The sequence below is a fragment of the Acidihalobacter yilgarnensis genome (genome assembly GCF_001753245.1).
Classification (GTDB): domain Bacteria; phylum Pseudomonadota; class Gammaproteobacteria; order DSM-5130; family Acidihalobacteraceae; genus Acidihalobacter; species Acidihalobacter yilgarnensis.
On record NZ_CP017415.1, the window covers coordinates 2607903 to 2838588 of the forward strand.

The 230686-nt window shown below is 60.0% G+C and carries 233 protein-coding genes, 6 tRNA genes, 9 pseudogenes and 1 riboswitch (1 of these 249 running past the window's edge); of the genes and pseudogenes, 94 read left to right on the top strand and 154 right to left on the bottom strand.

Annotated features, from left to right (window positions below):
• On the top strand, nt 1–471 hold the 3' portion of the coding sequence (locus BI364_RS12510; protein WP_070079033.1) for a hypothetical protein. Its footprint begins 642 nt before the window's first position; the window shows 471 of its 1113 coding nt (coding positions 643–1113); its start codon lies off the left edge, out of view; it ends in the stop codon at nt 469–471.
• A gap of 148 nt (nt 472–619) precedes the next feature.
• Here the strand turns inward: BI364_RS12510 and ssb are convergent, their stop codons facing one another.
• Both ssb and BI364_RS12520 read right to left on the bottom strand, forming a co-directional pair.
• A complete protein-coding gene (ssb, locus tag BI364_RS12515; RefSeq protein ID WP_070079034.1) occupies nt 620–1111 on the bottom strand; it encodes a single-stranded DNA-binding protein in 492 nt (163 codons plus the stop codon).
• Between the two features lie 66 nt (nt 1112–1177).
• Nucleotides 1178–2572, bottom strand: a complete 1395-nt coding sequence (locus tag BI364_RS12520; RefSeq protein ID WP_070079035.1) for an MFS transporter — start codon at nt 2570–2572, stop codon at nt 1178–1180.
• A gap of 161 nt (nt 2573–2733) precedes the next feature.
• Between BI364_RS12520 and uvrA the strand changes: the two genes are divergently transcribed.
• Nucleotides 2734–5586, top strand: a complete 2853-nt coding sequence (gene uvrA / locus BI364_RS12525; protein ID WP_070079036.1) for an excinuclease ABC subunit UvrA — start codon at nt 2734–2736, stop codon at nt 5584–5586.
• A 74-nt stretch (nt 5587–5660) separates the two neighbouring features.
• On the opposite strand, the gene BI364_RS12530 is transcribed toward uvrA, so the two are convergent.
• Complete coding sequence (locus BI364_RS12530) at nt 5661–7112, bottom strand: RNA-guided endonuclease InsQ/TnpB family protein (RefSeq protein WP_070079037.1); 1452 nt, start codon at nt 7110–7112, stop codon at nt 5661–5663.
• A gap of 36 nt (nt 7113–7148) precedes the next feature.
• On the opposite strand from BI364_RS12530, the gene tnpA reads away from it, so the two are divergent.
• Entirely contained in the window at nt 7149–7604 is a 456-nt protein-coding gene (gene tnpA / locus BI364_RS12535) for an IS200/IS605 family transposase (RefSeq protein ID WP_070079038.1), read from the top strand.
• Nucleotides 7605–8354: 750 nt separating this feature from the next.
• Here the strand turns inward: tnpA and BI364_RS17540 are convergent.
• From BI364_RS17540 to BI364_RS12760, 47 genes are all read right to left on the bottom strand, one after another.
• Nucleotides 8355–8498 (bottom strand): SAM-dependent chlorinase/fluorinase, encoded by a 144-nt coding sequence (locus BI364_RS17540; RefSeq protein WP_083251378.1) that lies wholly within the window; start codon nt 8496–8498, stop codon nt 8355–8357.
• 61 nt (nt 8499–8559) lie between these two features.
• On the bottom strand, nt 8560–9699 hold the full coding sequence (locus BI364_RS12540; RefSeq protein WP_070079039.1) for an RNA-guided endonuclease TnpB family protein: 1140 nt from the start codon (nt 9697–9699) through the stop codon (nt 8560–8562).
• Nucleotides 9700–9890: 191 nt separating this feature from the next.
• Entirely contained in the window at nt 9891–10256 is a 366-nt protein-coding gene (gene rplQ / locus BI364_RS12545) for a 50S ribosomal protein L17 (RefSeq protein ID WP_070079040.1), read from the bottom strand.
• Between the two features lie 16 nt (nt 10257–10272).
• A complete protein-coding gene (locus BI364_RS12550) occupies nt 10273–11265 on the bottom strand; it encodes a DNA-directed RNA polymerase subunit alpha (RefSeq protein ID WP_070079041.1) in 993 nt (330 codons plus the stop codon).
• Nucleotides 11266–11305: 40 nt separating this feature from the next.
• A complete protein-coding gene (rpsD, locus tag BI364_RS12555) occupies nt 11306–11926 on the bottom strand; it encodes a 30S ribosomal protein S4 (RefSeq protein WP_070079042.1) in 621 nt (206 codons plus the stop codon).
• Nucleotides 11927–11943: 17 nt separating this feature from the next.
• Entirely contained in the window at nt 11944–12336 is a 393-nt protein-coding gene (gene rpsK / locus BI364_RS12560; RefSeq protein WP_070079043.1) for a 30S ribosomal protein S11, read from the bottom strand.
• A gap of 27 nt (nt 12337–12363) precedes the next feature.
• On the bottom strand, nt 12364–12720 hold the full coding sequence (gene rpsM, locus BI364_RS12565; RefSeq protein WP_070079044.1) for a 30S ribosomal protein S13: 357 nt from the start codon (nt 12718–12720) through the stop codon (nt 12364–12366).
• Nucleotides 12721–12792: 72 nt separating this feature from the next.
• Nucleotides 12793–12906, bottom strand: a complete 114-nt coding sequence (rpmJ, locus tag BI364_RS17545) for a 50S ribosomal protein L36 (RefSeq protein WP_083251379.1) — start codon at nt 12904–12906, stop codon at nt 12793–12795.
• Between the two features lie 22 nt (nt 12907–12928).
• Complete coding sequence (gene secY / locus BI364_RS12570; RefSeq protein ID WP_070079045.1) at nt 12929–14284, bottom strand: preprotein translocase subunit SecY; 1356 nt, start codon at nt 14282–14284, stop codon at nt 12929–12931.
• Complete coding sequence (gene rplO / locus BI364_RS12575; protein ID WP_070079046.1) at nt 14284–14718, bottom strand: 50S ribosomal protein L15; 435 nt, start codon at nt 14716–14718, stop codon at nt 14284–14286. The genes secY and rplO overlap by 1 nt, the downstream gene beginning before the upstream one ends.
• Nucleotide 14719: 1 nt before the next feature.
• Complete coding sequence (gene rpmD, locus BI364_RS12580) at nt 14720–14911, bottom strand: 50S ribosomal protein L30 (protein ID WP_070079047.1); 192 nt, start codon at nt 14909–14911, stop codon at nt 14720–14722.
• A gap of 4 nt (nt 14912–14915) precedes the next feature.
• Nucleotides 14916–15425 carry a 30S ribosomal protein S5 gene (rpsE, locus tag BI364_RS12585; protein ID WP_070079048.1) on the bottom strand — a complete coding sequence of 170 codons (510 nt, stop codon included), beginning with the start codon at nt 15423–15425 and terminating at the stop codon, nt 14916–14918.
• An 11-nt stretch (nt 15426–15436) separates the two neighbouring features.
• On the bottom strand, nt 15437–15790 hold the full coding sequence (gene rplR, locus BI364_RS12590; protein WP_070079049.1) for a 50S ribosomal protein L18: 354 nt from the start codon (nt 15788–15790) through the stop codon (nt 15437–15439).
• Nucleotides 15791–15800: 10 nt separating this feature from the next.
• A complete protein-coding gene (rplF, locus tag BI364_RS12595) occupies nt 15801–16334 on the bottom strand; it encodes a 50S ribosomal protein L6 (protein WP_070079050.1) in 534 nt (177 codons plus the stop codon).
• A 12-nt stretch (nt 16335–16346) separates the two neighbouring features.
• Nucleotides 16347–16745, bottom strand: a complete 399-nt coding sequence (gene rpsH, locus BI364_RS12600) for a 30S ribosomal protein S8 (protein WP_070079051.1) — start codon at nt 16743–16745, stop codon at nt 16347–16349.
• 15 nt (nt 16746–16760) lie between these two features.
• Complete coding sequence (rpsN, locus tag BI364_RS12605; RefSeq protein ID WP_070079052.1) at nt 16761–17066, bottom strand: 30S ribosomal protein S14; 306 nt, start codon at nt 17064–17066, stop codon at nt 16761–16763.
• Between the two features lie 13 nt (nt 17067–17079).
• Complete coding sequence (gene rplE / locus BI364_RS12610) at nt 17080–17619, bottom strand: 50S ribosomal protein L5 (protein ID WP_070080061.1); 540 nt, start codon at nt 17617–17619, stop codon at nt 17080–17082.
• 10 nt (nt 17620–17629) lie between these two features.
• On the bottom strand, nt 17630–17947 hold the full coding sequence (gene rplX, locus BI364_RS12615) for a 50S ribosomal protein L24 (protein WP_070079053.1): 318 nt from the start codon (nt 17945–17947) through the stop codon (nt 17630–17632).
• Nucleotides 17948–17962: 15 nt separating this feature from the next.
• On the bottom strand, nt 17963–18331 hold the full coding sequence (gene rplN / locus BI364_RS12620) for a 50S ribosomal protein L14 (RefSeq protein ID WP_070079054.1): 369 nt from the start codon (nt 18329–18331) through the stop codon (nt 17963–17965).
• A 24-nt stretch (nt 18332–18355) separates the two neighbouring features.
• The gene (gene rpsQ / locus BI364_RS12625; protein ID WP_070079055.1) at nt 18356–18619 is read right to left on the bottom strand and encodes a 30S ribosomal protein S17; all 264 of its coding nucleotides are present in this window, start codon (nt 18617–18619) and stop codon (nt 18356–18358) included.
• Nucleotides 18616–18819 carry a 50S ribosomal protein L29 gene (gene rpmC, locus BI364_RS12630; RefSeq protein ID WP_070079056.1) on the bottom strand — a complete coding sequence of 68 codons (204 nt, stop codon included), beginning with the start codon at nt 18817–18819 and terminating at the stop codon, nt 18616–18618. The genes rpsQ and rpmC overlap by 4 nt, the downstream gene beginning before the upstream one ends.
• The gene (gene rplP, locus BI364_RS12635) at nt 18819–19232 is read right to left on the bottom strand and encodes a 50S ribosomal protein L16 (protein WP_070079057.1); all 414 of its coding nucleotides are present in this window, start codon (nt 19230–19232) and stop codon (nt 18819–18821) included. Before rplP ends, rpmC begins: the two co-directional genes overlap by 1 nt.
• Nucleotides 19233–19242: 10 nt before the next feature.
• Nucleotides 19243–19920, bottom strand: coding sequence for a 30S ribosomal protein S3 (rpsC, locus tag BI364_RS12640; RefSeq protein ID WP_070079058.1), 678 nt, complete (start codon nt 19918–19920; stop codon nt 19243–19245).
• The gene (gene rplV, locus BI364_RS12645) at nt 19920–20264 is read right to left on the bottom strand and encodes a 50S ribosomal protein L22 (protein ID WP_070079059.1); all 345 of its coding nucleotides are present in this window, start codon (nt 20262–20264) and stop codon (nt 19920–19922) included. Before rplV ends, rpsC begins: the two co-directional genes overlap by 1 nt.
• A gap of 11 nt (nt 20265–20275) precedes the next feature.
• Nucleotides 20276–20548, bottom strand: coding sequence for a 30S ribosomal protein S19 (rpsS, locus tag BI364_RS12650; RefSeq protein WP_070079060.1), 273 nt, complete (start codon nt 20546–20548; stop codon nt 20276–20278).
• 10 nt (nt 20549–20558) lie between these two features.
• Nucleotides 20559–21383 (bottom strand): 50S ribosomal protein L2, encoded by an 825-nt coding sequence (gene rplB / locus BI364_RS12655; protein WP_070079061.1) that lies wholly within the window; start codon nt 21381–21383, stop codon nt 20559–20561.
• Nucleotides 21384–21394: 11 nt separating this feature from the next.
• Nucleotides 21395–21691 carry a 50S ribosomal protein L23 gene (gene rplW / locus BI364_RS12660; protein ID WP_070080062.1) on the bottom strand — a complete coding sequence of 99 codons (297 nt, stop codon included), beginning with the start codon at nt 21689–21691 and terminating at the stop codon, nt 21395–21397.
• On the bottom strand, nt 21688–22293 hold the full coding sequence (gene rplD / locus BI364_RS12665; RefSeq protein WP_070079062.1) for a 50S ribosomal protein L4: 606 nt from the start codon (nt 22291–22293) through the stop codon (nt 21688–21690). Before rplD ends, rplW begins: the two co-directional genes overlap by 4 nt.
• Nucleotides 22294–22297: 4 nt before the next feature.
• Nucleotides 22298–22942, bottom strand: a complete 645-nt coding sequence (gene rplC, locus BI364_RS12670) for a 50S ribosomal protein L3 (protein WP_070079063.1) — start codon at nt 22940–22942, stop codon at nt 22298–22300.
• 126 nt (nt 22943–23068) lie between these two features.
• Complete coding sequence (rpsJ, locus tag BI364_RS12675; RefSeq protein WP_038089292.1) at nt 23069–23383, bottom strand: 30S ribosomal protein S10; 315 nt, start codon at nt 23381–23383, stop codon at nt 23069–23071.
• Nucleotides 23384–23467: 84 nt separating this feature from the next.
• On the bottom strand, nt 23468–24658 hold the full coding sequence (gene tuf, locus BI364_RS12680) for an elongation factor Tu (protein WP_070079064.1): 1191 nt from the start codon (nt 24656–24658) through the stop codon (nt 23468–23470).
• Between the two features lie 56 nt (nt 24659–24714).
• A complete protein-coding gene (fusA, locus tag BI364_RS12685) occupies nt 24715–26814 on the bottom strand; it encodes an elongation factor G (RefSeq protein ID WP_070079065.1) in 2100 nt (699 codons plus the stop codon).
• 18 nt (nt 26815–26832) lie between these two features.
• Nucleotides 26833–27303 carry a 30S ribosomal protein S7 gene (gene rpsG / locus BI364_RS12690; protein WP_070079066.1) on the bottom strand — a complete coding sequence of 157 codons (471 nt, stop codon included), beginning with the start codon at nt 27301–27303 and terminating at the stop codon, nt 26833–26835.
• Nucleotides 27304–27345: 42 nt separating this feature from the next.
• Nucleotides 27346–27720 carry a 30S ribosomal protein S12 gene (gene rpsL / locus BI364_RS12695; protein WP_070079067.1) on the bottom strand — a complete coding sequence of 125 codons (375 nt, stop codon included), beginning with the start codon at nt 27718–27720 and terminating at the stop codon, nt 27346–27348.
• Between the two features lie 120 nt (nt 27721–27840).
• A complete protein-coding gene (gene rpoC / locus BI364_RS12700) occupies nt 27841–32082 on the bottom strand; it encodes a DNA-directed RNA polymerase subunit beta' (RefSeq protein WP_070079068.1) in 4242 nt (1413 codons plus the stop codon).
• Nucleotides 32083–32160: 78 nt separating this feature from the next.
• Entirely contained in the window at nt 32161–36243 is a 4083-nt protein-coding gene (rpoB, locus tag BI364_RS12705; RefSeq protein WP_070079069.1) for a DNA-directed RNA polymerase subunit beta, read from the bottom strand.
• A 306-nt stretch (nt 36244–36549) separates the two neighbouring features.
• On the bottom strand, nt 36550–36924 hold the full coding sequence (gene rplL, locus BI364_RS12710; RefSeq protein WP_070079070.1) for a 50S ribosomal protein L7/L12: 375 nt from the start codon (nt 36922–36924) through the stop codon (nt 36550–36552).
• A gap of 44 nt (nt 36925–36968) precedes the next feature.
• Nucleotides 36969–37499 (bottom strand): 50S ribosomal protein L10, encoded by a 531-nt coding sequence (gene rplJ / locus BI364_RS12715; RefSeq protein ID WP_070079071.1) that lies wholly within the window; start codon nt 37497–37499, stop codon nt 36969–36971.
• 225 nt (nt 37500–37724) lie between these two features.
• Nucleotides 37725–38420, bottom strand: coding sequence for a 50S ribosomal protein L1 (rplA, locus tag BI364_RS12720; RefSeq protein WP_070079072.1), 696 nt, complete (start codon nt 38418–38420; stop codon nt 37725–37727).
• 1 nt (nt 38421) lies between these two features.
• Entirely contained in the window at nt 38422–38853 is a 432-nt protein-coding gene (gene rplK, locus BI364_RS12725; protein ID WP_070079073.1) for a 50S ribosomal protein L11, read from the bottom strand.
• A 72-nt stretch (nt 38854–38925) separates the two neighbouring features.
• Nucleotides 38926–39456 carry a transcription termination/antitermination protein NusG gene (gene nusG / locus BI364_RS12730; protein ID WP_070079074.1) on the bottom strand — a complete coding sequence of 177 codons (531 nt, stop codon included), beginning with the start codon at nt 39454–39456 and terminating at the stop codon, nt 38926–38928.
• Nucleotides 39457–39458: 2 nt separating this feature from the next.
• The gene (gene secE / locus BI364_RS12735) at nt 39459–39836 is read right to left on the bottom strand and encodes a preprotein translocase subunit SecE (protein ID WP_070079075.1); all 378 of its coding nucleotides are present in this window, start codon (nt 39834–39836) and stop codon (nt 39459–39461) included.
• A 54-nt stretch (nt 39837–39890) separates the two neighbouring features.
• Nucleotides 39891–39966 (bottom strand) — tRNA-Trp (locus BI364_RS12740).
• Between the two features lie 67 nt (nt 39967–40033).
• Nucleotides 40034–41224 carry an elongation factor Tu gene (gene tuf, locus BI364_RS12745; RefSeq protein WP_070079064.1) on the bottom strand — a complete coding sequence of 397 codons (1191 nt, stop codon included), beginning with the start codon at nt 41222–41224 and terminating at the stop codon, nt 40034–40036.
• Between the two features lie 75 nt (nt 41225–41299).
• Nucleotides 41300–41375, bottom strand: a tRNA-Thr gene (locus BI364_RS12750).
• Nucleotides 41376–41412: 37 nt separating this feature from the next.
• Nucleotides 41413–41486: transfer RNA gene (locus BI364_RS12755), tRNA-Gly, on the bottom strand.
• 43 nt (nt 41487–41529) lie between these two features.
• Nucleotides 41530–41614, bottom strand: a tRNA-Tyr gene (locus tag BI364_RS12760).
• A gap of 151 nt (nt 41615–41765) precedes the next feature.
• Here BI364_RS12760 and BI364_RS12765 point away from each other — a divergent pair.
• From BI364_RS12765 to rodA (BI364_RS12780), 4 genes are all read left to right on the top strand, one after another.
• The gene (locus BI364_RS12765; protein WP_070079076.1) at nt 41766–43124 is read left to right on the top strand and encodes a UDP-glucose dehydrogenase family protein; all 1359 of its coding nucleotides are present in this window, start codon (nt 41766–41768) and stop codon (nt 43122–43124) included.
• Between the two features lie 124 nt (nt 43125–43248).
• Nucleotides 43249–45162, top strand: coding sequence for a penicillin-binding protein 2 (gene mrdA / locus BI364_RS12770; protein ID WP_070079077.1), 1914 nt, complete (start codon nt 43249–43251; stop codon nt 45160–45162).
• Nucleotides 45163–45225: 63 nt separating this feature from the next.
• Nucleotides 45226–46416 (top strand): D-alanyl-D-alanine carboxypeptidase family protein, encoded by a 1191-nt coding sequence (locus BI364_RS12775; protein WP_070079078.1) that lies wholly within the window; start codon nt 45226–45228, stop codon nt 46414–46416.
• Between the two features lie 28 nt (nt 46417–46444).
• Nucleotides 46445–47578, top strand: a complete 1134-nt coding sequence (gene rodA, locus BI364_RS12780) for a rod shape-determining protein RodA (RefSeq protein ID WP_070079079.1) — start codon at nt 46445–46447, stop codon at nt 47576–47578.
• 31 nt (nt 47579–47609) lie between these two features.
• Here the strand turns inward: rodA (BI364_RS12780) and hemN are convergent, their stop codons facing one another.
• From hemN to pepN, 3 genes are all read right to left on the bottom strand, one after another.
• Entirely contained in the window at nt 47610–48992 is a 1383-nt protein-coding gene (gene hemN / locus BI364_RS12785) for an oxygen-independent coproporphyrinogen III oxidase (protein ID WP_233279516.1), read from the bottom strand.
• 287 nt (nt 48993–49279) lie between these two features.
• On the bottom strand, nt 49280–50572 hold the full coding sequence (locus tag BI364_RS18995) for a DUF3458 domain-containing protein (RefSeq protein WP_322111763.1): 1293 nt from the start codon (nt 50570–50572) through the stop codon (nt 49280–49282).
• On the bottom strand, nt 50482–51927 hold the full coding sequence (pepN, locus tag BI364_RS19000; RefSeq protein WP_322111764.1) for an aminopeptidase N: 1446 nt from the start codon (nt 51925–51927) through the stop codon (nt 50482–50484). The genes BI364_RS18995 and pepN overlap by 91 nt, the downstream gene beginning before the upstream one ends.
• 124 nt (nt 51928–52051) lie before the next feature.
• On the opposite strand from pepN, the gene BI364_RS12795 reads away from it, so the two are divergent.
• From BI364_RS12795 to BI364_RS17550, 3 genes are all read left to right on the top strand, one after another.
• On the top strand, nt 52052–52843 hold the full coding sequence (locus BI364_RS12795) for a TatD family hydrolase (protein ID WP_070079081.1): 792 nt from the start codon (nt 52052–52054) through the stop codon (nt 52841–52843).
• 203 nt (nt 52844–53046) lie between these two features.
• The gene (locus BI364_RS12800; protein WP_070080063.1) at nt 53047–53361 is read left to right on the top strand and encodes a BolA family protein; all 315 of its coding nucleotides are present in this window, start codon (nt 53047–53049) and stop codon (nt 53359–53361) included.
• A gap of 8 nt (nt 53362–53369) precedes the next feature.
• Nucleotides 53370–53555 (top strand): hypothetical protein, encoded by a 186-nt coding sequence (locus BI364_RS17550; protein ID WP_083251381.1) that lies wholly within the window; start codon nt 53370–53372, stop codon nt 53553–53555.
• Between the two features lie 12 nt (nt 53556–53567).
• On the opposite strand, the gene metX is transcribed toward BI364_RS17550, so the two are convergent.
• The 3 genes from metX to BI364_RS12815 all read right to left on the bottom strand — a co-directional run bounded on the left by metX (nt 53568) and on the right by BI364_RS12815 (nt 57536).
• The gene (metX, locus tag BI364_RS12805) at nt 53568–54704 is read right to left on the bottom strand and encodes a homoserine O-acetyltransferase MetX (RefSeq protein WP_070079082.1); all 1137 of its coding nucleotides are present in this window, start codon (nt 54702–54704) and stop codon (nt 53568–53570) included.
• 79 nt (nt 54705–54783) lie between these two features.
• Nucleotides 54784–56157: a glycoside hydrolase 100 family protein gene (locus BI364_RS12810; protein ID WP_070079083.1), complete on the bottom strand. Its 1374-nt coding sequence runs from the start codon at nt 56155–56157 to the stop codon at nt 54784–54786.
• Between the two features lie 104 nt (nt 56158–56261).
• Nucleotides 56262–57536 (bottom strand): SAM-dependent methyltransferase, encoded by a 1275-nt coding sequence (locus BI364_RS12815; protein WP_083251551.1) that lies wholly within the window; start codon nt 57534–57536, stop codon nt 56262–56264.
• Nucleotides 57537–57726: 190 nt separating this feature from the next.
• Between BI364_RS12815 and BI364_RS12820 the strand changes: the two genes are divergently transcribed.
• Together BI364_RS12820 and BI364_RS12825 are read left to right on the top strand one after the other, a co-directional pair.
• Nucleotides 57727–58242 (top strand): GlcG/HbpS family heme-binding protein, encoded by a 516-nt coding sequence (locus tag BI364_RS12820; RefSeq protein WP_070079084.1) that lies wholly within the window; start codon nt 57727–57729, stop codon nt 58240–58242.
• 57 nt (nt 58243–58299) lie between these two features.
• On the top strand, nt 58300–58734 hold the full coding sequence (locus BI364_RS12825; protein ID WP_070079085.1) for a DUF1841 family protein: 435 nt from the start codon (nt 58300–58302) through the stop codon (nt 58732–58734).
• Between the two features lie 13 nt (nt 58735–58747).
• On the opposite strand, the gene BI364_RS12830 is transcribed toward BI364_RS12825, so the two are convergent.
• The 8 genes from BI364_RS12830 to metE all read right to left on the bottom strand — a co-directional run bounded on the left by BI364_RS12830 (nt 58748) and on the right by metE (nt 68298).
• A complete protein-coding gene (locus BI364_RS12830) occupies nt 58748–59203 on the bottom strand; it encodes a hypothetical protein (protein WP_070079086.1) in 456 nt (151 codons plus the stop codon).
• Between the two features lie 72 nt (nt 59204–59275).
• Nucleotides 59276–59755: a sulfur carrier protein DsrE2 gene (gene dsrE2 / locus BI364_RS12835; protein WP_070079087.1), complete on the bottom strand. Its 480-nt coding sequence runs from the start codon at nt 59753–59755 to the stop codon at nt 59276–59278.
• 73 nt (nt 59756–59828) lie between these two features.
• Nucleotides 59829–60377, bottom strand: a complete 549-nt coding sequence (locus BI364_RS12840; RefSeq protein WP_070079088.1) for a DUF6580 family putative transport protein — start codon at nt 60375–60377, stop codon at nt 59829–59831.
• 36 nt (nt 60378–60413) lie between these two features.
• A complete protein-coding gene (locus tag BI364_RS12845) occupies nt 60414–61313 on the bottom strand; it encodes an ROK family protein (RefSeq protein ID WP_070079089.1) in 900 nt (299 codons plus the stop codon).
• A complete protein-coding gene (locus tag BI364_RS12850; protein ID WP_070079090.1) occupies nt 61314–61883 on the bottom strand; it encodes a cob(I)yrinic acid a,c-diamide adenosyltransferase in 570 nt (189 codons plus the stop codon).
• A complete protein-coding gene (locus BI364_RS18950; RefSeq protein ID WP_070079091.1) occupies nt 61883–63733 on the bottom strand; it encodes a TonB-dependent receptor plug domain-containing protein in 1851 nt (616 codons plus the stop codon). Before BI364_RS18950 ends, BI364_RS12850 begins: the two co-directional genes overlap by 1 nt.
• A gap of 98 nt (nt 63734–63831) precedes the next feature.
• Nucleotides 63832–64049, bottom strand: a riboswitch (cobalamin riboswitch).
• A 63-nt stretch (nt 64050–64112) separates the two neighbouring features.
• Nucleotides 64113–65915, bottom strand: a complete 1803-nt coding sequence (locus tag BI364_RS12860) for a GGDEF domain-containing protein (protein ID WP_070079092.1) — start codon at nt 65913–65915, stop codon at nt 64113–64115.
• An 88-nt stretch (nt 65916–66003) separates the two neighbouring features.
• Entirely contained in the window at nt 66004–68298 is a 2295-nt protein-coding gene (metE, locus tag BI364_RS12865; RefSeq protein WP_070079093.1) for a 5-methyltetrahydropteroyltriglutamate--homocysteine S-methyltransferase, read from the bottom strand.
• 99 nt (nt 68299–68397) lie between these two features.
• Between metE and BI364_RS12870 the strand changes: the two genes are divergently transcribed.
• From BI364_RS12870 to BI364_RS12885, 4 genes and pseudogenes are all read left to right on the top strand, one after another.
• Nucleotides 68398–69306: a LysR family transcriptional regulator gene (locus tag BI364_RS12870; RefSeq protein WP_070079094.1), complete on the top strand. Its 909-nt coding sequence runs from the start codon at nt 68398–68400 to the stop codon at nt 69304–69306.
• A gap of 239 nt (nt 69307–69545) precedes the next feature.
• Complete coding sequence (locus BI364_RS12875; protein ID WP_070079095.1) at nt 69546–69779, top strand: hypothetical protein; 234 nt, start codon at nt 69546–69548, stop codon at nt 69777–69779.
• Nucleotides 69780–70126: 347 nt separating this feature from the next.
• Nucleotides 70127–72892: pseudogene (locus BI364_RS12880) on the top strand (ribonucleoside-diphosphate reductase subunit alpha); the annotation flags it as partial.
• Between the two features lie 73 nt (nt 72893–72965).
• Complete coding sequence (locus BI364_RS12885) at nt 72966–74099, top strand: ribonucleotide-diphosphate reductase subunit beta (RefSeq protein ID WP_070079097.1); 1134 nt, start codon at nt 72966–72968, stop codon at nt 74097–74099.
• Between the two features lie 213 nt (nt 74100–74312).
• Here BI364_RS12885 and BI364_RS12890 read toward each other — a convergent pair whose 3' ends face one another.
• From BI364_RS12890 to BI364_RS12900, 5 genes are all read right to left on the bottom strand, one after another.
• A complete protein-coding gene (locus BI364_RS12890) occupies nt 74313–74693 on the bottom strand; it encodes a hypothetical protein (RefSeq protein WP_070079098.1) in 381 nt (126 codons plus the stop codon).
• Nucleotides 74694–74916: 223 nt separating this feature from the next.
• The gene (locus tag BI364_RS17985; protein WP_156782752.1) at nt 74917–75264 is read right to left on the bottom strand and encodes a hypothetical protein; all 348 of its coding nucleotides are present in this window, start codon (nt 75262–75264) and stop codon (nt 74917–74919) included.
• A 102-nt stretch (nt 75265–75366) separates the two neighbouring features.
• Nucleotides 75367–75822, bottom strand: coding sequence for a DUF6527 family protein (locus BI364_RS19230; RefSeq protein ID WP_407639320.1), 456 nt, complete (start codon nt 75820–75822; stop codon nt 75367–75369).
• Nucleotides 75819–77036, bottom strand: coding sequence for a ThiF family adenylyltransferase (locus BI364_RS12895; protein WP_070079099.1), 1218 nt, complete (start codon nt 77034–77036; stop codon nt 75819–75821). Before BI364_RS12895 ends, BI364_RS19230 begins: the two co-directional genes overlap by 4 nt.
• Nucleotides 77011–77277, bottom strand: coding sequence for a multiubiquitin domain-containing protein (locus BI364_RS12900; protein WP_070079100.1), 267 nt, complete (start codon nt 77275–77277; stop codon nt 77011–77013). Before BI364_RS12900 ends, BI364_RS12895 begins: the two co-directional genes overlap by 26 nt.
• A gap of 182 nt (nt 77278–77459) precedes the next feature.
• Between BI364_RS12900 and BI364_RS12905 the strand changes: the two genes are divergently transcribed.
• Both BI364_RS12905 and BI364_RS12910 read left to right on the top strand, forming a co-directional pair.
• Entirely contained in the window at nt 77460–77783 is a 324-nt protein-coding gene (locus BI364_RS12905) for a helix-turn-helix domain-containing protein (RefSeq protein WP_070079101.1), read from the top strand.
• On the top strand, nt 77780–78301 hold the full coding sequence (locus tag BI364_RS12910; protein WP_083251382.1) for an ImmA/IrrE family metallo-endopeptidase: 522 nt from the start codon (nt 77780–77782) through the stop codon (nt 78299–78301). The genes BI364_RS12905 and BI364_RS12910 overlap by 4 nt, the downstream gene beginning before the upstream one ends.
• Nucleotides 78302–78434: 133 nt before the next feature.
• On the opposite strand, the gene BI364_RS12915 is transcribed toward BI364_RS12910, so the two are convergent.
• The gene (locus BI364_RS12915) at nt 78435–79397 is read right to left on the bottom strand and encodes an IS5 family transposase (protein ID WP_070079102.1); all 963 of its coding nucleotides are present in this window, start codon (nt 79395–79397) and stop codon (nt 78435–78437) included.
• 899 nt (nt 79398–80296) lie between these two features.
• Here BI364_RS12915 and BI364_RS12920 point away from each other — a divergent pair.
• Nucleotides 80297–80608 (top strand): DUF2288 domain-containing protein, encoded by a 312-nt coding sequence (locus BI364_RS12920; RefSeq protein ID WP_070079103.1) that lies wholly within the window; start codon nt 80297–80299, stop codon nt 80606–80608.
• Between the two features lie 184 nt (nt 80609–80792).
• Nucleotides 80793–81059 (top strand): hypothetical protein, encoded by a 267-nt coding sequence (locus BI364_RS12925; RefSeq protein WP_156782753.1) that lies wholly within the window; start codon nt 80793–80795, stop codon nt 81057–81059.
• 251 nt (nt 81060–81310) lie between these two features.
• Here the strand turns inward: BI364_RS12925 and BI364_RS19235 are convergent, their stop codons facing one another.
• From BI364_RS19235 to BI364_RS12940, 3 genes are all read right to left on the bottom strand, one after another.
• On the bottom strand, nt 81311–81541 hold the full coding sequence (locus BI364_RS19235) for a LysR substrate-binding domain-containing protein (protein WP_083251383.1): 231 nt from the start codon (nt 81539–81541) through the stop codon (nt 81311–81313).
• Between the two features lie 375 nt (nt 81542–81916).
• Nucleotides 81917–82705 (bottom strand): NF038132 family protein, encoded by a 789-nt coding sequence (locus tag BI364_RS17560; protein ID WP_083251384.1) that lies wholly within the window; start codon nt 82703–82705, stop codon nt 81917–81919.
• A 529-nt stretch (nt 82706–83234) separates the two neighbouring features.
• Nucleotides 83235–83483, bottom strand: a complete 249-nt coding sequence (locus BI364_RS12940) for an SHOCT domain-containing protein (RefSeq protein ID WP_197495704.1) — start codon at nt 83481–83483, stop codon at nt 83235–83237.
• Between the two features lie 380 nt (nt 83484–83863).
• Here BI364_RS12940 and BI364_RS12945 point away from each other — a divergent pair, with 380 nt between their 5' ends.
• Both BI364_RS12945 and BI364_RS12950 read left to right on the top strand, forming a co-directional pair.
• On the top strand, nt 83864–84094 hold the full coding sequence (locus tag BI364_RS12945) for a hypothetical protein (protein WP_070079107.1): 231 nt from the start codon (nt 83864–83866) through the stop codon (nt 84092–84094).
• A gap of 189 nt (nt 84095–84283) precedes the next feature.
• Nucleotides 84284–84514, top strand: coding sequence for a hypothetical protein (locus tag BI364_RS12950; RefSeq protein WP_070079108.1), 231 nt, complete (start codon nt 84284–84286; stop codon nt 84512–84514).
• A 191-nt stretch (nt 84515–84705) separates the two neighbouring features.
• Here BI364_RS12950 and BI364_RS12955 read toward each other — a convergent pair whose 3' ends face one another.
• The 4 genes from BI364_RS12955 to BI364_RS12970 all read right to left on the bottom strand — a co-directional run bounded on the left by BI364_RS12955 (nt 84706) and on the right by BI364_RS12970 (nt 87834).
• Complete coding sequence (locus tag BI364_RS12955; RefSeq protein ID WP_070079109.1) at nt 84706–85047, bottom strand: DUF3579 domain-containing protein; 342 nt, start codon at nt 85045–85047, stop codon at nt 84706–84708.
• A 190-nt stretch (nt 85048–85237) separates the two neighbouring features.
• Nucleotides 85238–86632, bottom strand: a complete 1395-nt coding sequence (locus BI364_RS12960; protein WP_070079110.1) for a sensor histidine kinase — start codon at nt 86630–86632, stop codon at nt 85238–85240.
• Nucleotides 86619–87296, bottom strand: coding sequence for a winged helix-turn-helix domain-containing protein (locus BI364_RS12965; protein WP_070079111.1), 678 nt, complete (start codon nt 87294–87296; stop codon nt 86619–86621). Before BI364_RS12965 ends, BI364_RS12960 begins: the two co-directional genes overlap by 14 nt.
• 124 nt (nt 87297–87420) lie before the next feature.
• Nucleotides 87421–87834 carry a PepSY domain-containing protein gene (locus tag BI364_RS12970; RefSeq protein WP_070079112.1) on the bottom strand — a complete coding sequence of 138 codons (414 nt, stop codon included), beginning with the start codon at nt 87832–87834 and terminating at the stop codon, nt 87421–87423.
• A 315-nt stretch (nt 87835–88149) separates the two neighbouring features.
• Here BI364_RS12970 and BI364_RS12975 point away from each other — a divergent pair, with 315 nt between their 5' ends.
• From BI364_RS12975 to ypfH, 3 genes are all read left to right on the top strand, one after another.
• Nucleotides 88150–89445 carry a GGDEF domain-containing protein gene (locus BI364_RS12975; RefSeq protein ID WP_070079113.1) on the top strand — a complete coding sequence of 432 codons (1296 nt, stop codon included), beginning with the start codon at nt 88150–88152 and terminating at the stop codon, nt 89443–89445.
• Between the two features lie 186 nt (nt 89446–89631).
• On the top strand, nt 89632–90417 hold the full coding sequence (locus BI364_RS12980) for a dioxygenase family protein (RefSeq protein ID WP_070079114.1): 786 nt from the start codon (nt 89632–89634) through the stop codon (nt 90415–90417).
• Between the two features lie 38 nt (nt 90418–90455).
• Complete coding sequence (ypfH, locus tag BI364_RS12985; protein ID WP_070079115.1) at nt 90456–91163, top strand: esterase; 708 nt, start codon at nt 90456–90458, stop codon at nt 91161–91163.
• A gap of 40 nt (nt 91164–91203) precedes the next feature.
• On the opposite strand, the gene BI364_RS12990 is transcribed toward ypfH, so the two are convergent.
• From BI364_RS12990 to BI364_RS13000, 3 genes are all read right to left on the bottom strand, one after another.
• Nucleotides 91204–91947, bottom strand: a complete 744-nt coding sequence (locus tag BI364_RS12990) for an amino acid ABC transporter ATP-binding protein (RefSeq protein ID WP_070079116.1) — start codon at nt 91945–91947, stop codon at nt 91204–91206.
• Between the two features lie 22 nt (nt 91948–91969).
• On the bottom strand, nt 91970–93076 hold the full coding sequence (locus BI364_RS12995; protein WP_070079117.1) for an amino acid ABC transporter permease: 1107 nt from the start codon (nt 93074–93076) through the stop codon (nt 91970–91972).
• Between the two features lie 159 nt (nt 93077–93235).
• A complete protein-coding gene (locus BI364_RS13000; protein WP_197495705.1) occupies nt 93236–94105 on the bottom strand; it encodes an ABC transporter substrate-binding protein in 870 nt (289 codons plus the stop codon).
• 777 nt (nt 94106–94882) lie between these two features.
• Between BI364_RS13000 and BI364_RS13005 the strand changes: the two genes are divergently transcribed.
• The 8 genes from BI364_RS13005 to BI364_RS13040 all read left to right on the top strand — a co-directional run bounded on the left by BI364_RS13005 (nt 94883) and on the right by BI364_RS13040 (nt 101706).
• Nucleotides 94883–97228, top strand: a complete 2346-nt coding sequence (locus BI364_RS13005; RefSeq protein WP_407639359.1) for a nitric-oxide reductase large subunit — start codon at nt 94883–94885, stop codon at nt 97226–97228.
• A gap of 203 nt (nt 97229–97431) precedes the next feature.
• Nucleotides 97432–98289 carry a prolipoprotein diacylglyceryl transferase gene (lgt, locus tag BI364_RS13010; RefSeq protein ID WP_070079119.1) on the top strand — a complete coding sequence of 286 codons (858 nt, stop codon included), beginning with the start codon at nt 97432–97434 and terminating at the stop codon, nt 98287–98289.
• Between the two features lie 75 nt (nt 98290–98364).
• On the top strand, nt 98365–98844 hold the full coding sequence (locus BI364_RS13015) for a GAF domain-containing protein (protein ID WP_070079120.1): 480 nt from the start codon (nt 98365–98367) through the stop codon (nt 98842–98844).
• Complete coding sequence (locus BI364_RS13020; protein WP_070079121.1) at nt 98841–99158, top strand: cupin domain-containing protein; 318 nt, start codon at nt 98841–98843, stop codon at nt 99156–99158. Before BI364_RS13015 ends, BI364_RS13020 begins: the two co-directional genes overlap by 4 nt.
• 39 nt (nt 99159–99197) lie before the next feature.
• A complete protein-coding gene (locus tag BI364_RS13025; RefSeq protein WP_070079122.1) occupies nt 99198–99959 on the top strand; it encodes a sulfite exporter TauE/SafE family protein in 762 nt (253 codons plus the stop codon).
• A gap of 67 nt (nt 99960–100026) precedes the next feature.
• Nucleotides 100027–100605 carry a TetR/AcrR family transcriptional regulator gene (locus BI364_RS13030; protein WP_197495707.1) on the top strand — a complete coding sequence of 193 codons (579 nt, stop codon included), beginning with the start codon at nt 100027–100029 and terminating at the stop codon, nt 100603–100605.
• Between the two features lie 73 nt (nt 100606–100678).
• Nucleotides 100679–100978, top strand: coding sequence for a thioredoxin domain-containing protein (locus BI364_RS13035; protein ID WP_070079124.1), 300 nt, complete (start codon nt 100679–100681; stop codon nt 100976–100978).
• 32 nt (nt 100979–101010) lie between these two features.
• Nucleotides 101011–101706 carry a haloacid dehalogenase type II gene (locus BI364_RS13040; protein ID WP_070079125.1) on the top strand — a complete coding sequence of 232 codons (696 nt, stop codon included), beginning with the start codon at nt 101011–101013 and terminating at the stop codon, nt 101704–101706.
• Between the two features lie 4 nt (nt 101707–101710).
• Here the strand turns inward: BI364_RS13040 and BI364_RS13045 are convergent, their stop codons facing one another.
• The 3 genes from BI364_RS13045 to istA (BI364_RS13055) all read right to left on the bottom strand — a co-directional run bounded on the left by BI364_RS13045 (nt 101711) and on the right by istA (BI364_RS13055) (nt 104702).
• Nucleotides 101711–102199 carry a GNAT family N-acetyltransferase gene (locus tag BI364_RS13045; RefSeq protein WP_197495708.1) on the bottom strand — a complete coding sequence of 163 codons (489 nt, stop codon included), beginning with the start codon at nt 102197–102199 and terminating at the stop codon, nt 101711–101713.
• Between the two features lie 180 nt (nt 102200–102379).
• Nucleotides 102380–103138, bottom strand: a complete 759-nt coding sequence (istB, locus tag BI364_RS13050; protein ID WP_070078167.1) for an IS21-like element helper ATPase IstB — start codon at nt 103136–103138, stop codon at nt 102380–102382.
• A 31-nt stretch (nt 103139–103169) separates the two neighbouring features.
• Nucleotides 103170–104702 carry an IS21 family transposase gene (gene istA, locus BI364_RS13055; protein ID WP_083251223.1) on the bottom strand — a complete coding sequence of 511 codons (1533 nt, stop codon included), beginning with the start codon at nt 104700–104702 and terminating at the stop codon, nt 103170–103172.
• A 291-nt stretch (nt 104703–104993) separates the two neighbouring features.
• Here istA (BI364_RS13055) and BI364_RS13065 point away from each other — a divergent pair, with 291 nt between their 5' ends.
• Nucleotides 104994–105989: an LLM class flavin-dependent oxidoreductase gene (locus BI364_RS13065; RefSeq protein ID WP_197495709.1), complete on the top strand. Its 996-nt coding sequence runs from the start codon at nt 104994–104996 to the stop codon at nt 105987–105989.
• Nucleotides 105990–106018: 29 nt separating this feature from the next.
• On the opposite strand, the gene BI364_RS13070 is transcribed toward BI364_RS13065, so the two are convergent.
• Complete coding sequence (locus BI364_RS13070) at nt 106019–106471, bottom strand: arsenate reductase ArsC (protein WP_070079128.1); 453 nt, start codon at nt 106469–106471, stop codon at nt 106019–106021.
• A gap of 96 nt (nt 106472–106567) precedes the next feature.
• Between BI364_RS13070 and BI364_RS13075 the strand changes: the two genes are divergently transcribed.
• The 3 genes from BI364_RS13075 (at nt 106568) to BI364_RS13085 (ending at nt 108445) form a co-directional block, all read left to right on the top strand.
• A complete protein-coding gene (locus BI364_RS13075) occupies nt 106568–107023 on the top strand; it encodes an ArsI/CadI family heavy metal resistance metalloenzyme (protein ID WP_070079129.1) in 456 nt (151 codons plus the stop codon).
• 137 nt (nt 107024–107160) lie between these two features.
• Nucleotides 107161–107490 (top strand): hypothetical protein, encoded by a 330-nt coding sequence (locus BI364_RS17995; protein ID WP_156782755.1) that lies wholly within the window; start codon nt 107161–107163, stop codon nt 107488–107490.
• 73 nt (nt 107491–107563) lie between these two features.
• Nucleotides 107564–108445 carry a Dyp-type peroxidase gene (locus BI364_RS13085; RefSeq protein ID WP_070079131.1) on the top strand — a complete coding sequence of 294 codons (882 nt, stop codon included), beginning with the start codon at nt 107564–107566 and terminating at the stop codon, nt 108443–108445.
• A gap of 10 nt (nt 108446–108455) precedes the next feature.
• Here the strand turns inward: BI364_RS13085 and BI364_RS13090 are convergent, their stop codons facing one another.
• Entirely contained in the window at nt 108456–108764 is a 309-nt protein-coding gene (locus tag BI364_RS13090) for a gamma-glutamyltransferase (RefSeq protein ID WP_197495710.1), read from the bottom strand.
• A gap of 329 nt (nt 108765–109093) precedes the next feature.
• On the opposite strand from BI364_RS13090, the gene BI364_RS13095 reads away from it, so the two are divergent.
• From BI364_RS13095 to BI364_RS17565, 3 genes are all read left to right on the top strand, one after another.
• On the top strand, nt 109094–110308 hold the full coding sequence (locus BI364_RS13095; RefSeq protein ID WP_070079133.1) for a GGDEF domain-containing protein: 1215 nt from the start codon (nt 109094–109096) through the stop codon (nt 110306–110308).
• A gap of 157 nt (nt 110309–110465) precedes the next feature.
• The gene (locus BI364_RS13100) at nt 110466–111053 is read left to right on the top strand and encodes an acetate uptake transporter (protein WP_070079134.1); all 588 of its coding nucleotides are present in this window, start codon (nt 110466–110468) and stop codon (nt 111051–111053) included.
• 134 nt (nt 111054–111187) lie between these two features.
• A complete protein-coding gene (locus BI364_RS17565; protein ID WP_083251388.1) occupies nt 111188–114145 on the top strand; it encodes a bifunctional diguanylate cyclase/phosphodiesterase in 2958 nt (985 codons plus the stop codon).
• 69 nt (nt 114146–114214) lie between these two features.
• Here the strand turns inward: BI364_RS17565 and BI364_RS13110 are convergent, their stop codons facing one another.
• Nucleotides 114215–115315 carry a MalY/PatB family protein gene (locus tag BI364_RS13110; protein ID WP_197495711.1) on the bottom strand — a complete coding sequence of 367 codons (1101 nt, stop codon included), beginning with the start codon at nt 115313–115315 and terminating at the stop codon, nt 114215–114217.
• Nucleotides 115316–115535: 220 nt separating this feature from the next.
• Here BI364_RS13110 and BI364_RS13115 point away from each other — a divergent pair, with 220 nt between their 5' ends.
• Both BI364_RS13115 and BI364_RS13120 read left to right on the top strand, forming a co-directional pair.
• Nucleotides 115536–115715: a hypothetical protein gene (locus BI364_RS13115; protein WP_070079135.1), complete on the top strand. Its 180-nt coding sequence runs from the start codon at nt 115536–115538 to the stop codon at nt 115713–115715.
• 177 nt (nt 115716–115892) lie between these two features.
• Nucleotides 115893–116243 carry a GNAT family N-acetyltransferase gene (locus tag BI364_RS13120; protein ID WP_407639321.1) on the top strand — a complete coding sequence of 117 codons (351 nt, stop codon included), beginning with the start codon at nt 115893–115895 and terminating at the stop codon, nt 116241–116243.
• On the opposite strand, the gene BI364_RS13125 is transcribed toward BI364_RS13120, so the two are convergent.
• The 3 genes from BI364_RS13125 to BI364_RS13135 all read right to left on the bottom strand — a co-directional run bounded on the left by BI364_RS13125 (nt 116240) and on the right by BI364_RS13135 (nt 118541).
• Nucleotides 116240–116968: a class I SAM-dependent methyltransferase gene (locus tag BI364_RS13125; protein WP_070079136.1), complete on the bottom strand. Its 729-nt coding sequence runs from the start codon at nt 116966–116968 to the stop codon at nt 116240–116242. The two genes, BI364_RS13120 and BI364_RS13125, sit on opposite strands and share 4 nt — an antisense overlap.
• Before the next feature lie 3 nt (nt 116969–116971).
• The gene (locus BI364_RS13130) at nt 116972–118168 is read right to left on the bottom strand and encodes a DUF3419 family protein (RefSeq protein ID WP_070079137.1); all 1197 of its coding nucleotides are present in this window, start codon (nt 118166–118168) and stop codon (nt 116972–116974) included.
• 115 nt (nt 118169–118283) lie between these two features.
• The gene (locus BI364_RS13135) at nt 118284–118541 is read right to left on the bottom strand and encodes a hypothetical protein (protein ID WP_070079138.1); all 258 of its coding nucleotides are present in this window, start codon (nt 118539–118541) and stop codon (nt 118284–118286) included.
• A gap of 110 nt (nt 118542–118651) precedes the next feature.
• Here BI364_RS13135 and BI364_RS13140 point away from each other — a divergent pair, with 110 nt between their 5' ends.
• Entirely contained in the window at nt 118652–119698 is a 1047-nt protein-coding gene (locus tag BI364_RS13140) for an AI-2E family transporter (RefSeq protein ID WP_070079139.1), read from the top strand.
• Nucleotides 119699–119746: 48 nt separating this feature from the next.
• Here the strand turns inward: BI364_RS13140 and BI364_RS13145 are convergent, their stop codons facing one another.
• From BI364_RS13145 to BI364_RS13180, 8 genes are all read right to left on the bottom strand, one after another.
• Nucleotides 119747–120379, bottom strand: coding sequence for a YbhB/YbcL family Raf kinase inhibitor-like protein (locus tag BI364_RS13145; RefSeq protein WP_070079140.1), 633 nt, complete (start codon nt 120377–120379; stop codon nt 119747–119749).
• The gene (locus tag BI364_RS13150; protein WP_197495712.1) at nt 120379–121227 is read right to left on the bottom strand and encodes a RibD family protein; all 849 of its coding nucleotides are present in this window, start codon (nt 121225–121227) and stop codon (nt 120379–120381) included. Before BI364_RS13150 ends, BI364_RS13145 begins: the two co-directional genes overlap by 1 nt.
• A gap of 40 nt (nt 121228–121267) precedes the next feature.
• Nucleotides 121268–121849 (bottom strand): hypothetical protein, encoded by a 582-nt coding sequence (locus BI364_RS13155; RefSeq protein ID WP_070079142.1) that lies wholly within the window; start codon nt 121847–121849, stop codon nt 121268–121270.
• A 108-nt stretch (nt 121850–121957) separates the two neighbouring features.
• Nucleotides 121958–123292, bottom strand: a complete 1335-nt coding sequence (locus tag BI364_RS13160) for an ATP-binding protein (RefSeq protein ID WP_070079143.1) — start codon at nt 123290–123292, stop codon at nt 121958–121960.
• Entirely contained in the window at nt 123279–123974 is a 696-nt protein-coding gene (locus tag BI364_RS13165) for a response regulator transcription factor (protein WP_070080069.1), read from the bottom strand. The genes BI364_RS13160 and BI364_RS13165 overlap by 14 nt, the downstream gene beginning before the upstream one ends.
• A 10-nt stretch (nt 123975–123984) precedes the next feature.
• Nucleotides 123985–124275 carry a PepSY domain-containing protein gene (locus tag BI364_RS13170; RefSeq protein WP_070079144.1) on the bottom strand — a complete coding sequence of 97 codons (291 nt, stop codon included), beginning with the start codon at nt 124273–124275 and terminating at the stop codon, nt 123985–123987.
• Nucleotides 124276–124323: 48 nt separating this feature from the next.
• Nucleotides 124324–124566 carry a hypothetical protein gene (locus BI364_RS13175; protein WP_070079145.1) on the bottom strand — a complete coding sequence of 81 codons (243 nt, stop codon included), beginning with the start codon at nt 124564–124566 and terminating at the stop codon, nt 124324–124326.
• 11 nt (nt 124567–124577) lie between these two features.
• On the bottom strand, nt 124578–124847 hold the full coding sequence (locus tag BI364_RS13180; RefSeq protein ID WP_070079146.1) for a hypothetical protein: 270 nt from the start codon (nt 124845–124847) through the stop codon (nt 124578–124580).
• A gap of 76 nt (nt 124848–124923) precedes the next feature.
• On the opposite strand from BI364_RS13180, the gene BI364_RS13185 reads away from it, so the two are divergent.
• The 4 genes from BI364_RS13185 to BI364_RS13200 all read left to right on the top strand — a co-directional run bounded on the left by BI364_RS13185 (nt 124924) and on the right by BI364_RS13200 (nt 127964).
• Nucleotides 124924–125448, top strand: a complete 525-nt coding sequence (locus tag BI364_RS13185) for a hypothetical protein (RefSeq protein WP_070079147.1) — start codon at nt 124924–124926, stop codon at nt 125446–125448.
• Nucleotides 125449–125520: 72 nt separating this feature from the next.
• Complete coding sequence (locus BI364_RS13190) at nt 125521–125844, top strand: DUF4156 domain-containing protein (protein WP_070079148.1); 324 nt, start codon at nt 125521–125523, stop codon at nt 125842–125844.
• A gap of 18 nt (nt 125845–125862) precedes the next feature.
• Nucleotides 125863–126513 (top strand): DsbA family oxidoreductase, encoded by a 651-nt coding sequence (locus BI364_RS13195; RefSeq protein ID WP_070079149.1) that lies wholly within the window; start codon nt 125863–125865, stop codon nt 126511–126513.
• Between the two features lie 185 nt (nt 126514–126698).
• Complete coding sequence (locus BI364_RS13200; protein WP_070079150.1) at nt 126699–127964, top strand: MFS transporter; 1266 nt, start codon at nt 126699–126701, stop codon at nt 127962–127964.
• 8 nt (nt 127965–127972) lie between these two features.
• Here the strand turns inward: BI364_RS13200 and BI364_RS13205 are convergent, their stop codons facing one another.
• Nucleotides 127973–128770 carry a phosphatase PAP2 family protein gene (locus BI364_RS13205; RefSeq protein ID WP_197495713.1) on the bottom strand — a complete coding sequence of 266 codons (798 nt, stop codon included), beginning with the start codon at nt 128768–128770 and terminating at the stop codon, nt 127973–127975.
• A gap of 148 nt (nt 128771–128918) precedes the next feature.
• Between BI364_RS13205 and BI364_RS13210 the strand changes: the two genes are divergently transcribed.
• The 5 genes from BI364_RS13210 to BI364_RS13230 all read left to right on the top strand — a co-directional run bounded on the left by BI364_RS13210 (nt 128919) and on the right by BI364_RS13230 (nt 133396).
• Nucleotides 128919–130388, top strand: coding sequence for a glycosyltransferase family 39 protein (locus BI364_RS13210; protein ID WP_156782756.1), 1470 nt, complete (start codon nt 128919–128921; stop codon nt 130386–130388).
• A complete protein-coding gene (locus BI364_RS13215) occupies nt 130381–131400 on the top strand; it encodes an aminoglycoside phosphotransferase family protein (RefSeq protein WP_070079153.1) in 1020 nt (339 codons plus the stop codon). The genes BI364_RS13210 and BI364_RS13215 overlap by 8 nt, the downstream gene beginning before the upstream one ends.
• Nucleotides 131388–132089 (top strand): N-acetylmuramate alpha-1-phosphate uridylyltransferase MurU, encoded by a 702-nt coding sequence (murU, locus tag BI364_RS13220; protein ID WP_083251392.1) that lies wholly within the window; start codon nt 131388–131390, stop codon nt 132087–132089. The genes BI364_RS13215 and murU overlap by 13 nt, the downstream gene beginning before the upstream one ends.
• A 4-nt stretch (nt 132090–132093) precedes the next feature.
• Entirely contained in the window at nt 132094–132549 is a 456-nt protein-coding gene (locus BI364_RS13225; protein ID WP_070079154.1) for a hypothetical protein, read from the top strand.
• Between the two features lie 142 nt (nt 132550–132691).
• Complete coding sequence (locus BI364_RS13230; RefSeq protein ID WP_083251393.1) at nt 132692–133396, top strand: OmpA family protein; 705 nt, start codon at nt 132692–132694, stop codon at nt 133394–133396.
• Between the two features lie 58 nt (nt 133397–133454).
• Here BI364_RS13230 and BI364_RS13235 read toward each other — a convergent pair whose 3' ends face one another.
• From BI364_RS13235 to ppa, 12 genes are all read right to left on the bottom strand, one after another.
• The gene (locus tag BI364_RS13235) at nt 133455–134225 is read right to left on the bottom strand and encodes a YdcF family protein (RefSeq protein WP_070080071.1); all 771 of its coding nucleotides are present in this window, start codon (nt 134223–134225) and stop codon (nt 133455–133457) included.
• The gene (locus BI364_RS13240) at nt 134215–136671 is read right to left on the bottom strand and encodes a putative bifunctional diguanylate cyclase/phosphodiesterase (protein ID WP_197495714.1); all 2457 of its coding nucleotides are present in this window, start codon (nt 136669–136671) and stop codon (nt 134215–134217) included. Before BI364_RS13240 ends, BI364_RS13235 begins: the two co-directional genes overlap by 11 nt.
• 67 nt (nt 136672–136738) lie before the next feature.
• Nucleotides 136739–137695, bottom strand: a complete 957-nt coding sequence (gene lipA / locus BI364_RS13245; RefSeq protein WP_070079157.1) for a lipoyl synthase — start codon at nt 137693–137695, stop codon at nt 136739–136741.
• A complete protein-coding gene (gene lipB, locus BI364_RS13250; RefSeq protein WP_070079158.1) occupies nt 137692–138345 on the bottom strand; it encodes a lipoyl(octanoyl) transferase LipB in 654 nt (217 codons plus the stop codon). The genes lipA and lipB overlap by 4 nt, the downstream gene beginning before the upstream one ends.
• Before the next feature lie 3 nt (nt 138346–138348).
• Nucleotides 138349–138570 carry a YbeD family protein gene (locus tag BI364_RS13255; protein ID WP_233279635.1) on the bottom strand — a complete coding sequence of 74 codons (222 nt, stop codon included), beginning with the start codon at nt 138568–138570 and terminating at the stop codon, nt 138349–138351.
• Nucleotides 138509–139495 carry a D-amino acid aminotransferase gene (locus tag BI364_RS17570; RefSeq protein WP_233279517.1) on the bottom strand — a complete coding sequence of 329 codons (987 nt, stop codon included), beginning with the start codon at nt 139493–139495 and terminating at the stop codon, nt 138509–138511. The genes BI364_RS13255 and BI364_RS17570 overlap by 62 nt, the downstream gene beginning before the upstream one ends.
• 12 nt (nt 139496–139507) lie before the next feature.
• Entirely contained in the window at nt 139508–140716 is a 1209-nt protein-coding gene (locus BI364_RS13260) for a D-alanyl-D-alanine carboxypeptidase family protein (RefSeq protein ID WP_083251396.1), read from the bottom strand.
• A gap of 97 nt (nt 140717–140813) precedes the next feature.
• Complete coding sequence (locus BI364_RS19005) at nt 140814–141575, bottom strand: septal ring lytic transglycosylase RlpA family protein (protein ID WP_070079161.1); 762 nt, start codon at nt 141573–141575, stop codon at nt 140814–140816.
• Nucleotides 141572–142630, bottom strand: a complete 1059-nt coding sequence (gene mltB, locus BI364_RS13270) for a lytic murein transglycosylase B (RefSeq protein ID WP_197495715.1) — start codon at nt 142628–142630, stop codon at nt 141572–141574. The genes BI364_RS19005 and mltB overlap by 4 nt, the downstream gene beginning before the upstream one ends.
• Entirely contained in the window at nt 142627–143724 is a 1098-nt protein-coding gene (rodA, locus tag BI364_RS13275) for a rod shape-determining protein RodA (RefSeq protein WP_070079162.1), read from the bottom strand. Before rodA (BI364_RS13275) ends, mltB begins: the two co-directional genes overlap by 4 nt.
• An 11-nt stretch (nt 143725–143735) precedes the next feature.
• Nucleotides 143736–145700: a penicillin-binding protein 2 gene (gene mrdA / locus BI364_RS13280; protein WP_156782757.1), complete on the bottom strand. Its 1965-nt coding sequence runs from the start codon at nt 145698–145700 to the stop codon at nt 143736–143738.
• Between the two features lie 29 nt (nt 145701–145729).
• Nucleotides 145730–146257, bottom strand: coding sequence for an inorganic diphosphatase (ppa, locus tag BI364_RS13285; RefSeq protein ID WP_070079164.1), 528 nt, complete (start codon nt 146255–146257; stop codon nt 145730–145732).
• Between the two features lie 208 nt (nt 146258–146465).
• On the opposite strand from ppa, the gene BI364_RS13290 reads away from it, so the two are divergent.
• The 11 genes and pseudogenes from BI364_RS13290 to BI364_RS13340 all read left to right on the top strand — a co-directional run bounded on the left by BI364_RS13290 (nt 146466) and on the right by BI364_RS13340 (nt 157327).
• Entirely contained in the window at nt 146466–147134 is a 669-nt protein-coding gene (locus tag BI364_RS13290) for an adenylate kinase (protein WP_070079165.1), read from the top strand.
• Nucleotides 147135–147178: 44 nt separating this feature from the next.
• Nucleotides 147179–149368, top strand: a complete 2190-nt coding sequence (locus tag BI364_RS13295; protein ID WP_070079166.1) for an LPS-assembly protein LptD — start codon at nt 147179–147181, stop codon at nt 149366–149368.
• A complete protein-coding gene (locus tag BI364_RS13300; protein ID WP_070079167.1) occupies nt 149352–150716 on the top strand; it encodes a peptidylprolyl isomerase in 1365 nt (454 codons plus the stop codon). The genes BI364_RS13295 and BI364_RS13300 overlap by 17 nt, the downstream gene beginning before the upstream one ends.
• Entirely contained in the window at nt 150658–151710 is a 1053-nt protein-coding gene (gene pdxA, locus BI364_RS13305; RefSeq protein ID WP_083251398.1) for a 4-hydroxythreonine-4-phosphate dehydrogenase PdxA, read from the top strand. Before BI364_RS13300 ends, pdxA begins: the two co-directional genes overlap by 59 nt.
• Nucleotides 151707–152503: pseudogene (gene rsmA, locus BI364_RS13310) on the top strand (16S rRNA (adenine(1518)-N(6)/adenine(1519)-N(6))-dimethyltransferase RsmA). Before pdxA ends, rsmA begins: the two are co-directional and overlap by 4 nt.
• A 95-nt stretch (nt 152504–152598) precedes the next feature.
• The gene (gene tal, locus BI364_RS13315) at nt 152599–153726 is read left to right on the top strand and encodes a transaldolase (protein ID WP_070079169.1); all 1128 of its coding nucleotides are present in this window, start codon (nt 152599–152601) and stop codon (nt 153724–153726) included.
• Nucleotides 153723–154453: pseudogene (pgl, locus tag BI364_RS18770) on the top strand (6-phosphogluconolactonase). Before tal ends, pgl begins: the two are co-directional and overlap by 4 nt.
• On the top strand, nt 154450–155460 hold the full coding sequence (gene glk / locus BI364_RS13325) for a glucokinase (protein ID WP_070079170.1): 1011 nt from the start codon (nt 154450–154452) through the stop codon (nt 155458–155460). Before pgl ends, glk begins: the two are co-directional and overlap by 4 nt.
• A 33-nt stretch (nt 155461–155493) precedes the next feature.
• Nucleotides 155494–155877: a Co2+/Mg2+ efflux protein ApaG gene (apaG, locus tag BI364_RS13330; RefSeq protein ID WP_070079171.1), complete on the top strand. Its 384-nt coding sequence runs from the start codon at nt 155494–155496 to the stop codon at nt 155875–155877.
• A 5-nt stretch (nt 155878–155882) separates the two neighbouring features.
• Nucleotides 155883–156485: a class I SAM-dependent methyltransferase gene (locus BI364_RS13335; RefSeq protein ID WP_070079172.1), complete on the top strand. Its 603-nt coding sequence runs from the start codon at nt 155883–155885 to the stop codon at nt 156483–156485.
• A 2-nt stretch (nt 156486–156487) separates the two neighbouring features.
• Nucleotides 156488–157327: a symmetrical bis(5'-nucleosyl)-tetraphosphatase gene (locus BI364_RS13340; protein WP_070079173.1), complete on the top strand. Its 840-nt coding sequence runs from the start codon at nt 156488–156490 to the stop codon at nt 157325–157327.
• 166 nt (nt 157328–157493) lie between these two features.
• On the opposite strand, the gene BI364_RS13345 is transcribed toward BI364_RS13340, so the two are convergent.
• The 10 genes from BI364_RS13345 to BI364_RS13390 all read right to left on the bottom strand — a co-directional run bounded on the left by BI364_RS13345 (nt 157494) and on the right by BI364_RS13390 (nt 165976).
• A complete protein-coding gene (locus tag BI364_RS13345) occupies nt 157494–158393 on the bottom strand; it encodes a DMT family transporter (RefSeq protein ID WP_197495716.1) in 900 nt (299 codons plus the stop codon).
• 321 nt (nt 158394–158714) lie between these two features.
• Nucleotides 158715–158791: transfer RNA gene (locus BI364_RS13350), tRNA-Arg, on the bottom strand.
• A 69-nt stretch (nt 158792–158860) separates the two neighbouring features.
• A tRNA-Ser gene (locus BI364_RS13355) sits at nt 158861–158953 on the bottom strand.
• A 100-nt stretch (nt 158954–159053) separates the two neighbouring features.
• On the bottom strand, nt 159054–159257 hold the full coding sequence (gene csrA, locus BI364_RS13360) for a carbon storage regulator CsrA (protein WP_070079175.1): 204 nt from the start codon (nt 159255–159257) through the stop codon (nt 159054–159056).
• A gap of 189 nt (nt 159258–159446) precedes the next feature.
• Complete coding sequence (locus BI364_RS13365) at nt 159447–160694, bottom strand: aspartate kinase (RefSeq protein ID WP_070079176.1); 1248 nt, start codon at nt 160692–160694, stop codon at nt 159447–159449.
• A 46-nt stretch (nt 160695–160740) separates the two neighbouring features.
• On the bottom strand, nt 160741–163374 hold the full coding sequence (gene alaS, locus BI364_RS13370; protein WP_070080073.1) for an alanine--tRNA ligase: 2634 nt from the start codon (nt 163372–163374) through the stop codon (nt 160741–160743).
• A 23-nt stretch (nt 163375–163397) separates the two neighbouring features.
• Nucleotides 163398–163937 (bottom strand): regulatory protein RecX, encoded by a 540-nt coding sequence (locus BI364_RS13375; protein WP_407639322.1) that lies wholly within the window; start codon nt 163935–163937, stop codon nt 163398–163400.
• Nucleotides 163846–164886: a recombinase RecA gene (gene recA, locus BI364_RS13380; protein ID WP_070080074.1), complete on the bottom strand. Its 1041-nt coding sequence runs from the start codon at nt 164884–164886 to the stop codon at nt 163846–163848. Before recA ends, BI364_RS13375 begins: the two co-directional genes overlap by 92 nt.
• Before the next feature lie 51 nt (nt 164887–164937).
• A complete protein-coding gene (thpR, locus tag BI364_RS13385) occupies nt 164938–165501 on the bottom strand; it encodes an RNA 2',3'-cyclic phosphodiesterase (protein ID WP_070079178.1) in 564 nt (187 codons plus the stop codon).
• Entirely contained in the window at nt 165488–165976 is a 489-nt protein-coding gene (locus BI364_RS13390) for a nicotinamide-nucleotide amidohydrolase family protein (RefSeq protein WP_070080075.1), read from the bottom strand. The genes thpR and BI364_RS13390 overlap by 14 nt, the downstream gene beginning before the upstream one ends.
• A 100-nt stretch (nt 165977–166076) precedes the next feature.
• On the opposite strand from BI364_RS13390, the gene BI364_RS13395 reads away from it, so the two are divergent.
• The 3 genes from BI364_RS13395 (at nt 166077) to BI364_RS13405 (ending at nt 168136) form a co-directional block, all read left to right on the top strand.
• Nucleotides 166077–166907 carry a ferritin-like domain-containing protein gene (locus BI364_RS13395; RefSeq protein ID WP_070079179.1) on the top strand — a complete coding sequence of 277 codons (831 nt, stop codon included), beginning with the start codon at nt 166077–166079 and terminating at the stop codon, nt 166905–166907.
• 111 nt (nt 166908–167018) lie between these two features.
• Nucleotides 167019–167387, top strand: a complete 369-nt coding sequence (locus BI364_RS13400) for an MbcA/ParS/Xre antitoxin family protein (RefSeq protein WP_070079180.1) — start codon at nt 167019–167021, stop codon at nt 167385–167387.
• Nucleotides 167388–167389: 2 nt separating this feature from the next.
• On the top strand, nt 167390–168136 hold the full coding sequence (locus BI364_RS13405; protein ID WP_070079181.1) for an RES family NAD+ phosphorylase: 747 nt from the start codon (nt 167390–167392) through the stop codon (nt 168134–168136).
• Between the two features lie 358 nt (nt 168137–168494).
• On the opposite strand, the gene BI364_RS13410 is transcribed toward BI364_RS13405, so the two are convergent.
• On the bottom strand, nt 168495–169190 hold the full coding sequence (locus BI364_RS13410; protein ID WP_070079182.1) for an APC family permease: 696 nt from the start codon (nt 169188–169190) through the stop codon (nt 168495–168497).
• A 719-nt stretch (nt 169191–169909) separates the two neighbouring features.
• Between BI364_RS13410 and BI364_RS13415 the strand changes: the two are divergent.
• From BI364_RS13415 to BI364_RS18410, 8 genes and pseudogenes are all read left to right on the top strand, one after another.
• Nucleotides 169910–170167 (top strand): annotated as a pseudogene (locus BI364_RS13415) (ArsR/SmtB family transcription factor); the annotation flags it as partial.
• Nucleotides 170168–170322: 155 nt separating this feature from the next.
• Nucleotides 170323–171855 (top strand): IS21 family transposase, encoded by a 1533-nt coding sequence (istA, locus tag BI364_RS13420; RefSeq protein WP_083251223.1) that lies wholly within the window; start codon nt 170323–170325, stop codon nt 171853–171855.
• A 31-nt stretch (nt 171856–171886) separates the two neighbouring features.
• Nucleotides 171887–172645 carry an IS21-like element helper ATPase IstB gene (gene istB, locus BI364_RS13425; protein ID WP_070078167.1) on the top strand — a complete coding sequence of 253 codons (759 nt, stop codon included), beginning with the start codon at nt 171887–171889 and terminating at the stop codon, nt 172643–172645.
• A gap of 70 nt (nt 172646–172715) precedes the next feature.
• Entirely contained in the window at nt 172716–173219 is a 504-nt protein-coding gene (locus tag BI364_RS13430; protein WP_070079183.1) for a rhodanese-like domain-containing protein, read from the top strand.
• A 73-nt stretch (nt 173220–173292) separates the two neighbouring features.
• Nucleotides 173293–174048, top strand: a complete 756-nt coding sequence (locus BI364_RS13435) for an MBL fold metallo-hydrolase (protein WP_070079184.1) — start codon at nt 173293–173295, stop codon at nt 174046–174048.
• A gap of 9 nt (nt 174049–174057) precedes the next feature.
• Nucleotides 174058–175386 carry an MFS transporter gene (locus BI364_RS13440; protein WP_070079185.1) on the top strand — a complete coding sequence of 443 codons (1329 nt, stop codon included), beginning with the start codon at nt 174058–174060 and terminating at the stop codon, nt 175384–175386.
• 125 nt (nt 175387–175511) lie between these two features.
• Nucleotides 175512–176285 carry an NAD(P)/FAD-dependent oxidoreductase gene (locus BI364_RS13445; RefSeq protein WP_197495718.1) on the top strand — a complete coding sequence of 258 codons (774 nt, stop codon included), beginning with the start codon at nt 175512–175514 and terminating at the stop codon, nt 176283–176285.
• Nucleotides 176225–176695 (top strand): NAD(P)/FAD-dependent oxidoreductase, encoded by a 471-nt coding sequence (locus BI364_RS18410; protein WP_197495719.1) that lies wholly within the window; start codon nt 176225–176227, stop codon nt 176693–176695. The genes BI364_RS13445 and BI364_RS18410 overlap by 61 nt, the downstream gene beginning before the upstream one ends.
• Before the next feature lie 584 nt (nt 176696–177279).
• Here the strand turns inward: BI364_RS18410 and BI364_RS13450 are convergent.
• The 11 genes from BI364_RS13450 to BI364_RS13495 all read right to left on the bottom strand — a co-directional run bounded on the left by BI364_RS13450 (nt 177280) and on the right by BI364_RS13495 (nt 189357).
• On the bottom strand, nt 177280–177969 hold the full coding sequence (locus BI364_RS13450; RefSeq protein ID WP_070080076.1) for a DUF4396 domain-containing protein: 690 nt from the start codon (nt 177967–177969) through the stop codon (nt 177280–177282).
• Between the two features lie 381 nt (nt 177970–178350).
• Nucleotides 178351–178611 (bottom strand): SHOCT domain-containing protein, encoded by a 261-nt coding sequence (locus BI364_RS13455; RefSeq protein ID WP_070079186.1) that lies wholly within the window; start codon nt 178609–178611, stop codon nt 178351–178353.
• A gap of 16 nt (nt 178612–178627) precedes the next feature.
• A complete protein-coding gene (locus BI364_RS18010) occupies nt 178628–178879 on the bottom strand; it encodes a glutaredoxin family protein (protein WP_070079187.1) in 252 nt (83 codons plus the stop codon).
• A gap of 24 nt (nt 178880–178903) precedes the next feature.
• The gene (locus BI364_RS13465) at nt 178904–179110 is read right to left on the bottom strand and encodes a CopZ family metallochaperone (protein ID WP_070079188.1); all 207 of its coding nucleotides are present in this window, start codon (nt 179108–179110) and stop codon (nt 178904–178906) included.
• A gap of 63 nt (nt 179111–179173) precedes the next feature.
• Complete coding sequence (locus tag BI364_RS13470) at nt 179174–179446, bottom strand: DUF302 domain-containing protein (RefSeq protein ID WP_233279518.1); 273 nt, start codon at nt 179444–179446, stop codon at nt 179174–179176.
• Between the two features lie 138 nt (nt 179447–179584).
• Nucleotides 179585–182101 (bottom strand): heavy metal translocating P-type ATPase, encoded by a 2517-nt coding sequence (locus BI364_RS13475; RefSeq protein WP_197495720.1) that lies wholly within the window; start codon nt 182099–182101, stop codon nt 179585–179587.
• A complete protein-coding gene (locus tag BI364_RS13480) occupies nt 182098–182508 on the bottom strand; it encodes a heavy metal-responsive transcriptional regulator (RefSeq protein ID WP_070079190.1) in 411 nt (136 codons plus the stop codon). The genes BI364_RS13475 and BI364_RS13480 overlap by 4 nt, the downstream gene beginning before the upstream one ends.
• 329 nt (nt 182509–182837) lie before the next feature.
• Entirely contained in the window at nt 182838–183176 is a 339-nt protein-coding gene (locus tag BI364_RS18015; RefSeq protein ID WP_156782760.1) for a hypothetical protein, read from the bottom strand.
• A gap of 391 nt (nt 183177–183567) precedes the next feature.
• Nucleotides 183568–186690: an efflux RND transporter permease subunit gene (locus BI364_RS13485; RefSeq protein WP_070079191.1), complete on the bottom strand. Its 3123-nt coding sequence runs from the start codon at nt 186688–186690 to the stop codon at nt 183568–183570.
• Nucleotides 186683–188056 (bottom strand): efflux RND transporter periplasmic adaptor subunit, encoded by a 1374-nt coding sequence (locus BI364_RS13490; RefSeq protein ID WP_070079192.1) that lies wholly within the window; start codon nt 188054–188056, stop codon nt 186683–186685. The genes BI364_RS13485 and BI364_RS13490 overlap by 8 nt, the downstream gene beginning before the upstream one ends.
• The gene (locus BI364_RS13495) at nt 188053–189357 is read right to left on the bottom strand and encodes a TolC family protein (protein ID WP_197495721.1); all 1305 of its coding nucleotides are present in this window, start codon (nt 189355–189357) and stop codon (nt 188053–188055) included. Before BI364_RS13495 ends, BI364_RS13490 begins: the two co-directional genes overlap by 4 nt.
• Nucleotides 189358–190911: 1554 nt before the next feature.
• On the opposite strand from BI364_RS13495, the gene BI364_RS13500 reads away from it, so the two are divergent.
• From BI364_RS13500 to BI364_RS13520, 6 genes and pseudogenes are all read left to right on the top strand, one after another.
• Nucleotides 190912–192231 carry a multicopper oxidase domain-containing protein gene (locus BI364_RS13500; protein ID WP_083251403.1) on the top strand — a complete coding sequence of 440 codons (1320 nt, stop codon included), beginning with the start codon at nt 190912–190914 and terminating at the stop codon, nt 192229–192231.
• Between the two features lie 14 nt (nt 192232–192245).
• Nucleotides 192246–193499: a hypothetical protein gene (locus BI364_RS13505; RefSeq protein WP_070079194.1), complete on the top strand. Its 1254-nt coding sequence runs from the start codon at nt 192246–192248 to the stop codon at nt 193497–193499.
• Between the two features lie 75 nt (nt 193500–193574).
• Nucleotides 193575–194558: a hypothetical protein gene (locus BI364_RS13510; RefSeq protein ID WP_156782761.1), complete on the top strand. Its 984-nt coding sequence runs from the start codon at nt 193575–193577 to the stop codon at nt 194556–194558.
• A gap of 45 nt (nt 194559–194603) precedes the next feature.
• Nucleotides 194604–194987: a hypothetical protein gene (locus tag BI364_RS18020; protein ID WP_156782762.1), complete on the top strand. Its 384-nt coding sequence runs from the start codon at nt 194604–194606 to the stop codon at nt 194985–194987.
• Nucleotides 194988–195107: 120 nt separating this feature from the next.
• A complete protein-coding gene (locus BI364_RS17580; protein WP_083251404.1) occupies nt 195108–195305 on the top strand; it encodes a type II toxin-antitoxin system prevent-host-death family antitoxin in 198 nt (65 codons plus the stop codon).
• Between the two features lie 213 nt (nt 195306–195518).
• Nucleotides 195519–196622 (top strand): annotated as a pseudogene (locus BI364_RS13520) (ISL3 family transposase); the annotation flags it as partial.
• A gap of 311 nt (nt 196623–196933) precedes the next feature.
• Here BI364_RS13520 and BI364_RS13525 read toward each other — a convergent pair.
• Entirely contained in the window at nt 196934–197896 is a 963-nt protein-coding gene (locus BI364_RS13525) for an IS5 family transposase (protein ID WP_070079198.1), read from the bottom strand.
• A 176-nt stretch (nt 197897–198072) separates the two neighbouring features.
• Between BI364_RS13525 and BI364_RS13530 the strand changes: the two genes are divergently transcribed.
• The 5 genes from BI364_RS13530 to BI364_RS13555 all read left to right on the top strand — a co-directional run bounded on the left by BI364_RS13530 (nt 198073) and on the right by BI364_RS13555 (nt 206062).
• On the top strand, nt 198073–198456 hold the full coding sequence (locus BI364_RS13530) for an ArsR/SmtB family transcription factor (protein ID WP_083251405.1): 384 nt from the start codon (nt 198073–198075) through the stop codon (nt 198454–198456).
• A gap of 214 nt (nt 198457–198670) precedes the next feature.
• The gene (locus BI364_RS13535; protein ID WP_197495722.1) at nt 198671–199885 is read left to right on the top strand and encodes a TolC family protein; all 1215 of its coding nucleotides are present in this window, start codon (nt 198671–198673) and stop codon (nt 199883–199885) included.
• A 39-nt stretch (nt 199886–199924) separates the two neighbouring features.
• On the top strand, nt 199925–200914 hold the full coding sequence (locus BI364_RS13540; RefSeq protein WP_070079201.1) for an efflux RND transporter periplasmic adaptor subunit: 990 nt from the start codon (nt 199925–199927) through the stop codon (nt 200912–200914).
• Nucleotides 200915–200928: 14 nt separating this feature from the next.
• Entirely contained in the window at nt 200929–204018 is a 3090-nt protein-coding gene (locus BI364_RS13545; protein ID WP_070079202.1) for an efflux RND transporter permease subunit, read from the top strand.
• Nucleotides 204019–204641: 623 nt separating this feature from the next.
• A protein-coding gene (locus tag BI364_RS13555; RefSeq protein ID WP_407639360.1) for an IS3 family transposase occupies nt 204642–206062 on the top strand; the annotation gives its coding sequence in 2 pieces (ribosomal slippage) (nt 204642–205005 and nt 205005–206062; 1422 coding nt in all).
• On the opposite strand, the gene BI364_RS13560 is transcribed toward BI364_RS13555, so the two are convergent.
• The 4 genes from BI364_RS13560 to BI364_RS13575 are packed head-to-tail and all read right to left on the bottom strand — an operon-like array spanning nt 206036 to nt 207674.
• Nucleotides 206036–206365 (bottom strand): YnfA family protein, encoded by a 330-nt coding sequence (locus tag BI364_RS13560; RefSeq protein ID WP_070080078.1) that lies wholly within the window; start codon nt 206363–206365, stop codon nt 206036–206038. The two genes, BI364_RS13555 and BI364_RS13560, sit on opposite strands and share 27 nt — an antisense overlap.
• A gap of 47 nt (nt 206366–206412) precedes the next feature.
• Nucleotides 206413–206742 carry a rhodanese-like domain-containing protein gene (locus BI364_RS13565; RefSeq protein ID WP_070079205.1) on the bottom strand — a complete coding sequence of 110 codons (330 nt, stop codon included), beginning with the start codon at nt 206740–206742 and terminating at the stop codon, nt 206413–206415.
• 28 nt (nt 206743–206770) lie between these two features.
• Nucleotides 206771–207274: a hypothetical protein gene (locus BI364_RS13570; protein ID WP_083251408.1), complete on the bottom strand. Its 504-nt coding sequence runs from the start codon at nt 207272–207274 to the stop codon at nt 206771–206773.
• 49 nt (nt 207275–207323) lie between these two features.
• Complete coding sequence (locus BI364_RS13575; protein ID WP_070079206.1) at nt 207324–207674, bottom strand: ArsR/SmtB family transcription factor; 351 nt, start codon at nt 207672–207674, stop codon at nt 207324–207326.
• Between the two features lie 270 nt (nt 207675–207944).
• Here BI364_RS13575 and BI364_RS18030 point away from each other — a divergent pair, with 270 nt between their 5' ends.
• The 3 genes from BI364_RS18030 (at nt 207945) to BI364_RS13590 (ending at nt 209451) form a co-directional block, all read left to right on the top strand.
• Nucleotides 207945–208334, top strand: a complete 390-nt coding sequence (locus tag BI364_RS18030) for a hypothetical protein (RefSeq protein WP_070079207.1) — start codon at nt 207945–207947, stop codon at nt 208332–208334.
• 377 nt (nt 208335–208711) lie between these two features.
• Complete coding sequence (locus BI364_RS18415; protein WP_070079208.1) at nt 208712–208930, top strand: hypothetical protein; 219 nt, start codon at nt 208712–208714, stop codon at nt 208928–208930.
• Complete coding sequence (locus tag BI364_RS13590; protein ID WP_197495723.1) at nt 208927–209451, top strand: helix-turn-helix domain-containing protein; 525 nt, start codon at nt 208927–208929, stop codon at nt 209449–209451. The genes BI364_RS18415 and BI364_RS13590 overlap by 4 nt, the downstream gene beginning before the upstream one ends.
• Nucleotides 209452–209491: 40 nt before the next feature.
• On the opposite strand, the gene BI364_RS17590 is transcribed toward BI364_RS13590, so the two are convergent.
• From BI364_RS17590 to BI364_RS13600, 3 genes are read right to left on the bottom strand one after another with little or no spacing between them, the layout of a single operon-like run.
• A complete protein-coding gene (locus BI364_RS17590) occupies nt 209492–210043 on the bottom strand; it encodes a permease (RefSeq protein WP_156782763.1) in 552 nt (183 codons plus the stop codon).
• A gap of 32 nt (nt 210044–210075) precedes the next feature.
• Nucleotides 210076–210675, bottom strand: coding sequence for a permease (locus BI364_RS17595; protein ID WP_083251411.1), 600 nt, complete (start codon nt 210673–210675; stop codon nt 210076–210078).
• Nucleotides 210662–211063, bottom strand: a complete 402-nt coding sequence (locus BI364_RS13600; RefSeq protein ID WP_070079210.1) for an ArsR/SmtB family transcription factor — start codon at nt 211061–211063, stop codon at nt 210662–210664. Before BI364_RS13600 ends, BI364_RS17595 begins: the two co-directional genes overlap by 14 nt.
• A gap of 266 nt (nt 211064–211329) precedes the next feature.
• Here BI364_RS13600 and BI364_RS19240 point away from each other — a divergent pair.
• A pseudogene (locus BI364_RS19240) lies at nt 211330–211410 on the top strand (DUF255 domain-containing protein); the annotation flags it as partial.
• Nucleotides 211388–211849: pseudogene (locus BI364_RS19245) on the top strand (DUF255 domain-containing protein). The pseudogenes BI364_RS19240 and BI364_RS19245, both read left to right, overlap by 23 nt.
• 78 nt (nt 211850–211927) lie before the next feature.
• Here BI364_RS19245 and BI364_RS18040 read toward each other — a convergent pair.
• From BI364_RS18040 to BI364_RS13620, 6 genes and pseudogenes are all read right to left on the bottom strand, one after another.
• The gene (locus BI364_RS18040; protein ID WP_156782764.1) at nt 211928–212146 is read right to left on the bottom strand and encodes a cation transporter dimerization domain-containing protein; all 219 of its coding nucleotides are present in this window, start codon (nt 212144–212146) and stop codon (nt 211928–211930) included.
• A gap of 111 nt (nt 212147–212257) precedes the next feature.
• A pseudogene (locus BI364_RS13605) lies at nt 212258–212919 on the bottom strand (IS5 family transposase); the annotation flags it as partial.
• Between the two features lie 235 nt (nt 212920–213154).
• The gene (locus BI364_RS18045; protein ID WP_156782765.1) at nt 213155–213544 is read right to left on the bottom strand and encodes a cupredoxin domain-containing protein; all 390 of its coding nucleotides are present in this window, start codon (nt 213542–213544) and stop codon (nt 213155–213157) included.
• A gap of 17 nt (nt 213545–213561) precedes the next feature.
• Nucleotides 213562–214428, bottom strand: a complete 867-nt coding sequence (locus BI364_RS13610) for a cytochrome c biogenesis CcdA family protein (RefSeq protein WP_070079211.1) — start codon at nt 214426–214428, stop codon at nt 213562–213564.
• Nucleotides 214425–216896, bottom strand: a complete 2472-nt coding sequence (locus BI364_RS13615) for a heavy metal translocating P-type ATPase (RefSeq protein ID WP_070079212.1) — start codon at nt 216894–216896, stop codon at nt 214425–214427. Before BI364_RS13615 ends, BI364_RS13610 begins: the two co-directional genes overlap by 4 nt.
• Nucleotides 216877–217122 carry a heavy-metal-associated domain-containing protein gene (locus BI364_RS13620; protein WP_070079213.1) on the bottom strand — a complete coding sequence of 82 codons (246 nt, stop codon included), beginning with the start codon at nt 217120–217122 and terminating at the stop codon, nt 216877–216879. The genes BI364_RS13615 and BI364_RS13620 overlap by 20 nt, the downstream gene beginning before the upstream one ends.
• 214 nt (nt 217123–217336) lie before the next feature.
• On the opposite strand from BI364_RS13620, the gene BI364_RS13625 reads away from it, so the two are divergent.
• Nucleotides 217337–217741: a heavy metal-responsive transcriptional regulator gene (locus tag BI364_RS13625; RefSeq protein ID WP_070080080.1), complete on the top strand. Its 405-nt coding sequence runs from the start codon at nt 217337–217339 to the stop codon at nt 217739–217741.
• A 146-nt stretch (nt 217742–217887) separates the two neighbouring features.
• On the opposite strand, the pseudogene BI364_RS13630 reads toward BI364_RS13625, so the two are convergent.
• A pseudogene (locus BI364_RS13630) lies at nt 217888–218823 on the bottom strand (IS630 family transposase); the annotation flags it as partial.
• A 407-nt stretch (nt 218824–219230) separates the two neighbouring features.
• On the opposite strand from BI364_RS13630, the gene dinB reads away from it, so the two are divergent.
• Both dinB and BI364_RS18955 read left to right on the top strand, forming a co-directional pair.
• Nucleotides 219231–220409 (top strand): DNA polymerase IV, encoded by a 1179-nt coding sequence (gene dinB, locus BI364_RS13635; RefSeq protein ID WP_070079214.1) that lies wholly within the window; start codon nt 219231–219233, stop codon nt 220407–220409.
• Between the two features lie 361 nt (nt 220410–220770).
• On the top strand, nt 220771–220899 hold the full coding sequence (locus tag BI364_RS18955) for a hypothetical protein (protein ID WP_267887960.1): 129 nt from the start codon (nt 220771–220773) through the stop codon (nt 220897–220899).
• Between the two features lie 71 nt (nt 220900–220970).
• Here BI364_RS18955 and BI364_RS18775 read toward each other — a convergent pair whose 3' ends face one another.
• The 7 genes from BI364_RS18775 to BI364_RS13670 form a co-directional block, all read right to left on the bottom strand.
• The gene (locus tag BI364_RS18775) at nt 220971–221156 is read right to left on the bottom strand and encodes a hypothetical protein (protein ID WP_083251416.1); all 186 of its coding nucleotides are present in this window, start codon (nt 221154–221156) and stop codon (nt 220971–220973) included.
• Nucleotides 221146–221745 (bottom strand): toprim domain-containing protein, encoded by a 600-nt coding sequence (locus BI364_RS18780; protein ID WP_083251417.1) that lies wholly within the window; start codon nt 221743–221745, stop codon nt 221146–221148. The genes BI364_RS18775 and BI364_RS18780 overlap by 11 nt, the downstream gene beginning before the upstream one ends.
• Nucleotides 221746–222981: 1236 nt before the next feature.
• Entirely contained in the window at nt 222982–223425 is a 444-nt protein-coding gene (locus BI364_RS13650) for a hypothetical protein (protein ID WP_070079217.1), read from the bottom strand.
• A gap of 38 nt (nt 223426–223463) precedes the next feature.
• Complete coding sequence (locus BI364_RS13655) at nt 223464–226187, bottom strand: DNA polymerase (protein ID WP_083251418.1); 2724 nt, start codon at nt 226185–226187, stop codon at nt 223464–223466.
• An 18-nt stretch (nt 226188–226205) separates the two neighbouring features.
• The gene (locus tag BI364_RS19320; protein WP_070079219.1) at nt 226206–227195 is read right to left on the bottom strand and encodes a primase-helicase zinc-binding domain-containing protein; all 990 of its coding nucleotides are present in this window, start codon (nt 227193–227195) and stop codon (nt 226206–226208) included.
• A 212-nt stretch (nt 227196–227407) separates the two neighbouring features.
• Nucleotides 227408–227683 carry a hypothetical protein gene (locus BI364_RS13665; protein ID WP_156782767.1) on the bottom strand — a complete coding sequence of 92 codons (276 nt, stop codon included), beginning with the start codon at nt 227681–227683 and terminating at the stop codon, nt 227408–227410.
• 106 nt (nt 227684–227789) lie between these two features.
• Nucleotides 227790–228872 carry a hypothetical protein gene (locus BI364_RS13670; RefSeq protein WP_070079221.1) on the bottom strand — a complete coding sequence of 361 codons (1083 nt, stop codon included), beginning with the start codon at nt 228870–228872 and terminating at the stop codon, nt 227790–227792.
• Nucleotides 228873–229896: 1024 nt separating this feature from the next.
• Between BI364_RS13670 and BI364_RS13675 the strand changes: the two genes are divergently transcribed.
• Nucleotides 229897–230430, top strand: a complete 534-nt coding sequence (locus BI364_RS13675; protein WP_070079222.1) for a hypothetical protein — start codon at nt 229897–229899, stop codon at nt 230428–230430.
• The last annotated feature ends 256 nt before the right edge of the window (nt 230431–230686 follow it).

Below are 230686 nucleotides of genomic sequence, written 5' to 3' on the forward strand. Positions count from 1 at the left end.
CGTGCGGCCCAGGCCCTGCATCCCGACCGCGAATTGGACCCGCTGCAGCGCCGGCACAAACAGACTTTGATGCAGCAGCTACTCGTCGCACGCGAGCAGGGCGACATCATCACGCTACTTACGCTCCATGGCGAGGCCGTCGGCAGCGATGAGTTGGCTCTGGCCGAGACGGAAATGGCGCAGGCCTGCGAATTGATGGAAATCCGGCTGGAACAACTGCGTGAAGAACGAAACGGCATCATCCACGACAATCCGTTGCGCTCGCTGGTATACCAACTTTTTTACAGCACCACCCGCAAGGTTCGTGAACAACGCTTCAAGGCCTGGGAGCGGGAAATGCGCGCGGACGTCCAGGACGTCGCGCAGTTATACGCGCAACTGCGCAATCTGGGGATATTGAAGGGCCTTCTGGCCGACCGCCGCGAACAGCGGGTCTTCAGCTCGATCGAAGACATGATTTTTGGTTTCTGAGCTGCGTACCCTACCACCCGCTCGACATCGCCGGGACTGCCCCACTGCTTATGGAGAAGGTGTCGAATTGGGGTGGCGAGCTGACGAGAATAGCCCGCTTTCGCGGGCTATTAATTAAGCACTTCTACACTTTTAACTTTAGCGGGAACTAGAACGGAATATCGTCATCAAAATCGATGGGCGCTTCCTGGTGCGCTGGCGGCTGCTGCTGGGCCGGGGCGCGGCTGCTAGCAGCCGGAGCTGGGGCTGCAGCTGGTTGGCGCTCCTGCGCGGCTGGGGCATCGAAGCCGGCCGTGCCGCCTGCGCGACCGCCAAGCATCTGCATGTCGGAGGCAACGACTTCGGTGGTGTAGCGGTCTTGACCGTCCTGGCCCTGCCACTTGCGCGTACGCAGGCTACCCTCGACATAGACCTGGGAACCCTTGCGCAGGTATTCACCCGCAATCTCGGCAAGCTTGTTGAAGAACACCACGCGGTGCCATTCAGTGCGTTCCTGGCGATCGCCGCTGTTCTTGTCCTTCCAGCTCTCGGTGGTCGCGAGGGTGACATTGGTCACCGCGCCGCCGCTAGGCATGTAACGCACCTCGGGATCGCCCCCGAGGTTGCCGATCAAAATGACTTTGTTGACGCCTCTGGCCATGAATCCCTGTCTCCCTGATGCACGCCCCCGGCGGCGTGCCGGCGCAGGGGGCTCAAAGCCGGCATTCTACGTGCTTGCCGGCGAAAACTCACGCAGACGGGACTCGTCCAGGGCGTTACGGTCGACCTTGAGATAGGCCACGCTTTCCTCGGCCACGACCATCACCTCGGCAACCCCCGGCACGCGCGCCAATGCCGCGGCGGTGCCTGCTTCTTCACGGGCGGCAGCCTCTTCCAGATGCAGTACATAGCTCGACAGATAGCGCGGGCTTTTCATGCTGCTGGCCAACAACAACCAGATCGCGACACCGGCGGCGCCCAGGAGGAATACGCCATCAAACCCCCAGTGGCCGTAGACGGCACCACCGGCAGCACCACCCGCAAAGATACCCAGGAACTGTGCGGTCGAGTACACGCCCATGGCGGTGCCCTTGCGCGCCGCCGGCGCCATCTTGGCGACCAGCGATGGCAGACTGGCCTCCAGCAGGTTGAAGGCCGTGAAGAAGATCAGCAGGGTGGCGATCATCTCAGCCAGCGAGCGATCGCTGAACAGATAGAGAATTTCGGACAGGCCGAGCACGGCGATCGCCCCGAGGAACATCGACTTCATCTTGCGGCGTTTTTCCGAGATGATGATCAATGGCACCATGATGATGAAGGCAATCAACATCACCGGCAGATACAGCTCCCAGCTATCGCCGCGCTCAATACCGGTCAACCGGGTCAGCACGAGCGGCAGGATCACGAAATTCGCGGTCAGCACGAACTGCATCATGAAAATACCGAGGTCTAGGCGCAGCAGCTGGGTGTCGCGCAGTACGGCGCCGAAGGCGTCGGCAACCACCTCGGTATCCCGGTGCAGCTTGTGCTCCCGCGGCGTCGGCACCATCCACTGGGCGATGGCCATGCCGACCAAGCCAAGCACGGCGGTCACCCAGAAGATGCCGTCAACACCGATCCAGCGATTGAGTATCGGGCCGGCAACCAGCGCGACGCTGAAGGCAATACCGATGCTCAAGCCGATGGAACCCATGACCTTGGTACGATGCTCGTCCCGCGTCAGATCTGCGGCCAGGGCCATGACCGTGGAAGAAATCGCCCCGGCGCCCTGCAGGGCACGCCCGAAGATCACGCCATAGATCGAGTGGGACAAAGCGGCCACGATACTGCCAATGATGAAGATAACTAGGCCGCCGAGAATGATCGGCTTGCGCCCGATGCGGTCGGACAACATGCCGAACGGAATTTGCAGAATAGCCTGGGTGAGGCCATAGATACCGATGGCGAGGCCGATGAGAAAGGGCGTGTGCCCCTTGAGCTCTGCCCCGTACAGCGTGAACACCGGCAATATCATGAACAGCCCGAGCATGCGGACGGAGTAGATGCCGGCCAATGACATAGCCGTGCGTTTTTCCTGTGGCGACATGGCGTCGTCGAATCCGGATGCCTTGCGCTGCTGCATCAATACGCTCCTGAGTAATTGTGTGTAGTGACTATAGGTTAGGCATGACCCCCTTCGGGTCCAAGGTTTCGACCACGATAATCGAGAAAATATCCCTCGGACTGGCAGCGACTGGAGTCCGGGCTTAAGATAACCGGCTGAATCGCGTCTTGGTAGCCTCAATGGACTTTATCCGCATCCGCGGTGCCCGCACCCATAATCTCAAAAACATCGATCTTGACCTGCCGCGCGAGCGGCTGGTGGTGATTACCGGACTATCGGGCTCTGGCAAATCTTCGCTCGCCTTCGACACTTTGTTCGCGGAAGGCCAGCGGCGCTATGTGGAGTCTTTATCGGCCTACGCGCGCCAGTTCCTGTCGGTGATGGAAAAGCCCGACGTGGACTATATCGAGGGCTTGTCGCCCGCGATCTCCATCGAGCAGAAAACCACTTCGCACAACCCCCGCTCCACCGTGGGCACCATCACGGAGATCTACGACTACCTGCGGCTGCTGTACGCACGGGCCGGCACACCGCATTGCCCGGACCACGATCTGCCGCTGGAGGCACAGACCGTTAGCCAGATGGTCGATCAGATCCTCGCCCTGCCGGAGGGTACGCGGATCATGCTGTTGGCGCCGCTGATTTCCGGGCGCAAAGGCGAGCATGCACAGGTGCTCGACGAGCTGCGCAGCCAGGGTTTCATCCGCGCGCGGGTCGACGGCGAGATCCATGAGCTCGACAGCACGCCCGTCCTCGATCCCAAGCGTAAGCACAGCATCGAGGCCGTCATCGACCGACTGCGCGTGCGACCGGACATTGCGCTGCGACTTGCCGAATCATTCGAAACCGCTCTGCGCCTGGGCGAGGGCATCGCACGCATCGCCTTCATGGACGACAAACAGCGGGAGGAACTGGTCTGCTCTTCGCGTTACGCCTGCCCCCAATGCGGCTATTCGCTTGCGGAGCTTGAGCCACGGCTATTTTCATTCAACAATCCATTCGGCGCCTGCACGACTTGCGACGGTCTCGGCATACAGTCTTTCTTCGATCCAGAGCGCGTGGTCGTCAATCCCGACCTGAGTCTCGCCGGTGGCGCCATCCGTGGCTGGGACCGGCGCAACGAGCACTACTACCGCCTGGTCGGGGCGCTTGCCGCGCACTACGATTTCGACCCCGAAGTCCCCTGGAATGAATTGCCCGCCAAGATACGCCACATCATGCTCGACGGCAGCGGGCGCGAGTCCATCACTTTCACCGAGCGCGACGCACGCGGCAAGGCGGTCAAGCGCAGCCACCCCTTCGAGGGCATATTGCCGAACATGGCGCGGCGCTACCGTGAAACCGAGTCGAGCGCGGTGCGCGAGGAACTCGGGCGGTACCTGTCTAGCCGGCAGTGCGCGGACTGCGGCGGCAGCCGTCTGAATCGTGCCGCCCGGCATGTGTTCGTGGGCGAACGCCCGCTGCCCGAATTGACCCGCACGCCGATCGAACAGGCCCTGGCCTTCTTCACGCAGCTTGACCTGCCGGGTCGGCGCGGCCAGATCGCGAGCAAAATCGTCAAGGAAATCGTGGCCCGCCTCAGCTTTCTGGTGAACGTGGGTCTGGATTACCTCACGCTGGAACGCAGTGCGGACACACTCTCCGGTGGCGAGGCGCAGCGCATCCGGCTGGCCAGTCAGATCGGTGCCGGACTGGTGGGCGTAATGTATGTTCTGGACGAGCCCTCCATCGGCCTGCACCAGCGCGACAACCAACGCTTGCTCGACACCCTCGCCCGCCTGCGCGATCTCGGCAACAGCGTGATCGTGGTGGAACACGACGAGGACGCGATTCGCGCCGCTGACCATGTCGTCGACATTGGGCCCGGAGCTGGTCTACATGGCGGTCGCGTGATCGCAGAGGGTACGCCCGACGCTGTGGCCGCCAACCCCGCCTCGCTGACCGGACAGTATCTCTCCGGGCAACGCAGCGTCGCGGTTCCCGAGCAACGGCATATCCCGGACGAAGATGCCTGGCTAACCGTCAAAGGCGCCCGCGGGAACAATCTAAAAGGTGTAGACATGGCAATCCCGCTGGGTCTGCTCACCTGCGTGACCGGCGTTTCCGGTTCCGGCAAGTCCACCTTGGTCAACGACACCGTGTACCGCCTGCTTGCCAAGCACTTCTACGGCGCCAGCGAGGAACCGGCCGCCTTTGATGCCGTTGAGGGACTCGAACACCTGGACAAAATTGTGGCCATCGACCAGAGCCCAATCGGACGCACGCCACGCTCCAATCCGGCCACCTATACTGGCCTCTTCACACCCATTCGCGAGCTATTCGCGGGCACCGCCGAAGCGCGATCGCGCGGCTACACGCCAGGACGCTTCAGCTTCAACGTACGCGGTGGACGCTGCGAAGCCTGTCAGGGCGAGGGCTTTACCAAGGTCGAGATGGTCTTTCTGGCTGATATTTACGTGCCCTGCGATGTGTGCAAGGGACAGCGCTACAACCGCGAAACCTTGAGCGTGCCCTACAAGGGCAAGAACGTGCACGAAGTGCTCCAAATGACGGTAGAGGATGCACTTACATTCTTCGCACCGGTTCCCGTCGTGCACCGCAAGTTACAAACGCTGATGGACGTCGGCCTTTCGTATATTACCCTCGGCCAAAGCGCAACCACGCTCTCCGGCGGTGAGGCGCAACGCGTCAAGCTCGCCAAGGAACTGTCCAAGCGAGCCACCGGACGAACGCTTTACATACTCGACGAGCCTACCACGGGGCTGCACTTCCACGATGTGGACCAATTGCTTGGGGTGCTGCACCAACTGCGCGATCAGGGCAATACGATAGTCGTCATCGAGCATAACCTCGATGTCATCAAGACGGCCGACTGGGTGATTGACCTTGGCCCGGAGGGCGGTGATGGCGGCGGTGAAATCATTGCGGCGGGCACCCCGGAAATCATCGCGGCTACAACGGGCTCGTATACCGGCCAATTTCTAAAACCGCTGCTCAAACGAGGGCAAACCCGCCCGCGTAAACGTGCCTGAACGCTGACAGCGGCAGTCAGGCCAGTATTGCCACCGACGAGCCGATACCCGCGCAGAGATGAAGTCTCCCGCCACTAAGCGCGTAAACGCGTTGTAGTGGGGGTTTCTTCTTGGGTCAACGACCAGAGCGCAGGCGTGTTACCACCCCCACAACTGACCACGGTCTCACCAAGCGTAGATTGCGATTCCTCGCAATCGGTTCGAGAGCCTTCCGCCCCTACCTTGTTCCTTGTGATCCTGCACCGTTTCTTGTCTTTCCGAACACACTTTCCTGACAGCAATTGCCGGACACCGCGCAGGGCGATGACTTTGGCCGCATTGTGGTCAGCATGGTCAGTATTTCCGCAGCTTAGGCAGACAAATTCGGATTGTGATACCCGATTGTCCTGGTGAATGTGGCCGCACGCGGCACATTCCTGCGAAGAGTAGAACGGTGGCACTTCGATAACCAACTTGCCTTGTCGGCGAGCCTTGTACTGCAAATAGGTTTTTGTCTGCCCCCAAGTGGAGGCCAGAATGGACTTGTTGAGGCCGGACTTGGCGGCAGCGCCGTTCTTGATCCAACGACCTTGCGCGTCCTGTTTAGGTTTGGCCTTTGCGGTCATGTTTTTGACCTTGAGCGCCTCGAACACGAACAGCTTGTAGCGCGGATCAGTCGCAAGCGTGTGGCTGGTCTTATGGGCCACATCCCGGCGCACGTCGGCGCCATACCGCTGGTAACGCGCGACCTTGCGCTTCGCTTTAACCCAGCCCGCCGAACCCTTGACGCGCCGTGCCTGACGGCGTTGCCAGCGTTTTTTGTGACGTTCCTGGGCCAGCAGGCGTTTCTTCTGTACTTTCGAGAAATCAAATTCCTGCGAGTCGCTCCCGGCCAGAGGCAATTTAACGCCTCGGTCCAAGCCAACAGTCATCTTGCGCAATTCCGGTTCATCGAATCGAATCAGCCAGTCGGTGGTGTCTTTGTCGGTCGGTTCGGGTAGTCCATCGTCATAGTTGAATGAAACGTGCCAGCGTCCGGCGTGGATACTGATATGCAACGAGGCCGGCAGTTTGAATTCCTTGTGCGCCTTGAAAGCCAAAATCCCGACTGGGAATTTCTGGGTGCCCATGTGCAGTTGATGCCCGGTGACTTCACCCGTGTCGGCATCCATTACCGGGATGAACTTGAAAACTTCAGACGTGAGCCAAGCAGCCTGCTTGCCATGCTTCTTGTGAAGGGTCGGGCGACCGCCTAATTTGGAAAAATACCGCCCATAGGCTTGCTTACATAACACCGCGCCATTGCGCAACAACACGCTGGGCACTTCGGACAGGTAGGGCGTGAGTTCGGTTTTGAACTGGCTGTAGCGCTGATCTATCGGGATGGGTTGTCCGGTGTGCTGCAAAGACTTCCGCGCAAAACAGCGGAAATACTGGTCTTCGCGTACTTTTGAATTGTAAATATGCCGCTGGCAACCGATCCACCGCAGCAGCGTGCGTTTCTGCACAGGGGTGGGATAGCAACGAAAGCGATTGCCGATTTGCATCGGTGATATGCTACCACAATTACTTAGGGCGCAAGCATGGAAAGCAATAATAAATCGAGTTCTCACGCAGTATTTAACATTAAGCTACATATCGTCTTTGTCACGAAGTATCGCCGCAAAACACTCGCGCCAGAACTATTGGAATACCTCGAAACCGCTTTTGGCGAAATACTTGAAGGATGGCGTTGCAAGTTAATTGAATTCGGCGGCGAACTCGACCATATATATCTCCTGGTTGATATCCATCCGGCACTGGATATATCGGTACTGATCAACAACCTCAAGACCGCAAGCGCGCGTCGAACCCGGAACCGATTTGCCGAACATCTTGCACCGTTCTACCACAAACCGCTGTTCTGGCACCGGGCTTACTTCGTAGGCTCGGTGGGCGGCGTGACGCTTGAAACGATTCGGGCCTACGTGGAGGCCCAGGGAACGGAAGAACACGTACACAAGGCCAAAGCCAAGTCAAAAACCAAGTCGTCCGCTTGACCCCCGCTTGGCGCAAGGCTGGTGTGGAACTCGCCTAAGAAGGGGAATGCGCGGACAAGTGTTCATCACAGGCGCTCACGCAATTGGTCGCAAATTCGACCAAGCCATTCGCATTGGTATACCAGAAGGTGGTACCCGCGAGCGCTGCGGAAAACGTCGACGCCCACGCCAGACGATACGCACTCACCCACCGCCAGCACACTGTCTCGGGACAGGTTGGCCCCCGCGCGGCCGGTCAACGTATTCCCATTGTAATATACAGTCCCCGTCTGGTAGCTCCCTACCAGTTAGTCAACGTGACTTTTTAGATTTGTATACGTTAGAAAGCCATCGTCAAGCCGATGCGAAGTTAACTCACCCGTTGCTGGTATGCTGGTACCAGGGCGCAGCCTCCCGGAGGGTCGGATTGAAGGCGCGGGGTCACTGGGGGTGCTTTTTGCGGGTGGTTTTTTGCGGGTGGTCTTTGCGATGTGGCCCTTCCCGAGCGGGCACGGCAATGCCGGGCATGCGTCCAGAGGTGAGCCGGCAGGCGATGCCTGATTCCGAGCGCAGCCGTAGGCGGAGCGTGTGCCCGACCGACGGACGGTTGTGCCGGCCGGTGGTCCTGATTCCGCGTGAAGCGATAGCGCTGATTCCGCCAAGATGATTCCGTAAGCCGATTCCGGCGTATGATTCCGAGTGGGGTTCAGATGCCGAAGGCTGATTATGATCGGGGTCCATGCAGCCCATTTCACCAGGGTGACACCTCACCTATGCGCTACAAATCGGATTGCAAAGCGGTGCATCGGACAACAGGTTGATCACCGCCACTCCCTGCGCTATGCGCAGCAGCACCGCTTGCATCTGCCCGAGATAAGGCCCTTCGATGTCAAAGTCAGTGATCAGGTGAATCATTGACTGCTCCTCGCCCTAAAGGACGGAGATTCCCACTTCACGGAAGCCAGCCCATGCTGCATCACTGCAACACGGGGCTTACAGCCTCTCCATGGGCTGATGCCGCAAGTCCTGCGGCCAACACATTACGCGCAGCGTTAATGTCACGGTCGTGCTGCGTGTCGCATTCCGGACAGGTCCAGGTGCGCACGGACAACGGCATTGAACCTTGGGTATGGCCGCAGACCGAGCAACGCTTGCTGGACGGATACCAGCGATCGATGCCGATCAGGGTGCGGCCATACCACTGCGCCTTGTACTCAAGTTGCCTGACGAATTCAGACCAGCCCGCATCGCTGATCGACTTTGCCAGAGGGTGGTTACGTTGCAGGTCGTTCACGGAAAGCGTCTCGATGGCGATCACTTGGTTCTCGCTGACCAACCGGGTCGAGAGCTTGTGCAGGAAGTCCCTGCGCGAATCCGTGATGTGCGCATGCACGCGCGCGACTTTGCTTTTCGCTTTCGCCCGGTTCTTGGAACCGAGCTTTTTCTTCGCCAATCGGCGCTGGAGCCTGCCCAGGCGGCTTTCGTTCTGCCTGAACGCCTTGGGCGAGGTGACTTTCTCTCCCGTGGAGAGCACGGCGAAATGGGTCAGGCCAAGGTCGATGCCGATCTGCCCCGAGACAACAGGATTTGACGCCACAGCATCATCACAGAGCAAAGACGCGAAATACCGCCCTGCCGCATCCAGGGAGACCGTGACCGTCGTGAGTTTGGCGGCCTTGGGGATTGTGCGCGACCAGCGGATATTGAGCGGTTCGCTCATTTTCGCCAACCGCAGCTCGCGCAGCGCCGGCGTCCAGCGAAATGCGCTGGTGGTATATTCGGCGCTCTGCGGTCCGTGTTTACGCTTGAAGGCTGGGTACCGTGCGCGCTTGGCAAAAAAGTGGGTGAACGCGGTGTTGAGATGGCGCAGTGCCTGCTGCACCGGCACGCTGCTCACGTCGTTGAGCCACGCATGTTCAGGCGTCTTCTTCAGCGCCGTGAGCGCGGCGGACGTCTCGTGGTAACCGACCCGCTCTTGTCGCTGCAACCAGGCGTCGCTGCGCAACCGCAGCATGTGGTTATAGGCAAAGCGCGTGCACCCAAACGTCTGCGCCAGGACTTGCGCCTGCGCAGGCGTTGGATAAAACCGGAACCGGTAGGCGCGCTTCACATTCATGGCTTACACCATAACATTTTTTGTGTAAATGTAAATGCGGCGCCTCAATCAAGAGCCAAGCGGCACCTGTCCTCCCCGCCCTGAACGGCGGGGTTTCTCGGAGCAACGGATGAGAAGGCGTCAGACACGCGAAGGCCGGGACTGAGCCCGGCCTTCGCGTGTCTGACTTATCACAGCTGAGTACGCCCACGTTATTCGTCGGGGCGATCAACCAGCTCAACCAGCGCCATCGGTGCATTATCGCCTGCGCGGAAACCACACTTGAGAATCCGCAGATAACCACCAGGGCGTGTCTTGTAACGCGGACCCAGCTCCGAAAACAGCTTGCCGACGATTTCCTTGTCGCGCAGGCGGTCAAAGGCCATACGGCGATGATGGACGCTGTCTTCCTTTGCCAGCGTGATCAGGGGCTCTGCGGTCCGGCGCAATTCCTTGGCCTTGGGCAGCGTGGTCTTGATCACTTCATGGCGCATCAGGGATACCGCGAGGCTTTGCAGTGTAGCCTTACGGTGGGCCGAGTTGCGACTCAGTTGTCTGCCTATATTGCGATGACGCATGACTCAATTCCTAAGCTTAGGCCGAGGCCTTCTGATCTTTGAGACCGGCCGGCGGCCAGTTGTCCAGTTTCATCCCGAGCGAGAGCCCGTGCTGGGCCAGAACGTCCTTGATTTCGGTCAGGGACTTCTTGCCGAGATTTGGGGTCTTAAGCAATTCGACCTCGGTTTTCTGGATCAGGTCACCGATGAAAAAGATATTTTCTGCCTTGAGGCAATTCGCCGAACGCACGGTCAGCTCAAGTTCATCAACCGAACGCCGCAGAATCGGGTCGATTTCAGCCTTGGCCGTGGGCAATTCGCTATGCTCCTCACCCTTGAGGTCGACAAAAACCTCCAGTTGACTACGCAGGATTCCGGCGGCGAGACGAATAACTTCCTCGGCATCGACTGTGCCATTGGTTTCAAGCTCAATCACCAAACGATCAAGGTCGGTACGTTGCTCAACGCGGGCACGCTCAACGGAATAGGCCACGCGAATGATCGGGCTAAAGCTTGCATCCAGCAACAATCGGCCGATGGTGTGATCGTCCGCGTCGCTATTGCGACGTGCCGCGGCGGGCTGATAACCCCGTCCACGCGCAACCTTAAGCGTCATGTTGACTTCGCCTTCCTTCGTCAGGTGCGCGATGACATGCTCAGGATTCAGAATCTCGACGTCGTGACCCAACGTGATGTCCGCGGCAGTAATGACGCCCGGCCCCTTCTTACGCAAGGTTAGAACGGCTTCGTCCTGTCCATGCATACGGACGGCCAAACCCTTCAGGTTAAGGAGGATTTCGACGACGTCTTCCTGTACGCCCTCAAGCGCTGTGTACTCATGCAACACGCCGTCGATTTCGGCCTCGATAACTGCACAACCCGGAATCGAGGACAACAGGATACGGCGGAGCGCATTCCCGAGCGTGTGACCAAATCCACGCTCCAGTGGCTCAAGCGCCACTTTTGCATGATTCGGTGTGAATGCCTGTACGTCGATATGACGCGGCTTAAGCAATTCGGATGCCTGCATCTGTAAACCTCTTTCGATCGACGGGCTGAAACGCGGCTAATTACTTGGAGTAGAGCTCGACCACGAGCGACTCGTTGATATCCGCGGGCAGGTCGCTACGCTCAGGTGCACTCTTGAACACACCTTCCATTTTTTTCGCGTCAATTTCGATCCACCCTGGAATACCGAACTGCTCAGCAATCGTCAGCGCGTCTTGAATACGCGACTGCTTCCGGGCACGTTCACGAATCGCTACAACATCATTGCTCGATACTTGAAAAGACGCGATGTTGACCACTTCACCGTTGACCGTAATGGCACGATGACTGACCAGTTGGCGCGCCTCTGCCCGTGTTACCGCAAAACCCATGCGGTAGACAACATTATCCAGACGTGACTCAAGCATTTTCAGCAGGTTCTCACCCGTCGAACCCTTCTGATGCGCCGCTTTTTTGAAGTAATTGCGGAACTGGCGCTCGAGCACACCGTAGATACGGCGCAGCTTCTGCTTCTCGCGCAGCTGCGTGCCGTAATCGGACACTCGCGTGCGCCGATCGCCGTGCTGGCCGGGCACTTTTTCCAGCTTACACTTGGACTCGAGACCGCGCGCCCGACTCTTCAGGAAGAGATCGGTGCCTTCGCGGCGACTCAGTTTGCACTTCGGACCTATATAACGTGCCATCGATGACTACCCCAAACTTATACGCGACGGCGCTTCGGCGGCCGGCAACCATTATGCGGAATCGGCGTCACATCACTGATGCTGGTGATTTTGAAGCCGGCATTATTGAGCGCGCGAACCGCTGATTCACGACCAGGCCCAGGCCCCTTCACGCGCACTTCGAGATTCTTCATTCCGTACTCGAGTGCCACGGTCCCTGCACGCTCCGCAGCCACCTGGGCAGCGAATGGCGTGCTCTTACGTGAACCACGAAAACCGGAACCGCCCGAAGTTGCCCAACACAGGGCATTTCCCTGGCGATCCGTGATGGTCACGATGGTATTGTTGAAGGAAGCGTTGATATGCGCCACACCATCTGTGACAACCCGCTTCGTCTTTTTGCGCGTACGCGCGACCGTAGGCTTAGCCATATGACTTACTAACGTCCGTTCTGTCGTTTACTTGCGAATTGCCTTGCGGGGGCCCTTGCGCGTCCGCGCATTCGTGCGCGTACGCTGACCACGCACGGGCAGACCGCGGCGGTGGCGCAGGCCACGGTAAGAACCCATATCCATCAGGCGCTTGATCTGCATGCTGACTTCACGACGGAGATCACCTTCGACGACGTACTGACCAACCGTCTGACGAATTGACTCCAGCTCAGCCTCGGTCAGATCCTTGATCTTCGTCTCCGGGCGAATGCCAGTCGTCTCACAAATCGCCTGGGCGCGATGACGTCCGACGCCGTAGATTGCCGTCAAGGCGATCACTGCGTGCTTCTGATCAGGTATGTTGACACCTGCTACACGTGCCATTCAGAAACTCTCCATAACCCTGGCGGAAAAGCCGAGCATCATACCCGCTATCCATTCCAGATACAATGTTTGTCAGCCCTGGCGCTGCTTATGCCGGGGTTCCGTGCAGATCACGCGGACTACGCCATTACGGCGAATAATCTTGCAATGACGGCAAATCTTCTTAATCGATGCTCGAACTTTCATCTTTCTTTCCTCACCAATGGGCTCAGCGACTACTTCCGCCTCGTCCGTAAGCCTTCATATTCGCCTTTTTCATCAGTCCATCGTACTGATGCGACATCATGTGCGCCTGGACCTGCGCCATGAAGTCCATGAGTACCACAACGATGATCAACAGGGACGTGCCACCGAAATAAAACGGTACGTTCCAGTACAGAATCAAAAATTCTGGCAACAGACACACCAGCGTAATGTAGATGGCGCCGACACCGGTTAACCGTGTCATAACACCATCTATGTATCGCGCCGTCTGATCGCCCGGTCTAATCCCAGGCACCAAAGCGCCTGCTTTTTTCAAATTATCTGCCGTCTCACGGGAGTTGAACACCAACGCCGTGTAAAAGAAGGCGAAAAATATGATCGCCGTGGCATACAGCAAAACATAAAGTGGCTGTCCAGGCGCCAATGCCGTGGAAAGGTTCTGTAACCACTGCATGCCATCCGTGCGCCCGAACCATTGCCCCAATGTCGCAGGGAACAGGATGATGCTCGAAGCGAATATCGGCGGTATCACGCCTGCCATATTCAATTTCAGCGGCAAGTGACTAGATTGTGCCGCGTATATCTTCCGCCCAACTTGGCGTTTGGCATAATTGACTGTGATGCGACGCTGCCCGCGTTCAACGAAAACCACGAAAGCAGTCACTGCAACCGCAAGCGCGCCCAGCATGATAATCGTACCTGACGATAACTCGCCCGTGCTTGCCAACTCAAGTGTTCCACCCACCGCTTGTGGAAGGCCTGCGACAATGCCGGCGAAAATAATCATGGAAATACCGTTACCAAGACCACGCTCGGTAATCTGCTCACCCAGCCACATCAGGAACATGGTACCCGTCACCAAGGTCACCGTGGCAGTCAGGATGAATCCTATGCCGGGATGAATGGCAACGGACATACCGTTGACTTGCTGACCCTCCAACGCCACGGATACACCGATGGCCTGGAAGGTCGCGAGTGCCACAGTGGCATAACGCGTATATTGGGTAATTTTGCGCTGACCTGCCTGACCCTCTTTTTTCAACTGCTCCAAACTGGGAACGACCGATGTCAGAAGCTGAATGATAATTGATGCCGATATATACGGCATCACACCCAGCGCCAAAACACTCAGTCTCTGGAGTGCCCCACCCGAAAACATGTTGAACATTCCGAGAATCGAGCCGCTGTGTTCCGTAAAAAACCGCGACATGGCAACTGGGTTAATACCGGGCACGGGTATAAAGGTGCCGATTCGATAAACGATCAACGCCAATACCAAAAATATCAGGCGCTTGCGTAACTCGGCGAAACGCCCGAGCCCTGCTAATCCGCCTGCAGTGCCAGCGCCCGGGAGTGCCATCAGTCTTCGACCTTTCCGCCTGCTTGTTCGATTGCGATCCGTGCACCAGCCGTCACGGCCAAGCCACGCACGGTAACAGGCTTTTCGATCTTACCTGAAGCGATGACCTTGACCTTAAGCGTCCGCGGTGAAATCAGATCAGCGGCTATCAGGGCAGCCATATCGATCACGTCCGCGTTTACCTTGGCGAGTTCGTGCAGACGGATCTCGTCAACACGGCTCGACTTGCGCGAATTGAAGCCGATCTTTGGCAAGCGGCGTTGCAAAGGCATCTGACCACCTTCGAAACCGACCTTGTGATAACCACCTGAACGCGCATGCTGGCCCTTATGACCACGACCAGCAGTTTTGCCAAGGCCGGAACCGATACCGCGTCCAACGCGAACATTTGACGGGCGGCTGCCTGGTGCGGGCTTTAACGTATTAAGCTTCATGTCAGGCCTCCTCTACCTGAAGCAGGTAGTGAATCTTGTTGACCATCCCGCGGTTCTCAGGTGTATCGATGACTTCCACCGAATGGCGTATACGACGCAAGCCGAGACCGCGTGCACAGGCCTGGTGAGCCTTGATGCGCCCGCTGAGGCTACGAACCAGCGTTACCTTGATGCGTTTGGTGTCGGCAGTCATGTGTTTAACCCTTAATCTCTTCGATGCTTTTGCCACGCTTGGCCGCGATCTGTTCCGGCGACGTCATTCCTAACAGACCGTTTAGGGTCGCACGAACAACGTTGACAGGGTTACGCGTACCGATGCACTTGGCCAGAATGTTGCGCACGCCGGCAACCTCAAAAACTGCGCGCATGGCACCACCAGCAATCACCCCGGTACCTTCGGAAGCGGGCTTCATAAATACCTGTGCGGCACCATGACGCCCCGTCGAGGCATAGTGAAGTGTTCCCTCACTCAGGGGCACTCTCACCATATTTTTACGCGCCTTTTCAAGTGACTTTTGGATCGCGGCCGGCACTTCTCTCGCCTTACCGTAACCCATGCCGACACGACCATTCCCGTCACCCACGACCGTTAAGGCCGTGAAACCGAACTGGCGACCACCCTTCACCACCTTGGCGACACGGTTCACCGTAACCAGCTTTTCCTGCAAGCCGTCGCTACTCGTCGAGCTTTCAATATTCGTTGCCATTAGCCGCCTTCCTAGAAGTCAAGTCCATTCTCGCGGGCCGCATCCGCGAGCGCTTTGACACGCCCGTGATAACGGAATCCTGACCGGTCGAAGGCTACCGTCTTGATGCCTTTTTCGGCCGCGCGCTCGGCGACAAGTCGGCCAACTGTTTTGGCGGCCTCTATGTTGCCAGTGTATTTCTCGTTGCCACGAACTGTCGTCTCGACCGTCGAGGCGGTCGCAATGACCTCCGAGCCGTTCGGGGCGATGATTTGGGCGTAGATGTGACGAGGTGTGCGATGGATGCACAGCCGAGTGACACCGAGTTCCTTGATTTTCGAGCGGGCGCGCTTTGCGCGGCGCAGACGAGACTGTTTCTTTTCCATAGTTTCGGACCTACTTCTTCTTGGCTTCCTTGCGGATAATATGCTCGCCCGAGTATTTCACACCCTTGCCCTTGTAGGGCTCAGGCGGACGGTACGCGCGTATCTCCGCAGCCACTTGACCGACCTTTTGACGGTCGGCACCCTTGACCACGATCTCGGTCTGACTCGGTGTTTCGATCGTTATTCCTTCTGGAATCGGATATTCAACCGGGTGTGAGAAGCCCAGCGTTAAATTCAACGCCTTACCTTGGGCCTGCGCACGATAGCCGACGCCTACGAGTTCGAGTTTCTTCTCGTAACCCTGGCTGACTCCGGTGACCAGATTTTGCGTGAGCGCGCGCATGGTCCCTACCATGGCGAGCTCTTGCGTGGTGCCATCTGCCCGTGCCAAGTGTAAAACCCCACTTTCTTCGCGCACGACAACATCCACGTGCAAGTCCTGGACGCCCTCACCCTTCGGACCCTTGGCCTTGATCGTTTGCCCATCGATACTCACCTGGACACCGCCAGGGATCTCGACCGGCTTATTCGCAACTCTCGACATGATTCGGTCCCGTTATGCCACTACACAAATCACTTCGCCGCCGCAACCCGCCTGTCGTGCAGCACGATCACTCATCACACCCTTGGAGGTGGAGACAATCGCGACACCCAGGCCGTTAAGCACACGGGGAAGTTCGTCTTTTTCCCGGTAAATACGAAGACCGGGACGGCTTACGCGATCAATACGCTCGATCACGCCTTTGCCTTCGTAATAGCGCAAGGTCACGACCAGTTGAGGCTTCGCCGCATTGTCGGCAACGACTTCAAAACTGTCGATATAACCTTCGTCCTTGAGCACCTGAGCAATCGCCAGCTTGCGCTTGGAGGAAGGCATCGCAACTTGCTTCTTACGTGCCTGCTGGCCATTGCGGATGCGCGTAAACATGTCCGCGAGTGGATCGGTCATACTCATTCTTTAGATCCTCGATTACCAGCTAGCCATCCGGAGACCGGGCACATCACCACGCATGGCTGCTTCACGCAGCTTATTGCGACCCAGACCGAATTTTCGGTACACACCATGCGGACGCCCGGTCAGGCGGCAGCGGCTCTGTTGGCGCACCGGGCTTGAATCGCGCGGCAGCTTCTGTAATGCGGTTACTGCGGCGCGCTTTTCTTCGTGACTCGCCTCTGGGCTGAGAATCAGCGCCCGCAGGGCTTCACGCTTTTTCGCATAGCGCTTGGCAAGTGCCTCGCGTTTGCGTTCGCGCTCAATCATCGATGTCTTTGCCATAACGGTATCTGCCTCAGGTCCTGAACGGAAAGTTGAAGGCTTCGAGCAATGCACGAGCCTCATCATCCGTCTTCGCGCTGGTGGTGATTACGATATCCATGCCACGCAGAGCATCAATTTTGTCGTAATCAATTTCCGGGAAAATAATCTGTTCCTTGATGCCCATGCTGTAATTGCCACGGCCATCAAACGAGCGCGGATTGATCCCGCGAAAGTCACGAACACGCGGGAGCGCGATGGTGATCAGTCGGTCGAGAAATTCGTACATCCGCTCACGGCGCAGCGTCAATTTGGCGCCGACCGGCCAGCCATCACGGATCTTGAATCCAGCGACAGATTTACGCGCCAACGTTTGCACACCCTTCTGTCCTGCGATCAGGGCCAGATCGCCCAAGGCGTGATCGACGATTTTCTTGTCGGACACAGCCTCACCCAGACCCATGTTCAGGGTGATTTTTTCGATCCTCGGCACCTGCATCACACTTTTATATGCGAGGCGTTCCATCAAGGCCGGGATGACCTTTTCCTGATAATGATCTTTCAACCTGGGCATTGCCATATACCTACGCGTCGACAACTTCATTGTTCGACTTGAAGAAACGGACCTTTCGGCCGTCATCAAGCGTCCTGTAACCGATCCGGTCGCCCTTACCCGCTGCCGGGTTGTAGAGCATCACGTTCGAGGCATCGATCGCGGCTTCGCGCTCAATGATCCCGCCCTGAGAACCGGTTTGCGGGTTTCCACGCTGGTGCTTTTTGATCATGTTCACGTTTTGCACGAACAGTTTCCCATTCGGCATAACGCGGATGACCGTACCACGTCGACCCTTGTCCTTACCTGTGACGACCATTACGTCGTCACCTTTTCGAATTCTTTGCATGACACCGACCTCGGATCAGAGCACTTCGGGTGCGAGTGAAATGATCTTCATAAAACGCTCCGAACGGAGCTCGCGCGTAACCGGCCCGAATATACGTGTGCCGATTGGCTGAAGCTGATTGTTGAGCAATACCGCCGCATTTTTGTCGAAGCGTATTTTCGACCCATCAGGACGTCGAACACCATGAGCGGTGCGGACGACGACCGCATTGTACACGTCGCCCTTTTTTACCTTGCCACGCGGGATCGCATCCTTGACGCTGACCTTGATCACGTCGCCAATTGCCGCGTAACGTCGATGGGAACCGCCGAGCACCTTGATGCACTGCACCTTGCGTGCGCCGCTGTTGTCTGCGACTTCCAAAACTGTTTGCATCTGAATCATGAGCTAAATTCCCAGTCCGTAGCCTTACTCGGGCGAACGCTCAACGATCTCGACCAGCGTCCAGCTCTTGGTCCGCGAGATCGGACGGCATTCCTGAATCCGAACCGTATCACCGGCGCGGCCGCTGTTCTGCTCGTCATGTACGTGCATCTTGGTTGAGCGACGAATGTACTTGCCATATACCGGATGCTTGACCATGCGCTCGATCTGAACGGTCAAGGTCTTATCCATTTTGTTACTGAGCACACGCCCGACCACCGCACGCTTTACCTTCGCTGCTTCGCTCATGCCGTCTTACCCGCTTTGTCCATTTCATTCAGCACCGTCTTGACCCGCGCAATGTCTTTGCGCACCACATCAAACTGATGTGGTTTGGCCAACTGGCCGGTACCGCGCTGCATGCGCAGATTAAACTGTGCACGGCGCAGCTCGATCAGTTCGGCATTTAGTTCTGCAACGCTCTTACCACGTAATTCGCTAGCATTCATCACATCACCGTCCTGATCACGACTGTGGTCTTGATGGGAAGTTTGGCCGCAGCGAGCTTGAAGGCCTCGCGTGCCACTTCTTCCGTGACCCCTTCCATCTCATACAGCACGCGGCCAGGCAAAATTTTGGCCACCCAGTACTCGACATTACCCTTACCACTACCCATACGGACTTCGAGCGGTTTCTTGGTCACCGGCACATCCGGGAAAACACGAATCCAGATCTTTCCACCACGCTTAATATGGCGTGTCATGGCGCGACGTGCCGCCTCAATCTGACGCGCGGTAATCCGTCCACGATCCAAAGCCTTCAGGCCATATTCACCAAAGCTGACCTTATCGCCAACTGTAGCCAGCCCACTATTGCGACCTTTGAATTGCTTACGAAATTTAGTTCTCTTAGGCTGCAGCATGCCCTACTCCTCAACTCGCCGCCTGACGCGATTCGGCACGTTCGACGCTTGGACCGAAAACGTCACCCTTGTAAATCCACACCTTGATGCCAATGACACCATAGGTGGTATGCGCTTCGGCGAAACCATAATCAACATCGGCACGCAAGGTATGTAATGGGACTCGCCCTTCTCGGTACCATTCGGAGCGCGCAATTTCAGCACCATTAAGGCGACCAGCAACGTTCACTTTCACTCCAAGCGCACCGAGCCTCATCGCATTGCTGACCGCACGGCGCATCGCGCGGCGGAACATGATACGGCGTTCCAGCTGTTGAGCGATACCCTCGGCGACAAGTTGAGAATCGATTTCGGGCTTACGCACCTCTTCGATATTCACTTTGACGCTATTGATCTCAAGCCCCATCTTTCCGGCGACTTCGCGACGAAGACTTTCGATATCCTCGCCCTTCTTGCCTATCACGATGCCAGGGCGTGCCGTGTGTATCGTTACCACAGCGGCGCGAGCTGGCCGTTCGATCTGAATGCGGCTAACCGATGCGTGTGCAAGTTTTTTCTTGATGAAAGCGCGCACTGCAAGATCGTTATTCAACAGATCGGCATAGTTGCGGCCTTGCGCGTACCACTTGGAGGTCCAGTCACTCGAAATACCCAGACGGAAGCCTACCGGATGTACTTTCTGACCCATTACTTATTCCTCGCTCGGTCGCCGACCGTCACTGTAATGTGACTGGTGCGCTTGAGAATGCGGTTGCCGCGACCTTTTGCACGCGCATGCATGCGTTTGAGCGTCGGACCCTCATCAATGAAAACTCGGCTGACCTTGAGTTCGTCAACGTCCGCGCCTTCGTTGTGCTCAGCGTTCGCAACTGCGGACTCAAGCACCTTGCGAATCATATCGGAGGCCTTTTTCTGACTAAAGGTCAGGAGCTGCAGGGCCTTCTCGACCGGCATGCCACGCACTTGGTCAGCAACCAAGCGAGCCTTCTGGGGCGAGATCCGTGCAAACTTCAATTTAGCTGCGACTTCCATCTGAAACCTCTTTACTTGGCCCTTTTATTGGCCACGTGTCCCTTGAAGGTGCGCGTAGCGGAAAACTCGCCAAGCTTATGACCCACCATGTTTTCGCTGACAAGCACCGGCACATGCTGACGGCCATTATGTACGGCGACCGTCAAACCGACCATCTGAGGCAGAATCATTGAGCGACGCGACCATGTCTTGATCGGCCGGCGCGAATTGGCCGCAACCGCCTCATCCACCTTCTTCACCAGGTGGTGATCCACAAAGGGACCTTTTTTGATTGAACGTGGCACTGGCTACCCCTTACTTCCGATTCCGACGACGAACGATGTGTTTATCCGTACGCTTGTTGCTACGCGTCTTGTACCCCTTGGTAGGAACACCCCATGGGGTAACCGGATGCTTACCGAAATTACGGCCTTCACCACCACCGTGCGGATGGTCGACCGGATTCATGGCAGTGCCGCGTACGGTTGGGCGGACACCCATCCATCGTTTCGCACCGGCCTTGCCGAATTTGCGGAGGTTATGCTCGGAATTACCCACCTCACCAACAGTCGCGCGGCATTCAATCTGTATCTTACGCATTTCGCCTGAGCGAAGACGCAGCGAAGCATAGGCACCTTCGCGGGCAACTATCTGTGCACCGGCACCGGCTGAACGTGCAATTTGCGCACCTTTACCTGGGCGCATTTCGATGCAATGCACGGTGGTGCCCACCGGGATCGAACGCAATTCGAGTGTATTACCGGGCTTGATCGGGGCGCCTGCGCCCGACACGATATCGTCGCCGACATTGAGCCCCTTGGGCGCAATAATGTAACGACGCTCGCCGTCACGGTAAAGCACCAATGCAATATTCGCGCTGCGGTTAGGGTCATACTCCAAACGCTCAACGCGCGCTGGTATTCCGTCTTTCTGACGACGAAAATCCACTAAACGGTAGTGCTGTTTGTGACCGCCACCAATATGACGCTGGGTGATGCGCCCCTGGTTATTACGACCACCACTCTTCGATTTGCTTTCAACCAGGCCCGCATACGGTGCGCCCTTGTGCAGGGTCTCACGCGTTACCCGGACTTGGAAACGACGGCCAGGAGAGGTCGGTTTGGACTTGACGATAGCCATGTAGATTCCTCTTACTCGGCGCCGTTGAATTCGATGTCGCTACCTTCACGCAGCGTCACATATGCCTTACGCAAACCGTTGCGCTTGCCCGGACGCCGCCCGAACATTTTGCTTTTGCCTTTGATGTTCACAACGCGCACCTCTTTCACCTGCACGCTGAACAAGGCCTCAACCGCTTTACGAATTTCCAGCTTGGTAGCATCCGGCAGAACTTTAAACACGTGCTGATGTGCGCTCTCAGCCAAGAGCGTCGCCTTTTCGGAAACGTGGGGAGCCACAAGCACTTGGAGCATACGATCCTGATTCATGCCAGCCATTCCTCAATCTGTTTGAGCGCGGCCACATCCATCACAACCTGCTCATGTCCCACCAAACGCACGGGGTCTAGCCCAGACACGTCGGTCACATCCACATGCGGCACGTTCCGCGCTGATAACCAGAGCGCATTGCTTGGCTCTGCGGTCACGATCAATGCGTTGCGTGTGGCCACGCCATCCAGCGATGTCAAAAACGCTTTGGTCTTGGGCTCGGTCACGGCAAATTGCTCGACAAGCACCAGACGCCCTTGCCGCAGTAACTCGGAGAAAATGGAGCGCATTGCGGCGCGGTACATTTTCTTGTTGAGCTTCTGAGTGTAATTACGCGGCTTCGCGGCAAATGCGCGCGCACCACCACGCCACAATGGGCTGCGGATACTACCTGCGCGAGCGCGGCCACTGCCTTTCTGACGCCATGGCTTGATACCACCGCCCCGCACTTCGGAACGTGACTTCTGAGCCTTAGTGCCAGAACGCCCGCCAGCCATATAGGCAACAACGGCCTGATGGACCAATGGTTCATTAAAATCACGACCAAACAACGCTTCCGAAACCGCGACGCTTGATCCGTTTCCGTGTATCTGCAACTCCATGTCCTTAACCCTTCTGCTTGACCGCCGGCTTGACGATGACATCGCCGCCGACCGCGCCCGGGACAGCGCCCTTGACCAGGATCAGGTTTCGCGCCGCATCGACACGCACAACCTGGAGATTCTGCGTGGTCACCCGGACGTTACCCAGATGCCCAGACATTTTCTTGCCCTTAAACACACGCCCAGGTGTCTGATTTTGACCGATCGAACCAGGTGCGCGATGGGAAAGCGAATTGCCATGCGTGCGATCCTGGCCGGCGAAATGGTGCCGTTTGATGACGCCAGCAAAGCCCTTACCCTTGCTGACCGCAGTCACATCGACAATCTGCCCTTCGGCAAATCGCTCGACATTGATCTCTGCGCCCGGCTCAAGCCCTTCGAGCTCGGCTGCAGTTGCACGCGACTCCCAGAGACCGCGACCCGCTGTAACATTAGCCTTGGCGAAATGCCCCACCATAGGCTTGCTTACACGCGACGCCTTGCGCACACCAGCCGTCACCTGGACCGCCTCATAGCCGTCAACCTCGACCGACCTGATCTGCGTGACCCGGTTCGGCTCCGCCTCGATCACCGTCACCGGCACGGATACGCCAGCCTCGGTAAAAACGCGGGTCATGCCCAATTTGCGCCCAACCAATCCGATAGACATCACTACACCTCTGTACCTAACTGCCCACCGCGTTACGGCTCACGGCGCATCCGCCTGACAACGCGGCCCGACACTCAATAAATGTCAGGCCGCGGAAAGCCGTGCATTATGACAGAAAAATGTTTTTTAGTTAAGCCTGATTTGTACGTCGACACCTGCGGCCAGATCGAGCTTCATTAGCGCGTCTACCGTTTTGTCGGTCGGGTCCAAAATATCCATCAATCGCTTATGCGTCCGGATTTCATACTGGTCGCGAGCGTCTTTATTGACATGCGGTGACACCAGGATCGTAAAACTTTCCTTACGCGTAGGCAGCGGGATCGGACCCTTGACCCGCGCACCGGTCCGCTTAGCGGTTTCGACGATCTCGCTGGCAGAACGATCGATCAGACGATGATCGAATGCCTTTAGGCGGATCCGGATTCTCTGACTGGTAGCCATTTTCTACTTACTCCATGGCGGCATGAGTGAACGTCACTCATGCCAGTTTCAATACGCGCGCGACAGTGGCCGAATATGGCCGACTTACTCGATGACTTTGGCGACGACGCCGGCACCGACGGTACGGCCGCCTTCGCGTATCGCGAAGCGCAGACCCTCTTCCATCGCAATCGGCGCAATCAGCGATACCTTCACCGCAACGTTGTCGCCCGGCATCACCATCTCCGTGCCCTCAGGCAGGTCCACCGATCCGGTCACGTCCGTCGTACGGAAGTAAAACTGCGGCCGATATCCATTGAAAAACGGCGTGTGACGACCGCCCTCTTCCTTCGACAGCACGTAGACTTCCGCATCAAACTTGGTGTGCGGCTTGATCGAACCCGGCTTGCACAGTACCTGACCGCGCTCCACTTCCTCGCGCTTGGTGCCACGCAGCAACACACCTACGTTGTCGCCCGCCTGACCCTGGTCCAGCAACTTGCGGAACATCTCTACGCCCGTCACTGTGGTCTTGGTCGTGTTGTGCAGTCCTACGATCTCAACTTCGTCGCCGACCTTAACAATGCCGCGTTCGATACGACCCGTCACCACCGTGCCACGACCCGATATCGAGAATACGTCCTCAATCGGCATCAAAAACGCGCCGTCTATCGCGCGCTCGGGCTCCGGGATGTAACTGTCCATCTCGGCCACCAGCCTTTCAATCGCCGGCACTCCGATTTCGCTCGTGTCGCCCTCCAGCGCTTTGAGCGCCGAACCCGTCACGATCGGGGTGTCGTCACCCGGAAAATCGTATGAGGACAGCAGGTCGCGCACTTCCATCTCAACCAGCTCAAGCAGCTCGGCGTCGTCAACCATGTCGGCCTTGTTCAGGAACACGACAATGTACGGAACACCCACCTGGCGCGCCAGCAGGATGTGCTCGCGCGTCTGCGGCATCGGACCGTCCGCAGCCGAACACACCAGGATCGCGCCGTCCATCTGCGCCGCACCCGTGATCATGTTCTTCACGTAGTCCGCGTGACCAGGGCAATCCACATGCGCGTAATGACGTGCATCAGATTCGTATTCCACGTGCGCCGTCGCAATCGTGATCCCGCGAGCACGCTCTTCCGGTGCCTTGTCTATCTGGTCGTACGCACTGAACGAGCCGCCGTGCTTCTCCGCCATCACCTTCGTCAACGCCGCCGTCAGCGTCGTCTTACCATGATCAACATGACCGATCGTTCCCACATTTACATGCGGCTTCTTACGCTCAAACTTTTCCTTGGCCACAACTACTACCTCTCAAATCAATGTCGATGAATCAGACCGATGCCGAATCCGGCGGATTACGATGCCTTCTTGATCACGGCCTCGGCGACATTGTTCGGCGCCTCGGCGTATTTCGAAAACTCCATCGAATAAGTCGCGCGTCCCTGAGTAGCGGAGCGCAAATCCGTTGCATAACCAAACATTTCGGCCAGCGGCACTTCGGCGCGCACGATTTTACCTGCGGCCGCATCATCCATACCCTGCACCAATCCACGGCGGCGATTGAGGTCGCCCATCACGTCGCCCATATAGTCCTCGGGCGTCACGACTTCGACCTTCATGATCGGTTCCAACAGCGCGGGATTCGCCTTCAACGCACCTTCCTTGAAGGCCATAGATCCTGCGATCTTAAATGCCATTTCGGATGAATCGACATCATGGTAAGAACCGTCGAACAAGGTCGCCTTGACATCCACCATCGGGAATCCGGCCAGCACGCCATTTTGCAGCTGCTCCTGAATACCCTTATCGACCGCGGGGATGTATTCGCGCGGGATAACACCGCCGACCACCGCGTTCTCAAATTCATAACCGGTGCCACGCTCTAATGGCTCCAGTCGTATCCAAACATGTCCGTACTGTCCACGGCCGCCAGACTGACGAACGAATTTGCCTTCCTGCTCGATGGATTTGCGAATCGCCTCGCGATAAGCCACCTGCGGCGCGCCCACGTTGGCCTCGACCTTGAATTCGCGACGCATGCGGTCGACGATAATTTCAAGATGCAACTCACCCATACCGGAGATAATGGTCTGGCCAGACTCTTCGTCCGTGCGCACGCGGAAGGAAGGATCCTCCTGCGCCAGCTTGGACAGGGCCATACCCATTTTCTCCTGATCGCTCTTGGTTTTCGGCTCGACCGCCACCGAGATCACCGGCTCAGGGAATTCCATACGCTCAAGCGTAATCACCTGATCAGTGCTGCAAAGTGTGTCGCCCGTGGTGACATCCTTCAGGCCAACGGCCGCAGCGATATCGCCCGCACGCACTTCCTTGATTTCCTCGCGTGTATTCGCATGCATTTGCAGCAGACGACCAATGCGCTCGCGCTTACCCTTGACCGGGTTATAAACCGTGTCGCCGGAATTCAGCACGCCAGAATACACGCGGAAGAAGGTCAGCGTGCCGACATAAGGATCGGTCGCGATCTTGAATGCAAGCGCGGAAAATGGCTCCTCGTCAGAGGAATGACGCTCGCATTCGGTCTCGTTCGCGTCGTCCAAATGCCCCTTGATTGCAAGCACATCCACCGGTGACGGCATGTAGTAGATGATCGAATCGAGCATCGCCTGCACGCCTTTATTCTTGAAGGCAGAGCCGCACATGGCCGGGACGATTTCATTCGCCAGCGTACGCATACGCAAGCCCTTCCGGATCTCATCTATCGTGAGATCGCTCTCTTCAAGATATTTCTCCATCAGCTCTTCGTCGGCTTCTGCCGCCGCTTCGACCATATGCTCGTGCCATTCCTGGCATTCATCAGCCATATCTGCCGGAATGTCACGCTCGTCATAGGTCATGCCCATGTCGGACTCATTCCAGTAGATCGCGCGCATGCGAAGCAGGTCGACGATACCCTTGAAATTCTCTTCCGCGCCGATCGGCAACTGGATCGGCACCGGGGTCGCGCCAAGACGAGTCTTGATCTGCTCGATCACGCGGAGGAAATTGGCGCCGGCGCGGTCCATCTTATTGACGAACGCCATACGCGGCACTTGATATTTATTGGCTTGGCGCCAAACAGTTTCCGACTGCGGCTCTACGCCACCGACGGCGCAGAATACAGCGCAGGCACCATCCAGTACGCGCAGTGAACGCTCGACCTCGATCGTGAAATCCACGTGTCCTGGCGTATCGATGATATTGATCCGGTGCTCGGGAAACTGCTTGTCCATCCCGTACCAAAAGCAGGTCGTCGCGGCGGACGTAATGGTAATACCGCGCTCCTGCTCCTGCTCCATCCAATCCATTGTCGCGGCACCGTCATGCACCTCGCCGATCTTGTGCGAAACACCGGTATAAAAGAGTATCCGCTCGGTTGTGGTGGTCTTGCCGGCATCAATATGGGCCATGATGCCGATATTGCGGTACCGCTCGATGGGGGTTTTGCGTGGCACTGTCTTATACCTCGATGCTTACCAGCGATAGTGGGCGAAAGCCTTATTGGCCTCGGCCATACGGTGCGTGTCTTCGCGCTTCTTAACGGCGCCGCCCTTGCTTTCTGCGGCATCCATCAATTCACCAGCGAGCTTCTGCGCCATCGACTTCTCGCCACGCTTACGGGCCGAATCGACCAGCCATCGCATTGCAAGGGCATTCTGTCGCACCGCACGCACCTCGACTGGGACCTGGTAAGTCGCACCACCGACTCGGCGCGACTTCACCTCAACCAGCGGGCGCACGTTGTCGAGTGCCTTACCCAGAAACTCGAGCGGATCGCCCGAACGACGACTGATAATGTGATCCAGCGCGCCATAGACGATGTTCTCGGCGACGGATTTTTTCCCTCGCTCCATCACAAAGTTGATGAACTTGGCCAGCTGCTCGCTTCCGAACTTGGGATCTGGCAGCACAACGCGCTTCGGAACTTCTCTTCTTCTGGGCATGAGCGATTCTCGTCAACTAACGAATGACTTGGGTAGTGGGGCTTAGCTCTTCGGGCGCTTTGTGCCGTACTTGGATCGAGCCTGGCGACGTTTCTGCACGCCCTGGGTATCCAGGCTGCCACGTACGGTGTGATAACGCACACCCGGCAGATCCTTGACGCGACCGCCTCGAATCAGGACCACGGAGTGCTCCTGGAGGTTGTGCCCCTCGCCGCCGATATAGCTGCTGACCTCGAAACCACTGGTGAGACGCACGCGCGCAACCTTGCGGAGCGCTGAATTCGGCTTCTTCGGTGTGGTGGTATAAACGCGGGTGCAGACACCACGGCGCTGAGGGCAAGCCTCAAGCGCTGGCACCTTGCTCTTTTCCCGTTTCTGTTTGCGCGGCTTGCGCACCAACTGGTTGATCGTAGCCATCTAAGCGGTTCTCCAACCCTTAAAACAAACGACAGGCCGCGCTGGCGCGACCTGTCGAAGGACGCGAAATTCTAGAGGCACGCCCGCCCACTGTCAAGGTGGCGGGCGTGCAATCGCGCATTACTCTGCGGCAGGCGCCTGCCCTTCTGCGGGCGACGAGGCATCCACCATCTCTTCTGGTTCGCTGGTTTCGGCCGTTCCAGCCACTGCAGCGGCAAGCTCAAGGGCCAGCATGTCGCCCATGTGGCGCTTGCGTCGACGCTCCTCGTGGAACGCCAAGCCGGTACCGGCCGGGATGAGGCGGCCGACGATGACATTTTCCTTGAGTCCGCGCAAACCATCACGCGCACCACGCACAGCGGCCTCTGTGAGCACACGCGTGGTCTCCTGGAAGGATGCCGCCGAGATATAAGACTCTGTGACCAGCGAGGCCTTGGTGATACCCAGCAGCACGGATTCGTATTGCGCCATCTGCTTACCGTCGCCCAGTACGCGCCTGTTTTCCTCGACCAGACGCGCCCTGTCCACCTGCTCGCCCTTGATAAAGCGAGTATCACCGGAGTCCGCAATATCGACCTTGCGCAGCATTTGCCGAATAATGACCTCAATGTGCTTGTCGTTGATGGTCACACCCTGTAGCCGGTAGACATCCTGGATTTCGCGCACCAGGTAGCTGGCGAGCGCAGGAATACCACGCAGACGCAGGATGTCATGGGCGCTGAGCTCGCCTTCGGCGATCACTTCACCACGCTCGACCTTCTCACCTTCGAAGACGCTGACCTGACGCCACTTGGGAATCAATTCCTCATAGGTGTCGCCATGCTCAAGGGTAATGATCAGTCGCTGCTTGCCCTTCGTGTCCTTGCCGAAGCTGACCGTACCCGAACGTTCGGCCAGGATCGCCGGCTCCTTGGGCTTACGCGCCTCAAACAGATCAGCCACGCGAGGCAAACCACCCGTGATGTCGCGCGTCTTCGATGACTCCTGGGGAATTCGCGCAATGACATCGCCAACAGCGACTTCGTCGCCATCCTCAAGATTGACGATCGAGCCCGCGGGCAATGCGTAGACTGCGGGAATCTGTGTTCCGGCGAGCATGAGATCGCTGCCATCATCATCAACCAAGCGGATCGACGGACGCAGATCCTTACCGGCGTTACCACGAGATTTCGGATCGGTGACCACCGTCGCGCTCAGCCCGGTGACCTCGTCTGTTTGCTTAACCACCGATACGCCATCGACGAAATCATGGAAGCGGGCACGACCGTTCACTTCCGTGACAATCGGGTGGGTATGCGGATCCCAGGTCGCCGTAATTTCGCCGGCCTCGACCTCTGCACCTTCCTTGGTAGAAATCGTCGCGCCGTAGGGCACCTTGTAGCGCTCGCGCTCGCGCCCCATCTCGTCGACCACACCGAGCTCGCCAGACCGCGAGACCGCAACTAGATTTCCGTTGTGGTGCTCGACCAGCTTGATGTTGTGCAAGCGCACTACGCCCTTGGCCTTGACCTGAATGTTGCTCGCGGCCACCGAACGACTGGCAGCGCCGCCGATATGGAAGGTCCGCATGGTCAGCTGTGTGCCGGGCTCGCCGATCGATTGTGCGGCAATGACACCCACCGATTCGCCGATATTGACGGCATGCCCGCGCGCCAGATCACGTCCATAGCACATCGAGCAGACGCCATGCAGGGTTTCGCAGGTGATCGCAGAACGCACGCGCACCTCATCGACACCCGCCTCTTCGAACTGGTCGCACCAACGCTCGTCCAATAGGGTGCCGGCAGGCGCCAGGACCGTATCGGTACCGGGTTGAAGCACATCGTGTGCCACGACACGGCCCAACACGCGCTCACGCAGTGCCTCGACCACGTCACCACCCTCGATGATCGGCGTCATCACGATGCCGCCGGTGGTGCCGCAATCGACTGCTGTGACCACCACGTCCTGCGCCACGTCGACCAAACGCCTGGTCAGATAACCGGAGTTCGCAGTCTTCAACGCGGTATCCGCCAAGCCCTTGCGCGCGCCGTGGGTCGAGATGAAGTACTGCAGCACGTTCAGACCTTCGCGGAAGTTCGCGGTGATCGGCGTCTCGATGATCGAGCCATCAGGCTTGGCCATCAAGCCGCGCATACCCGCGAGCTGGCGAATCTGCGCAGCCGAACCACGCGCTCCAGAGTCAGCCATCATATAAATGGAGTTAAACGACTTCTGCTTGAGCACCTTACCATCGGTACCAATGACGTCGTCGGTACCGAGCTTTTCCATCATCGCCTTGGCAATCTGGTCGTTGGCGCGCGACCAAATATCGATGACCTTGTTGTATCGCTCGCCCTTGGTCACCAAACCTGTGGCGTACTGATCCTCGATATCCGTCACTTCGGCTTCAGCAGCCGCCAGCAGCTCCGTCTTTTGTTCGGGCACGACCATGTCGTCGGCACCGAAGGACACGCCGGAACGCGCCGCATAGTGAAAGCCGGTGTACATCAGTCGGTCAGCAAAGATAACCGTGGCCTTGAGCCCGAGCTGGCGATAGCAGGCGTTAATCAGGCTTGAAATCGCCTTCTTGGTCATGTCGCGGTCGAATAACTCGAAGGCCATGCCTTCCGGAGCAATATCGTAGAGCAGCGCGCGTCCGGCGGTGGTGTTCTTCACCGAGATCACGGTCTCGATCTCACCGCCTTCGCGCAAAATCCGCTCGCGAATACGCACCCTAACGCGCGCATGCAACCCCACAACTCCGTTTTCATAGGCACGATGGACTTCGGCGCTATCGGCGAACACCATGCCCTCACCCAGCGCGTTGATGCGGTCGCGCGTCATATAGTACAGACCGAGCACGATATCCTGCGAAGGCACGATGATCGGCTCGCCGTTCGCCGGCGATAAGATGTTATTCGAGGACATCATGAGGCTACGCGCCTCAAGCTGCGCCTCAAGCGACAGAGGTACGTGCACAGCCATCTGATCGCCATCGAAGTCAGCGTTGAAGGCGGAGCAAACCAGCGGATGCAGCTGGATCGCCTTGCCTTCGATCAACACGGGCTCGAAGGCCTGGATGCCGAGACGATGAAGCGTCGGTGCGCGGTTGAGCATCACCGGATGTTCGCGGATTACATCCTCAAGAACGTCCCAGACCTCCGGCCCTTCACGCTCAACCAACTTCTTGGCAGCTTTGATCGTGGTGGCTAGACCGCGACGAATGAGCTTGCCGAAAATGAATGGCTTGAACAGCTCCAAGGCCATCTTCTTGGGCAGTCCGCACTGATGTAGCTTCAGCGTGGGGCCCACCACAATAACCGATCGCCCGGAATAATCGACGCGCTTGCCCAGCAGGTTCTGACGGAAGCGACCCTGCTTGCCCTTGATCATGTCGGCGAGCGACTTGAGCGGACGCTTGTTCGTACCCGTGATCGCACGACCGCGACGACCGTTGTCGAGCAGTGCATCAACCGCCTCTTGCAACATGCGCTTCTCGTTGCGCACGATGATATCCGGCGCATTCAGTTCGAGCAGTCGCTTGAGACGATTATTGCGGTTGATCACGCGGCGATACAGATCGTTCAAATCGGAGGTCGCAAAGCGCCCGCCGTCCAGCGGCACCAGCGGACGCAGGTCTGGCGGCAGCACCGGTAGCACCGTGAGGATCATCCACTCGGGCTTATTCCCGGACTCAAGGAAGGACTCGATCAGCTTGAGACGCTTGGATACACGCTTGAGCTTGGTCTCGGAGTTGGTATCGATCATTTCCTGGCGCAGACGCACGGTCTCGCCATTCAGATCAAGGCTTTTGAGCAGTTCAAGTACGGCCTCCGCGCCCATACGGGCATCGAATTCGTCGCCATGCTCCTCAATCGCCTCGAGATAGGCCTCGTCGGAAAGCAGCTGACCACGTTCCAGTGTGGTCATGCCCGGATCGATGACCACAAAGGCCTCAAAATACAGGATGCGCTCAATATCGCGCAGCGTCATGTCGAGCAGCAGCCCGATACGAGACGGCAAGGACTTCAGGAACCAGATATGCGCAACCGGGCTGGCCAGTTCAATATGCGCCATACGCTCACGGCGCACCTTCGCCTGGGTGACCTCAACGCCGCATTTTTCGCAAACCACGCCACGATGCTTGAGGCGCTTGTACTTACCGCACAAGCATTCGAAATCCTTCACAGGCCCGAAGATTTTGGCGCAGAACAGGCCATCACGCTCGGGTTTGAAGGTGCGGTAATTAATCGTCTCGGGCTTCTTGACCTCGCCGTAGGACCACGAGCGTATCAGGTCGGGTGATGCCAAACCGATGCGGATGGCGTCGAAGTCATCCGCGGGGCCCTTGGGCTTAAGAATATTCAGTAGGTCTCTCATCGTCTAAGCTGCCTCGCAAAATCTTACAGTGCTGCCCTGGTCGAGCGAGGGGGAACCCCTCGCTCGGATGCCAACCCGTCAGTCCTGTTCAAGCTCGATATCAATACACAGCGAGCGAATTTCCTTCATCAACACATTGAAGGATTCCGGCATATTAGCCTCCATGCGATGCTCGCCATCCACGATGTTTTTATACATCTTGTTACGGCCGGTCACGTCGTCAGACTTGACCGTGAGCATTTCCTGCAGGGTGTATGCCGCGCCGTACGCCTCGAGCGCCCAGACTTCCATCTCACCGAAACGCTGACCACCAAACTGCGCCTTTCCGCCCAGCGGTTGCTGGGTGACCAGGCTGTAAGGCCCAGTGGAGCGCGCATGCATCTTGTCGTCGACAAGGTGATTCAGCTTGAGCATATGCATGTAGCCCACCGTGACCGGACGCTCGAAGGTGTTACCGGTTCGGCCGTCGAACAGCATGGTCTGCCCTGATTCTGGCAGATCGGCCAGTCGCAACATGGCCCGGATCTCATCCTCGGCCGCACCGTCGAACACCGGGGTAGCCATCGGCACGCCGCTGGTCAGGTTACGGGAAAGTCTCAGCACTTCCTCATCGGTCAGCGCGGCCAAATCAACCTGCTGCGAGGCACCCGTGTTGTAGACCTTGTCTAGGAAACTGCGGAGCTCATCGACCTTCGCCTTGGCCTCGACCATACGTCCGATCTTGCGGCCGAGCCCCTTGGCTGCCCAGCCGAGATGGGTTTCAAGCACCTGCCCCACGTTCATACGTGATGGCACACCAAGCGGGTTAAGCACGATGTCGACCGGCTCGCCAGCCTCCGTGTGCGGCATATCTTCGACCGGCACGATCATCGAGACCACACCCTTGTTACCGTGGCGACCTGCCATCTTGTCACCGGGCTGCATCCGGCGCTTCACCGCCAGATAAACCTTGACCATCTTAAGCACACCGGGTGCAAGATCGTCGCCCTGGGTAATTTTGGTGCGCTGCTCACGCAGCTTTACCTCGAAGGCTTCGCGCTGGGCTTCGATCTGCGCACGCAACGTCTCGAGCTGAACGTTCACCTCCTCGCTGCGCATGCGGATCTCAAACCATTTCTCCCGAGCCAGCCCAGCGAGGTAGGATTTAGCCACCTTCGCGCCCGCTTCCAGCTTGTCCGGGCCGCCCTCGGCGATCTTTCCGATCAACAGACGCTCAACGCGGCTGTAGACGTCATCTTCATAAATGCGCAACTGATCCTTCAGATCCTTACGCACCTGCTCCAGCTCATCTTCCTCGATAGCCAAGGCACGCTTGTCCTTGTCGACGCCGTCGCGCGTGAACACACGCACGTCGATGACCGTACCTTCCATGCCCGAGGGCACGCGCAAGGAAGTGTCCTTCACGTCGGAAGCCTTTTCGCCGAAGATTGCACGCAGCAGCTTTTCCTCAGGTGTCAACTGAGTCTCGCCCTTGGGGGTGACCTTGCCGACGAGGATGTCGCTCGGACGCACTTCGGCCCCAATGTAAACGATACCGGAATCATCCAGCTTGCTGAGCAGGCCCTCACTCACGTTCGGGATGTCGGCGGTTATTTCCTCCGGCCCAAGCTTGGTGTCGCGGGCAACGCAGGTCAGTTCCTCAATATGGATCGAGGTGAAGCGATCTTCCTGCACCACACGCTCCGAGATCAGGATCGAATCCTCGAAGTTGTAGCCATTCCAAGGCATGAAGGCGACCAACATGTTCTGCCCCAACGCCAGTTCGCCCATATCCGTGGATGAGCCATCGGCCAGCGCGTCGCCGCGCTCGATGACGTCGCCCGGATTGACCAGCGGACGCTGATTGATGCAGGTATTTTGGTTGGAACGCGTGTACTTGGTCAGGTTGTAGATGTCCACACCAGGTTCGCCTGGCACGGTTTCATCGTCATTCACACGCACCACAATGCGCGCGGCATCGACCGAGTCAACCATACCGCCACGGCGGGCCTTGACCGTCGAGCCGGAGTCCATGGCCACGATACGCTCCACCCCGGTGCCAACCAGCGGCTTCTCGGCACGCAGGCAGGGCACCGCCTGACGCTGCATGTTCGAACCCATCAGTGCGCGGTTAGCATCGTCATGCTCAAGAAATGGGATCAACGCCGCCGCGACCGAAACGATCTGCTTGGGCGAGACGTCCATATACTCGATCTTGTCGGGCGTGGACATCGCGAATTCGTTGAGATGTCGGCAGGACACCAGCGTATCCACAAATTGGCCAGAGCCGTCGATACGTGCGTTGGCCTGCGCGATGACGTACTGACTTTCCTCAATGGCCGAGAGGTAGTCAATATGGTCCGTCACCTTGCCATCCGCAACCTTGCGGTAAGGTGTCTCCAGGAAGCCGTACTCATTGGTCCGCGCGTACAGAGCCAGTGAGTTGATCAGACCGATGTTCGGGCCTTCCGGCGTCTCGATCGGGCAAACGCGACCGTAATGAGTCGGATGCACGTCACGCACTTCGAAGCCAGCACGCTCGCGGGTCAGGCCACCCGGACCCAACGCAGAGATACGTCGCTTGTGCGTCACTTCGGACAGTGGATTGTTCTGATCCATGAACTGTGACAACTGCGAGGAACCAAAGAATTCCTTGATCGCGGCAGCCACCGGCTTGGCATTGATAATTTCCTGCGGCATCAAGCCTTCGCTTTCAGCCATTGTCAGACGTTCCTTGACCGCTCGCTCCACACGGACCAAGCCGACGCGGAAGACGTTCTCAGCCATTTCCCCGACACTGCGAATGCGACGGTTGCCCAGATGATCGATGTCGTCGACGGTACCGTTGCCATTGCGGATATCGATCAGCGTCCTGAGCACATCGGTGATGTCCTCGTTGGTCAACACGCCTGGACCCACAATCTCATCGCGGCCGACACGGCGATTGAACTTCATCCGTCCGACGGACGAGAGATCGTAGCGGTCGGCGCTGAAGAACAGGCTCTCGAAGAGGTTCTGTGCCGCTTCCTTGGTTGGTGGCTCGCCTGGGCGCATCATGCGGTAAATTTCGACCTGCGCCTCCAACTGGCTCGCCGTCGGATCAAGCGACAGCGTGCTGGAAACGTAAGGCCCCTGATCCAGTTCATTGGTGTAAATCAGGTTGAAGCTGGCAATGCCGGCCTCACGCAGGGTCTTGAGTACATCGGCAGTCAATTCCGCGTTGGCTTTGGCAAGCAGTTCGCCCGTGTCTTCATCGACGATGTTGTGTGCCAACACCTTGCCGATGAGGTACTCCTCTGGCACATCCAAACGCTTGAGGCCAGCCGCCTCCATTTGCTTGACGTGCCGGGCACTGACGCGGCGGCCCCCCTCGACCAATACCTTACCATCGACCATGATGTCAGCCACCGCGGTCTCGCCACGCAGGCGCTCAGGCACCAGCTCAATGCTGTAGCCGTCTTCCTTCGTGCGCGACACGGCAACCTTCTCGAAGTACATATCGAGAATTTGTTCGTCGTCATAGCCCAAGGCGCGCAGCAGAATAGTGGCCGGCAACTTGCGGCGCCGATCGATGCGTACAAACACGCTGTCCTTGGGGTCGAATTCGAAATCCAGCCAGGAGCCGCGGTAAGGAATCACGCGAGCGCTGAACAACAATTTACCCGAGGAGTGGGTCTTGCCTTTGTCGTGGTCGAAGAACACGCCCGGCGAACGGTGCAACTGCGATACGATCACTCGCTCCGTGCCATTGATCACAAAGGTGCCATTTTCGGTCATGAGGGGCAATTCGCCCATGTAGACCTCTTGCTCCTTCACGTCCTTGATCACGCGGGCACCCGCCGGCGCATCCTTGTCGTATATGGCCAGCCGCAGCAGCACACGCAACGGTGCCGCGTAGGTCTGACCACGAAGCTGACACTCCTTGACGTCGAAGACGGGCTCGCCTAGGCGATAGCGCACATAGTCCAGCTCGACGTTCTCGGAGTAGCTGCGGATCGGGAACACCGATTTAAACGCGCCATGTAAACCCACCTCATTGCGGGTATCAGGCGCAGTGTCGAGCTGCAAGAACTGGCGATACGAATCGAGCTGGGTCGCCAGCAGATAAGGCACCTCAAGAATCTGGGGCTGCTTGCCAAAGTCCTTGCGAATACGCTTCTTTTCGGTGTAACTGTACGCCATCGCGATTCCTCACTACCAAATCAAGTCTCGGGCGAACGATCAGCCCACCCCGGCCTGGGTGCCTGATCACGGTGCCTTGGCACCGCCCCGTGTGACGAAACGACCATCCCTGTCACGCCGCGCTGTGATCGGCCCATGCCACATCACGGCTCTGACCCTCTCCCGTCGCACCCACCCCGCAGTTGCAGTCAGGGCGCATCGGCATTAGGTCTGCTGTGCGCGCAAACAGGAAAAGGCCGGCGATGAAATCATCGCCAGCCCTCCCGATTGAAAGCGCACGATTCGCGCAATTCGCGAACCGGACGATTACTTAAGTTCGACAGCGGCACCGGCCTCTTCGAGCTGCTTCTTGATGCTCTCTGCCTCGTCCTTGGAGGCGGCTTCCTTGACGGTTGACGGCACACCTTCAACCATGTCCTTGGCCTCTTTCAAGCCCAGACCGGTAAGTGCACGCACAACCTTGATGACGCCAACCTTGTTGCTGCCGAAGCTGGACATGACCACATCGAACTCGGTCTTCTCTTCAACCACAGCGGCCTCGCCAGCACCCGCAGGGGCAGCCGCTACGGCTGCCGCGGCGGACACGCCGAACTTCTCTTCCATGGCGGAGATCAGGTCAACGACCTCCAGCACGGTCATGTTCGAAATCGTATCGAGGATGTCTTCTTTGGAAACTGCCATTTCTATATCTCCAGTCAATCTACCCGAATCAAAACACAAAGGTGTCAGGCCGAAGCCTGTTTCTGATCACGTATCGCCGCCACCGTTCTCGTCAACTTGCCCGGGACCTCATTGAGAGTCCTTGCAAATTTGTCAAGCGGTGCACGCATGACCGCCATCAGCAGACTGATGGCCTGGTCGTACGTCGGCAGGCTTGCAAGCCGATCGAGTTCATGCGGACCAAGCGCTTTGCCGCCTATGGCTAGCATCTTGACCTTGAACTTGTCGTTGGTCTTGGCGAAGTCCTTGAGAACGCGCGCCGCCGCACCTGGGTCTTCCTGGGAAAACGCCAGCAACAGCGGACCCACAAGCGCCTCATCCAGGCACTCGAAGTCGGTTCCCTTGAGCGCACGTCGCGCCAGGGTGTTCTTCACCACCCGTAGATACACACCGCCCGCGCGCGCCTTGCTGCGCAATTCGGTCAGTTGTTCCACGGATAGACCGTGGTACTCCGCGGCAATCGCGGAGTACGCACCCGCAGCCACCGCGGCAACTTCCGAAACGACGCGTTTCTTGTCTTCCAGATGAAGTGCCACGATACCTCTCCTGCTCGGGGGGCAAAATTGCCTCACCGTCTACAACAACAGACCCCACCCCTAACAAGGGGTGAAGCACCTACGATGCCCCAAGCATGTCTTTGACTCGGGTTACATCGTCTACGCAGGCATTATCACCATTAAGCCCCAAGAGGCACCTGCGGTCTGGGACGATGTACGTCCTGTACAGTCCGGCCGCAGCGTCCTGCCGCAGCCTCGCTGGCATTAAACCGCCAGCGAACTCTGATCAACCGGGATACCAGGTCCCATAGTCGACGAAATGGTGACGCGCTTAATATAAATACCCTTGGAAGTCGAGGGCTTGGCCTTGATCAGATCGGCCATCAGTGCATTGAGATTTCCGGCCAGCGCTTCCACTTCGAAGCCAGCCTTGCCGATACTGCAATGAATGATGCCAGCCTTATCGGTACGGTAGCGAACCTGGCCACCCTTGGCATTCTTTACAGCGGTTGCCACATCTGGCGTCACCGTACCAACCTTCGGATTCGGCATCAGACCACGCGGACCGAGAATCTGTCCAAGCTGACCCACCACGCGCATAGCATCCGGGCTTGCGATCACCACGTCGAAATCCAAATTACCAGCCTTGACCTCCTCGGCCAGATCATCCATGCCGATCTTGTCTGCGCCTGCGGCACGCGCGGCTTCAACATTCGCGCCCTGTGTGAACACCGCGACACGAACCGTCTTGCCAGTGCCGTTGGGCAGCACGGTAGAACCACGCACTACCTGATCCGACTTACGTGGGTCGACGCCCAGATTCACGGCAACGTCGATCGATTCTGCGAATTTAGCCTGCGCAGAAGACATAATCAGCGCCAATGCCTCATCCAGTGGGTAATTCTTGCCTGGCTCGATCTTGCTCCGGATCGCCTGCATGCGCTTGCTCAACTTAGCCATTTCACACCCCCTCCACGTTCAGGCCCATCGACCGGGCACTGCCGGCGATCGTGCGCACTGCGGCATCCAGATCGGCCGCGGTCAAATCCGGCGTTTTGGTCTTCGCGATTTCCTCGAGCTGCTCACGCGTAACCGTACCGACCTTGACGGTATTGGGCGTACTGCTGCCCTTGGGGATGCCAACCGCCTTTTTGAGCAGAACCGCAGCGGGTGGTGTCTTGGTGATGAAGGTAAAGCTGCGGTCGGAATAAACCGTAATCACGACCGGCAACGGCAGACCCGCCTCGACGTTTTGCGTCTGGGCATTGAATGCCTTGCAGAATTCCATGATATTGACGCCTTTCTGGCCCAGCGCCGGACCTACCGGTGGGCTCGGATTGGCCTGACCAGCCGCCACCTGCAATTTGATATAACCCGTTACCTTCTTTGCCATTTCTTTCTCCTTCGGGTGCTAGCGCCTCACGGCTCCCCGAATGACGTCTATGAACGCGCAGGAGCGCGCGCCCTATACCTTTTCAACCTGATGGAAATCGAGCTCGACAGGTGTCGAGCGGCCGAATATCTGTACCGCGACCAACAGGCGACTCTTGTCGTAATTGACCTCTTCCACCACACCATTGAAGTCGTTGAAGGGTCCTTCGGTGACGCGTACAACTTCGCCCACCTCAAACAACACCTTCGGTCGTGGTTTTTCGACGCCTTCCTGAATGCGGTTAAGGATGGCATCCGCCTCCTTCTCCGTGATCGGAGAAGGACGATCCGGCGTGCCACCGATAAAGCCAAGTACCCGGGGCACTGCACGGATCAAATGCCAGGTTTCCTCGCTCATATCCATTTGCACGAGTACATACCCAGGAAAGAATTTGCGCTCACTGCGGCGCTTCTGACCCTCACGCATCTCCACGACCTCTTCGGTCGGCACCAAAATCTGCCCGAAGCGGTCTTCCATGCCAGCTCGGATCACACGTTCCTCAATGGCGCGTTTGACCTGCTGCTCAAAACCGGAATACGCGTGCACTACGTACCAACGCAACATGCTCAGCTCCCGTATCCCATCAAATGCTTAACAACCCAGCCGAGAAGGGTGTCAAGCAGCCACAGGAACACCCCCATGACCAGCACCATACCGACAACGACCAAGGTCACCTGAGTGGTTTCCGCGCGTGACGGCCACACCATTTTGCGCACTTCGGTCCGCGAACCCTGAAGAAAACCCCAGACTTCCCGCCCTCGTGCGCTGGTCAGAAATACGCCAACGGCGATACCCCCGACCACCAATAGACCCATTACGCGCACAACCAGCATTTCGTGTGCGAAGTAATAAAACCCTCCGACACCAACGGCCAGCAACAACAACGTAATCACTAACTTCACTGTATCGAGGGCGGACCCCCCTGAAGCGGCCTTTTCAGCCATGCTATGCCTGACATCCAAAATAAGGGCCGGACGAACCGTCAGACCCAATGAATATGGCAGGCCAGGAGGGACTTGAACCCCCAACCTGCGGTTTTGGAGACCGCTGCTCTGCCAATTGAGCTACTGGCCTAATTCACCCGCGATGCCGACAAAACCCACAAATCCGGCGCGCCGACATCGCGGTTTACTGCTTCGACTTACTCGATGACTTTGGCGACGACGCCGGCACCGACGGTACGGCCGCCTTCGCGTATCGCGAAGCGCAGACCCTCTTCCATCGCAATCGGCGCAATCAGCGATACCTTCACCGCAACGTTGTCGCCCGGCATCACCATCTCCGTGCCCTCAGGCAGGTCCACCGATCCGGTCACGTCCGTCGTACGGAAGTAAAACTGCGGCCGATATCCATTGAAAAACGGCGTGTGACGACCGCCCTCTTCCTTCGACAGCACGTAGACTTCCGCATCAAACTTGGTGTGCGGCTTGATCGAACCCGGCTTGCACAGTACCTGACCGCGCTCCACTTCCTCGCGCTTGGTACCACGCAGCAACACACCTACGTTGTCGCCCGCCTGACCCTGGTCCAGCAACTTGCGGAACATCTCTACGCCCGTCACTGTGGTCTTGGTCGTGTTGTGCAGCCCCACGATCTCAACTTCGTCGCCGACCTTAACAATGCCGCGCTCAATACGACCCGTCACCACCGTGCCACGACCCGATATCGAGAATACGTCCTCAATCGGCATCAAAAACGCGCCGTCTATCGCGCGCTCGGGCTCCGGGATGTAACTGTCCATCTCGGCCACCAGCCTTTCAATCGCCGGCACTCCGATTTCGCTCGTGTCGCCTTCCAGCGCCTTGAGCGCCGAACCCGTCACGATCGGGGTGTCGTCACCCGGAAAATCGTATGAGGACAGCAGGTCGCGCACTTCCATCTCAACCAGCTCAAGCAGCTCGGCGTCGTCAACCATGTCGGCCTTATTCAGGAACACGACAATGTACGGAACACCCACCTGGCGCGCCAGCAGGATGTGCTCGCGCGTCTGCGGCATCGGACCGTCCGCAGCCGAACACACCAGGATCGCGCCGTCCATCTGCGCCGCACCCGTGATCATGTTCTTCACGTAGTCCGCGTGACCAGGGCAATCCACATGCGCGTAATGACGTGCATCAGATTCGTATTCCACGTGCGCCGTCGCAATCGTGATCCCGCGAGCACGCTCTTCCGGTGCCTTGTCTATCTGGTCGTACGCACTGAACGAACCGCCGTGCTTCTCCGCCATCACCTTCGTCAACGCCGCCGTCAGCGTCGTCTTACCATGATCAACATGACCGATCGTTCCCACATTTACATGCGGCTTCTTACGCTCAAACTTTTCCTTGGCCATCTAAAGCACCCCAGTTTCCACGACTGACATCGATTCAAGACACACGCAGCGGCGTTACACGACTGCACTAAAATATGGAGCCCATAACCGGATTTGAACCGGTGACCTCTTCCTTACCAAGGAAGTGCTCTACCGACTGAGCTATATGGGCGATCTTCATACACCTGACTCAGCCAGCCCAAACCTAATGGAGCGGGTGATGGGGATCGAACCCACGTCATCAGCTTGGAAGGCTGAGGTTCTACCATTGAACTACACCCGCCTGCAGAACCGTCTCGCGACCATTCGCGGCCAAGCAGAACTGTTGGTGGAGGGGGGAGGATTCGAACCTCCGAAGGCTGAGCCAGCAGATTTACAGTCTGCCCCCTTTGGCCGCTCGGGAACCCCTCCAAAACAAAGGCGGAAATTCTCGTCAATTGGCGGGTGTTTGTCAACCGCCTGGACGCATGCTTATGTCATTTCAAAGTCTGATAATATGCGCCTTGATATAGATGATCGGGGCCACTTGCCTCATCGACAGGGTGGAGACTATACACGCACCATGAAGATCACGATATACGGATCTGGCTATGTAGGCTTGGTAACGGGCGCCTGCCTGGCCCAGGTGGGCAATCATGTGCTCTGCGTCGACGTCGATCCCGACAAGATCCAGCGCCTCGAACAAGGCGATATCCCCATCTACGAGCCCGGCCTCGACAAGCTCGTGCGCGATAACGCCGCCGCCGGACGCCTGCGCTTCACCCTCGACGCCGCCGAGGGCGTCAAACACGGCCTGTTCCAGTTCATCGCCGTCGGCACGCCACCCGACGAGGATGGCTCCGCCGATCTGCGCCACGTCCTCGAGGTCGCCCGCACCGTCGCCCAGCATATGGACGACTACCGCATCGTGGTCAACAAATCCACCGTCCCCGTCGGCACCGCCGACCGCGTCCGCCAGACACTGCAGGGGGCCCTCGATGCGCGTGGCGCCGAGGTCGAGTTCGATGTGGTCTCGAATCCGGAGTTCCTCAAGGAGGGCGCGGCCATCGAGGACTTCATGAAGCCCGACCGTATCGTCGTCGGCACCGACAATCCCCGCACCGGCGAGCTGATGCGCGCGCTCTACGCCCCCTTCAACCGCAGCCACGAGCGTGTGGTGCTGATGGATGTGCGCTCCGCCGAGCTGACCAAGTACGCGGCCAATGCCATGCTCGCCACCAAGATCAGCTTCATGAACGAGCTGGCCAACTTGGCCGAGCGCCTGGGCGCAGACATCGAGGCGGTGCGCGTGGGTATCGGCTCGGACCCGCGCATCGGCTATCACTTCATCTATCCGGGCTGCGGCTACGGCGGCTCGTGCTTCCCCAAGGACGTGAAGGCCCTTGAGCGCACCGCCCGCGCCGCGGGCTATCAGGCCGAGCTGCTCGCCGCCGTCGAGGCGGTCAACGACCGCCAGAAGCAGCGCCTGTTCGACAAGCTGCACGCCCATTTCGACGGCAATCTCAAGGGCCGCACCTTCGCCCTCTGGGGGTTGGCCTTCAAGCCCAACACCGACGATATGCGCGAGGCCCCCAGTCGGGTCCTCATGGAGGCCCTCTGGGAATCCGGCGCGCGAGTCCGCGCCTACGACCCGGTCGCCATGGACGAATGCCACAGACTCTACGGCGAGCGCGACGACCTCACCCTCTGCGATAGCCCCGAGGCCACCCTCGACGACGCCGACGCCCTCCTCATCGTCACCGAATGGACCCACTTCAGAAGCCCAGACTTCGACACCCTCAAACAAAAACTCAAACAACCCCTCATCCTCGACGGGCGCAACCTCTACGACCCCAAACTCATGCAGCAACTCGGATTCCAGTACCTCGCCATCGGGCGCCCAGGCGTGAACGGCAACACCGAGGCGCGCACGGTTCGCTGAGCACTACGCAAGCCGAATCGGCCTCCAGCGTTGGCACACTGAACATTTTCCGCGTCGACTGGTCCAACTCGGCTGAACCTGGGCCGCCGCCCCGTCGGCGGCCCCACAGCAGCGAACGGAATCAGTGAAGCGACGGGACCCACTCGCAGACCCGGCCAGTCAGAAGCGACTGTTCAACTACCGCACTCTCGTCACGGCACTCGCCGTCATCCTCCTATTCATGGCGGCAATCGCAAGATTGGTGCAATTACAGATATTCGATCACAAGGATTACGCGCAGGCCGCTCGCGAAAACCGTGTCCGGGTACAACCGATTCCGCCGCCCCGTGGCCTGATCTACAGCCGCAGCGGGCAATTGCTGGCCGAGAACGTACCCAGTTATACCCTGGCTGTGATCCCCGATGAGACGCATGACCTAGCCTCCACATTGAAGGCGCTGGCCAAGATCGTCACGCTGTCACCCGAAGATTTGCGCAGTTTCAAGGCGTTGCGTTCGATCACCCCTGGCTACCGAGAGATCCCTCTGGCGACCCATCTCAGTCAGGCAACGGTGGCCCGCTTCGCCGTCAACCGCTATCGTTTCCCCGGTGTGGAAATCCAATCGCGCCTACGGCGTTACTATCCATATACCGCCCTGACCGCAGACACGATTGGCTATGTAGGCCGTATCAGCGAAACAGACCTCAAGCATGTCGATCCCAGCGATTACGCGGGGACGGTGTACTTCGGCAAGAGTGGCCTGGAACTCACCGATCAATCGCGATTGCACGGACATCCGGGCTATAAAGTCATGGAGGTCGATGCCGACGGCCAGCCGGTAGGGGCGCTTAAGCGTCAATTACCGACTCCCGGTGCCGATTTGATCCTGACCCTGGACATAGGGCTGCAGCGGGTTGCACAGCAGGCCATGAAGGGCAAGCGTGGCGCAGTGGTGGTCATGAACCCCCGCAGCGGCGCGATTCTGGCCGCCGTCTCCAACCCCGCCTACAACCCGAACTGGTTCGTCGATGGCATCTCCAGTCGACGGTACCAGGAACTGGTGGGCAGTCCCGGCAACCCACTCTGGAACCGCGCCTTTGCCGCCAGCTATGCGCCCGGATCGATGATCAAACCATTCATCGCATTGGCCGGCTTGAACGCGCGGATCATCAAGCCCCAGACCGAGGTGTTTTCCGGCCCCTACTACATCATCCCCGGCGACAAGACTCGCCACAAATTCTGGGATTGGACGCCTTACGGGCATGGCTGGACCAACCTCACGAAGGCGATTGCCCAGTCGGTAGATACCTATTTTTATCCACTAGCCTACCAGCTAGGGATCCGACGCATCGACGACATGCTATCCCGCTTCGGCTTCGGCCAACGGCCACCGTTGGGCATGCCCGGCGTAGCCGCCGGCGTACTGCCATCACCCGCCTGGAAGCGGCGCACCCAGGGGCATCCCTGGTATCCAGGCGATACGGTTCTGATGGGTATTGGCCAAGGCTATCTCCAGGTAACACCACTGCAACTGGCCACCGCCGTGTCCGAAATTGCCATGCGTGGGCATGCCAGCCGACCGCACCTGCTGCGCGCGATACGCAATCCCGTCGATGGCCGGATCGAAGCTCTCCCCTCCCAACCGCTACCTGCCATCACACTCAAACACGAGGCCTACTGGGGCGACGTGATCGCCGGCATGCAGGCAGTGATCGATTCACCGGCCGGCACCGCCTACCAGGAATTTCATGGATTCCCGTTGCCGGTTGCCGGCAAGACGGGCACCGCACAGGTCTATGCCAATCCCAAAAACCCCTTCCTGAAACGGCTTCATATTCCCTATCGTCTGCGCGACAACGCCTTGTTCGAGGCATTCACGCCCGTAAAGCACCCCGAACTCGTCGTGGTTGTCATTGTGGAACATGCCGGCGATCGGCTCGGGCCCGCATCAGGCGTGACGCGCAAGATCATGAATTACTGGCTGGCGCACCGACAAGCGATCGAGCACCCAGTTGCCCCGTTAAGCCTGCAACCCTTCAAGCGCGCCGCAACGCACTGAACTTGTCGCTAGGCATCCGGTCAAGATGAAGATCCCGAAACGGCAGGAATCACCCGCGATGCGATGTCTCCGCCCCCCCTCCGATTACTCACCTGCCTCGCGCTGCTCGCCATCGCCGGCACCAGTCACGCCGCCGCGCCGATACCGGATACCCCCCCCTCGGTCAGCCTCTTGATACCTCCGGCCCCACGCCTGAACACAGGGGGCTATGCCTTGCTCGATGCAACCAACGGTCAATTGCTGGCAACTCAAAATCCAAATCACTCGGTCAGCCCAGCGGCGAGCACCAAGTTGATGCTCGCCTATCTCGTATTCGAAGAAATGGCGGCACATCGCCTAGCCCCCTCAAACCGCTTGCCGGTCAGCGTCGCTGCGTGGCGCACGCCAGGTTCGTCGATGTTCCTCAAGCCCGACACGCAGGTCAGCGTGGCACATCTACTCGATGGCCTGATCACAGACGGCGGCAACGACGCCGCAGTCTGCCTGGCCCAGGGCATCGCCGGGACTCGTGCATCGGCACTGAGCCTGATGAACCAGACGGCTCATGCACTCGGTCTCGAACAGACGCACTATGCCTCGGTCGATGGACTGAACATGAAGGCTTCGCGCACCACCGCCCTGGACGCCGCGCGGCTCGCCGCCGCAGTGGTCGACCGTTTCCCGCAGGATCTGGGTTATTTCCGTCACCAATCCATGCGCTGGGACGGCATCGCGCAATATAACTTCGACCGCCTGCTCGAACGCGACCCATCGGCGCTGGGGTTGACGGTCGGCGATGGCACGCGCGGTTACGGCATCGTCGCCGCCGCACGCCAAGATGGCACCACACTGATCGCCACTGTCATGGATACCCCCGGCGAGCATCGCAGCGTCGCGCATGCCTTCTCCCACATCGCGGCACAAGCCTACGCACTGCTCTCCTGGGGCTTCGACAATTTCACCGCGCACGTACTGTACCGACCAGACGAAGCACTCCGACGGGTACACATTCGGGATGCTGCACATAAGATCCCATTGAGCGTGGCACAACCATTGACGGTCCTCGTGCCACGCGGCAGTTATCATGCGCTGCACATACGCCTGACGCTCGACCGAAACGCGCGCGCACCAGTCGCTCGCCACCAGGCCATCGGAGAACTGAAGGTCCGACTCGATGGGCGTACCATCGCCCATGCTCCGGCAATCGCATTGCACGCGGCCGCACGGGAAAACACCTTCCAGCGCATCACATCGCGATTGTCGCGCTGGCTATAACGGGCTACGAAGAGGGCCGCACAACCACATGGACAGCCTCTATTTCAACGGCAGCCTCGGCCAGAACGTGCGTCATAGGTGGATCGGGTTACTGGGACGAATTCGCCTCGACTGGCCGCTGGTAACCGGCATTCTCGCCATATTCTGCGTGGGAGAACTCGTACTCTACAGCGCCTCCGGTCAGGACATCACAACGGTCTGGCACCAGGGCGGGAAATTCGCCGTAGCACTCACGATCATGATTGGCATCGCACAGATACCGCCGCAACGCTGGCGGCGCCTGAGTCCTTATGCCTACTTATTCGCCGTATTGATGCTGATCGCGGTGCTCGGCCTTGGCGAAACCGCACTGGGTGCCCGCCGCTGGCTCGACCTGGGCCCTGTCCGCCTGCAGCCCTCCGAATTCATGAAGCTGGCGTTGCCCATGGCATTGGCCTATCTGTTCAGCCGCCGGCCTCTACCGCTCAACCTACCCCATCTGCTGATGGCACTGCTGTTGATCGCGGTCCCGGTGGCACTGATCGCCAAGGAACCCGATCTTGGCACCGCCATGCTCATCGTCATTACTGGACTGGTGGTGATTTTTCTGGCCGGCGTCCCTTATCGCTACCTACTCATCGGGGCCGTGGCCGCTGCCGCTCTGATCCCGGTGGCCTGGCACTTCATGCATGCGTATCAGCAGGCGCGCATCCTCACCTTCCTGGACCCGCAACGGTCACCGCTGGGCGCTGGATACCATATCATCCAATCGACCATCGCCATTGGCTCCAGCGGCCTCTATGGCCTTGGCTGGCTACACGCGCCACAGGCACAACTCGGGTTTTTGCCGGAAAGTCGCACGGACTTCATCTTCGCGGTATTCGGCGAGGAATTCGGCCTCGCGGGCACGATTGCCCTATTGAGCGCGTATGCCTTCATCATCCTGCGCGGGCTGTACATCGCCTGGCGCGCCGACGACAACTTCTCCCGCTTACTCGCGGGTAGTCTCTCGCTGACCTTCGCCATGTATGTGTTCATCAACGTCGGTATGACCATGGGTCTACTCCCTGTGGTCGGCGTGCCCTTGCCGTTCATGAGCTACGGCGGCACCTCCCTCGTGACCATGGCCGCGGCGATGGGCTTGCTACAAAGCATTGCCGGCCACCGCCGGCTGATGCGCTAGACCACGTCGCCGGCAGCCGCTCGACGCATGCCTAGATCACCTTGGAATAGGCCGCGCGTGCAGTCGTGAGGTACGCGTCGAAGATCATGCAGATATTGCGGATGAGCAGACGTCCAGCCGGCGTCACCTCCAGGCCTCGCGCATCCATACGTAGGAGGCCGTCGTCGCGCATGTCGGCCAGCGCCACCAGTTCGACAGCGAAATAGTCGCCGAACACGATCCCGTGCACCGTCTCGACGGCGGCGTAGTCGAGACGAAAATGACAGATCAGCGCAGAGATCACATCGCGCCGGAGCACATCGTCGGCGCTTAGCGCGACGCCGCGAAACACCGCGAGCCGGCCCGCATCCAGACGCTCGGCATATTCCGCCTCGGTCCGCACATTCTGCGCGTAAACATTGCCCAGCGAGCCGATCGCGGTCACGCCCATGGCCACGAGATCGCAATCGGCATGGGTGGAGTAACCCTGGAAGTTACGATAGAGCGTGCCCTCACGCTGAGCGACCGCCAGTTCGTCGTCCGGGCGGGCGAAGTGATCCATGCCGATGTAAATATAGCCGGCGTCACCCAGGCGGCTGATGGTGTCCTCCAGGATCGCGAGCTTATCCGCCGCGCCGGGCAGATCCTCTGTGTTGATCCGCCGCTGCGGCTTGAAGCGTTCGGGCAGATGGGCGTAGTTGAACACCGACAAACGATCCGGCGCCGCCGCGATGACCTTGTCCACCGTGGCGGCAAAGCTCGCGACGCTCTGGAACGGCAAGCCGTAGATCAGGTCGACGCTCACCGAGCGGAAACCCGCGGCGCGCGCGCGCTCAATCACCCCCAGGGTCTCCGCCTCCCCCTGGATGCGGTTGACGGCGCGCTGCACGCGGGGGTCGAAGTCCTGCACGCCCAAGCTCAGGCGATTGAAGCCGAGTTCGCCCAACAGCTCGATGGTACCCGGCCCCGCTTCGCGCGGATCGACCTCGATGGAGTATTCGCCATCCTCGGCCAGAGCGAAATGCCGGCGCGTCGCGGCCATGAGCGACGCCATCTCTGCATGCGAGAGAAAGGTCGGTGTGCCGCCGCCCCAGTGCAGCTGCGCCACCGTCCGGCCAGCGCCGAACAGCCGGGCCTGCAGCTCGATCTCGCGATGCAAGCGTTCGAGATAGGGCCCGGCGCGCGAGCGATCCTTGGTCACGATCTTGTTGCAGGCGCAGTAATAGCAGACCGTATTACAGAACGGCAGATGGAAATACAACGACAGCGCTCGCGCGCCTGCGTTGCTCGTGTGCGCCGCCTGCCGATAGCATGTTTCGTCGAAGGCTTCGTCGAACTGCACCGCGGTCGGATATGAGGTATAGCGCGGACCGGCATGATCGTAGCGGCGGATCAGGTCGGCGTCGAAACGGACTGTCTGATTGTGCGTACTCAAGGCGGCTCCCCGGCGCATCCGGTGTGCGGATCGACCGCCACACCCAGAACGTAGTGTAAGCCGGATGCAAGGCCGTGCAATTGGCCCAGATCAACTGCACGGCAATCGCCAGCCGTCCACTGCGGTGGATGACCGGCGATTCAGAAAGCAGCCGCGGGAAGGCGAAATACGCGCCGAAGTGACATCCATCGCCCTACCAGCCAGACGCGCCGCCGGCTCGGATATCCCCAACCTGTCCGATTGCTCGGGGCACCCGCCCATGCCCCGTCGGCCCGGATTCACCGATGCTATGCCGCGTCAGCCAGGCTCTTACTGACGATCTCGTACACGTCGGGCGACAGCTCCTGCGCCTTGAGGCGTTCCAGCTCGGCGCGCATCAACGCCTGGCGGCCGACGTCGTAGCGCCGCCAACGGCTAAACACCTTGACTAAACGGGCCGCGACCTGCGGGTTACGCGCGTCCAGGGCCAGCACCTGATCAGCGGCGAAGCGATAACCACTGCCGTCGGCGGCGTGAAAACCCGTCGGATTGGCCATCATGAAGCCGCCCAGCAGGGCATATACGCGATTGGGATTGCCCAGGGAAAAGGCTGGATGTGCCATCAGACGCTCGACCTCGGCGAGGGTATCCGAATGCTGCCGCGCCGCCTGCAGGCCGAACCACTTGTTCAGCACCAGGGTATCGCTCTGCCAGCGCTCGTAGAACGCGGCGAGCGCGACCCCGTACGCAGGATCTTCGGTCAGCATCAGCGCACCGAGTGCACCCATGGCATCGGTCATGTTATCGGCCTCATGAAACTGCGTCTCAGCGAGGCGCGCGCCTGCGGGGCTGTCAAGAGACGCGAGATAGACCAGCGCCAGATTGCGCAAGGCGCGCCGACCGGCCTCATCCGGCGTGTAGCGGTAGACCGCCTCCGGCGCGTGTCCGTGGTAGGCGACCAGCCACTGCGCCTCCAGTTCCGTGGCCAGCGCCCGGCGCACGTATTCGCGTGCTGCGTGAATCGCGTCCGGGTCGACGGTATCGAACTGTTCGGCGAGCCAGGCCTCGCCGGGAAGGCTCAGCATTTCAGCGCGCAGATTGGGCTCCAGGCACTCATCGCCAAGCACCGCCGCGAAGGCCTCAACGAAGCCCGCCGGCAGCGCCAGCGCCCGCCCGGCGCGTACGTCTTCAACGAGATCGAGCAGCACGGACAGCGCGAGGCGCTCGCCCGCGTCCCAACGATTGAAGGGGTCATTGTCGTGCGCGGCGAGGAAGGCAAGCGTCGACGAGACGTAGGGGTATTCCACTCGAATCGGCGCCGAGAAGCCGCGATTGAGCGAGGGCACTGGACGCACGGGCAGGCCCGTGAAACACAGTACCTGCTCGGCATCGCTCAGACGGAACACCCGGTCGGTCGCGCCGCCGTCGGTCTCGCCCTCCAGCCGCATCGGCAGGTCGGCACCGTCCGGCCCGACCAGGCCGATGCGCAGCGGGATCAGAAAGGGCAGCTTCACCGGCTGTCCGGGCGTCGGTGAGCAGGACTGGCGCAGACGCAGCGTGTAGCGTCCTGCTTCCGGCTCCCACTCGTCCTCGACCGCCACCCTCGGGTGCCGGCCTGGTCGTACCAGCGGCGGAATTGTTCAAGATCGGCGCCGTTGGCGTCGGTCATCGCGGCTAGGAAGTCGTCGGTGGTCACCGCCTGTCCGTCGTGGCGCTTGAAGTACAGGTCCATGCCGCGCCGGAAGCCATCGCGTCCGAGCAAGGTCTCGTACATGCGTACGACCTCGGCGCCCTTCTCGTACACCGTCACGGTGTAGAAGTTGTTGATCTCCATGTAGGCGGCCGGACGCACCGGGTGCGCCATGGGACCGGCATCCTCCGCGAACTGATGGGTGCGCAGTCGCCTCACGTCGCCGATACGCTTGACCGTACCCGAGGTCATCTCGGCGGTGAAGCTCTGGTCGCGGAACACCGTGAGCCCTTCCTTGAGGGAAAGCTGGAACCAGTCGCGGCAGGTGACGCGATTGCCGGTCCAGTTGTGGAAGTACTCGTGGGCGATGACGCCCTCGATATGTTCGTAGTCGTCGTCGGTGGCGGTGTCAGGTCGTGCCAGGACAAAGCGGGAGTTGAAGACGTTGAGCCCTTTGTTCTCCATCGCCCCCATGTTGAAGTCGTCGACCGCGACGATCATGTAGATGTCGAGGTCGTACTCCAGGCCGAAGCGCTCCTCGTCCCACTGCATCGACTTTTTCACCGAGGCCATCGCATGCGCGCACTTGTCTGCGTTGTGCGCCTCGACATAGATGCGCAGGTCGACGCGACGGCCAGAAGCGGTGACATATTCATCGCGATGGCAAGCCAGATCGCCAGCGACTAGCGCGAACAGGTAACTAGGCTTGGGATACGGGTCGTGCCAGGTCGCATAATGCTGCCCGTCTTCGAGCAGCCCCGACGCTGCGGGGTTGCCGTTGGACAGCAGCACCGGGTATTTCGCGGCATCGGCCACCACCGTGGTGGTGAATACACTCAGCACGTCGGGTCGGTCGAGATAGTAGGTGATGCGGCGGAAACCCTCGGCCTCGCACTGCGTGCAGAAATTGCCCGAAGAGCGGTACAGACCTTCGAGGCGGGTGTTGTCCTGAGGACGCAGACACGTCTCGACCGTCAGTTCGAAGGCATCGGGGACGTTCGGCAGGGTCAGCGACTTGTCGTCGACAAGATAGGCCTCCGCAGGTAACGGCTTACCGCCTAGCGCCACGGAGACCAGCGCCAGATTTTCGCCGTCGAGTACCAGTGGCGCTGCCGTATCGGCCGTGGCTGAACGCCGGATGCGCAGATGCGAGACCACACGCGTGGTCTCGTCGCCCAGCTCAAAACGCAGCACCGTCTCATTGATGAGAAAGTCCGGGGGACTGTAATCCTTCAGATAGATGGTCCTGGGCGTCGCTTCCTTCATGCCGGGTGCTCCTCATGGGATGGGCCGAACCTCGTATGTTACACCCCCACTCGCACCCCGGCAGCCACGCCGAGCACCTCGGATGTTATAGTTTCGCGCCCGCCAACACCCCCTATTCAAACCCATGGAACTGATTGATATTTGTTTCAATTTCGCCCACAGCGGCTTCCGCGCGGACGAGCATGCAGTGCTCAAGCGCGCGCTTGAAGCCGGGGTCACGCGCCTGATCTGCACCGGTTCCGATCTCGAAGACAGCGAACTGAGCGTAACGCTGGCGGATCGATACCCGGAACACCTCTACGCCACCGTCGGCGTCCACCCGCATCGCGCCGTGACCTGGGGTGACAGCACCGCGGCGACCCTGCGCGCGCTCGCAAACGAACATCCTAAAGTGCGCGCCATCGGCGAAGCCGGGCTGGATTTCAATCGGGACTACTCGCCACGCGAGGTGCAGGAGCACGTCTTCGAGAGCCAGCTCGAACTGGCGATTGAACTCGGCCTGCCCGCCTTCCTGCACGAGCGCGAGGCGCACGACCGCTTCATTGCCATCCTGCGCCACCACCGCGACCGCTTGAGCCGAGTGGTGGTGCATTGCTTCACTGGCAACGAGGATGAGCTGACGGCCTATCTCGACCTCGATCTGCACATCGGTATCACGGGCTGGATCTGCGACGAGCGTCGTGGCCATCATCTACGCGAATTCATCCGCCGCATCCCATCTGACCGCCTGATGATCGAGACCGACGCCCCCTATCTGCTACCGAGAGATATGCGTCCCAAGCCACATTCACGCCGCAACGAGCCCGCCTACCTGCCACACATCCTGCAAGCCGTAGCGGAGGCAGTCGGGCGCACACCGGACGAGGTCGCGCGCCAGTCTACCGACACTGCGCGCGCCTTTTACGCCCTGGATTGAAACACCTGCTCGTCGCCCCCCATATCGAGAGAGGGCGCGACGACCGCGTCGGTCTAACGCAGCGCCCGTCTTCATACCGGCAGGCCCAACTTCGAACAACCTTCGACGAGGGTACCGACGGCTTGGGCCGGTCCCATGAAAATTTGATGTTTGTGGTGCCGCCTCCGCGCTATGCTAGTCGCGGATACACACGGATGCATGCCATGTCCCTGCAGCAGCACATCGAACAGACACTCTCTCGGGCACTGAGTCCAGAATTCATCGAGGTGATCAACGAGAGCGGCAATCACAACGTGCCGCCAGGCTCGGAGTCTCACTTCAAGGTCACCGTCGTCAGCGATCGCTTTGTCGGCCAGCGCCTGATCCAGCGCCATCGCACGGTCAACGAACTGCTTGCCGATGAACTCGCCGGCCCGCTGCACGCCCTTGCCCTGCACACCCTGAGCCCGGAGGAATGGTTCGAGCGCGCAGGCCAAGTGGCTGCCTCCCCGCCCTGCATGGGTGGCGGCAAGAGCTGATCGCGTGCATGGGTGACGTCATTCCCTTCAAGCGCCCCAGCGCCTCGGACACCCACCGGGGTAACACCTTGTGCCGCCGAGGTTTTCACAAGTGGGTCGTGGAGAAAGATCGCCAATTCGACGTCAAGCAGGGACGCCTCATAACCCTCTACCGCTGCTCACGCTGCGGCAAAACACGCCTCGAAACACACTGAGGGAACGCTAGGTTAGCCCGCGTCCGCGGCAAAGAAATCCCGCATGACCGGCGCAAAACGGGGCTCGTCGATCAGGAAGGCATCGTGTCCCTGCGGCGAGTCCAGGCCTGCATAGCGCACCCGCGCGCCGGCGCGCCGCAAACCATCGGCCAGCGCCCGCTGCTGGGATTCCGGAAACAGGGTATCGGTACGCACCCCGATCACCAACGCCTCAAGTCCGCCGAGACGTGCCAGCGCGGCGTCCAACTCGCCATCGCCATGATCGGCCGCATCGAAATCGTCCATCGCCCGAGAAAGCGCCAGATAGGCATTGGCGTCGAAGCCTAGTGCGAACTTGCTCGCATTGTGAGCCAGATAGGACTCAACCTCGAACTGATCCGCCGCCGAATGCGCAGACGCGCGTCGATGGCCGAAACGCTGCTCCCACTCCTCCGGCGAGCGGTAGCAGGAAATACCGAGTTTACGTGCCAGACGCATGCCATCGACGGGACCCGGCGCGGTGTAGCGCCCATCGGCCCAAGCCGGGTCCGCACGCACGATCTCGCGCTGCAGGGAACGCATGGCAATGGCGTGCGCACTGGGGTGGGCCGCCGAGCTGATCAGCACCAGCCGGTCGAGCATTTCCGGCGTCTGCAGTGCAAAGGCCAATGCGCTCATCCCGCCGAGCGAAGCGCCGACCATCGCCGATAAACGGCGCAACCCCAGTGCACGCAATAGTTCACGCCCAGCGGCGGCGATGTCCTCCACCGACAGGCGCGGGAAGTCGGGACCATAGGGTCGGCCAGTGGCCGGGTCAATCGATGCGGGGCCGGTACTACCGTAGCAACTACCCAGCGAATTGACGCAAATGACGTAGTGCCGGTTCGTGTCGAGCGGCTTGCCCGGTCCCAGCATGTACTCCCACCAGCCCGGCTGGGGATCGCAGACCGAGGTCGCAACATGCGCATTGGCCGACAGACCGCTGAAGATCAGTACCGCGTTGTCGCGCGCTGCATTCAATGTACCCCAGCTTTCGTAGGAGATTTCAAGTCGCGGTAGCACGCCTCCGCGATAAAACGAGAACGGCTTCTCCAGGCTAAGGCTACGCGTCCCGCGGGACGGCACGGGGCCATCGGCCGACGGTTGATTGGCAAGGACTGTTGAGGGCATCGGCGCACGTCCTATTTTCCGAGTGTGGCAGTCAACTATTCTGCCATTCTCGCCAATCGGGGATCGAAATACCAGCCCGTCACACCCCTGCCGGCGCCGCCCAGAAAGCCAAACGATCCGGCTCGCGTATCAGTCCGTGCGCGACCAGCAACGCCGCCGCACTCCAGGTTTGCCGTGTGTTCGCGCGGCGTCCGACCAGACGGCCGTGGCGGCCATCGTAGTATTCCGGCCAGTCGTCCACCAAGAGCCGCGGCTCAGCGATCTCCAGAGCGCGACGCGCCAGATCGCCGCGGCCGGTGCGCATGGCCGCACCCGCGAAGGTCCATAGCAACGCCGGCCAATTGCCGCCGTTATGATAGGACCAAGGCGTATTTTTGGGGTCCGAACCCGTCAGGAGCTGCCACTCCAAACCCGCCATGGCGGGATAGATCAGCTTCACCGGCATGCGGCCCACCAAATCCGACCACTGGGCCTCGTAAAGATTCATGATCGCCTCGGACTGAGCAGGCGTCGCCAGACCGAAGATCACCGATAGCAGATTGCCAAAGGCGAAAAAGCGGAAATCCATACGCCCAGGTCCTAGGTTGCCGAGCAGATACCCGCCCTGATCCGGCAACCAGTCCACCACCCAATCCGGGATGCTCTCCGGATAGATGTTGAGCGGATTGGCCGCATCCTGGCCAAAGGCCTCGGTCTCGTAGCGATGGATTTCATTGAGGCGGGCCAGATCGAACCAATAAAATTGGCGCACATACTCGGTCAACTGGACGCGACGTTTCACGGCATGCTCCAGCATCGGAGTCGTCGCTTCGTTCGGTATCAGCAGCTCGGACAGCGCATTGAGGCTGCCGAAAAAAAGTGCCTGTATCTCCAGAGGATGGCCGTACACGCCCATGCGCCGATCAATCATGAACGAACCATCAGGCACCAGCAGGGTGGGAAACACCTCGAAGCGGTCGTTGAGCAGCACCCCCAGAATCGACTGTAATCCACGCTGAAACGCGCGGTCCGCTGCCAGCTCGGTGTCGCCGGTCACGTGTACATAGGCCTGCAACAACAGCACCCACCACATCATCGAATCCACCGGCGCCACGCGGCCAATGGCTCGATCACCGAAATCAGCATGCAATGACTCATGCCCGTCGGCCAGGCGCTCCACACGGAAACTCGCCGGCATCACGCGCGGCAGCCCGCGATGTCCCTCCATTTCCTCCTGCAGATCGCGGATGCGCAAGGCCACGCGCAGAAAATTGCGCACCACGTCATACCGCCCCTCGAACAGGAACACCAGGGCCGAGGGCACGAAGTCGCGGATGAAGCAGTCGGCGTAATTTTCCGCCGCGGTCCAGGTACTCAATGCCGCACGCGTACCCACGGGGTCGCCATCGAAATAAATCAACGACTCGGTCAGCAGCCGATGCGCCTCCCGCATGGCCTCGGTTTCGATCGGCATTGCCAGCACGTGTTCGCTCACTCGATTCTCCAGGCTAGGGTCACCCGTACGCGTCGCATATGGGAAGGAATACCCCGGAGACTACTGGAGCGCGTCGCAGGGTACTAGCGTTCCCTATCGGCGTAGAGGTAATCGCGCGTCGTCGGGACCGCGCCATGGGCGCGACTAAGCTGGATGTGGAACACCACGAGATCGCGCCACAGGAAAGATCCCTCACTGACCGCGAGATAAAACTCCCACATCCGACAGAAACGCTCACCCATGCGCTCAGCGATTTCAACGCGATGGGCCTGGAAACGCCGATACCATTCGGCCAACGTCCAGGCGTAATGCAGGCGCAGAATTTCGACATCGGTCTGCATCAGCCCAGTACGTTCGACCTCGCGGCTGATCTGGGACAGCCCCGGGATGAAGCCACCGGGAAAAATGTGCTCGCGGATCCAGGCATTGGTCGCACCGGCCTCATTGTTCGCGCCGATGGTGTGCAGCAAGGCCACGCCGTGCGGCGCCAGCAGCGACTCGACTTGACCGAAAAAGGCCGAGTAGTTCGGCTCGCCCACATGCTCGAACATACCGACGCTGACGATACGATCGTACTGCCCGGTGTGTTCGCGGTAATCGCGCAAGTGGAAATGCACGCGGTCCGACACCCCACGGCGCGCGGCCTCGGCCTCGGCCACTCGTAGCTGCTCCTTGGAGAGCGTCAGCCCATCGACCTCCACGTCGGCATGTTCCGCCAGGTAGATCGCCAGCCCGCCCCAGCCCGAGCCGATATCGAGGATGCGTTCGCCAGGTTTCGGCTGCAATTTACGCATGATGTGCCGACACTTGGCCTGCTGCGCGGCCTCCAGACTCATGTCTTCCCGCTCGAAGTATGCACAGGAATAGAACATGCCTTCGTCCAAAAAAGTGCGGAACAAAGATTCGTCGAGATCGTAATGATGCGCCACGTTGCGGCGTGCCCGCCCGATCCGGTTGCCCTCCTGCACCAGCTTCACCAGTGGTAGGATTACCCGTCCGAGCCCGTGTGGCGGCGCCTCGGTGAAGCTGCTCATCAGTACCCGCAGCAGATTGCGCAGACCGCCCTGGCCGGGGTCCCAGCCACCGTCCATGTAGGTTTCGCCAAGCTCGTATTCTGGATCCTGCAAGATACGGCGCAACGCCGAGCGGCGATGGATCACCAATTCGGCACGGAGATCACCTTCCCCGAAATGCAGGGTTTCTCCATCCGGCAGGCGCACGGATAGACGTGCGCCACGGATACACCCCGCCAGTAATCGCCGCAGCAAGCTGGCTGGAGACAGGACAAGCGGGTGTTTGTGAAGCGTGGTCGCGGCGGGCCGCGTTGACCCGCCAAGCTCTTGAGATCGTCCGGACATGGCTCCCTCATCGGCAATACGCATCATGGACATTTAAAGATGGTCGGTCATTTCTGGCTCCCGAACCATCACCTAAACTCTATAGACAAACACGCGTGCAGAAGGTCCCCACTCACCCATCATAATTAATGATCGACAAATTCGACCGACAAGGCACGAACCCAGTGCCAACATACGAGGAGCAAATCCCATGCCCGGAATCGCCGCCCCACTTCGCTACCTGCCCTCACTCACGCTGGGCGCATGTCTGCTCGCTGCCCCGGCAAGCCACGCAGAGGCCCCATTGATGGTCAAACTGCCCCGTTTGACACTGGATACGGCACAGCACATCGCCAAGACCGCCTTGCTTTCCTGTCGCGCCAAGGGCGTGTCGGTTGCGGTCACCCTGCTTGACCGCGGTGGCAATGTGCAGGTCGTGCTACGCGATACTCTGGCCTCGGACCTCACGCTCGCAATCAGTCGCGACAAGGCCTATACCGCGTTATCCTTCAACCAGCCCACGGCTGCGCTGAGCGCGCGAGCGGAAACTCCGCTTGGCCGCATGCCCCGGATGGCGATGTTCGCGGGTGGCCTGCCCATTCATGCAGGTGGTACCCTCGTCGGCGCAATCGGGGTTAGCGGTGCGCCATCCGGGGAAACCGACCAAGCTTGCGCGAAGGCCGGGATAGACAGCCTGCAGACCGACCTCGACATGGCCGGCGGCTAAACCCGTCACGGAACGACATATGAATCCCCAGCAAACCACGGGGGCCAGAGGAACCGCATGTTCGGAAATGATCGCGGCCAGATTCGCCGCTACTACATCGAGACTTGGCAGCGCCATTGCCGTGGGGAACCGCTCGATGCCCTCGGCCTCCAGATCGCCGACGTCATCGCGGTGCACCCCGAATACCACGCACTGTTTTCGCCCGATACCGATGTCCTTGAACGCGACTATGGCCCGGATGACGGCATGGGCAACCCCTTCCTGCATCTCGGCATGCATCTCGCCATACGCGAACAGGTCGCCACCGACCGACCACAGGGACTGGCAGAGGTCCACCGAAGGCTGTGTCTGCGTCTGAACGATATTCACGAGGCCGAACACGGATTGATGGAATGCCTGGGGACCGCGCTCTGGGAGGCACAGCGCTCGGGACGCGCACCCGACGAGACGGCATACCTGGAATGCGCTCAGCGACTGGCCAGAAGCACTTAGGGAGCGCCCGGCCTCAGGCGCCGAAAAGCCGCTGCCACCAACGACGACGGTTGTTTGCCAGCGGCATCGCATCGGCCAGATCGACCGGCGGCACCAATGACAGCACCCAACCCGGCGGCGGCGGATGTACGCTCGAACCACAGGACGAACCCAGGTGGTTCGGGTCAAAAATCTTGATCAGACGCGGGACGTCCAAATCGTCGGCATAGACGATGCCGCAATAATCATGATCGTGCTCGCGCCTCAGCAAAGCATCGATCTCGTCGATAAAACGCACCACTGCATCGGCGTCGGCCGGCACCTGGGGAGGCGGCTCGCCAACGGCGTAGACATACCAGCCCTCGCCCGCACGCGGCTTGAGGTGCGACCAGAAGGCATCGAGCTGCGGCCAGCGCAGTATGCCAACGGTACGCCCTCGATAGAGGGTCTGAAAATCGATTGAGGGGAGGGAGTGGGGGTCGGATGACACGGAGTCAACCTGCTGGCCTGTCCACGTGCCCGAGCTGCAGACGCATCCCGAACACGCGGACTGCCCGCCGAATCAGATGAACAGGCAAATGTCGCTTTCGCCGGCGAACTCAAAGAAGGTCGCGGCGCCGCCGAATTCGATGCCGTCGACGAAGTCGGACGGGTTCATGTCAAACAGGTCCACCGTCATCTGGCAAGCGACCATGCGAACCTCGGCCTCTTGGCAAAGCTCGCGCAGCTCCTCAAGACTGGCCACACCCTTGGCCTTCATCTTGTTCTTCATCATCATGGTCATCATGCCTTCCATGCCCGGCAGCGCAGTACCGAGAATGGGGAACCACTTGTCCATACCCAGGGGCATGGGCATGCCGGGATTGCCCAGCGGGCTGACCTTCAGATCGAGTTTTTTCTTGAGCAGCTGCAGGCCATAGAAGGTGAAAAACACCTCGGTGCTATAGCCGAGCGCCGACGCCGTGGACGCCAGAATAAAGGGAGGATACCCCCAATCCAGAGTGCCCTTGGTCGCTATGATGGCGAGTTTTTTCTCAGACATTTTCCACATCCTCCGCGAATAGATCGTAATGCTTATGCTAATATTCGAATGATTCTCCGATTAAGACGCTGTGTCAAGACTGCCCCAGGACGCGCGTCCCGGCCCCCTCACCCGCTTTGACACGCAACCAGACGAAGCGTCGCTCGGCCAGCCAGAAACCGCCGAACAGCAATACGACATACAGGGCATCACCCGCCATCGCGTTACGCAGGAAGGGAATGCCCGCCACATAGGCCGCCATCAGCCCTTCGCCGGTCTTCGGATACAGGCCCATCACCCACCACGAACCGAAATTGCTGAGCAGGAAGAAGGCCAGCGCCCCTGCCAAAGTACCGGCTGCCACCCGGCTCACCGTACGGCGACGACGCAAAGCGAAGCCAATCAGTACGCTAACCGCAAAACCGGCGTACACGAAGGCCATTCCTGAATAGAAACCGATCACCCAATCGCTGATCAGGAGGGCGGCGAACGGCACCAAGAAGGCCAGCCGACGGTCATCAAGATGGGCGCCGGCGAACAGTGCCAGCGCGGCGACGGGGGTGAAATTGGGCCAGTGGGGTAGCAATCGCAGCGCGGCCACTGCAAAAATCAGCAGACTCAGCGTCAGCAGGCGTGGCGTCATGGTCGGGTCTCCGGAGGGTTCGGTCAACCCGCGATTCTAGTCGTTCCAGAGCTGCGCCGCACCCCTGACACCGCTGGAATCGCCATGATGGGCGATCGTCAGGACGGTATCGACCCGATCGGAAAACACGTACGCCCCCCAACGCGACGACACCGTCGCGCACAGGTCGGGGATATTCGATACACCACCACCAAGCACGATCACATCCGGGTCGAGCAAATTGATCACATGGGCCAATCCACGAGCAAGACGGTCGGCATGGCGATCCAGCGTAGCCACCGCCAATGGGTCACCCGCAATGGCGCGCGTAACCACGGCCTCTCCCGTCTGCGCCCTACCACCACGCTCAGCATGGTCCCGAACCAGCCCCGGCCCTGAGAGGAAGGTTTCCAGGCAGCCGTGCCGCCCGCAATAACAGGCCGGACCTGGACGTTCCTCATCACATGGCCAGGGCAGCGGGTTGTGTCCCCATTCGCCGGCAATGGCATTGCCGCCCGTCAACACGCGCCCGTCGACCACGATACCGCCACCCGTACCGGTCCCCAGGATCACCGCGAATACCACGCCCGCGCCGGTCGCGGCACCGTCCGTCGCTTCCGATAGGGCGAGGCAATTGGCATCGTTGGCCAGGCGTACCTCACGACCGAGGCGCTGTGCCAGATCGCGCAACAAGGGCCGGCCATTGAGACAGGTGGAATTGGCGTTCTTGATCAGGCCGGTGGCCAGTGAGATCGCCCCCGGGGAGCCGACGCCCACCCGGCAACGCATCCCGAGCGTCGCTTCGGCGGCCTCGACCAGCGCACCAACGGTCTCGATGGTGGCGGTATAGTCGCCCTGCGGGGTCGGCACGCGACGGCGCAGGTGCTCGTGACCGACCTCGTCGAGCACGGCCACTTCAATCTTGGTGCCACCCAGGTCGACCCCCAGGCGCCACATTCAGCCTTCCTCCCCACCGGGGGCATCAGGCTTCCGCCAATAGACCTCGCCCGCCCCACCCTCACGCGCAAGCACGCGGGCAAGCACGAACAACAGATCGGACAGGCGGTTAAGGTAACGCCGCAGGGCCGCATCCACCGGCTCACGCCGATTGAGCGTCACCAGCGCACGCTCGGCCCGCCGGCAAACCGCACGCGCAAGGTGACAAGCGGATGCCGCACGCCCCCCTCCCGGCAGGATGAATTCGCGCAGCGGCGGCAACGAGTCATTGAAGCCGTCGAGTTCGCGCTCCAGACGCTCGCTCGCGTCGAGCCCCATCAGCGACTGCCCTGGCAAACTGAGCGAGCCGCCGAGCACGAACAATTCGTGCTGCACGCGGGTCAGGCAGGCACGCACCGACTCGGACAAAGCTGCCTCGGCGAGCACCAGCGCCAACGCGCTGTTGAGCTCGTCGACCTCACCCATGGCGACCACCCGAGGCGCGTCCTTGGGCACGCGCGAACCGTCACCGAGCCCGGTGGTGCCGTCGTCGCCGGTGCGGGTATAGATACGCGTCAGCCGATTGCCCATCAGAAGGTCCCGAAGTTGTAGCGGACGCCGACCTTCGCGCTGCGCGTCGGCGCGAGATAGGCGATACCGGTGCCATAATAAGCCGGAACATAATAAGTGTTGAGCAGATTGTCGACGGAAGCACGCACGACCCAGGCGGGATCGATGCGCACGGTCAAGGCGAGGTTACCCAGCACGTAAGGATTCAGGGTCTGCCCACTGAAATCGTCGCGGCGACCGGTGTAGATCCAGTCACTGCCGAGCTGCCAGCGGCCGGCGTCATAGGCCAGACGAGCACGGTAACTGTGCGAAGCACGCCGCAGCAGGCGCTGGCCCGTACTGAGATTGAGCGGGTCCTGCCAAGTCGCGTCCAGCGCCAGACTGAGGCCGTCGCGCAACCAGGACCAGCCCGCGGTCACCCCACGGATGCGCGCCTGCTGCACGTTGCGATTCTGGTATTGATAGCTCGTCGGATTGACCAATACCGTCTCGATCAGTTCATTGATGTCCTGCTGATAGGCCGACAGATGCAACTGTCCCATCGCACCCAGCCCCGTCCGCAGGTCGGCCTGCACGCTGCGCGAAACCTCTGGCTTGAGCGCAGGATTGCCGCCGTAACCGTATAGGTCGTTGAAGGTCGGCGCACGGTAGCCAGTCCCGGTGGACACATCGAGCGTGGTGTTGGCCGCAAGGCGATAACCCACGCCCAGATTCCAGGTGTCGTGCCCACCAAACTGGCTGTCGTCGGTGCGACGCACCGCCGTCGTCAGCCGCCAGGCCCCCATGCGCTGCTGCCACTCGGCATAGCCCGCGCCCGTACGGCGGTAGTCGTTATAGGCCGTACCGTAACTCAGGCTGGCCGCATGACTGCGCGCATGACTGGCACCCATCAATACTCGCGTGCCGCCAGCGGCGTAGGCCAGCTCGGCGAAGACCTGGTTGCGAGTGCTGTGCGCAAAATCGTAGGCGCTGGGATTGGAAGTTTCGGGCTGATCCTGATTGAGTACGTTGCGCGTCTGCAGCACCCCGCCCTTGACACGCCAGTCCGCCGTCAGCGGTAAGGCGAAACGCAATGCAGCGGTCTGGTGCAAATACTGTTGTGACGACAAACCCAGCGGCGAGTAGGGCGGATAACCGCTGGCATAGGCGCCGCGCCCGCGACTTTGCCAGAGATTCATGCGCAGCGCCGCACCGCCCGCATGCACATCGCCATACGCGGTCACCGTCCGATTTGAATACGGCGCCGGCTGGCTCATCCCCTGCACGGGTGGCGTGCCCGCCGAATGCTCGTGGCTGACCGTGGCACCCGCAGCGGCGTGACTGTTGGCGGCATGCAGGCCGAGTGAACCGGTGCGCGTACCCCAGCCACCCCAGGCGCCGGCCAGATGCCCGCCCACGCCGGCCGGTTGGCGGGTAATGATATTGACCACGCCACCAATGGCATTGGAGCCCCAGAGCGTGGACAGCGGCCCCTTCACGACCTCGATGCGCGCGATGTCCGCCGCAGGCATGTCGGCCCAGGGCGCACCGCCTGTCGTCGAATCGTTTACCGGCACCCCATCGATGAGCACCTTGACCATATTGCTATTGGTGCCCTGCAGGAACACTGAGGTCAACTGCCCCGGCCCACCGCTGGCAACCGTGTCGAATCCAGGATAAAAACGTAGCACGCCCGCGACCGTACTGGCGCCGCTCGCCTCGATTTCGCGATGCGTGATCACACGCGTCGGCACCACCGCATCGGAGGCCGGCTGTTCGAACCGTGTGGGCGTGATGATCAGCACCGGGGGTTGACCGGCTGCTTGTGCGACTTGGAGCGTCGAGAACAATGCCAAACCGGCACTGCCGATGAATACAAAACGATGATGCATGGTGGCCCTCCGCGCACCTGGATGGGGGATATTCGCGGAGGTAGCGGAGTCGCGCCGGGGCGAAGCACCGGCGCCATTCCCCTGCCGCCCGCCGCGACCGGAACGTACACACCAGGGCCGGTCTCCGGGCTGATGGGCGCGATGCCGAGACATCCGCAGCGAACCGCCTTCCCATGCGCTTGGCGCACAGTGGCCTTCCGGTTCGCCTTGACCCAATCACCGTTGCGGGGGCAGCGCCGGCCTTGTCCTCAATGGACGCACCGGCTTCCCGTTTAACCCCGCGCGAACGCGGGGCACCCTGGTGTTGATATTGTCGAAATCCGGCGGTGCTGGCACCGCCGGCGGGCGATCTTAGCAGCTTTGACCCGAAGCGGGGCGCTCAGGCCATCAGGCGATTGGACGCGGCGGGGTACACCAGCTCGGCGCATGACTCGACTGTTTCCTCGCCACCCACACGGCGATCGATGAACAAGCTGTTGCCCGGACTGCGCTTGGCCATGCACTTGACCTCGCTCGCGCGCGCGGCCACCTCGTGGTGATTCATGAAGGCGCCAGACGATATCTGCACCACGCCGATGGACAATGACAGTAACTCGTGGAACAGCTCACGTCCCTGGCGATCCGGCGCCAGAATGCCGCCAGCCTCACGTTCGGTATCGTCGTAGAAACTGGGGGCCAGCGATTCGAAGCGCGCCAGCACGGCCTCCAGCGTCGGCAACCAGCTGGCCGAAGCGAGCACCAGCACGAAATCGTCGCCGCCCACATGGCCCACGAAATCGGTGCGCGGATCGATGGATTCGCTGAGCAGGCGCCCCATCTCGCGGATCACATGATCGCCGCGTGCATAGCCGTAGTAATCGTTGTAAGGCTTGAACGAATCCATATCGCAATAGGCGACCACGAAATCGATGCCACGATCAAGATAGATATCGATTTGCTCGTTGACCGGCACGCTGCCCGGCAACTGGGTCAGCGGGTTGGCATAGCGTGCGTACTGGATCTGCAGCTCGGTTAACCGACGCAGCAGATCGATGACCGTACCCAGACCGAGGTAACGTCCCTGCTCATCGGTAATGATGAAGTCGCGGTCCCAATCGTCCTCAATCTGGCTGGTAACCAGCTGACTGAGCTGCTCCAGCGGCGTGTCCTGAGAGACCATCAGCGGCTGGCCATCCATAAAACCGCGGATGGGTTTGCGCGCATTCAACTCACGCACGTAACGCCGTGCGTAGAAATCCATGATCTGATGTCGGCGGACGATACCGACCGGGCGATCGCCGTCGGCGACCACCACCGAACGCAGCTGCGGCTCGCGTTGGAACAACTCGACCACGCTCGGCAACGGCGTCGCCGGCGAGATCGCCGTGGCACGATGCAACAAGCCACGCGCCGTACCCGCCCGATGGCGCGGCGCAGGTACCCGGCAGGTACCGCCCAGCTGCGGCAGCGAACGCGGCGGGTGCTGGGTCGGACGCTGCAGGTAATAGCCCTGCGCCAGCTCGATGCCCAGTGAGGCGATCACCGCATACTCCTCGCGGGTCTCGATACCCTCGACCACGAGGTGACTGTCCAGCTCCTTCGCGATCTCGCGCATCGAGCGCACGAACTGGCGCTTGACCGGGTCCTCGTGGATATTTTGCGCAAAATGGCCATCGATCTTGACGTATTCGGGGCGCAGCTCGGTCCAGTGACGCAGCCCGCCGTAACCGGAACCGAGGTCGTCGATGGCAATGGCAAACCCCATTTCTCGGTAGTGGCCCACCGCCTCCTGCATCACGCGATAGTCCTTGATCGGCGTGTGCTCGGTCAGCTCAATGACCACGCGTTCCGGAGACACTCCGGCGGCCTCCAGAAACTGAAGTGTGCGCCCGCGCGGACCATCTGCCTGCGTGATGGTCTCCGGGGTCACGTTCAAAAACAGCCGCCCCGGTAAATCGAGCTGGCCGAAGCGTTCGATCGCCAGGCGTCGACACAGGTGATCAAGCTCCGATAGCGCACCGCAGGCCATGGCCGTATCGAACAAGGTCAACGGGCTGTGCAGAGGGCTGTCGGAAGGCCCGCGGATCAGAGCTTCGTAACCGAAGACCCCGCCTTCCGCCACGTCCGCGATCGGCTGGAACAGGACGTGCAACTGGCGACTGGCCAGCAATTCACGCAAGGGTTCACATAGGAGATTCGACATGGGCGATCGTCATCAGACGGATATGGACCTGTATCCATATCATTTTCTTATGACTCAACAATGACAATCGCCCACGCCGTCAAGCCGGTTAACCTCCCGCAATGGCCCCGATTTCCGCGCGCAAAGCGCGGGCCGAAGCCACCATTTCGCGCAGCGAAGCCTCCACTTCAGGCCAGCCCCGTGTCTTGAGTCCGCAATCGGGATTGACCCATAGGCGCGACCAACCCAAACGCCCTGCCGCCGCATGCATCAGCGCCTGCATGCGATCAGAAGCCGGCACGTTCGGCGAATGAATGTCATAGACACCCGGTCCGATCTCGTTGGGATACTCGTAATTGGCGAAGGCATCGAGCAGTTCCATATCCGAACGCGCGGTCTCGATGGTAATCACGTCGGCATCCAGCGCGGCGATCGCCTCGATGATGTCGTTGAACTCCGAATAGCACATATGCGTATGGATCTGTGTCGTGTCGTCCACACCGGAGGTCGCCAACCGGAAGGCTTCCACGGCCCAGTCCAGATACACCGGCCACTCCGCGCGACGCAGCGGCAGACCCTCGCGGAAGGCCGGCTCATCGACCTGGATCACACCGATACCCGCCTGCTCCAGATCGCCGACCTCCTCACGCAAAGCCAGCGCGATCTGCCGGCAAACCTCGGCACGTGAGATATCGTCGCGCACGAAGGACCATTGCAGAATCGTGACCGGCCCCGTCAGCATGCCCTTGACCGGGCGCTCGGTGAGCGACTGCGCGTATACGCTCCAGTCCACCGTCATCGGCAATGGCCGGTTCACGTCGCCGAAGATCACCGGCGGCTTCACGCAGCGCGAACCGTAGGACTGCACCCAGCCGTGCGCGGTCGCCACGAAGCCCTCCAGGCGCTCGCCGAAATACTCCACCATGTCCGTGCGCTCCGGCTCACCATGCACCAAAACGTCGAGACCATAGTCCTCCTGAGCACGGATCACATGCTTGATCTCGCGGCGCAGGAAATCCTCGTAACCGGCGTCATCCAGACGTCCGGCGCGCCAGTCGCGGCGGGCGGCGCGGATTTCCGCGGTCTGTGGGAACGAACCGATGGTCGTGGTCGGCAACGGCGGCAGGTGTAAACGAGCCTGTTGCACTTCGGCACGCACCTCATAGGGGTGCGCGCGATGAGCCGCATCCGGCGGCAGTGCCGCCAGACGCGCCGCCACGTCGGCACGATGCACGCGCACCGAGTGCCGGCGCGCCTCCAGGGCCGCGCTGGCCGCCGTCAAGGCCTCCTCCGCCGCGTCACCGTTCAATACCTGACGCAGGGCCACCACCTCGTCGAGCTTCTGACGCGCGAAGGCCATCCACGAACGCAGCTCGGGATCGAGTCCCATCTCCTGCGACAGGTCGACCGGCACATGCAGCAGCGAGCAAGACGGCGCCAACCACAAGCGGCCATTGCCTAGACGCTCGGCCAGCGGCGCGAGCCGCCCCTGCAATGCAGCCAAATCCGCGCGCCAAAGATTACGGCCGTCGATCACGCCGGCGGACAATATCTTGTAGGCGGGCAACAGGTCCGCCGCCTGCACCAATTCGTCGGCACGCACCGCATCCAGGTGCAAGCCATCGATCGGCAGACTGCAGGCCATCGACAGATTTTCCGAGAGGGCGCCGAAGTACGTCGCCAACAGGCGCTTGGGGCCGCCTGCCTGCAAACGGTTATAGACCGGCTCGAAGGCCGCGCGCCAGGCCGGCGGCAGATCCAGCACGAGCGCCGGTTCGTCGATCTGTACCCACTCGACGCCGAGCCCCGAAAGGCGCTGCAGGATTTCGCCATAGACCGGCAACAATGCATCGAGGAAACCCAAACGTTCGTCCGCGCCGCCCTTCATCTTACCGAGCCACAGATAGCTGATCGGCCCCAGCAGCACCGGCTTGACCCGATAACCCTGCGCCTGCGCCTCGACCACCTCGTCGAACAAAGCCTCGCTGGCCAGTCTAAAGCGCTGATCAGGCGCGAATTCTGGGACGATGTAGTGATAATTGGTGTCGAACCACTTGGTCATCTCACAGGCATCCGCCGGCTCGCCGGTCGGTGCGCGCCCGCGGGCCATGCGGAAATAGGTGTCGAGATCGACGCTCGCGCCGGCCTCGCCGAAACGCGGCGGCACGCAGCCGAGCAGCGCGCTCGTGTCGAGCACGTGATCGTAGAGCGAAAAATCGCCGACCGGGATGAAATCAAGACCCGCATCCGCCTGGTCGCGCCAGCGCGCATCACGCACCGTCCGCGCCTCTGCGAGCAGCGTCTCGCGCCCGATCTTGCCGGACCAGTAATCCTCAAGCGCACGCTTGAGCTCGCGCCGCGGGCCGATCCTCGGGTAACCCAGGTTGTGTGCCGTCGTCTTCATCACCGCCGTCCTTGATCCAATTGCAAAGATGGCAGTGTGCCCAGTGACGAACTTGAGTACAATTTCTAATTATTCACCTAAACATGAATTAAATTCATCATGACGATTGAGCTCAAACACCTCCGAACCTTGCTCGCCCTGCATCGTGCCGGCACTTTGGCGGGCGCGGCTGAACGACTGCACCTGACGCAGTCCGCACTCTCGCATCAGATCAAGGGGCTGGAGGGCGACCTCGGTGGCCCGCTGTTCGTACGCAAGAGCCGACCGTTACGCCTGACCCGCATCGGCGAGCGCCTGCTCGCCTCGGCGGTGCGTATCAGCCGCGAGCTGGACGAACTCGCGCGCGACCTCAGTCAGTTCGCCGACGGCGGCGGGCGCCTGCACATTGCCATTGAATGCCACAGCTGCTTCGCCTGGCTGACCCCGACGATGGAGCGTTACCGCGAGGATTGGCCGGCGGTAGAGATGGATCTGACCCTGGCCTACAGCTTCGCGCCGCTGGCCGCGCTCGCTCAGGGCGATGTCGATCTGGTCGTGACCTCGGACCCCGAACCGCGTACCGGGCTGACCTACCATCGGCTGTTCGACTACGCCATGCGGCTGGTGGTCGCGCCGCAGCACCCGCTGGCTGGGCGCGCCTGGGTCACGCCCGCCGATCTGGCTGGCGAAACCCTGATCACCTACCCCGTCGCGCCGCAGCGACTGGATGTGTTCACCCGTTTTCTGGACCCGGCCGGTGTCGCGCCGGCGGCGGTGCGCACCTCCGAATTGAGCGAAATGATCCTGCAACTGGTCGCCAGCGGGCGCGGCGTCAGTGCCCTGCCCGACTGGGCCCTGCGCGACGTGCCGGCCGGGCGACGGCTGGTGACGCTACCGTTGGGTCGCGAAGGGTTAGCCTGCACGCTGCACGCCGGCATCCGCGAGAGCGACGCGGAGCGCCCCTATGTACGGGATTTCATCGCCGTCACCCGCCGGCTGGCGGGTGGGTCGGCCGAGGGCGCGGCCTGAAGCCACGGCGCACGGACTCAGGCTGCCTCGTTGCCCTGATCGCCACCGGCCCGAGGCTGGCTGGCGGCCGTGCGACTTGTCAGCACCTCGCGAAAGCGCGCCCCAAGGTCGCGTTCTTTTTCCATCCGCCTCTTGAAGCGCACCGTGTTTTGCGCGAACGCGCGCAGATCATCACGAAGCCCTGTGCCCCCATCGCATCAAGGCGAAACCGCCGATCTCGAAATAGATGATCGGTCAGCTTGACGAAGGCGACCCTGAGCGCCATCCGTGCGATCGAGGTGCGTCCGCAGACCAAAAAGGTGCGTTTACTGGCCCGCATGGTGCGGGTCCAGCGCCAACCTGTCGCGCAGGACCATCGCCTCGCGCCGGGGTCTGCATCAGGACCATCGATCCTGATCGTCTGCCGCTTTTACTGGAATGTACGCCGGACACGGCAAAACCCGGTCTTCGCCGGACGCCTCGGAATGCCTTGATATGACAGCTCGATGGCATGCGCCGCCAGACAAAATTTCCTGCGCACGCACTGCGATGGTGCCGTCTCGCGCCCTTTTCGCCACGCCTTCGTCCACAAGCCATGCACAGTTTGTGCACAGATCATCCACAAGCCATCCACAGACAGATCCACATCATATTGTGTGATTGACCGACTACAATACACATCCTATAGTATCGGCACAGACCGGCACCACCACCGGCACACACATCAAATTCCGCGCCACTCAGGGGGATCCCCATGCGTACCGAAAGCCAATCACCGTCCGCCCAGACCGCCCGTGCCGCCGAGCTCATCGACGAGACCAGCGTCACCCGCCAAGGCGGCACCGCTGGCCAGTACCGGGTGATTCGCCGCAACGGCAAGCAGACCCATTTCGACGCCGACAAGATCAAGGTCGCCATGACCAAGGCCTTCCTGGCCGTCGAGGGCGGCAGCGCCGCCGCCTCCAGCCGCATCCACGAGACCGTCGACGCGCTCACCCGGCAGATCGCCGAGGGCCTGTTCCGGCGCATGCCCGACGGCGGCACCGTGCACATCGAAGACATCCAGGACTATGTCGAGCTGGCGCTCATGCGCGGCGGCGAGCACAAGGTCGCCCGCGCCTACGTGCTCTACCGTGAACAGCAGACGCAAAAACGCGCCGCCGAAGCCGCTACCCGCCAGGCCGAGCAGCCGACCACCGCCGCCAGCGGCCTTTCGGTGACGCTGGCCGACGGCAGCCGCGCCCCGCTCGACACCGTGCGCCTGCAAGCGCTGGTGGACGAGGCCTGTGCCGGCCTGGACGACGTCGATGGCGCCCGTGTGCTCAAGGACACCCTGCGCGGCCTGTACGACGGCATCAAGGCGCAGGACATCGGCCAGACCCTGACCATGAGCGCGCGCACCCTCATCGACAAGGACCCCAACTACAGCCTCGTCGCCGCGCGCCTGCTGCTCGACACCCTGCGCAGCGAAGCGCTCGGCTTCCTCTCCGGGCTCGCCGAGACCGCCACCCAGGCCGAGATGGCCGTGCGCTATCCCGAATACTTCGCCGCCTACGTACACCGCGCCATCGAGCTGGAGCTGCTCGACGAGGAACTCGGCCGCTACGACCTCGCCCGCCTCGGCGCCGCGCTCAAGCCCGAGCGCGACCGGCTGTTCACCTACCTCGGCCTGCAGACCCTGTACGACCGCTACTTCATCCATAGCCAGGGCCATCGCTTCGAGCTGCCGCAGGCCTTCTTCATGCGCGTGGCCATGGGCCTGGCCATCAATGAGGTCGACCGCGAAACCAAGGCCGTCGAGTTCTACGAGCTGCTGTCCTCGCTCGACTTCATGAGCTCGACGCCGACCCTGTTCAACGCCGGCACCCTGCGCCCGCAGCTTTCGAGCTGCTACCTGACCACCGTGCCCGACGACCTCGACGGCATCTTCGCCGCGGTCAAGGACAACGCCCTGCTGTCCAAATTCGCCGGCGGACTGGGCAACGACTGGACCCGCGTGCGCGGCCTCGGCGCCCACATCAAGGGCACCAACGGCGAGAGCCAGGGCGTCGTGCCCTTCCTCAAGGTCGCCAACGACACCGCTGTGGCGGTCAACCAGGGCGGCAAGCGCAAGGGCGCGGTGTGCGCCTACCTTGAAACCTGGCACGTCGACATCGAGGAATTCCTGGAGCTGCGCAAGAACACCGGCGACGAACGCCGCCGCACCCACGACATGAACACCGCCAACTGGATTCCCGACCTGTTCATGAAGCGCGTCGCCGAGGAAGCCGAGTGGACCCTGTTCTCGCCCAACGAGACGCCCGACCTGCACGACCTCGTCGGCCTGGCCTTCGAGACCCGCTACGCCGAGTACGAAGCCAAGGCCGCGCGCGGCGAGCTCAAGGTCTTCCGCAAGATCAAGGCCATCGACCTATGGCGCAAGATGCTGTCCATGCTGTTCGAGACCGGCCATCCCTGGATCGCCTTCAAAGACCCCTGCAACCTGCGCTCGCCGCAGCAGCACGTCGGTGTCGTGCACAGCTCCAACCTGTGTACCGAGATCACCCTCAACACCTCCGACGACGAAATCGCCGTGTGCAACCTCGGCTCGGTCAACCTCGCCCAGCACGTCACCGAGCAGGGACTGGACACCGCCAAGCTCGCGCGCACCATCAAAACCGCGATGCGCATGCTCGACAACGTCATCGACTACAACTACTACAGCGTGCCCCAAGCACGCCGCGCCAACCTGCGCCACCGCCCCGTGGGCCTCGGCATCATGGGCTTCCAGGATGCCCTGTATAAGCTTCGCCTGCCCTACACCACCGAGGCCGCGGTCGAATTCGCGGACCGTTCCATGGAGGCCGTGTCCTATTACGCCATCGAAGCCTCCACCCACCTGGCCGAAGAACGCGGCGCCTACAAGACCTTCGACGGCTCGCTATGGAGCCGTGGCATTCTGCCCATCGACTCCCTCGCCCTGCTGGAGGAGACCCGCGGTCAGTACATCCAGATCGACAAGTCCAGCACGCTCGACTGGAGCGGCCTGCGTGAGCGCGTCAAGACCATCGGCATGCGCAACTCCAACACCATGGCCATCGCACCCACCGCGACCATCTCCAACATCTGCGGCGTGTCGCAGTCGATCGAGCCGACCTATCAGAACCTGTTCGTCAAATCGAACCTGTCCGGCGAATTCACCGTGATCAACCCCTATCTCGTCGCCGACCTCAAATCGCGCCACCTGTGGGACGAAGTCATGGTCAACGACCTCAAGTATTACGACGGCTCCGTCGCCGCCATCGACCGCGTGCCGGACGACATCAAGGCCCTCTACGCCACCGCCTTCGAGATCGACGCACGCTGGCTGGTCGAAGCCGCCTCGCGCCGCCAGAAGTGGCTCGATCAGGCCCAATCGCTCAACCTCTACATGGCCGAGCCCTCCGGCAAGAAGCTGGACAATCTCTACAAGCTCGCCTGGGTCCGCGGCCTCAAGACCACCTACTACCTCCGCTCCCTCGGTGCCACCCACATGGAAAAGGCCGCCACCCGCAGCGCACCCGCCGCCGTGGAAGAGGCCCCCAAGGTCTGCTCGATTCTCGATCCAGAGTGCGACGCCTGCCAGTAACACCGCAGGCCGGGCGGCGGCGCTTACCGCCGCCCCCGCCCACCGAGCCAACCGATTGCAAGAGGTACAAGACATGCTGAACTGGGAAGACCCGCTGACCACCCGCCCCGCCGCCCCCGCGCCAAGCCGCGCGCCGCAGGCCGAGGCCGCCGACAGCCGCCCCGAAACAGGCGCGGACGCACGCCCCGCGCCAGCCGCCGAGCCCGCGCACGCCATCCGCCCGGTCAACCCTGACGACAAGCGCGTCGTCAACGGCCTCACCGACGTCAACCAGCTCGCGCCGTTCAAATACCCCTGGGCGTGGAACTACTTCCTCAACGCCAACAAGAACCACTGGACGCCACTCGACATCAACATGGCCTCCGACGTACACGACTACTTCCACAAACTCACCCTGGAAGAGCGTCACGTCTACGAAAACGTGCTCGCCTACCTCACCACCTCCGACATCCTCGCCATGCGCAACATCGGCCTCGCCGTCATGGAGAAAATGTCCGCGCCCGAGCTGCAGATCTATCAGGCCCGCCAGGTCTACGAAGAAGCCCTGCACACCTGGACCTACCAGCACTGCATCGAGACCATCGGCCTCGACCAGAGCGAGATCTACAACCGCTACCGCGTCGTGCCCGAAATCCACGCCAAGATCCGCATCGCCAACCGCCGACTCGACTCCGTGATGCGCCCGGATATCGACCTGCGCGACCGCGGCGAGCTGATGAACTTCCTCATGGCCTACATCTTCTTCGCTGCCGTCTTCGAGGGCACCTGGTTCTACAACGGCTTCACCCCCGTCTTCGCCCTGCAACGCCGCGGCCTGATGAAGGGCACCGCCGAACAGCTGCAATACATCATGCGCGACGAAGTCATGCACGCCAGCTTCGGCATCCGCGTCGCCAAGCAGATCATGCAGGAGGAAAACATCCGCCCCGACCCCGCCGCCATGCGCGAAATGTGGGACGAGGCCGAGGCCGCCGAACGCGCCTATGCGCACTACCTCCTGCCCGACCCCATCCTCGGCTACACCGCCGAAATGCACAGCGACCAGTTCCGCTTCATCGCCAACCGCCGCGCCAAACAGCTCGGCCTCGAAGAGCCCTACCCCGACGCCGAATGCGCCGTCGAGTGGCTGGACGAACAGGCGAACCTACGGAAAGAGAAAAATTTCTTTGAGACGCGGGTGACGGAGTATCAGACGGGGGGGCGTTGAGTTGGGATTGAATGTCAGTCACAGCATTAAGTGATTCATTTCACAGCATCTGGTGATTCTGAGAGCAATTCTCGTTTGGGATGGAATCTCATCAAAGCCATCGGCATTCTTGTCGGTGGCTTTTTTTATGGCTGAAAATTTTGAGAACAGCTGACACTGCATTCAAACTGAGACTCAGTATTTTGTGTCTATAGCGGCATTTACCGAATGCCTTTAACCGGCTGCTGAGCAGACCTTCAGGACATCCTCACACATGCTGATGATGCAGGCACGATAGTCGTTCTTCTGCTTTAACTCGACGTAGTGCCATTGATTCAAGGTGTGCTTCTTAAGGCGAAAGCCGACGTCGATCGCGATGCTCGACTGGGTGCTGTGGCTGCGTTTGTCGATCTCGAAGCGGCATTCCGTGTTCCACTCAGCGATCAGGTCTGTGGCGTTGCCCATAAATCGTGAGAGTTCCGTTTGCCACCAGCGCTCCCAGCCGGTGATCCCCAACTCGTAAAACTCATCCAATGCAGTCTTTACACGGCGTGAGTTGAAGAACGCTCGCATAACATCGTGGACTTTGTCCAAGTCATGACTGGAAAGCGCCATCGTTGTTCCTTGTGTATGCCTGGCTTCGATGCCGAGCACAGAACGGTGGGAAGATGAGAGATGCCTGGCACCTTACGAGTGCGGTTGCTCGTCGATCAAGTTCCAGTTGTCCCGATACCGTTCGATACTCCAGAAGTAAGAGTGTCGATTTGGGAGAATGTTCACTGCACGTACAGCGCTGTCCTTACGTTGGCGTCTGTTACGGCTAGGGAAACCCGATCATCTATTGCCCGCTGTTGGCAGACACCAGTTTGGCGGGGTAGCAGCTTGTCTGGTGAAGCTGGTCGTCTTGAAAAAAAAGAATGTAGTGGCCAGGATGGGGTTCGTACACTGGAAGGCTGGCTGAAAGGCTCTGACCACACAAATCAGCGTTGTGAGGAACTTCAACTGAGTATGTTTTACCAGCAGCATCGATAGTCAGTGAACATACGTCAAACGGATTCTTAGGGCCGGATAAAGTCGAAATTTGTCCGGATCCGACCAGATTAACACGATCTGCTGAGTTGCATCCCGCCCAGACAGGCGGAACGAGTGCCGCGGAGAACGCAAGCATCAGAATGTATTTCTTCAAAGAAATTTCTCCTTATTTTTCGCTTTAGTCGTGATTTGTGAAGTTATTTGGCGGCGTGTTCTTGCTTGTCTTTACGCATTGAGAGAAGGTGGTTGGCTTTCGCTAACTAAATAGCTTCTTGATCCAATGTGCTATTCGCTTCCACCACGGGGATGTCCTTCGACTGGATTTGTGCTCCCGATTCTCGGCGGCAGATTCTGGGTTTAATTTTTGCTGATTTCGTTGATAGACTTGTCGTTCTCTATCGCTTCGGTCTTGTTGCTGCACTTGGAGTATTTCGGCGCTGGACATCGTGTCTGCCCACATTACCCTATTTCTGGTAATCCAATAGTGTGAGCGGCACACGTAATTCCAGTTGCCAATTGATGGGTATAGGCTTACTGAGTTCCCATGGCGTATTAGGCGCCAGTTGGCGGGAGATAGTGGCGTGACAACTTTCTCTCCACAGCCGCATGCGCAAAGGTGTGATGCTGTTCGGTAGCGTTCACTGATGTAGAGAACGCCAGCAGATAGCGATGCAGGGATGAACTCGACAAACTCTGGTCGTATAGTATTCATTCGCTGTGTTCTGGACGACGAGGGCTCCGATTCAAAGACATCAAGTTTACAGCGAATGAAAGATTATGCGTCCTGGTATCGTCTTGATAGAAACCTAAATGCTGTTTCCATTTGATGACGGCGAGCATCGCATTTACCGCATTCATATCTGCAACTTGAATGTTATGGCGATATAGAACGTCTTCTTCCTCGTCTGAATCCATGGGTATGAAGTCTGCGACATGGTCTGATTTTTCTGGCGTAACAAGAGTTGCGCGGCATGTCCCCATGAGGGAGTTTTGTTCTGGCAATAGCAGCAAATTCATACCGACATCGACAAAGGGGATGCTGTTGTCAATAAGGAAGGTCGCTATTAACGACCGGGCGACGCCCTTGTCCACGCAAACAAATACGAAATCTAATCCTGCTAGTTCGTGGACGTTTTCTGGGTCTATGAAGTAGGGGTGACTAATGACGTGGCGCCGCATTGGCGCGTACTTGCGAGCAAAGTAATCAGTCTTAGGTTCTTTTGCGTTAATTTCATCAAGTGACGCGGCGCCAGGAGCGCGAAACGCATTGTGACTGTTAAAAATGTCCCCGTCGAAAAGGTGGATCTCGCCAACGGGTGTTTTGGCAGTCTGATCAAGAATGTAAGACCCCGTTCCTCCTAATCCTACGATGGCGATCCGGGAAGCGGCTAGTTTCGCGGAGATGGCTAGAATTTCTGATCTCGCTGAGGCGGTATCTGGATAGCAGAAGACAGATTCATCCTCCTGTGTGGCAAGTACCCTCCCGGTACGTGCGTCGACATCCCGGTCAATGGCTTTTGCTTGGTTTTGAATGAGTCGGATGTAGTGTGTGACTTTTGTGTAGTGGTCTGGAAAGCCAGAGGCGCCGAACGGCTTATTAGAGAACTGATGTTGAACGGTGAGCCCGGGGAATAGCTCGCGCCCCTGGGGGGCCGTGCCCAAATCCAAGCGTGTGCCATCTGGATAGCAAGGGTATTCACCGGTCCACCACACTTGGTGGTTATCGCCTTTCCCAGAATCCGGCGCTATGACCTGTTCACCATTTTCTATGTACAAGCATGCAAGCGTCGCGTTGCGAACGACTTTCTGGGGCGTTACGTACGGAATGTTGTGTACGAGTAAGTGCTGCTGGTGAATCTCGACTTCGAACCCCTCCGTGCGAAGGAGTTCGAAGGCCGCATTAGGATCGATTGGTCTTGATGACATTGAAGATCATCCCCTCATGAACCTTAACGTCCTGACCTTGGGTCAAAGTACCGTCAGGGCCATGCTCGTTGATGTAGTCAACCGCATATGTGATGTCGAAGGGGCCTCCGGGGAAAGCCAGTCTTACGACCTCGTCGTAGCTGATGCGCTTCTCGTCGACGGTGAACTGTTGTCCGTTGATGACAATCCGGACGGACTGTTCGTGGCCTGAACCGTGATGATGCGAGTGCTCGTTACTCATGTCGCTGTGTCTCCATCAGAAGTATTCAGTCTGAGACGCCTAGCACGACGGGCGAGATGCGCCTCCCCAAAAGTTCGATATCCCGAACTTTTTATCAGTCTACTAAGAAATCCTGAGTTGTCAAACAAAAAGTTCGGGATCATGTAAAATTGATGCGTAACCACAGACTGGGAGGTGTATCCGTGGCAAGCCGTTTAGGTGAGAAGCTGCGTGATCTTAGAAAACAGAACGGGCTGACATTGGAGAAGCTGGCTGATGCTGCTGGCTTGAGTAAGAGCTATCTTTGGGAACTTGAGAACAGAGAGTCACAACGACCCTCAGCAGAGAAGTTGACTGCGTTAGCAGACGCCTTGGGGGTGGCTGCCTCATATTTCATAGATGAGGATGTACGCTCACCTGAAGAACGGCATTTGGACGAGGCGTTTTTTCGGGGTTACCAAAAGCTGGACCCCGACGCGAAAGAACAGCTCAGAAAGATACTGGATACCTTTAAGAAGAAGCCATGACGGATCAGGTCTGGACTCCCCAGCGCGCCGCAAATCGTCTCGTAAAAATCACCGGGACGTATTCGCAAGTGCACGGAGTGGACCGTTTTCCTATCGATGTATCCATGCTTGCGCTTGATGCGGCGAATATTTTCGGTTGGGACGATCCGATCACTGAGGTTCAGGCTGCGAAGATCAAAGGCTTTGAGGGCGCGTTGTTTCCTGGTGAGGACAGGAAGGAGTGGTTGCTCCTCTACAACGAAGCGGTAACGTCTCTTGGGCGCATCAGGTTTACGCAGGCGCACGAACTTGGGCACTACATACTGCATAGGCAGATGAAAGAGTCATTTCAGTGCAGCAGTGACGATATGCTGAACTGGTCTGATGAGGAACGTGATATTGAGGCGCAAGCTGATGTCTTCGCCTCATATTTGCTTATGCCTCTTGACGATTACAGGCAACAGGTTACCGATGAGGTCGATCTGGATGTGCTTAGCCATTGTGCGGAGCGTTACGGTGTGTCGTTAAGGCAACGCTGAATAAGCGGCTGCATTAATCCATCATCACGTCTGATACGTTTTGCCCGTAGTCAGGCGGCCAGATCCCGGTTTTCTGTTCCTGGTTTTCACTATTTACGCGCCTTGAGGCGCGTTGTTGGCCCGCAACGGTTCATCATGCGGGTACTCGGGGGCGCGACAGGTATAAGTTGGCCAGTCCGAGCGCCACGAAACTGCGGTTCGCATTCTTGTCCAAACCTCGGTAACGCACTTTGCTGAACCCCCACAGTCGCTTCACGACGGCGAAAACGTGCTCGACCCGGGCGCGGATCCGTGACTTGTTGCGATTACGCGAACGCTCGGCCTCGTCGACTTCGCCACCCTTGCGTATGCGTTGGTTGGTAAAGTCCTTCGCCTGCGGCGCAGGCCCGCGGATCAAGGCCTTTTGGCTGGCGTAAGCGCTGTCGCCATAGACCCGACGTTCCTCGCCGTGCAGCAGGTCCGCGAGCAGGTGTTTATCGTGCACGTTGGCGGCGGTCACCGCCGCGCTGTGCACCAACCCGGTACGACTGTCCACACCGATGTGCAGCTTCATGCCGAAATACCATTGCTGACCCTTGCGGGTCTGATGCATGTCGGGATCGCGCGCCTTGCGGGCGTTCTTCGTTGAACTCGGCGCACCGATGATCGTGGCGTCGACGATCGTTCCAGTGCCGACCTTCAGGCCTCGGTCCCGCAGGGTCTGATTGACCTGCGCGAACAACGACGCACCCAGGTCGTGCTGCTCCAGTAAGCGACGAAATTTCAACAGGGTCGTTCCGTCCGGGACCCGCTCTCGGCCCAGGTCAATGCCCACGAATCGCCGCAGCGCCGTGCTGTCCAGTAGCGCTTCTTCACACGCCTCGTCAGCCAGGTTGAACCAGTGCTGCACGAAATACATCCGCAGCATCCGTTCCAGTCCCACCGGGGGGCGACCCTTCCCAGCCTTCGGGTAGTGCGGTTCAATCACCGCGCACAACGCTGACCAAGGCACGAGTGGCTCCATCGTCGAAAGAAACACATCACGACGCGTCGCTCGTCGATGGACCTCGAATCCTTCACCTTGGTCCGCTGCCATTGCCAGTGTCTGCTGTTTCATCGTCACGATCCCAATTGGTTGTCAGGGCAACTCAATTTTCGCAGAGGTAAGAGACTTTTTCAGCGTTGCCTTAACTGCAGCTATTCTCAAATGGCTCGAATACACGGATGAGCAGGCTGTGTTGGTGATGTCGAATGACGGCTTTATCAATTGGGCGTGGTCAAGTAGGCCGGCATTTAAGTCTGGGGCCTTTTTGCGAACTCGACAGCAAGTGATACCGTTGCCGGCAGGATCCTTGGCGGCTGACTCGAGTATTCAGCACGATCGATTGGGCACTGAGATTCCAGCTGCCACATGGTTTCCAAACGCACCTCCCCAGTTATGCCTTAGAGAAATGAAGGTATATGCTGGGCAATACGATGCAGTGCTCAGTTTGCTTAGGTTGCCGAAATGGGCGGATGTGTGGCCACCGCGTAATGCCGAAGCTGAGCGCTAGCAACCGTGTATAGCATTATTCGGATAGGTAACCCTCCGTTAACCCGCACCGCTGCTCCATACGCTTAGCCGCGAGAGGGCCAAAGGACTTTTTGCCCCTCAGAATCAACGACAGCGCTCCCGGCGAGGAGGAAATGGGGGTCTCGTATTGTAGCATCCTCATAAACTAGGGAGGATTGGGGTCAGGTCTTGTTTTATAGCATCCTCACAGGTGAGGCAAGGCGTAAACTGGAGCTCTAGTCAAAATAATTTCCACCTCGCGTCCGCGTGACGCGCTTCGCTTGTCTCTTTTTCTATCCCCTTATCACCTTGCCTCGTGGGGATGCGGTTGGACGGGGTCGGCCCGGAGGACCCGGGCCGAGCAGCCTGCGCCCGGATGGCGCTTGGCTGCGGCCCCGGGCAGACGTATTCACGTAAGGCCGTCCCGATACATCCCAAGCCCAACATCTTTTACAATCCCCCTCATGAACGATAAAGACCAAGAACTGCGTGCCCATCTGAATGCCGAAACCGCCAAGATCGAGTGGGCGGAACTTGAGCGACATTTCGCGCATGGCTCGGTGGTGAAGGTGGATGCGCCGCTAGATCTGGTCGAGGTGGCGATCTGCATGGTGCGCGACGATAGCGAGACGCTCCGTGGCTGGATGACCGACGGTGCTCTGGCCAAAGCCACGGAGGCGGATGCCCGCGCATGGGTGGCGCGCAAGCCGGTATTCTGGGCGGTGGTCGCCGCACCCTGGGTGCTGGTCCAGGAAATCGAGTATAGCGACGGCTAGGTCGCGATTTCGGAGCCGCTTCGAGGCGCTCTCGTGTTGTCGCATCGACCTCAGGATCGACTTCGTCACTTCAGCGTCAAATGCGATCCTACCTCCGACTTCTGAAAGCGGGTCTTGCAATCCAGCACGCACCCCAGTGCATAATTTCAGGCACGGATCAGCTTCACAGTTTCATCGAGCGATCATGCGCACGAAAGAGATTGGCCCGCCAACCGGAGAAGCGATGTATTCCCCTATGCTCAAACGTTTTCTCGCCGTTGTAGCCCTATTTTTGTTCGGCTGTTCGCTCAGCGGCTGTTATGACTACCCAGGATTCGCCTACCGAGGTGGCGACGGCTATTTCAATGGCGAGCATCGGCGTGGCGACCGCCAAGATGGCGCACGCGGCTACTACGGGGGTGGATATCAGTACGGCGACGGCGCGTATCATCGCCAGGGTGAAGGCGACTGACTGAGCGCGGAGATTACACGACAACGACACGCCGCAACCGGGCCATTGCAATTCAGCAAAAGCCCCTGCGTCGCATTTCGGGCGCGAATTGGCGATGCGGCCTTCGATTCAGGTTTAGAGACGCGCTCTAAATGCCTTGACGCTACGGGCAAACCTCGTCAGAACGATGCTTGGCCGCTTCAAATCCCTTGCCTCACCGGCCAGACGCTACCCGGCTTGGCCGAGCGCCGGCCAATCAACCATAAAGGTTTCTAAGGTGCTGCATTGTCTGGTAGCTCCGATGCGAGCGCATCAATGGCCAGGCGTATTCGTAAAGGAAGATGCGGAGTCTGCAGCCAGAGGGCGTGGATCCTGAAGACCAGAGCGGGCACATCCTCCAGCAAGGGAACGAGATGACCTGCTGCTACCCGATCGCGAATCAGCCAACAAGGCAGCCAAGCGAGCCCATGGCCGGACTCGGCCGCGTCGGCAATCGCCTCCAGGTTCGAAGTGCAGTCGACCGGGCGTGATTACCGTTATGGGTCGGTCTTGACCAACGGGGAACTCCCAACCGCGGACACACCTGCCGTAGGTGATCGCATGGTGGGACAACGGGTCATCCAGCGTCTCAGGCCGACCATGCTCGGCGAGAAATGTATCGCGCCCCGCACATCTTGAGGAAACGTCGCTCCTCTCGCGCCAAATGCCTATACCGGAATATCGAGCGGCACCGATGCCAGGTGCCGCTCGAGCTGACGTCCCTGTCTCAATCAAGGGTTCAGATTTTGATTTTAGGCCCTATCAGCACCGCCTCAACGCCGTTTCACTCTCACGCTGGGGCTAATAATATTTAAGGGCCGCAATGCGCCTGAGCGATTTTAAACTTGCTTACGGCGTCTGAGAAACGCCATCCCAACCAAGCTGAGACCGAAGAGTGCGAAATCGGAGGGCTCGGGTACGTTATTGATCGATGTTCCGCCAACCGCGGCGCCAGAAAATGCCAAACCAGAATCGTATAAGTTATCGCTGGCATTCGCCACGCCAAAGGTCAGGACGTAACTGCCTGGGATAGCGATATTGTAGGATGCAGATACCCAGCCAGTATTCCCGCAGCCATTACCATAGCCTCCCCAGCATTGCCCTGAATTAGTTCCGAGAGGTGACCAAACCGTGGATCCCGCGCCTGAATTAATGACCACGTTGGCAGGATTAATGGTGGCGCTGATTGACGGCAAGCCTGCACCCGTCCCTGGGACAGCACTTCCACTAGGGTTCGTCGTTGCCGTGAACAAGGTTGCAACAGGATTACTGCCTCCGACCGCATATAAATTGGCCCATGCATAGTCTGGAAATGACGATGTGCCGTCCGATGTAATGAAGTCGAACTGGAAGGTGAGTGCTGTACCGCCGGTTGAGACTGCGAATGGATTAGACGTTACCGTCGAGCCATCCGTGCCGCCGTACCCGCCATTGTTGCCATTTACGCCGCCATTGGTGGAAATCCAGTTCACGCTTGACTGGCCGGATGGAATGGCGACCACACCATCATTTGAGGTCGATGTGCCGGAGTTACCCACGGTCGTCCAGCCGATAATGCCCGCGTGCGCTTGGGTGCATGCGATCGCGAGAGAGATAGCCGCTATAAGCTTAATTGCCCGAGAATTCATAACCAGACCCCTTGATGGTTTAAGTTAAAGGCGATGTTTTAATAACGAACGCAATCACTATCCTGTGGATACACCACGGCCGACCAAAGCAAAAATCACACCGACCCCCAAAAACACATATATTAACAATGAGTTATTTTATTTCATGAGCGCGCGTAGACCGGTTTTGTAAAGATATCCGACGCACTCGGCATCAGGGGCAGCTTTGTATTAACTGCGTGCGCGCTCACGGAACATCGGGAGGGCAGATCACAAATTGTTGCGTCCAGGAATACCCTGAGGCCCAGTCATGCAATCCTGCATCCGGCTTGGGCACGCTGCTTCGAGCGCGAATCAGCGCCGCCGCTTTCAATCTAGGCTGAGCGGCGCGCCTGAGCGGATTCGTACCCGCTCATTTCTGGCTTCGAACAAAGTCGCTCACAGGCGTGCTGATTTACCAGATGCAGGGGCCGGCCGATGTATGAGCCAACCCCTTCGCTATCCAGATAGGGCTTCACCGCCCCTCAGCCGACCCATCCCAACGAAACCACTATTTGAGGTCGTCCCGTCGCTGCAGGTATTCCTCACGGTCTATTTCGCCACGCGCATAGCGCTCCTCAAGGATATCCAAGGCTCTTTTGGGGGATTCGCGCAGATGGCCCGCATGCCCGATAGGATTTCCGAAGAGCCATTTCACGATTCCGGCGATCAAAATAATCAGAACGCCCCACCCCAGCACCATCATCAACCCGCCCCATAGGCCAAAGCCGCCCATGCCATTCCAGCCGTACTCGCTCATTGGACCCCACATCACCCACCCCCAGTCAAAACGTCTATACGCCAAAACCCCTAGCACTAACGCCATTAGGCGCCTGATCACCATAGACCTTATAGCGACTGCAAGGTCAAGCAGCGCTTGAAGACATGCCGCGCGTGCCGATGCCTGGCGAGATTCTCGATCGACTGCGCAGCTGCATATCGTCCCGTGACGCTATGCCAGACACGATGCGCTACCCATTGATCTGGCCTTGGCCGATCTATATATTCGCATGCACTAATATTTGAGATCGTCCACGCCGGGCAAGCACAGGCATTGGACTGGCGCAGTCGGGCGCCTCGGGTGATCGGCGCCGGGCATTCCCGGCCAACGCCCCACCACAGCGGGGAGATGGAAACAATATGTCGGATTCGCTCGATGCCAAGCAGGCGCTACACACGGCACTATTGGCCAAGACACGCGCAGGGCGGGTATTCAAACTCATCGTATTCTGGATCGCGGTAATCGGTATGTTCGTGATACCGCTCGGCGTTCTGGCGCTGTATTTCCTATGGAAACATGGCAATGCGGTCGCCGTCGCGCAATCCCACGCACAACGATCCTCCGACTTGCGGACCATCAAATCCACCTGATGGCGCAATGACTCGCGGGTTCGCTTCAATCCCGACATATTTCATAAACATCGGCAACAGAAGCGTAGAATCGTCGTGCAGGTACATCGGTCTGCTGCCCCTGTGCCCTCTTGTATGCACGCGGGTGATTGCTTGGCCGCATGCTGCGCGAGCGTTTTCACCGCCCATCCCCCCCGATCTGAGAAGCCTATGCCCTCACTCACACGCAAATACTCACTTGCCGGCGCGACGGCACTTCTGCTCGGCTGCTCGCTAAGCGGTTGCTACTACTACCCCGGATATGGCGGCGAACACCGCGGCGGAGATGGCTATTCCAGCGGCGAACACCGGCAAGGTGACCACCGCGGCGGAGACGGTTACTCCGGCGGCGAACACCAGAACGGTGGCGGCCAATATCAACGCCAAGGCGGCGGCGATTAAAACGACTCCGCATCCCGACGATCACGCCTGAGTTCATGTGCCAGCCCAGAAAACAGCCCATTCAACAACTCGTCTCTCATAATCGATCGTCTGGAACGACCTTTCCCCACAATCCGGTTCGAGCGCGGGTTGTCGCTGGGGGTCAATCCATTCGATCGCTAATGAGTAGCTGCGCGGCAGCAGGCCATCGATCAGGAGGCAGCCTGATCGGGTGAGTGCGGCGTCGTATAGTCGATTGCGACATCGTGGTGCGTGTACAGCTCCAGGGCGTTCGATTTCACGAAATCGAGTACCAGTTGATATGAGCCGGGACTGGCCTGCTTGAGCGCCTCGAAGTCGACCTCGACGCAATGGCCGTATTTTTCGGTATAGACCGGCCGCAGGTAGTCGGCATAGGCGAGGCGCCGGTCGCGCGCATCGTATGCGGCAGCGGCGGCGCAAAGCATTTCAGGCCATGCCGACGGCCGGAATTTGGTGCCGGCGCGATAACCGGAAATAATCGCTTCCCCGTGAAAAGGCGCATCGTCGTTCATCCGGCCGATACCCCGCTGCCTCGGATGCATAGTCTATAGAGACCCACCCACCGCCAAAGGTTCATTCGTCCTAATCGATCCCGGATACACGTCAACTTGTGTGCGGACCCGATTCGTCTGAGTTCGGCCTGTCGCTGGCGATCGTGTCTGGGCTGAGTCTGGCCCCTCGCTCCATCTCGGAACCCAGCGGCTAGCACTCGTCCGAGCCGGTGGTCACGCCGAAACTCAGCGTGACCCGCAGGCCCGGTCCATTGTCACTCAGGCGCATCCGCATCTCGTGTAACGCGGCGATGGCGGCGACCAGACTCAGACCCAGTCCACTGCCTGCGGTGGTACGGCTCGACTCCAATCGATAGAAACGCTGGGTGACTTTGCCCACCTGGTCCGCGGGTATGCCCGGCCCGTCGTCGGCGATCACGACCACTGCGCCGTCGGTCTCACACTTCAGTCCGATCTCGATCCGACTGCCGGCTGGCGTGTGCCGCAATGCGTTCTCGATCAGGTTGGCGAACATTTGCACCAGCAGCTCGCGATCGCCCTGCACCCGTATGCCCGCCTGCACATCGCCATGCAGGACATGGCCGCCATCCTCGGCCACCGGGGTGTAGATTTCGAGCACCGTTTCCAATACCGCGGATAAATCGACGGGCGCAAAGCGGCTTCGACGGGCGCCGGATTCGATCTGCGTGATCCGTAGCAACGCCGCGAAGGTTTCAAGAATCTGGTCTGTCTGCGCAATGGCATGGTCCACCGCAACCTGGTACTCGGCAACGCTGACGGCCTCGTAACGAGCCTTCTCGAGCGCCTGCCGGAGCCGTCCCAACGGCGTGCGCAGGTCGTGCGCGATGTCGCCGCTGACCTGCCGCATGCCTTCCATCAATTGCTGGATGCGCGCGAGCATCCGGTTCAGATGGGCGGCGAGCGTGTCGAATTCGTCGCCGCTGCCACGGCTGGGAATCCGGCGGGCGAGATCGCCCGCAACGATTTCGCCGGCAACGCGATTGATCGCCTCGACACGCCGCAAGGAGATCGTGCCCATGAACGCGCCGCCGAGGGCCGCCAGCAACAGCGTCACGCCCAGACCCCAAGCCAACGCCGAGGCCCACAGTTCGCGCATTTCGGCTAGCTGGCCGGCATCCTGGCCCACGAACAGGAAGACGCTCCCGTTCAAATGCCGACCCTCGCCGGCGACAAGGTGGCCCTCGCCAGGCTCGCCCTCACCCGTGTGATGCGCGACTTCTGGAACGACGACCTGCTGCCAACCTGCATGCAACCTCATGACGGGCAGATTGCCGGCCAGTCGGATACCGTCGGCATTCAGCAGCAGAAACCAGCCTGAGTGCCCGCGATTGCCGGCCATACGCTCGTCTATCGCGCTGCGCAGCGCCGGCAGTCCGCTGTGGCGGAAGACCGTGACGAGTGCGTTGAAATCCGCGTCGGTCACGGCGCGCAGCTGGCGCTCCATATAGCCGGCCGTCTGCCAGTAGATGACCCCGAACAACACACAGACCGAGGCTGCGAATAGCGCGGCGTAGCCCAGCCCGGTGCGAAAGCCGGTGCTGTGTATCAGCCTACTCGGGCGCATGCAGGCTATACCCGGCACCGCGCACGGTATGGATCAGCGGGGCGTCGAAGTCGCGATCGATCTTCATACGCAAACGGCTGATATGCGTCTCGACCACGCTGGTCTTGGGATCGAAATGGAAGTCCCAGACCTGTTCCAGCAGCATGGTACGGGTGACCACTTCGCCGGCGTGACGCATCAAGTATTCGAGCAATCTGAACTCGCGCGGCTGCAGCTCGATCGGCTGACCCCGGCGCGAAACGCTGCGCTTGATGAGGTTCATCTCCAGGTCCGCCACCTGCAGGCTGGTGGGCGTATCGCGCAGCGGCGGTCGACGGGCGAGAGCCTGGACCCGCGCGACCAGTTCCACGAACGCGAAGGGCTTGACCAGATAATCGTCGCCGCCAGCCTCCAGCCCTTCCACCCGGTCATCGATGCCACCGAGGGTGGTCAGGAACAATACCGGCATGCGGCGGCCAGCAGCCCGCAAGGTTTTCACCAAGGTGAGGCCATCCACTCCTGGCAGCATGCGGTCGACGATCAGCAGGTCATGACCGCCTTCGATGGCAAGGTACAACCCGTCGCGGCCATCGGCCGCCACGTCAACGCCATGCCCGAGTTCGCGCAATCCACGCGACACGTAGCGGGCGGTCTCGGCGTCGTCTTCGACAACCAGCACCTTCATGCAAGTCATTCCCCGATGATGGCGGCAGTCTATCCCAGGGAGTCCCCCGATGTTGCCATCGGGGGACTCCCTTATGGCGGATGGGTCACGGGCGGACTGACCGTCACCCGTCGCCTCGCCACGCTCAGTCCTCGCGGCTTTCATACCCGGACTTGTGCTCCGAATCGTCCATCGATTCGTGTTCGACATCCGTACCACGCGCTTCGTGTTCCGAACGTGTTTCGGCGGCTTCCGCTCGATGGGTCTCGGCACCGTCTTCCAGTACCTTACCAGTCTGGGCGTCGATACCGACCTCCCGTAGGCCCTGCGACGTCTGGATATCGAAGGAATAGCGCAGACCCGAGCCGCCATGCTCGCTTTCCAGTTCGGCGCTCTTGATGGCGCCGGGCGCCATCTTCAGCGCTTGGGCACGGGCGTCATGCATCGTGACCCGCGCATCCTTCGCCAGCTGCGCGCCGTCATAGGCATACGCGGCGCCGGTTCCGAGACCCAGGACACTGGCCCCGGCGATTGCGATCAACAGTTTTTTCGACATCATGATGGTTTCCCCAATCGGTAAGATTATCCGGTATATCCAGCCTTGGCTGGCGGTCCGCACCTGCGGATCCACGAGGCATACCCTGACACACTGCTGTTTGGGGGCGGTTTGCCGGTACTTTACGGATCGGTAAGGCAGATTCCGAGGCAGATCGCTCGGAGCCGCTGGCGACGCGACATGCCACAGGCAAGCGATCCCTGGAGGCCGGAATCGGCAGCCCCACACGAATGTAACGGGCGCGGCGGGAGCGGTTACCATAAACTTAGCTTATTTCAGAATTCCGTCGCCCATACTGACGCGTTGACGATCGCCCTCATGAAACCAGACAAAGGCACAACACTCGAACATCATTTGCGGCGACTCACGGTCGGGCAGCGCATCTCGATCATTCTTGCGTTATTGCTACTCCCCATGGCCGTGCTCAGCGTGGTCAGCATGAGCGTACTGGACGGGCAGGAGATCGACTTCCAGCATTCGGTTCAGGAATCCATCGACACGCTGCTGCCGCTGACCACGCTGGAACACTATCTGGAACGTGCGCAAGTCGATGAACTGGAGGCACAAACCAATACCTCGGCCCCCAACTTCACGGTCCTGACGCAGAATATCGACCGCAGTTTTTCGACCATCGAAACAACGGGCAGCACCCCGGATATGCCCGAGGGCCTGATCACGGCCGCTCAACGGGCCTGGCGGGACGCCCGCCCCGCCGTGCAACGCCTGGTCGAGCACATACGTCCGCTGCATCTCGGTAACGATCGCCTTTCCGATACACTTTCACGCAAAGATCTACAGCAGGCCATTCACGACGTCAGCCGGGCACGCCGGCATCTGGCGACTATCATCAAGGCCCGCTACACGCATGCCGTCGCGCTGCGACACTCTCAACTCAGATGGCTGGTATGGAGCTGGGTCGTCACCTTATCGGTCGCCACACTCTTTATCGGCTTGTTCCTGTCTTCGATATTACGGCCGATCAAGGCGCTCGAATCGGCCGCCCGGCGCCTCGGGGCAGGCGAAACAGGGGTCCGCATCGCGGTGCTGGGCAACGACGAACTGACCTCGGTTTCGCGACACTTCAACGCCATGTCCGAGTACTGGGAGGCCACTCGGCAAGCATTACTCACCGAAACGTCGATGGACCCGCTGACCGGGGTGCTGAACCGCCGCGGCATCCTCGCCGTGCTGGAGCAGGAGTTGGCCGCCCATCGGCGCCACGGCCAACCGCTCAGTCTGTTCATGATGGACCTCGACCGCTTCAAGACCATCAACGACACGCTCGGCCACAGCGCCGGCGACCGGGCGCTGCTCTGGGTTGCGGAGAAAATGCGCGAATCGCTGCGTGGCAGCGATCACTTGGGCCGCTACGGCGGCGATGAATTCATCGCCGTCCTGCCCGCTACCACCCAGGAACAGGCTCAGGCCATCGCCCAGCGCATGCGCCAATCGATTCATGACACCGCAAATCGGGACGACGCCCTGCCAACGATCAGCATCGGTATCGCATCGACACCAGAGATGGGCTGGGATATGCAAACCCTGATCGGCGGCGCCGATGCCGCGTTGTACGCATCCAAGCATCGGCCCGACAAGACATCATCGAGCGACTGATCGGCAGGCGCTATTCCGAGCATCGCAGCCCCTCTTCGAACGCGCGCTCGGTGCGCGCCTCCCGGCTGCGGGAGTAAGGCTTCTTCAAAAAATTGCACGGACACGAACAAATATTTGCGCACTGGCGGTGGCACCACTGATATTGAATATCGGCTGGACACCCACCGCCCTCGGAATCGCGACGCCATGCCAAAATTACCAACCGTTTTCGTCTCCCACGGATCGCCCATGCTCGCGCTGGAGCCGGGCAGCGCCGCTCCTATGCTCGAACGCCTCGGCTGCGAGCTGCCACGGCCGTCCGCGATTCTGACGTTTTCACCGCACTGGATGGCGCGCGGTGCGGCGCTGGGCGCGAGCCGCGCACCGGAGACAATCCATGATTTCGGCGGCTTCGATCCGCAGCTGTACGCTTTGAACTACCCGGCACTCGGCTCACCTGCGCTGGCGCAGCGTGTTGCCGTGCTCGCGGCCGAGGCCGGCTGGCCGACCGAGCTGGCGCCCACGCGCGGACTCGATCATGGCGTTTGGATACCGTTGCGCCTGATGTTCCCCGATGCCGACATTCCCGTGGTGCCGCTCGCGATGCCCTGGCCGCTGGATGCAGCGGGCGCCTACCGGCTTGGCCAGGCGCTCGCGCCGCTGGCCGCCGAGGGCGTGCTGCTGCTCGGCACCGGGGCGCTGACGCACAATCTGCACGAATTCGATTTCGGCACGCGTCTGGATGCGCCGATCGAACCCTATGTGACGGCATTCGTCGAATGGATTCGGCAAGCGGTCGCCCGCGGCGACACCCAGGCCCTGCTCGACTACCGTAGGCAAGCACCGCATGCGACACGCGCCCACCCCACCGATGAGCATCTCTTGCCACTGTTCTGGGCACTCGGCGCCGCAGGACCAGACGCACAGGTCAAGCTTGAATCCGGCGGCGTGCATTACGGTAGCATGGCCATGGATGCTTGGACGTTCCGCTGAGCACGGTGCGCCGCCACACAATGACCGGAGATCGAAGCATGCCCTTGTCCGAATCAATCGTGATTGCCAGGCCCGAGGGGTCGCCCGGCCAGCTCATGCTGCTGTTTCATGGACTGGGCGCCACGCCGCAGGATATGAATCCGCTGGGGGAACGCCTCGCACGAGCTTATCCGCGGGCCTGCATCGTCAGCGTACGGGCGCCAGATCCTGGCGATTTCGGCTTCGGCTTCCAGTGGTTTTCGGCCCGTGAGCTGAGCGACGAACGCCGTGTGTCGCGCGTGGCCGCGGCCTTACCCGCCTTCACCGATACGATCCGCGACTGGCAGTCGCGTACCGGGGCCGGCCCTCAGGAAACCGCGTTGATCGGCTTCTCGCAGGGCGCGATCATGGCACTGGAATGCGTGCGGGCACAGCCCGCGCTGGCCGGGCGCGTAGTGTCCATCGCCGGACGCTTCGCGCGTCTGCCGGAAGCGACCGACGAAGGCATTACCTGGTATTTCCTACACGGCAAGGACGATGCGGTCATCCACTATGGCTACACGGTGACCGCCGCCGAGCACTTGGTCGCCCTCGGCGGCGATGTGGTGGCCGATGTACTGCCCTTTGTCGGTCATGAGGTCAACGACGCGCTGGCCGATCTGCTGGTCGAACGTCTGACCCACCACGTGCCCAGGCGAACCTGGCAAGAGGCGCTGCGCGACGACGCTCCGCTCGCCCCCGGCGAGCCCGGCCGCGGCAACACCTGACGAGAAGTCACCGGCGCAGGCCCAAGATCCCGAGCGAACGCTAGAGTCGCCCGGCCTCGATGATGCGCTTGAGGAATGCCCGTGTGCGCTCCTGCTGCGGGTCGCCGAAGATCTGCTCGGGCGGCCCCTCCTCGTAAACCACCCCCTCCTGCAGAAAGCAGACCTTGCTGGCGACCTCGCGCGCGAAGCTCATTTCGTGAGTGGCGAGCAGCATAGTCATGCCCTGCTCGGCGAGGTCGCGCACGATATTGAGTACCTCGGAAACCAGCTCGGGATCGAGCGCAGAGGTGATCTCGTCGAGCAGCAGCACCATCGGGTCCATCACCAGCGCGCGCACGATGGCCACGCGCTGCTGCTGGCCACCGGAGAGACGGTCGGGATAAGCACCGGCCTTGGCCTCCAAACCGATGCGTTTGAGCAGGGTCATGGCGCGCGCCTCGGCCTCGGCGCGGTTCATGCCGAGTACCTGGATGGGCGCGAGGGTGACGTTCTGCAACACCGTCATGTGCGGGAACAAGTTGAAGCTCTGGAACACGATGCCGATGTCGCGGCGCAAGGCATTGAGATCGACGCCGGGACCAGAGATGCGATCACCGTTGAGGCGGATTTCGCCGTCACTGATCGATTCGAGCCCGTTGAGGCAACGCAGCAAGGTGGATTTGCCACAGCCAGAGGGGCCAATCAGGCATACGACCTGATGCTCTTCAACATCCAGGTCGATACCGTTGAGGATCTGCAGGTCGCTGTAGCGCTTGACGACCCTGCGCATTTCGAGAAAGGACATGATTTAGGTACTCACTGGCGGGTCAACCCCGGCGCTGTTTGTCGCGCTCGATCAGCCGGTCCACGGCTCTCGCCTGCGGGATGGTGATGAGCACGAACAGGAATGCGACGGTGGTGACCGCGGACAAATTGAAGTCATTGCTGGCGATGATCTTGGCCTGATTGAAGGCATCGATCGCGCCGATCACGCTGACCAGCGCGGTGTCCTTCTGCAGGCTGATGAAGTTGTTGAGCAGCGGCGGAATCATGCGCCGCACCGCCTGCGGCACGACGACAAAGCGCAGGGTCTTGACGTAGGACAGCCCCAGCGAGCGCGCGGCGGAGATCTGGCTTGGGTGGATGCTATCGATGCCTGCCCGGTAGACTTCTGCGTTGTAGGCGCCGTAGGTGAGCGATAACGAGATGATCGCCAGCCACACCAGGGGCAGATTACTCAGGAAGCCCAGCCCGGTGAGCGGCAGGCCGAAACCGACCAGATATAGCGTGATGATCGCCGGCAGACCGCGAAAACCGTCGATGTAGGCGATGGCGAGCAGGCGGATCGGCCGTCCAGCGGCACCCGGTGCGAAGCGCGCGACCGCGACGAGTAACGCCCAGACCAGCACGATCGCCTCGGCAGCGGTGAAGATGACCACGTTGAGCCAGAAGGCTTTGAGCACCAGCCAGAACGAGCTGATCATCAACGAGGTGTCGAAGAAGGTGCGCCCCACGGCCTCGTCGTTGGCGAGCACGAACAGCGCGATCAGCTGCACGATGATGAGGGCGACGGCGTAGCCAAATGTCACCCAGGCCCAGTCACGCGCATCGGAGCCGGCGACGCGGGCGCCGACGATGTCGCCCCTACGCAGTTTGGCGGTGGCGGCGAAGGCCCCACGCACGCCGCGCAGTGCCGGCAAAAACAGAGCGAGCGAAACGAGGGCAACCGCGAACAGCGCCGTCTCGCTCCATCCGCTGGCCAACCCAAGTTTATGCAGAATGCCCCGGATGAAATCCACGACCCACCAGGTAGCGGCAACCGTGAGCGTGGCCGTTACGACGGCCGCTATCGTGAACCGGCGCTGATCCTTCGGTATCGCGTTGCGCTGCGTCGGGTGCGCCGACGCGGATCCGCCATCGATAAGCGTTGTCATTGCGTCAATCCTGTCCTAATGCATGCGGCCATGTTGCAAACCCCATACGGAAAACGTCCGGCGCGACGGGCAAGGCCGCCGGACCGGACGTCATTGTGGCGATAAAATCCAGTGCCCGGGTTCGCCCTGGCCGACAGGCACGCCGACCAGGACACGGGATTAGTGGATCTTCCAGGTGGGCACGCTGTTGGGCGAGGCGCCCCAGGCAGCGGCCAGATACTGATCTGCCAGCTTCTTGAGCGTGCCATCCTTGATCAGCGATTCGATGATGGTATTCATCGCCTTCTGGTTTTTCGAACCCTTGGGATAGAGCGCGCCATAGGTCTCGCCGGTGTCGTATTGACCGACCACCACGAGCCTGCCGTGGCTCTTGCCCTGCTGCGCGAGCACGATCGAGGTATCGGTCACGACCACCTGAATCTGGTGCGCCGCCAAGGCCGTGAACAGACCGGCTTCGCCGCTGAACTGGCGTGCGGGTTTGGCGGGCTTGATCTTGTCGGTCACGAAGGATGCGCCGGTGGAACCACCCTCGACGCCGATCAGCTTGTCGCGAATATTTTCAGGCGTGACGTGCTCGCCCTTGCGCACCAACACACCCATGGTGGACTCGAAGTAAGGCACCGAGAAGTCGACGACTTTCTTGCGCTTGTCGGTGATCGAAATTTCCGACAGTGCGAGGTCGAAGTTTCGGGTCTGGCCGGCGACCAAGCCGTCCCAGGCTACATTCTTCACCTTTAGCTTCGGGATGCCGGCGCGATAGGCGATATTCGCAGCCATGCAGTATTCGTAACCGCTCTTGATGGTGTCCGGAGAATTGCCATTCCACCAGCCCGGCGCGGGCATGTTGACCTCAACCGTCAGCTGTCCCGGAATAACGGGCTTGAAAGGATGCGACGCCCACTTTCCCGTGACCTTGCATTCGCCGTAATGCACGTCGGCGGCAGCTGCGGTCTGCGCAACGCCCGCCATCAGTGCCGCCGCGGTAATACCAGCCCCCAATACAAACAAGCGACTCAGCCGATACATCATTCGATTTCTCCTAGTCAGATAAACTGTTGCCCCACGTATCCGGCACGCATCTCAACCACCCTGCGGGTGGCCCCCATCATTGCGTAAATGCCTGGATCGGGGAGCAATCGGCACCCGGCGCCCCCATTCCGTCACTGGCTGACGGCAAATGGCGACATCCCAAACGGGCGCCCCTTATATAGCAAAATACAAGCCAGGCCAAGGGTTGAAGCGCCTCTCCACCCAGAGAGGCATTAGTATCAGTTATTCCAGCAGAGCGGCAAGCCCGCTGACGCACTCTTTTGGTGCCAGGCGCTCGGTGCGCACGAGAAATGCGCGCAATGGCATCGTATACGCCACCAGGCCCCCTATTGCAGTGAGGCGCACGCCGCGCGGTCTACTAACGCACAACCGCTGCATTCGAGTGTAATCGCTTGCGCCTTGCCTGCCGGCACCCACGCCGGAGATCTCACGTCAACCGCTACGCGAGGCGCACGTGTCGCGGCCATACCCGTTTCAATCGAGAAAGCGGAAATAGCACACGCCAATAAATACATTTTTGTCGAACATAAAATACGACGCACAAAACCACCACCCGCCGCATCTACCAGACCCAATCCCTCCGTATTTGCTGCTTGACCTATATCAAGGACGCCTACTTGTGAACCCCTCTAGGATCGCCTCACTCAGGCTCGCCGAAAGCGTACGCCCACTGATAAATATCAAGCACGAGCCTGACACACGTCACCTGGGATACCGGAGGGAAACATGTCAGCAACTAGAATCGACACGCATTTAATGGCAGTACAAGACCCGGTGTACAAAATCCTAAAATGGTCGCTTTTAATCGTGGCCACAGTCACCTTCATCGCGTTGCTTTGGGGAACTTATCGCACTTATGAAGGTGCACCACCCATACCGGATAAATTCGTTACGCAAAACAGCGCTGTGATCATGACATCGACGGATATCATCGCCGGGAAAGGCGGATTCCAACGCGCCGACCTCATGGATTATGGCAGTCTGTATGGCATGGGCTCCTATTATGGGGAAGATTACACCGCCGAATACTTAGTCCAGTTGGCTCAACGCACCGAAGCGGCGATTGCCCAGCGACAGTATGGCAAGCAACTCCAGGCGCTCGATCCTGCCCAGAATTACTTGATCAAAAAAGAGATGCAAAACCAGCTCAGAAATGTCCGCCTGGACATCTCGACCAGCGTCCTGCCGGATGATCTCGCCCAAGCGATACTGGGTCTCCGTACCGAAATCGCGCATAAATTGCTCTCCAACAATTTCTCCAAGGGCTGGACGGAAGCTCGCAGCCTCACCCCGAAAACAGCCTTGCAAACCGCCGATTTCCTGATTTATTCATCATTGACCACTGTATCGCGCAGACCTGACGGCACGTCGTCCTATACCAATAACTGGCCCTATGAACCGCTCGTCGGCAACACCCCAACAACCGCGACCTTCATATGGACATGGGTATCGTTCATGTTCGTATTTCTCGGATTCGGCGCCGTGATTTTCATATACCACCGTTACCTGAGTACAGGCATCAAGGAATCGGTCGATCCCGCATCGGCAATCTTTCGCGGGTTCCATGCACTGACGCAGAGCCAACGGAAAACAGCCAAATATTTCTTGATTGTTGCATTGGTATTTCTGGTGCAAATAGGGGCCGGTATTCTCATGGCTCACGACTATGCCGACCGATCCAGTTTCTACGGCATCAATATTAATGGGCTGCTGCCGTTTGCATTTTTGCGCGATGTGCACATACAAACCCCTGTTGTCTGGATCGGCGTGTCCTGGATCGGCGCGGCATTATTTTTGGCGCCCATGATCAGCCGACGCGAGGCGCGTGGACAGGGGCGCCTCGTCGATCTGCTGTTCTGGGCTACCCTGATCGTCGTGGCCGGCGGCCTGATCGGCGACTATGCGGGCATCATGGGCTGGGTGGGGCGCAGCTGGTTCTGGATCGGTAACCAGGGGCTGTCCTATCTCCAGTTTGGGCGTCTGTGGCAAATGGGCTTCTTTGCCGGATTGCTCCTCTGGACCCTGCTGGTATTTCGAGCGATGTGGCCTGAAAAAGGTCAATTTACCGAGACATTACGCGCCTTCGGTAGCGGTAACATACGCCTCGAACATCTGCTCTGGGCCAGCACTGCGAACGTCGCAATTCTCTATGCGTTCGGCATGATTCCGCTCATGGGTATCGACAAGTCCTTCACGATCCAGGATTTCTGGCGCTGGTGGGTAGTGCATCTATGGGTCGAACAATCGTTCGAATTCTTTGCCGCCTGCGTGAGCGCCTACCTGCTGATGGCAACCGGGCTGGTTTCGAGACTGACCGCGGAACGTACCGTACTCTTCGAGCTGATTCTGGTGTTCCTGGGTGGTGTCCTGGGCACTGGACATCACTGGTATTGGGCGGGCGAACCGAAGATGTGGATTCCGCTCGGCAGCATGTTTTCGTTCATTGAGGTACTGCCTCTGCTGCTGATGGTCATCGAGGCCATCGAACAACGACAGATCATCCGTCGCGAAAAAGGCCGATTCCCCTATTCGCTGGCCTATGTCTACATTATCGGCGCGGCCTTCTGGAATTTCGTTGGCGCTGGGGTCTTCGGTGGCGGGACGCTCAATGCGCCATTGGTCAATTATTATGAACATGCCACCTTCCTGACGCTGAACCACGCACATACCGCGTTGTTCGGCGCCTTCGGCCTGCTCGGCATCGGCTTGATCTATTTTTGCCTGCGCTATGCGGCGGGCGAAGATGCCCGCTGGAGCGATCGCATGGGCCTGTGGGCCTTCTGGCTTTACAACGCGGGCCTCGTATTGTGGATCGTGCTCAATTTCTTCCCGATCGGCTGGGCACAACTCGCCGCCGTCTACGAGCACGGTTTGGCCTACGCACGCAGCGTCGCGTTCTACAACACCACACTGCTATGGCAGTGGCTAAGATTCCCCGGCGATGTCGTATTTGCTGCCGGAGCCCTGCTGATGGCCTGGGATATCTTCACCAAGCTGAGGCCATTCACGAAGGATTTCGTCGCGCACAAGCACGCGCCAGGCATCACTTCACGCACGCACCCGGCTGAAACTGCGGCCGCTCATGACACAACTGGCCAGTAAAACAAGGCGCTTAAGCTGGCGGCATACTCGGTGGTCCCTCCGTCGAGTGGCCGCCAGCGATCCGGGGAGTGTCGGCTGGGCGAATCCGTAGACCGCGCCGCGCGCCACTGCAAGGGTGGCACCCGCCGACGCACCGGGACTCTGCGTACCGCCGGAGCGTCTTTTAACGGAACTATATCCACTCATCCAGGTCCGATTCGAGCATGCTCGGCCTGCCCTATGATCGTCTCGTCTACCCCAACCCGCTGAATATCGACCCCGTCGCATTCAGCGTGGGGCCGTTGCAAGTGCACTGGTATGCCTTCGCGTATCTCGTCGCCTTCGCACTCTATCTGCTGCTGGCAATACAGCGAGCAGGCAAGCCTGGTTTCGCACTCACGCGCAAACAGGCCGTGGAGGCATTGATACACGGCGAGCTTGGCGCCTACCTGGGCGGGCGTATCGGTTACATCCTGTTCTACAACCTACCGCTCTACCTCGCCCATCCATTGCAGATATTCGCCGTTTGGGACGGCGGCATGAGTTTCCACGGCGGGCTGATCGGCGTCATTCTCGCGCTCGCCTGGGTGGCCCGGCAGGAACGCCTGCCGCTGATCGGCGTCACCGATTTCGTCGCCCCGCTGATTCCCCTCGGCCTCGCCGCAGGCCGTGTCGGCAACTTCATCAACGGCAATCTCTTCGGGCGCGTGTGTCACGGCGACCTCACTTGGTGCGCCTATTTCCCGCACGGCGGCGATGTCCTGCGTTATCCCTCCGAGTTGTTCGAGGGTATCGGCGAGGGCTTGGTGCTCTTCGCGATTCTGTGGACCTTCTCCAGACGTCCTCGGCCGGCTGGGGCCGTATCGGCGCTCTTCCTGCTCGCCTATGGCCTGATCCGGTTCATTCTGGAATTCTGGCGCCAACCGGACCCACAACTCGGCTTCGTCGCCTTCGGCTGGATGACCATGGGTCAGGTGCTATCCGTACCGATGATCGTGGCGGGCGGCTTCATGCTCTATGAGACCCTGCGCGCGCCAGCCAGACACCACGAACCCGTGGGTAACGCCAGCGAGCAGGGCTGACCGGCGGGGAATAACCGCATACCGCGGCTGCCAGCACGAGGTAAAATTCCGGATTCGTCCCCATCGCCTTCCAACATGCATACGCCCACCGCCAACCTGTCCGACAGATCCGCTCACTACGCCGCGCTGCTCGCCGGCGAGTATGACCTCGTTGCCAATGCCGCGAATCTCGCGGCGCTGATATTCGACGGACTGCCCGACCTCAACTGGGTCGGGTTGTACCGGTTCGACGGCGCAGAACTGCTGCTCGGGCCATTCCAAGGCAAACCCGCCTGTACGCGCATTCCGCTTGGCCAAGGCGTCTGCGGCACGGCCGCCTCGCAAGGACAAACCCCGATGGTCGCAGACGTGCATGATTTTCCAGGTCACATCGCCTGCGACAGCGCCTCGCGCTCCGAAATCGTGGTGCCGCTGATGCACGCCGATGGCCACTTGCTCGGCGTCTGGGACGTGGACAGCCCGCTGCGTACCCGCTTCGACGAAGCCGACCGCGTCGGCATGGAGGCCCTGTGCGCGGCCCTCGTTGAGGCCACGAATGGCGGTCACGGCGTATGACGACGCGTAATCTGCTGACCAAATTACCCGGCGATGCCACCGCAGAGGCCTTCGAACATCTCGCGGGAAACGGCGCCGTACGCATCGAGCGCATCGTCTCACGCGGCCAGCACGCACCAGAGACGGGCTGGTACGAACAGGATGGCGCGGAATGGGTGGCCGTGATCCAGGGCGAGGCCGTGCTCGCCTTCGAAGACGGCGAACACCTGCACCTGCGCCCCGGTGACTGGATCGATATCCCGGCGCTCAGACGGCACCGGGTCGAGTGGACCACCCCGGACACCGAAACCGTGTGGCTCGCCGTGCATTACTGAGCCGCCACGCAAGACCGCCTTCCCAAACCTGGATGCCGAATGCAGCACCTCCCCTGGTTCGCCGATCTCAGCCTCGTACACGTCGCTCTCCTGTTGGCGACCAGCTTTGCCGGTTCTCTGATGACCGCCTCGCTCGGCATCGGCGGCGGCGCCTTTCTCCTCGCCGTGATGGCGGGTCTGGTCCCGCCACTGGCACTGATCCCCGTTCACGGGCTGGTTCAGATGGGCTCCAACGCAGGCCGCGCCTGGATGACGCGCGAGCATGCCTCGCCGCGTATCGTCGGCCTGTTCACGTTGGGTGGCCTGCTCGCCGCGCCGCTGACCGTGCTGCTGCTCGGCCGGCTCGCGCCCAATTGGATACCGCTGTTCGTCGGACTCTTCCTCTTGGCGCTGACCTGGCTGCCAATGCCGCGCATCGCCCACGGTACACGTTCGCTACCATTGATCATCGGCGGATTCGTGACCACGTTGGCAACCGTCCTCGTCGGCGCCACCGGCCCACTGGTGTCAGCCTGGCTCGGACGTAATCAAGGCGACCGCTGGACCTACACCGCCAATTTTTCCAGCTGTATGACCCTGCAGCATGCGCTCAAGCTGACCGCTTTCGCGCTTGCCGGCTTTTCCTTCCTGCCCTGGCTGCCGTTGCTCGCGCTGATGATCGCCTGTGGCTATCTCGGCACACTTACCGGTCTCAAGATGCTCGGCCGACTCCCGGATGCGCATTTCAAACCCTTGTTTCGACTGGTGATGACATTGCTCGCAGCACGCGCCATCTGGACCTGGGCGTCGGGTCACCCCTGACGGTCGGCTTGACAGGGCGCCGCGTCGCGAATATTTTGTTGGTCAAACAACTTAATTTATGGGCGCCATGTCCCCACGCAATACACACAAGCGCGATCTCATCCTGGCCGAAGGCGAAGCACTGATCTACCGGCGGGGGTTCCGGCGCACCACGCTCGCCGACATCGCCCATGCCGCCAAGGTCGCGCTGGGCAATATCTATTACTACTTCAAGACCAAGGACGAGTTACTCGAGGCCATCAGCGCGCGCCGCACCGAGGCATTCACCGAGCGTTGCCGTGAGTGGGAAGCCCACTCGTCTGACCCACGCTTGCGACTGCTGGCATACCTCGATCTACCCGGTGAACGCATCGACGAACTGACCGCGCACGGCTGCCCGATCGGCGGCCTGGCTCAGGAATTCATCAAGGAAGACCGCGAGCGAGACGGACGCATCGGCCACATCGTGCTGGCGGCACAGATGGACTGGGTCCAAAACCAGTTCCATGCACTCGGCCGCCGACGCGCGCATGAGGATGCTGCTCACCTGATCGGGGCGATCCAGGGCGCAATCCTGATGGCCGCCGCCCTGAACGACCCGGCCTTGCTAAAGATCGAACTGGCACGTCTGCACGATTGGCTGAAAACACTGCCATCCAACGACTGAGCCGCCCGGCATCGTCTGCATCGTCGTCTGGGTCAGGACATAAGTTGTTTAACCAACTAATAGAGCGCATGGTATGAAGCGTCATCTCGACCTGCCAGACCTCGACCACCAACTGACTGAGCTGTGTGAGGCCACGGGTACCATCACGCTCCGGAACCCCGCACCGCAGGCTGCCCAGTGCGAAGTGGATGCTCTCGACAGATCTGCACGCGCGACCGTCGTCGGCGACACCGCATCGGACTTCGCCCTACCCGATGCCAACGGCAGCCTCGTCACCCCCGCCGGACTGCGGCCCAAAGAATCTCTGGTACTGATCTTCTACTGGAGTAACTGGTTGCCCTGTTGCGACCTGGAACTGCGCACGCAGGTTTAAGCCCGCCATCACGAGACGTTAAGGAGTTACCGATGTCCATCACGACCGAGAGAAGCATAGAAGCTTGCCTATTCGACGCTTACGGCACGTTGTTCGACGTTCACGCGGCCACCGCAACGGTCGCCCAGCGCATCGGCACACGCTGGCAGGCTTTTTCCGCGCACTGGCGCGAACGCCAGCTACAATACAGCTGGATACGCGGCCTGACCGGGCGTCATGCGGACTTCTGGCAGGTCACGTGCGACGCCCTTGATCATGCGCTGGAGGCCTACGATCTCGATCCCGCCCTACACCGTGAACCGCTGCTGATGGCCTATCGGCGACTCGGCGCCTACCCCGATGTGTTGCCCGCCATCGACCGCCTACGTGCCATGGGGTTGCGCTGCGGGATTCTCTCCAATGGCTCGCCCGACATGCTCGCGGATGCGGTGGGTGCGGCAGGCCTGGCAGATCACCTCGACCCGGTGCTGTCGGTGGAATCGGTCGGCCGCTACAAGCCCGCGCCGGAGGTCTATGCGATGGCCGCCGAGCGGCTGGATCTGGCGCCGGCCCACGTGCTGTTCGTCTCCAGCAACGGCTGGGATGCCTTCTCGGCCAAGGCCTATGGCTTTCGGGTCGCCTGGTGCAACCGCGCCGGGCTGCCCGCCGAGCGCCTGCCTGATCCGCCAGATGCAATCGTCGCGTCGCTGGATGAGCTGCCCGCGCTGGCCGAATCGTTGACCGGTTGAGTGCCTAAGCGTGTCTCAGCCTCAAGCCCAGGATTGCCAGGCTGCGGCGAACGCCGTCCATTTCCGCGACTTCGGGCAGCAGCCCCCAGCGGGCGAAGCCCTGGCGCTCGAACAACGCGAGGCTGGCGGCGTTGTGCGCGAACACGAAGGCGAGCAGGGTATCGAGACCGAGAGTCGGCGCCGTTGATACCGCCTCGGCGAGTAGGCTGCGGCCGTGACCACGCCCCTGGTAGGCAGGATCGAGATAGAGGCCGATTTCGGCTGTACAGCGGTAGGCAGGACGACCGTAGAAGTCGCGGAAACTGAGCCAGCCGACGATTCGGCCTTCCACCTCAAGCACCCACAGGGGTCGCCTGGGGCCATGCGCCGCGAACCAAGCCTCGCGGCTCGCCACGCTGACCGGCTCGGTGTCCGCCGTGGCCATCCGGCCGGGAATCGAGTCATTGTAGATTTCGACGATCCGTGGCAGGTCGCGACGAGTGGCGGTTCTCATGGGTAATCTCGCTAATAATGCCATCGGCTGAGGGGCAATCGCCGGAGCATAGCAAAGCCGCGTAGGACTCAAACTGCGTATTTCGCGTGATTCGGCCACCTGTTTCGCATTTATTCGGCCACCTGTTTCACGGTGATTCGGCCGGGGCAGTCGGAGCGAAGCGACGCAGGGTTTGCATTGTTACTCGGAGTCGGTGGAGACGGTCAAGTTCCTGGCTCGCCGTTTGCGCATTGATTCGCCCTTGAGGGTGATTCGATAGCCGTTGTGCACGAGGCGGTCGAGGATGGCATCGGCTAGGGTGGGATCGCCGATGATCTCGTGCCAGTGCTCGACCGGTAACTGGCTGGTCACGAGCGTGGCGCGCTGGCCGTGGCGGTCGTCGAGCAGTTCCAGCAGATCACGCCGTGCGGTGGCGTCCAGCGGGCCGAGGCCCCAGTCGTCGAGCACGATCAAGTCGGTTTTGGCGAGGCTGGCCATGAGCTTGGGGAAGCGCCCATCGGCGTGGGCGAGTTGCAGATCCTCGAACAGCCTGGGGGCCCGCAGGTAGCGAGTGGTAAAACCCTGCCGACAGGCCTGCTGGGCGAGTGCACAGGCGATCCAGGTCTTGCCCACGCCGGTGGGACCCAGGAGCAGCAGATTGAGACCCTCACGGATCCATTGGCCGGTGGCCAGTTGGGTGATCAGGCCTTTGTCGAGGCCACGCCGGGTGCGGTAGTCGATGTCCTCCAGGCAGGCGTTTTGTTTGAGCTTGGCCTGGCGCAACCGCGTCTGTAGACGGCGATCCTCACGCTCGGTCAGTTCGCGGTCGGCGAGTAGGCCGAGGCGTTCCTCGAAGCTCAGGTCTTCGATCTCGGGCAAGGCGAGTTGGTCACGCAGCGCCTTGTGCATGCCGGTCAGGCGCAGTTGCTGGAGCTTGTCCAGGGTGGGATGGTGCAACATGGTGTGTGTCCCTTGTTGGATGGGTGAAGGATCAGTGGTAGTAGCCGGGGCCACGCAGATGGTCGTGCGCCTCGGGTAAGGACAGTGCCTGTTGTTCGGGCAGAGGCTGGCGATCGAGACCGCGCTTGAGGATCGATTCGAGGCTCTTGTAGCGACAGGCGCCGAGCAGCAGGGCGCGTTGGCAGGCGGCTTCGAGGCGATCCTGACCGAAGCGTTCACCCAGGCGCATGATCCCTAAGCAAGAGCGGAAGCCTTGCTGGGGATGCGGCCGGGACAGGACCTGGCTGATCACCCCGGCGGTGGCCGGACCGCTTTTCTCGGCCCAGCGCACCAGTCGCTGCGGCGTCCATTCGGCATACTCACGGTGGGCCTTGGGCATGTGCGCGGTGATCGTGGTGTGACGGCCCTTGGCCGGGGAGCGTACATGGCTGGCGACGCGCTGGCCCTTGTGGAAGCACTCCAGGGTATGGGCGGTCAGCCGGGCATCGAGCTGTTGCCTGACCAGGGCGTACGGCACTGAGTAGTAATGGCCGTCGACCTCGACGTGGTAGTCGATGTGTACCCGGACCTTTTTCCAGGTGGCGAACACATAGGGCGTGGCGGGCAACACCCGCAGGGCGGGCTGATCGATCTGTTCGAAGGCCTCACGGCGTGTGCCGGGCAGCTTCTTGAACGGGCGGTTGTTGAGCCGCTCCAGCAGGGTCGCGATCGCGGCATTGAGTTCCTTCAACGTGAAGAAGGTGCGATGACGCAAGGCGGCGAGGATCCAGCGCTCGACCACCAGCACGGCGTTCTCGACCTTGGCCTTGTCGCGCGGCTTGCGCACGCGTGCGGGGACGACCGCCACGCCATAGTGCTCGGCCAGTTCCGCATAGCTGGGGTTGAGGTCCGGCTCATAACGGCACGCCTTGCTGACGCCGCTACGCAGGTTATCCGGGACGACGACCTCGCTCACCCCGCCGAGGAACTCAAAGGCCCGCACATGCGCACCGATCCAGTCGGGTAGCGTCTGTGTCCAGGTCGCCTCGGCGTAGGTGTAGTTGGAGGCCCCGAGCACCGCGATGAAGACCTGCGCGGTACGCACCTCACCGGTGTGTTGGTCGATGATCTCGACCGTCTGGCCGGCATAGTCGACGAACAGCTTCTCGCCGGCACGATGGGTCTGGCGCATCACCCGATCGAGCTTGCCGGCCCAACGGCGGTAGTGGGTACAGAACCACGTATAGGCGAAGCCGTCGCGGTAAGCCGCCCGGTACTCTTCCCACAGCAGCATCAGAGTGACGCCGGGACGGCGCAGTTCCTGATGCACCACCGGCCAGTCCGGTAGTGGGCGCGTAGCGGCCGGTACCGCCGACGCGGGCGGGAACAGACGACGCTCGATCTCGGTATCGCTCAAGCCCGCCGGCAGCGGCCAGTTCAAACCCGAGACAGCAAAGCGTCGCTCGTACTCGGCCACGCTGCTGCGGGCGATGCGCACGCTCTCGGCGACCTGGCGGGCGGGCAACTGCGCTTCGAACCGCAGTCGTAAAACTTCTCGAATCTTGCGCATGGACAATCGCTCCATCTCGACCCCTTCGCTCCGTTAAAAGGGTCGATCCTAGTGGATGATGTCCTGCGTCACCCCCTGCCCACGGGGTGGCCGAATGGCCGTGAAACGGGTGGCCGAATGGCCGTGAAACGGGTGGCCGAATGCGCGTGAAATGGGTGGCCGAATCAGCGTGAAATCAGTGGCCGAATGACCGCGAAATACGCACTCAAACAGCGTCCCGGCCTCCAATAACCCCTCAATCACCATCTTGAACCGCCCCCCGCCAGGGGCCGTATCATGGCGGACGCCCCGTTCCGGATGTCGCCTGTGAAACCCGATCTTTCCGTACTCGATCTCGCCCCGGTTCCCACCGGAACGCTGGCCTCCGCGACCCTGCGCCGCAGCGTCGCGCTGGCACGCCACGCCGAACGTCTCGGCTATGTGCGCCACTGGTTCGCGGAACACCACGGCATGCCCAGTGTGGCCAGCTCGGCGCCGGAGATCCTGATCGCGCACGTCGCCTCTGCCACCGACCGCATCCGCGTCGGCTCCGGCGGCATCATGCTGCCCAACCACGTCCCGCTGAAGGTGGCCGAGGCCTTCCACACCTTGCACGCGCTCCACCCCGGCCGGATCGATCTTGGCATCGGCCGCGCGCCGGGCTCCGACCCCAAGGTCACCCGGACCCTGCGCGCCTTCGACGGCGGGCAATTCCCGGCCCTGCTCGCCGAACTGCTGACGCTATCCCGCGGCGACGCGCAGCCAGGACATCCGTTGCACGGCATCCGCGTGATGCCGGACGATGTGCCCTTACCGCCGATCTGGTTGCTCGGCTCCAGCGGCGCAAGCGCGGCAATGGCTGGCGAGGCCGGCTGGGGCTACAGCTTCGCCAGTCACTTCAGCCACACGCCTGCAGCACCGGCGCTACGCGCCTATCGCGATCACTTTCAGCCCTCGGCAGACTTCCCCAGACCGCATGCCATTCTCTGCGTGGCCGCCGTCTGCGCCGAAACGAGCGAACGTGCCGATTTCCTCGCTGGCACCCTGGATCTGATGTGGCTGCGACTGCACCGCGGCGAGTTCCGCCCCCTACCGAGTCCAGAGGAGGCGCAGGCCTACGCCTACACCGAGGCTGAACGCTCACAGGTGGCGCATTACCGCGAACTGACCGTGGTCGGTACGCCCGAGACGGTATGCCGCGAGATCCTGCGACGCGCCGAAGACGCGCAGGCCGACGAGATCATGCTGACCTGCAACCTGCACGATCATGACGCCCGCCTGCACAGCTACACCCTCATTGCCGAGGGCTGCGCGTGCGCATGAACGCACGCGGCCTCAGCCTCGGCACAATTTCAAACCGTTCGCGCCGCCTTGCGTCGAGCGTGCCCTTCCTGCGCGGCCACCCACAACCGGATGCGCTCGCGCATCTCGTCGCGCACGCGCCGAAAACGATCGAGTGGCGCCTGTCCTTCGACTACCTCGGCCGGGTCATCGAAGCGCCAGTGTATGCGCTCGCTGTCGCCGGGGAAGGTCGGACACCGATCGCGCGCGCGATCGCAGACCGTGATGATGTAGTCGAAGTCTGCACCCTCGTACCGGCTCAGCGATTTGCTGGCATGCCCCGTCAGATTCAGCCCCGACTCGCCCATCACCGCATAGGTCAAGGGATGGATTTCATGCGGGTCGGTGCCTGCGCTGAATACCTCGAAATGCCCACCGCCTAGATGACGCAAAAAAGCCTCGGCCATCTGCGAACGGCACGCATTGCCGCTGCATAGGAACAACACACGTAGTGGATCGCTCATCTCTCCTCCTGGAAGGCTTGCACGCAATATGCGCGTAGTAGTATATATGCCTTATCGGATATATATAGCCCCGCCGACCAAAGCCAGGAGTTCAATATGAGCCGCTTTCATCTGCACATCGCCGTCGACGATCTCGACCGTAACATCGCTTTCTACAACGCTGTGTTCGGCGCCGAGCCCACGGTCGTCAAGAGCGATTACGCCAAATGGCAGCTCGAGGACCCCAGAATCAACTTTGCCATCTCTGCGCGCGGCGCAAAACCAGGCGTCGACCACGTCGGCCTGCAAAGCGAGTCCGAAGAAGAACTGGCCGCCATCCGCACGCGCCTCGAGGCTGCCGGCGTGACCGGCGTCGCCGAGGAAAACGCTACCTGCTGCTATGCCCGTTCGGATAAATATTGGGTACAAGACCCGCAAGGCATCGCCTGGGAAACCTTCCATTCGCTGGGCACCATCCCGTTGTTCAGCGAAGCTGCGGGTGACGATGCATCAGAATCCTCCGGCGCGTGCTGCCCACCCGCGACGACGACTACGGGCGGCTGCTGCCCCTGATCGACACGGATCCGACCAACGGCAGGAACCCTTATTGTGTGACACGCGTGTTACAAGGTGAATGCGAGGCGGTTCGGCGCTATGATCATCGCGATCACGCGGCGTCAGACCGCTCCGCCCTCACCCAAGAGGCGTACATGAACGACAGAGCGATAAGACAACCTGGAGTACTGCTTAGCACCGGCCTGCTGGTACTTGGCTTGCTCACATCCCCGGCCTGGGCCGCGGACGTGCCGCGACTGCACGCCCCCATCACGGTCGTCATGCCCGACCAAGCCTTGCTACCCCATGTCGATTCACTGATTTTGCTCCTGCCCGGAGAAGCGGCACGCCTGGACACCCGCGCCCGCGAGCACGGACTGGCCCATGCCGAACATGAGGTCAGCGAGATCGAATCGGCCGTCAAAGAGGCCGCCGAGGAATCCCAGGAACTGCAGGAAGAAGCCCGCGACATCGACAACGATTGAGCATTCACGCCCCCCCGCTGCGCAATGCGGGCTGTTAACCTAACGTCTCAGCGCCAACCCGCAAGGAGACGTCATGCAGCAGGAACAACCCGGCATACTCGCCCCGCTCCCCCATTTCGCCCGCCACTTGTTCTTCGATCTCAGCGACCGCGAATTAGCCGCGGATTACCTCGCCAGACTCGCCGCCGAGGTTGATGGCGAACAGATAGTTGTCGGCATCGGCGCCTCGCTGGCCGCCGCAGTTGGCACCACGATACCCGGCCTCGTGAGCTTCCCCGCGCTAGCCGGCGCCGGCATCGACATCCCGTCGACACCAGCGGCGCTATGGTGCTGGTTGCGCGGCGGTGAACCGGGTGCGCTGTTCCACCGCGGGCGGACACTCGAAGCCCTGCTTTCCCCCGCTTTTTCGCTGACCCAAACGGTCGAACTATTTCGCTACGGCAGTGGTCTCGACCTCACCGGCTACGAGGATGGCACCGAAAACCCCGAAGGCGAGGACGCGCGGGCGGCGGCCATCGTCACCGATCAGGCAGATCCGCTGGCCGGGTCGAGCTTTGTCGCTGTGCAGCAGTGGCTGCACGACTTCGACCGCTTCGAGGAACTGGCGCCATCCGAGCAGGATGACGCCATCGGGCGCCGACGAATCGACAACGAGGAACTGACATCGGCGCCGGTCACCTCGCACGTCAAGCGCACCGCTCAGGAAGACTTCGAACCGCCAGCCTTCATGTTCCGCCGCTCCATGCCCTGGACCGAGGGCGACGCCGGCGGTCTGATGTTCGTGGCCTTCGGACGCACCTTCTACGCCTTCGATGCCGCCCTGCGACGCATGAGCGGCCTTGAGGATGGCGTGGTCGACGCGCTATTCGACTTTTCCCGCCCGCTCACCGGGGCCTATTTCTGGTGCCCGCCGATACGCGACGAGCACCTCGATCTGAGCGCCCTCAAGCTGTAAACGACGATCGTCAATAGCCTTGCGCCAAACCGTCTGCGCGGCTGTCGCTGCCGGCCACGTAACCGCCTGCGGGATTGCACAGCACCGCCTGGCCACAACCGAATCCACTGAGCTCTGGCTGGGCGATCAGACGATGGCCACGCGCGGACAGCACGGCCATCGCGTGCTGCGTCCAGCGCTGCTCAACCGCAACCTCCAGCCCTCTGAGCCAGCGCCAGCGCGGCGTATCCAGCGCCTTTTGCGGGTCCATCCCGCGCACGGCGAGATTGAGCAAAAACTGCAACTGCAACTGCAACTGCAACTGCAACTGCAACTGCAACTGCGGCTGCGGCTGCGGCTGCGGCTGCGGCTGCCGGGCCAGCAGGCAAGATTCCGCAGCAGGTGCCCTACTTATTTTTCGCGAGACACACACGCACCAATTCAAGGCAATGACGCGGTGCGATACACTCGTCCGCACCGGACACGTTCAATAATAAAAACGAATTGGTTGTTCGACGGAACTACCACCAAAATCAGATCATTCAATAATTCTGATCGGCAGAAGAATGGCTGGCACGTCTGATCGCGCCCGCACCCTCGTCTACCGTTGATCGTCAGAACGGGCGTGGTCAAGGCCGCGCATATCTTCCGCCTAGACAACAATCGTCCATGTCGCAGCTACCCGATACCTCGGAAATCGAATCTCCCACGCCCACATCGTCCACCTACCCGTTCACTCTGCGCTTCAAATCGAACCTGCTCGAACAAACCTATCTGCGTTTCTATGCTCAGTGGCTACGCGGCCAATCGCGTATCGCCATTATCATCGGCATGACCTTATTCGTGATGGATGGTTTGATCGACCTATCCCTGCCTAACGCGGATCTGCGCCGAATATGGGCACTCCGGCTGGCTGTATTGGTCGTTGGCTTTCTGGGGCTCGTCTATACGCATTCAAGTCGTTTCCAGAGGCACAATCAGTTGCCCATGGCGGTCATCAGCATCATCGCCGCGAGCGGCCTGATCGGGATACAGCTGACCCTCGGCGGAGATGAGGCCATTCGCTATTTCCCCAGCTTGCTGATCGCCACCTTCTGGGCTTATCTCTTCCTCGGCATGCGCTTTACCAGCGCGCTCGGTACCGGGCTGTTCATCGCCCTCATCTACAACCTCTCATTGCGCTATCAACACCTGTCGGGTGCGCTACTGCTGGATCAAAATTTCGATCTGTTCGCCACCAATGTCATCGGTGGATTTTCCAGTTATTTCTCGGAACGACAGCGTCGAACACTGTTTCACCAGCAATGTCTGATCGACCGGGAACGCCTCGTTCACCGCCAGCTCGCCCTGGAAGACGAACTCACCCAACTGCCCAACCGGCGCCATCTTGAGCAAAGTCTGGAGCATCTGCTCGCCGCCGATCCCGGACGCAGACACTCTGGCCTATTCATCGATATCGACCATTTCAAACCCATCAACGATCGCTTCGGCCACGAGGTGGGTGATATCGCATTGCGTATTCTCGCGCGACGCATCCGACAATCGATTCGCGACGGCGATGTCGTCTGCCGGCTGGGCGGCGACGAATTTTTCGTCATTCTCTTGGACACCCAGGACACCGACGCCGCCGTGCAGGTTGCCGATAAGCTGCTCTCGGCGCTGCAACAACCACTGGCAATCGAATCGCCGGGGGGAAAACAGGTGCACTGTACGGTCAGCGCCAGTCTCGGCATCATCACCTTCCCGTTCGAACGCGCCACTGTCACAACCATCCTGAAGCGGGCCGATCAGGCGATGTATCGCGCCAAGGCGGCCGGACGCAGTGGTTATACCGTCTTCGATCCAGCGCTCGACGAACTCGACCAAACACCTGTGCACGGCTGATCCCAGATCAGCAATCCTGATAGCCTACCCTAGACATTGCTGATAAACCCCGGAAAATAGTGGGGAGCACAAACGAATTGTGCTGACCGGCAATACAAGCCCGCCTCGGGCGAAAAACCACACAACGACAGTACAACACTCAGCGAGGAGTGATCCGATGCAAACCCAAGACACCATCAAGATCGCCGATACAACCGCCAACCCCGCGCCACTCGGGCTGATGGCCTTCGGCATGACCACCGTCCTGCTGAATCTGCACAACGCCGGTTTCATCGCACTGGACACGATGATCCTGGCCATGGGCATCTTCTACGGCGGTATCGCGCAGGTCATCGCCGGGCTGATGGAATGGAAGAAACAGAATACCTTCGGCACGGTAGCCTTCACTTCCTACGGCTTTTTCTGGCTGACCCTGGTCGCACTGATCGTGATGCCCAAGATGAACGTCGGTGTCGCCGCCACCAACGCGCATGATCTCGGTGTCTACATGCTGATGTGGGGTCTGTTCACGGCCATCATGTTCGTGCCGACGCTGCGGATCAATCGTGCCCTGCAGGTGGTCTTCGCCACGCTGACCGTGCTCTTTTTGCTACTCGCCGCCGCCGAATTCACCGGCAATAAGGCGATCGCCACCTTCGCGGGCTACGAAGGTATCGTCTGCGGCCTGTCCGCGATGTACGCCAGCATGGCGCAGATATGGAACGAGGTCTTCGGCCGAGAAATCGCCCCGATCGGCACCGTCTGATCAGCGTGGACCGGGGGAATCCCCCCCGGTCTAATCCGCCCCATAGATTGGACAAGCAGCGGGTGGCCGACTATTAAATATGAGGAAGATCATACCTATTCTAAAAATTTCAGTTATCGAGACGCACGCCCTGGATGAGCGCAGCCAGTCACCGATTCATCAGCCTCAGAACCCAACTCCTTGGCCTGATATTGCTTGCCGTACTGCCTGGCCTGTTGGCGCTCATCGTGCTATCGCACCTGAATCGCGAGGCGAATCGGGAATCCGCCATCCGCGAAGGCGAACATCTCGCCGAGATCATCAGCTGGAGCCAGGGCCAGGCACTGCGCACAGCAGCCGATGAACTCGGCCATCTCGCTGACCTGCACCGTCTCGTGCCCAAAGACGATCTGGCGGCCTGCAACCAACTGATGCGGCGATTCATCAACCAGCACCCGAACTACCTGAACGCCGGCATGATCGCGCCCAATGGGCGTATCGCCTGCAGTGCCCTGCCCTTCAAACCTGAAACCGATCTGAGTGACCGAAGCTATTTCAGGGAGGCCGCCAGCGGCCAGCCCATCGGCGTGGGCGAATATCAGGTAGGGCGCCTGACCGGCAAACCCAGCCTCAATATCGGACACCCGGTCTACAACGCCCGCAAACAACTGGCGGGTGTACTGTATCTCGCCATCAATCTCGATTGGTTCGCACAGGCATCCAGCGACTCCGCCCTACCCAACGGGACCTACGTCGCCATGATCGATCATAGTGGCCACATCCTGACCCGCTACCCGGCAGCTCCCCAGAAAATCGGCACGCGTTTCCCCTTGCACGCCGTCTTTGCTGCACCACTGGCAGATACTGTTAAAAACGCCACCGAATATCGCATCGCCCAAGGGGAACGCTGGATCTACATCCACAATCCACTGTCGATAGGCAACCAACAATCCCCCATCTACACCATCGTCGCGATTCCCGCACGACAGATCGACGAACCGGTCGATCGCCAGTTCCAATTAACGCTAGCCATCGTCATTGCGATCAGCCTGCTGGTGTTGCTCGCAGCATGGTTTGGTGCACGGCGCATGGTCCTCAAGCCGTTGCAGCGGCTCGCGCATGCAGCCGATCAGATCGGCAGCAGGCAACGCGGCAACTTCGACTGGCCAGACAGCCACGACGAATTCGGCACACTTGGCCGTGCGTTCGACCAGATGGACAGGGAACTTACCGCGCGCGGTGCGGAGATCGAACGCGCAAGCCGGGCATCGAAGACCTTGAGCGAGGCCAATCGCTCGCTGATCAAGGCGATCGACGAAAAGAGCTTTCTGCAGCGTATGTGCGAAGTCACTGTAGCCGAGGGCGGCTATATCGCCGCATGGATTGGTTTCGCGCGCGCAGACCGGACGGTCGAGATCGTCGCCACCCGCACACAGTTGAGCGATGAGATTCAACGCCTTGCCTCAACGATCGCACTGCGCTGGGACGATACTCCGCTTGGCCAGGGCGCCGTCGGCCGGGCAATTCGCAGCGGCCGACCCTGCATACTCAGACTCAATACGCTCGACCCGGCCTTCGAACCCTGGCGCAGCCTGCTGGAAGGGGCCGGCATTCGCATCGCCATCGCACTGCCACTGACCATCCAGGACAGCGTGGCGGGAGTACTGTTGATCCACGCTCGCGAAGCCGATGCCTTCCAGCCGCGTGAAGTCGAGACACTCGGCGAACTCGCCGCCGATATCGGTTTCGGCATTACGGGATTACGGCTCAAGCAGCGCCACCGCGAGGCCCGCCGCGCGATCCGCCAGGTCTCCCGCTACGACCCGGTGACGGGGACGCTTAGCCGTTCTTCCTTCTACCGACGTTTTTCACAGTGGGTGCGCCGGCGGCGCGGGCAAGACCGCCTACTGGCCGTCGTGGTGATCAATGTTTGCCAATTTGGCGCGGTGAACGTCGCCTTCGGCTACGAGCAAGGCGACCACATCCTCGCGGAAATCGGTATCCGCCTGCAGGCACTAACACCCGAACCGCTGGCGGTCGGGCGCTGGGGAGGCGCCGAATTCGCCCTATTGATCGAGGTGGCACAGCATCACGCGCTCGACGATGTCGTTGAGATTCTGACACAGGTGCTTGATCTACCGGTCACCACGGCGCAAATCGAGCTGGAACCGGAAACCTGCATCGGCATCTCCGTCTACCCAGCCCACGGGGAGCATGTCGGCCAATTGCTGACCCGCGCCCGCGCAGCAATGGAGCGGGCGCGGCGCCTGGGTACCCGCTATGCCGTCCACGAGGGCACCCCTGAGCGCGAGGCAGCCCGCCATCTACAGATACTCACCCATCTACGTACAGCCTTGGATGACAACCAGCTCGCACTCCATTACCAGCCCAAAATCGATCTGGCCAGTGGCCGGGTTACCGGTCTGGAAGCGCTGTTGCGCTGGCAGCATCCAGACTGGGGTAACGTCCGCCCCGACGAATTCATCCCGTTGACCGAGCAGACGCGCTTGATCCAGCCGCTCACCGAATGGACGTTGCACCGCGCCCTGCACGATCGGGAAATCATGTTGCAGCGCGGTGTCGACATACCCATCGCCGTCAATCTCTCGTCCGGCCTGCTGCGCAATCGAGAGATTGTCCGTATGGTCGCGCAGGTACTGGGTCTGCACGCATCTGCGGGCTGGCTGCAACTTGAGTTGACCGAAACGGCAATGATGGAGGACCCCGAACGTAGTCTGGCGATCCTGCACGAGCTAGTCGCGCAGGGCACGCCCATACATGTCGACGACTTCGGCGCGGGTTATTCCTCGCTGGGCTATCTGCAACGCCTGCCGGTGGACACGATCAAAATTGATCGCGTACTGATCCAGCATATCGACCGCGATGCACGCAACGCAGCCCTCACCAGGGCCGCCGTCGAATTCGCGCATGTACTCGGCCTGAAAGTCGTCGCCGAGGGCGTTGAAACCAAAGCCATTCTCCAGCGGCTTGAGGTACTGGGCTGCGATGCGGCCCAGGGTTATTTCATCGCTCGACCCATGCCGCGTGGCGATTTTCTCGATTGGTTCGAGCACCACGACGGCCGTTTCGTGCCGCCTGAGGACAGCACCTGATTCATTCGCCGAAGGCCCGCTGCAACCGTGAAACCGCCTCCGTCAACACCGCCCTCGATGTCGCGAAATTCAAGCGCATGAAACCCTCGCCCCCGGACCGAAATCGCTCCCAGGATTCAGCCCCAGACGCGCGACCTGAACCATCTGTCGGTGCAGCGCAGCATCGTCCAACCCCAACCCGCGGCAATCCAGCCAGGCCAGATAGCCGAATTCAGGCGGGCGATAGCGAATGCCCGGCACCGCCTCGACGAGCGCTTCGCGCAGCCATTGGGCCGTCTCGGCCAGATAAGCGACCAAATCGCGCAGCCAGGGGTCAGCCTCACGCCAAGCGGCCTCTGCGGCCACCTGCGCAAACAGGTTCGCCTCAGACAATCCGCCAATGCGCAGCGCCTCCTCGAAGCGTTGGCGCAGCGCGATATCCGGGATCACCACGATGGCCAGCTCCAGACCGGCAATATTGAAGCTCTTGCCCGCAGACAGCAATGTGATCACCCCTGCCTCGGCACCCGGCAGGCTGCCGAAAGGCCGGTGCCGGCTAGATGCGTGATACGCCAGATCGCCATGGACTTCGTCACTAACGACGATCACCCCGTGGCGCCGCGCCAGCGCAAGCAGCCGGCTCAATTCCGCCTGCGTCCACACGCGTCCGACCGGGTTGTGCGGTGAACACAGCAGTAGCATCCGCGCCTGCGGCATCAGCGCCTCAAGCTGCGGCCAGTCGATTTGATAACCCTCGCGGGTCTCCTGTAGCGCACTGATGAGCAAACGTCGGCCATGCGCCTCCACCGCCTTGAGCAAGTGCGGATAGACCGGGGTCATCACAATCACGCCATCGTCCGGGGCGGTCAGTGCCTGCACGGCCGCATACAGCGCCGGTACAACCCCGCGCAGTACGCCGATATGACCTTCATCCACGTGCCAACCATGCCAGCGCTCATACCAGCCACACACTGCCCGCTTCAGCTCAGCAGTAAAAAAGGGATAACCGTAAACCGGGTGGGCAGCGCGGGACTGGATCGCCTGAATGACGCAAGGCGGTGCAGGGAAATCCATGTCCGCCACCCACAGGGGCAGGACATCCATGCCAAACCGCGCCTTGCGTCCATCCCATTTCAGGGATGCGGTACCCAGCCGTTCGGGCGTAATCGTCGGGTCGAAGCCATTGTGCATGCCGTCTCCTTCACTACGGACAGATTGCGGGTGAGTTGCCAGCGCCTCAAGACAGAATATCCGTTAACGCGCTGCGGGGCGGCGACCACGGCGAGCGCACCGACAACCCCCAGAACCGGCAAGCAAGCAGCATACCATTCGCGGCCGGTGCGGCTGAGCGTGCATGCGTTATGATGCCGTTATGCCCGTATTACGGGGCCATTCACCACGGAATACGTCCATGCGCAAACGATTCTTCCAGTTTCTACCCCTATGCACCCTATTGCTGCTCCAGGGTTGCAGCTATTCGCACTTGCACTTCAATTCGCCCACAAACGGTGCCGCACCCACCTGCATCGAGCACATGCGCGGCGCCTGCCCGCTGGGCAGCCACGCCCCGAATGCCAGCCCGTCGAACTGAAGCAAGCGATGGCGGCCTGGCAAATCCGCCCCGTCGAGACACGCGACGAGGCGGCGCTGTGGGAATTGATACGGGGAGTCGCCCGCGCCGGCGATAGTTATACCCTATCCTCCCGACATCAAACGCGAACAGGCACGCCGCCTGTGGTATGAGGTACCCGCCGAAACGCACGTCGCGATGGACGGGGACCAGTTGCTCGGCGGTTATTACATCAAGCCCAATCAGGATGGGCCGGGTGGACATGTCTGTAACTGCGGTTACCTCGTCGCGCCCGAGGCGCGCGGGCGCGGCGTCGCCCGCGCGCTACACGCCCATTCGCTGGACACCGCGCAACGACTGGGCTTCCTCGCCATGCAGTACAACCTGGTGGTATCGAGCAACACGGTCGCGGTCAGGCTGTGGCAGAAACTCGGCTTTGAAATCGTCGGCACGTTACCGCGCGCCTTTCGCCATCCCACGCTCGGGCTGGTCGACGCCTATGTGATGTACCGCTGGCTAGGCAATCCGCAGGACGCTCCGATCCGTTAAACCTTGCGTCCGACGAACAGGTAGTAAGGCATGCGCAGGCCAGGTAGATAAGGCACCGGCGCACGCCGTTCGTCAATGCGCAACACCTCAAGACGGCGCGTCAGATAAGGCAAATGATCCGCGCTCGGGCGCACACCGTCGTGCCCGAACCAGGCTGGCCAGAAGTGTCTCGCCAACGCACCATGGCGGACACGCCCAGGTGCCGGATGCGGCCGCGAAACGTAGAAATCGACCACGCCGAGCACACCACCCGGTCGCAGCATCTCCAGTGCGTTGTCCACCGCCTCGTACCAGTCCGGAATCATGGTCAGGGCGTAGGCAAGGTACACCGCGTCCACCGGATGTTCCGGGCGGTAACGGGTGGCATCCGCCTCGCGCACCACCACGTTGTCGTGCCCAGACCAGCGCCGTTGAGCCTGCGCGAGCAGTGGGGCGCATACGTCCACCAGCTCAGCGCAGGCCAGCGTGTCCACTCGGTCACCTAGATAGGCCAAGTTGTGCCCGGTACCCGCACCCAGTTCGATCAACCGACCGCCACGAGACGGCAAATGCGTGGCCAGCGCAGCTAGCAAGTCGCCGCGGCCATGCAATAGACGTTCACGGAAATCGTCGTAGCGCGTCGCCTGCGGTGCATAGAACCGGTTCAGGCGTTCGGCATGGGTCGCCCCCCCCGGTTGACCGCGCAGCAGCGTCCACAACACTCGAGCATCATCGCGCAGATTCATCGGTCAGACCGCGTGCTGGGCGATGTGGAAGCCGGCGTAGGTATGCACGCGATCATGCGTCTGCAACTGCGCCGCCAGCTCGCGCTCGAAGTGGAAACGCTCATGCAACGAACCGATACCGGGGATTCGCAGCGTTTCCAAATAACCCGGTTCGGCATGGGCGCTGCGGAAGATCAGGCGCGCATCAGGCGTGGCCCGCTCAATGATGGCCTGCCACTCCTCGACCAGGGCCTGCGGGTGATACACGCTCATCCAATCCATATGATCGAGCAGGACGAAGCGCGACAACTGCTCGTCGGTCTCGTGCAGAAAGCCCGTGACGGTGCTCGTATGCGGCTCGATGCAATCGACCAGGCCGCTCTTGAGCGCAGCGAAGCCCTCGGGCTTGAGATATTCCGGGCAGCAGGAAGCGGTATAACGACCGCGCAGGTATAGCGACCAGAAGTAATTATCGGTGATCGGCAAGCTGCAAAAAACGTATTCGACCGCCTCGCGGATGAAACCGGCGATACCGTTGTCGTGGCTACGCACCACCTCCTCTCGCTGCGGATGCGGCACGCCAAGCAGACTCATGGTGAAGGGCCGCGACAGCGCCCAATTCATCCCCCGCCCCCAAAGGCGCGGAGCCACGTCGCGGTCGTAATGCGCGCGTTGTTCCTCGATATCGGTGGCGGCAAGCACGCGGTCGATCGCCGTGCGTAAGCCAGGCCTGAAATTGAGGTAGGCACGAAACCCCCGGGCCACCCAACCCGACAAGCCGAAATAGTAGAAGCTGCCGCCACGGCGACCGGGCTCGAAGGCGGCGATGTGTCGATCCCAATAGCTGCGCGCGAAGGGCGACAGATCGACGCGCAGGGCATCGTGATACACCGCTCGCGCCTCCGCGTGGCGACCATCGCCGAACAAGGCGAAGAAATCGGCGTGCGCCAAACGGCGTATCCCGGCTAACTTGAGTTCGAGCAAGGCGGTTTGCCGTGGGTTGGCGTCCACCGCATGTATGCGTGCGGGGCCGCACAAGGCGTAATCGAGGACATTGCAACCAGCGCTGGTAATCACCAGCAAGCGGTCGTCCGGCCCGATGTGCAGGGCACGGCGATCGACTGCCGGGTCTTCCCAGCAGGTGTTGTAGACCAGAGAACGTGAATACAAGGCGTTGAACACACCTTGATTGATTCGGTCGGCTAGGCGGGTACGGGTCACGGCGGCACCTGTTCGCAGTCGGCTGACGTCGCGGGATCACGACACAAGACTGCGAGTCTAGAGTCCGCCTATGACAGCCCCATGACCCCGCCGCCGACAGGGTCATGGTCCACGCTCAATGCCCGTGCTGATGCAGGAATGTCACCTCGCCCAGGTCGCTCACCTCGATGATGCGTGGTGCGATGCGACGGCTGGCGCCGTGTTCGAAGACCTCGCTGAGTACCACCCGATACGGCGAATGCCCGTGCTCGCCCTTGAGGATGCCGAAATGACGGACGCCGTCGATGTTCAGGGAAACTGCCTCTTCGGCGTTCCACTGCGAAAAGTTATAGGTCACATTGCGGGGATAGGACAATACTTTTTCACCAGACATGAGCCGTCTCCTGCGAGTGCATTAGTGTTTGATGATCGACATTCTCGGCATTGGCATCCCATCTGGCAAGCACGGGGACAAGCGCCTGACGCCGGAGTAGTATTCTGTCCATGACTAGCCTGCGTACCTTCGCGACGCTTGGCAGCCTGTTCATCCTCGGGCTGACCTTCTACCTCATCGAGGGCGTGCTCGTACCCTTCGTACTGGCTTGGGTATTGGCCTACCTGCTGGTGCCGCTGGTCGACCGCCTGCAGGCACACATGCCCAGATTGTTCGCCATCGTGCTCGCCTTCTTCATGGTGTTCGTCGGTATCGCGGTCCTGCTGCTCGGGCTGATCCCTGCGCTGCAGGGGCAGATCAGCCGCTTTTTGGCCACACTGCCTGCCTACGCACATCATCTCAATATCACGCTGGACGCCCTGGCGACGCACCTGCATCTGCCCATCACGCCCGGTAGCATCGCAAACAATCTGGAGCAGCAGGTGCGCCACCTCGGCACGCACCTGCTGGAGGCGCCGACGGCCCTGCTCAATACCGCCACCGGCATGATCCGGGTTGCCGTCCTGATCGCGCTGGTGCCCATCGTCAGCTTTTATTTACTGCGCGACTGGCACCACCTCAGCGCGGGTATCGAGTCGTTTCTGAGCGTACCGGCACGCACCAGCCTCAAGGCCTTTCTGCAAAGCAGCGACCGGGTGCTGCGTCGCTTCATCCATGGTCAGCTACTGGTCATGCTGGCCATCGGTTGCGGCTATTCGCTTGGCTTCGGTCTGGCGGGGATCAACCTGGGGCTGGTACTCGGCGTGCTGGCGGGATTGGTCAGTGTCGTGCCCTTTGCCTCGTTCATCCTCGGCGGTCTGCCCGCCCTGCTACTCGCCGTGCTGCAATTCCACGACCTGACTCATCCGTTGATAATCCTCGCCACCATCGGGCTGACCGAATTCGTCGGCAATACCATCCTGACGCCGGTGCTTGTCGGACGATTCGTACAGGTTCATCCCGCCGTGGTGCTCCTGTCCATCTTCGCCGGTGGGGCCTTATACGGCATTCTTGGCATGCTGCTCGCGTTACCGGTAGCGGCCAGTGTGTCGGCTTACTGGGGACGAGGAGGCCCGATTGCCGACGAGACGTTGGAACGCGTCGTCACTGAACCTTGAACGGGGCCACACACGACCGGGCCGGTCGGACGACCGACCCGGGAACCGCTAGTCCAGCGAAACCGCCGGATTGAGGCTGTACAAACCCACGATGCGATCTTCGGCCAGCACATGTCCCTCGATCGCGGCGCGTACGTCGGCGCCCGTGAACACACCCTCGACCGGGCAACGCTCAAGATCCGTGGCATACAGAACGAAGTGATAGTGATGCACGATTTCGTCGTTCCACGGTGGGCAAGGACCGTCATAACCGAAATACTGGCCGGCCATCTGCGCGTCCTCCGCGAGAAATCCGGTGTAGTCATTGAGCCCTTGACGCGTACCCGACGGGCCATTGGGCGTACGCTTGCCACCCGGCGTCACCGCCGCGCTGCAGCTGCCAGTGGCAATGCCAGGCAATGAAGGATCGATATCCACCAAGCTCCAGTGGAAAAAATCCACCCGAGGCAGCGAAGCCGGTATCGTACGGCCTACCTGATTTACATCGTCGGCACGACTAGGCACATCAGGGTCGTAACACAATAACACCAAGCTCCGCGTACCCGCCGGCAGGTCATGCCAGGCAAAGTGCGGGTTGCGGTTCGAACCCAGCGCCATACCATCTTGGTCATCAGGGATACCGAAGGCGAATTCAGGCGCGATGGGCGCCTGATCGACCAGACTGTCACTCACGAGCTTCATTATGGGCCTCCTGCGTAGATTAGGGTCGAAGCATCCGGAGCAAGGGTGCGGTAACAGCCGAAGAATTGACCACCCGCACCCGGCAGGGCCGGATCGTAATACAGACGGTGCAACCTCAGATCAAGCGGGGGTCCGAGAATCGCCCCCTCGATCAAACTGGTGAAGGGTCCACCGCCCAACAGGCGGTGAACCTGGGTCAGATACAAGTGGGATAACACCCCGCCGGCAGCCAGTAAATGCAGCATCCGCGCCCCACCGACGGCATAGATCGCCAGCAGTCCACGTGCCGCGAGCCTATCGATCGCCATCCTCGCATCCACCTCGTCGTGGCCAGCGGCCAGCACCGTCGCGCCGCGCTGGCGTAATGCGTCGGCCGGAGGGGATGTCGCTGCCGCCTCGCTGCTGAGTACCAACAAGCGCTCAGGTGGCACGCCGGCGGGGATGGCGAAATCCATCCGGCGGCTTAACACCACAATCCAAGGCCACGCGGGCAGGCCGCGCGCAGTACGCCAGGCGCGCAGGGCTGCATAGCGTGGATCTGTAAACGCGACAAACAGATCCTGCGCATGACCAAGCGCTCTTGCCCGCAGGTGACGCCCGCTGATCATGATGGCGTCTGCCTGTATTGCAAGCTCCTGAAACAACCACCAATCGCGTGCATTGGCGATAGCCGGCGGGACCCCACCATCGTCGTCCAAGGCAATACGGCCATCCAAGCTGGCCACAAAATTGGCATAGACCAAGGGAGCACGATCCGCGTCTGCTCGCAGATCGTGCTCAAGGTACAGCCCCGCCAAAGGACGGGGCTCGCCCGGCGGCCAAAGCGGCCGGACGCAGGTTGCGTTCACCGGGGGCTCATCCCCCTGCATGCGAGTGCCCCTGCCGGGATTAGCTACCCTGACCGCCGTGCATCTCGGCGAGACGCTTACCGATGGCATTAAGCTCGGCAATCATCGCATCGGTCTTCGGGTTGATCTTGCGCATGGCAGCGACGGTATCCTCGCTGAGCTTTTTGCGTGCGGCAGCTACTTTCGGGTCCTTCACGGCCTTGCTTTCCGCCTTGATCAGTTCAACCTGTGTCTTGCGTGCCTCGGCGATCAGCGACTGACGCTTGGCATTGGCCGTGTTCTTGTCTTCGATCTGCTTGCCCAGCTTGTTGAGCGCATCGATCTTGGGCTGCGGATCCGAACCCTGGCGCTTCATCGTGGCCACAAGCAAGGTGCGGAAATGCTTTTCCTGCTTCAAAAGATCGGGCGTCTTCTTCATCGCCTCCTGCTGTGTCTGAGCCAACTCGGCACGCAGTTGCATGAAGCGCTGCTCCATCTGCATCGCCTTATTATTGGCCTCGGCGCTTGGCTGGGCGGACTGCTGATCAGCCGCCTGGGCGGGGACGCCGAGACAGAGCGTCGCCGCGACGGTGAGGGCGCCGGCCAAGCCGACGAGGGTGCGCTGCTTGCGACTGGAACTCATACCTGGATCTCCCTGCGGAGGTGTGTGGATGTGGAGCGTCGGCGAATATGCCGAAGCGCGTAGCGCGCCACACTAACAGCCCATACCCTGTGCCTGTCAAGCATGCGCTTATGCATTGGGGAGCGAGACCCCGACCGATGCCCCGCCCATCCGCGAGCGCGTGATCTCGACAGCGCCACCGTAGCTGCGTGCCAACTCGCAGACCACGGCCAGACCGATGCCCTGACCTTCGATGTGGGTGTCCGCGCGCGCGCCCCGCTCGAGCAGATGATCGACCTCTCCGGGGTCGAAACCCGGCCCGTCGTCCTCGACCGTCAGCACCAGTCCGTCGGTATCGCGGATCAATCGGACCGCAATCCGCCCACGGGTCCATTTGGCTGCGTTGTCGAGCAGATTACCCACCAGTTCGAGCAGATCGTTCTCATCGATCCGCCCGCTCAGCCCCTCGGGCACCGAGGTCTCGAAGCGTAGACCGCGATCTCGGTAAGCACGCTGCAGAGCAGCGATTACTCGCATCACCGACGGCGCCAGGGGCATCGGCGCCATCAAGCCGTGAGCCGCACCGGCACTCGCGCGATTGAGTTGATAAGCAACGATCTGATCCATGCGACCCACCTGCTCAGCCACACGCCGTTCGCCCGCACCGCTCAGACCATCGCGTGCGCTCAATCCGCGCAACACCGACAATGGAGTTTTCAGGCTGTGAGCAAGATCGTCGAGGGCATGACGGTAACGGGTCTGCCGCGACCGCTCGTGCGTCAACAGGGCGTTCAGGCTCGACGCCAAGGGCGCCAGTTCGGTGGGATAGCGCCCTCCAATATGCTGCACCTCACCGCGTTCTACGCGACCCAACTCGGTGGACAGTGTGCGCAGAGGCGACAAGCCCCAGCGCAGCACCCCGGCCAGCGAGAACAACAGCAAAATGGCCGCGCCACTCAGCCAAAAGGCCAATGTACGGCGAAATTCGGACAGCTGCGCGACATAAGCCGTAGCACGCTCCCCGACCACGAAGGTGTAGCGCTGTCCGCCGCTATCCGGTGTCCAACGAACGCCGAAGGCCAGACGAAAGCGGTCCGCACCGCCCCCTTGCTCACGCATGAAGTGCCACTCTCCGACCGGAGACGATGCCACCGCTACGGGGGACGTCAACAACGAAGGTGAAGCCCAGACCACATGCCCGCGCGCGTCGGCAATCAGGGCATAGAGACCTGAACCCGGCTGCTGCAGCCGGGGATCACCGAGCTGCGGTAGGGAAACCTGCACCGAACGCGCATCGATATCGGCGGCCCCGAGCAAGGCGTAGGTCAGGCCTCGCAACTTGGCCTCCTGCGCATGGATGGCCGCTGCGGAGAAGGCGCGATCAAGAGCCAGCCCGGTCAGCACGACGAAGGCCGCCAGTACGAGGCCAGCCGCCAGTACCAACCGCCCTCTAAGCGAGCGCATCGGCTGCGCGGCGAGGCAATGTCAGGCGATAGCCCCGACCACGCAGGGTCTCGATGGGCTGCAGGTGCTCGTCGGGATCGAGCTTGCGTCGCAGGCGGCGGATGAAAACCTCGATCACGTTGCTGTCACGTTCGTCGTCCTCGGCATACAGATGCTCGATCAGCACGCTCTTGGATACGACCTCGCCGGCATGCAGCATGAGATATTCGAGGAGCCGGTATTCGTAGGCGGTCAGCTCCACAAGCGCACCCTCCAGGGTCACGCGCTGGGTCTGCGGATCGAGCACCACCGGGCCGCAGGCCAGCGTGGCCTGCGCCCACCCGCCGGAGCGGCGCAGCAAGGCGCGCGCACGGGCGAGCAATTCCTCGGGGTGGAACGGCTTGACGAGATAATCGTCGGCTCCGGCCTCCAGGCCCTCCACCTTGTCCTGCCAGCGCCCGCGCGCCGTCAGCACCAGCACCGGCACGTCGCGCCCCGCGGCGCGCAGCCCGCGAATCAGCGACAAGCCATCGAGTTCAGGCAAGCCGAGGTCGATGAGTGCAAGGTCGATCGGATACTCGGTGGCCAGATAAAGTCCCTCGCGACCATCGGCGGCAACGTCCACCACCATGCCCTGCTCGGCGAGGCGGGCGGCAATCTGCTCCCTCAGGTCCGGGTCGTCCTCGACCAACAATACGCGCATGATGGCGGCCTCAGCGCAGCACGCGGCCGTCGTGGGCATCGACCAGCACGATGCGGATCTGCCCACCGACCAACAGGCGGACCCGGTATCGTGCGCCCGGCCCCTCGCCCATGCGGTGGACTGCCAGCACACGCCCCCCCACCGCCGCCCGTGCGGCGGCAGCCGCGTCGGCCGGTGAAATGAAGCGTTCGGCCAGCAGGCCGATCCCGGCCGGGGTTGGCGGCGCAAACGCCGCGACGGGTGGCCCGGCGTATGCGCCACCGGAAAACGCGATCAGGACACTGCAAAGCAGACGACGCATGCGTGCGGACTCCCTCGGAACATGCGCTCAGTCTAACGGAGATACACCTCAATGTACCCGCAGGAAGCGTCCGGGACGCTCTGACGTACGTGTGGCGTAAATCTGCCCGTGATAGCGATAGGTCACGCGATAACCGCGCACCTGTTCGACCGAACGCATGGCGCGTACCGACTGGCAAACCGTCACCGGTCGCACCACCGTGGCCCCGCGCTCACCTAGCGAATGACCGATGGCCCCGCCGATGATCGCGCCCGCCACGGTGGCAACCGGATTGCGGTCTTCGTTACCCAACCGATTTCCGATCAGCCCCCGACGACGCCACCGACCAAAGTCGCGCCCACGGCATCGCCACGCCGTTCACGGCTGTAGGCCACATGCTCCGTGGTGCAGCGCTGCACCGGCGGACCAAGCACCCGCACCACCCGAATGATCGGCTGTACCCTGAGCACGCGTGCGATACTTCCGTCGTCGTGACGCCCTTGGTCCCAGCGGCCATCGGCCTGAGCAGCCAGCGGAGCGGCCAGGGCAACCCCAGTCGCGGCGATAACAGCCAGCTTGAATGCGCGTTTCATGTCGCTTTCTCCTATCCATTTGAGGATGACACAGCTAGGCTAAGCGCGGCCGACTGAACCGCGACTGAACACCCGCATGATCGAACGACTCCCTCATCCAACGCTGGAATACGCCATCGGCAGCCGTGCCGTAGTGGCGACGCTGTGTTCACGCCCGTGCCCGCGCCTAGCCGATTTTCGCGTTGCCGACTACGTGGGTGACTACCGGCTATGCAATCCGCGTGGTGGGCAGGATCTCATCGCCGCCTGTGCCCGCGTGTTTTTCGAGGAAAACGCCCCGTTCCTGGCGCAGATCGACGGCCGCGAACACGGACGCGAGTACAGTCTCGCGCTATTTGCGACCTTTCTGGCGGTCGAATTCAACGCCTTCACCCCGGAGGCCCATTTTCTGGTGCTCGCGCCGACGCAACCGGCGCAGACCGAGAACGCCCCCTATGCCGGTCTATGGGCCGCGCAACACATGGAAGCACTGCAGGCGGAAGGCGATTCCGCAACTCTGTTTGACGAGGCCGATGCCCTGATCGAAGCCCTGCGCCAAGCACCACCGACCCCGCCCACACCACCGCCCCGGCGACGCTGGTGGCGGCCCTTCGGCCGCTAGACGCTTCCGTGCCGGTGCGCGTCGCTCTAGAATCGTGGACCACCGAAGCCCCTCACCCGCCAAGGACCACACATGAAAATCCGCCTGCTACTGCTCTCCGCCCTCATCGCCTCTCTGACCGCTGGCTGCACCTGGGTCAAGCTAAGCCCGCAGGGCGAAGAGGCCCGCGTGCTGAAACCCAATCAGGTCAGCAGCTGCAAACCGATGGGCACAACGACCGTCCAGGTTGCCGCGAGCGTGCTCGGCATACCTCGCCCACAGCGCGATGTCGCACACGACCTGCAGGTCATGGCTCGTAATGCTGTGCAAAATGCGGGGGGCGACACCATCGTGCCAGAAGGTCTGCCGGTCGACGGCCGCCAGACCTTCGCCATGTACCGCTGCATCAATCCCTAATCCAAGGGGGCTCGACGCATGTCTGAAAACACCCTGGACGAGCAGGTTGACCGCCCCCTCGTCCAGGTCAGCGTGTTCTTCGACTATATCTGCCCATTCTGTTACATCGGCAGCGTGCGTCTACTGCGGCTCAACGAGCGCTTCGATCTGCGCGTCAACTGGATGCCGATCGAGATCCATCCCGATACGCCCGTAGAGGGCCAATCACTCGACGCACTGCCCTACGACACCGCCCAACGCCAAGCCATGAACCACGCACTGGCAGCCCTCGCCGCCGAGGAGGGACTTACCCTGCCGGCACAGCGACGCATGGCCAATTCGCACGATGCTCTGCGCCTTGCCGAAGCCGCCAAACGATTTGGTCGTGAGGCGTTCTATCGGCTACACCACGCGCTGTTTCAAGCCTATTTCACGGAGGGCCGAAATCTAGGCGACCTTGAAATACTGCGCACAGTGGCAAGTACATCCGGCCTACCCCAATCGCTGCCGGATGAGGCACGCAATGATCCCGAAATCACCCGCCATCTCGCACACTACAAGGCGCTAGCCAGCCAATACACGGTCAGCGGCGTGCCCACCTACGCGTTCGGCGACCAGCAATTGAACGGGGTACAGCCCCTGGCCACGCTGATCGCAACCGCCGACCGGATGGCCAAGGGAGAGGGCTGAATCTGACCATCCGGCAGATCGCGGCCATCCGCCTCTTTTAGGAGAGCCGCCCCGCTGTTAGAGTACGCCTCCGGTCCCCCATGCCATCGCGTTCGCGGTTGGCAGCGCATACCGCACAAACACCCGGACGCGTCACGCGACGCCCACCGTGCCCGTCACCGTTTTCACATGAAGAAGTCGACGCGATGCTGAGACTCGTTGCCTCGTTGTTCAATCTGCTATTCGGGATGTCGGTGCTGCTCACCGGCGTGGGCCTGCTCGGCTCACTGCTCGGCATCCGCGCAGGACTCGCTGGCTTCAGCAGCGAGGTAACCGGCGTGGTGATGGCGGCCTACTTCGCTGGCTACATTCTCGGCACCTATGTCTGCCCGCGCATCATTCGTCGCGTCGGACACGTACGCGCCTTCACCATCTTCGCCGCCCTCGGTTCGACCGTCGCCATTGCCCATGCCTTGTGGGTCAACCCCTGGTTCTGGGGCGCATTGCGCTTCATCAACGGTGCCGGCATGGTCGGGCTGTACATGATCATGGAAAGCTGGCTCAACTCCACGGTGACCAACGAGGGGCGCGGGCGACTGTTCTCCGTGTACGTGATGTCCACCCTGCTCGCCATGGGCCTCGGGCAATTGCTGCTGACGGTCGGTCCGGCACAAAGCTTCGTGCCCTTCGCCTTGGTATCCATGCTGTTTTCGTTGGGACTGATCCCGGTCGCCCTGACCCGCGTCCCGCAGCCCACACCTATTGAGCACCCGAGCCTACACCTACGCCAGCTCGTCGGCTTTTCCCCGCTCGGCACCGTCGGCACCCTGATCGCGGGCGTCACCAGCGGCACCTTCTGGGCCCTCGGCGCAGTCTTCGCCCACGGCATTGGCCTGGCGACTGCCCAAATCGGTGCCTTCATGGCGATCAGTATCGTCGGCGGCGCCTTCCTGCAATGGCCGCTGGGTAAGCTGTCTGACCGCTTCGACCGTCGAACCGTATTGCTGCTTATTTGTATCGGCGGCGCATTGCTAGCCACCGCCATCGCGCTGGTCAGCGCACGCAACCTGCCTTTGTTGCTGGCATTGAGCTTCGTCTACGGCGGCTTTTCGTTCACGCTCTACGGTGTCAGCGTGGCGCACATGAACGACCAGATCCGCGTCGAGGACATGCTCGAAGCTTCCAGTGGCCTGCTGATGCTTTATGGCATCGGCGCAGTGATCGGGCCGGTTCTCGGTGGTGTACTGATGTCGCGGTTCGGCAGCGATAGCCTGCCGCTATACCTCGCCTCGGCCTTCACACTGCTGACCCTGTTCGGCCTCTACCGCCGCCGCGTGAGCGATGCACCTCCGCTGGAGGAGCAGGGCGATTTCGTGCCACTGGTTCGCACCTCGCAGGCTGCCATCGAACTCTCGCATCCCGAGGCAAGCGCCGCCGAGGTCGAACCCATCGACAACCAGCACGCAGCCTGAGTCCACACTCAATGCGCGGCACGACGGCTCTGGATCCACTCCGCGACCGTCGTCGCCAACAGCGCGACGGCGAGCAGGGGTAACATCGGCCGTGCCTGCGAATAACCGCCGTCGTAGACGAACAGGGCCAGCGTGCAGCACAGACAAAGACCGGCAAAGACGCGGCGCGGATATGCGCGTAATCCGAATCCCCAGTGCCGCGCCCAAACGACGCCAATCCAGGCCGCCAGCCAACCACCGAATGCACCACCCAGCTCGTCCAACGGCCAGTGCGCACCCACTGCCGAGCGCGACAGGCCGATCAGCACGGCGAATCCCAGGCAGGTGCCGCGCCAGCCGCCGCCGCTGCGCGACAGCGCAAGCACTCCGGCGAGGGTGAAGATGGTGGTGGTATGGCCGGACGGAAAGGCGTTGGCGAGCAACCGGGGGCCGATCACATGGATCAGCTCCGGCGGCAACACAGCCGCTGGGCGCGGATGGTGTAACAGCGGCTTGAGCACGTCCACCCACAGCGTCGCCGGCAGCACGGCCAGAAATGCAGCCCAAACAATCTCCGGGTGGTGCCGGCACCAGGGCAGCAACAGCGCAAAGGCCACCACCGTGTCCCCATAGACCGTCACATTGGCCCATAGTACGTCGCCGGTTGCGGTGGGCAGGCCGTTGAGCCATTCAAAGACCGCCTCGTCCGCGCCCAGAACCACGACCAGCGCCGCCAGCAGCAAGGCGATCAGCGGCGGCGCCCAGCCCCACGGGCCGGCAGGTGAAACAGAACGCACGAGGGCGGTATCGAGGCGGATTGGATTCAAACGCGTATCCGTCACAGGGGTAAGCGGCAATTCCAACAATCCGCCACGGCTTTGGCAAGGTCAACCTTGCGGTGCGCCATTCCCGGCATGCCTTTGGTAAAGTGATGCCCCTTCGGGGCAACCCCCGCCGCAACCGCCAGGAATCGCCGTGTCGCGACATTCCCCCAATTTGAATGCCACTCAGGCCACCGCGCTATTGCTTGGTCTGGTTACGCTACTGCACATCATTGCCGGCGCCCGCGTGGGCCTCACAGGCGATGCTGCCCACTACGCCGTCTACGGCGCACGGCTCGCCTGGAGCTACTTCGACCACCCGCCGATGATCGGCTGGCTGCAGGCCACCATCGAACCATTCTCGACCGACAATCTGGCGCTGCGCCTGTGGCCGATTGCGCTGGGCACGGCCAGCGGCGCGGCCCTATACCGCCTCGCCCGCCAGCTCTATCCGGAGCGTAGTCCCTGGCTCGGTTTCGTTGCCGTGGCGGTCATGCAATCAGCGATCATCCTGTCACTGATGGGCATATCCATGCTGCCCGATGACCCTTTGCTACTGTTTTTCCTGCTCGCCGCCGGTGCCCTGCATCGAGCGTTGATCGAAGACCGGCCACGCGCATGGCTGTGGGTAGGACTGTGGTTCGGGCTGGCTGCGCTATCCAAGTACACCGCTGTTGCGCTGGTATTCAGCGCCGTCTGGTTGATGATCTCCGAACGGCGCTGGGCGCAACTGCGTACACCCTGGCCCTGGCTCGGCATTCTGATCGCACTGATCGCGATCCTCCCGGTGCTTGGCTGGAATGCCACCCACGACTGGGTATCCTTCCGCTACCAAATCCTGCACGTCAGCGACCCGGAACGGCACTGGCTGCTGGCCAATTTCGTGAAATCGCAGCTCATCCAGATTTTTTCATACTCCCCTGGCATTTATGTATTCGGCCTGATCGCGCTGATCCATGCCGTGCGCCGACGTCACGACCCACGCAATCGCCTGCTCCTCGCCATGGTCGTGCCGGTCTTCGTCATCATCGACGGCGCCTCCGGCACCAACGTCTCGCTGCCGCACTGGCCCGCAGTCGGTTGGGCGGTACTGAGCATCGGCATCGCCACCTGGCTGAGCGATCACCGGACTTCCCGCTGGCTTCAAGCCGGCGTGGTGTTTTCTGGCCTGTATTCCGTGCTGCTGATCGGCGTGCTGCTCAGTGAGCTGATTCACCCCTGGATCCCGTTCAAGGCCAACGCCTACCCCCTCGCCGACCTCTACGGCTGGCGCCGTGCTGCCGATCACGCCGAAATCTTGCGCGCGGCGATGGCGGAAACACCGGGGCCACGTCCCTTGCTCTACGCCGGCAACTGGTCCTATGCCAGCCACATCGCCTGGTATGCCTACCCGCAACCCGTACAGATCACCGACCACAAGATGCACCAGATGACGCTTTGGTACGGCAATGCCGCCGCCGGCGGGCGCGGTATCCTGGTGATCCCCCAGCAGTTCCACGGCCGCATCCCGACCTGGACCGCGAAGTTCGACCGCTGCACGCCCGCCGGTAATCTCCTGATCCCTCTGGAGCGCAAGATAGCAACCACCTACTATTTCTACCGCTGCGAGGGCTACCATGGATAGGCCCGCCGAAGACCCGCGCCGGGGGGCGCTCGCCCACTGGCTCGCCGGCATCGCCACGGGCACGCGCAACCTGCGTCCCGCCTCTGGCGACGCCAGTTTCCGGCGCTACTTCCGCTTGGATACTGACGCCGGTCCGCGCATTGCCATGGACGCGCCGCCAGCACAAGAACCGCTCGCGCCCTTTCTCGATATCTCCGTCCGCCTCGCCGCTGCGAATGTACGTGTACCGAAGATTTATGCCGCCGACCCCGCGCTTGGTTTTGCCTTACTCGACGACTTAGGCGACGTCCACTACCTCGACGTGCTCGACACGCACAGCGCCGATGTGCTCTACGGTGACGCGCTGGATACCCTCATCCGCATCCAATCCGCGCCCACCGATGGCCTGCCCGACTACGACCGCTCGCTGCTCGCACGCGAGATGGGGCTGTTCCCGGACTGGCTGCTCGACCGCCACCTTGGGCTTACGCTCAACCGCGAACAGCGCGCGCGTCTGGACGCCGTGTGCGAGACACTGATCGCCAACGCGCTGACGCAGCCGCAGGTCTTCGTACACCGCGACTATCACGCACGCAACCTGATGCGCATCGCCGATGGCAATCCCGGCGTACTCGATTACCAGGATGCCGTGTGCGGCCCCATCACCTACGACCTCGCATCCCTGCTGCGCGACGCCTATGTCACCTGGCCAGAAGTACGCGTCCATCGCTGGGCACTGAGCTACCGCGACCGCGCAGTGGCTGCAAAAATCTGCGGGCCAGTGGACGACGCCCGCTTCCTGCGCTGGTTCGACCTCATGGGTCTGCAGCGCCAGCTCAAGGTACTGGGCATCTTCGCGCGGTTGTGCCATCGCGATGGCAAACCGGGCTATCTCGGCGACCTGCCCCGCGTGCTCGCCTACGTCGAAACAGTCGCCCCGCGACACGCCGAAAGCATGCCGTTGGCCACGCTGATCGAAGACCTCGCATTGCGCACCCGTCTGGAGGAGGCCCGACAAACATGCGCGCCATGATCCTGGCCGCCGGGCGCGGTGAGCGCATGCGCCCGCTCACCGACACATGCCCCAAGCCCCTGCTGCGCGCCGGCGGCACACCGCTGATCGAACATCAGCTGCACCGACTCGCCGCCGCGGGCTACCGCAACATCGTGATCAATCTCGCCTACCGTGGTCACATGATCCGCGCCGCTCTGGGAGATGGCGCACAACTAGGTCTGCACCTGCACTACAGTGACGAGGGCGATCGCGCATTGGAGACCGGTGGCGGCATTCGTCATGCCCTGCCTCTGCTCGGCAAAGATCCATTTCTGGTGGTCAACAGCGATATCTGGTGCGATCACCCGCTTTTGCCGCCGGATATCGGCGATGATCTAGCGCATCTGGTAATGGTCGACAATCCGCCGCAACACCCGAGCGGCGACTTCCACCTGCACAACGGCCGCATCGACGATGCCGACGGCCCACGGCTAACCTTCTCGGGTATCGGCTACTACCGTCCTGAATTGTTCGCCGAAACTCCTGACGGCGCCTTCCCGCTTGCCCCGCTGCTGCGCACCGCAATGGTGGCGAAACGCATCGGCGGCGAACACCACCACGGCACGTGGTTCGATGTCGGCACGCCCGAGCGACTCAACGACCTCGACACCCGTCTACGAACCGGTAACATCCACGACCACCGTTCCCCCAGCAATCATCGGAGCTGAGCCCATGTCCTTCGACCCGGCGCGCGTCAGCGCCTCGTTCGCATTCGATCCCGACACCTTCGCGGGACTGCGCCGCGATTGGTTGACCTTGCTCGACTTAAGTGTCTTCGGCGAAGTGAAGTCCAGCAAGATCGGTGCGATCGACCGGTTGCGACGGCGCCTACTGGAAATCGGCGAGGGCCTGCGCTCGCTGACCAACGACCGACGCTGGATCCCACAGCCACGCGAACAGATCAAGGGCGCCATGGGTGCCAGTCTGAAGCTGCGCGACACGTTGCTCGGCCTCGAACGTGCGGCGCAGGTCGTGGATGGCGGTAACGACTTCCCCCACTTCGAGCATGCATTGCTGGATTTCCGCCAACGCCTACTGCAACTGATCGAGCACCACGAGGCCTTGTGGACAACGTTGTTAGAAGAGCAATACGACGAGGCCGCGAATCAGGACGATGAGGACGACTAATCGCCGCGCGTCGGCGAATTGACGCCGTACGTCGTGAAATGGCGACAGTTGCCGTCACCGATATGGCGCCCGCATGATGGAAGCCGACGGCCTGCAATTGCGCAGGCCTCGCTGACAATCGTCACCTCATGGAGGCTCCACAATGCAACAACGTCCGATGACACATACCCTGGCCACCTGGCGCCGGATTGCCCTCGGTGCAGGTCTGGTCCTCCCTTTGTCGGCCTTCGCCACCCCCGGATACTGGACCGACAGCGCCGGGCAGCTGGTGCATACCGGCAACGGCGATTGCGTGCGTACCGGCACCTGGAAGCTACCCGACGCCAACAGCAGCTGCGACGCCGATCTGATGCCCAAACCGGCACCGATGCCGGCCGCCATGCCAACACCCGCACCCGCGCCCATGGCCCCGCCTGCACCCAAAATCATCACGCTCAACGAACAGGCCAATGGCAAGTCGCACCTGGGCTTCAACAAGTACAAGGTCACCCCAAGCGAAGGCCTCCTGCTCGACGCGCAGTTCAAGACCATCGATCCGAACACCGTGCAGTCCGTAGTCGTCACCGGCTACACCGACCGTATCGGGCGCAAGGCCTACAACATGAAGTTGTCGGAAAAGCGCGCTCAGTCGGTAGCGGGCTACATTGAGCAGCATTACCAGATCCCAGCGGAAAAAATGACTGTGCTCGGTAAGGGACCGGCCGATCCCGTGGCCACCTGCACGGGCGTCAAAGGACGCGCCGCGTTGATCAAGTGCCTGGCGCCGAACCGTCGCGTGACGGTGGCGATTAATTGGGCCCATCAGGTTGTGCAGCACCCTGGGACCGAGATGCCCGCGCCGCAGTAATCCCCTCATCCGACCGGGGGCTATGCCGCTTAGCGGCAGCCCCCCCACCTTCTCCGGCCTACCCGCCTGCGCGCCACGCGCGCAGGCGATACCACCATAATCCCACCACCTCATGCGCGATCTCGGCCATCATGGTGACTGCCCGTGTCTGTGGGACCCAGCCCAGCGCGCCGCGCTGAGCCCAGCTGCGATTGATGAATCCCACCGGCGCCGGAACCGGCGACATGCCGGCCTGACGGAAGGCCCAGAGCGCCCGCGGCATGTGCCAGGCCTGAGTCACCAGCAGAATGTGTCTGATACCTAGCGGGAGGAGTATGTGCGCACTCTCATGTGCATTACCCCAGGTGCTGCGGCTGCGCGTGTCTTCCCAGCGTGCCTGCAGCCCGAATTCGTCGGACAGCACACGTGCCATGAGCTGCGCCTCACTGTCATGCTCGCCAAACCAGTCTCGGCCGCCGCTCACGAGGACCGGTAATCCACCTCGCCGCGCCAGATAGGCCGCATAGCGCACCCGTTGCAACGTCAACAAGGTAACGGCATCGCCATTGCCATAGGCCGGCGCTGGGCGGCTGCCACCGCCGATCACCACGATGGCCTGTACGTCCTTGGGTATCGTACGCAATGGCGGGTTGTGCGACTCCCAGAGACTGGCCAAGGGATATACCACTGCCGGGATGCTACCGGCATAGGCCAGACCGAAGCCGACGACGGCGAGTGTCCCGCCGATACGGCGACGTTGCAGGAGCAAAAGCAGCAGACCCAGCCCGAGCAGCAGCAGAGGACCCGCAGGCGGGAGGAAAAGCAGTTCCAATAAGGTTCTAGACCACATCCGGATCTCCATCGGCACGCGCTGGTTGCAGCCACGCGGTCAATTCCCGCGCCCGCATCGGGCGGGCAATGAGATAGCCCTGCAACGCCGGGCAACCGTTGTCGCGCAGGCATTGTCGTTGTGCCAGATTCTCCACCCCTTCGGCGATCACATCGATGCCCAGCTCTCGACCAAGCTGCAACACTGTCCTGACCGCCGCCAAGCTGCGCGGGTCGTCCGGCAGGCGTTGCACGAAGCTCTTGTCGATCTTGAGCGCATCAACGCTGGCCCGACTCAGGTAATGCAGGCGCGCATAGCCACGGCCCCAGTCGTCCAAAATCAAACGGTGCCCGGCCCCGCGCAGCTGCGACAGGACCTGTTGCTGTGCCGGCGAATCGTCGATCAGCACGTTCTCCAAAATCTCGAACGACAACCACTCTCGATGCCGTAGACCACTACGTTCGATGGCCGCGGCCACTCGCGCCGGGTAGGTCTGGTCCGAACATTGCGCCACCGACAGATTCACGGCAACGCGACGTGCATCCAGCCCTGCCACTTCCCATTCGCGGAGCTGGCGCAACACGGCGTCGAGTACCCAGTTGTCCATCAGGCGAACCATACCGACCGCCTCGGCAGTCGGCACGAACTGATCCGCACTGAGCAGACCCAGCTCCGGATGGCGCCAACGGATCAGCGCCTCCGTGCCTAGCAATCGCCCGTCCTCGCTGCTCACCACCGGCTGATAATGCATTTCGAGCTGATCTTCGACGCCTAGCGCATCGCGCAGATCGCGCTCCATCCCGAGCTGTTGCTCAGCGTGTTCGCGCATCCAGCCTTCGAAGACCACACAGCGATTGCGCCCGTCGGTCTTGGCATGGCGCAGGGCCCGGTCGACATTCTGTCGCAACACCTCAATCCGCTCGCCGTCGTCCGGAAACAAGGTAACGGCTACGCTCGCGGTCACGTGTATCTCGCACCCATCCACGTGATAAGACGGCGCCCCGAGCACCTCGACCAGCCGCGCACCCAACCGGACTGCCGATTCACGATCGGCATCGCGCGCGATCACCGCGAACTCATCGCCGCCAAGACGAGCCGCCAGTTCATCGCGACGAACGATCCGCTGAATACGCTCCGCCACCGCTTGCAGAATGCGGTCGCCCACGCTGTGACCCTGGGCATCGTTGATGCGCTTGAAGTGGTCGATATCGATAAAAAGCAGTGCAATACGGGTCTTCTGCAGTAGCAAACCGGCCAGATAATCGTCGACGCGGTGGCGATTCGCGAGGCCGGTCAGAGCGTCATGGTAGGCCAGATGGCGCACCTGCCGTTCAAGTTCGCGCTGTTCGCCCACATCCTGAAACACGGCCACGTAGTGGATCTTCCCGGACGCATCGCCATCGACCCTCGCGACCGAACCGGCCAGCGGGCACAGGCTGTCATCATCGCGATGCAGCAAGGTCTCCCCGCGCCAACGTCTCTGCTTGAGCAAGGCCTGCGTCATCGCGCGCGCCGTCGAGCGCCGACGCCCCCACGGCAGCAACGTATAGGCGCGACGGCCCTCTAAATCCTGCTGCGGCACCCCCGAAATTCGGGCGAACGCCGGATTCGAAGAAACGATCCGCCAGTGCTCGTCGAGAATCACAATCGCCTCGGCAGAACTGTCGACCGCACGTGTATTGAGCTCAAGTCGCAAATCACGACCCACATTTTCGGCGGCGTAGGCAATGTCATGGCTGATTTCTGCGAACAGATCATGGAAATGCGGATCGTCGAGATATTTCGACGGCAGTAATACCGTCAGGATCGCCATACCTCGCTCGGACGGGTGCAATGGAAATGCTGCCAAGCTAACCTCGGAGGCATTCGCATCGGGGGCATTCACAAGCGTCGAAGTAGCCGGTAAATTTTCGACACCAACCCGCTGGGCCAGCTCGAAAAACACGCCATGCGTGACCCGCTCGCCGGGTTCATACGCCACATTCGTGTCGAAACCCGCCACGGCCCGCACCTGCAACCCACGAGTACCCGATTGCCAAACACCGATCCAGGCACTATTGATCGGAGTTTGTGCGACCAGTAGAACACAGGCTTCGCGCCACAGCGTCTCCAGGTCCGGACGACGGGCAATCAGTTGATTGACTGCACCGCTTGCCCGGTAATACTGCGTCATGCGCCGCAACGCGAGTTCCGTGGCATTCGCCCGTTCCGAGGCTGCGCGCGTGCGCGCGGCCTCGGAACGGGCGCGCACCCCTAGGCGGATAAAGAAATAGAGCAGCGGCAAGCCCACCAGCGTGGTCGTGATCGCGGTGGTAATGAAGACTGCGGCGGGCACATACCCCGTCAGTATCCAGAAGACCCAGGGCGCGATGATTTCCGCGCCGATCAGTGCAGCGGCAAGCCCGAATGCCAGCAGCCAGCTGCCGGGTAGGCTGCGAGGCGTCGCGCTCGGTGAGGTCTCTGGCATCGTGCGGCTCACCTTGTCGATCGACTCGCCGGCCGAACGCATGGACCCACACGGGGGAAAGACATACTCAGAGCACGCCGCTCGCCTGTTGATCGGCATGATAGGAAGATCGGACCAGCGGACCACTCGCCACGTGCGAGAAACCCATAGCCTCGCCCACGGTACGCAAATAGTCGAATTCGGCGGGTGGAACGAAACGGCTAACCGGCAGATGGTGCCGCGAGGGTTGCAGATACTGGCCTAGGGTGAGCATGTCGACCCGATGCGCGCGCAGATCGCGCATCACCGATTCCACCTCGTCCAGGGTCTCGCCCAGACCGAGCATCAACCCAGACTTGGTGAGCACCTCCGGGTGCGAAGCCTTGAAGCGGTCAAGCAGGGTCAGAGACCACTGGTAATCCGCCCCCGGCCGAGCCTGCCGGTACAGACGCGGCACGGTCTCCAAGTTGTGATTGAACACGTCGGGCGGCGCCGTCGACAATGCCGTCAGCGCGGGTTCCAAACGTCCGCGAAAGTCGGGCACCAGCACCTCGACCCGCAGCAGCGGGTTGAGTGCGCGTGCGCGCGAGACGCATTCGGCGAAGTGACCGGCGCCGCCATCGCGCAGGTCATCGCGGTCCACCGAGGTGATCACGACATAGCGAAGCCCCATCTCTCGAATGGTTTTCGCCAAATGTTCCGGCTCTTCCGTATCCAGGGGGTTCGGACGCCCGTGAGCCACATCGCAAAACGGGCAACGGCGCGTACAGATGTCGCCCATGATCATGAACGTGGCGGTACCATGCTCGAAGCATTCGCCGAGATTCGGGCAGGAGGCTTCCTCGCACACGGTATGCAACGCATTTTCGCGCAGCACCCGCTTGAGGCGTTCCACGCGAGGGCCGCCCGGCACCTTGACCCGAATCCAATCCGGCTTTCGCGCCGGGCGCTCCGTGGGCGCGATTTTGATCGGAATACGCGCCATTTTTTCGGCACCACGCTGTTTATGGCCGCGTTGCGGCCCCCCCTTGGCGATCTCGCTCATGCCCTGTCGGTCCCATCGTCGGTGTTAACTAAGGCCGCAGTGTACCCCAGACGATGCGCCAGCCGCTCGCCCAACGCCTGCCCTGCAGCCCACACGTCCAACGCGATGCCGCAGTCGGCAAGACTCACCACCTCAAGCCCGCGATAACCACAGGGATTGATGCGGGCAAAGGGTGAGGCATCGAGATCGACGTTGAGGGCAAGCCCGTGGTAGCTGCAGCCACGGCGCACCCGTAGACCCAGGGCCGCGATCTTACGCCCGTCGACATACACGCCGGGCGCATCGCGACGACCCACCGCCGCGATGCCATGATCGGCAAGCAGATCAATCACGGACCACTCCAGATGCTCCACCAGTGCACGTACACCGATGCGTAGGCGACGCAGGTCGATCAGCGTGTAGATCACCACTTGCCCAGGTCCGTGATAGGTCACCTGCCCGCCGCGATCACTTTGCACCACGGGGATGTCACCGGCATCGAGCACATGCTCGATGCGACCGACCTGCCCCAGGGTGAACACTGGCGGATGTTCCACGATCCAGAATTCGTCGGCAGTCTGCTCGTTGCGGGCGTCGGTATAATCCTGCATGGCCTGCCAGACGGCGCAATAATCGCGCCGCCCCATGTAATGCATGCTCAGCTGAGGCATGCGCTAGAGCGCCATCGTGACCAGTTCGCAGGCGGTGAGGGCCCGGTAAATGGCATCAAGCTGTGCACGGTCGGTCGCCTCAATGGTCACGGTCATACTCAGATAGCGCCCACCGCTGCTGAGATTCTCGCGCACGGCTGTCTCGTCGATCTCCGCCACATGCTCACGAATCAGCGCCAGCACACGCACGCGGAATTCGGGCAGCGCGGGCCCGAAGACCTTGATCGGGAAGCTGCATGGAAACTCGAAGGGCGTTTCGTCGGCACCCGGCTCTTGCGTACTCATGCGCAATCCCCCCCGTCCGCAGTTCCGCCTTGCAGGCCTGATACCAATCAGCCATCCGCCGCCAGATCGGGCCGGGCCGACCGGCGCCGACCAGCTCGCCATCCAGCCGCGTCACCGCCATGACCTCGCGCGTCGAACTGGTCAGCCATATCTCGTCTGCCGTCCGCAGCGCCTGTTCGGACACCGGGCGCTCGGCCCAAGGCAAGCCATGACGCTCGGCCAGCGAAAGCACGAGATCCCGGGTCACGCCCGGCAGTAGCATCGCACTTTTGGGCGGTGTCACGAGCACACCGTCGGTCACGATGAACAGACTGCTCGCGCTGCCCTCCAGCACCTCACCATCGCGTACCAAAATCGCTTCGTCATCACCGGCATCCAGCGCCGCCTGCCGCAACAGCACGTTGGGTAGCAGCGTGATCGCCTTGATGTCGCAGCGCGCCCAGCGCGTATCCGCCATCACCCGCGCCGAGGCACCCGCCTCAACCCGCACCGGGTCCGGTGCATGCAGCGGACTGGCCATGGCGAACACCGTGGGTTTGACCTCCGCTACCGGAAAGGCATGATCGCGCTTGATATCGGCACCCCGAGTTACTTGCAGATAGATACCGTGATCGCCGGCGCCGGCCTCATCCACCAACGTCTGCAACAAATCGCGCCAAGCCGCACGGTCGCACGGGTTGGCAATACGCACTGCCGCCAAACTCGCATCCAGGCGATCGAGGTGTGCCATCAACCGAAACAGATGACCGCCATAGGCGGGGATCACCTCATACACACCATCGCCGAACAGGAATCCCCGGTCCATGACCGAGACACAAGCCTGCTCAATCGGGAGGAAGCGACCATTGAGATAGACGAGACTCACGCGGCCTCCCGGTTATTTGTGGGCGAACCACTTGAGCACGGTGTCGCGTACGCGCTGCCACAGATTGCCGCGCGGATCGGCCTCCAGTGCCACCAGCGGCACCTGGGTCACAAGCTTGCCGGCCAAGCTGACCTTGACCTCGCCAACGGCCTGCCCCTGGCTGATCGGCGCCTGCAACGACGGGTTGAGCGTCATTTCCGCCTTAAGGTTGTGATAGTGGCCCGAGGGTACCGTCACATAGAGGTCCTGCATCAGGCCAAGCTTGACGTGCTCGTGCGCACCGCCCCAGACCCGAGCCGAGTCAAGCGCCTGACCGGCGCTGTAGAGTTTATGGGTTGAAAAGAAACGGAAGCCGTAGTTGAGCAGCGCCTCGGAGACACGTGCGAGATTGATATAGTTCTGCTCACTAGAAGCCTTGGGCAGATTCACGCCCATCACCACCGCGATCAGGCGAGTACCGTTGCGTACCGCCGAAGAGGTCAGGATGTAGCCAGCCTCACTGGTATAGCCAGTCTTGAGTCCGTCCACACTGGGGTCGCGCCAGAGCAACTTGTTGTAGTTGTACTGCTTGATGTTGTTCCAGGTGAAGGATTTCTCGGAAAAGTAGTGATAGTACTCGGGGAACTGGCTGATGATCGCACGCGACAACTTGGCCAGATCCATCGCCGAGGTATAGAGATCCGGTTCTGGCAGCCCATTGACGTCGGAATAGTGGGTGTTGTTAAGACCCAGCTGCTTGGCGTAGGCATTCATCAGCGACACGAAGGCGCCGGTGGTCCCGGCTACGCCCTGTGCCAACGCCACCGCGGCGTCGTTGCCGGAAGGAATCAGCAAGCCCTGCAACAGCTCCTTGACGCTCACCGAGGAACCCGGATTCAGGAACATGCGCGAACCGCCCTGACGCCAGGCTTCGTCACTGACATGGAATTTGGTGTCGAGATGAATGCGTCCCGCCTTGAGGTCCTGAAATACCACATAGGCGGTCATCAATTTGGTGGTGCTGGCTGGCGCGCGACGTTCATCGGGGTTCTTCTCCGCCAGAATCTGTCCGGTCTGATAATCCATCAACACATAAGATTTCGCGCCAATCGGCGACATCGGCGGTACCGGTACGGGCAGCGATGGCACCGATGGGCTGGGCCCGGCTGACGGCGCAGCGAGGCTCAGACCGGAGAACAGGCTGGCGAGAATGAAGACCAATGAGCGAAGCACTAGACGCATATCAAGAGACCTTGGGCGAATGAACGAGGGAGGATGCATATCGGGGCCTGCGATTCTAACCCCGGCACCGCGATTACGAAACGCCGGCGCGTAAACTTCACTCCACGCCAACCTGGAAATGTTGGATGCCCAGCACGCTCATCCGTTGAGCGACGGCATCGGCAGCCGCCACGTCGGCAAGCGGGCCGAGGCGCACGAAATACAAGGTCTGGTTCGGCCCGACTTGACCGGATTGGATGATCATCGGCCCCAAACCACGCAGCGCCAGTTTGGCCTGATAGCGTTTGGCGTTGGACAGATTGCCAAAGGCACCCACCTGAATATAGATATGCGGCGTCGGTCCTCCATGCGCGGCATCGAGCGGGGGCGGCGGGTCGGCAGCAGGGTTGTGGGGATTGATTGCCTGCACCTCGACCAGCGCGGTGCCCGGGCCGATCATGCCAAGTCGGCTGGCGGCCGTGTAGGAAAGATCGATGATGCGGTTGGCGACGAAGGGGCCGCGGTCGTTGATCTCGACCGTCACCTTTTTACCATTCTCTAGATTAGTAACCCGCACCCAGGTGCCAAGCGGCAGTACCTTGCTGGCGGCGGTCATCCCGTACATATTGTAGGGCACACCGCTGGCGGTGAGCTTGCCGTGAAAATTGGGGCCATACCACGAGGCGATGCCGCGCCGCGAATAGTCATGCGCGGTGGGCAGAACGTAATAGCGCTTGCCAAACACCACATACGACTGACCACCGCCGGAGGGCGCCGGAGATCCGGAGCGGCTGGGTGGCGGCAGGCTGGCGCAGGCGGACAACAACAACGCCAGCGCGGCCACCGCCACGATACGCAGCGGCCCGACGCGCAGTTTCATGGCGCGTGCTTGTCGGCGACCTCCGCCGCCCTCGCCTGCTGCTGGTAGGCGCTCTGAATCGCCTCGCTAAGCTGGTAAACCGCCATCGCGTACAAGGCACTGATGTTGTAACGCGTAATCACGTAGAAATTCTGCCCCGTGACCCAGAACTCAGGGTCATGAGCGGTTTCCAGACGTACCCAGGCATACAAGTTCTTGCTGGCCAGTGGTTTGTCCAGCCTGACGCCAGCCGCATGCAGTGCTGTAGGCATCAGGCTGGGCTTGAGGCCACTCGACAGAGCCTCGACACCACGACCGTCGATCCGTGCTCGCTCGGCAACGAAGCCACCCGCCTGCCAACCATGCCGGGCGAGATAATTGGCAATACTGCCGATGGCATCGACCGGATCGTTCCACAGATCACGCTGACCATTGCCGTCGAAATCCACTGCGTAGTGCCGATAGCTGCCGGGCATAAATTGCCCCTGCCCCATTGCGCCAGCATAGGAACCCTTGGGTTGCAGCGGATCGATGCCCTCGTCGCGCGCGAGTAGTAGAAACTGCGCCAACTGACGGCGGAAGAAATCCGCCCGCGGCGGGTAGTCGAAACCCAGTGTGGCCAGGGTATCGAGCACCGGGAACCCTCCCATCCGGCGACCGTAAAAACTTTCCACACCGATGATCGCGGTAACCACCTGTGGCGGCACGCCATAGGTTTTTTGCGCCCGCTCAAGTGCCGCATGGTGCTGTCGCCAAAAGGTCACGCCCTCACGAATCCGCTGTTGCGTGAGGAAAATCCGGCGATATTTGTACCAGGGCAGAGATTCTGCGGGCCGCTTCATTGCCGCGATTACCGCCGGTTGGGGCTCAACCTTGTCGAACAGATGCTCCAGATAAGCCCTGTCGAACTTGTCTTGCGTGACCATCTTCTGGATGAATGCCTGAACCTGCGGACGTTGCGCGAAGCCGCTATCGGCAGCCCAGGCAGCGGGCAGGCAACAGGTCATCAGGGTAAACAGCGCGGCTAGCCAGTGGCCGGAGCGCCGGTGGACCGGGGCGGGAATCGAACGGTTCAATGGGCCACCAATCTGCGATGAGAATGTATACCCATGAGCATACCGAAAGCGGCCAGGATGGTCACCATCGAGGTCCCCCCGTAGCTCACCAGCGGCAGCGGCACCCCCACCACCGGCAATAGACCGATCACCATGCCCACATTCACGAACACGTAGACCGAGAACATCATGCTCATGCTACCGGCAACCAGTCTGGCGTAGGTATCCTGGGCACGCAGGGCGATATCCAAACCACGCAGCACGATAAAGACATAAAGGGCCAGCAGGACCAGCACACCGATCAGGCCGAACTCCTCGCCGAACACCGAGAAGATGAAATCCGTGGAACGCTCTGGCAGGAAATCAAGCTGTGCCTGCGTGCCGTTGAGCCAGCCCTTGCCGTAGACACCGCCCGAACCCACCGCGATCATCGACTGAATGATGTGATAGCCCGCGCCGAGAGGATCGCGCTCCGGATCGAGAAAGGTCAGTACGCGATCACGTTGATAGCCATGCATGAAATGCCAGATGACCGGCAGCGAGGCCAGACCCAGCAGTGCGAAAGCCGCCATGGTGCGATAGCGCAAGCCGGCGAAGAAGATCACGAACGCGCCGACCATGCCCACGAGCAGTGCCGTACCGAGATCCGGCTCCTTGGCGATCAGCAGCACCGGCAGCAATACGATCACGCCTGCGGTCGCCAACTGACCGGCACTCGGCGGCAACGATCGTTCGGCAAAGAACCAGGCCAGCATCATGGGCACGGCCAGTTTCATGACCTCCGAGGGCTGGAAGCGCATGAAGCCCAAGTCCAGCCAGCGCCGTGCCCCCATGCCGACCTGCCCTACGAGCAGCACGGAAACCAGCAACACGAGACCGCCGAGGTAAATCCAGGGCGCCCACTGGCGCAGACGCTCCACTGGGATCTGTGCCACCAGGAACATCACCAGCAAGGCGATCAGCAGGCGAGTCGCCTGCCGAGTCACCATGCCTGTGTTTTCACCGCTGGCGCTGTAGAGAATGAACAATCCCGTGCCGATCAGCGCCAGCAGCGCCAGCAGCAGCACCGGATCGAAGTGCAGACGCCGCAACCAGTGTGAGACGCCTGTATCCATACCCTGATGCCTCACGAAGCGCCCCCCGACGGCACGGACGTCACCCGGTCCACCGGCTCGGTGTGTTGCAGGTCGAGCTGCGACGGCAGATCAGACTTGAGTACCAGCTGCCCCCCACGCGTCTCGGTATTGTGTTGCAGGTAATACTCGATCATGCGTCGCGCGACGGGTGCCGCACTGACGTCGCCGCCGCCGCCATGCTCGACGACCACGGCAACAGCAATCAACGGATGGTCCGCCGGCGCGAAAGCGATGAACAGACCGTTGTCGCGCAGGCGATAGGGAATCGCACCCTCGCGGGCGTTGTCTGAATGGATATGGGAAGTCACCTGAGCGGTGCCTGTTTTGCCTGCGACGACGTACTCGAAACCACGGAACTGACGATAGGCGGTACCGTCCGGACGCTGCGTGACATTGCGCATGCCGGTGAGCACCGCGCGCCAGTACGCCGCATCCTTGAGGCGAATCGGCGACTCGGCCTCAGGCAAACGCGTCTGTATGTCGCGCGTCACCGGATCGCGTACCGCGCGCAACAGACGGGGTCGAAAACGCTCGCCATGCATGGCCAGTGCCGCCGTGGCATCGGCGAGCTGCAACGGCGTCGTCAACACGAAACCCTGGCCGATGCCGGCCACCACGGTATTGCCGGGATACCAGACCGTGTTCTTGGCGCGCCGCTTCCAGGCCGGCGTCGGCAACAGACCGCCCATTTCGCCGCTGGTATCGATCCCCGTCTCCCTGCCGAGCCCAAAGCGCGACAGAAAATCGTGCATGCGATCGATGCCAAGACCAAAGGCCAGACGGTAGAAGTAGACGTCGACCGACTGGGTGATGGCCTTGGACACATCGGTCATACCATGACCGTAGCGGTTCCAGTCCCTGTATTTGCGCTGGGCCGGATCACCCGGAATCTGCCAGTAAGGGCCGCAGTAGATACGTTCGTCTACCGTGACCACGCCATCATTCAGGCCGGCCAAGGCCATGAAGGGCTTGATCGTCGAGCCAGGCGGATATTGTCCGGCGAGTGCGCGGTTGAACAGGGGACGCCAAGGATTGTTACGCAACGACTCATAACGCTTGCGCGAAATGCCGTCGACGAACCAGTTCGGGTCGTAGCTGGGCGCACTCACCAGCGCCAGTACGTCGCCATTGCGCGGATCGATTGCCACCGCAGCGCCCTCGCGCCCCGCCAGCGCTTGTTCGGCAACCGACTGCAACCCGGCGTCCAGGCTCAGAATCAGATCGTCGCCGGGTATCGGCGGCTGATGCGACAACACCCTAATCTGACGCCCTTTGGCATTGACCTCGACTTGATCGTAGCCCACACGACCATGCAGACGCGCCTGATAATGGGCCTCGATACCCGTCTTGCCGTAATGCGAGGTGCCTTCGTAATTCGCCGCATCGACCTGTTGCAACTCGCCGACATCAAGACGACTGACGTAGCCGACGGCATCCACCATCGCCCCACCGAACGGGTAATAACGCCGCAACCGGGCCTTGATGTCCACTCCAGGGAAGCGATAGCGCTGCACCGCGAAGCGGGCCACCTCCTCCTGACTGAGATCGAAGCGCAGCGGTACGGTCTGGAACGGCCACTTCTGGCGCATTGCCTGCCGAAAACGCCTGATGTCATCAGGTGTGAGGGCGACGACCGACTTGAGCGCGTCCAGGGTCCGATCCATGTTCGGCACCTGCTCCGGGGTCACGTCGAGGCTGTAGGAGGGGACGTTTTCCGCCAGCAGCACCCCGTGGCGATCGTAGATCAGACCGCGCGGCGGCGGGATCGCCACGATGTGCACCCGATTGTCATGCGACAAGGTGGCATAGTGCTCATGATCGATCACCTGCAGATAGATCAGGCGGGCGGTCATGGCCCCGTAGAGGCCAATCACCGCCAATCCCATCACCACAGCGCGCCAGGCGAACTGACGTCGCTCCTGGCGCGGGTCCCTCAGGGACTGTCTACGCGACACCGCACTCCGCCCCTCGGCTCATGACCGACTCAACCCTTGGCGCGCGCAGCGCTGGCCAGGATCTCGGCACGCGCAGCCTCCAGCCCTTGGATACCGTCAACCTTGACCCACTTACCGACCTCCAGCGCCTTGTACTGTTCGAAGAAATGCTGAATCTGGCCGAGTAGAAACTCGGGCAGGTCCGCAGGCGACTGGATGTGGGCATAGCCGGGATACAGCTTGTTGACCGGCACCGCGATGATCTTCGCATCCGGACCTTTCTCGTCGGTCATTTGCAGCATGCCGACGGGGCGGCAGCGGATCACGCTGCTGGCATAGAGCGGGATCGGCGTGACCACGAGCACATCCACCGGATCGCCGTCCTCAGACAAGGTGTGCGGAATGAAGCCATAGTTGCAGGGGTAGACCATCGAGGTCCCCATGAAGCGGTCGACCATCAAGGCGCCGCTGTCTTTATCAATTTCGTATTTGACCGGCGGAGCAAGGGCCGGGATTTCGATGACCACATTGAAGTCGTCGGGCAGGGCTTCACCGGCCGGCAAATTGGCGAGATTCATGTTTGTCCTCAAGGCGTAGTAATGGATGGTTTGCCATTCGGGGGGGGGTCGCAGAGCGCACGAGAGTGCCCATCGTTCCCCCCGGAACACGCTATCGCGCATGGCGCCGCCCATTATACCTGCCAGGCGCCTTGCTTGCGTGGTCACCGGCCAGCCGGTATAAGTGGCGCCCACCATTCACCATTTATACGGCAGAGGTTCGTGCGCCATGAGGATCGTACTCTTGGGAGCGCCCGGTTCGGGCAAGGGCACACAGGGCCAGAAATTGGTCGAGCGCTATGGCATTCCGCAGGTTTCCACGGGTGACCTGCTACGCGCCGCGGTCGGCGAAGGCAGTGCGCTCGGACGCGAGGCCAAGGGCTTTATGGACGCCGGACAACTGGTGCCGGACAGCGTTGTTCTCGGGATGATCCGCGAGCGCCTGGCCCGCCCGGACGCTGCGCAGGGCTACATTCTCGACGGCTTCCCGCGCAATCTCGCCCAGGCCGAAGCGCTTGACGAGATGCTGACCGAGACCGGTCAGCCGCTGGATCTCGCCCTCCTCATCGACGTCGACATCACCAGCCTCAAGCAGCGCCTGCTCGGGCGCCTCACCTGCAGCGACTGCAGCACGGTGTTCAACACCTATACCTCGCCCCCCCGTCGCCCCGGCATCTGCGATCAGTGCGGCGGTACACTGATTCATCGTGCCGACGACAACGAAGCAACCATCGACAAACGCCTCGGCGTCTACGAAGCACAAACCAAGCCACTGATCGAGTATTACGCTGGAGACAACCGCCTGCGGCGGATCGCCGGCATTGGCGACATCGACACCATTTTCGCCGCCATCACCGCCGATATCGACGCCAGGCTGTCGCAGCAGACGGCGCGCTAAGCGGTGCGGCAGCTTTGCGACGGCGGGCTGCCCGCAACGCGCCGATGCGACTGAGGCCACTCGCCGGCATCGCGCTGGCGATGGCGATGTTGCACGCCGCCGGCGCTTGGGCAGCCGGCGGCGAGATCGGCGAATGGGCCCTCTGCCCCCTGGAACCCCGCATACCCGTGCCACGGTACGGCGACGACCTGGTCCACGTCCTCGCCGACCGCGCCTTGCTCGACCCGCACGGCGTCTCCCGGCTGGAAGGCCGCGTGCAACTGACCCGTGGCGACCAGACCCTGCTGTCCAACGCGCTCAACTTCAACAATGACACCCAGCTTGCCGTCTCGCCGGGACCACTGACACTGGAAACACCGGACATGAAGGTCGCAGGCGGTCATGGCCACTACGATTTCGGACACCAAACCGGCACCATCGATCTCGCCCGCTATCACCTCTATCCCGCGCACGCCCGCGGCGAAGCGGCGAGCATCCACCGGCTCGGCCCTGCCCGGACCGCACTCAGCCAGGCGACCTACAGCACCTGCCCCATCGGCCATCGCGCCTGGCAGTTGTCCGCAAGCGAAGTGCACCTCAACCAAGCCGCCGGGGTAGGCACCGCGCGCGACGTACTGATCCGCTTCAAGGGCGTACCCATTCTCTACACCCCTTATCTCAGCTTTCCGTTGAGCAATCACCGCAAATCCGGATTGCTGCCACCGGTCATCGGGCAGACTACGAACGCGGGCTTCCAGTACCAGCAGCCGATTTACTGGAATATCGCGCCGCAAGCAGACGCCACATTCACACCGGAAATTTTCAGCACGCGCGGCTTCGGCCTCGGTACCCAGCTGCGCTATCTCGGCACACGCAGCCGCAGCGAACTGAACACCAACTACCTGCCTTACGATCGTCTGTTCGGCGGCTCGCGCTATCTATTTTCGTTCCGTCAGCAGGCCAGTCCGGCGCAGAACTTATCGACCTACATAGACTACAGCCGCGTTTCCGACCCCAATTACTTCAACGATCTGGGCACCACCCTGCGGAACGTGGACACCACTTTTCTCGGTCAGGGTGCGGGGATGAGCTATTACGGCGACCGCTGGTCGCTGTCGACCATCGCCCAGCAATACCAGGTGCTGGACCCTGCGCTGCCGGCCAACGCGGCCCCCTATGCGATCCTGCCGCAGATCGACTTCAACGCCCATCTGCCGACACCCGCCGACGGACTGCAGATCAGCCTACGCTCGCAATGGTCCCGCTTCGTCCGCCCGGGCAGCGTAATCGGCAACCGCCTGGACTTGATGCCCACCGCCCGCCTGCCGCTAAGCGGCGCGGCCTGGTTTCTCACGCCGACCATGTCCTACCGCTACACGGCGTACCGGCTGCAGAATCAAATTCCCGGCGAACCCGCAAACCCCACCCGCAGCCTGCCCATCGCAAGTCTCGACGGCGGTCTGTATTTCGAACGCACTGCCGGCGCGCATACCCTGCAGATCCTTGAGCCCCGGCTCTTCTATCTCTATGTGCCCTACCAGAATCAACAGGCCCTGCCGATCTTCGATACGACCTCGTTCCCGTTGTCCTTCAGCCAGATGTTCACGGACAATCGCTTCGTCGGCGCCGACCGCGTGAGCAACGCCAACCAGCTCACAGCGGCCGTGACCACGCGCTTTATCAATACCGACACCGGCAACGAACTGATGAGCGCGAGCATCGGCCAGATCTTCTATTTCCAGCCCCGGCTGGTTACCCTGCCGGGGCAACCCGTCGATACCGCCCAGCGCTCGGACTACGTCAGCCAGATCAACGTGGCCATCGCCCGAAACTGGTGGGCCAATGCCGGCATCAACCTGAACCCGACAACACACACCGTGGATACCGCCACCTTCAATGCGCAATACCGGCTGTCGCAGGACCAATTGATCAACCTAGGCTATCAGTACTATCGCAATCAGTATGACCAGGCGAGCCTTTCGTTCGCCTGGCCGCTTACCCGCCACTGGCAGTTGGCGACGAGCCTGAGCTACTCGCCACAGGACAAGCGTATGCTGCAGGCCTTTGCAGGCGTCCAATACGACACTTGCTGCTGGGCGCTGCGATTGCTCGCACAGCGCTACCTCACGACCCTCAACGGCAGTTACAATGAGGGCATCTCTTTCGAACTCGTCCTCAAGGGGCTGGGTAATCTCGGCACCCCGATCGGCACCTATCTACAACGGACCATTCCCGACTATGTACCTCCTGCCTAAACACCTTTCGCGCGCCATCGCGGCATCGTTCGCCCTGACCCTCGCGCTGGTTACCCTGTCACCGGCCCGAGCCGCCGACACTGCGGCCCCGCCGCCGCAGCTCATTGACCGCATCGTCGCCGTGGTCAACGAGGGGGTCATCACGCAGCGCCAGCTCGATGAAAAAACCGCCGAAGTGGCGCAGCAGCTGCAAAGCTCGGGTAACACACTACCCAGCCACAAGGTCCTCGAACAACAGGTGCTCAAGCGCATGATCATCGACGAGCTACAGCTCGAGACGGCCAAGCGAATGGGCATCAAGATCGACGACATGACCCTCAATGACACCCTCAACACCATCGCCGCCAACAACCAGATGTCGCTTGACGATCTGCGCAAGCGCGTAATCGCCAGCGGCCAGCCCTGGAAGCACTTCGTCAGAAACATCCGCGACCGGCTGACCATGCAGAAGCTGGAACAACGCGAGGTTGGCGACCGCGTGCATATCACCCACCAGGAAGTACGCGACTTCCTGGCCCAACACGCCAACCAACTCGATCCCGGCGTCGAGTATCACCTCGCGCAAATCCTCATTCCGATCCCCGGTGCAGCAGCCCCCAAACAGATCGAAGCCGCACTGAACAAGGCCGAAGACATCCGCAAACAGACCGAACAGGGCACGCCGTTCAGCAAGCTGGCGATTGCAGATTCGGCGGGACAAAACGCCCTCAAGGGTGGTGATCTCGGCTGGATGACCACCGACCAGATGCCAACCTATTTCGTGCGTACGGTCAACGTACTCAAGACCGGCGAGGTCAGTCAGCCGATCCGCAGCCCCAGTGGCTATCACCTGGTCAAGCTCCTGGGACTACGTGGCGGCAAGCAGATCAAGACCACCGAGTACAAGGTCAAACAGATACTGATCACCCCGAACGCCTTGCTCAGCAATACCCAGGCCAAGGCCAAGATCGAACGACTGCGCAATGAAATCCTGCATGGCGCCAGCTTCGCCAAGCTCGCTCAGGCCAACTCCATGGACCCCGGCAGCGCGGCCAATGGCGGCGACCTCGGCTGGCTCAATCCGGCGCAGCTCGTGCCACAATTCAGCAAGGTCATGGAGTCGCTGCCGCTGAACACGCTCAGCCAACCCTTTCACTCGCCGTTCGGCTGGCACCTGATCGAGGTCACCGGCAAACGCGCCGTCGACAGCACCGAGAAGATGCTGCACGCCCAGGCCCAGAACATCCTATACCAGCGCAAGCGCGCGGAAGCATTGAACATTTGGTTGCGCCGGCTGCGCGACGAAGCCTATGTGGACATCCGTCTCGACCAGGGCAGCGCAACCGCCAAGACAGGCGCGGCGTCCTGAGCGCGTGAGTACCACAACACTCGCGATCACCCCCGGAGAGCCAGCCGGGATCGGCCCCGATCTGATCGTCCAGCTCGCCAGCACCCGGCCTACGGACGACTGGGTCGTCGTCGCCGACCCAGCGCTGCTCGCGCGGCGCGCCAAATGCCTCGGTCTGGCGCTGGATCTGCAGCTCGTCGAACCAGGGCCCATACCCAGCGCACAGCCCGGCGCGCTGCGCGTGTTGCCGATCCCGCTAGGGCATCCTGAAGTACCCGGACGACTCGACACGGGCAATGCCGAATACGTCCTCGAAACACTGCGGCGCGCAACCGACGGCTGCCAGCGCGGCGAGTTTGCCGCGCTGGTCACCGGACCCGTGCACAAGGGCGTGATCAACGACGCGGGCGTACCCTTCAGCGGTCATACCGAGTTCCTCGCCGAGCGCTGCGGCGGCGTACACCCGGTCATGCTGCTCGCCGCCGGGCAATTGCGGGTCGCACTGGCCACCACGCACCTGCCGCTCGCCGAAGTCAGCGGCGCGATCACCGCCGAACGACTGACACGCGTGCTGCGTATCCTCGATCACGACCTGCGCGCGCGCTTCGGGCTCGCAAACCCGCGCATCCTGGTCTGCGGGCTCAATCCGCATGCCGGCGAAGGCGGTCACCTCGGGCGCGAGGAAATCGAAATCATCGCCCCGACCCTTGAGACCCTGCGTGGCGAGGGCCTGAATCTCGTCGGACCGTTGCCTGCCGACACCGTGTTCACCCCTCGACACCTCGAACATGCCGATGCCGTGCTTGCCATGTACCACGATCAAGGCCTGCCCGTGCTCAAATACGTCGGTTTTGGCCAGGCAGTGAATATCACCCTCGGCCTCCCCATCGTGCGCACCTCCGTGGATCACGGCACCGCGCTCGATCTCGCCGGCAGCGGCCGCGCCGAAACCGGCAGTCTGGCGGCCGCCATTGACCTTGCGGCCTTGCTGGGCAGACGCGCCGCGACAACATGAGCCACGTCCCGCGCAAGCGTTTCGGTCAGAACTTCCTGCACGATCAGCAGGTCATCGCGCGTATCGCCGCGGCCATCGCCCCCCTGCCCGATGACGTCCTGATCGAGATTGGCCCCGGTGAAGGCGCGCTGACGGCCGCGCTGCTTGCACGCATCGATCACCTCGACGCAGTCGAACTCGACCGTGACCTGCTCCCCAAGCTCCGCCGCCGCTTCGGCGAACGACTCACCTTGCACGCGGCCGATGCCCTGCGTTTCGATTTCGCCGCCATTGCGCCCCCCAAGGCCTGCGTGTTGTCGGCAACCTGCCCTACAATATTTCCACACCACTGATCTTCCACCTGATCGATGCCCTCCCGCAGGTGCGCGATATGACCTTCCTGCTCCAGCGCGAGGTCGTACAACGGCTGGCCGCCGCCCCCGGCAGCAAGTCTTACGGACGACTGTCGGTGATGGTGCAATACCGCTGCCGTGCCGAGGCCCTATTCGAGGTTGGCCCTGGCGCCTTCACGCCACCGCCCAAGGTCGATTCCGCATTGGTGCGACTGACGCCCTGGCCCGCACCGCCGCACCCAGCACGCGATGAGCGCCTGTTTGCGCGCCTGGTTGAGCAAGCCTTCTCGCAGCGGCGCAAGACTCTCGGACGAGGGCTGCGCGGCACGCTGGAGGCCGACGACTTCGTACGCGCGGACATCGATCCCGTGCGGCGCGCCGAAACCCTGTCGGTGGCTGAATTCGCACGCCTGGCCAACGAAATCCGAACTCGCCTCGATACGCAGGGTCAAAATCCATAACACGCCCCGTGGCGCGGCGAATACCCTGCGATCGACGACCGGGATTGGCCGGCGGACTGCTAGACTTGCAGCAACCACCTATCAGGGAGGCACGCATGTCGAATCCCACCCCGTTACACACCCTCACCGAGCAGGGCCAAAGCATCTGGCTCGATTACATCCGCCGCGACCTCATGAGTTCCGGCGAGCTCCAGCGCATGGTGACTCAGGAGGGATTGCGCGGCATGACCTCCAACCCCGCCATCTTCGATAAGGCCATTTCCGAGGGCAACCTTTACGATGAAGCCTTGCTCGACGCATATCGCCGCGACCCCAAACAATCATCACAGGAAATATTTTTCAAACTGGCGATAGAGGACATCTGCGCTGCGGCCGATCAATTCACCGAGGTTTATCGAAGCAGCGCGGGCCGCGATGGCTTCGTCAGCCTGGAAGTCTCCCCCGAGCTAGCCCACGACACCGACGCCACTGTCAACGAAGCGCTCGCCCTGCATGACAAGGTCAACCGCGCCAACCTGATGATCAAGGTGCCTGCCACGCAAGCCGGCTTGCAGGCCATCCGCCACCTTACCGAGGCGGGTATCAGCATCAACGTTACCCTGCTGTTCGCCGTGGCGCGCTATGTCGAAGTCGTCGAAGCCTATCTTGGCGGCCTGGAGGCGCGCCTGGACCGCGGCCTGCCGCTGGATGGCATCAGCTCCGTCGCGAGTTTTTTCGTCAGTCGTGTGGACAGCCTGCTGGATGCCCGCCTCGCGGCCCATCCGAACCCGGAAGCGCACGCGCTGCTCGGGCGCTGCGCCATTGCCAACGCACAACTCGCCTACGCACACTTCACGCAGATCATCGATAGTCCGCGCTGGCAGCGCCTCGCCAAGGCAGGCGCACACCCCCAGCGTCTGCTGTGGGCCAGCACCAGCACCAAGAATCCGGATTATCCACCGCTGCTCTATGTAGACGAACTGATCGGTGCGCACACCGTCAATACGTTGCCGCCCGCCACTTACCAGACACTGCTGAAACGCGGCTCCATACCCGCTGCCACCCTGCCTGGCGATATCGACGCGGCGAAGGCCTGTATCGCAAGCCTTACCACATTCGGCATCGACCTTGATGAAGCCACCGATCAACTCGAACGAGAAGGTGTTGCCTCCTTTACCGAGGCCTTCCACCACCTGCTTGGAGGCATCGCGACGCAGCTCGACCGCATCAAGGTTAAGGCATGAAGTCCGGCACGCCCTGCCACACGCTGGCCAATGCCGACCACCTCTATGCTGCGGTGGCCGAACGGATACTCGCACTTGCGGATGCCGCCATCGCGGCACGTGGTTGCTTTCATCTCGCGCTCGCCGGCGGCAACACCCCGCGCCGGCTATACGAGCGCCTCGCCGAGCATGAGAATGTCGAGTGGAACCGCTGGGAAATCTGGTTCGGCGATGAGCGCTGCGTCCCCCCGACCACGCGGACAGCAATTACCGCATGGCCTGCGAGACCCTGCTTGCGCGCGTGGCGATCCCGGCCAGTCAGATTCACCCGATGATCACCGGCACCGACTTCACCCCCGAACGCGTAGCCGCCGACTACGCCGACGCCCTGACCGCTCACCTGCCGCTGCACGCGGGATGGCCGATACTCGATGCCGTACTCCTCGGCCTCGGTCCCGACGGCCATACCGCCTCGCTGTTCCCCGGCACGCCCATCCTCGACGTACTCGACACCCCGGTTGCCGCTGTGCGCGTACCGCGACTGGGCGCTTGGCGCATTTCGCTGACACTGCCGGTACTCGAACACGCCCGTCACCTGCTGTTCGTGGTCGAGGGTGCCGGCAAGAGCGATATGCTGGCACGCCTGGCGCGCGGCCCCGCCGCTGACGAAGCGCCGCTGCCGGCCGAACGTGTCTCCGGCCCGAATGCCGAGTGGTATCTCGATGCCGCTGCACGAGGTAGCGCATGACGCTGCTGGCCGGCGATATTGGCGGCACCAAAACCTTCCTGGTGCTCGCGCGCACCGGCGATCATGGCATCGAACGCCTGCATGAGGCCCGCTATCCCAGCGCGACTTATAGCGATCTTGCATCCATGGTGTCCGACTTCCTCGCCACCGCCCCCGACGGCCCGCACGCGATAATGGGCGCCTGTTTCGCCCTGGCCGGACCGATCCAGGACCAGCATGATCGCCAGCAAGCGCAACTCACCAACCTGCCCTGGCGGCTCGACAGCGAAGATCTCCAGCACGCACTCGATATCCCTCAGATCCGCCTGATCAACGACTTTGCCGCCATCGGCCATGCCCTGGCGACACTGCCACCTAAGGCCCTCGCCACGCTCCAGGCCGGCCAACCGGACCCCACCGCGCCCAGCCTGGTGGTCGGCGCGGGCACCGGGCTCGGCGTGTGTACCTTCTGCCCCGGCGATAACGGCCCGCCACGCTTGCTTCCGGCCGAAGCCGGGCACTCGAACTTCGCCCCGGCGAACCTACGCCAGTTGCGCTTGGCCGAATATGTTCTCGCCCACGAGGGGCGCTGCACGCGCGAATATCTATGCTCGGGTGATGGGCTGCGGCGCGCCTACGCATTCGTCTGCGACGAGGCCGGTCTGGCGCCAGGTGCCGCGCTGGCAGCCCGCGATCCAGCCGCCGTCGTCGCCCAGGCCGCGCTGGCCGGCAGCGATCCGCAGGCCGTCGATGCCCTGAGCCTGTTCGTCGAGATCTACGCCGGACAAGCCGCCGACCTCGCACTCGCCGTGCTGCCCTTCGGCGGGGTTTACCTCGCCGGTGGCATCGCACCCAAGATCCTATCGCGGCTACGTGAACCCGACGTCATCGCCGCCTTCACTGATCGCCCACCGATGCAAGCGCTGCTGGAGGCCATGCCGCTACAGGTCATTCTCGACGAACACGCCGGTCTGGCCGGCGCACTCGAATGCGCGCGCCGGCTGGCCGAAACCCGCGTGAACAGTTAAGACCGATGCGCCCCGCACAGGTATAATGGCCGCATGACTACGACTCCCGATTACGCCATCCAAGTGGATGTTGAAACCGAATACCTATCCGGCGAGTCCGACCCATCCGGTAGCCGTTACGTATTTGCCTATACCATCACCATCCAGAATCGCGGTGCCCACCCCGCGCGCCTGCTTTCGCGCCATTGGCTGATCACCGATGCGGACGGCGCCGTGCAGGAAGTCCGCGGCCCCGGTGTAGTAGGAGAACATCCCCACCTGCGCCCCGGCGAGGCCTTCCGCTACACCAGCGGCACCCAGCTGCCGACCGCGGTCGGCAGTATGCAGGGCAGCTATCAGATGATCGCAGACGACGGCACACGCTTCGACGCGGAAATCAAACCCTTCGTCCTCGCCGCGCCGCGCACCCTACACTGACCGGCATGTCACTGCGCGGCGCCTATACCCTCTGGGCACCGATCTACGACGTCTTGCTGGCGCGGGGCACGCACGCGCTGCGTGCGCATAGCCTCGTGCGCCTCGGCGCTGAGCGCGAACGCGACATCTCCCTGCTCGGTATCGGCACCGGCCTCGATCTGCCTCACCTCCCACCGGGTAACCGCTATCTCGGTGTCGACCTCACGCCGGCCATGCTGGCGCGCGCGCGTCAGCGGGCGAAACAGCTAAACCTGCCCATCACGCTGCAGGTCGGAGACGTGCAACATCTCGATCTGTCAGATGCCAGTTTCGACACGGTCGTGATGCACCTCATCCTCGCCGTGGTGCCTGACCCGGTCGCCTGCCTGCGCGAGGCCGCGCGTATTGCCCGCCCCGGCGCGCATCTGCTGATCCTCGACAAGTTTCTAAGACCCGGTCACCCTGCGCCATTGCGTCGGCTTATCAACCCACTGATGCGCCGGCTGGCCACGCGCACCGACGTGGTGTTCGAAAACATCCTCGCCGACACGCCGAACCTGCGCATGCTCGAAGATCGCCCGGTCGCCGCTGGCGGCTGGTTCCGCGAGATCACGCTGGAGCGTACCTAACCTTGGCCGTGTATGCCGTCGGCGACCTCCAGGGCTGTCTGGACCCGCTCGAACGCCTGCTCGAAAAATTGCGATTCGACCCGGCCACCGACCGGGTATGGCTGGTTGGCGACCTGGTTAACCGCGGGCCGCAGTCGCTCGAAACCCTGCGCTTCGTACGCATGCTGGGCATAGCCGCCGTGTGCGTACTCGGCAATCACGACCTGCATCTCCTCGCGGTTGCCGAAAACGGCGATGGACTGCATCGAGGAGACACCCTGCAACCGGTCCTCGACGCGCCGGACGCCGCCGAGCTGCTGGACTGGTTACGTCGGCGCCCACTGCTGCACCACGACGCAACGCTCGGCTGGACGATGGTCCATGCCGGACTGCCGCCCGAGTGGGATATTCCACACGCACTCGACTATGCCGCTGAAATCGAGGCCGAACTGCGCACCTCTCCCGCGGCACTCTTCGCAAACATGTACGGCGACCTGCCCGACCGCTGGTCCGAAGATCTCGCTGGCATGGCACGTCGGCGCTTCATCCTCAACGCCCTCACCCGCATGCGCTATGTCGATGCCGCCGGCCGGCTCGATCATCGCTGCAAGGACGCTCCCGACGATGCGCCCACCGGGCTGACGCCCTGGTTCCGAGTTCCCGCGCGCCGTAGTGCCGATGCGCGTATCGTCTTTGGCCATTGGTCCACACTCGGCCTCATCAACGAGCCAGAGCTCCTCGCCCTCGATACTGGTTGTGTCTGGGGTGGCGCACTCAGCGCGGTACGCCTAGATCACCCGCAACGCCCGATCACCGCCGTCGTGTGTCCACAGGCCCGCCAGCCGCGCGGCCAACGCATCTGACGTGCCGGCAAGGACGCCATTAACCCCAGGCTAATTACTGGCAGCGCCACCGCGTCCCGCTCCAACGTCAGCTCACGGCTAAACGGCACTCGTCATACCAGCGTCTTCGCCGGCCAACAGAGCCATTCCCAGACCGATCAAGCCCAGTCAGAATCAATGTACGGCTTTATTGGCGCGCGACCGGAACCACCACCGGTGTCTCGCGCCGCCGCCAAATCTCGCCATAGGCCGAATACCCGAGATAAAGCGCAAGGCTGCCGACCACGATGACACCCCCCATCAGCATCCCGCTTGTCGGCCTTTCCCCCGTACCTAACCAAACCCAGAGCGGGCCGAGTACAGTCTCCATGAGCATCACGAGGCTCACGTTCGCAGTCAACGTATGACGTGAGGCCAATGAAAGCGAGAAAAACGATACGGGTAAGATCACGATACCCGTAATCGCAATAAACCCTATATTTCCTTGCAGCGCTGCGGCCGGCCCAATGATGAACAGCGCGGCAACGCCCGACAGAAGCGCCCCCACGCCGACCGTCAACAAGATAGGTGCCTCGGGATTCCGACGAATCGAAACAAAGGTGAGCGCAAGACTTATCGCGACACCCAGACCCGAGACGGCTCCAAGCAACACGCTACCCGCGCCGCCCACAGCGCTTGGGCCTCCGCCGAAAACAGCAATGCCAATGCCTGTAATCACCGCAACAATGGCAAGCCAAGTCGACCAGTGAACGCCATCGCCCAGCAGTAAAAAACCGAAGACCGCAGAGAATACCGGCACCGAAGCGACGCCAAACAACACGACCGAGACCGGCGCCATGGCGACCCCAAGACTGAACAGCGAGGTACTGACGAACTGGCACAACACCACAGCCAACCCCTCACCTGAAAAAAATCCGCGGATATCGGCCTTCCGGGTACGATGAGAAACAACCATCCAGGCGGCGACGAAAACACCTCCCATCAACAGGCCCCGCCAAACCAACATCTGCGCACCGCTCATCTCCGACCACCGCATAAACAGCGTGTCAGGCGTAATGGTAAGAGCCCCAAAGAGCGCGAGTACCAACCCGAACATCGGATGACGTGTCATGGGAATCCGTGCGAAAAAGAGAGGCTTATATCCACCCTAAAGCATCGAGGAAAATCAGAACCCCACCCCGTAGACCGAGCGAGGGGAGGCGTTATGTCTCCGTTGTTTTTGATTCGGCGATGCTGCGAGGTCACTTCACGTGATGTACAAATGGACGCGCAATCCGCGCATGCCGTTTGAGCGCTTTTTGAACACGACCCAGTCGCACACGTTGAGGGACAACGCCGGCAACGCTACGATTGCCCTACGCTAGAAACACAAAAGGCCCACCCTATTCAGGTAAGCCTTTGAAAATAATGGCGCGCCCGGAGAGATTCGAACTCCCGACCACCTGGTTCGTAGCCAGGTACTCTATCCAGCTGAGCTACGGGCGCGTGAAGGTGGCGAATTATGGTGAAGCTTTGATTCGCCGTCAAGCCGAAGCCGTGTTTCCAATATGCAGATGGCGGAGAGAGAGGGATTCGAACCCTCGATGGAGCTTTTGACCCCATACTCCCTTAGCAGGGGAGCGCCTTCAGCCTCTCGGCCATCTCTCCGTATACCGCAAATCCCTCACACCCAGGAGCGAGAGAGGGCGTAAGGATACCCGCCGGAACCCGATAGGTAAAGCTGCAAACTGCTTTACGCCCGGCGTGCTCACTCATTCCCCGATCCACCGCCGGCATCGTCGGGCTGAACCTCTCCATGAATGCGCTGGTAAACCTCTTCCCGATGCACGCTGACATCCTTAGGCGCCTTGATGCCCAAACGCACCTGGTTGCCTTTGACCCCAAGCACGGTCACCTCTATGGCGTCACCGATCACCAGTGTTTCGCCCACCCGACGCGTCAATATCAGCATCTCAGCCTCCTGCTCCTATCATCCGGGGATATCCGGACATACACCCGCCGACGGGACGATCTGCCGGCACGTGGAACGTGACGCACTGACAGCCGAGGGCGAAGTGCTCCGCGTCAACCTGTCGAGTCGTTCGTTCCAGCCATGCCGGAGGGCATCGTCTTCACATCGATGCGGCCCGGACTGCCTGGGTTAGGCATTCGGGAGGTCAGTACGTTCCTCAGGAAGCTGCGCCAGATTGAAGGCATCGTGCAAGGCGCGAACGGCCAGCTCCAAATACTTCTCCTGAACGACCACCGAAATCTTGATCTCCGAGGTGGAGATCATCAGGATATTGACGCCCTCTTGACCCAGCACGCCGAACATCTTGCTGGCAATGCCAGCATGCGAACGCATGCCAACGCCGACCAGCGAAATCTTGGCGATCCGGGTATTGCCGACCACCTCGCGTGCATCCATGTCCTTGACGACCTCGTGCAAACGCTCCATGGCACGATCATAGTCGTTACGGTGGACAGTGAAGGTGAAGTCGGTCAAACCTTCTGCACTGACGTTCTGCACGATCATATCGACTTCGATATTCAGCTCGGCAATGGCGCCCAGGATGCGATAAGCGATACCAGGCTCGTCAGACACGCCGGTGATCGTGAGCTGGGCTTCGTCGCGGCTGAAGGCAATGCCGGAGATCAGGGCATCTTCCATGGTGTTGTCCTCGAAGGTAATCAGGGTGCCGGGGCCGTCCTTGAAGCTGGAAAGCACGCGCAGCGGCACGTTGTACTTGCCGGCGAATTCGACCGAACGGATCTGCAGGACCTTGGAACCCAGGCTCGCCATTTCCAGCATCTCCTCGAAGGTGATGCGGTCGAGGCGGCGTGCGTCGTTGACCACCCGCGGATCGGTCGTGTAGACGCCGTCGACGTCGGTGTAGATCTGGCACTCCTCGGCCTTGAGAGCGGCAGCGAGGGCGACAGCGGTGGTATCCGAGCCGCCACGGCCAAGGGTGGTGATGTGCCCCTCGGCGTCGACCCCCTGGAAGCCGGCAACGACCACCACGCGACCGGCCTCCAGATCGGCGCGCACGCGCGTCTGATCAATATCGAGAATGCGAGCCTTGTTGTAGGCGCTGTCGGTGAGGATTCGCACCTGCGCCCCGGTATACGAACGCGTGGGGCAACCGCGCTGGGTCAACGCCATGCTCAAGAGCGCAATGGTCACCTGTTCGCCAGTCGCGAGCAGGACATCAAGCTCGCGGCCACGTGCCTTGGGGTCGATCGCATGGGCGAGATCGATCAGCCGATTGGTCTCGCCCGACATCGCGGAGACGACGACGACGACCTGATGGCCATCCGCGACGAAGCGCTTGATCTTGTCGGCCACGGCCTCGATGCGCTCCGGCGTTCCCACCGAGGTGCCACCATATTTCTGAACAATAAGTGCCATAAAGATTCCGAACCGGCGCCGTTTGGTCGGCGCATTTCAGGGATTGTCAGGAAGTGACGGGCTTAAGCTGCGATTCGACCCAGGCAGGTACCGACGCGAGAGCCTGATCGAGCTGCGACGGGTCGTTGCCGCCCGCCTGTGCCATATCTGGGCGGCCACCGCCCTTGCCGCCGACTTGCCCGGCAACGCTGTTGACCAGATCGCCTGCGCGGATACGAGCGGTTTCGCCCTGGGTCACACCGGCTACCAAGGTGATTTTATCTCCCTCGCCGACGGCGGCGAGCACGATCGCGGCGTGACCTAGTTGATCCTTGAGGCGGTCCAACGTCTCGCGCAGCTCCTTGGTGTCCATGCCATCGAGACGCGCCGCCAACACTGAGATGCCGTCAATGTTCCGTGCCTGGCCGGCAAGATCCGCGCCCGCTTGCGAGGCGAGGCTGCGCCTAGCCTCGTCGAGGGACTTCTCCAATGTACGTTGACGCTCGATGAGCTGACGCAGTTTATCGTCGACGCCCTCGCGCCCGGTCTTGAGCAGGGTTGCGATCTGATCCAGGCGTGCATCAAGGGCGTCAAGATGGCGCAACGCAACCTCGCCGGTGATGGCCTCGATACGCCGGATGCCTGCGGCCACACCGCTCTCGGAGACAATTTTGAACACGCCGATGTCACCGACCCGGCGCACGTGGGTGCCACCACAGAGCTCCGTCGAAAAACCAATGCGCAGGACACGTACGCGATCGCCGTATTTTTCACCGAATAGGGCCTTGGCCCCCGTCTTACGTGCCTCATCCAAGGCCATGACCTCGGCGCTGGCGTCGCGATTCTCGCGAATCTGGGCGTTGACCAGGCGCTCCACTTCGCGCAGTTCCTCTGCGCTGACGGGTGCGAAGTGGGCAAAATCGAAGCGTAGTCGCTCTGGCGTGACCAGCGAGCCTTTCTGCTCGACATGGTCGCCGAGGATGCGACGAAGGGCCTCGTGCATCAGATGGGTCGCCGAGTGATTAAGTATGATTGCCTGCCGACGCGCGGCATCGACACGGGCTTCAAGCTGATCGCCAACGCGCAGCTCGCCGTTGCACAGGCGGCCCACATGCAGATGCGCGGCACCGAGCTTACGCGTGTCGTCGACCTCGAAGACGACACCGGCCGCCCGCAGCGCGCCGCTGTCGCCCACCTGGCCACCCGATTCGGCGTAGAAAGGGGAGTTATCAAGCACAACACCACCAGCTTCGCCAGCGGCCAGACGCTCGACCGGCTCGCCCTCGCGCAGTAGCGCGACCACCCGCCCCTGATCCTCGACACGCTCGTAGCCACTAAATTCCGTTTTGGCATCGATCTTCGCGGTTTTGCTGTAATCGACATCAAAGCGGCTGGCATCGCGCGATTGCGCGCGCTGTGCGGCCATCGCCTTCTCGAAGCCCGCCATATCAAGCGAGAAACTCTGCTCGCGAGCAATATCGGCGGTCAAGTCGACGGGAAATCCGTAAGTGTCGTAGAGGCGGAAGATCAACTCGCCGGAGAGTGTGCCACCGTCGAGATCGACGACCGCGTCCTCCAGAAGCCTCAGGCCCTTCTCCAGGGTCTCGGCGAAGCGTTCTTCCTCCTGCGCGAGGACCTGCTCGATGCGGTTCTGCGCCGCGGCGAGTTCCGGATAGGCTTCGCCCATCTCGTCGACCAGCGGCGCGACCAGACGATGGAAAAAGGGATCGCGCAATCCTAGACGGTGGCCATGACGCGCCGCCCGACGAATGATCCGGCGCAGCACGTAGCCACGCCCCTCGTTGGCGGGCAGCACACCATCGGCGATCAGGAAGCTGCACGAGCGTATATGATCGGCGATCACGCGTAGCGAGGGATTATCCAACGCCTCCAGACCAGCGAGGTCGGCGACCGCCTGCATCAGATGACGGAACAGGTCGATCTCGTAGTTGCTATGCACCCCCTGAATAACCGCCGCCAGCCGCTCAAGGCCCATGCCGGTGTCGACCGAGGGCTTGGGCAGCGGTGTCATCACGCCTTCGCGATCGCGGTCGTACTGCATGAACACGAGATTCCATATCTCGATATAGCGGTCGCCGTCCTCCTCAGGGGAACCCGGGGGACCGCCGGCCACTTCTGGGCCGTGATCGTAGAAAATTTCGGTACACGGGCCGCAGGGACCGGTATCGCCCATGGTCCAGAAGTTGTCGCTCTCGTAGGGACGGCCACCGGGCTTGTCGCCGATGCGCGTGAAGCGTTTCGGATCGACGCCAATTTCCTTGAGCCAGATATCGGCCGCCTCGCCGTCACTCTCGTAGACGGTGACCCAAAGTTTTTCGGGCGGCAGGCCAAGATCGACGGTCAGGAATTCCCAGGCGTAGCGGATGGCCTCGCGCTTAAAATAATCGCCAAAGCTGAAGTTGCCGAGCATCTCGAAGAAGGTGTGATGGCGCGCGGTATAGCCCACGTTCTCAAGATCGTTGTGCTTGCCGCCGGCACGCACGCAGCGCTGCGCGGTGGTCGCCCGCCTGTAGGGCCGATCGTCCTGGCCCAGGAACACGTCCTTGAACTGCACCATGCCCGCATTGGTGAACAGTAACGTCGGATCATTACCGGGTACCAGCGAACTGGAAGGCACGGCCTGGTGTTTCCGCTGGATGAAGAAGTCCAGAAATCGCCTGCGCAGCTCAGCACTCGTAATCATGTCGGTCCATTTATGGTTTGTTAGACGGCATCCCCGTCGCCCTCGTCGTCGAGGACGGTCGCCAGGGTGTCCGCATCGAATCCGCGTTGTTGCATGTGTCGCCAACGTCGCGCGCGTTCGCGATAATCCGTCGGCGGGCCACTGAAGTGCCGCTGGTAATAACGCCCGGCCAATTCGCGCCATGGCTCCCCGCAGCCATCCAGCACCTCACGTACCACGGGCTCCAATGCCCCGCGCTGGCGCAGCTCTGCCAGAATCCTCAAGGGACCGTAGCCGCGCTCGGCACGGCTGCGCACATAGGACGCGACATAACGCGCCTCGCTGAGCAAGCCCTGCTCCGCCAAGACATCCAGCACGGGCGCGACCTCGCTGGCGCCGTAGCCGCGCTGCGCCAGCTTCCTCATCAGTTCCGCCCGGCCATGCTCGCGCCGGGCCAATAACCCGAGCGCAAGCTCCCGCACGGACGCTTTAGGCGTCGGCTTCCTGCTCGGCTGGCGCATTCGCGGCCTCGCCGCCCCGCTTGGGCAACAGACGATCACGTAGCGCGCGATCGATTTCATCAGCCATCGCAGGGTGCTCCTTGAGGAAGGTACGCACGTTGTCCTTGCCCTGACCAATCCGTTCGCCGTTGTAGCTATACCAGGCGCCAGATTTATCGACCAATCCCTGCTGCACGCCCATCTCGATCAGCTCGCCCTCGCGCGACACGCCCTCGCCGTAGAGAATCTCGAATTCGGCCTGACGAAAAGGCGGCGCGATCTTGTTCTTGACCACCTTCACGCGCGTCTCGTTGCCCACTACCTCATCACCCCGCTTGATCGAGCCGATGCGACGGATGTCCAGACGCACCGAGGCATAAAATTTCAGTGCATTACCGCCGGTCGTGGTCTCCGGGCTACCGAACATGACCCCGATCTTCATGCGGATCTGGTTGATGAAAATCACCAGGGTATTGGAGCGTTTGATATTGGCGGTGAGCTTGCGCAATGCCTGCGACATCAATCGGGCCTGTAGGCCAACGTGCGAATCGCCCATCTCACCTTCGATTTCAGCCTTCGGGGTCAAGGCGGCAACCGAGTCGACCACCACAAGATCAACCGCACCAGAGCGCACCAGCATATCGGCGATCTCAAGCGCCTGCTCGCCGGTATCGGGCTGCGACACCAGCAGATCGTCGACCTTGACACCCAGCTTCTCGGCATAGCTGGGATCAAGCGCATGCTCGGCGTCGATGAAGGCGCAGGTGCCCCCCACGCGCTGGCATTCGGCGATGGTCTCCAAGGTCAGCGTGGTCTTACCCGAGGATTCCGGCCCGTAGATCTCGACCACACGGCCGCGCGGCAAGCCACCCACACCCAATGCGACGTCCAGGGCGAGCGAACCGGTCGATATCACCGCGATATCACGCGACGCGGGACTGTCACCCATGCGCATGACCGAGCCCTTGCCGAACTGCTTTTCGATCTGACCAAGTGCCGCCGCGAGGGCCTTTTTACGATTTTCGTCCACCTTGAAGCCTCTCCCCGCCGGCCGGACCGGCAACTGTCCGAAAGGGCGCGATTATCCCACAGATAACCCCGCCGACAAAGGCGCGTCTACATCCGATGGGTAACGGGCCAGCACCTCGTAGCACACACCTTCGGCTGTTTGTCGGGAAGCCATCAGGACAAAATCGGACGCCACCCATTCGATTGGCATCATATGCACGCCCTCAGGCTCAGCACGCGCGCCACGCGATAACGTCACATGCGCCCGGAAGGGGCGACGCTCAGGCTCGAACCCACAGGGCGAAAGCGCGGAGGCAAGGCGCGAAACCAGCGCCCGTAAATCCGCCAGAGAGCGATTCGGGCCAAGCCACCAAACGCGACCGCGCCGAAAGCCACCCAGTCGACTCAAGCGAATGTTCAAGGGCGACATCGGCACCGTCGCCGCCCGCGCATGCAGGCAGGCGAGCCGTGCGGCATCGCTATCACCGACGAAAGCCAACGTCAGATGCAAATTGGTCGGCATCACCGGACACCCTGCCTCGGGTGGGAGCGCGCTCGCCACAGCGCCCAACGCCGCCCGCGCGGCGCCGTCTGGCAACAACGCGAAAAATGCGCGCGCCGAATCAGTTTTCGACACGAGTGAGTAATCCGCGCAGGGCGCAGTCGACGGCCGCACGTCTGATTGCGTCACGATCTCCGCGAAAAAAACCGGATTCAGCCTCGATTGTGCCGTCAACCAGCGCATACCCGAACCAAACTGTGCCGACCGGTTTCTCCGGACTCCCGCCACCTGGGCCAGCAATACCACTGACCGCGACAGCGATATCACCGCCGCCGCGCACCAACGCACCGACCGCCATCTCACGCACGCAGCTGGCGCTCACCGCGCCAGCGGTCTCGAATACCCTTTCAGATACGCCCAATAATTTGTGTTTGGCATCGTTACTGTAGGTGACATACCCGATCTCGAACCAAGCCGAGCTACCGGCAATGTCGGTGATCCGCTTGGCGATCCACCCCCCGGTGCAAGACTCCGCCGTGACCAGCTTCATTCCCCGAGTCGCCAGCACGCGCCCCAGGCGCTCGGCCAGCGCCATCCCATCGCCACTCATCACCACCTCCCATGAACCCGCGACCGCCGGCACGGTCAGACTATTAGGAATACACTGTAACCCTTCAATCACTTATGACCCCAGCATTGCGGAGTTTGCGATGCCAAGTCAGATCGAAATCCAAACAAGCGCAACCAGCCGCTGGCGCCTCGAAGATATTGCCTTCGACGCCATCGACCCCACGCACATTGCCGACCAGGAATTCTATTTCAACCTACTGGTGTCGGCTTCCTTCGTGGAAATCACCACGGAGCTTTACACCCGCAATCTGATCGAATATTTCGACGGCGACGAATCGCTACAGCGCTGGCTTCAGGACGAGTGGCTGCCGGAGGAGATGCAGCACGGACGGGCCTTGCGCCGCTACATCGCCGCGGTTTGGCCAACGTTTGACTGGCACGACGCCTATCGGAATTTCTATGCCGATTATGAACGCTTCTGCAAAACCGAGCTGCTCGGGCCAACCCGAGGATTGGAGATGGCGGCCCGATGCCTCGTCGAAACAGGCACCTCCTCGCTATACACGATGTTGTATCGCGCCAGCCCGGAACCCGTGCTTCGCGACCTGGCATGCCGCATCCGCACCGACGAAACCTATCATTACCAGCACTTCCACGAAGCCTTCCTACGCTACCGCGCCGTCGAGCACACACCTCGCCGCGCCGTCTTCATGGCGCTTCTGGGGCGAATCAGGGAAATCGACAGCGAAGATGCCTATTTCGCCTTCAAGCACGCCTACCACGCACGCCATGGACGCTTCGACGAAGGCGCCTACCGACAATTCAATCTTCAGGCACGACGGCTCGCGCGCACGCACTACCCCTACCGTATGGCGGTCCACATGGGACTCAAGCCCCTGGCTCTATCGGACACTGCCCGGCGCCTGACCGAGCCGCTCGTCCGCTTGGCTGCAAGACATCTACTGAGTTGAAGCCCCCATACGGACTGAATGCTCGCCGAGGAAATCCCGGCACATTCGCTTGGTGCATTTGCTACAATTAGTCAAAATATCGCGCAAATGCTCCATGCACACGGAGTCCCCATGAACCAGCAACAACGCCATGCCGAGGAAAAATCTGTGCTTGCCAAGGCGCTCTTCAATGCGGCCGGCAGCTTGGGGATCAAAATCGGCGAACTGGCCTTTATCCTCGGATGCGACCGCTCCACGCTACAGCGCCACCGGCGCAACGGTAGCCTAGACCCGGCCAGCAAGAGCGGGGAATTATCTCTGCTGCTGATTCGCGTTTACCGCGATCTGTACGCGCTCATGGGCGGCAATAGAGTCCACATGCAACATTGGCTGAACACCGAAAACCGACACCTGCATGCCATGCCCCGACAGATGTTGACGCGGGTCGAGGGCTTGACCGCCGTGCTGGCCTATCTGGATGCAATGCGAGGCAAGACCTGAACGTGGATATCTGGGAGGCCTGTCACGGCGCACACCATATCGGGGCACTGCAAATCTCCGTCTACCGTGTCGTCGAATCCCAGGCGCGCGCCGCCACCCTGGATCTCGTCGACACCCTGGCCGAGCAGGCCCTGCTCGAAGAACTGATCGAGCAAACCAAGCCGGCACTGCCGCCCACCGTCATGCGCCTACCCTATCTATTGCAAAGCCCCTTCCGCTACCCACCGTTACGCCACGGCTCGCGCTTCGGCGGCCGCGAGGTTGGCGGCATGTTCTACGCCAGCCTGAACATAAACACCGCGCTAGCCGAAACGGCGTATTATCGATTCGTGTTCCTCACCGGCATGAGCTCGCCACCCGCGGGTGGGGTCAACACGGATCTGAGCAGCTTCCGAGTAGGCATACGCGCAACGCACGCCGTCTGTCTGGACATTCCACCCTTCGATGTCTATGTGGACGCCATCTCATCCAGATCGACCTACACCACCGCCCAGCATCTTGGAGACGCCATGCGCCGCGAAGGCGTTGAAGTGGCCCGCTATATTTCTGCGCGCGATCCCAAACATGGGCGCAATCTCGTGGTCTTCAGTCCCGGTGTATTCAGCGGCGCCCCACGCGACCTGCGCAGTTGGCGTTGCACCACGACCGTCGATCGCGTCGTGTTCGTCGCAGCACACCACGATGAGGGTCTTCAGTTCGAGCGCGAGATCTTCGAAGTGGACGGACATCTCCCCGCACCTGCTCCCTGAAGCCTATTCGAACGACTACCATGGCGCGCACGCAGGCGCGGCCACAGCTCGCCGCCCGACATCACGTCACACCATATTGTCGCACCTGCAAGCGAATCCGCGTGCATGGCGGCACGATCAAACAGAACGGGGCAGTCATTGAACAAGGCCAGCAAGCAAACCGCCAACACCAACAGACCCGAACACACGCCGATGATGCAGCAGTACCTGTTTAATGCACTGCAGGCATTTGATTAGGCTTACTTTTTATATACTTGCTGTCTAATAATAACTGGCTGATCTGCCAGCGCGAACCCCGCATTAATGCTGAGCCTTACCGAGAGTATTAGACAGGCTAGAGGCCTGCTTAGGGGGCTGGTTAGGAATGGGATACGGCGTGGAGAAATCGCAGCCACACTTGTAAAAGCAGGCCTACCAACGAGAGTACCCCCTGCGAGCCATAGGGCGCGAAACCCTGCACCGAGCCGTTACCGGCATGGAAGGAAAACAACAGCAATGCGAGGATCGTGATCGCCGGCACCGCCAGCTTCCACCACATCAGCGTGGTATTGATGCGCAGCAGCCAGCGGATGCCGAAGCTATTGAGCAACACGAAACCGCCCAGCATCGCCGCCGCCACGAAGAAGCCCATGGTCGTGAGCACACCGGTGTGCGGCGCCACCAGACCGTGCAGATAGTTATTGGCGTAACTGAGCACCGCCATCACCTCGACCGGCGGTACCGAGACATAGCCCAGAAACACCACCCAACTCATGACCATGGCCATGAGATTGCCGTGGCTGAGCTTGGGAAAGGCCACCACCGCGCCGGCGCGCGGAAAAGCGGTCGCCGACTCGGCGTAGACAAAGGCCAGCAGCAGGATCGCGAACCCACCGATCACCCAGGACAGCAGGCTTGCAGGACCGGCAACCTTGGCCGCGTTGAGCGGGCCGAACAACCAGCCAGAACCGATCATGCCGCCCAGACTGGCGAACAACAGACTCAGCATGCCTGCCTCACGGCGTAGCTTGCCGGCACTGGCGCTCACGCGTATTGCATCGTGTGTCACGACCATATCTCTTTCCTCCGCAATAAAGGTTCAGGTCGCCACGCGCGCGCGTGGCGACCGCCCCCCCCTATTGCCTTCCATTCGCGATAATCAGTAGCAATACCCATACCGTTTGATCGGTCGGATAAGGCCTGATGCGTCAGGGCAATCGCCCCATGCCGGGACGTGGGCAGACCCCATTGGGGGACGTCGCCTCATACCGCGACCTCGGCCGACCCTTACCTCTTCGGCACCGGTCATTCGATGGAGACACGACAGACGACGGATCCAGAATGACGGATTGCTTGAATCAAGCTTTCAGCTTGGCCGTAGTGCGCAAAGTAAAATTCTGTAGAATTTTGGTGCGGTAGATTTTGTTTGAAAAACAAGAAATTGAAAGAAGTGTGTACGAAACCTACTGTGGCAGCACAGCCGCAGTAGGTACACCGGTGATCCGTTCGGTTGCTGGAAGCTTCTATATGGTAATCGTGCTCAGACTCCTGAACGGCCAGTTGGCGGAGATTGCCTAGATCTAACAAATCCATGTTGTCATCTCGTTCTGTTTACCTCTTAAGTCTCTTTGACCTGAGACTCGCATGCATTTCTGACGTGATCCTAATAGCAAGTTTGAGTTATCACCCGAAACACCCATTGATCTGCTACTCATCCAGGGAGTGTCTGTGTTGAATTTGACACAATCGGATTCATGGATTATGTTCTAACACTCCTTGGAGTGTTTACCTCATATGACTGAACGTGAAATCAAAGATTTGCTCTACACACAGGTGGCCCGCATTGGCAAGGCGGTTGCCAGCCCCAAGCGTCTGGAACTAATCGAACTGCTTGCCCAGGCGGAGAAATCCGTCGATCAACTGGCGGCCGAGGCGGGGATTTCTATCAAGCTGGCCAGCGCGCACCTCAAGGAACTACGCCAGGCCCGTTTGGTCGAGACACGGCGGGAAGGCAAGCATGCGTATTTCGCGGTCATTCGGCCACTGATTTCACGCTGATTCGGCCACCCATTTCACGCGCATTCGGCCACCCGTTTCACGGCCATTCGGCCACCCGTTTCACGGCCATTCGGCCACCCCGTGGGCAGGGGGTGACGCAGGACATCATCCACTAGGATCGACCCTTTTAACGGAGCGAAGGGGTCGAGATGGAGCGATTGTCCATGCGCAAGATTCGAGAAGTTTTACGACTGCGGTTCGAAGCGCAGTTGCCCGCCCGCCAGGTCGCCGAGAGCGTGCGCATCGCCCGCAGCAGCGTGGCCGAGTACGAGCGACGCTTTGCTGTCTCGGGTTTGAACTGGCCGCTGCCGGCGGGCTTGAGCGATACCGAGATCGAGCGTCGTCTGTTCCCGCCCGCGTCGGCGGTACCGGCCGCTACGCGCCCACTACCGGACTGGCCGGTGGTGCATCAGGAACTGCGCCGTCCCGGCGTCACTCTGATGCTGCTGTGGGAAGAGTACCGGGCGGCTTACCGCGACGGCTTCGCCTATACGTGGTTCTGTACCCACTACCGCCGTTGGGCCGGCAAGCTCGATCGGGTGATGCGCCAGACCCATCGTGCCGGCGAGAAGCTGTTCGTCGACTATGCCGGCCAGACGGTCGAGATCATCGACCAACACACCGGTGAGGTGCGTACCGCGCAGGTCTTCATCGCGGTGCTCGGGGCCTCCAACTACACCTACGCCGAGGCGACCTGGACACAGACGCTACCCGACTGGATCGGTGCGCATGTGCGGGCCTTTGAGTTCCTCGGCGGGGTGAGCGAGGTCGTCGTCCCGGATAACCTGCGTAGCGGCGTCAGCAAGGCGTGCCGTTATGAGCCGGACCTCAACCCCAGCTATGCGGAACTGGCCGAGCACTATGGCGTGGCGGTCGTCCCCGCACGCGTGCGCAAGCCGCGCGACAAGGCCAAGGTCGAGAACGCCGTGCTGGTGGTCGAGCGCTGGATCCTCGCCGCCTTGCGTCATCGCACCTTCTTCACGTTGAAGGAACTCAATGCCGCGATCGCGACCCTGCTGGAGCGGCTCAACAACCGCCCGTTCAAGAAGCTGCCCGGCACACGCCGTGAGGCCTTCGAACAGATCGATCAGCCCGCCCTGCGGGTGTTGCCCGCCACGCCCTATGTGTTCGCCACCTGGAAAAAGGTCCGGGTACACATCGACTACCACGTCGAGGTCGACGGCCATTACTACTCAGTGCCGTACGCCCTGGTCAGGCAACAGCTCGATGCCCGGCTGACCGCCCATACCCTGGAGTGCTTCCACAAGGGCCAGCGCGTCGCCAGCCATGTACGCTCCCCGGCCAAGGGCCGTCACACCACGATCACCGCGCACATGCCCAAGGCCCACCGTGAGTATGCCGAATGGACGCCGCAGCGACTGGTGCGCTGGGCCGAGAAAAGCGGTCCGGCCACCGCCGGGGTGATCAGCCAGGTCCTGTCCCGGCCGCATCCCCAGCAAGGCTTCCGCTCTTGCTTAGGGATCATGCGCCTGGGTGAACGCTTCGGTCAGGATCGCCTCGAAGCCGCCTGCCAACGCGCCCTGCTGCTCGGCGCCTGTCGCTACAAGAGCCTCGAATCGATCCTCAAGCGCGGTCTCGATCGCCAGCCTCTGCCCGAACAACAGGCACTGTCCTTACCCGAGGCGCACGACCATCTGCGTGGCCCCGGCTACTACCACTGATCCTTCACCCATCCAACAAGGGACACACACCATGTTGCACCATCCCACCCTGGACAAGCTCCAGCAACTGCGCCTGACCGGCATGCACAAGGCGCTGCGTGACCAACTCGCCTTGCCCGAGATCGAAGACCTGAGCTTCGAGGAACGCCTCGGCCTACTCGCCGACCGCGAACTGACCGAGCGTGAGGATCGCCGTCTACAGACGCGGTTGCGCCAGGCCAAGCTCAAACAAAACGCCTGCCTGGAGGACATCGACTACCGCACCCGGCGTGGCCTCGACAAAGGCCTGATCACCCAACTGGCCACCGGCCAATGGATCCGTGAGGGTCTCAATCTGCTGCTCCTGGGTCCCACCGGCGTGGGCAAGACCTGGATCGCCTGTGCACTCGCCCAGCAGGCCTGTCGGCAGGGTTTTACCACTCGCTACCTGCGGGCCCCCAGGCTGTTCGAGGATCTGCAACTCGCCCACGCCGATGGGCGCTTCCCCAAGCTCATGGCCAGCCTCGCCAAAACCGACTTGATCGTGCTCGACGACTGGGGCCTCGGCCCGCTGGACGCCACCGCACGGCGTGATCTGCTGGAACTGCTCGACGACCGCCACGGCCAGCGCGCCACGCTCGTGACCAGCCAGTTACCGGTCGAGCACTGGCACGAGATCATCGGCGATCCCACCCTAGCCGATGCCATCCTCGACCGCCTCGTGCACAACGGCTATCGAATCACCCTCAAGGGCGAATCAATGCGCAAACGGCGAGCCAGGAACTTGACCGTCTCCACCGACTCCGAGTAACAATGCAAACCCTGCGTCGCTTCGCTCCGACTGCCCCGGCCGAATCACCGTGAAACAGGTGGCCGAATAAATGCGAAACAGGTGGCCGAATCACGCGAAATACGCAGGCAAGCACGTGTTTTATCGCCTCGCTGATCGTAGTGTGGCGGATTTCTGGGTGAGTGTCCGATCACTGGCCGAGGCGCATTTGCTTGAACTGAAGGATGCACTCGCCAGGATGTCGGAAGAGACGGCAAAACTGACCCCAATCAACCGTACGCAGATGCTTGAACTAGCCAAGCGGGGCGAGGTTGTCGTACTGGACGTGCGTCCCGAGACGGAATTCGCTGCAGGTCACCTACCGTACGCGCTCTCCATACCACTTGCCCAGGTACGCAAACGCCTGGCGGAACTGCCGCAAGACATACCCATCGTGGCGTATTGTCGCGGGCCATTCTGCGTGATGGCCAAAGAGGCCGTGACCTTATTGAGCCGGGAAGGTTATCGGGCCACGCGCCTTGAAGATGGCGTAGCGGAGTGGCGGGCGCAAGGTCTGCCGGTCGAGGCAAGGCTGTGCCCTGCGTTCGGTGACTAATGCAGGCAAACAAACACTTGACAGCCATCAAGGATGACTGACCGCAAATCTATCTCATTGAGGAGGATAGACCATGTTTTTCAGACAACTGCCCACAAAGGATGCCACTCTGTCCTACCTGTTCGGCTGCGGTTCCTGCCATGTGGCCGTGGCCGTCGATCCCGTGCGGGGAGACGAAGACTGGTTCATCGAGGAAGCCCGTAAGCAGGATGTTCGCATCACGCATGTCATCGACACGCATATTCACGCCGACCATTACTCCGGCGGCCGCTCATTGGCCGAACGTAGCGGCGGCCTTTATTGCCTGCATGAGTCGGACAAAGGCAATGTTCAATTCGATTTCGAGGCGCTAGCGGATAAACAACGCATTGAGGTGGGCAACGTCGCCATTGACGTGATGCACACGCCCGGACATACCCCGGATTCGGTATGCCTTCTGGTCACCGACAAGCGCCGCGGCGATCAACCCTGGTTCGTGTTGACCGGAGACACGCTGTTCGTGGGCGCAGTGGGTCGCCCCGATCTCGCGGACAGAGAGGTTGAAATGGCCGACCAACTATGGGACAGCCTACGTGAAAAATTGCTGGATCTGCCCGATGAAACGGAAATCTATGCAGGACATGTGGCAGGCAGCGTGTGCGGTGCGGGCATCTCAGGTAAACCGGTCTCGACCATCGGATTCGAAAAACGCTGGAATCCCATGCTGAGCATGCCCCGCGAAGCGTTTGTCGAAGCCTTGACCCTGGAAATTCCGCAGCGTCCCGCCGAAATGGATCGCATGGTCGAGGCCAATCTTGGACTCAAACCAGCTCCTTCCGTTGTAGTTTAAGGCATTGCGATGAATTTCGATCCCACCGTGAGTCAAGACGAAGCCCACCAGCGCGGTATCCGTCTCAATGTCTGGCAATTTTTCATGCAGACTCTGCAAGTGGTGTTCGTCGGTCTGACCTTGGGCACTGAGCGAACCGTGCTGCCGGCATTGTCTGCCGATTTCGGCGTGTCCAAAGGGGCCTTTCTGTGGCTGGCCTCCTTCGTCATCGCATTCGGTTTCGTCAAGGGGCTCGTGAACTTCGCCGCTGGCACCATGGCCGATCGCATCGGACGCAAACGGGTGCTGCTGCTCGGTTGGCTGGCGGCCTTACCGATCCCTTTCCTGTTGCTGTACGCACAGAGCTGGGGCTGGGTCGTCATCGCGAACGTATTCCTCGGCATCAGTCAGGGACTGGCCTGGTCGGTCACCGTGATCAGCATGGTGGATCTGGCACGTACCGAACAACGAGGTCTGGCGGTGGGGATCAATGAGTTCGGTGGCTATGCCGCCATGGGCGTAGCCGGGCTGACGACGGGAGTCCTGGCGACCGCTTACGGTCCGCGAGTCGCACTGTTCGGGTTTTCGCTGGGAGTGATTCTGCTCGCCGCGTTGACTACCCTCTGGTTTGTGCGCGAGACGCTAGGTTTCGCCCATGCCGAGAGCCGCGCCCACCGCGAAGGACGCCATGACGGCCCAAAGGCGCGCATTCCACAAACCCGTTCCGAGCAACCCGGCGCCTGGGAGATATTCCTACTGGTGTCATTCCGTCACCCCACTCTGCGCGCGCTCAGTCAGGCCGGCGTGATCAATAAAGTGGCCGATACGCTGGTATGGATTCTTTTTCCGATTTATCTACATCAGCGCGGTCTCGGACTGATCGGCATCGGCTGGATCACCGGTGTTTATGCGGCGGTGTGGGGTATCTCACAGCTGTGGAGCGGCCCGCTGTCCGACCGTATTGGCCGCAAGTGGCTGATCGCTTCCGGATTATGGCTCTTGGCACTGGGCATCCTGGGCGTGTTGCTGCTGCAAGGACTCACCCTCTGGCTAGCGGCCGCAGCTCTCATGGGAACCGGCATGGCGATGCTGTATCCCAACATCATCGCCGCGGTTAACGACATCTCCGATCCGCACTGGCGAGGTGCTTCGTTGGGCGCGTATCGCTACTGGCGCGACACTGGCTACGCCATCGGCGGCCTGCTGCTGGGCTGGGTGGCCCAGGCCAGCCACCACGTTGTGCCGGCGTTCTGGACCACAATCGCATTGCTGCTGATATCGGGCGCCTGGGTCGCTTTTGGCAGTGAGGAAACGCACCCGCGGATCAATCCAGCGCCAACACCGAACGATGTGTTGTAAAGGATATTCCCGTGGAATCAGAAACGCGCCCTGCCAGGGCTTAGCTGAAATGGATAATAACTTTTCGAGCGCTCATCGGCGCCCAGGAAGTAAAGTGCAATCGCCAGTTTTTTACTCGGGGTTATATGAAAAAAAAGGTCGTCATTGCAGGCAATGGATTCGCTTCTCTGTTTTTCATCATGTACTTTCTTGCTAGTCCTGCCTTCCCCTTCTTTGCCTGGTTCATTCGGAGAATCCATTCCCGCTACGACATCACCGTGATCGGAAACGGGGTATTCGTATACATCCCGGCAATCCCTGGATTTCTGACTGGAAAGCGGAACAAAGCAGGCATTACGGTCGACATTCGTCCCTTCCTGCAGCGGAGAAACATTCGTTTTGTCGAAGGCCAGGTGACCGATGTGCGGGATAACGGAAGAACGGTGATCACGGACCGGGGAACGTACACGAATGACGCCCTCTTTCTCGGCACGGGTCCGTCTTTCAGGAAAGATGATATCCCAGGAACGGAGGAGCACACCTATTCGCCTTGTTATGGACCCGATGACATGGAGCGTTTCATGGCTAAGCTTGCGTCGCTAGACGGCGGGATCGTCTATATCGGATTCAAGATCAACAAGACGGACGGTTTTGTCGCCGGACGCACCGGGCCGATGTATGAGTGCGTCTGCCTTCTGGATTATGCCTTGAGAAAAAGAGGAGTGCGTGATCAGTTCGAGATTCATTTTTTTTCACCCAATCGAAACCCAGGAGAAAAAGGTGTGCTCACAGACCGGCTCCGAGAGCGGGAGATCATTCTTGACGACGGGTATGCTCCTGTCGAATTCGTCGAGGGGGCATGGTCAATCCGGACGGCACTTTCCGCAAAGCTGATTTGGTGCTCTATTCGCCGGAAATGACTGGTCCAAAATTCGCGCAACAGTCCTGCCTTCCCATTTCTGTGGGAGGCCACCTTGATGTCGATCGATATGGGCAAGCCAGGGAATTACATAATGTGTTTGCCGCAGGCGATTGCGCCAGTCATGAAGCCCCTCCGCCATGGGTGCCGCATCAGGCCCATATGGCACAGCTACGCGCCAAAGCGGCGGCACGAAACATGAAGGCCGTGCTAGCCGGAAAGAGCGCAACCAATCGCTATCGCCACGAACTTTCGTGCATACTGGATATGGAGAATGACGCGTTATGGATGCACGTCTCTGAAGACGGCAAACCACCATTCTGGAATATTTTTCCTAGACGCTCAAAAATACTGATTCGCGTTAAAGGGTCGTTCGAGTGGATATTTCTATATTATCTTCGGCATTTATAAAAACCACTGAAATCTAAAATTTCAACAACCTGCTGTTAAATCTGCGTATTTTTCGTTCATTCGCTCACCCGTTTCGCCGCCATCAGGACATCACCGTTCTAGGATCGACTTTTTCAACGGCGCGAGGGGTGCGCAATCGAGCGATTGTCCATGCGCAAAATCCGAGATGTTTTGCGACGGCAGCTCAAGATGCAGCTATTTGTTCGCGCTGACCATGATACTTAAAGCCGACCGCTGCCTGACATTGACCGACACTCCATCAGCCCCGGCGTAGCTCTGCCGTTGCTGTGGGAAGATAGTATCCTGCGACCCCCTGGAGACTCTGCCGATACCGGGTAAGCTTGATCTGGTTGCGCTAGGCCCATCGCGCCGACAAGCAGTGTTCGTCGACTACGCCGGGTAAACAGCCGAGATCATCGGCCCCTCCTCCCCCATCGATTCCGTCTCAAGCCGATACCATCCTCGACCGCCTCGTACACGACAGCTATCGTAGCTGATCTCCGGTCCGCTTGATGCCCCAAGGACCTCAAATAAGGGAGCGTCTGGCTCATGGCCGCGAGGGTGGCGTGGCGCCACATGCGCAATTACATACCATGCTTGATACCTGCACGTACCAGCCACCAGTTGACCGGATAAGAGGTCATGAATCCGATTGTCATCCCGATCTGCATCATGAACCAGAACAACGGATTTGCTGCATCGAGACCTCCTGGGAACCAGGCCATCTGCACCAGTGCCATCCAACCGAAGAGCCCCACTTCAAAAGCGATGAGCGAGAAGGTGTCGGCCTTGAGTGCCTTGCTGAAGGCTCGCCAGCGGTTAGATTCCCCCATGGCTCGAATCGGCAAATATTGAAACAGAATGCCGATTACGTAGGCTAGACTGAAATCGAAGAAGTACGATGTCAGCAATGTGGAGCCGAACAACGTCAGGCCACTCAAATAAAGTCCTGTATCAGATACGATGTCACCAAGTGTACAGCCGCTTCCACAATGCGTCGTGGAGATGAAAACACCTTGCCAGAACGGTTTTTCCCCGCTGTGGTGATGTGTGCCAGCAGCGGCACTTGCCATTTTCGGTACACGTCCGAATTTGAGATAGGCCCACCAACCAAGTGGCCCCATGTAAAGGCCGGTAATCGGCCATGCGATCTCCATGATCTTCATCTGCTGCCGCCGCCCGTTAACAATGTCCACCACGATAACGATCGCTGATACTAGGCCGAAAGCCAGCGCGATCCATGCCAGCCAAACCAAAGTACTTGGTTGTAACATCGTCTCCCCCAAAAAATGATGCGTACTGTAGGGCCACACAACACAATCAGCGTATGACCAACGCCAAACGTGTGTTCAGGCCATTGTGAATGGCCTCATCATGCCGTTATCTTCTTCTTGCTCGGAGGATACGGCAAAGTCGCGACATATAAGGATACTGGTGTTTGTGCGTTGGTGAGACGGCGCCCGACAACACGACAGCTTCAGCATGTCTCACATGCACGGGATCCTTCCAACCGCCGCGCCCATATGCACCTCTAACTGGCTGGATCCGTAGTGCGGGCGCCAAAGATTAAAGCAAGACTTGCGCGCGTAATCGACGCTTGCAACACGCACCGGCGAGTGGTATCCATTTGTTTGCTTATTTTCTTGCTACTCCGCTCAGTGCTCGAGATCGCGCCGCATGCGCTCGAAGGTTTCACGATCAATCTCGCCTTGCGCATATCGCTCGCGAAGCATATCCAGCGCCGGATCTCGGATCGGTTTGTCGAGCGGTAGTTGTTCTTGCCGCCCCCAGCCAGCGCGCGCCACAGTCACGATGACCCATACCACGACGATCAAAATCAGCAACATGCCCAGCAATCCCATGACCGGCATCCCCCACATCGCACCGAAAAATCCGTCAGATCCATAACCTGGCATACTGACTCCCTCCCCTTTAAATCATTTTGGTTTTTGACAACAGAGCATCGAGCTCTGGCTTCTGATTGGCAAAGGTACCCCACAGCGCTTGCGTGCCAATTACCGTGATGGGCGCCACTCGCACGCCGTAATCCATCTTGGCTTCATCCGCAATACCGGGCATTGTGATATCGCGTTCTTCGAATTCGACACCACGTGCCTGTAGATAGCGCCGTACCGCGGCGCAATCAGGGCAACCTGGGCTCGTTGTACAGGAATATGCGATCAGGCATGATTGTCAGTGTGCAGGGCTTTAGCCCTGCACCTCCGCTTGATAACCCTCCTTTTCCACCGCCGCGATCAGCGGAGTCGCGTCAGTTTGACCATATACGATGGCCTTGCCTGGTTTCAATGTAACCTCGGCCTTGCTCACGCCGGGCACACCCTCCAGCGCCTGCGTCACCGCGCGTACGCAATGTTCGCAAGTCATACCGGTGATTGTCAGTTCAATATCATTCATGTGTTAGCTACTCCTCTGTTGGCAATGAAGTGATTGTACGCACAAGGATCATGCGTGAATGTGCTAAGCGCGCAGCGTCTCGGCCACGCGCTTGAGTTTCACTCGAATCTCACTGCTGAGCTGGGTAATTTGCGGCTTATCCACCATGCCCAGTACGGCGGCCGGATCCATGAATACAACACTCACGGAACGGCCGCTTTCTTCTCGCACCACTATATTGCAGGGCAACAGGGCGCCGATGTCTGGCTCGGCCTCCAACGCCTGATGCGCATACTGAGGATTGCAAGTCCCGAGGATGACATAGGGCTTCCTGTCAATGCCCAGTTTGGTCTTCATTGTGGCCGCCACGCCAATCGTAGTCAGGGCACCAAAACCCTCGACCTTGAGCGCCCAGTACCCCGTTGAACGGTCATATTGAAATCGCCCAGACCCGGTGCGGTAAAAACATATTGACTCATGCTTGATATCTCCTATTCAGGGATGGGTAGGCTCAAGCTGATGGGTTGAAGAGCCGTTCGATGATACGGGTGCAACGAAGGCATTAAGTCTCTTGAGTCGCAGACTGTTGCCGAGCACGAAAATTGACGACAGCCCCATCGCCACGCCGGCCACCATCGGACTGAGATGCACGCCGACGGGTGCTGCCACGCCAGCTGCGATCGGAATTAGCAGAATATTGTAGAAAAAAGCCCAGAACAGGTTGCCTCGGATATTGCCCAATGTACACCGCGCGGCATCTAGTGCCGTGATGACTTCACTCAACTGGCCACGCGTGAGTGTCACATCGGCTGCCTCAATGGCGATATCCGTTCCCGAGGCAAGTGCGATGCCCACATCGGCCTGAGCCAGTGCTGGCGCATCGTTGATACCATCGCCCACGAAGGCTACGCGCTCGCCTTTGTCTTGCAGTTCGTTGACGACTCTGGCCTTGTCCTGCGGTAGCACCTCCGCATGGACTTCGTCGATACCCAGCGCCGACGCCACCGTTTGCGCCGTGCGCCGTGCGTCACCGGTCACCATGGCCACATGCAACCCTCGCTTGCGCAGGGCTTGAATTACCGCGCGGGCCTCTGGTTTGATGCGATCCTCAATCGCCAACCAGCCAAGCAAGATTTCGTCGGCGCTCACGAATATTACAGTACGTCCGGTGCCTTCCAGGTCTGCGGCCTTTTCGGTGAATACGTCCAGATCAACACCCTCTCGCTCCAAGAAACGACGTGCACCGACTCGAATCACCCTCCCCTCGATGTATCCCTGGATGCCATGCCCGGCAACCGCACGAAAATTCTCGACCACCGGCAACGCCAGGCCACGCTCCTTTGCCGCAGTGGTAATCGCCCGGCCCAGAGGGTGTTCGGAGGCCATTTCCAGTGCCGCAGCCAAACGCAACACGCTCTCGACCTCCGGCCCGCCTTGTTCTGCCAACGAGGGAAGGCCCTGTGTCAACGTTCCGGTCTTGTCGAACAGAACGGTATCGACATGCGAGAGCGTTTCCAATGCCTCGCCCTTACGGAATAGCACACCGAGTTCCGCTGCTCGCCCTGTGCCGACCATGATGGCCGCAGGCGTGGCCAATCCCATCGCGCAGGGGCAGGCCACCACCAGTACAGCAACGGCCGCCACCAACGCAACGCTGACGTTCCCGGCCACGACCAACCAAACGCCAAAGGTTACCAATGCGATGACCAGCACCATGGGTGTGAATATACGTATCACGCGGTCTGCCAGCCCTTGGATCGGCAGCTTACCGGTCTGTGCGCTTTCCACCAGCTTGACAATCTGTGCGAGCACCGTGTTACGCCCCACGGATGTTGCCGCTACCACCAGTCGACCGTCCAGATTGACCGTGCCACCGATCACTTCGTCACCCTCGCCTCTGGAAATCGGTAGTGGTTCGCCAGTGAGCATGGCTGCGTCTACATGCGCTTGGCCGTCGACCACACGGCCATCCACTGGAATGCGCTCGCCGGGCCGCACCACCAACCGATCACCCACCTGCAGCTGCGCTACCGGCACATCTTGTTCGACTCCCGTCTCATCCAGCCGATGCGCGGTCTTCGATTGCAACCCGACGAGCTTGCGAATCGCCGCCGACGTACGTCCCTTGGCCAATTCCTCCAGATACTTACCTGCCAGCACCGCGGCGATGACGACCGCTGCCGAGTCAAAATACACATGCCTCGCCTCGGGGGGGAACCACGCGGGCGCCAAGAGCACGAAAACACCATAGGCCCAAGCGGCACCGGTTCCTGTAGCCACCAGGGAATTCATATCGGGCGATAGATGCCGATAGGCAATTAGGCCAGGCCGGAAAAAGCGGCGCCCAGGCCCGAACAGCACCACAGAGGCCAACAAGAGTTGCACCCATTCCCAAAAATGGGCGAATGGACTGATCGAAGCCAGTGCACGATCCCAGGCCGGGATAAAAGTCGCTCCCATGGACAACACCAAAATCACGACGGCCAACCCGATGGCCAGCATCAGGTCTTGCCCCATGGCACGCAACTTAATCCGGCGCTGATCCTGATCGGTGGTGTTTCCCGAACCATCTTCGTCGATGGTGCTGGCCGCATAACCCGTATCCGCTACTGCTGCGATCAATTCCTCCAGCGAGATCATGCCCGGCACGTAGCGCACATGCGCGCGCTCAGTGGCGAGATTCACCTCAGCCTCCAGCACGCCCGCCTGGCGCGCGAGTCCGCGTTCTACCCGGCCGACGCAAGAGGCGCAAGTCATACCTTCCACCGCAAGATCGATTTCTGCCAGCGTAGGGCTATAACCTGTCTCGCTGATGGTTTCCGCGATACGTGCCGCATCCACTTTCTCCGGGTCGAAACGCACTTCGGCGTGCTCAGTGGCCAAGTTGACCGTTGCGCTAGCCACGCCAGGTAATTTAGCCAATGCGCGCTCGACCCGCGCGCTGCATGAGGCACAGGTCATCCCTTCGATCCCGATATCCAATTCAGCCCACGATATTGCAGCGTTCATCATCCGTCCTCCTCAAGCAAGGCGCCCAGAATCGGGCAGTCGGCGGTCGACCCGCGGCCGGGACATTGCTCGGTCAGTACCTCAAGCCCATGTCTCATGCGTTGCAAATCGGTTATTTTGAGGTCGATTTCGCGAATTTTGTTCTGCGCAAGAACCTTGACCTCATGCATGTCAGACTCTGGATAAGCGTGTAGAGAAAGTAGCTGGGCGATCTCACCCAATGAAAACCCGAGTGCCTGGGCACGTCGTATGAAACGCAGGCGAGACGCGGCCATCTCGTCGTAAAGCCGGTAATTGGCCGCTGTACGACGACTCGGCTCAATCAAACCCCGACGTTCGTAGTAACGCAACGTTTCCGCCGTCAACCCTGCTCGCTCAGCCAAGGTGCCAATACTCATTTCGTCCGGCATGGAAATCCCCCGTTTTTATTTCTGTCACAGCAAGCCTACACCTTACAGTTAACTACAGAGTCAAGCCTTCATAGAAAACGATTACAGCCATTCGACTTCATGGATTCGGGTAAACGAATGAAAGGGGCAAACAAATGCCAAACCTTGAAGTCAATTGTAAGGTTTGGCATGGAACAGTCATCTCAATGATGCGAATTGAAATCGTTTCCCACACGACGCATTAGTAGCAGGGTATAAGTCACTTCAAATTGCAGACGAGTTTTGAGCCTCTTCAATTTTACAGTCTCGGCAAAATTAAGCTCACAGTTCCCTATCATTATCTGTCCGGTTTAAATCGACGCATAATAAACACAATAACCATGTGGGCTGATTGCCCCGCGCACAATTTGACAATGCCCATCTCTCATCATTTTCGGCCCCATGCTTTTCATCATGTCCCCCATCATCCCTTGCCCAGCTGCGCCTCCGGGAGGAATAAAATGCTTACACATTCCGCACATTTCCCCCTTATGCGGACGATCTTGATAACGTGCGGATATTTTAGTTATTTTTTGGTCTGATTTCGTTTCGGCTGCAGACCCAGAGAATGGATAAAAAGCAACAACAGAAATTACCGTAAGTGATTTTTTGATCCAAGCACGTCTAGAAATAAGCTTTGAACTTACCATGATGATTCTCCCTATCCCATATTGTTTTCGCACTGTATGGCCAACATACAACGCCATCAGAAGCAGGAAACGTAGTGAATTCAGCCAGGCGCACGAATGAAGCATTGAAAAATTCGCCAGGGCATAAATTATATTACTAACCAGCGAGGTGTCGATGCACAACGTGTAGTATGACATGAGCCGTATATGACGCATATCTGACAACTCCAAAATAATCCGAGAAAATTAATTTAGGTTTTCATGGCATCTGTTCTCCGAGAATCAGGATAAGCCGTAATAGTCACAACAGCGTCCAGAATAAATCGTCGACAATCTGACTAAATTCATGTGGAATGTTGATGTTCAGTACGCGAATTACTTCTTAATGAGAAGCATAGATCACAAGTGATCTCTAGGTATGCGAGGTATTCAATCGCAGACGCCTTTTTTGCCATAAGGCGTAAATGGCTGGGATCACTAATAGGGCTAGTAGGGCCGCCGTCAACATGCCACCCACCATCGGTGCTGCGATCCGTTTCATGACGTCGGCGCCCGCACCAGTGCTGAACATGATGGGTAACAGTCCTCCCACCACCACGGTTAATGTCATCGCCATCGGTCGCAGCCGTAACAGCGTTCCCTCGACAATGGCATGCTTCACGTCATCCCATGTATTGAGCGCACCTCTTTGTTCGCGACGCGCGATGGCTGTATTGAGATATAGCAGCATCACCACGCCAAATTCCGCAGCGACGCCCGCGGTGGCGATAAAACCTACGCCGACCGCGACCGAGAGCTTGTATCCCAACCAATCGAGATACCAAACACCCCCTACCAAAGATAAAGGGAGGGTTAGTAGGATAATCGCGACTTCAACCATATTTTTGAAATTAAAATATAGCAGGAGCGCGATCAGTCCGATTACCGCCGGGACAACGATTTTTAGACGCTGGATCGCCTGTTCCAACACCTGGTACTGCCCAACCCATTGCAAGGTATAACCCGGGGGGAGACGGATGTCTTTTGTCAAAATAGCTTTGGCTTTTGCCACATAGCCACCGATGCTAGTGCCAGGTTTGAGGTCAATATATACCCAAGAATTTAGCTGGCTATTATCGCTGGTCAGCATCGGTGGCCCGCTTTCGATACGCAAGTTAGCTACCTGAGCCAATGGAATCTGGGTGCCCTGAGGAGTGGATATCCTACTTTCCATCAAAGCAGCCAAGGATTGACGCAACTCGCGGGGATAACGCAGATTTACCGGGAATCGTTCCAGACCATTCACGGCAGTGGTGAGGGTTTTTCCACCGATAGCGGTTTCTACCAGCCTATTAACGTCTGCGACTGAAAGGCCATAGCGGGCCGCTGCGGTGCGATTAGTGTCTACCACAATATAACGCCCACCAGTGCTGCGCGCTGCATAGGCACTCTGGGTACCCGGCAATTTTTGCAATAGGGTCTGAATGTTTTGTCCCAGACGACTAAGCGTTCCAAGATCGGCGCCTGTCACCTTGATGCCAAGTGGCGTTTGCAAGCCTGTAGTTAACATGTCCACCTGGCCCTTGATCGGCTGCGTCCATGAGTTTGACAAACCGGGGATGCGGAGTGCCTGATTGAGTGATTCAATCAATTTTTCAGTAGTCATCCCGGCGGGCCAACTTGCGCGGTCTGTTAGATTAACGACGGTCATAAACATGGAGATCGGCGTAGGATCGGTCGCTGTTTGCGCGCGTCCAGCCTTGCCGAAAACGCTTTCAACTTCAGGAAATGTTTTGATGATGCGATCGGTCTGTTGCAGTATTGCGGCCGATTGGCCAATTGAGATAGACGGATCTTGTGAAACTGGCATATAGAGCAAGGTACCTTCATTTAATGGCGGCATAAATTCTGAACCCAGATGTCTCCAAGGAAAATACAAACTTACAACCGCGATGAAGGCCAGTGAAATCACGATCCACGGGACACGCAATACGCCATGGATCAATGGGCGATAGAGCAATGTCAGCAGCCGATTCAAGGGATTCTGTCCTTCTGATCGGATACGACCACGGATAAACCATGCCATCAAAACAGGAACTAGTGTGATCGATAAAATGGCCGCAGCAGCCATGGAATAAGTCTTGGTGAAAGCCAATGGCCGAAATAACTTACCCTCCTCCCCACCGAGTGCAAAAACCGGAAGGAAAGACACCGCAATAATCAGTAGAGAGAAGAAGAGTGAAGGCCCAACCTCCGATGCAGCCAGTCGAGCGATCACCCAGGGATTTTCACCTGGTTTCCTCTCCATGTGCTTGTGCATGTTTTCAATCATCACAATGGCGGCATCGACCATGGCTCCGATAGCGATAGCGATGCCCCCCAGAGACATGATGTTGGCAGAGATGCCTTGTGCCCACATGACCAAAAAGGCTGCGAGAATACCTAGTGGTAAAGCCACGATAGCTACTAATGCCGAACGGACACGCAACAAAAACAAGATGGAAACCAGCGCAACGACTAGTGATTCCTCGAGTAATTTTTCGGTCAAGGTGTGAACGGCGCGTTGAATAAGAGGGGCTTGACTGTAGGTCGTGACAATCTTGACACCGGATGGCAAGGAAGATCGTATGTCCTCGATTTTTTTCTCGACCCGCCGGATCACGGCATCCGCATTGGCGCCCTGATTCATCATCACAATACCGCCCACCACCGCACCTTCACCGTTAAGATCGGCGGCGCCATTAGGTAGTTGTGGGCCGAGCTGGACGCGCGCAACCTCCTTAAGTGTGATCGGAATACCATCGCGCACACCGAGCGAGGCGTCTTCCAGATCCTTAAGTGAATGTATATACCCGGTGGTGCGCACCATGTAGCTCGCCTCACCCATGTCGATGACAGATCCACTAGTTTCGCCATTGGCGGCTCTAATGGCCCGCTCGACCTGCGGTAGCGTGAGGTTATAGGCCAGCAGGGCTTGCGGATTCACTACGACCTGGTATTCCTTGACGAGGCCACCAACAGTGGCGACTTCCGCCACACCAGGGATACCTTGCAGCTGGTACTTGAGGAACCAGTTCTGCAGGGTGGTAAGCTGACTCAAATTTTGCGTATTACTTGGATCTTTGAGCGCATATTCGTAGACCCAGTCCACACCGGAGCTGTCTGGCCCCAGCGCAGGTGTGACACCCGGCGGCAGCTTGGACTGTACTTGGTTAAGATATTGCAGTACTAAATTACGGGCCTGATAAATATTGGTACCGTCCTTGAACAGGACGTAGACGAAGGAATCGCCGAACATCGAGTAGCCACGAACTGCCCGCGCACCAGGCACCGATTGCAATGTGGTTTCCAGCGGATAAGTCACTTGATCTTGGACAATTTGTGGCGCCTGCCCGGGATAAGAAGTTTTGATGATGACCTGGGTAGGTGAGATATCCGGAACGGCTTCCAGCGGCGTATTTAACGCGGCCAAAATACCAGCGGCTAGTAGTATCAAGGCACCGATAATGGTCAGGGAGGGATTGGCTAAGCACCATCCCATGAGTTTCTTAATCATGAGTGGCTCCTGCTACCGTGTTGCCCATATTAGAAGGCGCATGCGATGCTCTACCAGGTATTTTTATCGATGGTGCAAGTCCCGCATTGGAATCGATTTTGGAGGCGACGTTGCTACCCAGTAAACGGGCCTTTACTGACTGGAACTGCGATTCTGAATACAACATAAACTGCGCATTATCCACTACCCGATCACCTGTTTTTAGCCCCTTGAGAATGGCGACCCATCCATTCGCCTCCGGCCCCAGGGCAACCTCAACAGGAAGGTAATGGCCTTGAGCTTGAGCGAGCATGACGTAATCGCCCTCCTGTGTACGTATGACGGCGCTGCTGGGTATCGCCAGGTTGGATTTCGAATCCGCCAACACCGTTGCATTGGCATACATCCCCGGGCGCAGAAAACCCCTTGGATTGTCAAAACTCAAGCGTGCGGTCACCGTTCGTGTTCGTGGATCTAATGTCGGATAAAGGAAACCCAAGCGCCCACGCCAGTGCTGTCCCGGATAAGTTGGCAAGGCAAGTTGCACGGCATCACCGATATTGATCCAGGAGAGTTGATACGCATAGATCGCTACATTGATCCAAACGCGGTCGAGATTGGCAATTTCAAAAAGACTACTTCGAGAGGAAACATAGCCACCCTGTCGAATATTCAATGCGGTGACGATCCCGCTCTCTGATGCTAAGACGGGCACATATTTCATGGGCTTTCCCGTTTTCTCCAGAGTTTTCATGGCGCCGCCAGGCATACCTAGCAAATGTAATTTCTCAAGAGAACCTGCCAGCAGCCCCGATTCACGGGAATCGATACTCGCTTGTTGACGAGCGACCAGATATTCCTGCTGTGCACTATAAAGTTCAGGTGAATATATTTTGGCCAAAATCTGGCCCTTAGCAACAGAATCTCCGACCGCACGGACATTTAAACGTTCCACCCAACCGGAGAAACGAGGGGTAATACTGTAAATTCTATTTTGATCTACCGTAACAGTACCCACAGTTTGAATCGCCCGACCCATCAAACGTTTTTGCACTGTCACTAATCGGACACCCATATTTTGTGTCTGGCGCGAATCGATACCAATGCCTTCCACCTCACTCGAAGATGTTCCAGAGGCATAAACGGGGATGTAATTCATGCCCATATTGTCTTTCATGGGACGGTCGGAATGAATTTTAGAATTCATGGGATTAGCCCAGTATAGTACCCGGCGCTTCGTTTCAAGCTCTGTAGATTCCGATAATTCCGGTTTCATTGCCGTGCGAATTGATGCCGTCTTCGTGTCTTGGAACCAATGAGCACCAAGGACACCAGCGAAAATTCCAAGCAGCAGCAAGACCATACCGATAATGTTTTCAAATTTCATGGCTGTTCCTGAGATGATGTGGCGAGGTAGTCCAACTTGGCTTGTTCTATAAGTTGGTCTCGTCTGTACTGAAGAGTCTGTAATTCACTGGCAAGCACGGCTTGCTGCGCCTCCAATACAGCACTCATTGTATTATTCCCGCTGGTGTAAGCTGCCAATGTGGATTGGAATCCGGCACGTGCCAGCGGTAATATTTTTGTCTCCATACGCGCCAACTTCTCACTCAGGCTAGTATATTTCGCAGTGGCTGAACGAACTTGCTGCGACAAAGCCAATTGCTGGTTACGCTCATCGAATTTAGCCACCATCACTTGAGCATTGGCGCTGTCAACAGTCTGATTTATTCTATCTCCTGAGAAAATAGGCAGCGTCATCGATATACCAACTGAAAAATAATCCGGGGACCCCGGAAAAAAGCTCTTACCATAAGAGGCGTCGATCGTTACTGTTGGGAGATAATTTTTCTTGGCGATCTGCAGATTGAACTGAGCGGCTCTCACCTTGACTTGGGCTTCACGCAATATCGGTTGCGAAAACAAATGTTTCTCGATATTTTCATATGCGCTTGGCAGCTCTGGCCATTTATGAACGATGATTGGCACTTGATCAATGCCAATATACTGCGCGATAGACGCTATATCTGTCGCCTCATCAGCAGCCAAAGCGCTTTCGTCATTACTCAAATTTTCCATGGCCAAACGGGCACGTAATACATCACTCTGCGGATACATACCAGAACGAAAAGCAGCCATTGCCGCGAGCACGCTCTCGTGTGCCAAAGTTTTCTGCCGACGTACGGTCTCTTGCGCATACTGAAGGTATACTGCGGAAACCCAAGCGCGTCGCAAGCCGAAGACGAGCTCCGCGTGCTTGGTCTCACGAGCATAACGCTGACCGAATGCTCTCGCTTGTATTCGATCGTCCATAAGACCTAGCTTCCCAAATGGCGGGAAGGTTTGCGCCACACCGAGGCGCAGCAGTGTCATCGGTTGCTGGCTGAGGGAAAAACTATCAGTAGGCACATTGACTGCTCTGAGAGACAGTTGCGGATCTGCCAACTGGCCTGCAGCTTTGGCTAGGTGCTGAAGCGCTAAAATACGCTGAGTGGCCATAGCAAGGCTCGGGTTGTCGCGTATTAACAGGACCTCGGCATTTTTAAGCGATAATGTGTCGGCGTTAGCCAGGGTCATATCAAACAATAAGCCGAGCCCAAGCAAACACTTGAAAAAAACCACAAGCAACCGGAAATTTCTAACACAGAATCCCAACCACCGGCGAAATATACGGGGGTACTGAATCATGAAAGACATTTTTCTTCCTCAATCGTCTGAACAGGTGCTGCGTGACAGCAGCATCGATCAATACGTGCACACGAAACTGTTACCCGATAAATCAGATCGGATTTCGTAGTGCTATGAGGGAAAAATCAAATGAGCAGACGTAACGCCAGGAAAGGAGGCGAGGGAGGGCGCGTCACCTGAGCCTGTTGCGCCGATAACTTCCGGGGTACAGGCCTGGATCTCGATGTAAAAATTACGGATAAAACAGAAGTTAGCAGCGGCGTTTGTGCCACTTTTTGGATATGCGAAGCTGCTGCAGCGCCCAAATTGGCGCACACGGACTGGCAGAAAATTCGCTGGAGCTGATCCTTCGGCACCCCGGTCAAAATATCGGATGAGTGAGTACCGTCCCACATTCCGGCATTGCAATAGGCCGGTAGCATATCCATCTGAGAAGCAGCAGCTTGCGCCCATGGCATCAATACCAGAGCGAAAAGAAGTATCAATACTCGGTAACCCGGTTGAGTCGTGATCACAATCCCGCTTTATCCCGAAAGAGCTAGTTTTCTAAGCTCGTAAATTAGTGCCAGCCGTGCGTGTTCACCAAGTGTGAAAATTTTATAAAACTAGATCATTCTCTAAATTGGGTCAACTTCACATGGGCTTCTCTTCAGGGACGAGCTTCATGGAAACATGTGAAGGTAGACAAGCAAATGTGAAAATACATCAGGATAGCCCAACGTATTGCCACATTTAAAGTAACCGCGATATCTCCGATGCCAGTCCCGCTCGTCCGACCAAGGTGCCTATGGTCATATCGTTCAGTATGGAAACCTCGACCTAATTCTGACGCGTCGACCATACACCTTATAGTTAGCTACAGAGTCAAGTCTTTATGAGAGATTTTTTCATATTCGATTTCACCGATTTTGAGCAAACGAATGAAGATGTCAAGCAAATGCCTTGACCTTATAGTGTGGTTCAAGGTTTAGTATCGGGCAGTAAATCGTGGTATGAGTTGAAATCGCTCCCTCACCGTAGGCAAAGCAGCACGTAATCATGTCATTTAGACGTCTACATCGTTGCGCACTCATCGTGATCGTTTTGATCATGGCGGTGAACCCTCTGCGTGCAGCTTTGGCGATGGGTATCAATAACGGTACGCCTGATACTGACCTTAGCCGACAGTTCATAAGTATTGTCGTCACAACACCTACACAGCACGCGCAGCATCAACTACCCGGCTGGGGATGCTGCACCGGTCATGCGGCGTCTTGCGCTGCGGTAGTTACGACTCACATCGCCCCGTTTATCCCTTCGGCCGGGCACATCTCTCATTCAGTAACACCTTCGGTACAAAACCGCGCCTCCCCTCCCCTCACAAAGCCCCCGCGAATCCTCATAGCCTGAGTCATTGCCTGCGAAGATCCCCTTCGCACATGCAAAACATGCGTAGCAACACGGCGTGATTGGCGCCAAGTCGTCGCGCACGCTATCTGACCCGAATATTGGTTACTTCCCGGTTTGCCTGAATCTTGATTAAGGCAGGCAGGTGGTTGTACGAGGATTTTTCGAATGGACCGTAGAAATTTCATCAAATCCGGCGCAGCTGGATTGGCGATGGGTGCCTTGGGCACAAAAACTGCCGAGGCCACAAGCACAGCACAGACATCTTCGCCAACGACAAACATCCCTGTCTCGGGCACACCCAATGGCATCCCCATACCCGGCGGCTCATTCACCCCTCAACCCGGGAAACGTCTGGATGGCGGCCCTGGCTACAATGATCCTCGCAATATGTTCGACGGCGCAATGCGCATGGGAAGCGACATTTCTCCACGCTATACATACGAAAATATCCCTGAAGAATCCGAAGTCGAATTCAAGATTTTCCACATCGATGTTGTGTTGACGGAACATGAATTGGTCGATGGCGTGAAAATGCACGCTTTAGCCTTCAATGGGCAGGTGCCTGGTCCAGAAATCCGCGTCCAGGAAAATGACTGGGTCAAGGTGATTTTCACCAACAAAACAGGCCTGATGCACACCATCCACTGGCATGGTTTGTTTTCGCCATATGAAATGGATGGCGTCCCATACACGACACAACCGCCACTGATGCCCGGCCAACAATTCGTATACAAGTTTCGTGCGGCGCCTTACGGCACTCACTTCTATCACTGTCATTTTTCGACTCCATTGCATCAAGCGCAGGGCATGCATGGCGCCTTTATCGTTGAGGCGAAGGGCGACGACCCAATCCGCAAGCAGTTCCCGTACACCCGGGATTACACCATGGTGCTCGAGGCCTTTGCACTTGATTACGCGAGGCAAGGTTTTAATGCAATGCTGGAACGTATGAAAGAAAAAATGCGTTTGATGAAACTGCATAAGCTCACTAAAGACACGCTGGCGGTTTTCCGAAACTATAGGGATCTTAAAAAACACATCAAAGAAGGGTATATCCCACCCTATAGTCAAAATAGAAACCAAAGCGGCCCTGTACTACCCAACTGGAATTACTTTGGCATTAACGGCAAAAGTTATCCTGCCACCGAACCTCTATTGATCAAGCCAGGAGAATGGATTCGCATTAGGCTTATCAACGGCGGATTTTTAGAGCATTACATGCATCTGCACGGGCATGATTTCTATCAGGTCGCCAATGATGGTGCACCTCTTCCTGAACCTATTCGAGGCAATACGATTGCCGTCAAACCCGGAAAAACAGCAGATATTGTCGTTTACGGCAACAACCCCGGCGTTTGGACCTTTCATGACCATGATACGACGCGTGTAACCAATAACGGGGTTTATCCAGGAGGAATGCTCACGGTTCTCGAATATGAAGGTTTCGTAGGAGGTTACGGCCCTCTTACGGCCATTGACGAATAAGGGAGATAAAAATCATGCAATTCACACGTTACAAATCCAACCATACTCGATGGGTAATCGCGGCACTATCCACACTGGTACTGATCCATAGCACCATCGCTTCTGCAGCTGGTGGGTTTATGCGCTCAGTCGGCAATTCGTCAGTCACCCCGCGCATATCCATTATGGGCAGGGGCATCGCCACCTTCGATGGCATGCTTGGAAAGCAAGCGATTGGCGGTGCCAGAAACAACAGCATGATCAATTACTCGGATTCTTTTTTGGATGCACAGTTCGACAGTCGTCTCTACTCTGGCATCCATGGGGGCATGTTGCTTGGATTACGCTTTCCTGATGCGGGCTCTGGGATAGGTCCTGTGTTCTACCATCAGATGAATGTTTTCCTGGAAGCCCAGCACTGGGGACTGCGTATCGGACGCACCTCACTACCGAACTATCTCATCGCGTTCCCAACACTGCGGGACAGCGATTTGATTGATTACACACAAGTTCCCAACGCAATGATCAACAATCCTGCTTCTGAATACGCCCAGTATGGCGATGTATTCAAGGGAAGTTATTACTGGATGAGCAGCCGGTTACGCCTGTCTGGGTTTGCCGCACATCAATTTGAATCCAATACGTCTGGACAACTACTTGATCGTTTCTCTCTCAACAGCGGCGGCACGCAGATCAATTACGAATTGACGCCGGGAGCACGCTACTCAAGTTGGCTTCGGCAATTGGGTGCGGAAATTTATTATCAGGACGTACGTAATATACCCGGAAAACAACGCCAATATAGCTACATACTTGGTGGCGTCATCAACCTTGATCGTGACCCAGTTGATCACTGGGAGTTGCGTTTCCAGGCAATCGACAATCAAGGTGCAGGCATACGATCCGTTTCTACGGTGCAAGCGCAGGCGCAGGCGCGTTCACAAGCCTATGTCTTTTCAGTACGACATGTGCACTCCCCTTATCTCGTGCCACGCCTGCAGATGGCGCTCACGGTCGCCTATCAACGGTTTGACGGAGTCGATGCCAGCCGTTACAGCATCGTGCCTAATGTCACTTACCGATTGGGCGCCAACACCAATCTGATCGCGCAATATGCCTTCCTACATAACCAAGGCACATTACAAAAGTCGCTCAACGGGCCATATGCAGGCCTCAAAAACAATAGCACGGTGACTCTGGGTCTTGCCTATGACTTCGGTATCACGTCTAACGATTATTTCGGCAATCGCACAAGCTTACTCAATACCGAACATGGGTATCTGCCTTAAATAAAGTATATCGAAGGGTTCTGGAGGAATTCCTTCAGAACCCTATCGCTATCAGTCGACCAGCAGAGGAATCTTATGTTTAACCGAACTCAAATATTGTTTCGTTGGCTGGGCTTTAATCATCATCCAGCCAGACACTTGCCATCAATCGTCACTCCAACGCAATCAAAATTGTTTGCCTATTTGCGCATGACCTTAGGTGTGATCTGGCTTTATAACACCTGGACTGCCTCGTCGGGACCCAACAAACTTTCTGTGGCGTATTTTCTGGGAGAGCCGATGTCATCTTGGCAGGTTCATCTTGTCGGAAATGGGATTGTCTTGCTGGATCTCTATATCGCGCTGGTTTTGTTATCGGGTAAGGGCATGCGATCGGCCCTGTGGATCAGCATTGTGTATCTATTGGGCATGTGGATCGGCGTCGAACATCTGGGCGATTTCGATCCAGCGACAGGCGCAACCGATGCAGGCATTGCCCCGCCATACCTCATCGCGGCGATCCTCACCTATACCACATGGCGCATCAGTCAACCGATATCGTCATCCACGGCACATACCAATCGTGATCACACGCTGCTATGGGCGCATGCCGCCAGGTACATTTTCGGTTTTTTATGGGCGTGGGATGCATTGTTTAAGTGGCATCCATATTTTCTCAGTCATTTCTTGAGCTATCTCATCGAGGCCCAAAAAAATATGCCTGGGTGGGAGGGTATATATGTTCAAACCTGGATCGACATCATCAAAAGCACAAGCCCATTGGCCTTTGGTTTTCTCGCAGCCATCACAGAAGCAGTTATTGCTTGGAGTTTGTTATCCGGTAAATTTCTGCGCTATTCCATGCCGGTAGGTATCGCTTTTTCATTCATGGTTTGGTCAACCGCCGAAGGCTTTGGTGGTCCTTACAGCAATGGTGAGACTGGCATGCCGGGAAACATGTTCGGAAATGCCGTCATGTACATCTTCATTTTCATACAACTCATGGTGCTGTATCGCTGGCCAAGACATGGAGGAGTAGAAGAGCTGGAAAACTCGTTCTCTGAAAACAAAGTCTTATAAAGCATCTCGCTTCCGCTCAAGCCATTCACTAATGGAGTCACAATCATGTCTGTGAAAACGATAACAACCTTGCTGATCACTGTCGTGCTTTCAGGTTGCGCCAGCACAAGCGCCCTTTATAGCGGTATTCACCAGGCCTACTCTCCAACTCATTCGGTTAGTATTTTGCAAAATCCACCCAAACGGCCCTACAAGATTATTGCAGAGCTGGAAACTAGGGGGATACCGGGAATGTCATATAAAACCATGCTTAACAACATGAAAACTGAAGCCAAATCAATTGGTGCCAACGCCATCATCTCTATAAAGGAAATCTACCTAATGTCCGACAAAACCATCTATCGCATGCCGCATCGATCAGAGGCGGTTGTCCGTCCGCCTGTGCGCACGCCAGCGCTGACAGGTACAGCAATTCGCTATTTGAAGTAACCAAATGTCTCAAGCAGGAGCGTCGCAATTCATACTCGCCTCTCCTGCTTGAGACCCCTATTCAGCAAGCAATCACACCGAGTCAAAGAAACCGATAATACTCAGCTTGGGAGTCATCACGTGATCGTCACGATAATTTCTAGTCGGCGCTTTAATCAATATGCCGGGAAGGCCAAGAAGGCCGCCAATGATGGCCCTGTATTCATCACAGTACACGGGGAACCAACTCACGTATTATTAAATATACATGAATATAAAAAACTCCTTGACTATCCAGAACATAAACCAAATTGGGTCTTCGTGGAAACGTGTGGGTGATTTCGCGGCGTGATCGCGGCGTGACCCAAGCAGCGCAAGGCTTTGCAGCTTTCAACGCGACCCTGAAATCTGGCACGCTGTAGCCATGGCTACTTCCACGAAGCGTCCCCAGCGTCTGCTCGACGCCTATCGGTTCCGCGGCTTTCGTCCACTGGCGACGGTCAAGGGTGTGTTTGGTGATCCCAAGGCACGGGTGGTCACGCTCGTTCGGCGGGGAAAAAAACAGTCTGCGGGTGCTGTGGCCGCACGCAGTCGGGTTGGTATGATCGCAAGCTCCGAAAGATCCGCGATCTGTCCTGCGGTGACACGCGAATATGGTTGGCGTTCGAGGTGCGCCGGGTCGACTGCCGGACGTGCGGCAAGGTGAAGAGCGAGCAGCTCGACTTTCTGGCTGACAACCCGTTCTACACGAAGCGGTTTGCGCGGCACATCGGTCGCCGCTGTCGGCAGTCGTGCGTGCGCGATGTCGCCAAGGAGTTCAAGCTCGACTGGCACACGGTCAAGTCGCTGGACAAGCAGTACATGACCGAGCAGATCAAGCGCGCCGGGATGCCCGGTCCAAAGGCGATTGGCATCGATGAAATCTCGATTCGCAAGGGGCACACCTACCGCATCGTGGTCAGCGATCTGATCCGCAAACGACCGATCTGGTTTGGCGGTGAAGACCGCTCCGAAGCGAGCATGGCGATGTTCTACGAAGCGCTTGGCCCAAGGAAATCCGCCGGTATACGGCTGGCGGTCATGGACATGTGGAAGCCGTTCCGCAAGGCCGCTCAGGCCCATGCACCGCAGGCGGCGATCCTGTTCGACAAGTTCCACATCATGGCGCACTTGGGCAACGCGCTCGATGCGGTGCGCAAGGCCGAGTACGCCCGCCTGAGCGGCAAGGATCGTCGCTACATCAAGGGACAGAAATACACCTTGCTGTCGCACCGCGAGAACCTCAGCGTGGACGGCAAGGCGGCGCTCAAGCAACTGCTGGCGGCCAACAAGCGGCTCAACACCGCCTACCTGCTGAAGGAAAGCTTCGGCCAGTTGTGGGACTACCAGCGTGAAGGCTGGGCGCGGCGCTTCTTCGACAATTGGCGCAAATCACTACGCTGGCAGCGGCTCAAGCCGTTCGAGAAATTCGCCGGACTGATCGAGCGCCACTGGGACGGCATCGCCGCCCACTGCCGTGCCGAGAACAAAGTCCCGCTCGGCTTCGTTGAAGGACTCAACAACAAAATCCGTGTCATCCAACGCCGCGCTTACGGACTGCGCGACGAGGAATATTTACGACTGAAAGTGCTCACCTGCATGCTTCCGGCGCTATGAAATCGGGCGAAATCACCCACACGACTTCACGAAGAGCCACCAAATTCTTGAGAAGCTTATAGCTTTCCATGCCAAATACACATCAACAACCAGCATGAAATAAATGACAAATTTAATGATGAAATGAATTTCACAAAAAAGTCAATTTCCCTTCTCGGTTCCTTAGGGCAGCGCTGAATAAGTCGTCACAATCAATCAACCCTCAAGGTTGATCAGTTTTGCCCCTGATCAGACGTCTAGATCCCGGTTTTTTGCTCTCGGTTTTCACCCTTCTCGCGCCTTGAGGCACGTTGTGGGCCCTCAACGCGCTATCAGGTGGGTACTCGGGTCCGTGATAGGTACAGGTTAGCTAACCCGAGGACCACGAAGCTGCGGTTGGCATTCTTGTCCAAACCCCGGTAGCGCACTTTGCTGAACCCCCACAGCCGTTTCACCACCGCAAAGACGTGCTCGACTCGGGCGCGGATCCGCGATTTGTTGCGGTTACGCAAACGTTCGGCCTCGGCAATTTCACCACGCTTGCTGATGCGTCGATTGGTAAAGTCCTTCGCCCGAGGGGCATGCGCCCGAATCAGCGCTTTTTGACTGGCGTAGGCACTATCGCCATAGACTCGACGCTCCTCGCCGTGCAGCAGGTCCGCGAGCAGGTGTTTGTCGTGCACGTTGGCGGCGGTGACCGCCGCGCTGTGCACCACGCCGGTACGATTGTCCACACCGATGTGTAGCTTCATACCGAAATACCACTGTTGGCCCTTGCGGGTCTGATGCATGTCGGGATCGCGTGTCTTGTGGGCATTCTTGGTCGAGCTCGGCGCACCGATGATCGTGGCGTCGACGATCGTTCCAGTACCGACCTTCAGGCCCCGATCCTGCAGGGTCTGATTGACCTGTGCGAACAACGTCGCACCCAGGTCGTGCTGCTCCGATAGACGACGAAACTTCAGCAGGGTCGTTCCGTCCGGGACCCGCTCGCGGCCCAGATCAATGCCCACGAATCGCCTCAGCGACGTGCTGTCCAGCAGCGCTTCTTCACACGCCTCGTCAGCCAGGTTGAACCCGTGCTGCACGAAGTACATCCGCAGCATCCGTTCCAGCCCCACCGGTGGACGACCCTTCCCTGCCTTCGGGTAGTGGGGCTCGATCACCGCACACGACGCGGACCACGGCACGAGTTCCTCCATCGTCGATAGAAACACATCACGACGCGTCGCCCGCCGATAGACCTCGAATCCTTCGCCTGAGTCCGCTGCCATCGCCAGTGTCTGCTGTTTCATCGTTACGATCCCAATTGGTTGTCAGAGCAACTCAATTTTCGCAGAGGTAAGAGACTTTTTCAGCGTTGCCCTAATTCGACCGGAAAGTGCCTAGAGAAACGATAGCGATTCAATCCTTGGTTGACCCGTTCCTGTAGATATTTTATCATTTGCATAAATGTCTAAGTGATGCGCCCATGAAACCAGCAGGTAAATCTCCCATCGGTCCAATGTGCAACGTGACCTGCTTCGAACAGGAGAAGGTTGCTCGCGTGAAAGCAGGACTTGTGGCTGAGCAAAAATTACTGCCTCAATTGGCCGAATTTTATAAGTTGCTCGGCAACACAACGCGGCTGAAGATACTTTTTGCGTTAACCCAAGGTGAGCTGTGCGTTTGTGATGTCGCTCACGTTCTGGAACTTACAGTGGCGGCGACATCTCACCAGCTTAAGCTCTTGCGCGACCAAGGTTGGCTCTCCATGCGTAACGATGGAAAGATGGTTTATTACCGGGCGAACAGTGGCGGGTTGCTCAAGGCACTTCAGGATGATTTGAAGATACTGGAAACACGATGGAGGTAATAGATTTTTCGGCTGCAACGTTTAGACAATATCGATAATGAGAACATATATATACGGTATGGCATGTGTCTTGCTCCTATCTGGCTGCGCCACGTTTCATGCGCACCCACTCACTGCGGGGACGAGTGCTGCGACCCTGCAACAACGTTCGTTGCAGTCCTCTGACCTGAGAGATTACCTTGCTCGGCACGATATCAATGTCACGCGTTGGCCCTTGCAGCAATGGTCTGTAGCCTCGCTTGTGCTAGTGGCGCGCTACTATGATCCGAACCTCGCAATCGCACGCGATCACTGGTTCAAAGCCATTGCCGCCGAACGAACAGCGGCTACTTACCCGAATCCGTCCGTCAGTCTCACGCCCCTGTACACAACAAATGCGCCGGTCAACATATCCCCCTGGACTGTGGATATCGGCGCCGCTTTGAGGCTGATTACAGCCGGTAAGCACGGCGACCGTATCGCTGTGGCGCGAGCACACGTCGAAGCTGCACGCTACACCTTTATGCAGGCGGAATGGACCACTGATGCTCAAGTGAAGAATGCCTGGCTTGACCTCGTGACAGCGCGCCGCCGTCAGCTCCTGCTCGAGGCCCGAGTGGAAGATACTCGTGCACTTTTTGACGCTGACACTGCGGCTGTGAACGCCGGCCAGAGCCCTCCGTTCGACGCGTTTGCCACAAAACGGCTATGGAACAAGGCAATGAATGCGGTGGTCACTGGCCGCGCCGCAACAGCACGCGCGCAACAAGCTCTGGCTAATGCCATCGGTATTCCCGATGGCCGGCTGGCTAAGATCCGCATCAGTGCCACTGACAGAATATCGAGACCCAGGAGCCTACCGCCGGAGAGCCAATTACAAACTTTCGTATTGACTCAGCGCGCTGATGTGCGGGCAGATGTACTCCGTTATGCGGCAAGTCAGTTCCGGTTGAAGCTCGCGATCGCTCAGCAATACCCTAGTATCACCGTTGGACCTGGCTATCGGTGGGATCAGGGTGCTCATCGTTGGTCGCTTGGGTTCTCACTGATATTGCCCGTATTCAACCAGAACCAAGGGCCTATCGCCGAAGCACGCGCGCAACGGACGCTGAGAGCGGACCAGCTACGCGCCCTCCAGCTGGAGTTGATCAGCCAGCTAAAAAATGCAGTCACCACATACCGTACCGCGCAGCGAATGCTGGAGTTGGCGCTACAGCGTTTGCGGGATGACCAGAAGCAGGTGCGAGACGACCATACTGCGCTGACCCACGGTCAGATTGCTCGCACTACTTGGCTGCGAGCTCGCATAGCATTAGTGCAGGGCGAACTCGATGTTATCGATGCACACGCGCAACTGTTACATGCACGCCTGCGTATCGCCACCCTGATCGAACACCCGCTGGGGTCGGACGCGGCGCCGAATTCCAAGCGGCTTCACGCGATGTCGTGATCCTGTCGGTTCCCTAGCGCAACAACGTGAGCACTTTCCATGATGCGGACCTTTTACTCAGTTCTGTTCATTGCTGTACTGATACTGCCGCTGCCGGTCTATGCCACTCTTCAGGGTGGGGCATCGCTGTCGGTGGTAGTGACGCCACGGATGTCCCGGACCATAAGCTTGCGCACCGAGAAATTGCGCCGACAGTCTTGGCGACCATCGTGGACCGCTTACGGCCGCGTGATCTCAGGGGCGAGCCTGATAGCCACTGCGCGCACTGTAATCGACGCACGACAGACCCTTGTGGCGATGCGTGTTACTACTGCGGCCGCCGATGCAGAGTACCGGCGTTTGCGGGGGTTGTATGCTCTGCATGCAAATGTCGCGTATCACCAAGTGCAAAGCGCGGAAGCACGTTGGCAAGCCGATCATGCTGCACTGCAGAAGGCAAAGATGGGTCTCATGGTGGTGCGCGCATCTGCGAGTGCCGAGTGGGGATCGGTGATCAGCAATTGGCTAACCCCGGGCTCGCGACACCTGAGGCAGTTAGCTGCAGGTGAGGCACGTCTTATACGACTTACACTGCCAGGGCGCACGCGGATCACTTCACCTAAAAATAGCATTACTCTCGTCACGATTGATGGAGCCAGAATCCCGGCTACCTGGATTTCCGTTGCTCCGACCTTAGGGCAGGGGTTACAGGGAATTGCGTTTTACGCCTGGACGATTCAGGTCAAAGACCGACTTGCCTATGGCACCGGCGTGGTCGGTCTCATTCCTCATGGACCAAAGATGGATGGCGTTATCGTGCCGCGGACAGCTGTGATCTGGTCCGGTTCTTCGGCCTGGATATTCATGCGCAGCGATACAAATACATATCGGCGCGAGCCTATATCGACACGTTACCCGACCCGAGATGGCTGGTTCGAACCCAATACCCCTGGTCCAGGCGACGTTATTGTTACCAAGGGAGCACAAACGCTGTTTTCCATCCAACAACAGCAGGGCGAGTCGTCGTCGCCACCTGGCGACGACGACTGAGGGGACGCTAAACGATGCTGAAGCAGTTGGTTACATGGTCTCTGCATCATCGCGGGGTGGCAATCACGTTAGCTGCAATATTGGCGATCTATGGTGGTTTCAAGCTTACACATGCGCAATACAGCGTCTTCCCTGAGTTCGCGCCACCCCAAGTGGTTATTCAAACGCAGGCACCGGGGTTCTCCCCCCGTCAGGTCGAGAAGTTGGTTACCACGCCGATCGAAAATGTGATCAATGGGGTGATCGGTATCGCCTCGATGCGCTCGGTTTCCACCGCCGGCATCTCAGTCATCAAAGTAACCTTCGGCCAGAACACGAACGTTTATCTTGACCGACAGTTCATTGCCGAACGGCTAGCTAATGTGGCCAGCCAACTCCCATCAGGGGCCGAGACGCCCACAATGACACCGTTGACCTCGTCGACGGGGAAGGTGCTGATATTCGGGCTCACTTCCAAGACACGATCATTGATGGACGTGCATACCGTCGCCCAGTGGACGGTGAGACGCCGGCTCCTGGCCATCAAGGGTGTGTCCGATGCAGTGGTCTTCGGTGGCCAAGTGCGCCAGTTACAGGTCCAACTCCATCCTGTCGCTTTAGAGCATTACGGGCTGTCAATCGCCCAGATCGCACATGCCACCAGCTTGGCCACCGGAATTCGCGCCGCGGGTTTCATTGATACACCCAACCAACGTATCCAGATACAGGCCGAAGGCCAAGCCACAACCCCCGCCCGCTTAGCGACGGCAATCGTTGCCATGCGGCACGGCGTTCCAGTCACACTGGGTGACGTAGCGACGGTCACATATGCCCCGGCACCTCCGGTAGGAGCTGCCTCGATTGACGGTCACCCCGGTGTGCAAATTCTTGTCTGGGCACAATACGGCACTAACACGCTGGTGGTGACACGACGCGTGGACGCGGCCTTACACGCCCTCGAACCTGTGCTCGCTAAACAGCACATAAAGCTCTGGCCGGATCTTTTCAGGCCCGCAAGCTTCGTACATCGAGCCGTCGGCAATCTCGGAAGTGCGCTGACCATCGGTGGTGTGCTGGTGGCAATCATGTTGTTTCTATTCCTCTTTAACTGGCGGACCGCACTCATCTCTCTGGCCGCCATTCCTTTGTCGTTACTGACCGCAACTCTGCTTCTGCAGATGTTCGGTTACACCCTCAATACGATGACGTTGGGCGGATTGGCAATAGCAATCGGTCTGTTGGTCGACGACGCGGTAATCACGGTGGAGAACATCTACCGCAGGTTGAGCGAAAATAATGCTCAGAGTGCACCACGTAGCACGTTGCGAGTCATTCGTGATGCAACTCTGGAGGTTCGTAGCGCCGTGGTCTATGCGACCCTGGCCATCGCCATGGTGTTCGTGCCAGTGATGACATTGCCTGGAGTTGCCGGCCGTTTGTTTGCGCCGTTGGGGTATGCCTACGTGCTGGCCACATTGGCTTCATTGCTCGTAGCGTTGACTGTAACACCGGTGCTGTGCATGTTTTGGTTAGCCCGCGGGTCTATCCCCAGCCGCGAACCGCCCCTCATACGTTGGATCAAGCCAGGTTACCGCTATGTGCTTTTGCGGATAGATCGCCATTATCGGTGGGTCTTCGCGGCAGTGTTACTCATGGTTCTGCTGGGCGCTAGTGCTTTGCCTTTTTTCGGTGCCCGCTTTATCCCACAGCTCAAGGAAGGTCACTACATCATCCATATGGTCATGACGGCGGGCACATCGCTTGAGCAGTCCCTACGTATGGGCAAGATCGTGTCCGCTCACCTTGAAGCATTACCATTCGTAGAGTCTGTGACACAACACGTGGGACGGGCGCCGGAATCTCACGATGTCCTAGGCACCAATACCAGCGAGTTCGACGTTGCTCTCAAGCCGATGGGAGGTCCAGCAACCGTAACAGCACGACAAACCATACAGAATGTGGTCGACGCCATCCCCGGTGCTACTTTCGCGGTTAAGACGTTCCTGTCTGCCCGCATCCAAGAGACTATTTCCGGCCAGAGAGCACCGGTGGTGGTACATGTGTTTGGCTTGAAGCTGAACCAACTTGGCCCCATGGCACGTCAAGTCGCGGCTATTTTACGCACGATTCCGGGAGCCACAGGCGTGCAAATGCAGTCGCAACCGAATAGCCCCTCGCTTGTAATCCGTCTGGAGCCAAGCGCATTGGCACGCTGGGGACTGTACCCTGTGGACGTGCTGGACACGTTGCACACGGCCTACGGCGGTGATGTCGTTGGGCAGATCTATACCGGGGATCGTATCTTCGATGTCACAGTGAGCCTGCCATCCTCTCAGCGACGAGATCCATCGATTATCGGGAATCTACTGCTACGCGCCAGCGATGGTGTGACGGTGCCACTTCGTGATGTGGCGATGATCTATGCCACGCGCGGACCAAAGGCAATCCTTCACGAAGGCGGTCGACGCGTAATTACGGTTACCTCTGGTGTGACCGGGCGTGACAACGCTTCTTTCGTTAGGGCCGCAAAGGCCGCGCTCGATAGTAAGCTCGAGCTACCCCACGGGGCTTACTTGGAGTTCGCAGGAAGCGCGCAGGAGCAAAAACGAGCAACCACTCGATTGCTCCTCACGTCCCTCATCGCAGCTGTTTTCATCGTGCTGCTGCTGTCCTTGGTGCTGACCAGCATGCGCAACCTTGCCCTGATCCTCGCCAATATCCCATTCGCCTTGATTGGCGGAGTTCTAGGCATATTTGTCGTATTTGGGGGCACCCTATCGATGGGAGGCATGGTGGGCTTTGTTACCTTGTTTGGTATCACGCTGCGCAATGGGATGATGATGATTGCTCACTATGAACATCTGGTATATGTAGAGGGGGAAGGCTGGAACAAAGCGTTGGCCATACGGGGGGCACAGGAACGGCTCGCCCCAATTTTGATGACCACTTTAGTGACAGCGTTCGGCCTGTTGCCGTTAGCTGTGGGCCGCCAGGCTCCAGGTAATGCAATTGATGGTCCCATGGCAATCGTCATCTTGAGCGGATTAATGACATCTGCGGTATTGAATCTGCTGGTGCTGCCCAGCATGGTACTGCGCTTCGGACGATTTAAGACCACTGGGTGACGACTGAAAGAATGAGTTGGCGCGGCCAAACACGTGCATGGTGAGCTTCATGTGTCGATGGATCGTCGACATCGCAGGTAGTGGCGCACCACAAGGTTCGTGGCGCATTGTCCTTCGGATCTAAGTGCTAATGCAGCACACACGACGATTTCATAAGTAATACTGATATCCACCATTTTTTTACTCCCAATTTATGCATTGAGTCAGCCAACACCAAGTTGGCTCTTGGTATAGCGACAGCGAGTACAAAACGAGGGACTTTGTTGAATTATCTTTCGTGGCCATCGCTTTGGCCGCGATGAATCAGTTCTGAGAGGGGTAGCAAGGTATCGGCCAACAACTCAGCCTGGCGAGTGATGGTGAGGGCATGACTACGGTCGATCATGGTTCGCACTCAGCAATCCCGTTTGGGTGAGTGCGCGTTTTAAAAAATCATTATCCAATCACAGCTGGGGGGCATTTTATCCAAACAGGCCTAATGTCTGGGTGCCATCATGATAATGGTCATCCCCATGAGGGCGACAAGACTGCCGATGACATCCCATCCCCCCGTGCCAATGTGACCTGAGACAACTACCTCATCGCTATTACTGAAGGTAGGCTCCCCTCATGGACACCCCAGCATCAATGATTTCCCCCACGTCTTCCACGGCCACGGCGCATATACATCCACCGAAGTGCCGGGCAAGGCGACGCGCCGGCGGTTCACGCTCGGCTACAAACGCAAGATCGTCGCGTTGGCCGCCGGACTGCCCGACGGTGAGCTCGGCGCGATGCTGCGCCGTGAAGGGCTGTACTCCTCGCACCTGACTCATTGGCGTCACCAAGTCGCGACGCTGGACGCGCAGACGCCGGAGCCGCAACGCGGACGTAAGCCCGATCCCACGCGCCCGGAGAAGCTTCGAATCAACCAGCTTGAACGTGACCTGGCACGTGCACAAAAGCGGTTGGTACAAGCGGAAGCGATCATCGACGCCCAAAAAAAACTGTGTGCGCTGCTGGGGTTGCCAAGCAGCGAGGAGCAGCCATGAGCGCGTTACCAGCGTTGTCGGCCATGGTCGGCGTGGCGCGGACGTGTGCCGGCCTGGGCCTGTCGCGGGCGATGCTGTACCGCCGGCGCCAGCCCAAGGCGTCGACGAGGGTTACTCGCACGCCGCCGCTGAAGCTCGATGCCGCCGAGCAAACGGCGGTGCTCGGCGAGCTGATGAGTCCACGCTTCGTCGACCGCGCACCCCAACAGATCTATGCCGTCTTGCTCGATGAGGGGCGCTACCTGTGCTCGGTGCGTACCATGTACCGCTTGCTAGTGGCGCGGAAGGCGGTACGTGAGCGGCGCGAGCAGCGCGTGCATCCGGTGTACGCCCGCCCCGAGCTGCTGGCCGAGGCGCCGAACCAGTTGTGGTCGTGGGACATCACCAAGCTCAAGACGACGGTGAAGTGGACGTACGTGTATCTCTACGTCGTGCTCGACGTGTACAGCCGCTACGTCGTCGGCTGGCTGCTGAGCACACGCGAGTCGGCCGCGCTGGCGCGCGAGCTGGTTGAGCAGACCGCCTTGCGTGAGGCGGTGCCCAAGGATCAACTCACGTTGCATGCCGATCGCGGCGCGCCGATGCGATCCAAGACGCTGGCCGAGCTGCTCGTCGATCTCGGCATCGAGGCCAGCTTTTCCCGGCCCCAGCAAAGCAACGACAACCCGTACAGCGAGAGCCTGTTCAAGACCACCAAATACGCCCCGGACTTTCCCGCCTGCTTTGCCGGCATCGATCATGCCCGCGACGTCATCACTCCGTTCTTCGAGCACTACAACCACCATCATCGCCACACGGGCATCGGCCTGATGACACCTGCCGCCGTCCATCACGGCCACGCACCGCGCATCACCGCCGAGCGTGCAATGATTCTGGCCGCCGCCTTTGATCGCCACCCGCACCGCTTCAAGGGCCGCGTACCCCAACCACCGCGCGTGCCCGACAAGGTTTACATCAACCCACCCCGCGAGAACCCTGTATCCAGCTCAGCACCCGTCACCGAAACTCACTAAATTCAAACCCGCAGTTGTCTCAAAGCATTGACACATTCCGCATAGACCTGGCCGTATCCCTTCGACGACCCATAGCCAGCCGATTGCGACGGCAATGTACACACCGCCATACGCGGCGTAGGTACGCCCAGCCGCCGTAGGATGAAGGGTCAACAGCCAAGCGAATGCAGCGAGCGAGGCGGCCGCCGGCAACAGCAGCCAAAGCGGTTTGCTCTGCTTGATCACAAGCCAGGGCAGATAACAGCCGACGATCTCGGCGACGGCCGTGACGGCAAACAACAGGACGACACGCAGCAGAGCCAGGGCAGGGCCAAAGACGGAGGTTCCACCACTTTCTGCTGGGGACACTATCAGGCCTCCTCCAGTGCATGCCCGTTGTCCGCCCAGTCGCGCTTTCCCTCGACGTAATGAAAGACGTTCGTATAACCCAGCGACTCCAGCCGCTCGGCCGCCAAACCAGCACGTTGGCAGACCGCGCTCGCGCAATAGACCACGATCCTCTTCTCACGGTCCGGAACTTCCCGCGGCGCCCGCGTCAGGATTTCATCCGATACGATGTTGATGGCGCTAGGCAAATGGCCCTCTTCGAAGGCCGAACGCGGCAACGTATCGATCAGGACAAAATCCTGAGTATTATTGACGAGTTCAGCGAGTTCATCGCACGATATCTTCCTAGCCATAACAACCTCCATAACATGCATTTAGGTATTATTCAGCAGAACGGCGACCCTCCCGGAAGAAGGCTTTGCTCAAGCCCCAGAGGAATAACGCGAACAGGGCATGATTGACCAGAAGGCCGATTGCGATGCGCGGGCCGACTGCCATGCCAAAGAACCCCCAACCGACGAACGGCACGAAAACGAGGAGAGCGAAAATCCACAACCCAGCGGCCAAGAGCACCACGCTGGAGAAAGCCAGCTTGGGCCTGAAAAACACAATGAATACGACAGACCAGAAGGTGACATAGGCCAGATGGAACGCGATGCCAACAGGGACCGGGAGATGCCGGCCAAAGAGCGTGTCGGCAAAGAGCAGGCCCAACGGCGCGGGCATCGGTGAAACGCCGATTTTCAGGGTTGATATGAGGATGGCAGCCAGGGCGATCCCGTTGATCAGACCAACGGCAATCGCTTTTCCCCAATCCTTGGGGGACATCGTGCGCAGTGATTCCAGGTTTACCTCAATTTTTACCGCGGTGAGTGGCTCTGACATGAGACCTGCGAGTCTGTCGGTTCCGAAGAGCCGGCGAGGTTGCCCCCAATCAGTCCTCGGTAGCTTGACTGGCTTTTTCCGAGGTGGGACAGCGTTCGCCACACTTGTCCTGGGAATCCGCACAGCAGGCCCCGGTCAGTACTTGAGTCATATCCAGCAGGGTGTCGAACTGGGCGCTGTACAAGATGAACTGTCCCTCGCGTTGACTCTTGATCAACCCCGCATGCGTCAACTTCTGCAAATGAAACGTCATGGCATTAGCGGCTAGACCGCAGGACTCACCCAGTTTCCCCGCTGCAATGCCATCAGGCCCGGCCTGCACCAATAACCGAATTATCTTCAGTCGGGCTGGATGGCCGAGCGCTGCGAGCTTCTGAGAAATGTGCGCATCTTCATTCATGCGCGCGATAGTACAGCAGTAGTTGAAATAATGAAAATTATCTTTTGGCCAGCCAAATACACACAATATTCCGGTTTAAAAGTCGAGAGACATCGTCTCAGCATCATCTTAAATCAACACGATCTTCCGGATACCCGAACTTTTTACTTGACTCTAATCAGCACTTCATAGGCTAGTCTTCATAAAGTAGCGTTTGCTTCGATGTACGCCGCGAGTTCGAGCGCCAGCATATTCGATAGATTGATACACAACATTTATAGGAGAGCCATCATGATGAAACGTTCGCTTTGCACGCTTGGATTGATTGGAGCGTTAGCACTGGCGCCGGCTGCCTTCGTCGCCGACGCCGCTGATCAGGGGTCGATGCCGATGTCAGGTACGAAAGGCATGGGTGGCATGGGTGGCATGGGTGGCATGGGTGGCATGGGTGGCATGGGCGGTATGCAAGGTATGCAAGGTATGCAAGGTATGCAAGGTATGGGCTGCCCGATGATGCGCATGATGGCCGGTGGCATGATGGGCAAGTCTGGCATCAATAGCATCGCCATCCCGCAATTGCCGCCCGGCAATGCAAAGCTACAACTGGAAATGCAGGGCGAGATCATGAAGCGGGTCGGCGAAATTATTCAGCGCTATGCGGCAAAGGTTGCAACGCGTTAGCAGGCCGGTTGCTGTCGATAATCCATTACGACAAGCGCAGTACCGGCACCGGCGGTTGTATTCGCCGGTGCTCGGCATGCCAGCCTTTACGCAACGGTGAACTACTGTGTGAGCGCATCGAGTAGCCACGTCCTACGCTTTATAGCAACTCCCTTCACTCTCATCAGCCTATTTTTCAAGAGACATCTGCCACATCCGTTTGTAAAGGACGTTCAGCCTGCCTATTTTGATCAGCCGACTGATGACTCGGTGCCTGTTGTCAGTACGCCTGCACTCTGTCGATCAGAGCAAACGATTGCCGTCACGTAGCGGTTTGGTAGTTACTCATAAGTCAGTAGATTAGGGAATAACTGGCGTCGACTTCAGTCCAATTGGGTATGAAGATCGATGGCCGGCCGTTGACTCGCGAGACGCTGGAAGCGATGCGCTTCATGGCGCTGGATCGGATGGATGAGGGCGAATCCCCGGCAGCGGCCTCGGCGTCGTTCGGGATGCACCGGACTTGGGCGTACAAGGTACGGCTGAAGGCGCGCGGGCGCGGCCAAGGCAAGCGGGTCCTGCAGTTGCGGCGGCACCCGAGCGGTGCCGGAAGTTGACCGATGCCCAAGGACGGCAAGTGTTCCGGTGGGTCAACGGCAAGAACCCGTGGCAGTATAGTTTCGACTTCGGTTTGTGGACACGCCAGATCGTGGGCGAGTTGATCACGCAACGGCTCGGCGTGATGCTGGGCTTGGCCTCGGTGGGTGCGCTCCTGGCGCGGGTCAGGCTGACACCGCAGAAGCCGCTGCAGCGGGCCTACCAACTAGACCCCGAAGCGATTGCCCGCTGGCAGCAGGGAGACCTACCCCGCCATCGCCCGCCAAGCCAAGCGCGACGGGACTTACATCTACTTCTGATACGCCGCCGCTGGCAACAGGAGCCAGAGCGGTTTGCCCTGCTTAATCACAAGCCAGGGCAGATAACAGCGACGATCTCGGCGACGGCCGTGACGGCGAACAAAAGCACAATACGTAGCAAATTGAGTGTATTGGCGAGCAGCGGCAGGTCGCTTTCAGGCGTAGGCATGGGCGACTCCCCAACTGCGACCGAATACGCGGAAAACCATCCGATGGATTGAACCCAGATGACCCATAGCACGCTCTGCGAGCGGCATTGCCTCAAGCAACCGGCTGCGCTGGATTCAGGCCGAGCAAGCGGCGGCGCAGCGGGCGTAACGCCACGGCCGCGAGCAGGAAGGCGCAGCTCAGATTTGCCCAGTCTGGCAGCAGCTCGGCGCTGGCTTGAATCTGGACCGTGACATCGATATTAAGGGCATGCACTAGGGCATCGGTCAACAGCCCGAATCCGATAGCGCAGGCGCTGATGCCGCCGACGTAGATCAACACGAAGCGCCAACCGAGTGCCTTGCGCAAGGCGCCTACCGTGCCCAGATTGGTTGCCGGCCCTGCCAGCAGGAATACCAGCACTGCGCCGGGCGAGACCCCGGCCAGCAGCATGGCGGTGGCGATCGGCGTGGATTCAGTCGCGCAGACGTAGAAAGGCACACCGACCAACAGCATCAGCAGCATTGCCATCCAGCCACTGCCGTAAGCACCCAGCGCAGCCGGCGGCACCAGTGTCATGGTCAAACCCGCCAACGCAAGGCCGAGCGCCATCCATAGGCTGAACTCATCCAGTAGGTCGGTGACCGCATAGCGAATCCCCGCCATGCTGCGCCACCCGAGCGAACCCGTGTTCGTATTCAAAGCGGGTGCGGTCGATTCGTAGCCGCAGGACGAATCGTTGCAGTCCGCTTGTGCAATCCTCGCCGGCTTGACACTTCAGTACTGCACGCACTCGAACACGTTTGTGATCCGCAGGCGTCGATTCCGACCCGATCTGGGGCAGAACCCGGCACCCGCCTTGCCTCCGGTTCGGCCAGACTGCCCAGCAGGCCAGTCACGATGGCGCTCAGGATGGCGCTGATCGGACGAACGATGGCCATGAACGGCCCCAACAGCGCGAACGAAATGGCCACCGAATCTACGCCTGTCTCCGGGGTGGCGATCAGAAATGACAGGGTCGAGCCTCGCGAAGCCCCGGCACGGCGCAAACCCAGCGCGACCGGTATCACCCCGCAAGAACACAGCGGCAGTGGCGCGCCGATCAGCGCGGCTTTGGTCACCGGCCACAAACCGCGACCGCCCAACCAGCGCCCCAGCCGATCTTGCGGTACCCATGCCTTGATCAGGCCAGCGCAGATCAACCCGACTATCACCCAGGGTGCGGCCTCCAGGTACAGCGTCCAGGTGTTGACGGTCCACTGTGCGAAGGTGTGAATCGTGGCGTCAATCAGGTTCATCATCGGCCCCACACACTTCACGCACTGCCGCATTCAGGGCGGGCAACGGCGACGCATCATTCCAGCGGTAATAGGCCATCTTGCCCGCGCTGCGCATGCGCAGCCAGCCCTGGCCGCGCAGAATACGCAGTTGCTGTGAAGTCGCCGCCACGCTCAGACCAAGCAGGTAGGCCAGATCGCAGACGCACAACTCCGCTTCGCGCAAAGCGCGCAGGATCATCAAACGCTTGGGATTGCCCAGCATCTTGAACAATTCGGCGCTTGACGCCAGCTGTTCCGCCTCGCCCGCCAGAGCAGCCTGAACCCGGGTCACGGTGCGCGGATGAAAGCATTCCAGGGCGCAGACGTCCGCTTCAGTTTCAGTAGGGGTATGGGGTTTCTGTTCCATATTTTCGAATATAATTGAATGAGTATGGGCACGCAAGCATGAACCGGACACGTAAAGCACCGGATGGCATACAGTAGGCAGCGCAGTAGGCAGCGGCTCGCATGGAGGGATCGGGCACTTGGGGCATCCATGATTGCATGATGGATCAAACACGATGAAAGCAATCGGCTCCAAGCACTACCTGCGCTTGGACGCATGGCTCATGCCCCTCGTCTTGTCGCCAGCGGGCTGGCCATAGCTGCACCCCACCCGCGCCGCGCAATTACCTGAGCGACGCGTTTGACCCTTATTTGCGGAGGCACGCGAACAACCCGGTGGATTGGTATCCTTGGGGGCCGGTGGCGCTCGAAAAGGCTCGATTGGGAAAACAAGCCGAGCTTTCTATTCATCGGCTATCCGGTCTGTTACTGGTGCCATGTGGCCGACCGCGAGTTGTTTTCCGATCCAGCTCTATCACCAGCTTGATGAATCGCTGATTCGTGAACATCCTGGTCGACCGACCGTGAGCAGCGTCCGGACATCGATCGCGTCCATCAACTCGCCACTATGGTCATGAACGGAAAGGGCGACTGGTCCTGCAATGTTTTCCTCTCTCCGAAGTTGCAACCGTGTTGCGCCGGCATCTATTTCTCGCCTCATAGCAGCACGTTCGGTCAGTCCGGATTTCTCCGGGTGCCATGCCACATCCATCAACTACGTTCTGATTTACTGATAATCCTGAGGTGTGTCTTAAGGTCAACCAATCATGGACCTCATCCTGTCTCAAGCAGCGGCCATTTGGTGTGACGAATCTCCTGCATGGGGACCCGGTATTCAGTCTGGAAGTGGTCCACCTGGAGTGTCACATGGTCGATATCAAAATGCTCAGGGTCGACGCACCGCATGGCACTCTCCGAGGCAAGGCTTGTCGCCGGATACGAGGACGTGCGCGGATAGGGCAGTAAAGCCAGACGTTACCTCCCAGACATGCAGGCCATGCACCTCGAAGACGCCCGGATCTGCAGCCAGTGTGTGACCGATTACATCCGGGTCCATACCCTTGGGGGCGGCTTCGAGAAAGACGCGCCCCGATTCTCTGAGCAAACTTACCCCCGCGCAGCATCAAGGCCGCCACCACTAAGGCAGCGAGAGCACCGAAACGGTAGAAATGCGTCCAGTAGATCAGTGCGCCGGCAATCGCGGTGACATGAAGGCATACAGTAGGTCCGCGAGCAGGTGTTTGTCATGCACGTTGGCGGCGGTGACCGCCGCGCTGTGCACCACGCCGGTACGATTGTCCACACCGATGTGTAGCTTCATACCGAAATACCACTGTTGGCCCTTGCGGGTCTGATGCATGTCGGGATCACGTGTCTTGTGGGCATTCTTGGTCGAGCTCGGCGCACCGATGATCGTGGCGTCGACGATCGTTCCAGTACCGACCTTCAGGCCCCGATCCTGCAGGGTCTGATTGACCTGTGCGAACAACGTCGCACCCAGGTCGTGCTGCTCCAACAGGCGACGAAACTTCAGCAGGGTCGTTCCGTCCGGGACCCGCTCGCGGCCCAGATCAATGCCCACGAATCGCCGCAGCGACGTGCTGTCCAGCAGCGCTCCTTCACACGCCTCGTCAGCCAGGTTGAACCCGTGCTGCACGAAGTACATCCGCAGCATCCGTTCCAGCCCCACCGGTGGACGACCCTTCCCTGCCTTCGGGTAGTGGGGCTCGATCACCGCACACGACGCGGACCACGGCACGAGTTCCTCCATCGTCGATAGAAACACATCACGAGAAACACATCACGACGCGTCGCCCGCCGATAGACCTCGAATCCTTCGCCTGAGTCCGCTGCCATCGCCAGTGTCTGCTGTTTCATCGTTACGATCCCAATTGGTTGTCAGAGCAATTCAATTTTCGCAGAGGGAAGAGACTTTTTCAGCGTTGCCCTAGATCAATCCGTGCGAAAATGCTCCGCTGGCTGCTACGTGCACCAGGCCGCCAATCTTACAAAAGACTCTAGTGTCTGATCGCGAGCACGATAACGATAACGATAACGATCATCCTCGTTAGACTACGAGGCTGTCGATGATGGATTCGTCAGCCACATCGAATTATTCGGCCACAATTTCTCCATACCACATATTTTCCGAACAGTGATAAACGTATTTTCCCGGCTTGGGAGCGTGTATCAAGATTCTTTTCGTATCTCCGACCGGCACACGGACGGAGACCGTTTCCCCCTGCGGACCTAGATGCGGGAACACGGTTACGAGACCACAGCCGCCGATGTTGTCGGTGAGTTCGAGTGCGACGGTCTTACCTGCAGGAATGTGGAGAACCGAAGGTGAGTAGGGATAAGATGACCAGGCTTTTCCTTCTATCAGCTTAAAAACCGGCGTCGCATCAGACGGGGCGGATGCTGCCGCTATAGTTGGCAAAAACAATACCGCAAGTAGTGATGTGACTGCTGGCGCGAGACGGATGAGTACTGAGTTATGCATGATTTCTTCCCCCTTCCTTAAATCCCCGATATAACCCCGAAATTCAACAAAAAATAGTAAAATAAGTATCCACTGGTCAATAGAAACAGAACGCCGGTAGCCGGCTGCAAATAGAGACCGATATGTCGTCGCACGGCCAACACGGCGGGCTGACCCAGTGCAAGCATAAGGAGCATCAGTCCTGCCATGGCAGTTCCATAGAGCAGCACGGCCAAGGCAGCAAGCCAATAAACACCTGCGGCTAGCGGTAGCATGATGACCCCCAAAAAAACAGGCAAGGTGCACGTATGCGCGGCCGCTCCGTAGGCCACACCAAAACCCAGAAGATCACGTCGCCGTCCCTGCGCAGCACCCGCCAGCAGCCGATCATAATAGCGCCGTCCCGGTAAAAAACGCGCTGCACCACTCAATGCGGCGGCCCCCCCGATCAACAGCGCAAAGCCCAAGATTGCGAAAAGCATGCCGACTACAGGAATCAAGTAGATCAGGAACCGATAGATTGCGGGGCCAATCACGCCGACCAGCACGGCGGCGACGCTGTAAAAACCGATGATACCTAATGCGATTAGTAATGACGCCTTGAACAGGCTGCGGTCATGTTGTTTCATGTCAACAGACATTGAAGCCCTATTGCCCACGAAATACATAAGGAAGGATGGTGTAATCACGAGACTACAAGGCGAAAAAAATGAGGCGGCACCACCAAGAACCCCAATGGCCAGGATCAGCGGAGCGGGCACGACCGGTGTTCCCTGGGCTTTAAACAATAGCCAACCAACCGTGTGATAAACCCATTCCCCCGCAAAGAACAGAAGGGTCAGTGCAATCAATGTGATGCCGATACGCACCGCATCGTTATCAAGACGAAAGCGGATTGTTTTCATCTTGGAGTACTCATGGCATCTTGCGATAGTGCAGCAGATTTCGTGCCGACACTGCCGACGGCTGAAAAAAATATGGCGGGTTTGCCCCATAAGGAGTGTACGAAAATCGCGGTAACACTCACTGCCATTGCCGTCATGGCCCACACGGGGTTCACGAGCCCTGTCGCCGCCGCAGGTATGCCAAGGCCATTGAATGCGAATGCCAGCAAAACGTTACGGACCATACGCGCATAACTCCGACGACTGATCTGCCAGGCGATCAGAATTGATGAGAGCCGGTTGTTGAGAACGACGATATCGGCCGATTCGATCGCGATATCCGTGCCGGACCCCATGGCAACTCCCGTGTCGGCTTGCATCAGCGCAGGCGCATCATTGATGCCGTCGCCTACCATGGCGACGTGGGCACCGGACGCCTGAAATTGCCGGATGCGCTCGGCCTTCTCCTGAGGCAGGACACGCCCATAGACTTCTTCTATGCCCAATTGCTTAGCAACCGCTTCCGCTGTATGCGGGTGATCCCCCGTCAACATCACAGCGCGGATGCCATTGCGATTCAGTACCTGTATCGTCTCGCGGGCATCTTCGCGCAAGGCATCACCCAATAGTATCCAGCCTTGGAAAAGACCCGCAGCCGCTACGCCAACGGCCGTATGCCCCATCGCTTGCGCGCTCTTGATGGCTTTATCATCAGGAATGGCGATCTGCTGCGTTCGCAGCCATTCGGCATTACCAATCTGGACCTGAGTATCACCGAGCTTGGCTGTTATGCCCAAGCCAGCTATCGCCTGGAAATCCGATACCTCGCCCAAATCGACCCCGCGCTCCAGTGCCTCATTCACGATCGCGTGCCCAAGCGGATGCTCCGAGCCCATCTCGACCGATGCCGCCAGGCTCAGTATATGCATCTCGTCCACTCCTGAGGCTGGCATGAGCTTGGCTACCTGCGGACGCCCGACGGTAAGCGTGCCGGTCTTGTCGAACACTACGAGCGTTGTCTGGCGGAACGCTTGGAAAGACTCGCCCGTACGCATCAGCACGCCAGCCTCTGCTGCATCGGCAGCCCCGCGTACGATCGACAAAGGTGCCGAAATCCCGACCGCACAGGGATAACCCATGACCAGTACGGAAAGCGCGGCGAAGACCGCTCGCTCCACATCCGGTGTGCCACTCATCAGCCAGGTTGCCAGCAGCCACCCTAGTAGGGCCAGCAAGGCAAGGGTCAGAACAAGCGGCGTGTAAATGCGTAGGGTACGGTCCACCAGATGCAGCAGACCTGGCTTTAGTGCGCGCGATTCCTCGACGCTGCGGACTACTTGAGCCAGAAAACTGTCGTCACCCACTGCGTACACTTCGACGAGCAGCATGCCTGACCCGTTGATGGCACCGCCGACGACACTTGCCCCGGCCGTTTTCTCAACAGGAAGAGGCTCGCCGGTCAACAGCGATTCATCCACCGAAGAATGCCCCTCCAGCACCCGGCCATCGGCGCCGATCCTTTCACCGGGGCGCACACGAATTTGATCACCGATCGCAAGCGTCTCCACCGGCACGGTTTCTTCGTGTCCATTTTTCCCCACTCGCCTCGCCGTACGCGGCGTCAAATCGAGCAGTTTTCGCACCGTTTGGGAGCTGCGCGTCTTCACGATCAATGAAAGCCACTCGGAGAAGCGATGATAGGTCAGCACCATCACCGAGACCCCGAAAAAAGCCGCCGTAGGGTAATGGGGCAGCCGTAGAACAAAACCGAGGGCCCCGCCGATCATGCCCGCTACAGCGCCGATTTCGACCAATACATGCTGATTGAGAATGCCTCGCCGCAGGGACTGCCAGGCAATCTTCAAAAAATTGCCGCCAGGGCCTAAAAACACGCCTAGCGCCAAGGCCGCAGTCAACGGTGCCGCCCAGGTCTGTAATAGGCCATCCAACTTCAATGCGTAGATGAGCAAGCCGAGAAGCGCTAGTGCGGCCGTCCCGGAGAGCGCGCGCATCCATCCGCGCGGCTTGAGCAGCGTCCAGGAGAAGAGAAGCAGGGTGGCATAGACGACCCCGGAAAGGACGAGTTGCCAGCCCTGTGACGGCGCTATCAAAGCCACGGCGATCAGGCTGGCGGAAAGCGTCAGCAGGAATCGGGCACCTTCATTGGCGAGACGGCGTTCCTGCACTTCGAACGGCTCGACCCGCCTCGGATCCTGTAGTTCGTAGCCGATATCGCTAAGCGTTCCCATCAAGACAGCCGGATCCGTCAGTACCGGATCGTATTCGACCAAGGCCTGTTCGTGAGTCAGGCTCACGGCGACTTTCTTTACACCTGGCAGTTTGCCAAGTGATTGCTCGATCGTTCCCGTGCAAAGCGAACAGTGCAGACCGCCGATATGGGCGCTGACGCGACGTAGTGGCGGTGTTTGCGTGGGCTCGTCTCGCCAAGGGTGCCAGTCTGATGAAGGATCAAGTGCGATGTTCGTCATGACGCCGCCCCTCCAATGTCGTCTTTGCCGTAAATCCAGCGTCGGTCACCAATGCCACCAGCTTCTCCGGCGATGTCGCATCGGGATCGATGATCAATCGAGCTTGACCATCCTGATAGGAAACCTTAACCGCGCTGACGCCGGAAACCCTCTTTAACATCTGTTCAAGCCTCAGCGCACAGCCATTACAGTGCATGCTACCGATTTGTAGTTCGAACGACTGCATGTCGAATACCTCTTTATCCGAGTCTCTTGGCGACTTATAACTCTTGGAGTTAACTCCAAGTCAAGGCTTTGTGGCATGATGTTTCGCGGCCTGACAGACTCATCTGGCAAACGCGCTAGATCTCGCACTGGTGAAGACATCACCTGTTATCTCACGTCATTGGCGATTCTAGAGGTGAAGCTGAGTCGCCCTCGGTTTGCCGAAGGAGGTATGGATGAAAATCGGAGAGGCCTCGAGGCGCTCGGGATTCAGTGCCGAGACACTTCGTTACTACGACAAAATCGGGTTGTTGGATGCTGTTGGGCGCGATGCCGCAGGGCGACGTGACTACGATGGTCACGATATCGAACAGCTTATGTTTATCCGCCGAGCCAAAAGCGCCGGCTTTAGCCTAGATGACATCCGTGTTCTGTTGCGGTTGCGCTCAGCACCCAACGAAGCGCGTCGACAGGTCCTGGGGTTGACTCAGGCAAAGCTTGCAGAGATAGAGCACAAGATATCCAGTCTGTCCGCATTCAAAGAAGAACTCACACGCCTTAGCCATTTGTGTTGCTCAGATGGAGGCGACTCGTGCCCTATTTTAAGTCAACTTTCTGATACAGAGCACTCACACGCCTGATCATACTCTGGGTGAATTGTTATAAATCGTGTAGCTGAAATCCGCTCAATCAAGCATCAAACCCTATTGATGCCGGGTGTGGCAGTGTTGACACACATACACACAATATTCCGGTTTAGGCGCCAAGATGCGCCATCTCAACTCCATCTCAAATCAACACGATCTTCCGGATACCCTTTTAAATCCGCATTGAGCCGCTCCTCCGGGTTCAGTTCAGGACTGTAGCTGGGCAGGTAAAACAACTCGATCTTGTCTGTGCGATCAGCAACCCAGGCCTTAACCACCTCGCTGTGGTGTACCCGCAGATTGTCGAGAATCAAAAACACTTTGCGTCCCGCGTCTTTGATCAAAGCACCCAAAAATTCGATGAGCCTGTCCGCATTGAACGCCTCATCAATAATCATCCAGCGCGTCTTGCCCTGGTTGGTCACGGTGGCGATCATCGACAGTTTCTGGCGCGTGCCGCCCACCGCAAAAGTCACCGGTGTTTTTCCAGCCGGTGCGTAGCTGCGACCACGTACATCGGTGTTCACCACCGCCGTCTCGTCGCCCCAATGAATCTCGGCACCCTCAGTCTTGGCGCGTTTCTCGATGGCGGGGTATTCCTCTTCCAGCCAGTTCTGAACTGCCTCCGGACGTTGCTCGTAAGCCTTCTTGATCGGCTTTTGCGGGGTGAATCCCCAGCGCTTGAGGTAATTGCCAACACCCCGTACGGATAGCTTGATGCCGCATTCGCGCTCGACCAGTTGCATGACCGCAGCCCGGCTCCACAAGGCGAACACCATCTTTAACTGTTCCGGGCGCTTCTCGCAGATCAGGCGCTGCAGGTGTGTTTCCTGTTCTGCCGTGAGCGTGCGGGATTCTCCTTCGCGACGCCCTCGTCGTGCAGGAGCCAGTGCGCTGATGCCTTTGTCTTCGCTCGCGCGGTAGCGCTTGACGATGTTGCAGACCGCAACGTAGCTCAAACCAATCTCTTCGCTGATCTGAACTCGATTGCGCCCGCGTTTCCATGCCCGGATAACCTGCTTGCGCAGTTCGTATTGCGCCGCCGGATCCAGTTTTCTTGCGTCTTGTTTGTCCATGCAAAATTCGACATGACAATTACTTGATAGTTCGTATTATTTGCGTGCCGAATCTATAGGGGTTAGGCCAAGAACGGTATGTCGAATGAATATAGAATAGCTGTGGGTAGTAAAGATGGCATTCGTTCTACAGTGTGGAAAATGCGAATCCAAAAAAGCGATAGCCAGACAGTCAAATGAGGTGGCCTGGCAGACCGCTCTTGGCCGAAAGCGCCAGTTGAGCCCAGACTCCAAAAGCAACCACTCGCATCATACCGCCGTACTGTTCAATCTTCTGCTTGGCCGTCAGCTGGTACGACTACCAAGGCGGCGGCATAATCTCATCAGGCTGTCGGATGTCGGTCCCTCCAGGCCGATGATCGTACCGACCGATCCCACCCACTACCGGGCATCCGCCTACCGGGTCCATGTCCAGACGGATCATGCACATCGATCTCGACGCCTTTTTCGCGGCGGTCGAGCAACGCGATCATCCGGAGTGGCGGGGCCGTCCCCTGGTGGTCGGCGCAGCACCCGGCCAGCGCGGCGTGGTGGCGACCTGTTCCTACGAGGCCCGGCGTTATGGCGTCCACTCGGCCATGCCGATTTCGGAGGCCGCACGCCGGTTGCCGGCCGACACGGTCTTCGTGCGTCCGCGCATGACGCATTATGCCGCCGTCTCGCAGCGCATCATGGCGGCACTCAACACGATTTCGCCCGTGGTTGAACCGGTCTCGATCGACGAGGCCTACCTGGACGTGTCCGGTCTCGAACGCCTGGTAGGTCCACCTGAGATGATCGGTCAACGCGCCAAGCAGGTAATCGCCGATGCCGTGGGCCTGACCGCCTCGGTGGGTATCGGCCCGAACCGTCTGATCGCGAAGCTGGCCTCGGAGTACCGCAAGCCTGACGGGCTGATGGTGGTGCCCCCGGCACGGGTACAGACCTTTCTCGATCCGATGCCGCTGACCGCGCTCCGCGGCATCGGCGGCAAGGCCGCCTCGGTGCTGCATGACCTCGGACTCCGCACCGTCAAAGACGTGCGCCTGGCCGATGCCACGCAGCTGATTCAGCATCTCGGTGCGCGCGCCGCCCGGCGCTTCCAGGATCAGGCTTGTGGCACCGCCTCCGATGCCCTGCACACCGACACAGTGCGCAAGTCCATCTCCAAGGAGACCACCTTCGCGGAGGACATCACCGATCCGGTGATCCTGCGCGACACTCTGCTGTGGGCGGCACAGGAGATCGGTCATACCGCCCGTCAGGCGGGCCTGAAGGGCTCCACGGTGACCCTCAAGCTGCGCTTTCGGGGATTCAAGACCCATACCCGGCAACGCACACTCCCCGTGCCCACGGCCGACGACGACGTGCTCTACCGTCATGCCTGGGCGCTTTACCAGGCAGGGGACTGGGCGGCACGTCCAGTCCGGCTGATCGGCCTCGGCCTCGCCGGCTGGGATGCCACAGTGCCCGCCCAGACCGATCTGTTCGCCGAGGCTGAGCCTGCGCCCGCAACAGGTCGAGAGCCGCTCTACGCGACGCTCGACCGCATCAGCGATCGGTTCGGTCGTGGCGCCGTGCATTGGGGGGTGCGACGTAAACCGTAGCGACGTGGAGGCGAGGGTATAAACCCTGACGGCTGGCTGATTCACGCGAAACGCAGATTCAATCGGGTGCGCTGGTCGCGACGACGTCGTTGGCGCACTCGCTTCTGAATTCAGCCGCCTCCTCTGGTGAGGCGCACGCATGCGCAGCCAAGTCGCGGATAGAGCCGTATTTTCGGACAGTCATGTACACGCTTTTGGTTCGGTGCCGGCGATAGGAGTCATACCCGGCGTGGCGGTTGCTTTCTGGTTCTCGCTGCAGAGGGCGACCCTGATGCCGGGGTACCTGCTTGACGACAGCGGGTAAGCATTTATCGTGTCCTCGTACAGGGTTTATACTCATCACCAAGCACAGGAGGTCATCATGTCCACACCCATCCTCGTAGGTCTTATCGTGATCGGCGGCACCTACTCAATGTTGGGCTTCATTTTTTTCATGAAGCACCTTGAGAATAAAGAACGCCAGCGCGAGCGCGAGCATCCCTCGCACTAGATCGCGCACGCCTCCAGCCTCCCGCAGAACCGTGCGTGACGTTCGCGCGTCATACGGCTCGCCGTTACCAACTACTTGAGCTTGCACGTCAAGGCCACGCGCTCGGCCAGTGCGCGGTCTAGTACGTAGAGGGTCCCCTCCGGCAGCCAGGGGTCGGTCCGCCACTCGGCAGCGCCACCGTTGGCGAGCTTGAGCCTCGCGCCAAAGTGATTGACTGGCTTGTGGTCGCGGATCGCGCGCTCGCGGTCAACGATCAAGCACACGGTCGGCGACTGGACTCGCCCTGCGGAGAGGCGACGCCGACCGCCGAGGAGACCACGCTCGACAGCGTGTAGCCAACGAGACGATCGAGGGCACGCCGGCCTTCTTGCGCGCGCACCAAGTGCATGTCGATCTGCGCAGCCGCGTGATGGCGGCGCGGACAGCACTCCTCGTGACTTCGTGGTAGGTGACGCGCGGGCACCGAGACTCGGAGAGCTTGAGAGTTTCCTTGAGGTGCCACGCAATGGCCTTGCCCTCGCAACCCGGATCGGTCGCCAAGATGACGTTGTCCGCGCACTGGATGATTTTGCGCAGCCGAGAGAGCACGTCCTTGCCGCGCTCGGTGACCTCATCCTCAAAAGCGAAGACGAGTGGTGCAACGCCCATGCTGTTGCACGGCAGATCGCGCACGTGCTCGACACTCGCGGTGACGAGGTCGTGGTGGCCGTGGCTTGCGCTTTGCCGGGGACTCGACGATGACGACGGTCTTGCTTGCTCATGCAGGCTTCTTAGTGAATCGCTTCGCCGGCTCGCGCCCCACGCGACAATGAACTGATCTCTATGCCGTGGCGCAAGAAGGCGCAGAGCACAGCGTTCGGGTGTCGTGCCCTGCGGCGCTTGAGTTCAAGGACCAGTGGGTTGATGTGCTGTTCGTCACGTTTCTCTTGAGGAGCGCCCGCGTTGCTTGTCGCTCTCGGCAACGAGAACAACGGAGGGGTGGCGCTGTGGCGACGACGCGTAATGGCGTGGCAAATAAATTCCTTTGGCACCAACGTCGGATATGCGAGGACCCCCGGTGCGCAACCAACATCGGGACGAGACGCCGAGACCAACTCCGCGCCGGTGGAAAACATCTAAAAACGCGCCGCAACGAAACGCGCTACCGACTGATTCATATTTAAGTTCGGCAGGAATGGGTGATCGTTCGAAAATCGCGCCTTCGACCAAGGTCTGAGTGGGGCTGAATTTAGGCGACAACACGGTCGCTAGAGGACACAAAGCTTCGCGATCCGGGCGAGAATCGGTGTGAGAATCGGCGTGAGATTGCGCCCGGATGAGAGGGTGGGCACAGCACACCAGGCGGTCGGCTCAGGCCTCCGCGAGGGGCGGGAAGCGACGAGCCTGCGCGTCGATATCGGGCCGGAGGTGAGGCGAAAAGGTGTGAAGAGACCACAGCCCGCGGCTTCGACTTTGACCTGGCGGTGGGCTGGGCTATTGCGCCGTCACGAGGCTTCGGCAGCGGCCAGCGGTGATGGCTGAGCGCTCAGCCAACGCAAGGATCGGGGTTCTCCCAACGGCACAAAGCGGCGTGGCCGGGCCGGGATTGGCGGTGTTGGCGTGCGGTGGTGCCGGGTATCACGGGCGCCGAAGTCCGAGTCAAAAGCGCCTCCCTGCCCGTTCGCTTTTCGCTCACGGGAAGGGATGCCTGGGCTACGAGGTGGCGCGGTGCCGTTCCATTATCCAGCCGTTTTTCGCCCGCGCCCCGCACTGGCATCGCGTATTGGGGCGCGCTTTCTTGAAAAAAATCGCGGTGTATTCGCGGTGGGTTGGCAGCCAAAGACTGACTTTGTCGACTCGAAAAATTAACGAGCCTCTGTGTGCTTTGCCTTCGCGAGGCGCTGAGGTCGGCGTTATTCGCGCTGCTGCATTCCACCCGCAGCGCCAAAGCGCAGCCCCACCGCCACGCCCGGCATCCACACAAGGCGCGAGCCTGATAGTAAGCGCCAACTCGCCGCAAGGCGGGTGGGCCAAGGCTTCGCGCGAAGGGCTTAGCGCCAGCACAAGGCGTCGCGGTGTTGCTGAGATTGGTCGAGTCAAGCGCTAGCCTTCTTCGGACTGATCGGCGGCTCGGATCAGGGCCCGACGCATGATGCCGATCCCTTTTGCCAGCTCGCTACGGACCTTGAAAAGACGCTGAGCTTCCTCGACAAGCCTTCTGGTTTCTGCGGCACCTGCCGCAAAATCCCCGGTCGAGTGAAGCCTGCGAAGGGGTGCCTGAATAGGGTGGGCCCGAAAGAGATTGGCCTTCACGGTGCGGTGCGCCCACCAGATCGACCACTTCAGATGTGGGCAGGTCAGGCATCCCCGCCCACAGGCATAAAGCCCAAGCGTGACGCTGCCAACCTTGACCGGCTGCGTCTCGCGCAAGCGCAAGCGGACCTCCTCAAGACGCTGGTTAATCTGGTTGATAACGTTCGCCGAGAACAGTGCGATCTCATGCGCGCTGGCGCGCGGTGGCGGGGCCTGGAATATTATTTTTGACATGGCATTATCCTCTGTTCATGGGCGTACACACGACCGCCTCAGTCCTTCATCCAAACGTCGTCGACCACGATGCTCGCGTCCATCGGTATGCCGTAATTACCCAGCATGAGCCTGCCCTCGTCGGTCATAAGGGCGCGGATTCGGTCTTTGTCTACCTCAGCTGTTTCTGCATCGACCTCGAACACCAGCTCGTCATGGACCTGGTTGATCGCCGCCGCGTAAAGGTCGGGGGTCTCGCGCTCGAGCCGGTCGAGGACGCGCATCAGCAAGTCCGCGCCAGAGCCCTGATCCGGGTAATTGAGGCTTGAGTTGAGGCCGGCGGCGACCACCGGGCGACCCATCAGCGTGGTGTCGGCACAGATCGGGGCGTGTTTGGCCTTGCCGTGTTTGGGGTCGTAAATCCGCACGCTCCCGTGCAGGCCGAAGCGTCCGCCCAGTCCATCTGGGTTATAGCGATGCTCGCTGCGCAGGTGGGTCGAGGCCGACAGCAAGCGGATCTCCGGGTAGGCGTTCAGCCATAGATCGATGTCGGTCTGTGCCTCTTCCTCGCTCATATGCACATCGAACACCTTGGCCGCGTGACGGCGGAATGAGACGGCAGCCATGCCGTAGAGCAAGGACAGATTGGAGACCTTGCCGCGCTTGCGCGCGTCGCCGATCTCCTCTTTGAGTTCGTCCATGCGCGCCTTGAGCGCGGGGCCGGAAAGGCCCGCGACCTCGGCCTCTGGATCCCAGCCGAGCATGCGCAGACCGGTGTAAGTGTGAACGTCCATGCCAATGCAGAACGCGTTACGCAGCGCCGAGTAACCGGCAAATCGGCGGTGGTCAACGCCCTGTAGATTTGCCAGCGCCGTCGCCGTATCGACGTCCGGCGCCAGACGATTGAGCCAGGTGCGGAGCGCGAGAGCGAAGACCGCCACGCGCTCCGTTTGCCGGGCGGTATCGAAGCGTGACCAGTCGCGATTGGCGTAGGCCTGGTCGGCGGACTCGCGGGCTTCGGTGATCGCATCAGTCGTCGCCGAAGGCGCGAGCGCGACCGCTTCCCGGAAGTCCGGCAGGTGCTGGCCATAGGTTTTATGCGCGTAGTCCTCATCATTGAGCGCGCGAACGATCCGGCGCTGTTCGCGGATGGCGAGTGCTGCGCCCACGCGCACATCGATGGCGGAGTAATCGCAGGAGATGATCTTCTTGCCCTTGCCGGCACGCACCAAGGCGCGGAAGGCCGCGACGCTGGGCGCGTTCTGCAGGTTGGGCTCTGAGGAGGACAAGCGCACGGTGGCGGTGACCGGCGCGTACAGGCTGTGGACCCGGCTGTCGTCGGCGCGGTCCGCAAAACCCAGTAGCGCCAGCGCCATCCCGGCCCGCTTGGTCGCGTGATTAATCCTGGCCAACGCATGGAACAACGGTGCCGCTGGACTGTGGGTGATGCCCAGCCCGCGCAGGTCTTTCTCGCCCACTTTGGGCGCGTCGGACTTCGGCGTACGCTCGACGGTGATGCCGTAGTCGAGCAGCGCTTTGGCCAGCGCGTTCTTGAGCGCTGCGCTGGTGCCGGTTCCGATATCAGCGAGTCCCTCGCGGTAAGGCGCGATTCCCGGTGCGAGTGCGATCAGCGTATCGGTCTGCTGATGCGCCTCCTGCGCGCACTGCGCGACGTACTGCGCAACGCCCTCACGCGACAACGGCATGCCCCGTAGGTGCAGGTCGGCCAGCTGCAGCGGCGCGCGCTCATAGAGCGCCGCGAAGCGCTCCAGATACGCCGGCAGGGATTGCTTCCAAGCATCATAAGCAGCCAGGAGATCGGTGCTGACCGAGGTGCCGACCAGCACCATCACCAGCTTGTGTAGATCCACAACGTCGCCCAGCGCGTAGTCGTAATGGGCGCGCGACAGCGGCGCCGGGTCGGTCCAGTGACGCGGCTTCTGGTAGGTCTTGTCCATGTGCTCATTGATGCCATGGACGTGGCAGAGCGCCGCCAGGCCCCATCCGACCGATTGACCGACTTCATCGAGAATGCGTGGGTCCTTGGCGATCCGCGCGCGCAGCAGTACGGGCGATTCGGGGGCGATCAGGCGGGCGAACAGCAGCGTGTCCAGCACCCGCTCAGGGCGCGTATCCGGTGCCAGCGGCATCAGCCAGCCCAGATCGAAGGTCGCGTTATGCCCGACGAACACGCCCCGCAGTGCCGCTCGCGCAAGCTGTGCGCGTTGTGCCGCAGTGAGTGTGTCGAGGTCCCAGCCCGCCGTGACAATCTGGCCCTCGGCATTGGGCCAGACCGCCGTCAGGACGCGTACACGCAAGGTATTATCGCTGCCGGCCGTGAGCACCTTTTTGGTCAGCTTGACCGGTTTTGAGGCCTGCGTCAGTCCGGTGGTCTCGGTGTCCATGACCTGCCACGGGGCGCCTGCCAAGGATTCGATCAGCGCGCTGTCGTTAGCGTCAGCCCAGCCGCTCGCCGCCAATTCTGCAGGGTCTACGCTGACCGTGGACGGCGCGCCTGGCGCTGGCATTTCGGTGCTCGTAGCCTCGGTCTCTGGCTCAGTGGAGTCCTCAGTCAGCCCGAGCTGCTCCACGAGCCCGATTAGCTCAGGGGTCAGCTCGGTTGAGGCAAGCAGCTTCGCTAGGCTGGAATCGCCCAGGCTGTGGAGCGGCGGCGCTGACTGGTCGCCGCCGCGGAAAGCCGCAGCGCTCAACGAGGTGGTCGCCACCGCCATGCAGACAGCGAGGCTGGTGGGGTCGGTCAATGTGGGTTCGCGTGATGACATGATGAGGACTAGGTGTCGTCAGAATTTAAGCGCGAACGAGGTGCAGGGAGTACGCGTTCGTAAGGCGGTGGGGTCGCGATCCATCAGGTAGATGACTTCTTGTACGTCGGGCGGTATGACCTGACTCTTGAGTCCGCCGCCGACCTGGATGGCGCGCACCCTGGGTGGCCCAGCCTCCGGGCGAGCTCGGGCAAACAGCTCGGCGCCCGCGAGCGCGGTCTCGACGCCCTCGGCCACGATCAAGGTGGCCGCATGCTCGGCGCCCAACTCGATGTAGGCGCCAGCGATCCCAATCTGTTTGTCGAGTGGCGCGGTGCCCTTCTTGCCAGGCGCATCCTCTGGCGCGCGTCCGTAGTGCTCAGACAGCGGAATGTAGTGGTAAGTGATGGGCCGTCCGTCCGGAGCACGCACCAACGCCAACACTTGCGGCGGTTTGGTCTTGAATCGCCCCTTAGCCGGCATCGTCGCGATCCCGCGCAAGGCCGCCGGGAGTCTGCCGACGGCAAGGCCACGTGAGATGAGATATCGCGTGGGCGCTTCGTTGTGATCAGCCTGTAGCCAGCGTCCAACCTGTACGGCAGAGGCGGGACACGCCAGCGGCGGCAGGTCGGCCTCAAGGGCGTACTCGTCTGCCCAGGCCACTGATTGTGCCAGCGCCGCCTCAGCGGCTAATCCGTGGCCGTCCGGCAGGTCCTGCAGGATGCCCGCGACGAGATCGATGCCGTTGGCGGCGCGCACGTGCGCGCAGGAATTGCAGATGCCGCCGCCGGTGAAGTCGGCGTCCGGGAAGAACCGGAAGGCCTCGCCGGAGGCTCCGCCGTGGGCGGGGCATGCCTGCGGCTCGCCTGGGAAAAAGCTCACTTCGAGACGCTTCGTCTCGTTCAGCCAGGTAAAAAAGCCGGACCAGTGGCCCAGCAAACGGACCTTGGCGATTTCGGCGGGCGACGGCGCACGGAGGGGCTTCTTCGTGGGGCGGGCCGGAGGCTGTGGGTAGGCTTGATCGGTCATGCGATGTTCCTCGATTAGGGTGTCTATACCAGCAATAGGCTGGGTCGAAAATTAGAACGAAAAATAAATCGAAAAAAAAATCCGCAACTGCAATCTCGGCAGTGCGGTGGGGCAGAACGACACCCGATCAAGCGAACTAGGTGCGCGCGAAAATTGAGGCGGCGCCGGAGTCACAAGCAAAACGGAGCCCGCAGGCTCCGTCGTGGAATGAATTACTTCAGTAGGCCCTGCTCACGCATGATGAGGGCGATCTCGGCGTGGGCGGCGATCGTTTGGTCGTCGATATCGCCAGATTCGCTCGCCAGCGCAGCATTGGCTACGCGTGCGTGCTCGTCGGGGCCTAGCATCGCGAAAAACTCCTCAGCCCAGAAGGCAACCGTTTTGTCACTGACGTCAGCAATGCGTAAGACGTTCTGCTTGAGTACGGCAAGGACGTCCTCCTCGGTGATCCCAAAGGCTGAGCTTGTCGATAGCGCTAGTGCATTCATCTGCGGCATTCCTATGGTTGACCGGCAAAAGGCCGGGCTCGTGAAGGACTAGGGGGAGCGAGGAATTGGGGAGGCGAGCGGGTCTGGCCTGGGATCTACCCGCGGCTCACACCAGCAGGTCCCGCTCACGCATGAAGATGGCGAGCTGAGCCTGGAGGGCGAATCGCGCAGCCGTCTCCAGGCGTGCGTGCTCAACAGGTCCTAGCGACTCGAAGAAGGTCTCAGCCCTCGCCGCCAGCGTGCGAAGGTTGGGCGTGACCAGGCGCGAAGCGTACTGATGCAGGACGGCGTCGACGTCAGCCTTCGTGAGCTTGATGGTCACAGGCGCCAGGCCCCTGGCGGCTGGCAGCGCTTTCGGGCGCTGGCGCTTGAGTATTCTCGTGGGGGTTAGGGACTCAGGACGGGCGGATGAGCCGCCGAGGGATGCGGCCAGAAGGGCTTGGCGCTTCGCGTCAGCCATCGGCGCCTTCGGAAGTTCGGGCTTCGCGCCGTTCTTTGGCCCGCCACCCAGGAATGGCCGTCTGGCCGGGCTCGTGTCCGCCGGGTTCTCGGTGCGCGATAGCAGGAGCCCGAGGGAGTCGACGAATCGGCTAGCCTTGGGCTTAACGGCATCCGGCGGCGCGTACAGAGGCGGAATGGGTGCCAAGAGCGCTGCGCTCAGCCCTTCGCTGCGTAGCGTCTCGTCTGAAAGACCGCTCACTGCCTGGCGAAGAATCGAGAGTAATTCCGTGGCTTGCGCAGGTGGTGGCAAGGCGGTTTCGCTCTGCTCCGCGGGCTTCGCTGCGGGGCGCTGTTCCAGTAGCGCGGCGGTCAGAGCCTCCGAGGATAGTGCTGACAACGCTTTTGCGGCCTTCACCGACGCTTGAAGGGCGGGGATCTCGCTTGATTCCGAGGAACCCTCACTCGACGATGAGTCTCCGAAGTCGACGGGCTGTCCGTTCAGTCGATCGACCGCAAGCGCCTCAGCGATACGGATTCCGCCTCGCGTCACAATCTGGCTCCCGCGCCAGCCATCGAAGGTGATCGTGCGCAACTCACCGCTCGGAAGCTTGACCCGCAGCCGATCGCCGGTCTTCAAGAGCCCCTTCGCGTTGAGCGTGGCTTGCTTGATCTGCGCCCGGGCCAGCGCCCGCTCGAGCTTTTGCTGCATCTTGCGCGCCGCTTGCTGAGCCTCTCGTATCCCTTGCATCCATCGTCTCCAAGCTGGGTCCATTGGCCGGGCGCCGATCTTGCGCCTGATGGTGGGGACTAGGTGTCGGCCAAAATTAGAGGGCGCGGGGCCGGATGCGCTCGCCGTGACGCCTGCCATACCGCCACGTAGGCCATTCCCCCAGCCGATATCAATGACTTAGCGAGGCAAGACGGGGCGGCCCTAGCCACTGAACCACCTCCTAAAAGCCTTAATCGCACCCCGGGCTAGCGGAAGCCGGAGGCCACTCCCCCAGCCGATATCAATGACTTAGCTTTTTCCGGTGACGCCGTTTTTTCGCGGTTGCGATTAAGCGCGACAATAGAAAATGACTTAATCGCGGGTCTTAATCGCACTTTCTGGACCCCATTCCCCTAGCCGATATCAATGACTTAGGTGCTTTACCAAGAGGCACTGCGATTATAAAACGCTAAATACCTATACCTTACGCATATACGTACGTGCGCCTGTGTGCATGTATGCGTGTATGTGTGCGCATGCATGTGTGTGTATGCGTGTAAGGCAGACGATTCTTTAGTCGCATTGTCGCAAGCCACCCTCGTGGCCCCCCGTAAGTCATTGATATCGGCTGGGGGAATGGGGTGTGGCGCGCTGCGACTAAAGGGCGCGACGAAGGCATTTTCTATTGTCGCGCTTAGTCGCACCCCGCGCTCCTGGCTTCGGTCAGCGCCCTCGCGGCATCGCTAAGTCATTGATATTCGCTGGGGAACGGGGGTTTAGGCCCACCCGTCGCCAGCGCCAAGCGGTCCTTCTCAGTCATCGCCACCGCCGAGCCCATGGAAAACACCCCCCCTAGGGGGGGTGGTGAATCCGAAACCGAGCGAGAGCCGCCTTTAGCGACCCTCCGGCCGAGAAGCTCGCCTCTCGCGCCACACCCTCCCTTCCAGGGAAGGGAGATCCAGAATCCTCGCCGCCACCGCTCCAATTTTCGCCGACACCTAGTCCTCGCAAGCACCCGGCATTGCGCCGCGGCACCAATCAGCGAATCAGCGAGGAGAGCGGCATGGCGACACCCAGCGACACAGATCAGCAAACCCGCGAGGATAGCGCGTCGCGCCTCCCGCCGACGGCGGAGAAGGACCCTCTCGGCATAGATCAGCATGCGCCTGGCGCCAAGCTCGACGCCGGCAAGTCGCGCCCCGAGCTCGCGCTCAGCGGCTTTGTCTTGGCCCTTCGCAGCGTAGCGTCTCGCGTCGCCACCGGACGCCCAGACGAATTGCTGGCCTGCATCGAGGCCGAGCGCGCCGCCGTCACGGCCGGGAGCGCCTCTCGCCAGACCGCTGCCCTCGCGAACACCGCAGCGCTGATCTTGCACACGCTCACGGGTACTCGCTGCAACCCGCTACGCTCACTCGGCCCCTTGGGCCTGCCCTACACCCTGCGGCGCTCGGGGAAGTCGCCAAGGTCGCCACCTATGGCGCGGAGAAGCACACTCCCAATGGCTGTGTGCGGGTGCCTGCTGGCGTTCAGCGCTACACCGACGCGATGTAATGCACAATTAAAAGGTTTTTTATGGAATCTCGCGCGCGATTTATGATATTTGTCCCGCACGCTCCCCTGCTGTCCGCTGCGTACACTCGGCCACGCACATTCAATCGCTCAAAACTCGGCGACAACAGACCGAGGGTGAAAATTCAGTCTTAAGAAAAACCGATGGATACGATGCATCGTGGACACAATCGCTTCACAAGCGAAAGCATCAGCGCACGCCCAATCTCTTCCAACCGAAGCATGTGCAGAAAAAGCGGGGAGGCGTCGAGCCGCCCCCTCGCATGAATAGGCTCTAGGTCCTT

Coding starts and splice junctions, on each gene's coding strand:
- rpmJ (WP_083251379.1), bottom strand. CDS start 12,906: ATGAAAGTTCGAGCATCGATTAAGAAGATTTGCCGTCATTGCAAGATT.
- BI364_RS13180 (WP_070079146.1), bottom strand. CDS start 124,847: ATGAAACGCGCATTCAAGCTGGCTGTTATCGCCGCGACTGGGGTTGCC.
- BI364_RS13015 (WP_070079120.1), top strand. CDS start 98,365: ATGCATACGCCCACCGCCAACCTGTCCGACAGATCCGCTCACTACGCC.
- BI364_RS17995 (WP_156782755.1), top strand. CDS start 107,161: ATGAACGACAGAGCGATAAGACAACCTGGAGTACTGCTTAGCACCGGC.
- BI364_RS17590 (WP_156782763.1), bottom strand. CDS start 210,043: ATGGCGGGGATTCGCTATGCGGTCACCGACCTACTGGATGAGTTCAGC.
- rplD (WP_070079062.1), bottom strand. CDS start 22,293: ATGGAGTTGCAGATACACGGAAACGGATCAAGCGTCGCGGTTTCGGAA.
- BI364_RS12900 (WP_070079100.1), bottom strand. CDS start 77,277: ATGAGTAACGAGCACTCGCATCATCACGGTTCAGGCCACGAACAGTCC.
- istB (WP_070078167.1), bottom strand. CDS start 103,138: ATGTTGCACCATCCCACCCTGGACAAGCTCCAGCAACTGCGCCTGACC.
- BI364_RS12540 (WP_070079039.1), bottom strand. CDS start 9,699: ATGAATGTGAAGCGCGCCTACCGGTTCCGGTTTTATCCAACGCCTGCG.
- BI364_RS13075 (WP_070079129.1), top strand. CDS start 106,568: ATGAGCCGCTTTCATCTGCACATCGCCGTCGACGATCTCGACCGTAAC.
- dsrE2 (WP_070079087.1), bottom strand. CDS start 59,755: ATGTCTGAGAAAAAACTCGCCATCATAGCGACCAAGGGCACTCTGGAT.
- BI364_RS12860 (WP_070079092.1), bottom strand. CDS start 65,915: ATGTCGAATCTCCTATGTGAACCCTTGCGTGAATTGCTGGCCAGTCGC.
- BI364_RS13530 (WP_083251405.1), top strand. CDS start 198,073: ATGAAACCAGCAGGTAAATCTCCCATCGGTCCAATGTGCAACGTGACC.
- BI364_RS12530 (WP_070079037.1), bottom strand. CDS start 7,112: ATGCAAATCGGCAATCGCTTTCGTTGCTATCCCACCCCTGTGCAGAAA.
- BI364_RS13155 (WP_070079142.1), bottom strand. CDS start 121,849: ATGAGTTCCAGTCGCAAGCAGCGCACCCTCGTCGGCTTGGCCGGCGCC.
- BI364_RS12955 (WP_070079109.1), bottom strand. CDS start 85,047: ATGAACGACGATGCGCCTTTTCACGGGGAAGCGATTATTTCCGGTTAT.
- BI364_RS13655 (WP_083251418.1), bottom strand. CDS start 226,187: ATGTCATCACGCGAACCCACATTGACCGACCCCACCAGCCTCGCTGTC.
- BI364_RS13390 (WP_070080075.1), bottom strand. CDS start 165,976: ATGAGTGGCGATGGGATGGCGCTGGCCGAGCGCCTGGGGCGCGTGCTG.
- murU (WP_083251392.1), top strand. CDS start 131,388: ATGCGCGCCATGATCCTGGCCGCCGGGCGCGGTGAGCGCATGCGCCCG.
- BI364_RS13185 (WP_070079147.1), top strand. CDS start 124,924: ATGATCGAACGACTCCCTCATCCAACGCTGGAATACGCCATCGGCAGC.
- BI364_RS12910 (WP_083251382.1), top strand. CDS start 77,780: ATGACGGATCAGGTCTGGACTCCCCAGCGCGCCGCAAATCGTCTCGTA.
- rpoB (WP_070079069.1), bottom strand. CDS start 36,243: ATGGCGTACAGTTACACCGAAAAGAAGCGTATTCGCAAGGACTTTGGC.
- BI364_RS13395 (WP_070079179.1), top strand. CDS start 166,077: ATGCCAAGTCAGATCGAAATCCAAACAAGCGCAACCAGCCGCTGGCGC.
- BI364_RS13230 (WP_083251393.1), top strand. CDS start 132,692: ATGCAACAACGTCCGATGACACATACCCTGGCCACCTGGCGCCGGATT.
- BI364_RS13135 (WP_070079138.1), bottom strand. CDS start 118,541: ATGTCTGGTGAAAAAGTATTGTCCTATCCCCGCAATGTGACCTATAAC.
- BI364_RS12765 (WP_070079076.1), top strand. CDS start 41,766: ATGAAGATCACGATATACGGATCTGGCTATGTAGGCTTGGTAACGGGC.
- BI364_RS12845 (WP_070079089.1), bottom strand. CDS start 61,313: ATGTGGCGCCTGGGGGTCGACCTGGGTGGCACCAAGATTGAAGTGGCC.
- lgt (WP_070079119.1), top strand. CDS start 97,432: ATGCTCGGCCTGCCCTATGATCGTCTCGTCTACCCCAACCCGCTGAAT.
- BI364_RS13365 (WP_070079176.1), bottom strand. CDS start 160,694: ATGGCACTTATTGTTCAGAAATATGGTGGCACCTCGGTGGGAACGCCG.
- BI364_RS13400 (WP_070079180.1), top strand. CDS start 167,019: ATGAACCAGCAACAACGCCATGCCGAGGAAAAATCTGTGCTTGCCAAG.
- BI364_RS12915 (WP_070079102.1), bottom strand. CDS start 79,397: ATGAAACAGCAGACACTGGCAATGGCAGCGGACCAAGGTGAAGGATTC.
- BI364_RS13030 (WP_197495707.1), top strand. CDS start 100,027: ATGTCCCCACGCAATACACACAAGCGCGATCTCATCCTGGCCGAAGGC.
- tuf (WP_070079064.1), bottom strand. CDS start 41,224: ATGGCCAAGGAAAAGTTTGAGCGTAAGAAGCCGCATGTAAATGTGGGA.
- rplF (WP_070079050.1), bottom strand. CDS start 16,334: ATGTCGAGAGTTGCGAATAAGCCGGTCGAGATCCCTGGCGGTGTCCAG.
- BI364_RS13625 (WP_070080080.1), top strand. CDS start 217,337: ATGAAAATCGGAGAGGCCTCGAGGCGCTCGGGATTCAGTGCCGAGACA.
- BI364_RS13225 (WP_070079154.1), top strand. CDS start 132,094: ATGTCCTTCGACCCGGCGCGCGTCAGCGCCTCGTTCGCATTCGATCCC.
- BI364_RS13490 (WP_070079192.1), bottom strand. CDS start 188,056: ATGAAATTTGAAAACATTATCGGTATGGTCTTGCTGCTGCTTGGAATT.
- BI364_RS13115 (WP_070079135.1), top strand. CDS start 115,536: ATGCGCAAACGATTCTTCCAGTTTCTACCCCTATGCACCCTATTGCTG.
- BI364_RS13195 (WP_070079149.1), top strand. CDS start 125,863: ATGTCTGAAAACACCCTGGACGAGCAGGTTGACCGCCCCCTCGTCCAG.
- BI364_RS13430 (WP_070079183.1), top strand. CDS start 172,716: ATGCGAAACAGGTGGCCGAATCACGCGAAATACGCAGGCAAGCACGTG.
- BI364_RS13300 (WP_070079167.1), top strand. CDS start 149,352: ATGTACCTCCTGCCTAAACACCTTTCGCGCGCCATCGCGGCATCGTTC.
- rplW (WP_070080062.1), bottom strand. CDS start 21,691: ATGAATCAGGATCGTATGCTCCAAGTGCTTGTGGCTCCCCACGTTTCC.
- pepN (WP_322111764.1), bottom strand. CDS start 51,927: ATGAAGGAAGCGACGCCCAGGACCATCTATCTGAAGGATTACAGTCCC.
- BI364_RS13335 (WP_070079172.1), top strand. CDS start 155,883: ATGTCACTGCGCGGCGCCTATACCCTCTGGGCACCGATCTACGACGTC.
- BI364_RS19320 (WP_070079219.1), bottom strand. CDS start 227,195: ATGACCGATCAAGCCTACCCACAGCCTCCGGCCCGCCCCACGAAGAAG.
- ssb (WP_070079034.1), bottom strand. CDS start 1,111: ATGGCCAGAGGCGTCAACAAAGTCATTTTGATCGGCAACCTCGGGGGC.
- rpsN (WP_070079052.1), bottom strand. CDS start 17,066: ATGGCAAAGACATCGATGATTGAGCGCGAACGCAAACGCGAGGCACTT.
- rodA (WP_070079079.1), top strand. CDS start 46,445: ATGGACAGCCTCTATTTCAACGGCAGCCTCGGCCAGAACGTGCGTCAT.
- BI364_RS13450 (WP_070080076.1), bottom strand. CDS start 177,969: ATGTTACAACCAAGTACTTTGGTTTGGCTGGCATGGATCGCGCTGGCT.
- BI364_RS13675 (WP_070079222.1), top strand. CDS start 229,897: ATGGCGACACCCAGCGACACAGATCAGCAAACCCGCGAGGATAGCGCG.
- rplC (WP_070079063.1), bottom strand. CDS start 22,942: ATGTCTATCGGATTGGTTGGGCGCAAATTGGGCATGACCCGCGTTTTT.
- BI364_RS19005 (WP_070079161.1), bottom strand. CDS start 141,575: ATGAAACTGCGCGTCGGGCCGCTGCGTATCGTGGCGGTGGCCGCGCTG.
- BI364_RS13465 (WP_070079188.1), bottom strand. CDS start 179,110: ATGAATGATATTGAACTGACAATCACCGGTATGACTTGCGAACATTGC.
- BI364_RS12825 (WP_070079085.1), top strand. CDS start 58,300: ATGTTCGGAAATGATCGCGGCCAGATTCGCCGCTACTACATCGAGACT.
- BI364_RS12520 (WP_070079035.1), bottom strand. CDS start 2,572: ATGCAGCAGCGCAAGGCATCCGGATTCGACGACGCCATGTCGCCACAG.
- BI364_RS12920 (WP_070079103.1), top strand. CDS start 80,297: ATGAACGATAAAGACCAAGAACTGCGTGCCCATCTGAATGCCGAAACC.
- rpsK (WP_070079043.1), bottom strand. CDS start 12,336: ATGGCTAAGCCTACGGTCGCGCGTACGCGCAAAAAGACGAAGCGGGTT.
- BI364_RS13650 (WP_070079217.1), bottom strand. CDS start 223,425: ATGTCAAAAATAATATTCCAGGCCCCGCCACCGCGCGCCAGCGCGCAT.
- BI364_RS12965 (WP_070079111.1), bottom strand. CDS start 87,296: ATGAAGGTGCTGGTTGTCGAAGACGACGCCGAGACCGCCCGCTACGTG.
- BI364_RS12990 (WP_070079116.1), bottom strand. CDS start 91,947: ATGTCCTTTCTCGAAATGCGCAGGGTCGTCAAGCGCTACAGCGACCTG.
- rpsQ (WP_070079055.1), bottom strand. CDS start 18,619: ATGAGCGAAGCAGCGAAGGTAAAGCGTGCGGTGGTCGGGCGTGTGCTC.
- glk (WP_070079170.1), top strand. CDS start 154,450: ATGACGCTGCTGGCCGGCGATATTGGCGGCACCAAAACCTTCCTGGTG.
- istB (WP_070078167.1), top strand. CDS start 171,887: ATGTTGCACCATCCCACCCTGGACAAGCTCCAGCAACTGCGCCTGACC.
- BI364_RS18015 (WP_156782760.1), bottom strand. CDS start 183,176: ATGGTAAGTTCAAAGCTTATTTCTAGACGTGCTTGGATCAAAAAATCA.
- rplR (WP_070079049.1), bottom strand. CDS start 15,790: ATGGAAAAGAAACAGTCTCGTCTGCGCCGCGCAAAGCGCGCCCGCTCG.
- BI364_RS18030 (WP_070079207.1), top strand. CDS start 207,945: ATGATGAAACGTTCGCTTTGCACGCTTGGATTGATTGGAGCGTTAGCA.
- BI364_RS12775 (WP_070079078.1), top strand. CDS start 45,226: ATGTCTCCGCCCCCCCTCCGATTACTCACCTGCCTCGCGCTGCTCGCC.
- rpsM (WP_070079044.1), bottom strand. CDS start 12,720: ATGGCACGTGTAGCAGGTGTCAACATACCTGATCAGAAGCACGCAGTG.
- BI364_RS13110 (WP_197495711.1), bottom strand. CDS start 115,315: ATGCACAATGGCTTCGACCCGACGATTACGCCCGAACGGCTGGGTACC.
- BI364_RS13505 (WP_070079194.1), top strand. CDS start 192,246: ATGCAATTCACACGTTACAAATCCAACCATACTCGATGGGTAATCGCG.
- BI364_RS12940 (WP_197495704.1), bottom strand. CDS start 83,483: ATGAGCGAGTACGGCTGGAATGGCATGGGCGGCTTTGGCCTATGGGGC.
- BI364_RS12945 (WP_070079107.1), top strand. CDS start 83,864: ATGTCGGATTCGCTCGATGCCAAGCAGGCGCTACACACGGCACTATTG.
- rplE (WP_070080061.1), bottom strand. CDS start 17,619: ATGCCCAGGTTGAAAGATCATTATCAGGAAAAGGTCATCCCGGCCTTG.
- BI364_RS12895 (WP_070079099.1), bottom strand. CDS start 77,036: ATGTCATCAAGACCAATCGATCCTAATGCGGCCTTCGAACTCCTTCGC.
- BI364_RS17560 (WP_083251384.1), bottom strand. CDS start 82,705: ATGAATTCTCGGGCAATTAAGCTTATAGCGGCTATCTCTCTCGCGATC.
- BI364_RS13470 (WP_233279518.1), bottom strand. CDS start 179,446: ATGAAGACCAAACTGGGCATTGACAGGAAGCCCTATGTCATCCTCGGG.
- rplP (WP_070079057.1), bottom strand. CDS start 19,232: ATGCTGCAGCCTAAGAGAACTAAATTTCGTAAGCAATTCAAAGGTCGC.
- BI364_RS13005 (WP_407639359.1), top strand. CDS start 94,883: ATGGCAGTACAAGACCCGGTGTACAAAATCCTAAAATGGTCGCTTTTA.
- BI364_RS13410 (WP_070079182.1), bottom strand. CDS start 169,190: ATGGTCGTGACACACGATGCAATACGCGTGAGCGCCAGTGCCGGCAAG.
- BI364_RS13190 (WP_070079148.1), top strand. CDS start 125,521: ATGAAAATCCGCCTGCTACTGCTCTCCGCCCTCATCGCCTCTCTGACC.
- BI364_RS13455 (WP_070079186.1), bottom strand. CDS start 178,611: ATGCCAGGTTATGGATCTGACGGATTTTTCGGTGCGATGTGGGGGATG.
- BI364_RS19230 (WP_407639320.1), bottom strand. CDS start 75,822: ATGAATACTATACGACCAGAGTTTGTCGAGTTCATCCCTGCATCGCTA.
- BI364_RS17550 (WP_083251381.1), top strand. CDS start 53,370: ATGGGTGACGTCATTCCCTTCAAGCGCCCCAGCGCCTCGGACACCCAC.
- rpsG (WP_070079066.1), bottom strand. CDS start 27,303: ATGCCCAGAAGAAGAGAAGTTCCGAAGCGCGTTGTGCTGCCAGATCCC.
- rplN (WP_070079054.1), bottom strand. CDS start 18,331: ATGATTCAGATGCAAACAGTTTTGGAAGTCGCAGACAACAGCGGCGCA.
- BI364_RS12975 (WP_070079113.1), top strand. CDS start 88,150: ATGAAACCAGACAAAGGCACAACACTCGAACATCATTTGCGGCGACTC.
- BI364_RS13235 (WP_070080071.1), bottom strand. CDS start 134,225: ATGTGGTCTAGAACCTTATTGGAACTGCTTTTCCTCCCGCCTGCGGGT.
- BI364_RS12890 (WP_070079098.1), bottom strand. CDS start 74,693: ATGGCGCTTTCCAGTCATGACTTGGACAAAGTCCACGATGTTATGCGA.
- BI364_RS13375 (WP_407639322.1), bottom strand. CDS start 163,937: ATGAAATCGATCGCGCGCTACGTGATCGTCTGTTGCCCAAGCGGGGCG.
- rplX (WP_070079053.1), bottom strand. CDS start 17,947: ATGCAAAGAATTCGAAAAGGTGACGACGTAATGGTCGTCACAGGTAAG.
- tnpA (WP_070079038.1), top strand. CDS start 7,149: ATGGAAAGCAATAATAAATCGAGTTCTCACGCAGTATTTAACATTAAG.
- rpsE (WP_070079048.1), bottom strand. CDS start 15,425: ATGGCAACGAATATTGAAAGCTCGACGAGTAGCGACGGCTTGCAGGAA.
- BI364_RS13070 (WP_070079128.1), bottom strand. CDS start 106,471: ATGAGCGATCCACTACGTGTGTTGTTCCTATGCAGCGGCAATGCGTGC.
- BI364_RS18950 (WP_070079091.1), bottom strand. CDS start 63,733: ATGCATCATCGTTTTGTATTCATCGGCAGTGCCGGTTTGGCATTGTTC.
- BI364_RS13445 (WP_197495718.1), top strand. CDS start 175,512: ATGAAAAAAAAGGTCGTCATTGCAGGCAATGGATTCGCTTCTCTGTTT.
- lipA (WP_070079157.1), bottom strand. CDS start 137,695: ATGAGCGAGATCGCCAAGGGGGGGCCGCAACGCGGCCATAAACAGCGT.
- apaG (WP_070079171.1), top strand. CDS start 155,494: ATGACTACGACTCCCGATTACGCCATCCAAGTGGATGTTGAAACCGAA.
- BI364_RS13260 (WP_083251396.1), bottom strand. CDS start 140,716: ATGCGTCTAGTGCTTCGCTCATTGGTCTTCATTCTCGCCAGCCTGTTC.
- ppa (WP_070079164.1), bottom strand. CDS start 146,257: ATGAATCTCGCCAATTTGCCGGCCGGTGAAGCCCTGCCCGACGACTTC.
- metE (WP_070079093.1), bottom strand. CDS start 68,298: ATGAAGACGACGGCACACAACCTGGGTTACCCGAGGATCGGCCCGCGG.
- BI364_RS13160 (WP_070079143.1), bottom strand. CDS start 123,292: ATGCGCTCGCTTAGAGGGCGGTTGGTACTGGCGGCTGGCCTCGTACTG.
- BI364_RS17540 (WP_083251378.1), bottom strand. CDS start 8,498: ATGATTCACCTGATCACTGACTTTGACATCGAAGGGCCTTATCTCGGG.
- uvrA (WP_070079036.1), top strand. CDS start 2,734: ATGGACTTTATCCGCATCCGCGGTGCCCGCACCCATAATCTCAAAAAC.
- BI364_RS12800 (WP_070080063.1), top strand. CDS start 53,047: ATGTCCCTGCAGCAGCACATCGAACAGACACTCTCTCGGGCACTGAGT.
- BI364_RS13290 (WP_070079165.1), top strand. CDS start 146,466: ATGAGGATCGTACTCTTGGGAGCGCCCGGTTCGGGCAAGGGCACACAG.
- rpsH (WP_070079051.1), bottom strand. CDS start 16,745: ATGAGTATGACCGATCCACTCGCGGACATGTTTACGCGCATCCGCAAT.
- secE (WP_070079075.1), bottom strand. CDS start 39,836: ATGGCTGAAAAGGCCGCTTCAGGGGGGTCCGCCCTCGATACAGTGAAG.
- BI364_RS13045 (WP_197495708.1), bottom strand. CDS start 102,199: ATGAGAACCGCCACTCGTCGCGACCTGCCACGGATCGTCGAAATCTAC.
- BI364_RS18955 (WP_267887960.1), top strand. CDS start 220,771: ATGTCCACACCCATCCTCGTAGGTCTTATCGTGATCGGCGGCACCTAC.
- rplB (WP_070079061.1), bottom strand. CDS start 21,383: ATGGCTATCGTCAAGTCCAAACCGACCTCTCCTGGCCGTCGTTTCCAA.
- rpmC (WP_070079056.1), bottom strand. CDS start 18,819: ATGAATGCTAGCGAATTACGTGGTAAGAGCGTTGCAGAACTAAATGCC.
- rplL (WP_070079070.1), bottom strand. CDS start 36,924: ATGGCAGTTTCCAAAGAAGACATCCTCGATACGATTTCGAACATGACC.
- rpsD (WP_070079042.1), bottom strand. CDS start 11,926: ATGGCACGTTATATAGGTCCGAAGTGCAAACTGAGTCGCCGCGAAGGC.
- ypfH (WP_070079115.1), top strand. CDS start 90,456: ATGCCCTTGTCCGAATCAATCGTGATTGCCAGGCCCGAGGGGTCGCCC.
- BI364_RS12980 (WP_070079114.1), top strand. CDS start 89,632: ATGCCAAAATTACCAACCGTTTTCGTCTCCCACGGATCGCCCATGCTC.
- metX (WP_070079082.1), bottom strand. CDS start 54,704: ATGCCCTCAACAGTCCTTGCCAATCAACCGTCGGCCGATGGCCCCGTG.
- BI364_RS12960 (WP_070079110.1), bottom strand. CDS start 86,632: ATGCGCCCGAGTAGGCTGATACACAGCACCGGCTTTCGCACCGGGCTG.
- lipB (WP_070079158.1), bottom strand. CDS start 138,345: ATGCCTCAGCTGAGCATGCATTACATGGGGCGGCGCGATTATTGCGCC.
- BI364_RS13200 (WP_070079150.1), top strand. CDS start 126,699: ATGCTGAGACTCGTTGCCTCGTTGTTCAATCTGCTATTCGGGATGTCG.
- BI364_RS12970 (WP_070079112.1), bottom strand. CDS start 87,834: ATGATGTCGAAAAAACTGTTGATCGCAATCGCCGGGGCCAGTGTCCTG.
- BI364_RS13480 (WP_070079190.1), bottom strand. CDS start 182,508: ATGCCGGACGAAATGAGTATTGGCACCTTGGCTGAGCGAGCAGGGTTG.
- istA (WP_083251223.1), top strand. CDS start 170,323: ATGGAGCGATTGTCCATGCGCAAGATTCGAGAAGTTTTACGACTGCGG.
- BI364_RS13040 (WP_070079125.1), top strand. CDS start 101,011: ATGTCCATCACGACCGAGAGAAGCATAGAAGCTTGCCTATTCGACGCT.
- BI364_RS13610 (WP_070079211.1), bottom strand. CDS start 214,428: ATGAAAACAATCCGCTTTCGTCTTGATAACGATGCGGTGCGTATCGGC.
- BI364_RS13170 (WP_070079144.1), bottom strand. CDS start 124,275: ATGCGTCGTCTGCTTTGCAGTGTCCTGATCGCGTTTTCCGGTGGCGCA.
- BI364_RS17595 (WP_083251411.1), bottom strand. CDS start 210,675: ATGAACCTGATTGACGCCACGATTCACACCTTCGCACAGTGGACCGTC.
- BI364_RS12870 (WP_070079094.1), top strand. CDS start 68,398: ATGACGATTGAGCTCAAACACCTCCGAACCTTGCTCGCCCTGCATCGT.
- BI364_RS13600 (WP_070079210.1), bottom strand. CDS start 211,063: ATGGAACAGAAACCCCATACCCCTACTGAAACTGAAGCGGACGTCTGC.
- BI364_RS13565 (WP_070079205.1), bottom strand. CDS start 206,742: ATGGCTAGGAAGATATCGTGCGATGAACTCGCTGAACTCGTCAATAAT.
- rplK (WP_070079073.1), bottom strand. CDS start 38,853: ATGGCAAAGAAGGTAACGGGTTATATCAAATTGCAGGTGGCGGCTGGT.
- rpoC (WP_070079068.1), bottom strand. CDS start 32,082: ATGAGAGACCTACTGAATATTCTTAAGCCCAAGGGCCCCGCGGATGAC.
- BI364_RS13500 (WP_083251403.1), top strand. CDS start 190,912: ATGGACCGTAGAAATTTCATCAAATCCGGCGCAGCTGGATTGGCGATG.
- rplQ (WP_070079040.1), bottom strand. CDS start 10,256: ATGCGTCATCGCAATATAGGCAGACAACTGAGTCGCAACTCGGCCCAC.
- BI364_RS12550 (WP_070079041.1), bottom strand. CDS start 11,265: ATGCAGGCATCCGAATTGCTTAAGCCGCGTCATATCGACGTACAGGCA.
- BI364_RS13240 (WP_197495714.1), bottom strand. CDS start 136,671: ATGCCAGAGACCTCACCGAGCGCGACGCCTCGCAGCCTACCCGGCAGC.
- BI364_RS13165 (WP_070080069.1), bottom strand. CDS start 123,974: ATGCGCGTATTGTTGGTCGAGGACGACCCGGACCTGAGGGAGCAGATT.
- tal (WP_070079169.1), top strand. CDS start 152,599: ATGTCGAATCCCACCCCGTTACACACCCTCACCGAGCAGGGCCAAAGC.
- rodA (WP_070079162.1), bottom strand. CDS start 143,724: ATGGATACAGGCGTCTCACACTGGTTGCGGCGTCTGCACTTCGATCCG.
- BI364_RS13095 (WP_070079133.1), top strand. CDS start 109,094: ATGTCGCAGCTACCCGATACCTCGGAAATCGAATCTCCCACGCCCACA.
- rpsJ (WP_038089292.1), bottom strand. CDS start 23,383: ATGGCTACCAGTCAGAGAATCCGGATCCGCCTAAAGGCATTCGATCAT.
- BI364_RS12850 (WP_070079090.1), bottom strand. CDS start 61,883: ATGGGCAATCGGCTGACGCGTATCTATACCCGCACCGGCGACGACGGC.
- secY (WP_070079045.1), bottom strand. CDS start 14,284: ATGGCACTCCCGGGCGCTGGCACTGCAGGCGGATTAGCAGGGCTCGGG.
- BI364_RS13020 (WP_070079121.1), top strand. CDS start 98,841: ATGACGACGCGTAATCTGCTGACCAAATTACCCGGCGATGCCACCGCA.
- BI364_RS13545 (WP_070079202.1), top strand. CDS start 200,929: ATGCTGAAGCAGTTGGTTACATGGTCTCTGCATCATCGCGGGGTGGCA.
- BI364_RS13035 (WP_070079124.1), top strand. CDS start 100,679: ATGAAGCGTCATCTCGACCTGCCAGACCTCGACCACCAACTGACTGAG.
- BI364_RS18415 (WP_070079208.1), top strand. CDS start 208,712: ATGAAGATCGATGGCCGGCCGTTGACTCGCGAGACGCTGGAAGCGATG.
- pdxA (WP_083251398.1), top strand. CDS start 150,658: ATGTGGACATCCGTCTCGACCAGGGCAGCGCAACCGCCAAGACAGGCG.
- BI364_RS13510 (WP_156782761.1), top strand. CDS start 193,575: ATGTTTAACCGAACTCAAATATTGTTTCGTTGGCTGGGCTTTAATCAT.
- BI364_RS12840 (WP_070079088.1), bottom strand. CDS start 60,377: ATGACGCCACGCCTGCTGACGCTGAGTCTGCTGATTTTTGCAGTGGCC.
- nusG (WP_070079074.1), bottom strand. CDS start 39,456: ATGTTGCGTTGGTACGTAGTGCACGCGTATTCCGGTTTTGAGCAGCAG.
- BI364_RS13485 (WP_070079191.1), bottom strand. CDS start 186,690: ATGATTAAGAAACTCATGGGATGGTGCTTAGCCAATCCCTCCCTGACC.
- BI364_RS13475 (WP_197495720.1), bottom strand. CDS start 182,101: ATGATGAACGCTGCAATATCGTGGGCTGAATTGGATATCGGGATCGAA.
- BI364_RS13215 (WP_070079153.1), top strand. CDS start 130,381: ATGGATAGGCCCGCCGAAGACCCGCGCCGGGGGGCGCTCGCCCACTGG.
- rpmD (WP_070079047.1), bottom strand. CDS start 14,911: ATGACTGCCGACACCAAACGCATCAAGGTAACGCTGGTTCGTAGCCTC.
- BI364_RS13540 (WP_070079201.1), top strand. CDS start 199,925: ATGATGCGGACCTTTTACTCAGTTCTGTTCATTGCTGTACTGATACTG.
- BI364_RS18410 (WP_197495719.1), top strand. CDS start 176,225: ATGGTCAATCCGGACGGCACTTTCCGCAAAGCTGATTTGGTGCTCTAT.
- BI364_RS13435 (WP_070079184.1), top strand. CDS start 173,293: ATGTTTTTCAGACAACTGCCCACAAAGGATGCCACTCTGTCCTACCTG.
- BI364_RS13000 (WP_197495705.1), bottom strand. CDS start 94,105: ATGATGTATCGGCTGAGTCGCTTGTTTGTATTGGGGGCTGGTATTACC.
- BI364_RS12820 (WP_070079084.1), top strand. CDS start 57,727: ATGCCCGGAATCGCCGCCCCACTTCGCTACCTGCCCTCACTCACGCTG.
- BI364_RS13440 (WP_070079185.1), top strand. CDS start 174,058: ATGAATTTCGATCCCACCGTGAGTCAAGACGAAGCCCACCAGCGCGGT.
- dinB (WP_070079214.1), top strand. CDS start 219,231: ATGTCCAGACGGATCATGCACATCGATCTCGACGCCTTTTTCGCGGCG.
- BI364_RS13575 (WP_070079206.1), bottom strand. CDS start 207,674: ATGAATGAAGATGCGCACATTTCTCAGAAGCTCGCAGCGCTCGGCCAT.
- BI364_RS12815 (WP_083251551.1), bottom strand. CDS start 57,536: ATGTCCGGACGATCTCAAGAGCTTGGCGGGTCAACGCGGCCCGCCGCG.
- rpsC (WP_070079058.1), bottom strand. CDS start 19,920: ATGGGTCAGAAAGTACATCCGGTAGGCTTCCGTCTGGGTATTTCGAGT.
- BI364_RS13620 (WP_070079213.1), bottom strand. CDS start 217,122: ATGCAGTCGTTCGAACTACAAATCGGTAGCATGCACTGTAATGGCTGT.
- BI364_RS13525 (WP_070079198.1), bottom strand. CDS start 197,896: ATGAAACAGCAGACACTGGCGATGGCAGCGGACTCAGGCGAAGGATTC.
- BI364_RS18045 (WP_156782765.1), bottom strand. CDS start 213,544: ATGCATAACTCAGTACTCATCCGTCTCGCGCCAGCAGTCACATCACTA.
- BI364_RS12925 (WP_156782753.1), top strand. CDS start 80,793: ATGCGCACGAAAGAGATTGGCCCGCCAACCGGAGAAGCGATGTATTCC.
- BI364_RS18020 (WP_156782762.1), top strand. CDS start 194,604: ATGTCTGTGAAAACGATAACAACCTTGCTGATCACTGTCGTGCTTTCA.
- BI364_RS12885 (WP_070079097.1), top strand. CDS start 72,966: ATGCTGAACTGGGAAGACCCGCTGACCACCCGCCCCGCCGCCCCCGCG.
- rplA (WP_070079072.1), bottom strand. CDS start 38,420: ATGGCTAAGTTGAGCAAGCGCATGCAGGCGATCCGGAGCAAGATCGAG.
- BI364_RS12950 (WP_070079108.1), top strand. CDS start 84,284: ATGCCCTCACTCACACGCAAATACTCACTTGCCGGCGCGACGGCACTT.
- BI364_RS12995 (WP_070079117.1), bottom strand. CDS start 93,076: ATGACAACGCTTATCGATGGCGGATCCGCGTCGGCGCACCCGACGCAG.
- BI364_RS17565 (WP_083251388.1), top strand. CDS start 111,188: ATGAGCGCAGCCAGTCACCGATTCATCAGCCTCAGAACCCAACTCCTT.
- BI364_RS13295 (WP_070079166.1), top strand. CDS start 147,179: ATGCGACTGAGGCCACTCGCCGGCATCGCGCTGGCGATGGCGATGTTG.
- BI364_RS13085 (WP_070079131.1), top strand. CDS start 107,564: ATGCAGCAGGAACAACCCGGCATACTCGCCCCGCTCCCCCATTTCGCC.
- istA (WP_083251223.1), bottom strand. CDS start 104,702: ATGGAGCGATTGTCCATGCGCAAGATTCGAGAAGTTTTACGACTGCGG.
- BI364_RS13665 (WP_156782767.1), bottom strand. CDS start 227,683: ATGAATGCACTAGCGCTATCGACAAGCTCAGCCTTTGGGATCACCGAG.
- rpsL (WP_070079067.1), bottom strand. CDS start 27,720: ATGGCTACGATCAACCAGTTGGTGCGCAAGCCGCGCAAACAGAAACGG.
- BI364_RS12795 (WP_070079081.1), top strand. CDS start 52,052: ATGGAACTGATTGATATTTGTTTCAATTTCGCCCACAGCGGCTTCCGC.
- BI364_RS13145 (WP_070079140.1), bottom strand. CDS start 120,379: ATGAAGCTCGTGAGTGACAGTCTGGTCGATCAGGCGCCCATCGCGCCT.
- BI364_RS13615 (WP_070079212.1), bottom strand. CDS start 216,896: ATGACGAACATCGCACTTGATCCTTCATCAGACTGGCACCCTTGGCGA.
- BI364_RS13100 (WP_070079134.1), top strand. CDS start 110,466: ATGCAAACCCAAGACACCATCAAGATCGCCGATACAACCGCCAACCCC.
- BI364_RS13140 (WP_070079139.1), top strand. CDS start 118,652: ATGACTAGCCTGCGTACCTTCGCGACGCTTGGCAGCCTGTTCATCCTC.
- rplV (WP_070079059.1), bottom strand. CDS start 20,264: ATGGAAGTCGCAGCTAAATTGAAGTTTGCACGGATCTCGCCCCAGAAG.
- BI364_RS13570 (WP_083251408.1), bottom strand. CDS start 207,274: ATGTCAGAGCCACTCACCGCGGTAAAAATTGAGGTAAACCTGGAATCA.
- BI364_RS13025 (WP_070079122.1), top strand. CDS start 99,198: ATGCAGCACCTCCCCTGGTTCGCCGATCTCAGCCTCGTACACGTCGCT.
- BI364_RS13670 (WP_070079221.1), bottom strand. CDS start 228,872: ATGCAAGGGATACGAGAGGCTCAGCAAGCGGCGCGCAAGATGCAGCAA.
- BI364_RS13120 (WP_407639321.1), top strand. CDS start 115,893: ATGGACGGGGACCAGTTGCTCGGCGGTTATTACATCAAGCCCAATCAG.
- BI364_RS12810 (WP_070079083.1), bottom strand. CDS start 56,157: ATGCCGATCGAAACCGAGGCCATGCGGGAGGCGCATCGGCTGCTGACC.
- csrA (WP_070079175.1), bottom strand. CDS start 159,257: ATGCTGATATTGACGCGTCGGGTGGGCGAAACACTGGTGATCGGTGAC.
- BI364_RS13125 (WP_070079136.1), bottom strand. CDS start 116,968: ATGAATCTGCGCGATGATGCTCGAGTGTTGTGGACGCTGCTGCGCGGT.
- rplO (WP_070079046.1), bottom strand. CDS start 14,718: ATGAAGCTTAATACGTTAAAGCCCGCACCAGGCAGCCGCCCGTCAAAT.
- BI364_RS13495 (WP_197495721.1), bottom strand. CDS start 189,357: ATGATTCAGTACCCCCGTATATTTCGCCGGTGGTTGGGATTCTGTGTT.